The 221,957-nt window shown below is 70.1% G+C and carries 227 protein-coding genes, 1 tRNA gene and 3 pseudogenes (1 of these 231 only partly in view); 95 read left to right on the top strand and 136 right to left on the bottom strand.

Going from position 1 to position 221,957, the window contains the following annotated elements:
• Positions 1–397 precede the first annotated feature (397 nt).
• From ACGFIM_RS15185 to ACGFIM_RS15210, 6 genes are all read left to right on the top strand, one after another.
• Positions 398–769, top strand: a complete 372-nt coding sequence (locus tag ACGFIM_RS15185) for an NADH-quinone oxidoreductase subunit A (protein ID WP_393200338.1) — start codon at positions 398–400, stop codon at positions 767–769.
• 105 nt (positions 770–874) lie between these two features.
• Positions 875–2,356, top strand: coding sequence for a polysaccharide deacetylase family protein (locus tag ACGFIM_RS15190; protein ID WP_393200340.1), 1,482 nt, complete (start codon positions 875–877; stop codon positions 2,354–2,356).
• Between the two features lie 33 nt (positions 2,357–2,389).
• Entirely contained in the window at positions 2,390–2,479 is a 90-nt protein-coding gene (locus tag ACGFIM_RS15195) for a putative leader peptide (RefSeq protein ID WP_393200342.1), read from the top strand.
• 124 nt (positions 2,480–2,603) lie between these two features.
• Positions 2,604–4,448: a 2-oxoacid:acceptor oxidoreductase subunit alpha gene (locus ACGFIM_RS15200; protein WP_393200344.1), complete on the top strand. Its 1,845-nt coding sequence runs from the start codon at positions 2,604–2,606 to the stop codon at positions 4,446–4,448.
• Entirely contained in the window at positions 4,441–5,487 is a 1,047-nt protein-coding gene (locus ACGFIM_RS15205) for a 2-oxoacid:ferredoxin oxidoreductase subunit beta (protein WP_393200346.1), read from the top strand. The genes ACGFIM_RS15200 and ACGFIM_RS15205 overlap by 8 nt, the downstream gene beginning before the upstream one ends.
• 144 nt (positions 5,488–5,631) lie before the next feature.
• Positions 5,632–6,594 (top strand): NAD-dependent epimerase/dehydratase family protein, encoded by a 963-nt coding sequence (locus ACGFIM_RS15210; RefSeq protein ID WP_393200348.1) that lies wholly within the window; start codon positions 5,632–5,634, stop codon positions 6,592–6,594.
• 49 nt (positions 6,595–6,643) lie between these two features.
• Here ACGFIM_RS15210 and ACGFIM_RS15215 read toward each other — a convergent pair whose 3' ends face one another.
• The 4 genes from ACGFIM_RS15215 to ACGFIM_RS15230 are packed head-to-tail and all read right to left on the bottom strand — an operon-like array spanning position 6,644 to position 12,150.
• The gene (locus ACGFIM_RS15215; protein WP_393200350.1) at positions 6,644–7,939 is read right to left on the bottom strand and encodes a hypothetical protein; all 1,296 of its coding nucleotides are present in this window, start codon (positions 7,937–7,939) and stop codon (positions 6,644–6,646) included.
• Positions 7,940–7,950: 11 nt separating this feature from the next.
• Positions 7,951–9,279, bottom strand: a complete 1,329-nt coding sequence (locus tag ACGFIM_RS15220) for a hypothetical protein (RefSeq protein WP_393200352.1) — start codon at positions 9,277–9,279, stop codon at positions 7,951–7,953.
• Positions 9,276–11,369: a glycosyltransferase gene (locus tag ACGFIM_RS15225; RefSeq protein WP_393200354.1), complete on the bottom strand. Its 2,094-nt coding sequence runs from the start codon at positions 11,367–11,369 to the stop codon at positions 9,276–9,278. Before ACGFIM_RS15225 ends, ACGFIM_RS15220 begins: the two co-directional genes overlap by 4 nt.
• Before the next feature lie 25 nt (positions 11,370–11,394).
• Entirely contained in the window at positions 11,395–12,150 is a 756-nt protein-coding gene (locus ACGFIM_RS15230) for a WecB/TagA/CpsF family glycosyltransferase (protein WP_393200356.1), read from the bottom strand.
• A 154-nt stretch (positions 12,151–12,304) separates the two neighbouring features.
• Here ACGFIM_RS15230 and ACGFIM_RS15235 point away from each other — a divergent pair, with 154 nt between their 5' ends.
• Positions 12,305–12,850 (top strand): dTDP-4-dehydrorhamnose 3,5-epimerase family protein, encoded by a 546-nt coding sequence (locus tag ACGFIM_RS15235; protein WP_393200358.1) that lies wholly within the window; start codon positions 12,305–12,307, stop codon positions 12,848–12,850.
• Here the strand turns inward: ACGFIM_RS15235 and ACGFIM_RS15240 are convergent.
• Both ACGFIM_RS15240 and ACGFIM_RS15245 read right to left on the bottom strand, forming a co-directional pair.
• Positions 12,847–14,211 carry an O-antigen ligase family protein gene (locus ACGFIM_RS15240; RefSeq protein WP_393200361.1) on the bottom strand — a complete coding sequence of 455 codons (1,365 nt, stop codon included), beginning with the start codon at positions 14,209–14,211 and terminating at the stop codon, positions 12,847–12,849. The two genes, ACGFIM_RS15235 and ACGFIM_RS15240, sit on opposite strands and share 4 nt — an antisense overlap.
• The gene (locus tag ACGFIM_RS15245; protein ID WP_393200363.1) at positions 14,208–14,927 is read right to left on the bottom strand and encodes a hypothetical protein; all 720 of its coding nucleotides are present in this window, start codon (positions 14,925–14,927) and stop codon (positions 14,208–14,210) included. Before ACGFIM_RS15245 ends, ACGFIM_RS15240 begins: the two co-directional genes overlap by 4 nt.
• 120 nt (positions 14,928–15,047) lie before the next feature.
• Here ACGFIM_RS15245 and ACGFIM_RS15250 point away from each other — a divergent pair, with 120 nt between their 5' ends.
• Positions 15,048–15,971 (top strand): DUF6492 family protein, encoded by a 924-nt coding sequence (locus ACGFIM_RS15250; RefSeq protein ID WP_393200365.1) that lies wholly within the window; start codon positions 15,048–15,050, stop codon positions 15,969–15,971.
• Here ACGFIM_RS15250 and ACGFIM_RS15255 read toward each other — a convergent pair.
• The 10 genes from ACGFIM_RS15255 to ACGFIM_RS15300 all read right to left on the bottom strand — a co-directional run bounded on the left by ACGFIM_RS15255 (position 15,959) and on the right by ACGFIM_RS15300 (position 25,673).
• Entirely contained in the window at positions 15,959–16,654 is a 696-nt protein-coding gene (locus ACGFIM_RS15255; protein WP_393200367.1) for a hypothetical protein, read from the bottom strand. The genes ACGFIM_RS15250 and ACGFIM_RS15255 overlap by 13 nt on opposite strands.
• Entirely contained in the window at positions 16,651–17,316 is a 666-nt protein-coding gene (locus ACGFIM_RS15260) for a hypothetical protein (RefSeq protein WP_393200369.1), read from the bottom strand. Before ACGFIM_RS15260 ends, ACGFIM_RS15255 begins: the two co-directional genes overlap by 4 nt.
• A gap of 68 nt (positions 17,317–17,384) precedes the next feature.
• Positions 17,385–18,272 carry a glycosyltransferase family 2 protein gene (locus ACGFIM_RS15265; protein ID WP_393200372.1) on the bottom strand — a complete coding sequence of 296 codons (888 nt, stop codon included), beginning with the start codon at positions 18,270–18,272 and terminating at the stop codon, positions 17,385–17,387.
• Positions 18,259–19,731, bottom strand: a complete 1,473-nt coding sequence (locus ACGFIM_RS15270) for an oligosaccharide flippase family protein (protein WP_393200374.1) — start codon at positions 19,729–19,731, stop codon at positions 18,259–18,261. Before ACGFIM_RS15270 ends, ACGFIM_RS15265 begins: the two co-directional genes overlap by 14 nt.
• A gap of 51 nt (positions 19,732–19,782) precedes the next feature.
• Positions 19,783–20,736, bottom strand: a complete 954-nt coding sequence (locus tag ACGFIM_RS15275; protein ID WP_393202558.1) for a hypothetical protein — start codon at positions 20,734–20,736, stop codon at positions 19,783–19,785.
• On the bottom strand, positions 20,736–22,010 hold the full coding sequence (locus ACGFIM_RS15280; protein WP_393200376.1) for a DUF4910 domain-containing protein: 1,275 nt from the start codon (positions 22,008–22,010) through the stop codon (positions 20,736–20,738). The genes ACGFIM_RS15275 and ACGFIM_RS15280 overlap by 1 nt, the downstream gene beginning before the upstream one ends.
• Complete coding sequence (locus ACGFIM_RS15285; RefSeq protein ID WP_393200378.1) at positions 22,007–23,029, bottom strand: NAD-dependent epimerase/dehydratase family protein; 1,023 nt, start codon at positions 23,027–23,029, stop codon at positions 22,007–22,009. The genes ACGFIM_RS15280 and ACGFIM_RS15285 overlap by 4 nt, the downstream gene beginning before the upstream one ends.
• A 6-nt stretch (positions 23,030–23,035) precedes the next feature.
• On the bottom strand, positions 23,036–23,683 hold the full coding sequence (locus tag ACGFIM_RS15290) for a PIG-L deacetylase family protein (protein WP_393200380.1): 648 nt from the start codon (positions 23,681–23,683) through the stop codon (positions 23,036–23,038).
• Complete coding sequence (locus tag ACGFIM_RS15295; RefSeq protein WP_393200382.1) at positions 23,680–24,453, bottom strand: sugar phosphate nucleotidyltransferase; 774 nt, start codon at positions 24,451–24,453, stop codon at positions 23,680–23,682. Before ACGFIM_RS15295 ends, ACGFIM_RS15290 begins: the two co-directional genes overlap by 4 nt.
• Positions 24,450–25,673: a class I SAM-dependent methyltransferase gene (locus ACGFIM_RS15300; RefSeq protein WP_393200384.1), complete on the bottom strand. Its 1,224-nt coding sequence runs from the start codon at positions 25,671–25,673 to the stop codon at positions 24,450–24,452. The genes ACGFIM_RS15295 and ACGFIM_RS15300 overlap by 4 nt, the downstream gene beginning before the upstream one ends.
• A 173-nt stretch (positions 25,674–25,846) precedes the next feature.
• Here ACGFIM_RS15300 and ACGFIM_RS15305 point away from each other — a divergent pair, with 173 nt between their 5' ends.
• A complete protein-coding gene (locus ACGFIM_RS15305; protein WP_393200386.1) occupies positions 25,847–26,452 on the top strand; it encodes a dTDP-4-dehydrorhamnose 3,5-epimerase family protein in 606 nt (201 codons plus the stop codon).
• Here ACGFIM_RS15305 and rfbD read toward each other — a convergent pair.
• The 10 genes from rfbD to ACGFIM_RS15355 all read right to left on the bottom strand — a co-directional run bounded on the left by rfbD (position 26,375) and on the right by ACGFIM_RS15355 (position 35,309).
• The gene (gene rfbD / locus ACGFIM_RS15310) at positions 26,375–27,262 is read right to left on the bottom strand and encodes a dTDP-4-dehydrorhamnose reductase (RefSeq protein WP_393200388.1); all 888 of its coding nucleotides are present in this window, start codon (positions 27,260–27,262) and stop codon (positions 26,375–26,377) included. The two genes, ACGFIM_RS15305 and rfbD, sit on opposite strands and share 78 nt — an antisense overlap.
• Entirely contained in the window at positions 27,259–28,188 is a 930-nt protein-coding gene (gene rfbB / locus ACGFIM_RS15315; protein ID WP_393200390.1) for a dTDP-glucose 4,6-dehydratase, read from the bottom strand. The genes rfbD and rfbB overlap by 4 nt, the downstream gene beginning before the upstream one ends.
• Positions 28,185–29,252, bottom strand: a complete 1,068-nt coding sequence (locus ACGFIM_RS15320) for a glucose-1-phosphate thymidylyltransferase (RefSeq protein WP_393200392.1) — start codon at positions 29,250–29,252, stop codon at positions 28,185–28,187. The genes rfbB and ACGFIM_RS15320 overlap by 4 nt, the downstream gene beginning before the upstream one ends.
• 1 nt (position 29,253) lies before the next feature.
• Positions 29,254–30,708: a sugar transferase gene (locus ACGFIM_RS15325; RefSeq protein ID WP_393200394.1), complete on the bottom strand. Its 1,455-nt coding sequence runs from the start codon at positions 30,706–30,708 to the stop codon at positions 29,254–29,256.
• A 504-nt stretch (positions 30,709–31,212) separates the two neighbouring features.
• Complete coding sequence (locus ACGFIM_RS15330) at positions 31,213–31,563, bottom strand: hypothetical protein (RefSeq protein WP_393200396.1); 351 nt, start codon at positions 31,561–31,563, stop codon at positions 31,213–31,215.
• 47 nt (positions 31,564–31,610) lie between these two features.
• The gene (locus tag ACGFIM_RS15335) at positions 31,611–32,258 is read right to left on the bottom strand and encodes a GntR family transcriptional regulator (protein WP_393200398.1); all 648 of its coding nucleotides are present in this window, start codon (positions 32,256–32,258) and stop codon (positions 31,611–31,613) included.
• Complete coding sequence (locus ACGFIM_RS15340; RefSeq protein WP_393200400.1) at positions 32,255–33,142, bottom strand: DMT family transporter; 888 nt, start codon at positions 33,140–33,142, stop codon at positions 32,255–32,257. Before ACGFIM_RS15340 ends, ACGFIM_RS15335 begins: the two co-directional genes overlap by 4 nt.
• Positions 33,143–33,166: 24 nt before the next feature.
• On the bottom strand, positions 33,167–33,544 hold the full coding sequence (locus ACGFIM_RS15345) for a hypothetical protein (protein ID WP_393200402.1): 378 nt from the start codon (positions 33,542–33,544) through the stop codon (positions 33,167–33,169).
• A gap of 869 nt (positions 33,545–34,413) precedes the next feature.
• Entirely contained in the window at positions 34,414–34,926 is a 513-nt protein-coding gene (locus ACGFIM_RS15350; protein ID WP_393200404.1) for a GNAT family N-acetyltransferase, read from the bottom strand.
• Between the two features lie 11 nt (positions 34,927–34,937).
• Positions 34,938–35,309 carry an MmcQ/YjbR family DNA-binding protein gene (locus ACGFIM_RS15355; RefSeq protein ID WP_393200406.1) on the bottom strand — a complete coding sequence of 124 codons (372 nt, stop codon included), beginning with the start codon at positions 35,307–35,309 and terminating at the stop codon, positions 34,938–34,940.
• 147 nt (positions 35,310–35,456) lie between these two features.
• Between ACGFIM_RS15355 and ACGFIM_RS15360 the strand changes: the two genes are divergently transcribed.
• From ACGFIM_RS15360 to ACGFIM_RS15370, 3 genes are read left to right on the top strand one after another with little or no spacing between them, the layout of a single operon-like run.
• On the top strand, positions 35,457–36,347 hold the full coding sequence (locus ACGFIM_RS15360; RefSeq protein ID WP_393200408.1) for a hypothetical protein: 891 nt from the start codon (positions 35,457–35,459) through the stop codon (positions 36,345–36,347).
• Positions 36,230–36,895 (top strand): DUF4166 domain-containing protein, encoded by a 666-nt coding sequence (locus ACGFIM_RS15365; protein ID WP_393200410.1) that lies wholly within the window; start codon positions 36,230–36,232, stop codon positions 36,893–36,895. Before ACGFIM_RS15360 ends, ACGFIM_RS15365 begins: the two co-directional genes overlap by 118 nt.
• A gap of 19 nt (positions 36,896–36,914) precedes the next feature.
• Positions 36,915–37,577 (top strand): TetR family transcriptional regulator, encoded by a 663-nt coding sequence (locus tag ACGFIM_RS15370; RefSeq protein WP_393200412.1) that lies wholly within the window; start codon positions 36,915–36,917, stop codon positions 37,575–37,577.
• On the opposite strand, the gene ACGFIM_RS15375 is transcribed toward ACGFIM_RS15370, so the two are convergent.
• The 3 genes from ACGFIM_RS15375 to ACGFIM_RS15385 form a co-directional block, all read right to left on the bottom strand.
• A complete protein-coding gene (locus ACGFIM_RS15375; protein WP_393200414.1) occupies positions 37,522–37,941 on the bottom strand; it encodes a VOC family protein in 420 nt (139 codons plus the stop codon). The genes ACGFIM_RS15370 and ACGFIM_RS15375 overlap by 56 nt on opposite strands.
• A 153-nt stretch (positions 37,942–38,094) precedes the next feature.
• Positions 38,095–39,225, bottom strand: coding sequence for a hypothetical protein (locus ACGFIM_RS15380; RefSeq protein WP_393200416.1), 1,131 nt, complete (start codon positions 39,223–39,225; stop codon positions 38,095–38,097).
• Positions 39,226–39,313: 88 nt separating this feature from the next.
• Positions 39,314–39,859, bottom strand: a complete 546-nt coding sequence (locus tag ACGFIM_RS15385; protein ID WP_393202560.1) for a TetR/AcrR family transcriptional regulator — start codon at positions 39,857–39,859, stop codon at positions 39,314–39,316.
• A 211-nt stretch (positions 39,860–40,070) separates the two neighbouring features.
• On the opposite strand from ACGFIM_RS15385, the gene ACGFIM_RS15390 reads away from it, so the two are divergent.
• Complete coding sequence (locus ACGFIM_RS15390; protein WP_393200418.1) at positions 40,071–40,907, top strand: oxidoreductase; 837 nt, start codon at positions 40,071–40,073, stop codon at positions 40,905–40,907.
• Positions 40,908–41,119: 212 nt separating this feature from the next.
• Here the strand turns inward: ACGFIM_RS15390 and ACGFIM_RS15395 are convergent, their stop codons facing one another.
• Complete coding sequence (locus tag ACGFIM_RS15395; RefSeq protein WP_393200420.1) at positions 41,120–41,320, bottom strand: helix-turn-helix domain-containing protein; 201 nt, start codon at positions 41,318–41,320, stop codon at positions 41,120–41,122.
• 224 nt (positions 41,321–41,544) lie between these two features.
• Between ACGFIM_RS15395 and ACGFIM_RS15400 the strand changes: the two genes are divergently transcribed.
• Positions 41,545–42,384 (top strand): helix-turn-helix transcriptional regulator, encoded by an 840-nt coding sequence (locus ACGFIM_RS15400; protein ID WP_393200422.1) that lies wholly within the window; start codon positions 41,545–41,547, stop codon positions 42,382–42,384.
• A gap of 74 nt (positions 42,385–42,458) precedes the next feature.
• Here the strand turns inward: ACGFIM_RS15400 and ACGFIM_RS15405 are convergent, their stop codons facing one another.
• A complete protein-coding gene (locus ACGFIM_RS15405; RefSeq protein ID WP_393200425.1) occupies positions 42,459–43,037 on the bottom strand; it encodes a helix-turn-helix domain-containing protein in 579 nt (192 codons plus the stop codon).
• A 91-nt stretch (positions 43,038–43,128) separates the two neighbouring features.
• Between ACGFIM_RS15405 and ACGFIM_RS15410 the strand changes: the two genes are divergently transcribed.
• On the top strand, positions 43,129–44,064 hold the full coding sequence (locus ACGFIM_RS15410; RefSeq protein WP_393200427.1) for an NAD(P)/FAD-dependent oxidoreductase: 936 nt from the start codon (positions 43,129–43,131) through the stop codon (positions 44,062–44,064).
• Positions 44,061–45,269 (top strand): MFS transporter, encoded by a 1,209-nt coding sequence (locus ACGFIM_RS15415; RefSeq protein ID WP_393200429.1) that lies wholly within the window; start codon positions 44,061–44,063, stop codon positions 45,267–45,269. Before ACGFIM_RS15410 ends, ACGFIM_RS15415 begins: the two co-directional genes overlap by 4 nt.
• 24 nt (positions 45,270–45,293) lie before the next feature.
• Here the strand turns inward: ACGFIM_RS15415 and ACGFIM_RS15420 are convergent, their stop codons facing one another.
• Positions 45,294–45,866 (bottom strand): TetR/AcrR family transcriptional regulator, encoded by a 573-nt coding sequence (locus ACGFIM_RS15420; RefSeq protein WP_393200431.1) that lies wholly within the window; start codon positions 45,864–45,866, stop codon positions 45,294–45,296.
• A 91-nt stretch (positions 45,867–45,957) separates the two neighbouring features.
• Between ACGFIM_RS15420 and ACGFIM_RS15425 the strand changes: the two genes are divergently transcribed.
• Positions 45,958–46,911, top strand: a complete 954-nt coding sequence (locus tag ACGFIM_RS15425) for an NADP-dependent oxidoreductase (RefSeq protein WP_393200433.1) — start codon at positions 45,958–45,960, stop codon at positions 46,909–46,911.
• 79 nt (positions 46,912–46,990) lie between these two features.
• Here ACGFIM_RS15425 and ACGFIM_RS15430 read toward each other — a convergent pair whose 3' ends face one another.
• The 3 genes from ACGFIM_RS15430 to msrA form a co-directional block, all read right to left on the bottom strand.
• The gene (locus tag ACGFIM_RS15430) at positions 46,991–47,497 is read right to left on the bottom strand and encodes a tetratricopeptide repeat protein (protein WP_393200435.1); all 507 of its coding nucleotides are present in this window, start codon (positions 47,495–47,497) and stop codon (positions 46,991–46,993) included.
• 19 nt (positions 47,498–47,516) lie between these two features.
• Positions 47,517–47,993 carry a hypothetical protein gene (locus tag ACGFIM_RS15435; protein ID WP_393200437.1) on the bottom strand — a complete coding sequence of 159 codons (477 nt, stop codon included), beginning with the start codon at positions 47,991–47,993 and terminating at the stop codon, positions 47,517–47,519.
• A 228-nt stretch (positions 47,994–48,221) separates the two neighbouring features.
• Positions 48,222–48,881: a peptide-methionine (S)-S-oxide reductase MsrA gene (msrA, locus tag ACGFIM_RS15440; protein WP_393200439.1), complete on the bottom strand. Its 660-nt coding sequence runs from the start codon at positions 48,879–48,881 to the stop codon at positions 48,222–48,224.
• Positions 48,882–49,002: 121 nt separating this feature from the next.
• Between msrA and rarD the strand changes: the two genes are divergently transcribed.
• A complete protein-coding gene (gene rarD, locus ACGFIM_RS15445) occupies positions 49,003–49,929 on the top strand; it encodes an EamA family transporter RarD (protein WP_393200441.1) in 927 nt (308 codons plus the stop codon).
• Here the strand turns inward: rarD and ACGFIM_RS15450 are convergent.
• The 17 genes from ACGFIM_RS15450 to ACGFIM_RS15530 form a co-directional block, all read right to left on the bottom strand.
• Positions 49,905–50,894 (bottom strand): polyprenyl synthetase family protein, encoded by a 990-nt coding sequence (locus tag ACGFIM_RS15450; RefSeq protein ID WP_393200443.1) that lies wholly within the window; start codon positions 50,892–50,894, stop codon positions 49,905–49,907. The genes rarD and ACGFIM_RS15450 overlap by 25 nt on opposite strands.
• An 11-nt stretch (positions 50,895–50,905) precedes the next feature.
• A complete protein-coding gene (nuoN, locus tag ACGFIM_RS15455; RefSeq protein ID WP_393200445.1) occupies positions 50,906–52,498 on the bottom strand; it encodes an NADH-quinone oxidoreductase subunit NuoN in 1,593 nt (530 codons plus the stop codon).
• Complete coding sequence (locus tag ACGFIM_RS15460) at positions 52,495–54,054, bottom strand: NADH-quinone oxidoreductase subunit M (RefSeq protein WP_393200447.1); 1,560 nt, start codon at positions 54,052–54,054, stop codon at positions 52,495–52,497. Before ACGFIM_RS15460 ends, nuoN begins: the two co-directional genes overlap by 4 nt.
• On the bottom strand, positions 54,054–55,901 hold the full coding sequence (nuoL, locus tag ACGFIM_RS15465; RefSeq protein WP_393202562.1) for an NADH-quinone oxidoreductase subunit L: 1,848 nt from the start codon (positions 55,899–55,901) through the stop codon (positions 54,054–54,056). Before nuoL ends, ACGFIM_RS15460 begins: the two co-directional genes overlap by 1 nt.
• Before the next feature lie 73 nt (positions 55,902–55,974).
• Positions 55,975–56,271, bottom strand: a complete 297-nt coding sequence (gene nuoK, locus ACGFIM_RS15470) for an NADH-quinone oxidoreductase subunit NuoK (RefSeq protein ID WP_364062347.1) — start codon at positions 56,269–56,271, stop codon at positions 55,975–55,977.
• Entirely contained in the window at positions 56,268–57,071 is an 804-nt protein-coding gene (locus tag ACGFIM_RS15475) for an NADH-quinone oxidoreductase subunit J (RefSeq protein WP_393200450.1), read from the bottom strand. Before ACGFIM_RS15475 ends, nuoK begins: the two co-directional genes overlap by 4 nt.
• On the bottom strand, positions 57,064–57,579 hold the full coding sequence (nuoI, locus tag ACGFIM_RS15480) for an NADH-quinone oxidoreductase subunit NuoI (RefSeq protein WP_080043639.1): 516 nt from the start codon (positions 57,577–57,579) through the stop codon (positions 57,064–57,066). Before nuoI ends, ACGFIM_RS15475 begins: the two co-directional genes overlap by 8 nt.
• Positions 57,566–58,870: an NADH-quinone oxidoreductase subunit NuoH gene (nuoH, locus tag ACGFIM_RS15485; protein ID WP_393200452.1), complete on the bottom strand. Its 1,305-nt coding sequence runs from the start codon at positions 58,868–58,870 to the stop codon at positions 57,566–57,568. Before nuoH ends, nuoI begins: the two co-directional genes overlap by 14 nt.
• Positions 58,867–61,254 carry an NADH-quinone oxidoreductase subunit G gene (locus ACGFIM_RS15490; protein WP_393200454.1) on the bottom strand — a complete coding sequence of 796 codons (2,388 nt, stop codon included), beginning with the start codon at positions 61,252–61,254 and terminating at the stop codon, positions 58,867–58,869. The genes nuoH and ACGFIM_RS15490 overlap by 4 nt, the downstream gene beginning before the upstream one ends.
• Positions 61,251–62,540, bottom strand: a complete 1,290-nt coding sequence (nuoF, locus tag ACGFIM_RS15495) for an NADH-quinone oxidoreductase subunit NuoF (protein ID WP_393200456.1) — start codon at positions 62,538–62,540, stop codon at positions 61,251–61,253. Before nuoF ends, ACGFIM_RS15490 begins: the two co-directional genes overlap by 4 nt.
• Entirely contained in the window at positions 62,537–63,193 is a 657-nt protein-coding gene (nuoE, locus tag ACGFIM_RS15500) for an NADH-quinone oxidoreductase subunit NuoE (RefSeq protein WP_393200458.1), read from the bottom strand. Before nuoE ends, nuoF begins: the two co-directional genes overlap by 4 nt.
• Positions 63,190–64,515: an NADH-quinone oxidoreductase subunit D gene (locus tag ACGFIM_RS15505; RefSeq protein ID WP_364062329.1), complete on the bottom strand. Its 1,326-nt coding sequence runs from the start codon at positions 64,513–64,515 to the stop codon at positions 63,190–63,192. The genes nuoE and ACGFIM_RS15505 overlap by 4 nt, the downstream gene beginning before the upstream one ends.
• Entirely contained in the window at positions 64,512–65,207 is a 696-nt protein-coding gene (locus ACGFIM_RS15510; RefSeq protein ID WP_378785972.1) for an NADH-quinone oxidoreductase subunit C, read from the bottom strand. The genes ACGFIM_RS15505 and ACGFIM_RS15510 overlap by 4 nt, the downstream gene beginning before the upstream one ends.
• Positions 65,204–65,755 (bottom strand): NADH-quinone oxidoreductase subunit B family protein, encoded by a 552-nt coding sequence (locus ACGFIM_RS15515; protein ID WP_364062326.1) that lies wholly within the window; start codon positions 65,753–65,755, stop codon positions 65,204–65,206. Before ACGFIM_RS15515 ends, ACGFIM_RS15510 begins: the two co-directional genes overlap by 4 nt.
• A gap of 2 nt (positions 65,756–65,757) precedes the next feature.
• Entirely contained in the window at positions 65,758–66,153 is a 396-nt protein-coding gene (locus tag ACGFIM_RS15520; protein WP_393200461.1) for an NADH-quinone oxidoreductase subunit A, read from the bottom strand.
• Positions 66,154–66,217: 64 nt separating this feature from the next.
• Positions 66,218–67,450 (bottom strand): geranylgeranyl reductase family protein, encoded by a 1,233-nt coding sequence (locus tag ACGFIM_RS15525; RefSeq protein ID WP_393200463.1) that lies wholly within the window; start codon positions 67,448–67,450, stop codon positions 66,218–66,220.
• Positions 67,451–68,636: 1,186 nt separating this feature from the next.
• Positions 68,637–69,353, bottom strand: a complete 717-nt coding sequence (locus tag ACGFIM_RS15530; protein ID WP_393200465.1) for a demethylmenaquinone methyltransferase — start codon at positions 69,351–69,353, stop codon at positions 68,637–68,639.
• A gap of 206 nt (positions 69,354–69,559) precedes the next feature.
• Here ACGFIM_RS15530 and ACGFIM_RS15535 point away from each other — a divergent pair, with 206 nt between their 5' ends.
• Positions 69,560–70,669: a hypothetical protein gene (locus tag ACGFIM_RS15535; RefSeq protein WP_393200467.1), complete on the top strand. Its 1,110-nt coding sequence runs from the start codon at positions 69,560–69,562 to the stop codon at positions 70,667–70,669.
• Here the strand turns inward: ACGFIM_RS15535 and ACGFIM_RS15540 are convergent.
• Complete coding sequence (locus ACGFIM_RS15540; RefSeq protein ID WP_364062311.1) at positions 70,666–70,884, bottom strand: DUF4229 domain-containing protein; 219 nt, start codon at positions 70,882–70,884, stop codon at positions 70,666–70,668. The two genes, ACGFIM_RS15535 and ACGFIM_RS15540, sit on opposite strands and share 4 nt — an antisense overlap.
• Positions 70,885–71,141: 257 nt before the next feature.
• Between ACGFIM_RS15540 and ACGFIM_RS15545 the strand changes: the two genes are divergently transcribed.
• Positions 71,142–71,363: a BldC family transcriptional regulator gene (locus tag ACGFIM_RS15545; RefSeq protein ID WP_026214226.1), complete on the top strand. Its 222-nt coding sequence runs from the start codon at positions 71,142–71,144 to the stop codon at positions 71,361–71,363.
• A 213-nt stretch (positions 71,364–71,576) separates the two neighbouring features.
• Here ACGFIM_RS15545 and ACGFIM_RS15550 read toward each other — a convergent pair whose 3' ends face one another.
• Together ACGFIM_RS15550 and ACGFIM_RS15555 are read right to left on the bottom strand one after the other, a co-directional pair.
• On the bottom strand, positions 71,577–71,819 hold the full coding sequence (locus tag ACGFIM_RS15550; RefSeq protein ID WP_393200469.1) for a hypothetical protein: 243 nt from the start codon (positions 71,817–71,819) through the stop codon (positions 71,577–71,579).
• A gap of 10 nt (positions 71,820–71,829) precedes the next feature.
• Positions 71,830–72,780, bottom strand: a complete 951-nt coding sequence (locus ACGFIM_RS15555; protein ID WP_393200471.1) for a hypothetical protein — start codon at positions 72,778–72,780, stop codon at positions 71,830–71,832.
• Positions 72,781–73,000: 220 nt separating this feature from the next.
• Here ACGFIM_RS15555 and ACGFIM_RS15560 point away from each other — a divergent pair, with 220 nt between their 5' ends.
• Entirely contained in the window at positions 73,001–73,294 is a 294-nt protein-coding gene (locus ACGFIM_RS15560) for a PLDc N-terminal domain-containing protein (protein WP_393200473.1), read from the top strand.
• A 97-nt stretch (positions 73,295–73,391) separates the two neighbouring features.
• Here the strand turns inward: ACGFIM_RS15560 and ccsB are convergent, their stop codons facing one another.
• From ccsB to ACGFIM_RS15590, 6 genes are all read right to left on the bottom strand, one after another.
• On the bottom strand, positions 73,392–74,444 hold the full coding sequence (gene ccsB, locus ACGFIM_RS15565; RefSeq protein WP_393200475.1) for a c-type cytochrome biogenesis protein CcsB: 1,053 nt from the start codon (positions 74,442–74,444) through the stop codon (positions 73,392–73,394).
• Positions 74,434–75,993 carry a cytochrome c biogenesis protein ResB gene (locus ACGFIM_RS15570; RefSeq protein WP_393200477.1) on the bottom strand — a complete coding sequence of 520 codons (1,560 nt, stop codon included), beginning with the start codon at positions 75,991–75,993 and terminating at the stop codon, positions 74,434–74,436. Before ACGFIM_RS15570 ends, ccsB begins: the two co-directional genes overlap by 11 nt.
• The gene (locus ACGFIM_RS15575; protein ID WP_393200479.1) at positions 75,993–76,715 is read right to left on the bottom strand and encodes a cytochrome c biogenesis CcdA family protein; all 723 of its coding nucleotides are present in this window, start codon (positions 76,713–76,715) and stop codon (positions 75,993–75,995) included. Before ACGFIM_RS15575 ends, ACGFIM_RS15570 begins: the two co-directional genes overlap by 1 nt.
• Positions 76,708–77,274, bottom strand: a complete 567-nt coding sequence (locus tag ACGFIM_RS15580; protein WP_393200481.1) for a TlpA family protein disulfide reductase — start codon at positions 77,272–77,274, stop codon at positions 76,708–76,710. The genes ACGFIM_RS15575 and ACGFIM_RS15580 overlap by 8 nt, the downstream gene beginning before the upstream one ends.
• A gap of 71 nt (positions 77,275–77,345) precedes the next feature.
• Complete coding sequence (locus ACGFIM_RS15585; protein ID WP_393200483.1) at positions 77,346–77,984, bottom strand: histidine phosphatase family protein; 639 nt, start codon at positions 77,982–77,984, stop codon at positions 77,346–77,348.
• Positions 77,985–78,057: 73 nt separating this feature from the next.
• The gene (locus ACGFIM_RS15590) at positions 78,058–78,978 is read right to left on the bottom strand and encodes a LysR family transcriptional regulator (RefSeq protein ID WP_393200485.1); all 921 of its coding nucleotides are present in this window, start codon (positions 78,976–78,978) and stop codon (positions 78,058–78,060) included.
• Between the two features lie 201 nt (positions 78,979–79,179).
• Here ACGFIM_RS15590 and ACGFIM_RS15595 point away from each other — a divergent pair, with 201 nt between their 5' ends.
• Both ACGFIM_RS15595 and ACGFIM_RS15600 read left to right on the top strand, forming a co-directional pair.
• Positions 79,180–80,094, top strand: a complete 915-nt coding sequence (locus ACGFIM_RS15595; RefSeq protein WP_393200487.1) for an EamA family transporter — start codon at positions 79,180–79,182, stop codon at positions 80,092–80,094.
• Between the two features lie 112 nt (positions 80,095–80,206).
• Entirely contained in the window at positions 80,207–80,428 is a 222-nt protein-coding gene (locus tag ACGFIM_RS15600) for a hypothetical protein (protein ID WP_393200489.1), read from the top strand.
• Positions 80,429–80,430: 2 nt separating this feature from the next.
• Here the strand turns inward: ACGFIM_RS15600 and hemL are convergent, their stop codons facing one another.
• From hemL to ACGFIM_RS15635, 7 genes are all read right to left on the bottom strand, one after another.
• Positions 80,431–81,720, bottom strand: coding sequence for a glutamate-1-semialdehyde 2,1-aminomutase (gene hemL, locus ACGFIM_RS15605; RefSeq protein ID WP_393200491.1), 1,290 nt, complete (start codon positions 81,718–81,720; stop codon positions 80,431–80,433).
• A gap of 73 nt (positions 81,721–81,793) precedes the next feature.
• A complete protein-coding gene (locus tag ACGFIM_RS15610; RefSeq protein ID WP_393200493.1) occupies positions 81,794–82,423 on the bottom strand; it encodes a bifunctional DNA primase/polymerase in 630 nt (209 codons plus the stop codon).
• Between the two features lie 184 nt (positions 82,424–82,607).
• Positions 82,608–83,591 carry a porphobilinogen synthase gene (hemB, locus tag ACGFIM_RS15615; RefSeq protein ID WP_393200495.1) on the bottom strand — a complete coding sequence of 328 codons (984 nt, stop codon included), beginning with the start codon at positions 83,589–83,591 and terminating at the stop codon, positions 82,608–82,610.
• Positions 83,588–85,132 carry a uroporphyrinogen-III synthase gene (locus ACGFIM_RS15620; protein ID WP_393200497.1) on the bottom strand — a complete coding sequence of 515 codons (1,545 nt, stop codon included), beginning with the start codon at positions 85,130–85,132 and terminating at the stop codon, positions 83,588–83,590. The genes hemB and ACGFIM_RS15620 overlap by 4 nt, the downstream gene beginning before the upstream one ends.
• Positions 85,129–86,043, bottom strand: a complete 915-nt coding sequence (hemC, locus tag ACGFIM_RS15625) for a hydroxymethylbilane synthase (RefSeq protein WP_393200499.1) — start codon at positions 86,041–86,043, stop codon at positions 85,129–85,131. Before hemC ends, ACGFIM_RS15620 begins: the two co-directional genes overlap by 4 nt.
• Positions 86,040–87,296: a glutamyl-tRNA reductase gene (locus ACGFIM_RS15630; protein WP_393200501.1), complete on the bottom strand. Its 1,257-nt coding sequence runs from the start codon at positions 87,294–87,296 to the stop codon at positions 86,040–86,042. Before ACGFIM_RS15630 ends, hemC begins: the two co-directional genes overlap by 4 nt.
• The gene (locus tag ACGFIM_RS15635; protein WP_364062262.1) at positions 87,293–87,973 is read right to left on the bottom strand and encodes a redox-sensing transcriptional repressor Rex; all 681 of its coding nucleotides are present in this window, start codon (positions 87,971–87,973) and stop codon (positions 87,293–87,295) included. Before ACGFIM_RS15635 ends, ACGFIM_RS15630 begins: the two co-directional genes overlap by 4 nt.
• Positions 87,974–88,089: 116 nt before the next feature.
• Here ACGFIM_RS15635 and ACGFIM_RS15640 point away from each other — a divergent pair, with 116 nt between their 5' ends.
• Positions 88,090–88,326, top strand: a complete 237-nt coding sequence (locus ACGFIM_RS15640; protein WP_364062259.1) for a glutaredoxin family protein — start codon at positions 88,090–88,092, stop codon at positions 88,324–88,326.
• 26 nt (positions 88,327–88,352) lie between these two features.
• Here the strand turns inward: ACGFIM_RS15640 and ACGFIM_RS15645 are convergent, their stop codons facing one another.
• Complete coding sequence (locus tag ACGFIM_RS15645) at positions 88,353–89,789, bottom strand: antibiotic biosynthesis monooxygenase (protein WP_364062256.1); 1,437 nt, start codon at positions 89,787–89,789, stop codon at positions 88,353–88,355.
• 179 nt (positions 89,790–89,968) lie between these two features.
• On the opposite strand from ACGFIM_RS15645, the gene ACGFIM_RS15650 reads away from it, so the two are divergent.
• The 3 genes from ACGFIM_RS15650 to ACGFIM_RS15660 all read left to right on the top strand — a co-directional run bounded on the left by ACGFIM_RS15650 (position 89,969) and on the right by ACGFIM_RS15660 (position 92,247).
• Positions 89,969–90,607: a sigma-70 family RNA polymerase sigma factor gene (locus ACGFIM_RS15650; RefSeq protein ID WP_393200505.1), complete on the top strand. Its 639-nt coding sequence runs from the start codon at positions 89,969–89,971 to the stop codon at positions 90,605–90,607.
• A gap of 62 nt (positions 90,608–90,669) precedes the next feature.
• Positions 90,670–91,359, top strand: a complete 690-nt coding sequence (locus ACGFIM_RS15655) for a DUF5667 domain-containing protein (protein WP_393200507.1) — start codon at positions 90,670–90,672, stop codon at positions 91,357–91,359.
• Positions 91,360–91,377: 18 nt separating this feature from the next.
• The gene (locus tag ACGFIM_RS15660) at positions 91,378–92,247 is read left to right on the top strand and encodes an HAD family hydrolase (RefSeq protein WP_393200509.1); all 870 of its coding nucleotides are present in this window, start codon (positions 91,378–91,380) and stop codon (positions 92,245–92,247) included.
• 111 nt (positions 92,248–92,358) lie between these two features.
• Here the strand turns inward: ACGFIM_RS15660 and ACGFIM_RS15665 are convergent, their stop codons facing one another.
• The 6 genes from ACGFIM_RS15665 to ACGFIM_RS15690 form a co-directional block, all read right to left on the bottom strand.
• Positions 92,359–93,243 carry a lysophospholipid acyltransferase family protein gene (locus ACGFIM_RS15665; protein ID WP_393200511.1) on the bottom strand — a complete coding sequence of 295 codons (885 nt, stop codon included), beginning with the start codon at positions 93,241–93,243 and terminating at the stop codon, positions 92,359–92,361.
• 35 nt (positions 93,244–93,278) lie between these two features.
• Positions 93,279–94,271 carry an NAD-dependent epimerase/dehydratase family protein gene (locus ACGFIM_RS15670; protein ID WP_393200513.1) on the bottom strand — a complete coding sequence of 331 codons (993 nt, stop codon included), beginning with the start codon at positions 94,269–94,271 and terminating at the stop codon, positions 93,279–93,281.
• Between the two features lie 22 nt (positions 94,272–94,293).
• Positions 94,294–94,392 carry a 30S ribosomal protein bS22 gene (locus ACGFIM_RS15675; protein WP_018654693.1) on the bottom strand — a complete coding sequence of 33 codons (99 nt, stop codon included), beginning with the start codon at positions 94,390–94,392 and terminating at the stop codon, positions 94,294–94,296.
• 174 nt (positions 94,393–94,566) lie between these two features.
• Positions 94,567–94,770, bottom strand: coding sequence for a helix-turn-helix domain-containing protein (locus ACGFIM_RS15680; protein WP_026214222.1), 204 nt, complete (start codon positions 94,768–94,770; stop codon positions 94,567–94,569).
• Positions 94,771–95,082: 312 nt separating this feature from the next.
• The gene (locus ACGFIM_RS15685) at positions 95,083–95,865 is read right to left on the bottom strand and encodes a phosphatase (protein ID WP_393200515.1); all 783 of its coding nucleotides are present in this window, start codon (positions 95,863–95,865) and stop codon (positions 95,083–95,085) included.
• Between the two features lie 14 nt (positions 95,866–95,879).
• Positions 95,880–97,043, bottom strand: coding sequence for an acetoin utilization protein AcuC (locus ACGFIM_RS15690; protein WP_393200517.1), 1,164 nt, complete (start codon positions 97,041–97,043; stop codon positions 95,880–95,882).
• A gap of 132 nt (positions 97,044–97,175) precedes the next feature.
• Between ACGFIM_RS15690 and ACGFIM_RS15695 the strand changes: the two genes are divergently transcribed.
• From ACGFIM_RS15695 to ACGFIM_RS15710, 4 genes are all read left to right on the top strand, one after another.
• Entirely contained in the window at positions 97,176–98,309 is a 1,134-nt protein-coding gene (locus ACGFIM_RS15695; protein WP_393200520.1) for a sensor histidine kinase, read from the top strand.
• A 38-nt stretch (positions 98,310–98,347) separates the two neighbouring features.
• The gene (locus tag ACGFIM_RS15700; protein WP_393200522.1) at positions 98,348–99,067 is read left to right on the top strand and encodes a response regulator; all 720 of its coding nucleotides are present in this window, start codon (positions 98,348–98,350) and stop codon (positions 99,065–99,067) included.
• An 80-nt stretch (positions 99,068–99,147) separates the two neighbouring features.
• A complete protein-coding gene (locus ACGFIM_RS15705; RefSeq protein ID WP_393200524.1) occupies positions 99,148–100,038 on the top strand; it encodes an ABC transporter ATP-binding protein in 891 nt (296 codons plus the stop codon).
• On the top strand, positions 100,035–100,775 hold the full coding sequence (locus tag ACGFIM_RS15710; protein ID WP_393200526.1) for an ABC transporter permease subunit: 741 nt from the start codon (positions 100,035–100,037) through the stop codon (positions 100,773–100,775). Before ACGFIM_RS15705 ends, ACGFIM_RS15710 begins: the two co-directional genes overlap by 4 nt.
• A gap of 115 nt (positions 100,776–100,890) precedes the next feature.
• Here ACGFIM_RS15710 and proC read toward each other — a convergent pair whose 3' ends face one another.
• The gene (gene proC, locus ACGFIM_RS15715; protein WP_393200528.1) at positions 100,891–101,685 is read right to left on the bottom strand and encodes a pyrroline-5-carboxylate reductase; all 795 of its coding nucleotides are present in this window, start codon (positions 101,683–101,685) and stop codon (positions 100,891–100,893) included.
• Positions 101,686–101,733: 48 nt separating this feature from the next.
• Complete coding sequence (locus ACGFIM_RS15720) at positions 101,734–102,615, bottom strand: proline dehydrogenase family protein (RefSeq protein ID WP_393200530.1); 882 nt, start codon at positions 102,613–102,615, stop codon at positions 101,734–101,736.
• A gap of 364 nt (positions 102,616–102,979) precedes the next feature.
• Here ACGFIM_RS15720 and ACGFIM_RS15725 point away from each other — a divergent pair, with 364 nt between their 5' ends.
• The 7 genes and pseudogenes from ACGFIM_RS15725 to ACGFIM_RS15755 all read left to right on the top strand — a co-directional run bounded on the left by ACGFIM_RS15725 (position 102,980) and on the right by ACGFIM_RS15755 (position 111,766).
• Positions 102,980–103,438, top strand: coding sequence for a hypothetical protein (locus ACGFIM_RS15725; protein ID WP_393200532.1), 459 nt, complete (start codon positions 102,980–102,982; stop codon positions 103,436–103,438).
• A gap of 584 nt (positions 103,439–104,022) precedes the next feature.
• Positions 104,023–105,888 carry a molecular chaperone DnaK gene (gene dnaK, locus ACGFIM_RS15730; RefSeq protein ID WP_393200534.1) on the top strand — a complete coding sequence of 622 codons (1,866 nt, stop codon included), beginning with the start codon at positions 104,023–104,025 and terminating at the stop codon, positions 105,886–105,888.
• Positions 105,888–106,532, top strand: coding sequence for a nucleotide exchange factor GrpE (grpE, locus tag ACGFIM_RS15735; protein ID WP_393200536.1), 645 nt, complete (start codon positions 105,888–105,890; stop codon positions 106,530–106,532). Before dnaK ends, grpE begins: the two co-directional genes overlap by 1 nt.
• A gap of 22 nt (positions 106,533–106,554) precedes the next feature.
• The gene (gene dnaJ, locus ACGFIM_RS15740) at positions 106,555–107,724 is read left to right on the top strand and encodes a molecular chaperone DnaJ (RefSeq protein ID WP_393200539.1); all 1,170 of its coding nucleotides are present in this window, start codon (positions 106,555–106,557) and stop codon (positions 107,722–107,724) included.
• A 6-nt stretch (positions 107,725–107,730) separates the two neighbouring features.
• A pseudogene (locus ACGFIM_RS15745) lies at positions 107,731–108,054 on the top strand (heat shock protein transcriptional repressor HspR); the annotation flags it as partial.
• Positions 108,055–108,084: 30 nt separating this feature from the next.
• Positions 108,085–110,658, top strand: a complete 2,574-nt coding sequence (clpB, locus tag ACGFIM_RS15750) for an ATP-dependent chaperone ClpB (protein WP_393200541.1) — start codon at positions 108,085–108,087, stop codon at positions 110,656–110,658.
• A gap of 367 nt (positions 110,659–111,025) precedes the next feature.
• Positions 111,026–111,766 carry a hypothetical protein gene (locus tag ACGFIM_RS15755; protein ID WP_393200543.1) on the top strand — a complete coding sequence of 247 codons (741 nt, stop codon included), beginning with the start codon at positions 111,026–111,028 and terminating at the stop codon, positions 111,764–111,766.
• Between the two features lie 492 nt (positions 111,767–112,258).
• On the opposite strand, the gene ACGFIM_RS15760 is transcribed toward ACGFIM_RS15755, so the two are convergent.
• Positions 112,259–112,789: a tetratricopeptide repeat protein gene (locus ACGFIM_RS15760; RefSeq protein ID WP_393200545.1), complete on the bottom strand. Its 531-nt coding sequence runs from the start codon at positions 112,787–112,789 to the stop codon at positions 112,259–112,261.
• Positions 112,790–112,962: 173 nt separating this feature from the next.
• Between ACGFIM_RS15760 and ACGFIM_RS15765 the strand changes: the two genes are divergently transcribed.
• Positions 112,963–113,274, top strand: a complete 312-nt coding sequence (locus ACGFIM_RS15765) for a hypothetical protein (protein ID WP_393200547.1) — start codon at positions 112,963–112,965, stop codon at positions 113,272–113,274.
• Positions 113,275–113,463: 189 nt separating this feature from the next.
• Here the strand turns inward: ACGFIM_RS15765 and ACGFIM_RS15770 are convergent, their stop codons facing one another.
• The 4 genes from ACGFIM_RS15770 to ACGFIM_RS15785 all read right to left on the bottom strand — a co-directional run bounded on the left by ACGFIM_RS15770 (position 113,464) and on the right by ACGFIM_RS15785 (position 117,022).
• Positions 113,464–114,156: a TetR/AcrR family transcriptional regulator gene (locus tag ACGFIM_RS15770; RefSeq protein ID WP_393200549.1), complete on the bottom strand. Its 693-nt coding sequence runs from the start codon at positions 114,154–114,156 to the stop codon at positions 113,464–113,466.
• 592 nt (positions 114,157–114,748) lie between these two features.
• Entirely contained in the window at positions 114,749–114,928 is a 180-nt protein-coding gene (locus tag ACGFIM_RS15775; protein ID WP_393200551.1) for a hypothetical protein, read from the bottom strand.
• A gap of 105 nt (positions 114,929–115,033) precedes the next feature.
• Positions 115,034–116,140 (bottom strand): CapA family protein, encoded by a 1,107-nt coding sequence (locus ACGFIM_RS15780; RefSeq protein WP_393200553.1) that lies wholly within the window; start codon positions 116,138–116,140, stop codon positions 115,034–115,036.
• A gap of 60 nt (positions 116,141–116,200) precedes the next feature.
• A complete protein-coding gene (locus ACGFIM_RS15785; protein WP_393200555.1) occupies positions 116,201–117,022 on the bottom strand; it encodes a helix-turn-helix transcriptional regulator in 822 nt (273 codons plus the stop codon).
• 142 nt (positions 117,023–117,164) lie between these two features.
• Here ACGFIM_RS15785 and ACGFIM_RS15790 point away from each other — a divergent pair, with 142 nt between their 5' ends.
• Complete coding sequence (locus tag ACGFIM_RS15790; protein WP_393200557.1) at positions 117,165–118,550, top strand: MFS transporter; 1,386 nt, start codon at positions 117,165–117,167, stop codon at positions 118,548–118,550.
• Positions 118,551–118,958: 408 nt separating this feature from the next.
• On the opposite strand, the gene ACGFIM_RS15795 is transcribed toward ACGFIM_RS15790, so the two are convergent.
• Both ACGFIM_RS15795 and ACGFIM_RS15800 read right to left on the bottom strand, forming a co-directional pair.
• Positions 118,959–119,183 carry a DUF397 domain-containing protein gene (locus tag ACGFIM_RS15795; RefSeq protein ID WP_393200559.1) on the bottom strand — a complete coding sequence of 75 codons (225 nt, stop codon included), beginning with the start codon at positions 119,181–119,183 and terminating at the stop codon, positions 118,959–118,961.
• Positions 119,184–119,235: 52 nt separating this feature from the next.
• On the bottom strand, positions 119,236–120,099 hold the full coding sequence (locus ACGFIM_RS15800) for a helix-turn-helix domain-containing protein (RefSeq protein WP_393200561.1): 864 nt from the start codon (positions 120,097–120,099) through the stop codon (positions 119,236–119,238).
• Between the two features lie 652 nt (positions 120,100–120,751).
• Between ACGFIM_RS15800 and ACGFIM_RS15805 the strand changes: the two genes are divergently transcribed.
• The 6 genes from ACGFIM_RS15805 to ACGFIM_RS15830 all read left to right on the top strand — a co-directional run bounded on the left by ACGFIM_RS15805 (position 120,752) and on the right by ACGFIM_RS15830 (position 125,771).
• On the top strand, positions 120,752–120,967 hold the full coding sequence (locus ACGFIM_RS15805; RefSeq protein WP_393200563.1) for a hypothetical protein: 216 nt from the start codon (positions 120,752–120,754) through the stop codon (positions 120,965–120,967).
• Complete coding sequence (locus tag ACGFIM_RS15810) at positions 120,967–121,614, top strand: hypothetical protein (protein WP_393200565.1); 648 nt, start codon at positions 120,967–120,969, stop codon at positions 121,612–121,614. The genes ACGFIM_RS15805 and ACGFIM_RS15810 overlap by 1 nt, the downstream gene beginning before the upstream one ends.
• A gap of 118 nt (positions 121,615–121,732) precedes the next feature.
• Entirely contained in the window at positions 121,733–123,913 is a 2,181-nt protein-coding gene (locus tag ACGFIM_RS15815; RefSeq protein WP_393200567.1) for a molybdopterin-dependent oxidoreductase, read from the top strand.
• 1 nt (position 123,914) lies between these two features.
• The gene (locus ACGFIM_RS15820) at positions 123,915–124,526 is read left to right on the top strand and encodes an HD family hydrolase (RefSeq protein ID WP_393200569.1); all 612 of its coding nucleotides are present in this window, start codon (positions 123,915–123,917) and stop codon (positions 124,524–124,526) included.
• A 30-nt stretch (positions 124,527–124,556) separates the two neighbouring features.
• Complete coding sequence (locus ACGFIM_RS15825) at positions 124,557–125,468, top strand: Rieske 2Fe-2S domain-containing protein (protein WP_393200571.1); 912 nt, start codon at positions 124,557–124,559, stop codon at positions 125,466–125,468.
• 63 nt (positions 125,469–125,531) lie between these two features.
• On the top strand, positions 125,532–125,771 hold the full coding sequence (locus tag ACGFIM_RS15830) for a hypothetical protein (protein WP_393200573.1): 240 nt from the start codon (positions 125,532–125,534) through the stop codon (positions 125,769–125,771).
• Here the strand turns inward: ACGFIM_RS15830 and ACGFIM_RS15835 are convergent.
• The 4 genes from ACGFIM_RS15835 to ACGFIM_RS15850 all read right to left on the bottom strand — a co-directional run bounded on the left by ACGFIM_RS15835 (position 125,768) and on the right by ACGFIM_RS15850 (position 128,630).
• Positions 125,768–125,989 carry a hypothetical protein gene (locus ACGFIM_RS15835; protein ID WP_393200575.1) on the bottom strand — a complete coding sequence of 74 codons (222 nt, stop codon included), beginning with the start codon at positions 125,987–125,989 and terminating at the stop codon, positions 125,768–125,770. The genes ACGFIM_RS15830 and ACGFIM_RS15835 overlap by 4 nt on opposite strands.
• 23 nt (positions 125,990–126,012) lie before the next feature.
• Positions 126,013–126,768 (bottom strand): sulfite exporter TauE/SafE family protein, encoded by a 756-nt coding sequence (locus ACGFIM_RS15840; protein ID WP_393200577.1) that lies wholly within the window; start codon positions 126,766–126,768, stop codon positions 126,013–126,015.
• Between the two features lie 64 nt (positions 126,769–126,832).
• Entirely contained in the window at positions 126,833–127,756 is a 924-nt protein-coding gene (locus tag ACGFIM_RS15845) for an SPFH domain-containing protein (RefSeq protein WP_393200579.1), read from the bottom strand.
• Between the two features lie 85 nt (positions 127,757–127,841).
• Entirely contained in the window at positions 127,842–128,630 is a 789-nt protein-coding gene (locus ACGFIM_RS15850) for an ABC transporter ATP-binding protein (RefSeq protein WP_393200581.1), read from the bottom strand.
• A gap of 68 nt (positions 128,631–128,698) precedes the next feature.
• Here ACGFIM_RS15850 and ACGFIM_RS15855 point away from each other — a divergent pair, with 68 nt between their 5' ends.
• Positions 128,699–129,415 (top strand): hypothetical protein, encoded by a 717-nt coding sequence (locus ACGFIM_RS15855; protein WP_393200583.1) that lies wholly within the window; start codon positions 128,699–128,701, stop codon positions 129,413–129,415.
• A 1-nt stretch (position 129,416) separates the two neighbouring features.
• On the opposite strand, the gene ACGFIM_RS15860 is transcribed toward ACGFIM_RS15855, so the two are convergent.
• Entirely contained in the window at positions 129,417–130,067 is a 651-nt protein-coding gene (locus ACGFIM_RS15860) for a response regulator (RefSeq protein WP_393200585.1), read from the bottom strand.
• Complete coding sequence (locus ACGFIM_RS15865) at positions 130,064–131,182, bottom strand: GAF domain-containing sensor histidine kinase (RefSeq protein ID WP_393200587.1); 1,119 nt, start codon at positions 131,180–131,182, stop codon at positions 130,064–130,066. Before ACGFIM_RS15865 ends, ACGFIM_RS15860 begins: the two co-directional genes overlap by 4 nt.
• Before the next feature lie 93 nt (positions 131,183–131,275).
• On the opposite strand from ACGFIM_RS15865, the gene ACGFIM_RS15870 reads away from it, so the two are divergent.
• From ACGFIM_RS15870 to serB, 4 genes are all read left to right on the top strand, one after another.
• Positions 131,276–131,932 (top strand): SDR family NAD(P)-dependent oxidoreductase, encoded by a 657-nt coding sequence (locus tag ACGFIM_RS15870; RefSeq protein ID WP_393200589.1) that lies wholly within the window; start codon positions 131,276–131,278, stop codon positions 131,930–131,932.
• Positions 131,929–132,939: an S-adenosylmethionine:tRNA ribosyltransferase-isomerase gene (locus ACGFIM_RS15875; RefSeq protein WP_393200591.1), complete on the top strand. Its 1,011-nt coding sequence runs from the start codon at positions 131,929–131,931 to the stop codon at positions 132,937–132,939. The genes ACGFIM_RS15870 and ACGFIM_RS15875 overlap by 4 nt, the downstream gene beginning before the upstream one ends.
• Before the next feature lie 98 nt (positions 132,940–133,037).
• Complete coding sequence (locus ACGFIM_RS15880) at positions 133,038–133,577, top strand: hypothetical protein (protein ID WP_393200593.1); 540 nt, start codon at positions 133,038–133,040, stop codon at positions 133,575–133,577.
• 79 nt (positions 133,578–133,656) lie between these two features.
• Positions 133,657–134,877: a phosphoserine phosphatase SerB gene (serB, locus tag ACGFIM_RS15885; RefSeq protein ID WP_393200595.1), complete on the top strand. Its 1,221-nt coding sequence runs from the start codon at positions 133,657–133,659 to the stop codon at positions 134,875–134,877.
• Between the two features lie 4 nt (positions 134,878–134,881).
• On the opposite strand, the gene ACGFIM_RS15890 is transcribed toward serB, so the two are convergent.
• From ACGFIM_RS15890 to ACGFIM_RS15905, 4 genes are all read right to left on the bottom strand, one after another.
• A complete protein-coding gene (locus ACGFIM_RS15890) occupies positions 134,882–135,349 on the bottom strand; it encodes a SixA phosphatase family protein (protein WP_393200597.1) in 468 nt (155 codons plus the stop codon).
• Positions 135,350–135,877: 528 nt separating this feature from the next.
• Positions 135,878–138,181 (bottom strand): sodium-translocating pyrophosphatase, encoded by a 2,304-nt coding sequence (locus tag ACGFIM_RS15895; RefSeq protein ID WP_393202564.1) that lies wholly within the window; start codon positions 138,179–138,181, stop codon positions 135,878–135,880.
• A gap of 1,708 nt (positions 138,182–139,889) precedes the next feature.
• Complete coding sequence (locus ACGFIM_RS15900) at positions 139,890–140,351, bottom strand: ATP-binding protein (protein WP_393200599.1); 462 nt, start codon at positions 140,349–140,351, stop codon at positions 139,890–139,892.
• A gap of 1 nt (position 140,352) precedes the next feature.
• On the bottom strand, positions 140,353–140,703 hold the full coding sequence (locus ACGFIM_RS15905; protein WP_043629845.1) for an STAS domain-containing protein: 351 nt from the start codon (positions 140,701–140,703) through the stop codon (positions 140,353–140,355).
• Between the two features lie 409 nt (positions 140,704–141,112).
• Between ACGFIM_RS15905 and ACGFIM_RS15910 the strand changes: the two genes are divergently transcribed.
• The gene (locus ACGFIM_RS15910; RefSeq protein WP_393200602.1) at positions 141,113–143,776 is read left to right on the top strand and encodes a DEAD/DEAH box helicase; all 2,664 of its coding nucleotides are present in this window, start codon (positions 141,113–141,115) and stop codon (positions 143,774–143,776) included.
• Between the two features lie 694 nt (positions 143,777–144,470).
• On the opposite strand, the gene ACGFIM_RS15915 is transcribed toward ACGFIM_RS15910, so the two are convergent.
• Together ACGFIM_RS15915 and ACGFIM_RS15920 are read right to left on the bottom strand one after the other, a co-directional pair.
• On the bottom strand, positions 144,471–144,614 hold the full coding sequence (locus ACGFIM_RS15915) for a hypothetical protein (RefSeq protein ID WP_393200604.1): 144 nt from the start codon (positions 144,612–144,614) through the stop codon (positions 144,471–144,473).
• Between the two features lie 1,234 nt (positions 144,615–145,848).
• Entirely contained in the window at positions 145,849–146,193 is a 345-nt protein-coding gene (locus ACGFIM_RS15920; RefSeq protein WP_393200606.1) for a hypothetical protein, read from the bottom strand.
• Between the two features lie 11 nt (positions 146,194–146,204).
• Between ACGFIM_RS15920 and ACGFIM_RS15925 the strand changes: the two genes are divergently transcribed.
• Entirely contained in the window at positions 146,205–146,354 is a 150-nt protein-coding gene (locus tag ACGFIM_RS15925; protein WP_393200608.1) for a hypothetical protein, read from the top strand.
• Positions 146,355–146,525: 171 nt separating this feature from the next.
• Here ACGFIM_RS15925 and ACGFIM_RS15930 read toward each other — a convergent pair whose 3' ends face one another.
• The 3 genes from ACGFIM_RS15930 to ACGFIM_RS15940 all read right to left on the bottom strand — a co-directional run bounded on the left by ACGFIM_RS15930 (position 146,526) and on the right by ACGFIM_RS15940 (position 147,579).
• Entirely contained in the window at positions 146,526–146,924 is a 399-nt protein-coding gene (locus tag ACGFIM_RS15930) for an Rv3654c family TadE-like protein (protein WP_393200610.1), read from the bottom strand.
• 137 nt (positions 146,925–147,061) lie between these two features.
• On the bottom strand, positions 147,062–147,442 hold the full coding sequence (locus ACGFIM_RS15935; RefSeq protein WP_393200612.1) for a TadE family type IV pilus minor pilin: 381 nt from the start codon (positions 147,440–147,442) through the stop codon (positions 147,062–147,064).
• Entirely contained in the window at positions 147,442–147,579 is a 138-nt protein-coding gene (locus ACGFIM_RS15940) for a DUF4244 domain-containing protein (RefSeq protein ID WP_393200614.1), read from the bottom strand. Before ACGFIM_RS15940 ends, ACGFIM_RS15935 begins: the two co-directional genes overlap by 1 nt.
• Before the next feature lie 1,037 nt (positions 147,580–148,616).
• On the opposite strand from ACGFIM_RS15940, the gene ACGFIM_RS15945 reads away from it, so the two are divergent.
• Positions 148,617–148,997: a VOC family protein gene (locus ACGFIM_RS15945; RefSeq protein ID WP_393200615.1), complete on the top strand. Its 381-nt coding sequence runs from the start codon at positions 148,617–148,619 to the stop codon at positions 148,995–148,997.
• Between the two features lie 194 nt (positions 148,998–149,191).
• Entirely contained in the window at positions 149,192–149,923 is a 732-nt protein-coding gene (locus ACGFIM_RS15950; RefSeq protein ID WP_393200617.1) for a tyrosine-protein phosphatase, read from the top strand.
• Between the two features lie 228 nt (positions 149,924–150,151).
• Here ACGFIM_RS15950 and ACGFIM_RS15955 read toward each other — a convergent pair whose 3' ends face one another.
• The 5 genes from ACGFIM_RS15955 to ACGFIM_RS15975 form a co-directional block, all read right to left on the bottom strand.
• On the bottom strand, positions 150,152–150,718 hold the full coding sequence (locus tag ACGFIM_RS15955; protein WP_393200619.1) for a type II secretion system F family protein: 567 nt from the start codon (positions 150,716–150,718) through the stop codon (positions 150,152–150,154).
• 497 nt (positions 150,719–151,215) lie between these two features.
• Complete coding sequence (locus ACGFIM_RS15960) at positions 151,216–151,932, bottom strand: type II secretion system F family protein (RefSeq protein ID WP_393200621.1); 717 nt, start codon at positions 151,930–151,932, stop codon at positions 151,216–151,218.
• A 188-nt stretch (positions 151,933–152,120) separates the two neighbouring features.
• Positions 152,121–153,731, bottom strand: a complete 1,611-nt coding sequence (locus tag ACGFIM_RS15965) for a TadA family conjugal transfer-associated ATPase (RefSeq protein WP_393200623.1) — start codon at positions 153,729–153,731, stop codon at positions 152,121–152,123.
• An 85-nt stretch (positions 153,732–153,816) separates the two neighbouring features.
• On the bottom strand, positions 153,817–154,860 hold the full coding sequence (gene ssd / locus ACGFIM_RS15970) for a septum site-determining protein Ssd (RefSeq protein ID WP_393200625.1): 1,044 nt from the start codon (positions 154,858–154,860) through the stop codon (positions 153,817–153,819).
• 1,009 nt (positions 154,861–155,869) lie between these two features.
• Positions 155,870–156,649, bottom strand: a complete 780-nt coding sequence (locus tag ACGFIM_RS15975) for an oxidoreductase (RefSeq protein WP_393200627.1) — start codon at positions 156,647–156,649, stop codon at positions 155,870–155,872.
• 486 nt (positions 156,650–157,135) lie between these two features.
• Between ACGFIM_RS15975 and acs the strand changes: the two genes are divergently transcribed.
• The 4 genes from acs (at position 157,136) to ACGFIM_RS15995 (ending at position 161,238) form a co-directional block, all read left to right on the top strand.
• A complete protein-coding gene (gene acs, locus ACGFIM_RS15980; protein WP_393200629.1) occupies positions 157,136–159,109 on the top strand; it encodes an acetate--CoA ligase in 1,974 nt (657 codons plus the stop codon).
• 335 nt (positions 159,110–159,444) lie between these two features.
• On the top strand, positions 159,445–159,888 hold the full coding sequence (locus ACGFIM_RS15985) for a phage holin family protein (protein WP_393200631.1): 444 nt from the start codon (positions 159,445–159,447) through the stop codon (positions 159,886–159,888).
• Positions 159,878–160,798 (top strand): alpha/beta fold hydrolase, encoded by a 921-nt coding sequence (locus ACGFIM_RS15990; protein WP_393200633.1) that lies wholly within the window; start codon positions 159,878–159,880, stop codon positions 160,796–160,798. The genes ACGFIM_RS15985 and ACGFIM_RS15990 overlap by 11 nt, the downstream gene beginning before the upstream one ends.
• Positions 160,795–161,238 carry a DUF309 domain-containing protein gene (locus ACGFIM_RS15995; RefSeq protein ID WP_393200635.1) on the top strand — a complete coding sequence of 148 codons (444 nt, stop codon included), beginning with the start codon at positions 160,795–160,797 and terminating at the stop codon, positions 161,236–161,238. Before ACGFIM_RS15990 ends, ACGFIM_RS15995 begins: the two co-directional genes overlap by 4 nt.
• Here the strand turns inward: ACGFIM_RS15995 and ACGFIM_RS16000 are convergent.
• The gene (locus ACGFIM_RS16000) at positions 161,235–162,425 is read right to left on the bottom strand and encodes a MarP family serine protease (protein WP_393200638.1); all 1,191 of its coding nucleotides are present in this window, start codon (positions 162,423–162,425) and stop codon (positions 161,235–161,237) included. The two genes, ACGFIM_RS15995 and ACGFIM_RS16000, sit on opposite strands and share 4 nt — an antisense overlap.
• A 102-nt stretch (positions 162,426–162,527) precedes the next feature.
• On the opposite strand from ACGFIM_RS16000, the gene ACGFIM_RS16005 reads away from it, so the two are divergent.
• Positions 162,528–163,019, top strand: a complete 492-nt coding sequence (locus ACGFIM_RS16005) for a HEAT repeat domain-containing protein (RefSeq protein WP_393200640.1) — start codon at positions 162,528–162,530, stop codon at positions 163,017–163,019.
• Between the two features lie 43 nt (positions 163,020–163,062).
• Here ACGFIM_RS16005 and ACGFIM_RS16010 read toward each other — a convergent pair whose 3' ends face one another.
• On the bottom strand, positions 163,063–163,710 hold the full coding sequence (locus tag ACGFIM_RS16010) for an NUDIX hydrolase (protein ID WP_393200642.1): 648 nt from the start codon (positions 163,708–163,710) through the stop codon (positions 163,063–163,065).
• Between the two features lie 40 nt (positions 163,711–163,750).
• Positions 163,751–164,497, bottom strand: a complete 747-nt coding sequence (gene nth / locus ACGFIM_RS16015) for an endonuclease III (RefSeq protein WP_393200644.1) — start codon at positions 164,495–164,497, stop codon at positions 163,751–163,753.
• Between the two features lie 89 nt (positions 164,498–164,586).
• Here nth and ACGFIM_RS16020 point away from each other — a divergent pair, with 89 nt between their 5' ends.
• Together ACGFIM_RS16020 and ACGFIM_RS16025 are read left to right on the top strand one after the other, a co-directional pair.
• Entirely contained in the window at positions 164,587–165,033 is a 447-nt protein-coding gene (locus tag ACGFIM_RS16020) for a hypothetical protein (RefSeq protein ID WP_393200646.1), read from the top strand.
• Positions 165,034–165,203: 170 nt separating this feature from the next.
• A complete protein-coding gene (locus tag ACGFIM_RS16025) occupies positions 165,204–165,884 on the top strand; it encodes a Crp/Fnr family transcriptional regulator (protein WP_378785936.1) in 681 nt (226 codons plus the stop codon).
• Here ACGFIM_RS16025 and ACGFIM_RS16030 read toward each other — a convergent pair.
• The 4 genes from ACGFIM_RS16030 to ACGFIM_RS16045 are packed head-to-tail and all read right to left on the bottom strand — an operon-like array spanning position 165,881 to position 168,153.
• A complete protein-coding gene (locus ACGFIM_RS16030) occupies positions 165,881–166,672 on the bottom strand; it encodes an MBL fold metallo-hydrolase (RefSeq protein WP_393200649.1) in 792 nt (263 codons plus the stop codon). The genes ACGFIM_RS16025 and ACGFIM_RS16030 overlap by 4 nt on opposite strands.
• Positions 166,669–167,487, bottom strand: coding sequence for an NUDIX hydrolase (locus ACGFIM_RS16035; protein WP_393202566.1), 819 nt, complete (start codon positions 167,485–167,487; stop codon positions 166,669–166,671). Before ACGFIM_RS16035 ends, ACGFIM_RS16030 begins: the two co-directional genes overlap by 4 nt.
• 55 nt (positions 167,488–167,542) lie before the next feature.
• Positions 167,543–168,001, bottom strand: a complete 459-nt coding sequence (locus ACGFIM_RS16040) for a RidA family protein (protein WP_393200651.1) — start codon at positions 167,999–168,001, stop codon at positions 167,543–167,545.
• The gene (locus tag ACGFIM_RS16045; RefSeq protein WP_364062041.1) at positions 167,998–168,153 is read right to left on the bottom strand and encodes a hypothetical protein; all 156 of its coding nucleotides are present in this window, start codon (positions 168,151–168,153) and stop codon (positions 167,998–168,000) included. The genes ACGFIM_RS16040 and ACGFIM_RS16045 overlap by 4 nt, the downstream gene beginning before the upstream one ends.
• A 106-nt stretch (positions 168,154–168,259) precedes the next feature.
• On the opposite strand from ACGFIM_RS16045, the gene ACGFIM_RS16050 reads away from it, so the two are divergent.
• Both ACGFIM_RS16050 and ACGFIM_RS16055 read left to right on the top strand, forming a co-directional pair.
• On the top strand, positions 168,260–169,231 hold the full coding sequence (locus ACGFIM_RS16050; RefSeq protein WP_393200653.1) for an ArsA-related P-loop ATPase: 972 nt from the start codon (positions 168,260–168,262) through the stop codon (positions 169,229–169,231).
• A complete protein-coding gene (locus tag ACGFIM_RS16055) occupies positions 169,228–170,355 on the top strand; it encodes an ArsA family ATPase (RefSeq protein ID WP_393200655.1) in 1,128 nt (375 codons plus the stop codon). The genes ACGFIM_RS16050 and ACGFIM_RS16055 overlap by 4 nt, the downstream gene beginning before the upstream one ends.
• Positions 170,356–170,403: 48 nt before the next feature.
• Here ACGFIM_RS16055 and ACGFIM_RS16060 read toward each other — a convergent pair whose 3' ends face one another.
• Positions 170,404–170,700 carry a WhiB family transcriptional regulator gene (locus ACGFIM_RS16060; protein WP_364062032.1) on the bottom strand — a complete coding sequence of 99 codons (297 nt, stop codon included), beginning with the start codon at positions 170,698–170,700 and terminating at the stop codon, positions 170,404–170,406.
• A gap of 243 nt (positions 170,701–170,943) precedes the next feature.
• Here ACGFIM_RS16060 and ACGFIM_RS16065 point away from each other — a divergent pair, with 243 nt between their 5' ends.
• Positions 170,944–173,238, top strand: coding sequence for a transglycosylase domain-containing protein (locus tag ACGFIM_RS16065; protein ID WP_393200658.1), 2,295 nt, complete (start codon positions 170,944–170,946; stop codon positions 173,236–173,238).
• 270 nt (positions 173,239–173,508) lie between these two features.
• On the opposite strand, the gene ACGFIM_RS16070 is transcribed toward ACGFIM_RS16065, so the two are convergent.
• Positions 173,509–173,967, bottom strand: a complete 459-nt coding sequence (locus ACGFIM_RS16070; RefSeq protein ID WP_393200660.1) for a GatB/YqeY domain-containing protein — start codon at positions 173,965–173,967, stop codon at positions 173,509–173,511.
• A 109-nt stretch (positions 173,968–174,076) separates the two neighbouring features.
• On the opposite strand from ACGFIM_RS16070, the gene ACGFIM_RS16075 reads away from it, so the two are divergent.
• A complete protein-coding gene (locus ACGFIM_RS16075) occupies positions 174,077–174,940 on the top strand; it encodes a metallophosphoesterase (protein WP_393202568.1) in 864 nt (287 codons plus the stop codon).
• 65 nt (positions 174,941–175,005) lie between these two features.
• A tRNA-Pro gene (locus tag ACGFIM_RS16080) sits at positions 175,006–175,079 on the top strand.
• Between the two features lie 860 nt (positions 175,080–175,939).
• On the opposite strand, the pseudogene ACGFIM_RS16085 reads toward ACGFIM_RS16080, so the two are convergent.
• The 4 genes and pseudogenes from ACGFIM_RS16085 to ACGFIM_RS16100 form a co-directional block, all read right to left on the bottom strand.
• Positions 175,940–176,135, bottom strand: a pseudogene (locus ACGFIM_RS16085) (transposase); the annotation flags it as partial.
• A 92-nt stretch (positions 176,136–176,227) separates the two neighbouring features.
• Positions 176,228–176,446 (bottom strand): helix-turn-helix domain-containing protein, encoded by a 219-nt coding sequence (locus tag ACGFIM_RS16090; RefSeq protein WP_393200662.1) that lies wholly within the window; start codon positions 176,444–176,446, stop codon positions 176,228–176,230.
• Positions 176,443–176,574 carry a hypothetical protein gene (locus tag ACGFIM_RS16095; protein WP_393200664.1) on the bottom strand — a complete coding sequence of 44 codons (132 nt, stop codon included), beginning with the start codon at positions 176,572–176,574 and terminating at the stop codon, positions 176,443–176,445. Before ACGFIM_RS16095 ends, ACGFIM_RS16090 begins: the two co-directional genes overlap by 4 nt.
• Positions 176,571–177,026, bottom strand: a complete 456-nt coding sequence (locus ACGFIM_RS16100) for an XF1762 family protein (protein WP_393200666.1) — start codon at positions 177,024–177,026, stop codon at positions 176,571–176,573. The genes ACGFIM_RS16095 and ACGFIM_RS16100 overlap by 4 nt, the downstream gene beginning before the upstream one ends.
• A 265-nt stretch (positions 177,027–177,291) precedes the next feature.
• Here ACGFIM_RS16100 and ACGFIM_RS16105 point away from each other — a divergent pair, with 265 nt between their 5' ends.
• The 8 genes from ACGFIM_RS16105 to ACGFIM_RS16140 all read left to right on the top strand — a co-directional run bounded on the left by ACGFIM_RS16105 (position 177,292) and on the right by ACGFIM_RS16140 (position 187,637).
• Complete coding sequence (locus ACGFIM_RS16105) at positions 177,292–178,524, top strand: hypothetical protein (RefSeq protein ID WP_393200668.1); 1,233 nt, start codon at positions 177,292–177,294, stop codon at positions 178,522–178,524.
• A gap of 203 nt (positions 178,525–178,727) precedes the next feature.
• Positions 178,728–180,110, top strand: a complete 1,383-nt coding sequence (locus ACGFIM_RS16110; RefSeq protein WP_393200670.1) for a conjugal transfer protein TrbL family protein — start codon at positions 178,728–178,730, stop codon at positions 180,108–180,110.
• Positions 180,107–181,033 carry a PrgI family protein gene (locus ACGFIM_RS16115; RefSeq protein ID WP_393200672.1) on the top strand — a complete coding sequence of 309 codons (927 nt, stop codon included), beginning with the start codon at positions 180,107–180,109 and terminating at the stop codon, positions 181,031–181,033. Before ACGFIM_RS16110 ends, ACGFIM_RS16115 begins: the two co-directional genes overlap by 4 nt.
• Complete coding sequence (locus tag ACGFIM_RS16120; RefSeq protein WP_393200674.1) at positions 181,030–182,763, top strand: VirB4 family type IV secretion system protein; 1,734 nt, start codon at positions 181,030–181,032, stop codon at positions 182,761–182,763. Before ACGFIM_RS16115 ends, ACGFIM_RS16120 begins: the two co-directional genes overlap by 4 nt.
• Before the next feature lie 113 nt (positions 182,764–182,876).
• On the top strand, positions 182,877–185,126 hold the full coding sequence (locus ACGFIM_RS16125) for a type IV secretory system conjugative DNA transfer family protein (RefSeq protein WP_393200676.1): 2,250 nt from the start codon (positions 182,877–182,879) through the stop codon (positions 185,124–185,126).
• Complete coding sequence (locus tag ACGFIM_RS16130; protein WP_393200678.1) at positions 185,123–185,956, top strand: replication-relaxation family protein; 834 nt, start codon at positions 185,123–185,125, stop codon at positions 185,954–185,956. The genes ACGFIM_RS16125 and ACGFIM_RS16130 overlap by 4 nt, the downstream gene beginning before the upstream one ends.
• Before the next feature lie 269 nt (positions 185,957–186,225).
• On the top strand, positions 186,226–186,612 hold the full coding sequence (locus tag ACGFIM_RS16135; RefSeq protein ID WP_393200680.1) for a C40 family peptidase: 387 nt from the start codon (positions 186,226–186,228) through the stop codon (positions 186,610–186,612).
• 224 nt (positions 186,613–186,836) lie between these two features.
• Entirely contained in the window at positions 186,837–187,637 is an 801-nt protein-coding gene (locus ACGFIM_RS16140; protein ID WP_393200682.1) for a hypothetical protein, read from the top strand.
• A gap of 276 nt (positions 187,638–187,913) precedes the next feature.
• Here the strand turns inward: ACGFIM_RS16140 and ACGFIM_RS16145 are convergent, their stop codons facing one another.
• The 7 genes from ACGFIM_RS16145 to ACGFIM_RS16175 form a co-directional block, all read right to left on the bottom strand.
• The gene (locus ACGFIM_RS16145) at positions 187,914–188,399 is read right to left on the bottom strand and encodes a hypothetical protein (protein ID WP_393200684.1); all 486 of its coding nucleotides are present in this window, start codon (positions 188,397–188,399) and stop codon (positions 187,914–187,916) included.
• Positions 188,400–188,589: 190 nt separating this feature from the next.
• On the bottom strand, positions 188,590–188,940 hold the full coding sequence (locus ACGFIM_RS16150) for a hypothetical protein (RefSeq protein WP_393200686.1): 351 nt from the start codon (positions 188,938–188,940) through the stop codon (positions 188,590–188,592).
• A gap of 321 nt (positions 188,941–189,261) precedes the next feature.
• Entirely contained in the window at positions 189,262–190,284 is a 1,023-nt protein-coding gene (locus ACGFIM_RS16155; RefSeq protein WP_393200688.1) for a DUF932 domain-containing protein, read from the bottom strand.
• An 80-nt stretch (positions 190,285–190,364) separates the two neighbouring features.
• Entirely contained in the window at positions 190,365–190,895 is a 531-nt protein-coding gene (locus ACGFIM_RS16160) for a hypothetical protein (RefSeq protein WP_393200690.1), read from the bottom strand.
• Between the two features lie 31 nt (positions 190,896–190,926).
• Positions 190,927–191,985: a DUF4192 domain-containing protein gene (locus ACGFIM_RS16165; protein WP_393200692.1), complete on the bottom strand. Its 1,059-nt coding sequence runs from the start codon at positions 191,983–191,985 to the stop codon at positions 190,927–190,929.
• A 524-nt stretch (positions 191,986–192,509) separates the two neighbouring features.
• Positions 192,510–193,319: a hypothetical protein gene (locus ACGFIM_RS16170; protein WP_393200694.1), complete on the bottom strand. Its 810-nt coding sequence runs from the start codon at positions 193,317–193,319 to the stop codon at positions 192,510–192,512.
• Positions 193,320–194,052: 733 nt separating this feature from the next.
• Positions 194,053–194,451, bottom strand: coding sequence for a heavy metal-responsive transcriptional regulator (locus ACGFIM_RS16175; RefSeq protein ID WP_393200696.1), 399 nt, complete (start codon positions 194,449–194,451; stop codon positions 194,053–194,055).
• 83 nt (positions 194,452–194,534) lie between these two features.
• Here ACGFIM_RS16175 and ACGFIM_RS16180 point away from each other — a divergent pair, with 83 nt between their 5' ends.
• Positions 194,535–195,569 carry an alkylmercury lyase family protein gene (locus ACGFIM_RS16180; protein ID WP_393200698.1) on the top strand — a complete coding sequence of 345 codons (1,035 nt, stop codon included), beginning with the start codon at positions 194,535–194,537 and terminating at the stop codon, positions 195,567–195,569.
• 70 nt (positions 195,570–195,639) lie between these two features.
• Here ACGFIM_RS16180 and ACGFIM_RS16185 read toward each other — a convergent pair whose 3' ends face one another.
• The 3 genes and pseudogenes from ACGFIM_RS16185 to ACGFIM_RS16195 all read right to left on the bottom strand — a co-directional run bounded on the left by ACGFIM_RS16185 (position 195,640) and on the right by ACGFIM_RS16195 (position 196,395).
• Positions 195,640–195,891 carry a hypothetical protein gene (locus ACGFIM_RS16185; RefSeq protein WP_393202603.1) on the bottom strand — a complete coding sequence of 84 codons (252 nt, stop codon included), beginning with the start codon at positions 195,889–195,891 and terminating at the stop codon, positions 195,640–195,642.
• A gap of 139 nt (positions 195,892–196,030) precedes the next feature.
• Positions 196,031–196,231, bottom strand: a pseudogene (locus ACGFIM_RS16190) (hypothetical protein); the annotation flags it as partial.
• Positions 196,204–196,395, bottom strand: coding sequence for a hypothetical protein (locus ACGFIM_RS16195; protein ID WP_393202605.1), 192 nt, complete (start codon positions 196,393–196,395; stop codon positions 196,204–196,206). The gene ACGFIM_RS16195 and the pseudogene ACGFIM_RS16190, both read right to left, overlap by 28 nt.
• Before the next feature lie 84 nt (positions 196,396–196,479).
• On the opposite strand from ACGFIM_RS16195, the gene ACGFIM_RS16200 reads away from it, so the two are divergent.
• Positions 196,480–197,391 (top strand): Clp protease N-terminal domain-containing protein, encoded by a 912-nt coding sequence (locus tag ACGFIM_RS16200; RefSeq protein ID WP_393200700.1) that lies wholly within the window; start codon positions 196,480–196,482, stop codon positions 197,389–197,391.
• Between the two features lie 515 nt (positions 197,392–197,906).
• Here ACGFIM_RS16200 and ACGFIM_RS16205 read toward each other — a convergent pair.
• Positions 197,907–198,584 (bottom strand): hypothetical protein, encoded by a 678-nt coding sequence (locus ACGFIM_RS16205; RefSeq protein ID WP_393200702.1) that lies wholly within the window; start codon positions 198,582–198,584, stop codon positions 197,907–197,909.
• 265 nt (positions 198,585–198,849) lie between these two features.
• Between ACGFIM_RS16205 and ACGFIM_RS16210 the strand changes: the two genes are divergently transcribed.
• Positions 198,850–200,343, top strand: coding sequence for a phosphoesterase (locus ACGFIM_RS16210; protein WP_393200704.1), 1,494 nt, complete (start codon positions 198,850–198,852; stop codon positions 200,341–200,343).
• Between the two features lie 117 nt (positions 200,344–200,460).
• Here ACGFIM_RS16210 and ACGFIM_RS16215 read toward each other — a convergent pair whose 3' ends face one another.
• From ACGFIM_RS16215 to ACGFIM_RS16230, 4 genes are all read right to left on the bottom strand, one after another.
• Positions 200,461–200,961 carry an HXXEE domain-containing protein gene (locus tag ACGFIM_RS16215; RefSeq protein WP_393200706.1) on the bottom strand — a complete coding sequence of 167 codons (501 nt, stop codon included), beginning with the start codon at positions 200,959–200,961 and terminating at the stop codon, positions 200,461–200,463.
• Positions 200,962–200,987: 26 nt separating this feature from the next.
• Positions 200,988–201,893 carry a cation diffusion facilitator family transporter gene (locus ACGFIM_RS16220; protein WP_393200708.1) on the bottom strand — a complete coding sequence of 302 codons (906 nt, stop codon included), beginning with the start codon at positions 201,891–201,893 and terminating at the stop codon, positions 200,988–200,990.
• Positions 201,893–202,213 carry an ArsR/SmtB family transcription factor gene (locus tag ACGFIM_RS16225; RefSeq protein ID WP_393200710.1) on the bottom strand — a complete coding sequence of 107 codons (321 nt, stop codon included), beginning with the start codon at positions 202,211–202,213 and terminating at the stop codon, positions 201,893–201,895. Before ACGFIM_RS16225 ends, ACGFIM_RS16220 begins: the two co-directional genes overlap by 1 nt.
• A gap of 144 nt (positions 202,214–202,357) precedes the next feature.
• Positions 202,358–203,659, bottom strand: coding sequence for an aminotransferase class V-fold PLP-dependent enzyme (locus tag ACGFIM_RS16230; RefSeq protein ID WP_393200712.1), 1,302 nt, complete (start codon positions 203,657–203,659; stop codon positions 202,358–202,360).
• 319 nt (positions 203,660–203,978) lie between these two features.
• Here ACGFIM_RS16230 and ACGFIM_RS16235 point away from each other — a divergent pair, with 319 nt between their 5' ends.
• From ACGFIM_RS16235 to ACGFIM_RS16245, 3 genes are all read left to right on the top strand, one after another.
• Entirely contained in the window at positions 203,979–204,323 is a 345-nt protein-coding gene (locus ACGFIM_RS16235; RefSeq protein WP_393200714.1) for a hypothetical protein, read from the top strand.
• Positions 204,324–204,414: 91 nt separating this feature from the next.
• A complete protein-coding gene (locus ACGFIM_RS16240; RefSeq protein WP_393200716.1) occupies positions 204,415–205,506 on the top strand; it encodes a PLP-dependent cysteine synthase family protein in 1,092 nt (363 codons plus the stop codon).
• A complete protein-coding gene (locus ACGFIM_RS16245; RefSeq protein ID WP_393200718.1) occupies positions 205,503–206,747 on the top strand; it encodes an MDR family MFS transporter in 1,245 nt (414 codons plus the stop codon). The genes ACGFIM_RS16240 and ACGFIM_RS16245 overlap by 4 nt, the downstream gene beginning before the upstream one ends.
• A 29-nt stretch (positions 206,748–206,776) precedes the next feature.
• Here ACGFIM_RS16245 and ACGFIM_RS16250 read toward each other — a convergent pair whose 3' ends face one another.
• The 3 genes from ACGFIM_RS16250 to ACGFIM_RS16260 form a co-directional block, all read right to left on the bottom strand.
• Positions 206,777–207,490, bottom strand: a complete 714-nt coding sequence (locus ACGFIM_RS16250; protein WP_393200720.1) for a copper resistance protein CopC — start codon at positions 207,488–207,490, stop codon at positions 206,777–206,779.
• 71 nt (positions 207,491–207,561) lie between these two features.
• Positions 207,562–208,149 carry a hypothetical protein gene (locus tag ACGFIM_RS16255; RefSeq protein WP_393200722.1) on the bottom strand — a complete coding sequence of 196 codons (588 nt, stop codon included), beginning with the start codon at positions 208,147–208,149 and terminating at the stop codon, positions 207,562–207,564.
• A gap of 121 nt (positions 208,150–208,270) precedes the next feature.
• Positions 208,271–208,543: a hypothetical protein gene (locus ACGFIM_RS16260; RefSeq protein ID WP_393200724.1), complete on the bottom strand. Its 273-nt coding sequence runs from the start codon at positions 208,541–208,543 to the stop codon at positions 208,271–208,273.
• A 465-nt stretch (positions 208,544–209,008) separates the two neighbouring features.
• Here ACGFIM_RS16260 and ACGFIM_RS16265 point away from each other — a divergent pair, with 465 nt between their 5' ends.
• The 14 genes from ACGFIM_RS16265 to ACGFIM_RS16330 all read left to right on the top strand — a co-directional run bounded on the left by ACGFIM_RS16265 (position 209,009) and on the right by ACGFIM_RS16330 (position 221,854).
• Positions 209,009–209,365, top strand: coding sequence for a BlaI/MecI/CopY family transcriptional regulator (locus tag ACGFIM_RS16265; RefSeq protein ID WP_393200726.1), 357 nt, complete (start codon positions 209,009–209,011; stop codon positions 209,363–209,365).
• Positions 209,362–210,294: a M56 family metallopeptidase gene (locus ACGFIM_RS16270; RefSeq protein WP_393200728.1), complete on the top strand. Its 933-nt coding sequence runs from the start codon at positions 209,362–209,364 to the stop codon at positions 210,292–210,294. Before ACGFIM_RS16265 ends, ACGFIM_RS16270 begins: the two co-directional genes overlap by 4 nt.
• 148 nt (positions 210,295–210,442) lie before the next feature.
• A complete protein-coding gene (locus ACGFIM_RS16275; protein WP_393200730.1) occupies positions 210,443–211,387 on the top strand; it encodes a coiled-coil domain-containing protein in 945 nt (314 codons plus the stop codon).
• Positions 211,388–211,483: 96 nt separating this feature from the next.
• The gene (locus ACGFIM_RS16280) at positions 211,484–212,095 is read left to right on the top strand and encodes a DUF3105 domain-containing protein (RefSeq protein WP_393200732.1); all 612 of its coding nucleotides are present in this window, start codon (positions 211,484–211,486) and stop codon (positions 212,093–212,095) included.
• Positions 212,092–212,745, top strand: coding sequence for a DUF305 domain-containing protein (locus tag ACGFIM_RS16285; protein WP_393200734.1), 654 nt, complete (start codon positions 212,092–212,094; stop codon positions 212,743–212,745). Before ACGFIM_RS16280 ends, ACGFIM_RS16285 begins: the two co-directional genes overlap by 4 nt.
• A gap of 103 nt (positions 212,746–212,848) precedes the next feature.
• The gene (locus ACGFIM_RS16290; protein WP_393200736.1) at positions 212,849–214,819 is read left to right on the top strand and encodes a cytochrome c oxidase assembly protein; all 1,971 of its coding nucleotides are present in this window, start codon (positions 212,849–212,851) and stop codon (positions 214,817–214,819) included.
• Positions 214,820–214,876: 57 nt separating this feature from the next.
• On the top strand, positions 214,877–215,560 hold the full coding sequence (locus ACGFIM_RS16295) for a DsbA family protein (protein WP_393200738.1): 684 nt from the start codon (positions 214,877–214,879) through the stop codon (positions 215,558–215,560).
• Positions 215,557–216,165, top strand: a complete 609-nt coding sequence (locus tag ACGFIM_RS16300; RefSeq protein WP_393200740.1) for a vitamin K epoxide reductase family protein — start codon at positions 215,557–215,559, stop codon at positions 216,163–216,165. The genes ACGFIM_RS16295 and ACGFIM_RS16300 overlap by 4 nt, the downstream gene beginning before the upstream one ends.
• A gap of 142 nt (positions 216,166–216,307) precedes the next feature.
• A complete protein-coding gene (locus ACGFIM_RS16305) occupies positions 216,308–216,682 on the top strand; it encodes a hypothetical protein (RefSeq protein ID WP_393200742.1) in 375 nt (124 codons plus the stop codon).
• 396 nt (positions 216,683–217,078) lie between these two features.
• Positions 217,079–217,660: a TlpA family protein disulfide reductase gene (locus ACGFIM_RS16310; RefSeq protein WP_393200744.1), complete on the top strand. Its 582-nt coding sequence runs from the start codon at positions 217,079–217,081 to the stop codon at positions 217,658–217,660.
• 31 nt (positions 217,661–217,691) lie between these two features.
• Positions 217,692–219,104: a cytochrome c biogenesis protein ResB gene (locus tag ACGFIM_RS16315; RefSeq protein WP_393200746.1), complete on the top strand. Its 1,413-nt coding sequence runs from the start codon at positions 217,692–217,694 to the stop codon at positions 219,102–219,104.
• On the top strand, positions 219,094–219,948 hold the full coding sequence (gene ccsA, locus ACGFIM_RS16320) for a cytochrome c biogenesis protein CcsA (RefSeq protein WP_393200749.1): 855 nt from the start codon (positions 219,094–219,096) through the stop codon (positions 219,946–219,948). The genes ACGFIM_RS16315 and ccsA overlap by 11 nt, the downstream gene beginning before the upstream one ends.
• Positions 219,949–220,014: 66 nt before the next feature.
• Positions 220,015–220,212 carry a hypothetical protein gene (locus tag ACGFIM_RS16325; protein ID WP_393200751.1) on the top strand — a complete coding sequence of 66 codons (198 nt, stop codon included), beginning with the start codon at positions 220,015–220,017 and terminating at the stop codon, positions 220,210–220,212.
• Between the two features lie 262 nt (positions 220,213–220,474).
• The gene (locus ACGFIM_RS16330) at positions 220,475–221,854 is read left to right on the top strand and encodes a sensor histidine kinase (protein ID WP_393200753.1); all 1,380 of its coding nucleotides are present in this window, start codon (positions 220,475–220,477) and stop codon (positions 221,852–221,854) included.
• A gap of 84 nt (positions 221,855–221,938) precedes the next feature.
• Here ACGFIM_RS16330 and ACGFIM_RS16335 read toward each other — a convergent pair whose 3' ends face one another.
• Positions 221,939–221,957, bottom strand: partial view of a S1C family serine protease gene (locus ACGFIM_RS16335; protein ID WP_393200755.1) — the 3' portion only. 1,202 nt of this gene lie beyond the right edge of the window; only the last 19 of its 1,221 coding nucleotides appear in the window; the start codon falls outside the window, past its right edge — the gene reads right to left on this strand; its stop codon occupies positions 221,939–221,941.

A 221,957-nucleotide genomic window follows, 5' to 3' on the forward strand; every position in this document is an offset into this window, starting at 1 on the left:
GCGGGAGGCGAGGTGTGCGGCGCGGGTGGCGCGCAGTGCACGGGTCGTGGAGGTGAGCAGCGGAGCCAGGGATTGTGCGAGTGGGAGCGCGGGAGGCGAGGTGTACGGCGCGGGTGGCGCGCAGTGCACGGGTCGTGGAGGTGAGCAGCGGAGCCAGGGATTGTGCGAGTGGGAGCGCGGGAGGCGAGGTGTGCGGCGCGGGTGGCGCGCAGTGCACGGGTCGTGGAGGTGAGCAGCGGAGCCAGGGATTGTGCGAGTGGGAGCGCGGGAGGCGTGGTGTACGGCGCCGGTGGCGCGCAGTGCACGGGTCGTGGAGGTGAGCAGCGGAGCCGGGGTTGTGCGGGTGGGGGCGGGGCGGTGCTCTTGTGGGAAATTCTCGGCGGGTTACGATCCGGGCATGGACGGCTACTTCGGCTCCTACGTGCTCGTGGCCGCGTTGCTCGCCATCGGCGTCATCATCGTCGCCGGCGCGCTGTTCGCCAACCGTCTGCTCCGTCCGTCCCGGCCGACGCCGGAGAAGCTGGTCACCTATGAGTGCGGCGTGGACCCCGTGGGCGAGGGGTGGGCGCAGTCGCAGATCCGCTACTACGTTTTCACGTACCTGTACGTGGTGTTCGCCGTGGACGCCGTCTTCCTCTTCCCGTGGGCCACGGTGTTCGACGCCCCGGGGTACGGGCTGACGACGCTCGTGGAGATGTTCGTCTTCCTGGGGTTCATCGCCCTGGGGATTCTGTACGCGTGGCGGAAACGGGTCCTGACCTGGACATGAGCCTCCCAAACCGGTCGAGGCGGTTACCCAGCGCGGTCAAAAGGTCAGGATTGATCACACAAAATCCGAGTAAATCGGTAAGACCACGCCCATAACCTGACATCCATGCATAAATCGCGATTCTGCGCCGGAATCGCTCTGCTGGCACTCTCCGCCTCGGGTTGCGGTCTCGCCGCCGCCTCCAACGGCGAGGACATCATGGTCCCGGCAGAGCCGACGCTGATCGACTTCGTCGATCCCGCCACCGTCGTCGGCCTGTCCACCGCCACCCTCACCGAAGGCGACGCGACGTCCGGCAGGTACGTGCACATCAAATACCCGGTGCTGGCCGGCGCCTCCGCGCTGAACCGGGCGCTGAAGGCCCGCGCCGAGCGGCAGCTCAAGGAGTTCAGGCGGGCGACCGGCGGGAACGCCCCCATCCTGCCGAAGCCCGAGCTGAACGTGGACTGGCAGCTCGCCGCCGCCTCCCCCGACGCGGTGGGCGTCCGGCTGCGGACCGGCGAGTTCCTGGGGACGAGCTGGGGCAACTCCACCCGTACGTACTGGTTCGACCCGCACACCGGTAAGGCCGCGGGCTCGACCGGGCTGCTGGCGGGCAAGCCCGCGCTGGAACGGCTGGCCGCGCTGGTGAAGGAGGCGCTCGCGGACCGCGGCGGGCAGGTGGAGCGCAGCCGCGTGACGGCCGACGCCGGCCTGTTCGACTCGATGGCGTTCAACAGGAACGGCGACCTGGTGGTCGAGTTCGACGACTGCGAGGTCGGCAGGTGCTCGCTCGGCCGGGTGGCGGTGGCGATCCCGGCGCAGCAGGCGGCGCCGCTGCTGTCGGAGCTGGGCCGGCGGGCCCAGCGGGCGGCGCGCGATGCGGCCAGGCGGTCGGCGGCCCCTGAGGTGCCGTCGTTCACGCCCACGAGCAGCCCCGACGCGGTGAGCAGCCGGGCGGGCGGCGTGGACTGCCGCGTGCGCAAGTGCGTGGCGCTGACCTTCGACGACGGCCCCGGGCCGTACACGGGCCGGCTGCTGAACATCCTCGCCGAGCACCGGGCGCGGGCCACGTTCTTCGCCCTCGGCGGAAGCGTGTCCGCAGAGCCCGCGCTGATCCGGCGGATGAGCATGGAGGGCCATCTCGTCGGCAACCACAGCTGGTCGCACAAGGACCTGTCGAAGCAGCCGAGCAGCAAGGTCGCCGACTCGCTGGGCAAGACCTCGGACGCGGTGTCGGAGGTGATCGGGCAGCGGCCGTCGCTGGTGCGGCCGCCGTACGGGGCGGTGAACCCTCAGGTGCGCGACGTCGCACGTGAGATGGGGTGCGCGGTGGTCACCTGGGACGTGGACTCCGAGGACGAGTCCGCCAAGGATGCCGCCGAAATAGCGGACCGGGTCGTGCATGCGGCCCATCCAGGTGCGATCATTCTCATGCACGACATTCATCGGGAAACCGTGGATGCGGTTCCGGACATCCTCAGAAGGTTGCGCGGGAACGGTTACACCTTCGTCACCGTTCCGGAGTTGTACGGCCCTGTGGGGATGCAGGCCGGCCGCATGTACAGGTCAGGGAACGAGCTGCCGGGTAAGCAGCCCCTGACGTAGCGCACCTGTTGGGGGGACGTATAGTTGGCGCTCGTGACCCGAACCGTCCTGTTCGCCCGCCTGCATGTAGACCTCTGCAGGGTGGCCGCCGGGCTGTGTCGTCGCTCTCTCACCTCGCCCTGACTGACTCCGACCGCGTCTACCCGCTTCGGGCGGCATGCAAACGCGTCACCTTCGAGGATCTAGCATGGAAACAGAGAACGCGCCTAAGGCAACCGCGCAGTGGCGCGTCGAGGAGGACTGAGCTGTGACGAAGCAGGTCCAGCAACTCGACCGCGTGATCATCAGATTCGCCGGCGACTCCGGCGACGGAATGCAGCTCACCGGCGACCGTTTCACCGCGGGCACGGCTGAGTTCGGCAACGACTTGTCGACGCTGCCCAACTTCCCCGCCGAGATCCGGGCCCCCGCAGGCACCCTGCCGGGCGTGTCGAGCTTCCAGCTGCACTTCGCCGACCACGACATCCTCACGCCGGGCGACGCGCCGAACGTGCTGGTGGCCATGAACCCGGCCGCGCTCAAGGCCAACCTGGGCGACCTGCCCAAGGGCGCGGACATCATCGTCAACACCGACGAGTTCACCAAGCGCAACCTGCAGAAGGTCGGCTACGACGCCAACCCGCTCGAAGACGACTCGCTCAGCGAGTGGCGGGTCCACGCGGTGCCGCTGACCTCGCTCACGGTCAAGGCCCTCGAAGACTTCGACCTGTCGAAGAAGGACGCCGAGCGGTCGAAGAACATGTTCGCGCTCGGCCTGCTGTCGTGGCTCTACCACCGGCCGACCGAGCACACCATCAAGTTCCTCGAGCAGAAGTTCGCGAAGAAGCCCGAGATCGCCAAGGCCAACATCGCGGCCTTCCAGGCGGGCTGGAACTACGGCGAGACGACCGAGTCGTTCTCGGTCTCGTACGAGGTGCGTCCCGCCCGGCTGGCGCCGGGCGTCTACCGCAACATCTCCGGCAACCAGGCGCTCGCCTACGGCCTGATCGCCGCGAGCGTGCAGTCGAAGCTGCCGCTGTTCCTCGGCTCCTACCCGATCACCCCGGCCAGCGACATCCTGCACGAGCTGTCCAAGCACAAGCGGTTCGGTGTCCGCACGTTCCAGGCGGAGGACGAGATCGCGGGTGTCGGCGCGGCGCTCGGGGCCGCGTTCGGCGGCGCGCTCGGCGTGACGACCACCAGCGGTCCCGGTGTGGCGCTGAAGGCCGAGACGATCGGCCTCGCGGTCACCACCGAGCTGCCGCTGATCATCGTGGACGTGCAGCGGGCCGGGCCGAGCACCGGCATGCCGACCAAGACCGAGCAGACCGACCTGCTGATGGCGATGTTCGGCCGCAACGGCGAGTCGCCGGTACCGGTCGTGGCGCCGATGTCGCCGAGCGACTGCTTCGACGCGGCGCTCGAGGCGGCCAGGATCGCGATCAAGTACCGCACGCCGGTCATGCTGCTGTCCGACGGCTACCTCGCCAACGGCTCCGAGCCGTGGCGGCTGCCCGAGGTGTCGGAGCTGCCGGACATCTCGCAGCCGTTCACCACCGAGCCCAACGGCGAGGACGGCAAGTTCCTGCCGTTCAAGCGCGACCCCGAGACGCTGGCCCGCCCGTGGGCGATCCCCGGCACGGCCGGGCTCGAGCACCGCATCGGCGGCATCGAGAAGGCCGACGGCACCGGCAACATCTCCTACGACCCCGACAACCACGACCTGATGGTGCGCACCCGCGCCGCCAAGGTCGCCGGGATCGACGTGCCCGACCTGGTCGTCGACGACCCCGACGGCGAGGCGAAGGTGCTGGTCGTCGGGTGGGGCTCGACGTACGGGCCGATCGCCGCGGCCGTGCGCCGCATCAGGAGGAGCGGCGGCAAGGTCGCCCAGGCCCACCTGCGCCACCTCAACCCGCTGCCCGCCAACACCGGCGAGGTGCTCAAGCGCTACGACAAGGTGCTGCTGCCGGAGATCAACCTGGGCCAGCTCGCGCTGCTGCTGCGGGCGAAGTTCCTTGTCGACGTGATCAGCTACAACCGTGTGCGCGGGCTCCCCTTCAAGGCCGAGGAGCTGGCCGGAGTCATCCAGGACGTGATCGACAGTGACTGAGCTGGTGAACGGGAAGGGCCTGTCGCTCGTCCCCAAGACCGACGTGAAGCAGAGCCTGAAGGACTTCAAGTCCGACCAGGAGGTGCGCTGGTGCCCGGGTTGCGGTGACTACGCGATCCTGGCGGCGGTGCAGAGCTTCCTGCCCGAGCTGGGGCTGAAGCGCGAGAACATCGTGTTCGTCTCCGGCATCGGCTGCTCGTCGCGGTTCCCGTACTACCTCAACACCTACGGCTTCCACTCCATCCACGGGCGGGCGCCGGCGATCGCGACCGGGCTCGCGGCCAGCAGGCCCGACCTGAGCGTGTGGGTGATCACGGGTGACGGCGACGCGCTGTCGATCGGCGGCAACCACCTGATCCACGCGCTGCGCCGCAACGTCAACCTGAACATCCTGCTGTTCAACAACCGGATCTACGGTCTGACGAAGGGCCAGTACTCCCCCACGTCCGAGCTCGGCAAGATCACCAAGTCGACGCCGATGGGCTCGCTGGACAAGCCGTTCAACCCGATCTCGCTGGCCATCGGCGCGGAGGCGTCGTTCGTGGCCCGCACCATCGACTCCGACCGCAAGCACCTGCAGTCGGTGCTGCGCGAGGCGACCGCCCACCGCGGCACGTCGCTGGTGGAGATCTACCAGAACTGCAACATCTTCAACGACAACGCCTTCGAGCCGCTCAAGGACCCCGAGGTCCGCGACGACATCACGCTGCGGCTGGAGCACGGTCAGCCGATCGTGAGCGCCAGCAAGGCCGTGGTGCGCGGCGCGTCCGGCGGCATCGAGGTCGTGCCGCGCGACAGCGTCAGCGAGGACCAGATCCTCGTGCACGACGCGCACAACCCCGACCCGTCGGTGGCGTTCGCGCTCAGCAGGCTCGACGAGCCGGCGTTCGAGCACGTGCCGATCGGCATCTTCCGCAACGTCGACCGGCCGTCGTACGACGCGCTGATGGCCGACCAGCTCGAGGAGGCCGTGGCGCAGCAGGGTCCCGGCGACCTCGGCGACCTGCTCATGGGCGGGGACACCTGGCGCATCAACTGACGTCTTCCCCCGCGAGTCCCCCGCGAGCGTTCTGGACGCCGCCGCCCCGGCGAGGGGCGGCGGCGTCCGCCGTTTCCAGGTCGTAACGGCGCAGGAGCGGGCCCGGATACATCTGTGACCGGCAGGCAGGGGGAAGGGGCGCCTATGACGTGGACGGGCAGACGGGCCCTGGTGACGGGGGCGTCGGGCTTCATCGGCGGGCACCTCGCCGCACGCCTGGCCGCGCTGGGAGCGGAGGTCCACGGCGTGAGCAGGACCCAGCGGCCCGGCGGCGAGGGCGGGATCCGCCGTCACCAGGTGGACCTGCGCGACCAGGAGGCCACGGCCGAGCTGGTCCGCACGGTACGTCCTGACGTCGTCTTCCACCTGGCGAGCGAGGTGAACGGCGCGCGGGAGCCCGAGCTGGTGCCGCGCACGCTGGCGGGCAACCTGCAGACCACGGTGAACCTGCTGACCGCGGCCGTGCGCGCCGGGTGCCGGGTGGTGCTGGCGGGCTCGATCGAAGAGCCCAGGCCGGGCAACGAGCAGGCCGCGCCGCCGTCGCCGTACGCGATGGCCAAGCACGCCGCCTCCGGCTACGCGGACCTGTACCGGCGGCTGTGGGGGCTGCCGTGCACGGTGCTGCGCCCCTCCATGGTGTACGGGCCCGCACAGCGCGACCGGACCAAGCTGGTGCCGTACGTGACCCTGGCGCTCCTGCGCGGCGAGGAGCCCCGCCTGACCAGCGGCGCGAAGCTCGCCGACTGGGTGTACGTGGAGGACGTGGTGGAGGCGTTCGTCGCCGCCGCGGACAGCGAGCGGGCGATCGGGGAGTCCTTCGACGTCGGGACCGGGGTCGCGACGTCCGTGCGCGAGGTGGTCGAGCAGCTGTACGAGCTGGCGGGCAGCCCGGTCAAGCCGCGCTTCGGCGCGGTGGCGGACCGGCCGCTGGACATCACGCAGGTGGCCGACACCGGCCCCGCGCAGGAGCTGATCGGCTGGCGGGCCACCGTGGGCCTGGCCGCCGGGCTGCGCCGCACGCTCGCCTGGTACGCCAAGCGCCTCGCCGACCAGGGGGTGGCGAGGAAGCCCGACCCGGGGGTGGCGAGGAAAGCCGGCCAGGCGTGACCGGGAAGCCTGACCAGGGGCGACCGTGGAAGCCCACCGGAAGACCGGGTCAGGGCGTGACCCGGTAGACGTGGTAGGCGTGCTCGCTGGCGAAGGCGTCGGTGATGGCGCCGTCGCGGACGGGCACGCTGCGGTTCTCGAACAGCACCTCGGCGCTGCCGGCGGAGGCGAGCGCGGCGGGCAGCCGCAGCCGGTAGGTGCCGGGCGAGCCCTGCTCTCCCACGGTGGCGAAGATGTAGTAGGAGCCGTCGTGCCGCTTGAGCATGGTGTCGAGCCTGGGCTCGAACGTGTGGGCGTACGACTGGGTGTTGAGCACGGGCGCCAGGGAGGTGATGCGCCGGTTCAGCTCGGTCACGGCGGCCCTGATGTCCTCGGTGCACGGCTCGCGCAGCACGTGCTGGCTGACGCAGGGACCGCCGAAGCTGTGGTTGAAGTAGACGATGCCGCGCGCCTCGTGCACGAGGGCGCTCATGACGGCCCCGGCGATCTGGTCGGCGGTGATGGCGGTGCGCCCGTCGGCGCCGGGCCAGCCGACCTCGACGAAGGCGTACACGGGCTGGCGGCGGCCGTCGAGCGCGTCGAGCCGCCGGGTCCTGTCGACGACCCGGCCGTAGTTGGCGGCCCTGGGGCAGCGGTCGCGGGGCAGCTTGAGCCAGGTCTCGGCCTCCGTGCAGATGTGGGCGTCGGTGTACCAGTAGATGTCGGTGGACAGCACGTCGGTGTAGGAGTTGACGAACCTGCTCGCCTCCTCGTCCGGCTCCCACATGGCGACGCCCTTGCCGAAGTTGGCGTAGTGCAAGCGGCCGTCGCCCTTGGGCAGCCTGTCCTTGAGGGTGCTCATCACCGTGTAGCCGCAGGGCGGCTTCTCCGGCAGGCAGATCTGTCCCTCTCCGGCGAACTTGCCGCTCCACTTGCCGTCGCCGGGCCCTGCGAACATGTCGGGCTCGTCGGTGAGCAGCCAGCCGACCGTCTCGGAACCAGTGCCGGGGAGCGGCTTGCTGGTCATGGCGTACATGCCGTGCTCGCGGATCAGCTTCATGTCGCTGTTGGCGGTCAGCTCGACGTAGGTGTTGAGCCCGGCCTCCTTGTCGAGCCGGACGTCACGCTCCTCCAGCACGGACTCGAACCAGACCCCGATGGGGAAGAACGCCGGGTCCGTCCACCCCGCCTCCTTGGCCACGGGGAAGTCCGCGTAGTAGGCGGGGCCGCCCTCCCAGGGCACGCGCGGCAGGTCGAAGCGCCCGGCCGTGGTGGCGGCTCCCCCCTGCGCGACGACCCACGCCACGCCGACCACCAGCACCAGCGGGATGAGCAGTAACCACTTCGACAGCCTCCGCGAAGCCATGTCCCTCCCGGCTACGGCGTGATCCGATAGACGTGGTAGTCGTGCTCGGTGGCGAAGGTCGCGGTGAAGCGGCCCTCCCTGTCGGTCTCGATCGGGCGTCCCGTCAGATGATCCTCGACGAGGCCGCTCCGCGACAGGTTCGCGGGCACGGTGAGCGTGTGCTCGCCGGTGGCCGCGCCGCGTCCCGGCATGGCGAACAGGTAGTACGCGCCGTCGTGCTCCTTGAGCACGGTGTCCAGCTCAGGGGCGAAGTCGTAGGCGTACGAGGGGCCGTTGAGCACGGGCGCGAGCCGCTTGATCCGGGCGTTCAGCTCGGTCACCGCCTGCCTGAGCCGCGCGCCGCAGGCGCCGCGCAGCAGGTCGTCGCCCGCGCAGCGCCCGCCTGGGCCGTGCGGGTCGTAGATGATGCCGCGCGCGCCGTGGATGAGCGAGCTCATCACCGCGCCGCCGACCTGGCCGGGCGTGAGCCCGGCGAGCGAGATGACGGCGAAGACGGGCCTGCGCAGGCCGTCGCGGGCGTCCAGCTCGCGTACGCGGTCCACGGTCGCCCCGTAGTTGGCGGCCAGGCGGCACTGGGCGGCCGGTAGCTGCCGCCAGCGGGCGGCCTCGTCGCAGACGTTCTCGTCGGCGTACCAGTTGACGTCCACGCCGACGAGGTCGGCGTAGTCGTTGACGAACCTGCCGGCCTGCGGGTCGGTGGCCTGGTGGACGACGCCCTTGCCGAACGTGGCGTAGACGGGGCCGGCGCCGCGGGGCAGCCTCGCGGCGCTCGTGCTCAGCACCGTGTAGCCGCAGTACGACAGCTCGGGGCGGCACGGCGCGCGGCCGGTCCCGCCGCTCCAGCGGGACTGCCCGATGCCCGCCCACTCGTCGGCCTTGGCGGGCAGCGTGGCGCCCACGGTCTCCGCGCCCGTGCCCGGCGGGCGCTCGGTGCTCAGCACGGTCATCCCGGCCTCGCGCAGCAGGCGGGGGCGGCTGCCTGCGGTCAGCTCCAGGTACGTGTTCACGCCCATGGCCCGGTCGGCGGCGACCTGCCCGGCCGTGCCGGCCGTGGCGAACCAGAGCCCGACGGGGAAGAACGACTCCCGCGCCCAGCCCGCCTCGGCCAGGCGCGGCCATGCCGCGTACGCGTCCGGGCCCTCCGTCGGCAGGGCGCGCAACGTCATGGACGGCGCGGTCAGCGACGGCGGCGGGGGCGGCGCCGGGTGGTCGCGCAGCCAGACCCAGCCGCCGGCCGAGATCGCGGCGGCCGTCACCACCGATGCCACCTTGGCCCACGTGCCTCGCCTCGCCGCCGGTGTGCCCTGCCCGGCCGTCTTCGGGGGCTCGTCCCGGCTCATCCCGGATCCCGTTCCGTCAGGGCCGCCAGCGCGGCGTCACGGCCCGCCCAGGTCGCGCCGGCCAGCGAGGCGCGCAGCTCCTCGGCGGGCAGCGGCGGGCCCTCGGCCAGGCTCGTCTTGATCGCCGCGACGAACTCCTCAGGGGTGGCGGCCACCCTGACCCGCCCCGCGTAGTGTGCCAGCTCGTCGAACGGGGTGCTGACCACCGGCAGGCCGAGCGCCAGGAACTCCTTGAGCTTGATCGGGTTGGCGTGCCTGATCCAGTCGTTGGCCGACCAGGGCATGATCGCGACGTCGAAGCCGGAGCCGTACGCGGGGATCTCCTGGTACGGCCGGAAGCCGAGCCAGTGGACGTTGGGGTACTTGGTGAGCCGCCCGATGTCGCCGTTGGCGTCGCCGATGAGCACGATCGAGGTCTCCGGCAGCTCGACGGCGACCCGTTCGAGCAGCTCGAAGTCCACCACGAAGTCGTCGAGAGCGCCGAAGAAGCCGATGCGCGGCCCCGGGATGGCGCGCAGGTCGGCGGGCCGTCGCTCCTCGGGCACGGGGGTGAAGTGTTCGAGGTCCACGCCGTGGTCGAGGAAGTACGCGCGCTCGCCGGTCAGCGGGGCCTCCTCGCGCATGAGGGCGCGGCTGACGTAGACGACGTGGTCGGCGCGTTCCAGCAGGGCGCGTTCGAGCGCCTCGATGGTGGGGCGGTCGGACTCGGGGAAGTCGGAGTGACGGTCGGAGCGGTTGAAGACCAGGGCGCGGCGGGGCATGGGGCGTACGGCGTCCCAGGCGGTCGGGATCGTCACCATGATTACCGGTCGGTGCAGGCCGAGGAGGGCGCAGGCGGCGCGCACCTGGGTCCTGACCAGCCAGGCGTTCAGCGCCCTGCCGTTGGGGCTGCGGTAGAAGGGCAGCGGCAGGGGCGACATGACCCATAAGCGCGGCTCGACCCTGCGGACGAGCTTGGCGACGCTGCGCAGCTTCCTGATGATGCGCCTGGCCACGTACCTCGTCTTGCCGGGTGTGGGCATGCGCATGCCGATGCTGTTGACGATCAGGACGCGGCGGGTGCGGGCCAGGTGGCGCATGAGCTGGAAGTCGGAGTGCGCCCTGTTGTGGTACCACCAGTCCTGGCCGGAGAAGCAGACGTACGGCGGCGGCTCCCCGGGAGCCTCTGGCGGCGTGGGCCAGGCGGGCATGCGGGCGAGCTCGCGCAGCGCCTGGCGGTGCCGGGCGCCGCCGGTCCGGCCGCGTGCCACGGCGCGCAGCGCCTCGTTCAGCGCCACGGCCAGCCGCATGGCCTGAGCCCGTACGGGCCCGTGGCGCTCGCGGTGCAGCCTGACCCGGTTGAGCGCCGCCATCGTCCACAGCGGGCTGGAGCGGTCCTGGTCGCCGCCGATGTGCACGGCCCGTGCGCGCGGCTCGTACGCCACCCGCAGCCCGTGGTCGCGGGCCCGCAGCATGTACTCGGTCTCCTCCGAGTACAGGAAGTAGCGCTCGTCGAGCAGGCCCACGGTGTCCAGGCAGCGGCGGGAGATCAGCCAGGCCGCGCCGGTGGCCCAGTCGGGGTGGGCGGGCCTGTCGTACGCCCGGGGATCGGCGACCAGTTCGCCGAGCGGCGCGTACCTGCCCGCCCGCAGCCCGCCGAGCAGCGCCTCGCCGAGCGCCCGCAGCACGGTGGGGCGGCGGCGCAGCGAGAGCTGGAGCCTGCCGTCGGGGTGGGTCAGCCGGGGCACCGCGATGCCGGTGCCGGGCTCGCGCAGCTTCTCGCGCAGCAGCCGCACCGAGCCGGGCGCGAGCCTGATGTCGGCGTTGAGCACGAGGACGTCGCAGCCGGGCGCCGCCTGGATGCCCGCGTTCACGCCGGCCGCGAACCCGCCGTTGCGGCCCGTACGGACCAGCTCGACGCCCGGCCCGGCGGCGAGCACCTTGGCCACGGTGTCGTCGCGGGAGTCGTTGTCCACCACGATCGTCCTGCTGGGTCCGGCGTCGCGCAGCGCGTCAGGCAGGCCGGCCAGGCAGTCCTCGATGACCTCGCCGCTGTTGTAGGTGACGATGACGACGGCAAGCGCGGGGTGGTCGATCGCGGGCACGCTCATCGGCGGTGGCCAATCTGTCGGGTGTCTAGGGGCGGCGACCCGCCGTCAGGCGCCGCCACGCGGCGCCGGCCAGCAGGCCGAAGGCGAAGGGCAGGTCGTCGCGGAGATACCGGCGTGCCAGGCGGCGCGGCTCCAGCGCGAGCCGGAAGAGCCACTCGGCGCCCGCTCGCTGCAGGGCGCGCGGCGCCCGTCTGAAGCGTCCGGCCGCCATGGGGATGCCCGCGCCGCAGCCCAGGTACCAGGCGCGCGGCAGCTCGGGGCGGAGCACGGCGATGAGCCGCTCCTGCTTGGGGAAGCCGAGCCCCACCAGGACGAGGTCGGGTGCGGCCGCGCGCACCAGCTCGACGGTCCTGTCCACCTCGGCGGGGTCGCGCTCGAAGCCGAACGGCGGCGCGTACGCACCCGCGACCAGCAGGCCGGGGTAGCGGGCCGCCAGCACCTCGCCGGCCCGCTCGGGCACGCCGGGCTCGCCGCCGACCAGGAAGACCGAGCGGCCCTCGCGCGCGGCGCACGCGGCGAGCGTGAAGACCAGGGACGCGCCCGTGACGCGGCCGGGCAGGCGGGCGCCGGCGAGTCTGGCGGCCCACACGACCGGCATGCCGTCGGCCACCACCAGCTCCGCCGCGGCGACCAGGGCGGCCAGTTCGGGTGCGCGGGTGGCGGCTCTGACGATGTCCACGTTGGCGGTCACGATCGCGCCGCCCAGGCCGTCGTGCCAGGCGCGCGTGACGTGCCCGGCGACCTCGGCCTCGGTCATCGCCATGACCTCGATGGCCCCCACCCGGGTGCGGGATGCTGGATCGTTCCTTCCGGAGGAGCGGTCCACGGGATTGTCCTCACCCCTCCTCGGGCTTGACGTGCCTGGCCGTCAGTCCTTCCTTTTTGTCATCGGGGCAGGGCTTTATCCGTTACGCACCAAGGTTCAGGATTGCCCTATGAGAGTGGAGCGCGGCCCGCTGGCCGGGACACTGCTGTTCACCCCCATCCCGCACCGCGACGAGCGCGGATTCTTCACCAGGACCTTCGACGCCGCCATCGCCGAGGAGCACGGGCTGGACCCGGCCGCGTTCGTCCAGGACAGCCAGTCGCGCACGGTCGCGGGCGGCATCCGCGCCCTGCACGGCAGAAGCGGGCGCGGCGAGGCCAAGCTCGTCAGGTGCGCCCGTGGCGCGGTGTACGACGTGCTCGTGGACGCCCGCCCCGATTCGCCGACGTTCGGGCGGCAGATGGCGGTCACGCTCGACGACAAGGACTTCGTCCACCTGTACGTGCCCCCCGGCCTGCTCCACGGCTACCAGGCGCTCACCGAGGCCGACGTCTGCTACCGCATCGACAGGGAGCACGACCCGTCCGAGGACATCTCGGTCCGCTACGACGACCCCGACCTCGCCATCGCCTGGCCGCTGCCGGTCACCGCAATCAGCGCGCGCGACCTGAACGCCGGCTCGTGGAAGGACGCGCTGCGGCGGCTCGGCCTCTAGAGCGCCGCCCGGGCTTCGGCGTCGCGGCGCACCATCCGCAGCAGCGCGCCCGCCAGCCCGATCAGCAGGAACGACAGCGAGTTGGCGGTGCTGAACGAGGCGAGGTCGAACGTGGCACAGCCGAGCAGCGGCACCGCCAGCGCCGCCGCCAGCGTCAGCCCGAGGTCCTTGGTACGCGCGTCCGCGCCGATCCGCCGCACCCGCAGCGCCGCCACCATGCCGGCGACGAAGAGCCCGGCGAACCCCAGCAGCCCCCAGATGCCGCCCTGCACGGCGGTGAGCAGGTACTGGTTGTCGAAGACCGGGTGGTGCGGCGGGAACCAGGTGCCGTGGCCCCGCCCGAGCCAGGGATGCCGCAGGAACTCGGCGAGCGCGATGCTGTAGTCGTTGGTGCGCCAGCGCAGGCTCTCGTCGTTGCCGAGGTTGCCGAACAGCCCGATGATCGCCCCGAGCAGGCCGGGGACGATCAGCCGCAGCAGCACGAGGAAGCCGATCAGCCCCGCGCCCGCCCGCAGCCGCCGCGACCTGTTCCACCCGGCGAGCAGGATCACCCCCGATCCCGCCAGGCCGAGCACGGTCGAGCGGGAGGCGGAGAACGCCATGCCGCCCGCGATCAGCGCGCACATCACCCACCAGCGCAGCGAGGGCGCGCGGCGCTCCCAGGCGTCGAAGGCGTAGTGCAGCCCGAGCGGCAGCACCATCGCCGACACCACGCCGAACTCGATGGGGTGCGTGGCCGTCGAGGCGACCCTGTTGACGCCGTTGCGCTGCAGGATCGTCTCCTCGACCGAGCGCAGGCGGGAGCCCGGCACGTGCAGGTACTCGGTGAGGTCGAAGGTGAACAGGAACTGCAGCCCGCCGATCACGCCCATGATCGCGCCCGCGACGACGAGCGTCTTCAGCACCAGGTCGAGGCGGTCGCGCCCGGACACGCCGTCCACGGCGAGCAGCGCGATGCCCGCGACGCCGGCCGTGATGACGAGGATGTGGTCCGACAGCGCCAGCTCGTGCGGGGGCAGGTAGCCGGCCGTCGTGTACGCGTACGTCACCAGGAACGTGATCACGTAGAAGTAGATCGCGTACCTGACCATGCTGGGGCCCTTGGCCGCGCCGAGCGTGGTGGTGAGGTGGGCGCAGCACCACCAGACGACGGCCATGAGGCCCATGGCCTCGGCGTAGGTCAGGTCGAAGGGCAGCCCGCCGATCACCTGGCGGGCGGGCACCAGCATGAGCACCACGACGAAGAGGGCGCACAGGGTGGCGGCGTCCGCGCCGCGGCGTCCCGCGCGTCGCGGCGGGCCGGGCGGCGGCGGGGGCACAGAAGACGCAGGCGGCGCAGGCGGCGGGGTGGCGACGCTCATCGCGGCAGCACCGCCTCCTCGGCCGGCGCGGCGGCCTCGCGGGGCTCCGGCGGCCGCTGCCCCTTACGCCGCCGCAGCCCCTGCGCGATGCTCTCGGCGGCGTAGCAGGCGCCCAGTGCGGCCATGACGCCCAGCGCCAGCACGACGGCCGCGGCGCGGGTCCTGCCGCCCCGCTCGGGCTGGGGCTCGGTCGGTCCGATCATCGGGGTCAGCTTGATGAACGTCTCCGGCGGCGCGCCCAGCAGGTGCTGGCGGCGGTCCAGCTCGGCCTTGGCCCGCTCGGCGACCCGTTCGACGATCCGCTTGGCGTCCTGCGGCGACGGGCTCGTGCCCTCGACCACCACGAACGGCGCGTTGATCAGCAGCTCCGGGTTGGGGTGGCCGTTGTGCACCTCGTACGTCGTCGGCGAGTCGGGGTGCACGCCGAGCTGGGCGGCCACCTCGGGGCTGCCGAGCACCTGCACCATGATCGAGGCCGTCATGTTCAGGCCGCCGTCGAAGTTCAGCAGCGGGTTGACCAGCGGGTTGGGGTGGTTGGGCTGCGGCATGCGGTAGGAGCCGCTGGGCGGCACCGTGAGCACCATGAGGGTGGTCGAGACGTACCGGGTGGGGATCGTGGTGTACATGCCGTACGCGGCGGTGATCGTCAGCAGCAGCGCCGACAGGGCCACGTACCAGCGGCGGACGAGGACGGAGATCGCCTGCCATAAATCCACGTCGTCCCCCTCACCCCTCTTTGAGGCAATCGACGGGAAAGCCGGGCGTGTTACCCGACATCTGTAACGTGCCAAAGCCGGCCCTCGATACACCGGGGCCGACAGAGGCATCCGCGAGAGGTGAGCCGTGGAAGAGTGCTGCGCGCCGTGGGGCCGCCCATGAAGACGCTGGCCGTCGTGACCCCCAGCTACGGCCCCGACGCCGGCCACTTCGGCGACCTGCACCGCTCGGTGCTCCGCTGCACACCGCCCGAGACCGTGCACCACGTGATCGTGCCGCGCCCCGACCTGCCGCTGTTCGCGCCGTACGCGGGGCCGCGCTGCCGGGTCTGGTCGGTGGACGAGCTGCTGCCCAGGCGGTACGTCCAGGTGCCGCGCACGGGCATCTGGGTCAACGCGCGCCGGCCATGGCCGCCGGTGCGCGGCTGGGTGATGCAGCAGATCGTCAAGATCGTCGCCAGCGCCGCCATGGACACCGACGTCGTGCTGGTCGCCGACTCCGACGTGGTGCTGCTCCGGCCGGTCACCGCCGCGCGGGCGCTGGTCGGCGGCCGGGTGGCGCTGCACAGGCTGGAGGGCGGCGTGCACGCGGGGATGCCCCGCCACCTGCTGTGGCATCGGGTCGCCCGCGACCTGCTGCGGCTTCCCCCGCCGCCGGGGCCGCCGCTGCCCGACTACATGAGCCCGCTGACGTTCTGGCAGCCCGCCACCGTGCGCAAGCTGCAGGAACGGCTCCGGGAGAGCACCGGGCGGCACTGGATCGAGGCGTTCGGCTCGCGGCTGCACGTCTCCGAGTTCATGCTGTACGGCGTCTTCGTCGACGAGGTGCTGAGCGCCACCGAGGGACGGCCGCCGTCCGACACCTCGATCTGTCACAAGACGCCCGACGAGTCGCCGATGGACCTGCGCACCGCGCTGGACTTCGCCGGGCGGGTGGGGCCCGAGGCGATCGGCATGCTGATCTCCTCCAAGTCGGGCACGCCGCCCGAGGTGCGGCAGGCGGCCATCCGGCGCGGCATGGAGGTCGCCGCTCAGACGTCCTGAGCAGGTGCCGCGTCCTGGGAGGCGGGGCGGCGGAAGAGGCCGCGCACCCGCACCGCGTACGCGCCGGCGAGGCCGAGCAGGACCGTGGCGAGCAGCGCGCCGACGGCGTACTGGATCTTCGCGGTGGGGTCGTACTCCGGCGGCAGCACCACGACGGTGCTGAGCGTGATGTACGTGCTGCGCGGCGCGCCCAGCGCGACCTGGTAGGCGGTGAGCCGCTCGCGCAGCCGCCGGTGCGCGTTCTCCAGCACCTGCCTGGCGGCCGCCGGGTCGTCGCTTTCGACCGCGACGTGCAGGAACGGCCCGAGCGTCTCGACGCCGAGCAGGTCGGCGTTGGACCGCCCGTCGTCGATGACGATGGTGGTCGGGCCGTCCTCGGTGACGCCGAGGCGGCGCAGCTCGTCCTTGCCGTTGAGCGCGACGATGAGGATGCCGGCCACGGTGCGCAGCCCGTTGTTCTGCTGCAGCAGGGGGTTGGTCTGGCCGACCGGGCTGGCCGGGTCGAGCGAGAGTGTGCCGCCGCTCGGCGGCGGGGTCAGGATCAGCGACGACTCGGTGGCGTAGCGGGCGGGGGTGATGAGGTACGCCGTCACCGCGAGGACGAGGGCGAGCGCGAGGATCGGCAGGGCGATGGCGCGCCGCCGCAGCAGCCCCAGCACATCGGTCCAGAAAGCCGTGGTCACCGTGGCACCCCACCCCTCGTCGCGCGCCGCGTGAGCGCGTACGCCACCCCGGCCCCGATCAGCGCGCCGAGCACCCCGCCGCCCGCCGCCGCGAGGATCCTGTCCCGGTAGACGGGCTCGGGCGGGGTGGCGGGCCGCACGTCGAGCATGCCCATGTGGGTGATGGGCGGCGCGCCCAGCGACGTCTGCCAGTTCTTCAGCTCCGTACGCACCTGGCCCTGCGCCTTGGCCATGACGTCCCGCACGGCGGCGGCCGAGGGTCCCTCCACCTCGATGTGCACGAACGGCCCGGTGGAGCCCACCTTCAGCAGCTCGGGGTCGGTGCGCCCGTCGTCCACGGTCACCTCGACGGGGCCGCCGTCGGTGACGCCGAGCGCCTTGGCCACCCGCTCGTTGCGCATCGACAGGATGACGATCCCCGCCGTGGTCCGCAGCGGGTCGCCGAACTGCAGCAGCGGGTTGGTCAGCAGCTGCTCGGCCGCGGGCCTGACCTCCTGGGTGCCGCCCGCGGTGGAGATCGTGATCACCATGGCGGCCGAGGACACGTAACGGGGCGGCGTGAGGAGGAACCCGGCGGCGGCGAAGACCAGCACCGCCACGATGACGGGAGGACCGACGAGCCTGTTCCCGGCCAGACCGAGAAGAGTCGTCCAGAAGCGCACTTGGCCCGCCCGTCCGCGTTGTACCGCTGATTCGGATACATGGGGAAATCGCGCGTTCATGACATTCGTTACGCGGGACGCAGCAGGGACAGCACCTTGCGGCCACGCCTGACGACCGTGTGGCGCTGCCTGCGCGCGTACATGCGCAGCACGGCCGCCCGCGCCGCGCGGCGCTGCGCGCTCGTCAGCCCCGGCACGTGCCCGGCCGAGCCCACCCACCGCAGCAGCTCGCGGAGCTGGAGGATGTTGGACACGTGCGCCTGCCAGGGCGGCACGCCGAGCCTGCGCGCCACCTTCGTAAGGCGCTCGACGCGGGTGTTGCGGTGCGCCAGCACCTCGGGCACGTGCCCCCAGGGACCGGCCAGCGCCAGCTTGGCGGCGAAGATCTCGTCCTCGCGCAGCATGTTCCTGCGCGGGATGCCGGTCGCGGGCCCGCGCCGCAGCAGCCCGTAGAGCGGGTCCATGAGCAGCGGGCTCTCGTTGAGCAGCCGCAGCCACTCGCGCAGCCGCTCGACCGGGTCGTCGGAGCCGAGGCCGGAACCGTCGTAGGCGGCGGTCCTGGTCACGCCGTCGGGGCCGGTGTAGGCGACCTGCGTGGTGACCAGCACCAGCCGCGCGTCCGCCGCGAAGGCCGCCATGGCGCGCGAGATGCAGGACGGGTCGAGCCGGTCGTCGTCGCCGATCCAGCGGACGAACGCGCCCCTGGAGATCCTGGCGGCGTGCATGAAGTTGCCGAGCAGGCCGACGTTGTGCGGGTGCCGGTGGTAGACGATCCTGGGATCGCCCGCGGCGAGGTCCCTGCACACCTCCTCGGTGGCGTCGGTCGAGGCGTTGTCGGAGATGACCAGCTCGATGTCCCCGTAGTCCTGCGCGAGCACGGACTTCACGACCTGTTCCAGCCGTTCCGCGCCGTTGCGCACGGGCAGGGCGATCGACACCAGCTCAGAGCCTGACATGGGCCCTCCCTTGACGCGTGAGACGGCCGAGCACCGCGCGCGGCGTGGCCAGCAAGGCGAACACGAGCAGTCCCGAGCCGCCCACGACCGGCAGCTCCGCCCATGGGGGCCAGTCGACGGCGGCGGCGAGCGCGGTCAGGTACGCGTACGTGACCGCCGAGGCCAGCGCGGGCCGCACGAGGCCGGGCAGCACGCCGCGCAGCCGCACGCCCTGCCGGCGCAGCAGCAACGCGCCCAGCGGCAGCGCGACGAGGACGGCCACGGCGGCGTGCCCGGCGGCCGCACCCGTGATGCCGCCGAGGCGCGCCCCGGCGACGAGGGCGGGCAGCAGCGCAAGCGCCCAGCCGAGGTTGAGCCAGACCGTGCTCCTGGTCGCGCCGGTCGAGATGAGGATGTCGGTGACCAGGTACGACGTGATCATCCTGACGACCATGAGCACGGACAGGAAGCTCAGCACCGGCGCCGCGGGCGCCCAGCGCGGCTCGTACAGGAACGTGATGAGGGGGTGCGCGAGCGTGGCCATGACCAGCGCCACCGGCATCACGAACGACACCAGCAGCGGCACCGACCTGCGCACGCCCTCCGACAGCGCGTCCTCGTCCTCGGCCAGGCGCGAGAAGCCGGGCAGCGCGACGTAGCGCAGCGCGGTGCCGATCACCCCGGGCACCCAGCTCGACACGTTGAAGGCCAGCAGGTAGTAGCCGAGCTGCACCTCGCCGAGCACCGCGCCGACGACGACGAAGCCGGAGTTCATCAGCACGGCCTCAAGGGCGAAGCCGAGCGCCGACGGCAGGCCGAAGCGCAGCAGCCGGGCGGCGATGGCCCGGTCGAAGCCGAGCCGCCACGGCATCCTGGCCAGCCGGATGATGACGGCCCCCGTCACGATCACGCCGCCGAGCTGGCCCCAGGCGAAGCTGTAGGCGCCGGCGCCGGCCGCCGCCAGCGAGATCGCGACCGTGGCGTTGACCGCGAACCCGGCGAGGTTGGCGGCGGCGAGGCGGTCCTGGGCGAACTCGCGCATCAGCACGGCGCTGCGCACGGCGGTCACGGCCTCGACCAGGATGACGGCCGTGAGCAGCCGCACCACGCCGGTCGCCGGCTCGCTGCCGGCCAGCGCGGCGAAGTACGGCGCGCCCGCCCAGAACAGCGCGTACAGGCCGGTGGCGAAGCAGAACGCGAGCACCGTGGCCGTGGGCGCGATCTCGGAGACCCGGCCGCGCCACTGGATGACGGCGGCCATCACGCCCGCGTCCTTGACGACCATGACGAACTGCGTGGCGGCCAGCGCCACCGCGTAGACGCCGAAGTCCTCGGTCGCGAGCAGCCTGGCCAGCACCAGGCTCATCACGAACGAGGCCGCCTTGGTCACCGTGTTGCCGAGCAGGCTCCAGCGCAGCCCGCTGCTCGCCTTGCGGCCGATCGCCTCGACGGTCGTGCCGGTCACGGCGTCGTCAGTCACGGCGTCGTCAGTCACGGCGTCGTCAGTCACGGCGTCGTCAGTCACGGCGGGTCAGACCCGTTCCAGCCAGATCTCCCGCCAGAACGGGACGAACTCGCGCGGGCAGTTGAGGCTGTGCACGCCCGCGCAGACGACCCCCTCCAGCACGATGCACGGGTTCTTCATGGTCAGCATCTCGCCCGTCTTCTCGTCGATGCAGCGCTCGACCCTGGCCTGCACCCGCGCCGTCTTCCCGCAGTAGCGGGCCATCTCCTGCTCGAAGCCCATGCCGCGGTTGAGCAGGTCCTCGTTGAGCGTGGAGAGGATCTCCTCCTTGGACTTGATCCGCACCAGCTCGCCCGGCCGCAGGTCGAGGGTCTGCGTGGGCGTCCTGCCCTTCAGGCGGCCTTTGAGGAAGCCCCACGGCAGCCCCTCCTTGATCAGCAGCCATCGCGGCAGCACCCGCCTGGCCAGGCGCTGCATGCGGTTGAACAGCCCGATGGCGATGGCCTGCACGGTCCTGCCCAGGCCCACGTTGCCTGAGCGCACGTCGGTGACGTACTGGCGGGCGTTCGTGAACGGCAGGCAGGCCGGCGCGGCGCGCAGCAGCTCGGTCGCCTGGCAGGAGTAGCGCACGGTGCCGTCTTCGGCGGGCGGCCTGCGGGTGTTCGCCTCCAGCAGCGGCAGCAGCCTGGCGTCCTGGGGCGCGGTCGTCGGCTCGCCCGTCACCGGCTTGAGCCAGGCCTCCTTCCAGTACAGGGAGCAGGCGGTCTGGCAGCCGCCGTGCGCCGAGCCGTCGCAGCGGGCGCCGGTCAGGTGCACGGCGCTGTCCATCTTGCGAAGGCCCGTACGTGTCTGGGTGTCGCACAGCTTGTGGGCCACCTTGTGCACGGTGAGGCGTTTGCCGCAGAAGGCCAGCATCTCGGGCATGAACGGCAGCCCGTCGAGCTCGCCCCGTTCGTCCAGCGTGGCCAGGATCTCGGCCTCGCTGCGCACCTCCACGAGGTCTCCGACCTTGTAGCGCATCACGCGGTCTCCTTGAGCAGTCCGGCCGCCAGCAGGGCGTCCGCCGCCGCACGCAGCGCGGCGAACGGCAGGTCCGAGCGCTCGGCGATGTCCAGCAGGCTGTTGCCGCCGTCGGACATGTTGAGCACCCATAACATCGCGAGCTGCGCCTGTTTCGTGTCGCTGCGCCCGCCGAGTGAGTCGTAGAGCCCGCGCCGGCCGAGCTGCGGCTCGCCGTACGGGCTGAGGTTGAGGTAGCTGCGGTCGCCGTCCAGCACCCGGGTGATGGCCTGGAGCGCGTCCAGGGTGTCCTCCAGGGCGTCCGGGGTGACGAAGTCCAGGTCGTCCCCGGAGGTGTGGTACTCGGGGTACTGGGCGTACGGGGTCCTGGTGAGGCTGCCGAACGGCAGGTCGAAGCCGGGCGAGCAGAACTGCCGCTCGTCGTAGCCGTACGGGGTGAACGGCAGCACCCGGTGCGGCCGGTCCTTGAGCACGTGGACGGCGGCCCGGTCGATCGCCGCGTCGCCCCTCCTGCTGCGCTTGTACGTGAGCGGCCCAGGGTCGCCCGCGCAGGCCAGCGTGAGCCCGTGCCTGATGCGCCCCACGCGCTCGCGGTTGCGGGCCAGCCACGTGATGGCCCCGATCGTGCCCGGCGCGAACAGGAACCGGTAGGTGTGGCGCGGCCGGTCCAGGCTCCGCGCCAGCGCCACGGCCACGGCGATGCCGGCGAGGTTGTCGTTGGCCAGCGACGGATGGCAGACGTGGCAGGAGATCATCACCTCATCGCCGCTCTCCCCCGGCACGACGTGCTCGGCGTAGGTCAGGGAACCGTCGGCCAGCGTGGAGTCGATGACCACCTCGTACGGCCCGTCGTCCATGGCGTCGAGCGTGCTCTGGCTGAGGCAGAAGCCCCACGTCCGCGCGTAGTACGAGGTCCGGTAGGGCACCAGGTCGGGTTGCTCGGGCAGCGTGTGCAGGTGGGGGCGGAGCTCGTCCAGCGTCATCGTGGCCGAGACCGGCTCGCTGTAGCCCACGACGTGCAGGTTCGAGCGCCGGAAGTCCACCACCCGCCGCCCGGACGCGTCCTTGATGTAGGCGTCGCGGATGTTCCACTCCTGCGGGATCGTCCAGTCGAGCACCTGGGTCCCGGTCGGCACCTCGTGCACGGTCAGCGGCAGGTGCTCACCGATCACGCCGAGCGTCGCGCGGACGCCGTCGCCGGTGATGCTCCTGCACAGCGGGTAGAGCCGCGCCACCAGCGCGTGCATCTCCGCGCCCGTCATCCGGCCGCTCATGACGGGCGCAGCTCCGCGTTCACGGTGCCCTCCGCCTGCCGGTCGGCCAGCCGGGCGAGCCGGGTGAAGCGCCGCTCGAACGCCTCCCTGGTCAGCCCGTGGCGGCGGTAGGCGTCGATCAGCTCGATCGCGCCGTCCTTGACCGTCCGCCGCGCCTCGGCGGCCGGCAGCGCCGCGCGCAGCCGGGAGAAGTCCACCCGGTACGAGCGCGGGTCCGCGCCCGTCTCCCCCGTGATCGTCACCGTCGCGCCGGGCACCACCTCGGCGACGGCGGCGGCGATCTCGGCCACGGTGACGTTGTTCTGCTCGCCGCCCACGTTGAACGCCTTCGCGTGCACGACCTCCCTGGGCGCGGTGAGCGCCGCGGCGAACGCCTCCGCGATGTCCAGCACGTGCACCAGCGGCCGCCACGGCGTGCCGTCGGACAGCACCCTGATCTCGCCCGCCAGGTGGGCGTGCCCGGCGAGGTTGTTGAGCACGATGTCCGCGCGCAGCCGGGGCGAGAAGCCGAAGGCGGTGGCGTTGCGCAGGAAGACCGGGGTGAAGTCGGCGTCGGCCAGCTCCACCAGCTCGTCCTCCACGCGCACCTTCGACTCGGCGTACGGGGTCAGCGGGCGCAGCGGCGCGTCCTCGGTCACCAGCTCGTCGCCGCCGGAGGCGCCGTACACCGAGCAGGTGGAGGCGTACAGGAAGCGCCGCACGCCCGCGTCGCGCGCCAGCCGGGCAAGGCGCACGGAGGCGTGGTGGTTGATGGCGTACGTCAGCTCGGGCGCGAGCGAGCCCAGCGGGTCGTTGGAGAGCGCGGCCAGATGGATGACCGCGTCGAAGCCGCGCAGCGCCTCGGCGGGCACGTCGCGCAGGTCGGCGGCGATGCCCGGCGGGTCGGACGGCGGCGGGCCGAGCACGCAGTCGGCGAACAGGCCCGAGTCGAGGCCGGTGACCTCGTGCCCGGCCGCGCTCAGCACGGGAGCCATGACGGTGCCCAGATAGCCCTGGTGCCCGGTCAGCAGTACACGCATGTCGGCCTAGCCTCCGAGGTCGAGGACGAGTTTCGTGCTGTGGAACGCCTCGGCGTAGCGCGCGCCGCACTCGATGCCGCGGATGCGGGCGAGGCCGAGGAACGCCTCCCGGTCGTACCAGGGGCGGTGCCGCTGCGAGGGGTAGTGGCGCTGGAGCAGGGCGACCTTCTCCTCGGCCACCTCGGGCCGCAGCGGCTGGTAGACGTTGGGACGCCCGAGGTCGCCGTCCCACTTGACGATCTCGTAGCCGAGCGTCAGATGGACGCGGAAGGCGGTGGGCACCAGCTCGGCCAGCCCGCGGTGGTCCTGGTGCGCGTCGTCGCGGCGGGGCGCGAGTATCAGGTCGGGCTCGGTGGCGGCCCGCAGCTCCTCCACCGCCTCCTTGGCCTCGTTCCAGTGCGCGGGCAGCCGCCCGTCGGGCAGCTTGAGCACGGTCAGCCGCAGATCGGCGCCGGGGCAGAACGCGGCGAGCGCGGCGCGCTCCTCCTCCTCGCGCTCGGTGCCGCCGCCGGAGAGCACCAGCGCGTCCACGCGCAGCCCGGGGCGGGCGGCGCAGAGCGTGAGCAGCGTGCCGCCGGCGCCGATGGCGAGGTCGTCGCAGTGCGCGCCCACCGCGACCAGCGCGCCCAGCCCGGCCGGGACGAGGCCGGTCATCGCTCCCACAGCGCCCACGGCCGCTCACCCCGCGAGTAGGCCTCGTCAAGCTCCATGCGCTGGTTGACGGTGTCGGTCGGGCGCCAGTAGCCGCGATGCCGGTACGCCGTCAGCCGCCCGCGCTTGGCCAGCTCCACGCAGGCGTCGCCGACCAGGTCGCCGTTCTCGGGGATGTGGTCGAAGACCTCCTGGCGCAGCACGAAGTAGCCGCCGTTGACCCAGAGCGGCATTTCGCTGACCGGGCTGATGGCCCGCACCGCCCCGTCGTCGGCGACGTCCACGCAGTGGAAGGTGCCGGGCGGCGGCACCACCATCATCGACGCGCCCGCGTCGGCCTGCTCGAACTGGTCGATGATCTCCGGCAGCGGCGCGTCGGTGAGCACGTCGGCGTAGTTGGCCAGGAACATCTCCTCGCCCTCCAGGTACGGCCGCACCCGGCGCAGCCGCTCCCCGATCGGCGAGCGCAGCCCGGTCTGCACGAACGCGATCGACCAGTCGGAGGTGTCCTGCGAGAGCATCCTGACCTCGCCCTTGTGCAGGATGAAGTCGTTGGAGTCGGTCTCCTGGTAGTTGAGGAAGAAGTCCTTGATGTGCTGGGCGCCGTAGCCGAGGCAGAGCACGAAGTCGGTGTGCCCGAAGTGCGCGTAGTAGCGCATCACGTGCCAGATGAGCGGGCGGGGGCCGACGAGCTGCATCGGCTTGGGCACGTCTCCCGGCTGCCCGCTGCGCATGCGGGTGCCGTAACCGCCGCAGAAGAGCACGACCTTCATGGTGCGACCTCCAAGGACGGGATGGGGAAGACCAGCCGGCCGCCCCACTCGCGCACGTAGGCGAGCTGCTCGGTCAGCTCGGCGCGCAGGTTCCAGGGCAGGACCAGCACGTAGTCGGGCCGGTCGGCGGCGATCCGCTCGGGCGGCAGGATGGGGATGCGGGTGCCCGGCGTGAACCTGCCGTGCTTGTACGGGTTGCGGTCCACGGTGTACGGCAGCAGGTCGGGCCGGATCCCGCAGTGGTTGAGCAGCGTGTTGCCCTTGCCCGGCGCGCCGTAGCCGACCACGGTCTTGCCCTCGTCGGCCGCGTCGATGAGGAAGCGCAGCAGGTCGCGGCGGACCCTGGCCACCCGCTCGGCGAACCTCGCGTAGCCGCCGAGCTCCCGCAGCCCCGCGCTCTTCTCCATGTCGAGCACGTCGTCCACCCTGCGGCTGTGCCCGTTCACCGCCTCGGCGGGCCTGGCCCACAGGCGGATGGAGCCGCCGTGCGTCGGCAGGAGCTCGACGTCGGCAAGGGCGAGCCCGCCCGACTCCAGCGCCCGCATGGCCGATGCGACCGTGTAGTACTGGAAGTGCTCGTGGTAGATCGTGTCGTACTGGTTCAGCTCCATGAGCGTGAGCAGGTGCTGCACCTCGATGGAGACCCAGCCGTCGTCGGCGACGAGCGCGCGCAGCCCCTGGGTGAAGCCGATGATGTCGGGGATGTGCGCGTAGACGTTGTTGGCGACGACGAGCCCGGCGGGCCCGTGCTCGGCCCTGATCGCCGCGCCGGTCCGCGGGTCGAGGAACGCCGTGAGCGTCGGCACGCCCTTCTCCCTGGCGGCGCGGCCCACGTTCTCCGACGGCTCGACGCCCAGGCAGCGCACGCCCCTGGCCACGACGTGCTGGAGCAGGTAGCCGTCGTTGCTCGCGACCTCGACGACGAAGTCGGGGGCCAGCCGGTCGAGCGCCTCGTCGGCGAAGCGCCGCGCGTGCTCGACCCAGGAGGTGGAGTACGACGAGAAGTAGGCGTACTCGGTGAAGGTGTCCTCAGGCCGGATCAGCGGCGGGATCTGCGCCAGCCAGCAGCTCGTGCAGACCCGCAGGTGCAGCGGATAGGTGGGCTCGGGCTCGTCGAGCCGCTCGCGGGTGAGGAACAGCTCGCACGGCGGCGTGGCGCCGAGGTCCACCACGCTCGCGAGCTCGGTCGAGCCGCATAACCGGCAGCCTTTCACGGGCATCGACCCCGTTCACGCATCATGGCATCTCCCCACTTCGGGCGTTGAGTGTGTGGCGCGGTCCAAAATCGCCGCCGTCCGTAGCCCCGTTCGCCCACCGGCAGACATTTCGCGGCGCTTGTCGCATTCGTTACAGGGCCTGGTCGGGACGTTCCCGTCATGTCATGATCCGCTTCATGGATCCCCTCGGCCTCGACGGCGCCTGGCTGCACACCCCGGCGATCCACGGCGACCACCGCGGCGCCTTCCTGGAGTGGTTCAAGCAGGACGCGCTCGACCGCCCCATGGACGTGGCCCAGGCCAACTGCTCGATCTCGGTCAGAGGCACGCTGCGCGGCGTGCACTTCAGCGACGTGCCGCCCGGCCAGGCCAAGTACGTGACCTGCGTGTCCGGCAGCGTGCTCGACGTCATCGTGGACGTGCGCACCGGCTCGCCCACCTTCGGCGAGCACGTCGCCGTCGAGCTGGACGACCGGCGGCGGCGCGCCGTCTACATCGCCGAAGGGCTGGGGCACGCGTTCTTCGCGCTCAGCGAGTCGGCCACGGTCGTCTACCTGTGCTCCACCCCGTACGCGCCGCGGCGCGAGCACGGCGTGCACCCCCTCGACCCGGCGCTCGGCATCGACTGGCCGTCCGGCGTCGAGCCCGTGCTGTCGGAGAAGGACGCGGCGGCGCCCATGCTGGCGCAGGCTGCTGAGCAAGGGCTACTGCCCTCCTACGCCGGCTGCCTGGCTCACTACGCCTCCCCAGGCGGCCACCAGGTGGGGCCACGCGGCGTCTAAGGCCGTGCGCCAGTCGCGCATCGGCACCGGCGGCCGCCAGGCGCCGTCTCCCAGCACGCTGTAGGCGGGGCGGCGGGCGGGCCGCGGGAAGCCGGCCGTGCTCACCGGCTCCACCAGGCCGGGATCGGCGCCGGCCAGCTCGAAGATCCGCCGGGCGTAGCCGTACCAGCTCGTCGTGCCCGCGTTCGTCACGTGGTAGACCCCCGGAGGCAGGTGGCCCGCGCCCAGCAGGATCAGCCGCTCGGCCAGGTCCACGGTCCAGGTGGGCTGGCCGACCTGGTCGTCCACCACCCGCACCGGCGCGCCCTCGGCCGCCTTGACCGCCATGGTCCTGGCGAAGCTGCGGCCGTGCGCGCCGTACAGCCACGCGGTGCGCACCACGTAGTGGCCGTGGCCGAGCGCCGCCTGCTCGCCCGCCAGCTTCGCCCTGCCGTAGGCGTTGAGCGGGCGCGCCGGGGCGTCCTCCGCGTACGGCGTGCGCGCCGTACCGTCGAAGACGTAGTCGGTGGACAGCTGCAACAGCCGCGCGCCCACCCGGGTGCACTCCAGGGCCAGCCCGGCCACCGCCGTGCCGTTGACCGCCATGGCCCGCGCCTCGTCCCGCTCGGCGGCGTCCACGTCCGTCCACGCCGCGCAGTTGACCACCACGCCGGGACGGACCGCGCGCAGCGCGGCGGCCACCGCGCCCGGATCGCACACGTCCAGCTCCGCCCTGGTGAACGCGTGCACCGACGCGCCCGGCACGCCCCGCAGCAGGCGCGTCAGGTCCCGGCCGAGCATGCCGCCCGCGCCGGTCACGAGCCACCTCATGTCCCCGCCCACCAGCCGGGATTGTCCCGATACCACCGCACGGTCTCCTTCAGCCCCTGCTCGAACGAGATCCGGGGCCGCCAGCCGAGCGCGCGCAGCTTGCGGTCGTCGAGCGAGTAGCGGCGGTCGTGCCCCTTGCGGTCGGCGACGTACTCGACCATGTCCCAGCCCTTGCCGCAGGCTTCGAGCAGCCGGGCGGTCAGCTCCTTGTTGGTCAGCTCGGCGGTGCCCGCGATGTGGTAGACCTCGCCGGGCTCGCCCACGTCGGCGACCAGGCGGATGCCGGCGCAGTGGTCCTCGACGTGGATCCAGTCCCGCACGTTGCCGCCGTCGCCGTAGAGCGGCACCTTCCTGCCGCGCAGCAGGTTCGTGATGAACAGCGGGATGATCTTCTCCGGGTACTGGCGGGGCCCGTAGTTGTTGCCGCAGCGGGTGATCGAGACGTTGAGCCCGTGGGTGATCGCGTACGCCTGGGCGATCATGTCGCCGCCCGCCTTCGACGCCGCGTACGGTGAGCGCGGCCGCACCGGCGCGGACTCGTCCCACGAGCCGATGTCGATCGAGCCGTAGACCTCGTCCGTGGAGACCTGCACGACCTTGGGCACGCCCGCGTCCAGGCACGCCTGCAGCAGCGTCTGGGTGCCGAGCACGTTGGTGCGCACGAACTCCGCCGCCCCCTCGATCGAGCGGTCGACGTGGGACTCGGCGGCGAAGTTCACCACGAGGTCGTGGCCGGGGACGATCCGGCTCAGCAGCTCGGCGTCGCACACGTCGCCGTGCACGAACCGGTGCGGCACCCCCTCCAGGTTGGCCCGGTTGCCCGCGTACGTGAGCTTGTCGAGCACCGTCACGTCCGCATCGCGCAGCCCGCGGACGAACTGGGACCCGATGAAGCCGGCCCCACCCGTAACCAGAACGCGTTTCATGTACCGATCTGCACCTTGCTGTGATCGCCCAGCACGAGACGGTGGGCCTTGGGGGTGGTGACCGAGGCGGTCACCTCGACATGGTGGCCTATCAGGGACGATTCGATCCTGCCCACCCCCGCGATGGAGGTGCCCCGCAGCACGATCGAGTAATCCAGCTCGCTGCCGGTGACCGTGCAGTCCGCGCCGACGGAGGTGAACGGGCCGACGTAGCTGTCGCGGATGCGGGTGCCCGCACCGATGATCACCGGGCCGACCACGCGGGAGCGCTCGACCACCGCGCCCTCTTCCACCACCACCCGGCCGATGATCTCGCTGGCCGCGTCCACCACGCCGTCCACGCGCCGTTCGAGCGACTCCAGCACCAGCCGGTTGACCTCCAGCATGTCGGTGACGTTGCCGGTGTCCTTCCAGTAGCCGGTGATGACCGACGCCTCGACGTCCAGGCCCGCCTCGATCAGCCACTGGATCGCGTCGGTGATCTCCAGCTCGCCCCGCCACGACGGCTTGAGCTCCGCGACCGCCTCGTGCACGGCCGGGCTGAACAGGTAGACGCCGACCAGGGCCAGATCGCTCTTGGGCACCGCCGGCTTCTCCTCCAGGCCGATCACCTGACCCCGCGCGTCCAGCTCGGCCACGCCGAACTGCCGCGGATCGCCGACCTTCGTCAGCATGATCTGCGCGGCCGGCCGCCGGGCCGCGAAGCGCGCCACCTGGTCCTTGATGCCGCCGACGATGAAGTTGTCGCCCAGGTACATGACGAAGTCCTCGTCGCCCAGGAACTCGCGGGCGATCAGCACGCCGTGCGCGAGCCCCAGCGGAGCCTCCTGGCGCAGGTAGGTGACCTCGAGCCCGAACGCCGAGCCGTCGCCCACCGCGGCCTCGATCTCCGCGTGCGTGTCGCCCACCACCAGCCCCACCTCGCGGATGCCGGCCTCCGCGATCGCCTCCAGGCCGTAGAACAGCACCGGCTTGTTCGCGACCGGCACGAGCTGCTTGGCCGAGGTGTGGGTGATGGGCCGCAGGCGCGTGCCCGACCCTCCGGCGAGCACGAGTGCTTTCACGCTAGTACGCCCCTTCTCCACGGGTGACGACGGACCAGGTCTTCCACAGGATCTGCAGGTCGAGGATGAGCGACCAGTTCTCCACGTACCGCAGGTCGAGCCGGACGGACTCGTCCCAGGTCAGGTCGGAGCGGCCGCTGACCTGCCACAGGCCGGTCATGCCCGGCTTGACCACCAGGCGGCGGCGCACGTCGGCACCGTAGGCGGCGACCTCTTCGAGCAGCGGCGGGCGCGGGCCGACCAGCGACATCTCGCCGCGGATGACGTTGAGCAGCTGCGGCAGCTCGTCGACGGAGTAGCGGCGCAGGTAGGCGCCTACCTTCGTGATGCGTGGATCGTTCCTTATCTTGAACAGCACGCCGTCGAACTCGTTGGCGTCGAGGAGCTCGGCCTTGCGCTGCTCGGCGTCGGCCACCATCGTACGGAACTTGTAGACCCTGAACTCCTTGCCGTCCTTGCCCACCCTGGTCTGGCGGAACAGCGCGGGACCCGGGCTGGTCAGCCTGATCAGCACGCCCACCGCCACCAGCGGCAGCGCCAGCACCACCAGGGCCGTGCCGGCCACCACCCGGTCGAAGACCGACTTCACGAACTGCTTGGCTCCGTTGAACTCCGGATGCTCCACGTGCAGCAGCGGCATGCCGGCCACCGGCGTGATGCTGATGCGCGGGCCCGCCACGTCGAGCAGCGCGGGCGCGACGAACAGGTCCGTCCTGTCGGCCTCCAGGCTCCACGCCAGCCTGCGCAGCGCCGCGCCGTCCAGCTCCGGGCAGGCCAGCACGGCCACCGCGTCGGCCCGTGTGCGGGCCACGACGTCCGCCACGTCGGCGAACGAGCCCAGCACCGGGATGCCGTCGAGATCGACGTCCCGGTCACCGGAGGGCAGGCAGGCGCCCACCACCTGCATGCCGTGATACGGCTGCCTGCGGAACTGCATGACCAGGTCGAGTATCGAGTCGCGGTGCCCGACCGCGATGACCTGGCGCATGTACTCGCCGACTTCCCTGCGCCGGTGCAGGTGCTTGCGCATCCTGTAGCGGTATAACAGCGTCGCGAGCAGGCCGAGCGGCAGCACTCCCATGACGAAGCTGCGCGCGATGCCGGTCTGCGTCACGTACGCGCCGATCGCGACCGCGGCCATCAGGCCGACGCCGCCGTTGAAGACGGCTTTGAACTCCTCTGTGCCCTCGCCGTTGGCCCGCCGCCGATACGCTCCGCCCAGGGCGAGCGCGGCCGGCCACGACAGCACGAGCGCGGATCCGAAGGCGAACTCCACGACGGGGATGTACGCGCCGTTGAGCCACCGGATTCCCATCACGACACCGCATGCGCACAGCGCGCATAAGGTGTCGCCGAGTAACAAGGTACGTAAGTAGGCCCTTGTCCAAATGCTGGATCGCCGGCCCGGCACGGCCCCAAGGAGCACGCCGGCAGACCCCTTAGTCCCCACCCTCATCGTGACCACCCTGACAACTCCGGTACCGCAGCAACATGACGTCTTGCGACACATGGGTTGAGAAAGGCCCATGCCTTATCAAGGGCGGCGGCCCCCACTAAAGACTAAAGATCAGATGAAAGCTGGGAAACACCGGTAAATGTCCACATTAGGACGCGAGTTATCGGTGAGCCGGGGTTGACGGAACGATCCAAAAGATGCAAAGCACGAACGCCGCCGTACACGGCGCACGCCTCGTCGAGGCCATGCCGCGCGGACGCAAGGCCGGTCCGTGTCGAGCACTCACCGTAGACGGCGGACACCTCGTAGGTGACGCGCAGTCCCACCCCTCCCCGTCGCACCGGCGCCATCGCTCTCGCAGGAGGGACGGCGCCCACCCCGGGCCGGGGCTGTCGTGCCGGGGACCTGGCGGGACGGACCGGCCGCCGGTCGAGGTCGGGCCGCGCGACGCAAGGCCGGTCCCGGTCGAGGTCCGGCAGGGGTGGGCAGGGCGTAACACGTGGACTAGTCGTATTCGAGGTCGGGGAGGGCGGAAGGCGGGTCGGGGCTGCGCCAGACGACCACGACGCCGTCGCGGGGCGAGTCGGCCGCCACCTGGAGCCGGTCGATGTCGAAGTCCGGCAGATAGCGCAGGCGAGCGAGAAACGTGGCATCGGTCGCATCGCGCGGCACCACGCAGCCCTCGCCGTCGCGGTCGAGCAGGACGTAACGCACCTCTTCCCCCGGCCCCGCGACGACACGGACCTCGACCACGTCCTCCCACGCGAGCGCCTCGACGCTCCCGTCCGCGTAGTGACGGGCAACGCCCTCTTCCGTGACGTACACGTAGGAGTCCGGCATCGAATTGCCGTGCATGGCCGCGATTCTTGCGACTGACGGCCGCTTCCCGCAAGGGTCCGTACTCAATGGTGCTGGTGGGAAACGGGCTCGCCGGCGCCCCAGGAATGGCTCAGGTGTTCGGCGACCACCTTGCGGGCGGCCGCCTCAGGGCCTTCGGCGATCGCGTCGAGCAGCGCCCGGTGCTCGCTGACCAGCACGTCCCTGTCCTTGTACACCTCGCGCAGCCGTACCAGCCCCAGCCTGGTCTCGGCGGCCAGGGCGGAGTAGAGGCGTACGAGCCGCGGGCTGCCGACGGCCTCGATGAGCGCCTGGTGCAGGGCCATGTGCTCGGCCACGACCGCCGACCACGGCGCGTCGGCGGGCAGCGCGGCCATGCGGCCGAGCGCCTCCTGGGCGGCGGCCACCCTGCTCCCCGACAGCGCCTGGGCCATCAGGTCTTCGAGCGGCCTGCGGACGTACATGAGGTCGTTCAGATCCGAGATCGTCACCTCGGGGACGTACGCGCTGCGGTTGCGCTCCCGTTTCAGCAGCCCCTCGTGGACCAGCACCGCCAGCGCCTCGCGCACGGTCGGCCTGGCCACCCCGTACGCCGCGGCGATCTCCTGCTCGGGCAGCGGCGTGCCCGGGGAGATCTCGCCGGAGAGAACCCTGGCACGCAGGGCGTCGGCCAGCGCGTCGACGGTCGAGACTGGTTTGAGAGGCTGGTTCACGGCAGCGACTCTAGTGCCCTTTCGCGCCGCCTCTCGGGCAGAGCCACCACCACCAGCGCGATCGCCAGCGCCACGAGGCCGGCGATGGACACCAGGCCGAGGCGTTCGTTCAACACCACGACGCCGAGCAGCGCCGCCACCGCCGGCTCCGACAGCGCCAGCGTGGCGGCCGTGGCCACCGGCGTGCTGCGCAGGCCCCTGCCGTACAGGACGTAGGACAGCGCGGTGGTGCCGAGGCCCAGGTAGGCGACCGCGAGCAGGCCCTTCGGGTCGGCCAGCCATGACACGCCGTTCAGCAGCAGCACCGGCAGCATGATGACCGCGGCGCCGCCGAACAGCACGCCCATCACCGCGTCCGACTCGGCTCCCCTGCCGATGGCGCGGGAGGCGCTGACCGCGTAGAACGCGTACAGCAGGCCGCCGAGCAGCGCGAACGCCACCCCCGCCGCCTGGCCGCCCGGTGCGCCGGACGGTGCGCCGCCGTCGTCGCCGCCCGCCAGCAGGGCCGCGCAGCCGCAGATCGCCGCGGTCGTCGCCAGCGCCCAGCGCGCGTTCGGCCGCTGCCCGTGCAGCAGCCACGACAGCAGCCCGGTGAAGACGGGCCCGCTGCCGATCGCCACCACCGTGCCGATCGCCACCCCGGTGCGGCTGACGGCGGCGAAGAAGCAGAGCTGGTACGCCGCCACCGCCACGGCGGCGAGCAGCAGCGACGGGCTGACCGCCCGCTTGAGCCGCGGCCCGGCCAGCAGCGCCAGGGCCATGCCGCCGATGACCAGGCGGGCCGCGGCCAGGGCGACGGAGTCGGCGGAGACGAGCAGGCCCGCCGTACCGGCCGTGCCCCAGAGCACGGCGGCGGCCACGACCGCGAGAGGTCCGTTCTTCATGCGGGCCAGTGTACTGTCTGATTGTCAGACAATCGTATTCAATACCTGGTCGATGAGCCGCCCCGCCGCCTGCGCCACCTCCCCCGCGTAGTCGTCGAGCAGCGCCAGCGCGTCCTCGATCTCGGCGAAGGTCTCCCTCGGCAGCGTCATGAGCTCATCGGCCTCCGCCGTCACGCCGCCCTCCACCTCGAAGCCACCGCCCGTGGCGGCGATGGACACCTGAAAGGCGACCTCGCGCCCGTCGGGCAGAATGAACAGCGTGCCGACCCGCGCGCCGGCCGGGGGCATGAGGTACGAGAACGGGGCGCTGCGCACGAAGGGGTGCCGTAATTCCGCGAGAATCCCGGCGGCCCGGCTGAGGGCCTCCAGCAGGTTGGCCGCGGCCAGACTCTCGCCGTCCACAGCCAAAGCCTAGATCAGCCCACCCTCCCCGACCACCCACACCCTCGTCCCCACCCGCTTGAACGCACCCCGCAGCCGCCCGCCGGCTCCCGGCCGCTCCTGCGAGCACACCCCCGGCGCACACCAGCCCCGGCCGGCAGCCGCCTGATAACGCCGTGGCTTCTCGTACGCGCATCTTTCTCTCGCCCCGCCGCCATCGCGGTCACGGACCCGAAGCCGATGCCGGTCAGTCCGCAATCGGGCTGCCAAGAGAAAAGGGGATGACAACTGCGTGACTCGGCGTCCTTACGCGTCACCGAAACGCCATCCGGCGCGCTGGGAGACAAGCCGCCGCTGTGTTTTCGGTTTCCCTTTTCACAAAGTCATCGCGCCATTCGGGGTAACGACAAGGGAAAATGCGGCACTTCGCTTTTCCCGGTCGCCGTACGTGATCAGGGAATCGCTCTGGCGAGAGCGAATACGGTCGCGGAGGCGAGGCCGGCGCGTTCCAATGAGGCGGCCTGCCGGTCGCCGTTTCGAACCGCGCCGAGAAAGCGATTAGCGCCGATATGCCGGCGTCCCCGCGAAACGCCACCCGGCCCCGGCGTTCCGAGGACCGGCAGGAGCGGCCACGATCGCCCCACCGCCGATGGCAAGCGCCCAACCGTTCCACATCACCCCACCGCCGATGGCAAGCGCCCAACCGTTCCACATCACCCCACCGCCGGTAGCAAGCGCCCGGCCGTTCCGCATCACCGCTGGCGGCAGGCGCCGGCCGTTTCGCATCACCGCCCGATCAGGCGCCGGCGAGTGCCATCCGGCGCGCCCCGGCCCCGACCGGCTCGCGTCATCGCCCGGTCAGGGGCCCTGTCCGAGGACCGGCGGTGTGATCAGGGGTAGTCGTCGGTGGCGAGGCGGGCGTGGCGTTCGACGTCGTACCGTACGCCCTCGTAACAGAGCCGCCCGCGCTCGATGCCCTCGGCCAGGAACCCGGCCTTGACGGCGACCCGGCACGAGGCCGGGTTGTTCGTACGGTGCCCCAGCTCCAGCCGGAACAGCCCGCGCTCCTCGAACGCCCACTTCGCGAGCAGCCTGGTGCCCGCCACCGCGATCCCGCGCCCTCTGGCCTCGGGCACGACCCAGTAGGACACCCAGCCGTTGCGGTGGTCGTCGATCCTGGTGACCGCGACGTTGCCGACGACCCGCTCTCCGTCGTCGCCCTCCTCGGTGATGGCGAAGGCGTGGCCGACGCCCTCCCATGAGGCGATCCATCCGCCGGCGTCCTTGAGCGTGACCACCGGCCACGGAGCCTGCGTCCGCATGTCGGGAGCCTGGAAGGCGCGCAGCACGACGGGGGCGTCGTCCTCGCGCCACTCGCGCAGCCGGACGTTCAAGAGGGGCATATTGTCGGACATTACCCTGATTGCACCCGTTGTCCGATCGGGTGGGTCGCCTCGAAGTCCTCCACGAGCTGCCTGGGCGCGGTCAGGGACCACGCCTCGACCACCAGCTCGAACAGCTCGTCGGCGTCGATCTTGTCGAGATGCACCACCACCCAGCCGAACCGCCCGGCGGTGAACTGCACCTCGAAGACCTCAGGACGCTCGTTGACCAGCGCGATCTGCTCCTCGACGGTGGCCTTGAGCCCGACGGTCTCGGTGGCCTCCCACAAGTAGCCGAAGCCCTTGTCGCGCACCTTGATGCCGACCCACTCGCCCCCATGGTGCATGCGCACCTCGGGCAGCTCGTCCAGCATCGCCAGGAACTCATCCACGGTCACACCCATGCCCGCCTGTGTACCAGACGGGTCCGACAGTTCCGGCCGCAACGTTAAGCAGTCGCTCAAAACGGGCCTCCCAAGCCCTTGAGCAGTCGCTCAAATCGTCGTACGGTCGATTTAAGCACTCGCTCAAACCCCTTGAGGACGTGCGTCATGCGCATCTACGTCGAGACCCTGATCAGCGCCGACATCGACCAGGTGTGGCGGACCACCCAGGACCTCGCCCTGCACCAGCGCTGGGACCTGCGCTTCGGCCGCATCACCCCGCTGCCGTCCGGCCACATGCGCTACTCGACGCTCGGCATCAGCGGCACGGCCGTCGCCACGGGAAACCGCGATGGCCCCGGCGGCACCCGCACGTCAGCGCTGCGCTTCGGCTCCACCCACCCGCTGTCCCCGATCCGCTCGGGCTCCGGCTACTGGCGCTACCTGCCCACGCCCAACGGCCTCCGCTTCCTCACCCTGTACGACTACCGCCCCCGCGTGCTGCCCGGCCGCCTCATGTGGTGGGCCACCGCCTGGTCGTTCGACCGGCTGCGCCTGTGGCTGGAGACCGGCCTCACCCCCGAGCGCGCGCTGCTCCGGGCGCTCGCCGAGGTCGCCGTACGCGGGGCCGCCGTCGCCGCGGCCGGCCTGGCCCTGCCCCTGTGGGCGGCGCTGACGGTGCTGGCGGCCGCCGTCCTCTGGCCACCGCTCCCCGGCACCCCGGCCGCCCGCCGCTGCCTGCGCCACCGCCCCACCGCGGAACACCGCCGCGCCACAGAAAACCGCACCACAGAAAACCGCACCACAGAAAACCGCGTCGCCGCAGAGGACCGCGCCGCCGCAGAACACCGCCCCACCACACAGCAGCGCCCCACCACGGAGCAGCGCCCCGACTCAGAGCACCGTCCCGCTTCAGAGCACCGATCCCGTCTGGAGGCACCATGCCCTCGATCTTCCAGCGCGCACTCGGCCCCCGCTTCGACCGCCTCCACCCCCAGCTCCAGCGCCGCTTCGGCGTCGGGCTCGACTCCGGGGAGGCCTGCATCGGCACCGGCGTGATGAGCCGGGTCTGGAACGCGGGCCTCATCGTCCGCCCGTTTCTCGCCCTCGGCAGCCGCCGCAACATCCTCGCCACCGACACCGGCCGCAACGTGCCGTTCCGCATCGAGAACTACCCGTACGCCGACTCCTACGGCCGCGAGACCGTCACCTTCGTCCGCACGTTCCCGCACAGCCGCTTCGACGCCACCATGATCTACGACAAGGAGCGCGGCGAGATCGTCGACTACCTGGGCACCCACCAGCACCTCGCCGTGCCGCTGGCGCTCTCGGTCGACGACCGCGGCGGCCTGATCATCCGCTCCGGCCCCCAGCGCCTGCTCGGGCCGCTCGCGCTGCCCGTGCCCGCCGCCGCCACCGGCACCGCCGTGGTCACCGAGCACTACGACGACCGGGCCGAGCGGTTCAGGGTGGCGGTCACCGTGACGAACCCGCTGATCGGCCGGTTCTTCGGCTACTGGGGCAGCTTCACGGTCACGTACGTGGACGTCGCGGAGCACGGCGTTCCCGCTACGGTGAGGCCCAGACGGGAGGAGGCCCGTCGCTGACTGCACTCGGAGTGGAGCGGTGGCCGACACGCGTACGAAGCTGCTCGAAGCGGCGCTCGAGGTCCTCAGCACGTCCGGCATGTCCGGGGCGTCGGCGCGCACCATCGCCGCCGCGGCGGGCGTCAACCAGGCGCTGGTCTTCTACCATTTCGGCAGCGTCGACCAGCTGCTGTCCGCCGCCTGCGTGCACGGCTCGACCCGCCGCGTCGAGCGCTACCGCGAGCGCTTCGCCGCCGTCACCACCCTCCGCGAGCTGCTCGACCTCGGCCGCGAGGTGCACGCGGAAGAGGCCGCTGAAGGCAACGTGGCCGCGCTCGCGCAGCTCCTCGCCGGCAGCCAGAACGACGAGAAGCTCGCACCCGCCGTGGTCGCCGGGCTCAACCTGTGGATCGCCGAGGTGGAGCAGGCGCTCACGCGGGTGCTGGCGGGCTCGCCGCTCGCCGAGTTCGTGGACGTGACGGGGCTCGCCAAGGCGACCGCGGCCGCGTTCGTGGGCCTGGAGCTGTACGACGGCGTCGACAGCGACGGCGCGGCGCAGGCGCTCAACGCCCTCGACGAGCTCGCGGGCCTGGTGACGGCCCTGGAGGACATGGGGCCCGTGGCGCGCCGCGCCGTGCGCGCGAGGCTCACTCGTAGTATCGGGCCTCGATCACGTTCCCGTCGGGATCAGGGAAATAGATAGTCTCCGGGGCGATGCCGCACGCCCCGAACGAGTTGGTGCCGGTGCCGGTGATCTCTACCTCGTGTTTCTTGAGACGCAATTTGAGAGCGTCGAAATCCTCTTTCCCGAACGCCAGGCAGAAATGGTTGACCGGGTGCCCGGCGCTGCCGTGAACCCCGGTGCCCTCGTCCACGCCGCGCATCGCCTCGAACGACATCAGGTCGAGGATGCAGTCGGGCGTGATCCGCACGCTCGGGAACGGTGCCTTCCCCTCACGGAACTCCTCGGCCCGCACCCCGGGCAGCCCGATCACCTGCTCGTAGAAATGGAGCGAGGCGAGCTGATCGGAGACCCAGCAGACGAGATGGTCAAGGCGTACGCGCATGAAAACACCTCCGCTTTCTTTCCAATATCCTTTCTTTTTTTCGCCGTGTCCACCTGCCGAGGTGGATGTCCTTAGGATCGAAAGCGGCGGTTCATTCCGCGTTGGGCTGCGATTTCACGGCCCGGGGCAGGCGGCCCGCGCCGCCCGCCCTGCTCAGCCGTACCGGCGCTCCGCCTCCTCGTAGGCGGGCAGGCGCGGCTTGTGCCACTCCAGCCAGCCGGCGTCGTTCTCCTTCAGGAAGTCCGTCTCCTTGGGCCTGGTCTCCACCCACCGCACCATCCTGCGCATCTCGGCCAGGCCGGCGTCGTCGACCAGCAGTCCCGGCAGGTCCATGCTGATCCGCTTGGGCATGAGCTCGTAGACCTGCATGAAGCCGTTGTTCGGCTCTTCGAGGAAATCGCGGGTGCGGCTGCCGGGAGTGCCGCCGAAGTCCCAGAACTCGTCCCAGCCGCCGCGGTCCGGGTCCGCCAGCCTGACGAAGTTCTCCTTGCACCAGGCGGCGATCTGCTCATACCACCGCGCCGCCGCCGCGATCCTGCCGCACACGGCGGCCAGCGAGGTGATGTTCCCGTAGATCTGCCGTAGCGCGCCCTGCGCTTTCGCGGCGGCTTCGCCGTACCACGGGGCGTCGTTCAGGTCCTGCGCGCGCAGCCGGATCAGGTGCGCCAGCTCGACGAGCGACTCGGCTCTTTCCTCGAACCGGACCGTGTCGATCCAGAGGTCGAGATGGCCGAGGTCTTCTTTCAGCTTGTCCGCCGTCATGTTGTCGACGCCGTAGGAGATGCCCTTGGGCAGCTCCAGTGACACGCTGACGTTGGGATAAAGGTCGCTCGGCTCATGCAGAATGTCGGCCGGCGGGTCCCCTTTCAGCTGGGAGACGAGGCGATCGTCCAGCTGATCCAAGGGGATGTCGCCCAGTTCGGGGTTCTCCGCGAGGTCGTACCTGGTGGCGGCGCGCTCGATCAGCATCCCCGCCATGCCGATCTCGGTGTGCAGATCGCTCCAGAAGTCGTGGACGTAGTACTCGGCCGTATTGAACAGGGCCGACAACTCGCGGGGCAGAGCCCAATGCATGTCCGGCCGGCCCATGTCGCCATGCCAGAAGGGATACCCGCGAAGGGCCAGGTTCGTGATGCGGCCGGCGACCGATTTGACGCCCTTGCGGTCGATGTGGAACCCCTCCGCGTGACGGTCGTCCTCCAGGCCCGGCCAGGTGGGCGGCAGGCGCGGCTCCGCGTCCCAGGAGGACCATTGCTCGGAGAGGGTAGGATCTGGCTCGCGCATGTGAACTCCGATCTTGCTGGGGGTCGCAACACCCTACGAAGATCGTTAACAGTCCCGCAACAGCCGATGTGAGACCGCGGGATGCCGCTCAGCCGCGGCCGACGCCCTTGAGCCAGCTCTCCACGACGAGGTCGGCGGCGCGCGCCGGGTCGAGGTCGGGAAAGCGGTGGGCGGCGCTGTCGACTAGGCCGTCCAGCATCGCGCGCGCCCACTCCGGCGGCACGTCGTCGCGGATCAGCCCCTCGCCGGCGGCCCGCCGTACGAACCGGTCGAGCCGGGCGCTCTGCTCCTTCATGCGCGCGCTCGCCGCCTCGTTCTCGCGCATCATGCGCCGTACGTCCACCGGCCACTCCCTGCTGACCGGGATGATGCCCTCGACGTAGCGGTGCAGCGCCACCGCCACCGGCGCCTCCACCAGCCTGGCCTCGTCCAGGACCCGCTCCGCGCCGTCGAGCTTGGTCTGGAAGACGGCGGCGAGCAGCGCCTCCCGGGTCGGGAAGCGGCGGTAGACGGTCCTGCGATCGACCCCGGCCGCGGCGGCGATGGCGCTCATGCTCGTTGCGGGGTCCTCGGCCAGCAGGCGGGCGCCCGTACGCAGGACGGCCCGCAGGTTACGCGCGGCGTCGGCTCTCATCACCCGCTCAGTCTAGGAGCGATGTGACAGATGCCCCTTTGACAGACACAGAGCAGGCGCATATACAGTCAAGAGGCGCCACACTAATGTGGCACTTACTCGAGCTGGACGCACACGGAAGACGACGGGACGACATGCGCGCCTTGCAGGTGAGGCGATCACCGCCCTGCCGCCACGCGACGCGGGCTCACGACCACAAAGGACCACCGCCATGACGACTTGGCTCATCACCGGCAGCTCACGCGGGTTCGGGCGGGCGCTCGCCCAGGCCGCGCTCGACCGCGGCGACCGCGTGCTCGCCACCGCCCGCGACCCGCGCCGCCTCGACGACCTCCTCCAGCGGTACGGCGACCGCGTCCGCGCCTTCCCCCTCGACGTCACCGACGCCGAGGCCGCCCGCGCCGCCGTCCGCGAGGCCGTCACCGCGTTCGGCCGGCTCGACGTCGTCGCCAACAACGCCGGCTACGCCGACTCCTCGGCCATCGAAGAGACCTCAGACGACGACTTCCGCGCCCAGGTCGAGACCAACTTCTACGGCGTCGTCAACGTCATCAAGGCCGCGCTCCCCGTCCTGCGCGCCCAGCGGTCCGGCCACTTCATCCAGTTCTCCTCGATCGGGGGCCGGGTGGGCGGCTCGCCGGGGCTGGCGGCGTACCAGTCGGCCAAGTTCGCCGTCGAAGGCTTCTCCGAAGTGCTGCACAACGAGGTCAAGCCGTTCGGCGTCAAGGTGACCATCGTCGAGCCCGGAGCGTTCCGTACGGACTGGGCCGGCTCCTCCATGCGCACCGTCACCCCCGGCCCCGACTACGAGCAGACCGTCGGCGCCATGGGATACCGCCGCGCCGGCTTCGACCGCTCCGCCCCCGGCGATCCCGCCCGCGCCGCCCGCATCCTCTGCGACATCGTCGGCCTCGACGAGCCGCCCCTGCGCCTCCTCCTCGGCAAGGACGCCCTCGAACTCGCCGAGAAGTCCTCCCGCGAACGCGCCGAAGAAGCCACCCGCTGGTCCCACCTCACCCTCGCCACCGCCTTCCCACCCGGCGAATGACCACAGGGCTCAGCCGACGCCGTTGCGGCGTACGGAGGATCCGAACATCGACCCGGTACACGGCAGGCGCATGCCCGTCTCGCGCAGGCCGTCCACGATGTTCCCCGCGGCGACCTCGTCGAGCTTGCCGTCCCGGACCGCTCACGCGTACTCGTCAACCGATGATGAGGTGCCCCAGCTCGTGCGCCGCGGTCGCGCGGCGGCGGCCCGGGTCACCGTGCCGGCTCCGCCCGGCGCGAGACGACCCTGGGGAGCGGATCGAGGAAGGAGCCGAGCGGTACCTTGAGCACCTTCGACAGCTCGGCGAGCTCGAGCGCATCGACACGGCGGACGCCTCGCTCGATCTTCGGGATCATCGTCCGGTCAAGCTTGAGCGCCGAGGCCGGCTCTTCCTGCGACATGTCGGCCGCCATGCGCACTCGCGTACGCGCTCGCCTACGTCCGCCCACTCTTCAGGCTCCCTCACAGTGCGACAATCGCACACGGCTTCAGCGGCGGGGGGTTTCAGCACCCGGACGACGCCGATATCACCTTCACCCGTTTCCAGCAGCCTGCCCATACAGCGACGTCCGACCTGGTTGTCATAGGACTAACAGGGCCAGGACCGGTCCACGCCGGTTGATGCACACTGTCTGATATGGCAACGACAGAACTCGGCGCCGCCCTGCGGCACTGGCGCGACCAGGTCTCACCCGAGGCGGCCGGGCTGCGCGCGGGCGGCCGCAGGCGCGCAGCCGGGCTGCGGCGCGAGGAGCTGTCCCAGCTGGCGGGCATCTCCGTCGACTATCTCACCCGCCTCGAACAGGGCCGTGCCACCAAGCCGTCAGCGCAGGTCGTCGAGGCGCTGGCCAGGGCGCTGCGGCTCGGCAGCGACAGCCGCGCCCACCTCTTCCAGCTCGCCGGCCTCGCCGTACCGGGGGCGCGGATCGTGCCCGCGTACATCCCGCCGAGCGTCCACCGCATGCTGGACCGGCTCACCGGCACCCCGGTCGCGGTCTTCGACGCCGCCTGGACCCAGCTGCTCGCCAACCCCCTCTACACCGCGCTGATGGGCGACTGGCGGGGCGACGACCTCAACGCCGTGTGGCGCAACTTCGTCGGCGCCGGCACCCGCGTCCGCCACACCCCCGAGTCGCTGGGCGCCCTGCGTGCCGCCCAGGTCGCCGACCTGCGCAGGACCGCCGCCCGCTACCCCGACGACAAGCGGCTGCACCAGCTCATCGCCCGTCTGCGCGACAACAGCCCCGAGTTCGGTGCGCTCTGGGAGTCCGGCGCCGTCGGCCGCCATGAGTCCGCCCGCAAGACCATCGACCACCCCCAGGTCGGCGCCATCACGCTGGACTGCGACGTGCTCGTCGTCGCCGGCGAGGATCTGCGCATCATGGTCTACACGGCCGAGCCGGGCAGCGAGGACGCCGAACGCCTCGCCCTCCTCGCCGTCATCGGCACCCAGGACCTCACCGCCCAGCGCCCGTAACCCGCCGCTCAGCTCCCGCTGATCGTCCGGAAGCGGGGCCGTCCGGCTCCGCCGCGCCGGAAAGCGCCTCGATGTCAGCGCCGCGAGGTGCGCAGGTGGATGCGCTCGCCCTGCCTGCCGAACAGGCTGAGCACCTCCACGCCGCCGTGTCCCGCGGCGCCGAACCAGTGAGGGATCTGGCAGTCGAACTCGGCCGCCTCGCCGGGGCCCATGACGAAGTCGTGATCGCCCAGCCGCACGCGAAGGCGTCCGCGGAGCACGTAGAGCCACTCGTACCCCGTGTGGGTCCGCAGGTGGGGTTCCTCGTCGTGCGCCGGAATGGTCATCTTGTACGCGCGCGGCTCGCCCTGCTGACGGGAGAGCGGGATCAGCACCCGGCCGCCCCTCGTGGTGGGCTGCTGCGGCACGCGCGGGTCGACGATCCGGGGTGCGGCGACGATCTCGTCCAGGGGGATGCCCAGCGCCGCGGTGATCGGCAGCAGCAGTTCGAGGCTCGGCTTGCGCTGGGCCGACTCCAGCCGGGAGAGCGTGCTGGTCGAGATGCCGGTGGCGCGGGCGAGCTCGGCCAGGCTGACGCCCTTCTTCTCGCGGGCGCGGCGCAGCCGGGGAGCTATCTGCTCGATGGCGGCGCTGACGCTCGGCTGCTGCTCCACGGACCGCAGTCAACCAATCCGTCCCGGAAACGGCAAGGATTTTTGCCGTTCTCGAAGACGCGTCCGCATCCTGCCTGCGGAGGTGATCCGAGTGGACACAACGATGTGGGACGCGATCATCGTCGGCGGCGGAGCCGCCGGCCTGTCGGCGGGCGTGGTGCTCGCCAGAGCGCGGTTCGCGACCCTGGTCGTGGACGGCGGCGCGCCGAGGAACGACCCCGCCGCTCACATGCACGGCTACCTGACCAGGGACGGCATGGCGCCGAGCGCGTTCGTCGCCACCGGGAGGGACGAGTTCACGGCGTACGGGGGCACGCTCGTGAGCGGGACGGTCACCGCCGCGCGGCACGACGGCGGCGGGTTCGAGCTGCGGCTCGACGACGGCCGCGCGCTACGCTCCCGCTCGGTGCTGGTCGCGACCGGGCTGACCGATGAGCTGCCCGGCATCCCGGGACTGCGGGAACGCTGGGCCTCCCGGGTGCATCACTGTCCCCACTGCCATGGCCACGAGGTGCGCGGGCGCGCCATCGCCGTGATCGGCGGCGCGCTGGCGGCGGCGTCCGCGCACCAGGCGGCGCTGCTGCGCCGCCACAGCGACTCGGTGACGTTCTGCGTCAACGGCGCCGAGGCCGGTGAGGACCGGCTGCGCCGTCTCGCCGCGTACGGGGTGCGCGTGATCGACGAACGGGTCACGGCGGTCACGGAGGGCACCGGGAGCCCGGTCGCCGTCGTGCTGGGAAACGGCGAGACGATCCCGTGTGACGCCGTCTTCGTGGCGCCCCGCCCGAAGCCCCATGACGCGGTGCCGGCCATGCTCGGCGCGGCCAGGGACCCGGCGACCGGCCTCATCGCCGTCGATGCCCGGGGCGCCACGAGCGTTCCCGGGCTGTGGGCGGCGGGGAACGTCGTCGATCCCCGGGCCCAGGTCGTCGCCGCGGCGGGCGCGGGCTGCACCGCCGCCATCGCCGTGTCCGCCTGGCTGCTCGACCGGGAGCTGACCGCCGCCGTCGAAGGCGCGCTCCGATGACCGTCACCGAGACGCCGCGGAGCGCTCGCTCCGGCAGGCTGCCCATCGGCGTCTACCTGCTGGGCTACTGCCTGTTCGCGATGGGGAGCGCGGAGTTCCTCCTGGCCGGCGTGCTGCCGGGCATCGCCGCGGACCTGGACGTCCCGCTCGCGTCGGCCGGCTACCTGATCACCGCGTTCGCGCTGGGAGTCGTGTTCGGCGGGCCGCCGCTGGCCGTGCTCAGCCTCCGCTGGCCGCGCCGCACCGCGCTCGTCGCGGCGCAGGGCCTCTTCGCGGCCTCGGTGGCGATCGGGCTGCTGGGCGGCTACGAGGTGCTGCTGGTGTCGCGGGTGGTCTCGGGCATCGCGTACGCGGGCTTCTTCGCCGTCGCATCCGTGACCGCGATCGGCCTGGTGACGCCGGACCGCACCGCCCGCGCATCCGGAGTCGTGGTGAGCGGGCTGAGCGTGGCGATGGTCGCCGGCGGCCCGGCGGGCACGCTGCTCGGCCACCTCATCGAGTGGCGCACCGGCTTCTGGGCGATCGTGGTCCTCACGGCGGCCGGGATCGCCGGGTGCCTCGCCGGGATCCCCGCCGCCGGCCAGGACGCCGGCCGGCCCGCCGGGCCCAGCGTCGCGCGGGAGCTCGCCACCATGCGCAGGCCGATGCTCTGGGTCGTGTACGCGATCACGATCCTGACCACCGCGGCGTACATGATCACCTATAACTACCTGGCGGCGATGCTGGCCGGCATCACCCGCGTCCCCGGTGTCTGGATCCCCGCGGTCCTCGCGCTATTCGGGGTGGGCGCCTTCGCCGGGCTGTCCATCGGCGGCCGGATCTCCGACCGGCGTCCCCACCTCGCGCTTCTCACCGGGGCGGCGGCGATCGCGGTCCTGTCGGTCGTGATGGCCGCCGCGATCCGGCACGCCTGGGCGGCGGTGCCCGCGGTCTTCCTGCTCGGCGTGGCCGGGTTCGTGCTGAACCCCGCCGTGTACGGACGCGTCTTCGCCATCGCCGCCGGCGCGCCGACGCTCGCCGGGGCGACCACCGTGTCGGCCTTCCAGCTGGGCATCAGCCTCACTCCCGTGCTGGCGGCGGTCCCGCTGGCCGGTGGGGGCGCGCTCACCTCGGTCTGCCTGATCGGCGCCGCGCTCGCCGCGGCCGGCGTGCCGTTGATCCTGCTGGACCGGGCCGCCGCGAGGAACACCGACCGGCCGTCCTGAGCCGAGGGCCGCGCCGGTCCCGGCTCAGACCGGCCGGCCGGTGGGGCGCAGGCCGTCCATCAGCAGGTCGAGCAGGCGAGCGGCCTTGGATCCCGGTACGCCCCTGGGCGCCACGGTGAAGATGCCGATGAGCGCGGCGGCGACGTCGTCGGCCTCGACGTCGGGGCGGAGCTCGCCCGCCGCGCGGCCCGCCTCAAGGATCGCGGTGATGGCGGCCAGCAGCTCGGTCCTGGTCTGCGCGTGGGCGATCTCCCCGGATTCGATCATCGCGTGCAGCGTGTCGAGCATGCCGTTCTTGGCGGCGATCCAGTCACCGAACAGGTCCATCCAGCGCCGCATCGCCGCGGCGGGCGGCAGCTCGGCGAGCAGCTCGCGGGCGCCGGCCGTGAGGCGTCCGACCTGGTCCCGGTAGACGGCGTCCACCAGCGACTCGCGGGTCGGGAAGTGCCGGTAGAGCGTGGCGATGCCGACTCCCGCCTCGCGGGCGATCGCACGCATCGACGGCTCGGTCTCGGCCGCCATGAACATCCGGGTCGCCACCGCGAGCAGCTGGTCCCGGTTGCGGGCCGCGTCGGCGCGCGGAGCACGCTCCGACAAAGCGGATCGCGCTCCGGTTGTGTTAGGGTCACGCACGGAAACGGAGCATAGTCCACTTTCTTGGACGCTCCCCTGATCCGAGGAGACAGGCGTGGCACAGAGCGTTCAACCGCAGGCCGGCACGAGCCGGGCGGTCCGGCTCGACGCATGGGGCGGCCCCGAGGTCCTCGACGTCCGCGACGTCCCCGCACCACAGGCGGGACCGGGACAGATCCGCGTACGCGTCGCCGCCGCCGGCCTCAACCCCATGGACTGGATCATGACCGCCGACGCCGCCACCGCCGCCCGCTTCGGCCTGACCCTGCCCGCAGGATTCGGCACCGACTACGCGGGCGTGATCGACCAGACCGGCGACGGGGTGACCGGCTTCGCGCCCGGCGACCGGGTGTTCGGCGGCGCACTGTCCCGCGCGGTCGCCGACCACGTGGTGATCGACCTGTCCCGGGGCACGGCCGCCGAAGAGGCCCACCACACGCCCGACGGCGTCGACGACCGCACCGCCGCCACGCTCACCATCGCCGGACGTACGGCCTGTGCCGCGCTCGCCGTGATCGACCCGGGCCCCGGCGACACCATCCTGATCGGCGGTGCGGGCGGCGGGGTCGGGGTGTTCGCCGTCCAGCTCGCCAGGATCGCGGGGGCGCGCGTGATCGGCACCGGCTCCGCCGCGTCGGCCGGCTTCCTGCGCGATCTCGGAGCCGAGCCGGTCGCGTACGGCGACGGCCTGGCCGATCGCGTACGCGCCCTCGCCCCCGACGGCATCACCGCCGCCCTCGACCTGCACGGCACCGAAACCGTGGAGGCCGCGCGGAAACTCGGCGTCCCCGACACCCGCATCTGCACCATCGCCGCCCAGGTGGCCGGCATCCCCGCGGCCAACGGCGCCACCGCCACCGCCGACGACCTCCTCGGGATCGCCCACCTTGTCGCAGCGGGCCGCCTTCAGGTGCCGATCGCGGCGACGTTCCCCATCGAGGAGATCCGGCGCGCCGCCGAACTCCAGGCGGGACGGCACGTACACGGCAAGATCGTCATCGACCTCTGACACCCACCGCCGCCCCTTCTCGACGAGGCCAGGACCGGCCCCGCGCGGCCACGAGCCACGCAGCCGGACCTCCCGGCGATCAGCGATCGAGGAGCCTGAGGGCCGCCCGGCTGCCGGCGATCAGCTCAGGATCGCCGTCGGCCACGCGCAGAGCCAGAGCCTCCTCCAGCACCTCCCGCGCCTCCTCCCGCCGCCCCAGGTCGATGAGCGCCTTGCCCAGATGCTGAAGCGCGAACGACAGCAGCTCCGGCGCCTCCTCCCGCGCAAGCGCCACCGTCTCCCGGCACAGCGCCTCCGCGGCGGCCACACCACCCGAATACCGGTGGACGTCGGCGAGATTCAGCGTCACCGCGATCCGCCTGCGGGCCGTGTCCGCCAGGCCGAGCGCACGGTCGAGATGATCGACCGCGTCACCGTACTCGCCGAGCACGAGCAGCCCGACCCCGAGCGCCCGCAAAGTGGCATAGTCGGCGGGGTTTCGGGCGCGGACAGGCTCGATGAGCGCGCGGAGCCTCTCCCGGTCACCGGGCACCATGCGCAAGCTCTCGTCGTACGCGATGAGCTCGTTGATCTCCTGAAGCAGCACACCAGAACCCTAGGCGCCACTAGTCCCGCCGCGCCCCCACCGGCCAGACCACCCGTACAGGCACCGCCCGCCGCCGCGCCTCGGCCACCACGTCAGCGGTGCCGCCGTACCCCCGAGCGGGCAGGCCGTCCCAAACAGCGAACAGGACATCGGCGCCGTCCAGCATCCGCTCGCTGCCCGCCATGTGCGACTCCGAGGTGGATTCGGTGAAGTCCAGCCGATGCACCCGCGCCGCCCGCCCCAGCAGCTCGTCGTACGCCGCGTGCCACTCGCCCGGCAGCCCGTCCCGATACTCCCTGGCCGGGACCACGGCCTCCAGCACCCCGCCGAGATCGAGCACCGCGCGAGCGAAGATCTGATCGGCCCCATCCGCCAGGCACGACAACCCGATCACGCCGCTCGGATACTCCGCGAGCGCCGCGCGGACGGCCTTGTCGACGAGCGCGGTGGTCTGTTCGGGCAAGCCCCGATGACCGGTCACAGCGATGCGAACCATGACCTCACGAGATCACAGCGCCACCCGGACGCCCACCGCCCTCCGCAGGATCTCTCCGGCTCGTTCCGCGAAGTCCGGCCCGCCTCCAGCATGCCGACGGCGGGCAGGTCACGTTTCACCTGGGGCTCGTCGAGCCGGTCTCGTACAAGATCGAGCGGCCTGCTCATCTGGCGGCCGGGCCGGTCTGCAAGAGCGAAGGCGCCCCGAGCCCGGGGCGCCTTCGAGGGCTCACGCCTCGCCGGTGGTGAGGCCGACCGGGCAGGCGACGCCCGTGCCGCCGATGCCGCAGTAGCCGTTCGGAACCTTGAACAGGTACTGCTGGTGGTACTCCTCGGCGTAGTAGAACGGGCCGGCGGGGGCGATCTCCGTGGTGATGTCGCCGTAGCCGGCGTCCTTCAGCACCCGCTGGTACGACTCCCTCGACTCCTCCGCCGCCGCCTGCTGCTCGGGCGTGTGGAAGTAGATGGCCGAGCGGTACTGGGTGCCGATGTCGTTGCCCTGGCGCATGCCCTGGGTGGGGTCGTGCGCCTCCCAGAAGACCTTCAGCAGCTGCTTGTACGTGATCTGCGCCGGGTCGTAGACGACGCGGACGACCTCGGCGTGGCCGGTGCGCCCGGTGCAGACCTCCTCGTACGTGGGGTTGGGCGTGTAGCCGCCCTGGTAGCCGACCGCGGTGGTGTAGACGCCGGGCGTCTGCCAGAAGATGCGCTCGGCGCCCCAGAAACAGCCGAGGCCGAAGTCGGCGACCTCGAGCCCCTCGGGGTACGGCGGGGCCAGCGGCGCGTCGAGGACGGCGTGGCGGGCGGGCACGGGCATCTGCTCCGCGCGGCCCGGGAGGGCGTCCTCGGGTCGGACCATCGATGTCTTGTTGCCGAACAGCCAGCCCATAGCGACCTCCGAGAGCTCTCGATCCAGACTACACACGCCCCAACACTTAAGAGTGTCTACACATTTCCACTACGTGGACAGGATTTGTGTTTAAAGGAGGTAATGAACGAAACTGGGCCACATGCCTGACTCACGGCGCGGCATCCTCTACGGGGTCGCCGCCTACACCATGTGGGGCCTGTTCCCCCTCTACTGGCCGCTGCTCAAGCCGTCCGGCGCCGTCGAGATCCTCGCCCACCGCATGGTGTGGTCCCTCGTCGTGGTCGCCGCGGCGCTGGCCGTACGCCGGCACTGGTCCTGGGTGAAACCGCTGGTCAGGCAGCCCGCCAAGCTCGGCCTGCTGGCGCTGGCGGCGATCTTCGTGACCGTCAACTGGGGCACCTACATCTACGCGGTCAACAGCGGCCACGTCGTGGAGAGCGCCCTCGGCTACTTCATCAACCCGCTGGTCAACGTGCTGTTCGGGGTGGCGCTGCTGCGCGAGCGGCTGCGCCCGCTGCAGTGGGCGGCGGTCGGGTTCGGCGCGCTGGCGGTGCTGGTGCTGACCGTCGACTACGGACGGCCGCCGTGGGTGGCGCTGACGCTGGCGTTCAGCTTCGGCATATACGGCCTGGTCAAGAAGCGCGCGAACGTCGAGGCCACCGAGAGCCTGGCCGTGGAGACCCTGGTGCTGCTAGTGCCGGCGCTCGGCTACCTGACCTGGCTGCAGGCGACGGGGACGGCCACGTTCGGCCACGAGGGCGTCGGCCACGCGCTGCTGCTGGTCACGGCCGGTCTCATCACCGCCGTGCCGCTCATCTGCTTCGGCGCGGCGGCCATCAGGGTGCCGCTGAGCACGGTCGGCCTGCTGCAGTACATCGCGCCGATCCTGCAGTTCGCCTGCGGCGTGCTCATCGCCAAGGAGGTCATGCCGCCGAGCCGCTGGATCGGCTTCTCGATCGTCTGGCTGGCGCTGGCGATCTTCACGTACGACAGCATTCGGGCGGCCCGCCAGACCGCCCGGAGCCGCATCGCCGTACAGGCTCAGCCGGAGCGCTCGACCACGTAGTCGCAGAGCGCCAGGAACGCGTCCTTGGCCGGGATGGCGGGCAGGCCCGCGATGTCGGCCCGCGCCCGGTCCACCCACGCCACCAGCTCGGCCCGCGCCTTGTCCATGGCGGGGTGGGCGCGGAGCAGGGTCAGGGCCTCCTCGAGGTGCTCCTCGGGGACCGGGCCCGACAGCAGCTCCGTCAGGCGGGGGTCGTCGCCGGCGTCGAGCGCGTACAGGACGGGGAGGGTCTTGATGCCCTCCTTGAGGTCCGTGCCGGGCGTCTTGCCGGACTGAGCGCCGGAAGAGGCGACGTCGAGCAGGTCGTCGCCGAGCTGCCAGGCCACGCCGATGGCCTCGCAGGCGCGGCTCAGCCGCTCTTCGACGTCGGCGGGAGCGCCCGACAGCAGCGCGCCGAACCGCCCGGACGCCGCGATCAGCGAGCCGGTCTTGTCGGACAGGACGCTGAGGTAGTGGGCGATCGGGTCCTCGCCGTTCCGCGGGCCGACCGTCTCCCTGATCTGGCCCTGGACGAGCCTGGAGAACGTCTGGGCCTGGATGCGGATCAGCTCGGGGCCGAGGTCGGCCAGGATGTCGGACGCCTGGGCGAACAGGTAGTCGCCGGTGAGGATCGCCACGGTGTTGTCCCACCGGGCGTTGGCGGACGGGGAGCCCCGGCGCACCGGGGCCTCGTCCATGACGTCGTCGTGGTAGAGCGAGCCGAGGTGGGTCAGCTCGATGACCACGGCGCCGGGCACCACGCCCGGCGCCGACGGATCGCCGAACTGAGCGGCCAGCAGCACCATCAACGTGCGGAACCGCTTGCCGCCCGCCTCGATGAGGTGCTTGGACGCCTCCGTGACGAAGGCGTCCTCGCTCTCGACGGACGAGCGCAGGAGCTTCTCGACCGCGGCCAGTCCGTTGGCCACGTCCTGCGCCAACCGCTCGTCCTCGATGGGAAGGTCAACCACGGGAGGCGCGGACATACGAGATCCCCTTATCTGATGAACAGGCTGCTAGCAGCGTCGTTGGCAACACCGAGGATGGACTCCGGGTAGAGCCCCACTCCTACCGTAACCAGCAGCGAAACGGCGATGACGGCCACGGTCCCCATACTGGGCACCGCGATCGCCGGGCCGTCGGCGGCCGGCTCGCTGAAGAACATCAGCACGATCACGCGGACGTAGAAGAACGCGGCGATCGCGGAGGCGACCACACCCACGACGACCAGGCCGGCCATCCAGCCGCCCAGAGCGTCGCCGGGGCTCGTGCCGCTGTTCAGCGCGGCGGCGAACACGGCGTACTTGCCCATGAAGCCGCTCGTCAGCGGGATGCCGGCGAAGGCGAGCAGGAAGAAGGCGAACACGCCGGCCAGGATCGGCGACCGCTTGCCGAGACCGGCCCAGCGGGACAGGTGCCCCGCCTCGCCGCCCGGGTCGCGGACGAGCGTCAGGATGGCGAACGCGCCGACCGTGGTGATGCCGTAGACCGCGAGGTAGAACAGGATCGCCTTGAGCGAGTCGGCGTTCTGCTGCGCGTCGCTGAACGTCGCCATCACGCCGACCAGCAGGAAGCCGGCGTGCGCGATGGACGAGTACGCCAGCATGCGCTTGAGCTCGGTCTGCGTGATCGCCAGGATCGAGCCGACGACCATCGTGAGGGCCGCGACGACCCAGATGACCGGCCGCCACTCCCAGTCGAGGTTGCCCAGGCCGACCCAGAAGACCCGCAGCACGGCGCCGACGGCGGCGACCAGCGTGCCGGAGGCCATGAGGGCGGTGACGGGCGTCGGGGCGCCCTGGTAGACGTCCGGCTTCCACGCCTGGAACGGCGCCGCGCCGATCTTGAACAGCAGGCCCACGCCGAGCAGCGCGAACCCGATGAACAGCAGCGGGTCGAGGGCGTTGCCCTCCGCCAGGGCCTGGTTGATGCCCGGCAGCGAGACGGTGCCCGCGAAGCCGTAGACCATCGCGGTGCCGTACAGGAAGAACGCCGAGGAGAACGCGCCCAGCAGGAAGTACTTCATGGACGCCTCCTGGGACAGGAGACGCCGCCTGCGGGCCAGGCCGCACAGCAGGTAGAGCGGCAGCGACATGACCTCGAGGGCCACGAACATCATCAGCAGGTCGTGCGCGGCGGGGAACAGCATCATGCCGCCCACCGCGAACAGGACCAGCGGGTAGACCTCGGTGTGACCGGTGCCGCTGTCGTGGGCCTCGGCCTGCTCCTCCTCCGGGCTGCCCGGCACGGACGCGGCGGAGGCCACGAAGTGACCCTCGTCGTTGATGAGCAGCACGCAGACGAACGACAGGACGAGGATGACGCCCCAGATGAACAGCGACGGGCCGTCCACGGCCAGCGCGCCCATGGCGGCGGCCGTGGTGGGCACTCCGCCGCGCATCGCCTGCACGAGCACCAGCGCGAACGCGCCGGCGATGCTCAGCAGGGTGAGCGGCACGTGGATGGGCTTGCGCAGGTAGCGCGGCGCGAACGCCTCGACGAGCACGCCGATGCAGGCCGCGCCGAAGACGACCAGCAACGGCGCCAGCAGGCCGTACTCGATCGTCGGCGCTTCGATGGCGGGGTTCACTGGCCTGTCCCCTTCTCAGCGACGGTGGAGGTGGGTACCTTCACGTTGGTCAGCGTCTGTTGCACTGACGGGTTGATCACGTCAAGCAGCGGCTTGGGGAAGAAGCCGAACCCGATGATCAGGGCGACCAGCGGAGCCAGCACCCAGACCTCGCGGGCGTTCAGATCCTTGAACGCCTTGACCGGCTCGGCCGTGGGCCCGTTCATGGCCCGCTGGACCATCCACAGGATGTAGACGGCCGCCAGGATCACCGCCACCGCGGAGATGATCGCGGCCGCGGTCAGCGCGCCGGACCCGTGAGCCTGGCTGGAGTACGTGCCGATCATGACCATGAACTCGCTGACGAAGGACGAAAGGCCCGGCAGCGAGAGACCGGCGAGACCGGCGATGAGGAAGAAGCCCGCGAGCAGCGGGGCGACCTTCTGCACGCCTCCGTAGTCCCCGATGAACGGCGAGCCGCGCCGCGCGATCAGGAACCCTGCGGCCAGGAACAGCGCGCCGGTGGCGAAGCCGTGGTTGACCATGTAGAGCGCCGCGCCGGACTGGGCGATGTCCGACATGGCGAACACCCCGAGCACGATGAACCCGAAGTGCGAGATCGACGTGTACGCGATGAGCCGCTTCATGTCGGTCTGGCCGATGGCGACGATCGCGCCGTAGATGATGCTGATGACCGCCAGCACGACGATCGGCATCGTGAACGCCTTGGCCGCGTCGGGGAACAGCTCCAGGCAGAAGCGGAGCATGCCGAACGTGCCGACCTTGTCCAGCACGCCCACGAGCAGCACGGCGGCGCCGGCCGGAGCCTGCGCGGCCGCGTCGGGCAGCCAGGTGTGCACCGGCCACAGCGGCGCCTTGATGGCGAACGCGATGAAGAAGCCGCCGAACAGCCACTTCTGCATGGCCGGGTCCTGGATGGCCCCGATCAGCTCGGGGAACATGAAGGACTGCTTGCCGCCCACGGCGTACAGACCGATCACCGCGACCAGCATGAGCAGGCCGCCGAAGAGCGAGTACAGCAGGAACTTGACGGCCGCGTAGGACCGCTGGGCGCCGCCGTACGACCCGATCATGAAGTACATCGGGATCAGCATCGCCTCGAAGAAGACGTAGAAGAGGAAGATGTCGGTCGCCGCGAAGACGCCGATCATCATCGTCTCCAGCACCAGCAGCAGGGAGAAGTACGTCTTCACCGAGCGCTTGGGCGCGATCACCGTGCCGTCGGCGGTCTTGACGCCGTCGGCGTCGTGCCAGGAGGCCAGCACCACGATCGGTACCAGCACCACCGACAGCGCGATGAGCACGAGCGCGACGCCGTCCACGCCGACCCCGAACTTCACGCCGAAGCTCGGGATCCAGTCGTAGGCGGCGGTGAACTGGAAGCGGTCGCCGTCGGGGTCGAACCCGGCGGCCATGACGCCGGTCAGGACCAGCGTCACCAGCGAGAACAGCAGGGTGACCTGCTTGGCCAGCTTGTCACTGCCCTTGGGAAGCAGGGCCACCACGATGGCGCCCACCACGGGCACCGCCATGAGTATCGGAAGCCAGGGTGACATCAGATGTTCCCAACGAGGAGCAGGGCGCCGGTCAGCAGGGCGGCACCGATCAGGATGGACAGCGCGTACGTTCTGGCGAAACCGGTCTGGATCCGCCGAAGGCGCCCGGAGCTGCCGCCGATGCCCGCCGCCAGGCCGTTGACGATCCCGTCGATGCCGCGGTTGTCGAAGAACACCGCGACGCGGGTCAGCCACTGGCCGGGACGCATGAAGAGCGACTCGTTGAGCGCGTCACCGTACAGGTCGCGCCGGGCGAACGTGGTGAGGAAGTTGCCGCGCGGCTGCACCGACGGCACCTCGACCCGGCCGTACTTCATCCAGGCGATCACCGCACCGACGGCCACCAGTGCGAGCGTGGCCAGACCGGACGGAGCGAACGGAGCGAACTCCGGCAGTTCCTCCGGACGGCCGACGGCCGGGGCCAGGAACAGCAGGAGGCGGTTGCTGAGCACCAGGTAGGCACCCAGGAAGAGCGCGCCGAGCGAGAGGATCATCAGCGGCACCGTCATCACGAGCGGCGACTCGTGCGGGTGCGCGTCCTTGTCCCAGCGCTTCTCGCCGAAGAAGGTCATGAAGACCATCCGCGACATGTAGAAGCCGGTGATGCCCGCGCCGAGCACGGCCAGCCAGCCGAGGATCGGCTCGTGGTGCACCGCGGCCTCGATGATGCCGTCCTTGGTGAAGTAACCGGACAGCAGCGGGAAGCCGATGATCGCCAGGTAGCCGATGAAGAACGTCACGAAGGTGATCGGCATGACCTTGCGCAGGCCGCCGAACTTCCTCATGTCGACCTCGTCGTTCATGCCGTGCATGACCGAGCCGGCGCCGAGGAACATGTCGGCCTTGAAGAAGCCGTGCGTGATCAGGTGGCCGATCGCGAAGGCGTAGCCCGCCGGGCCGAGGCCCGCGCCGAGCATCATGTAGCCGATCTGCGACATCGTCGAGCCGGCCAGACCCTTCTTGATGTCGTCCTTCGCACAACCGATGATCGCACCGGCGAGCAGCGTGACCGCGCCGACGATGGCGACGGCGAGCGCCGCGCCGGAGCCCTCCGGGAAGAAGAACGCGCCGGAGCGGACCACCAGGTAGACGCCGGCGGTGACCATGGTCGCGGCGTGGATGAGGGCCGAGACCGGGGTCGGGCCCTCCATGGCGTCGAGGAGCCAGGACTGCAGCGGGAGCTGCGCCGACTTACCGCAGGCGCCGAGGAGCAGCAGCAGGCCGATGGCGAGCATCGTGCCGTTGCTCTGGCCGGGCTCGATCTGCTCGCCCAGACCCTTGAAGGTCAGGGTGCCGAACGTCGTCCAGATGATGAACATGCCGACCAGCAGGCCGAAGTCGCCGACGCGGTTGACGACGAACGCCTTCTTCGCCGCGGTCGCCGCGGACGGCTTGAACTGCCAGAAGCCGATCAGCAGGTACGACGCCAGACCGACGCCCTCCCAGCCGATGAACAGTCCCACGTAGTTGTCGGCCAGCACCAGCAGGAGCATCGCGGCGACGAACAGGTTCAGGTAGGAGAAGAACCTGCGCCGGTGCTCGTCGTGCGCCATGTAGCCGATCGAGTAGATGTGGATCAGCGAGCCCACACCGGTGATCAGCAGCGCGAAGCTGATGGACAGGGGGTCGATGAGCAGCCCCATGTCGACCAGGCCGGGGATGAACTCGTACAGGTGCACCGCCCGGCGACGCTCCTCCGGCCCGAATCCGATCAGCTCGAAGAACGCCAGCGCCGCCACGACGAACGAGGCGAGGGACATGGCCACGCCCAGCAGATGGCCCCAGCGGTTGGTGAACCGGTTGAACACCAGCAGGATGAACGCGCCCACGAGCGGGAACGCGATCATCAGCCAGGCGCTGCCGATCACTCCACCGGTGTGCTGGGCGATCTCAGCGATTTGAGATTCCACCAGTCACCTCTTAGTACTTCAGCAGGTTGGCGTCGTCGACGGACGCGGACCTGCGGGTTCGGAAGATCGTCACGATGATGGCCAGGCCGACCACGACCTCGGCCGCGGCCACCACCATCACGAAGAACGCGATGATCTGGCCTTCCAGGTTGCCCACCTGCCGGGCGAACGTCACGAACGCGAGGTTGCAGGCGTTGAGCATGAGCTCGACGCACATGAACACCACGATGGCGTTCCGCCGGATCAGCACGCCCAGGGCGCCGATCGCGAACAGCAGGCCGGACAGGACGAGGTAGTGCGTCGTCACTTGGTCACCTCATTGGTCTCGGCGTCCTGCTCGGCCTCGGTCGGCGCCTCGCTCTCCTCGGCCGCGTGCTTGATCGCCTCAGCCAGCTTCGGGTTGTCCGGGAGGTGACCGTGCTCCACGTCGTAGCGAGCGATGTGGCGGTTGACCGAGGCCTCGGCCACCGACCCGTCGGGCAGCAGCGCCGGCATGTCGATGGCGTTGCTCCGCGCGTAGGTGCCGGGGCCGGGCAGCGGCGACGGGTGGTCGCCGCGGAAGCGGGCGCGGGACAGCTCCTTCTGCGTCGCCTTCTGCGTGACCCGCTCGCGGTGCGCCAGCACCATCGCGCCCAGCGCCGCCGTGATGAGCAGCGCCGAGGTGACCTCGAACGGGAACACGTACTTGGTGAAGAGCTGCAGCGCGATCGAGCGGATGTTGCCGCCCTGGCTCGTGGCCGCCGCGAGCCCCGCCTCAGGAGCGAAGATCGCGTTGCCCACGGCCAGGACGATCAGCGCCGCGAAGCCCGCGCCGGCGATGATCGCCCAGAAGCGCTGACCCTTGATCGTCTCCACCAGCGAGTCGGACGAGTCCACGCCCACGAGCATGAGCACGAACAGGAACAGCATCATGATCGCGCCGGTGTAGACGATGATCTGCACCGCGGCCAGGAACGGCGCGTCCTGCACGGCGTACAGGACGGCCAGGCTGAGCATGACGGTGCCGAGCATCAGCGCGGAGTACACGGCCTTGCGGTTGAAGACCATGCCGAGCGCGGCGCCGACGGAGACGACGGCCAGCACCCAGAAAGTGATGGTCTCACCCATTGGTCCGCCCCAGCCGGTAGTAGTCCTCTTCGGTCTCACCGAGCCGCATGGGGTGCGGCGGCTGTTCCATGCCCTGCGTGAGGGGCGCGAGCAACATCTCCTTGGTGTAGATGAGGCTCTCGCGGTTGGTGTCGGCGAGCTCGTACTCGTTGGTCATGGTGAGCGCGCGGGTGGGGCAGGCCTCGATGCACAGGCCGCACAGGATGCACCGCAGATAGTTGATCTGGTACGTGCGTCCGTAGCGCTCGCCCGGCGAGTAGCGCTCTTCCTCGGTGTTGTCCGCGCCTTCGACGTAGATGGCGTCGGCGGGACACGCCCAGGCGCACAGCTCGCACCCGACGCATTTCTCCAGCCCGTCAGGCCAGCGGTTGAGCTGGTGACGCCCGTGGAAGCGAGGAGCCGTCGGCTTCTTCTCCTCCGGGTAGTTCGTCGTGACGGGCTTCTTGAACATCGTGTGGAAGGTGACCCCGAAGCCTTTGACGGGGTTCAGCCAGTCAGTTAGTCCCACTGGGAATCTCCTTGTGCTGCACCCCGTGGTAGTGCGGCAGGTCGAGCGGCGGCACAGGGAAGCCACCGGCCGTCGGTTCCTCGGACAGTTGCTGGAACTCGGCTTCCACCTGCGCCTTCTTCTCCTCCTTGCGCCGCTGGTTGACGGTGTCGAAACGCATCCAGACGGCCAGCGCGCCGATCAGGATGACCACGCCCAGCCCGATGCCGATCGTGCGGCTCTCCTCGTAGACGACGACGTTGCGCACCGCCGCGACCAGCAGGATCCAGCCCAGGTTGACCGGGATCAGCACCTTCCAGCCCAGCGACATCAGCTGGTCGTAGCGCACGCGCGGCAGCGACGCGCGCACCCAGACGATGAAGCAGAACGTCAGCACGAACTTGATGAAGAACCACAGCACCGGCCACCAGCCCTCATTGGCGCCCGCCCAGATCGTGGTGATGGGCGCCGGAGCCCGCCAGCCGCCGAGGAACAGCGTCACGGCGATGCCGGAGGCGGTGAAGGTGTGCAGGTACTCGCCCATCATGATCAGGGCGAACTTCAGCGAGGAGGAGTACTCGGTCTGGAAACCGCCGACCAGCTCGCCCTCACCCTCGGGAAGGTCGAACGGGATACGCGCGGCCTCGCCGAACATGCAGACCACGTAGACCAGGAACGACGGGATCAGCAGCACCGCGAACCAGGTCTGCTCCTGCGCCTTGACGATCTCGGAGGTCGACAGCGTCCCGGCGAACAGGAAGATCGCCACGAACGACAGGCCCATCGCGATCTCGTAGGAGACCACCTGGGCCGCCGACCGCAGACCGCCGAGCAGCGCGTACGGCGAGCGCGAGGACCATCCGGCCAGCACCACGCCGTAGACCGAGACCGCGCCCATGGCCAGCATGAACAGCACCGCCATCGGCAGGTCCACCAGCTGCAGCGGCGTCTGCACGCCGAACAGGTTGACCACCGGCCCGAACGGCACGATCGAGAAGGCCAGGAACGCCGGCACCACCATGATGACCGGCGCCAGCAGGTAGAGCACCTTGTCCACGGTCCGCGGGAAGATGTCCTCCTTCAGGCCCATCTTCAGACCGTCGGCCACGGACTGCAGCAGACCGAACTTACCGGCCCGGTTGGGGCCGTAGCGGTGCTGCATCCGCGCGATCAGCTTGCGCTCGAACCAGACGCCGAACAGGATGCTCAGCATCAGGAAGACGAACAGCATCACGGCCTTGATGATCGTGATCCACAGCGGGTCCTTGCCGAAGTCGGCAAGGGTGGGATCGGCCGCGAGAACGTGGGTCATGAGGCGCTCCCGATGGTGACGATGTCGCCGGCCACCGCGCGCAGGTCACGCGTGACCGAGCAGCCGCCGGAGTTCGCCGGCACCCAGACCACGCGGTCGGGCAGGTCGGCGATGCGCACCGGCAGGGTCACGGTGCCGCTGCCGGGGTCGCCGACGACGAGCTTGTCGCCGTCCGCGACGCCGAGCTCGGCCGCCGTGGCCCCCGAGATCAGTGCTTCGGCGGGGCGGGCGGTGCCCGCGAGGTACGGCTCGCCGTCCTGCAGCCTGCCCTCGTCGAGCAGCAGGTGCCAGGTGGCCAGTAGGGCCTGGCCCGCCTCCGGCACCTCCGGCGTGCGAGACAGCGCGTTGGGCGGGCTGACCCGGCTGCCGCGCCAGGAGCCGAGCGCGGCGAGCTCGCGCCGGACGGCCTTGGCGTCGGGCAGGCCCAGGTGCACGTCCATCCGGTCGGCCAGGTTGCCGATGACGGCCATGTCGGACTGCAGGCCGGGCACCTTCAGCGGCGCGTCGAACGAGCGGCCCCTGCCCTCCCAGTTGACGAACGTGCCGCCCTTCTCCTGGACGGAGGCGACGGGCAGGACCACGTCCGCGCGGTCGGTGACGGCGCTGGCGCGGATCTCCAGGCTGACGATGAACGGCGTGTGCTCGAGCGCGTCGAGCGCCGCCGCGGGGTCGGGCAGGTCGTAGGGGTCGACGCCGGCGACGACCAGCGCGTCGATCTCGCCGTCGCGGGCGGCGGCGAGGATGCCGGAGGTGTCGCGGCCCGGGGTGGCGGGCAGCGAGCCGACGTTCCACGCCCTGGCGACCTCGGCCCTCGCGGTCTCGTCGTCCACCGGGCGGCCGATCGGCAGCAGGTTGGGCAGCGCGCCGGCCTCGACGGCGCCGCGCTCACCGGCCCTGCGCGGGATCCAGGCGATCCTCGCGCCGGATGCGGCGGCGAGGCGGACGAGCGCGGACAGCGCGCCCGGCACGGTGGCCAGGCGCTCGCCGGCCAGCACGATCGTGCCCTCGGCGAGGGTGCCGACCAGGTCACCGATCGCGTCGGCCTCGGCGCCGGGAGCGGTGCGGATGAGCGTGCCGCCCATCTTCGCCAGGCCCGGGGAGGCGAACGGCGCGATCGAGGAGATCTTCAGGCCCTTCTTCCGCCACGCCTTGCGCAGGCGCAGGAAGACGATCGGCGACTCCTCCTCGGGCTCGAACCCGACGAGCAGCACGTGGGGCGCGTTCTCCAGGTCGGCGTAGCTGATCTCGATGCCCTTGCCGGCCACCGCGTGGGCGAGGAACTGCGCCTCCTCGGCCGAGTGCGGCCTGGCGCGGAAGTCGACGTCGTTGGTGCCGAGCGCGATCCGCGCGAACTTCGCGTACGCGTAGGCGTCCTCGACGGTGACGCGGCCGCCGACCAGCACGCCGGCCTTGCCGCGGGCCTTGGCCAGACCCTGCGCGGCGATCTCCAGCGCCTCCGGCCACGAGGTGGGCACCAGCACGCCCTCCTCGTTGCGGACCAGCGGCTGCTTGAGGCGGTCGGGCTGCTGCGCGTAGGTGAACGCCCAGCGGCCCTTGTCGCAGTTCCACTCCTCGTTCACCTGCGGGTCGTTGCCCGCCAGGCGGCGGGTCACCCGGCCGCGCCGGTGGTCGGTGCGCAGGCTGCACCCGGAGGCGCAGTGCTCGCACGCGCTCGGCGTGGACACCAGGTCGAACGGGCGGGCGCGGAACCGGTAGGCGGCGCCGGTCAGCGCGCCCACCGGGCAGATCTGCACGGTGTTGCCGGAGAAGTAGGAGTTGAACGGCTTGCCGTCGGCGACCCGCACCTGCTCCTTGGCCCCGCGCTCGAAGAACTCGATGAGCGGGTCACCGGCGATCTGGTCGGAGAAGCGGATGCAGCGCGCGCACTGCACGCAGCGCTCGCGGTCGAGCAGCACCTGCGTGGACAGCGCCAGCGGCTTGGGGAAGGTGCGCTTTTGCTCCTGGAACCGCGACTCGCCCTGGCCGTTGGACATGGCCTGGTTCTGCAGGGGGCACTCGCCGCCCTTGTCGCAGACCGGGCAGTCGAGCGGGTGGTTCATCAGCAGCAGCTCCATGGCCGCGCGCTGCGCCTTCTCGGCGACCGGCGAGGTGAGCTGGGTGGACACCACCATGCCCTCGGCGACCTCGATCGCGCACGACGGCTGCGGCTTGGGGAAGCCTCGGCCGTTGCCCGCGTCGGGGATCTCGACCAGGCACTGCCGGCAGTTGGCGGCCGGGTCGAGCAGCGGGTGGTCACAGAACCTGGGGATCTGGATGCCCAGCAGCTCGGCGGCCCTGATGATCAACGTGCCCTTGGGAACACTGACCTGGAACCCGTCGATGGTCAGGGTCACCAGGTTCGTCTCGGTCTCTACGACTGTCACTGCTCACCCCAGAGAGTGGACTTCTTCGGGTCGAACGGGCAGCCGCCGATCTCGAAGTGCTTGAGGTACTCGTCGCGGAAGTGCTTCACCGAGGAGTGGATCGGGCTGGTCGCGCCATCGCCGAGCGCGCAGAACGAGCGGCCCAGGATGTTGTCGGCGATGTCGGTGATCGTGGCCAGGTCGTCCTCGGTGCCCTGGCCCTTCTCCAGGCGCGCGAGCACCTGCTTGAGCCAGTACGTGCCCTCGCGGCAGGGCGTGCACTTGCCGCAGGACTCGTGGGCGTAGAACTCGGTCCAGCGCAGCACCGTACGGACCACGCAGGTGGTCTCGTCGAAGATCTGCAGGGCCCGGGTGCCGAGCATGGAGCCCTTGGCGCCGACCCCTTCGAAGTCGAGCGGCACGTCGAGGTGCTCTTCAGTGAAGATCGGGGTGGACGATCCGCCCGGGGTCCAGAACTTGATCTTGTGACCCTTGCGGATGCCGCCGGCCATGTCGAGCAGCTCGCGCAGCGTGATGCCGAGCGGAGCCTCGTACTGGCCGGGCCGGGTGACGTGGCCGCTGAGGGAGAAGATGCCGAAGCCCTTGGACTTCTCGGTGCCCATGCCGGCGAACCAGTCGGCGCCGTTCGCGATGATCGAGGGAACACTCGCGATCGACTCGACGTTGTTCACCACAGTCGGCGAGGCGTACAGGCCCGCCACGGCGGGGAACGGAGGCTTGAGCCGGGGTTGACCTCTGTAACCCTCGAGCGAGTCGAGCAGCGCCGTCTCCTCGCCGCAGATGTAGGCGCCCGCGCCGCTGTGCACCACCAGCTCCAGGTCGAAGCCGGAGCCGAAGATGTTCTTGCCGAGGTAGCCCTTGGCGTACGCCTCGCGCACGGCCGCGTGCAGCCGGCGGATGACGTGCAGCACCTCGCCGCGCACGTAGATGAAGGCGTGGTTGGCGCGGATGGCGTACGACGTGATGATGATGCCCTCGACCAGCGCGTGCGGGTTGGCCATCATCAGCGGGATGTCCTTGCAGGTGCCCGGCTCCGACTCGTCGGCGTTGACGACGAGGTAGTGCGGCTTGCCGTCGCCCTGCGGGATGAAGCCCCACTTCATGCCGGTGGGGAAGCCCGCGCCGCCGCGGCCGCGCAGGCCCGAGTCCTTGACGGTCTGGATGACGGCGTCGGGGTCCATGCCCAGCGCCTTCTTCGCCGCCTTGTACTCGCCGTAGACGTCGATGGTGAAGGAGTTGGGCTGGTCCCAGTTCGCGGTCAGGACCGGTGTCAAAGTCGTCGTCATGCTTCGGGGGCCTTCCATCCCTTGGCCTTGGCCAGCTTCAGGCCCTCAAGCGAGGGCCCCCCGGCCGACGGGCCCTCGCCCGCCTGGTCGTCGGGCAGCCCGGCGAGCACGCGCGAGGCCTCCTTGAAGGTGCACAGCCGCTTGGGACCGCGGGTGGGCCGCACCTCCTTGCCGGCGCGCAGGTCGTCGACGAGCTGCTTGGCCGACTCGGGAGTCTGGTTGTCGAAGAACTCCCAGTTGACCATCATGACCGGGGCGAAGTCGCAGGCCGCGTTGCACTCAAGGCGCTCCAGCGAGATCTTGCCGTCGGGGGTCGCCTCGTCGTGACCGACGCCGACGTGCTCCGACAGCTCCTCCCAGATCTGGTCGCCGCCCATGACCGCGCACAGCGCGTTGATGCACACGCCGACGTGGTATTCGCCGGCGGGCTTGCGCTTGTACATGGTGTAGAAGGTCGCCACGCCGGTGACCTCGGCCTTGCTGATGCCGAGCATCTCGGCGCAGAACTCCTGCCCGTCGTCGGAGACGTAGCCGTCCTCGGACTGCACGAGGTGGAGCAGCGGCAGCAGGGCGGAGCGGGTCTTGGGGTAGCGCCCGATGATCTCCTTGGCGTCCCGCTCCAGACGCTCACGGACTTCCGGTGAATAAGTCACCGGTCCACACCTCCCATGACGGGGTCGATAGAAGCGACCGCGGCGATCACGTCCGCGACTTGGCCGCCCTCCGCCATGGCGGGGAAGCTCTGCAGGTTGCAGAAGGACGGCTCGCGGAAGTGCACGCGGTAGGGCCGGGTGCCGCCGTCGCTGACCACGTGGGCGCCCAGCTCGCCCTTGGGCGACTCGATGCTGGCGTACGCCTGCCCGGCCGGCACCCTGAAGCCCTCGGTCACCAGCTTGAAGTGGTGGATGAGGGCCTCCATCGAGGTGCCCATGATGTGGGCGATGTGGTCGGGCGAGTTGCCGAACCCGTCGGGGCCGAGCGCGAGCTGCGCGGGCCAGCCGATCTTCTTGTCCTCGATCATCACCGGGTCGCCCTTGAGCGGGCCGGCGATGCGGTCCAGAGCCTGCTCAATGATCTTGAGCGACTCCTCCATCTCCTTCATGCGGACGAGGTAGCGCGAGTAGACGTCGCAACCGCGCTCGGTGGCGACCTCGAACTCGTAGGTCTCGTAGCCGCAGTAGGGCTGCGCCTTGCGCAGGTCCCACGGGAGGCCGGCGGCGCGCAGGATGGGGCCGGTGACGCCGAGCGCCATGCAGCCGGTCAGGTCGAGGTAGGCGACGTCCTGGGTGCGGCGCAGGTAGACGGGGTTCTCGTCGAGGAGCTTGCGGATGTCCTTGATCCGCTTGGGCATCTCCTTGAGGAACTCGCCGACCTTGTCCACCGCGCCCGCCGGCAGGTCGACGCTGACGCCGCCCGGCCGGATGTAGGCGTGGTTCATCCGCAGACCGGTGATGTACTCGAACAGGTCCATCACCATCTCGCGGTCGCGGTAGCCGAAGAGGAACGGCGTGGTCGCGCCCAGCTCCATGCCGAACGTGCCCATCGCGACCAGGTGCGAGGAGATGCGGTTGAGCTCCATCATCATCACGCGGATCGCCTGCGCCCGCTCGGGGATGCGATCCTCGATGCCGAGCAGCTTCTCCACGCCCAGGCAGTAGGCCGTCTCGTTGAAGATCGGCGAGAGGTAGTCCATGCGAGTGACGAACGTGGTCCCCTGGGTCCACGTCCGGAACTCCATGTTCTTCTCGATGCCGGTGTGCAGGTAGCCGATGACGCTGCGGGCCTCGGTCACCGTCTCGCCGTCGAGCGTCAGCACCAGCCGGAGCACGCCGTGGGTGGACGGGTGCTGCGGGCCCATGTTGACGACCAGGCGCTCTTCCTCGGACTCGCGCACGCCGGAGACGACCTGGTCCCAGTCGGCACCGTTGACCGAATAGACCTTGCCCTCGGTCGCCTCGTCATAAGCGGTGCTCATGAGTAGCTCCTCCTGTGGTCGGGCGACGGGATGGTGGCGCCGCGGTACTCGACCGGGATGCCGCCGAGCGGGTAGTCCTTGCGCTGCGGGTGGCCGTCCCAGTCGTCCGGCATCATGATCCGGGTGAGCGCGGGGTGGCCGTCGAAGATGATCCCGAAGAAGTCGTACGTCTCCCGCTCATGCCAGTCGTGACCAGGGTAAACGCTGACCGTCGATGGAATGTGCGGGTCGTCGTCGGGGCAGCTCACCTCGAGGCGCACGCGCCGGTTGTGGGTGATCGAGCACAGGTGGTAGACCGCGTGCAGCTCCTCGCCCTTCAGGTGCGGGTAGTGCACGCCGGACACGCCGAGCGAGAGCTCGAAGCGCAGTGCCGGGTCGTCGCGCAGCTTCTGGCACACCTCGACCAGCCGCTCCCGCTTGATGTGCAGGGTCAGCTCGCCGCGGTCGACGACCACCCGCTCGATGGCGTCGTCGAGCGCGAGCGCGTCGACGATCTCGTCGAAGTAGCCGCCGTACGGGCGGGGCGTGGAGATCTGCGGCGGGCGGCGTACGACGAGGCCGCCGTAGCCGGAGGTGTCACCCGAGTCCTTGGCGCCGAACATGCCCCGGCGGGCGATCGGCGCCTCCTGGGGCGCCGGCGCCTCGGGGACCTGTGCGTCCGGGACCTCGGGGAGGTTGTCGGGCGAGGTCACTTCGAGGCTCCCTGGTCGATCAGCGGCAGCGTGCGCAGCGCCTGCAGCTCGAGCTCGTCGATCTGCTTGGCGCGGTGCGCGCCGAACTTCATGTTCTGGATCTTGTCGTGCAGCTTGACGATGGCGTCGATGAGCATCTCCGGCCGCGGCGGGCAGCCGGGCAGGTAGATGTCGACCGGCACGATGTGGTCGACGCCCTGCACGATGGCGTAGTTGTTGAACATGCCGCCACTGGAGGCGCACACGCCCATGGAGATGACCCACTTCGGCTCGGCCATCTGGTCGTAGATCTGGCGCAGCACGGGCGCCATCTTCTGCGACACCCGGCCGGCGACGATCATCAGGTCGGCCTGGCGGGGAGATGCCGAAGCGCGCTCCATACCGAAGCGCGCCAGGTCGTAGTGGGGGCCACCGGTGGCCATCAGCTCGATGGCGCAACACGCGAGGCCGAAGGTCGCCGGCCATACGGAGTTCTTACGCGCCCATCCGGCGGCCGCTTCGACCGTGCTGAGGATGAACCCGCTGGGGAGTTTCTCTTCAAGTCCCATTTTCAGTCCCAGTCCAGACCCTTGCGGCGCCACACGTACGCGTAAGCGACGAGCACGGTGACGATGAACAGCAGCATCTCGACGAGCGCGAACAGGCCGAGTCCCGAGGTGGCCACGCGGCCGAGGTCGTTCGTCTGCGGCGCGAACGACACGGCCCACGGGTAAAGGAAGATGATCTCGATGTCGAAGACGATGAAGAGCATCGCCGTGACCATGTACTTGAGCGGGAACCGCCCACCGCCGACCGGCTGGGGCGTCGGCTCGATGCCGCATTCGTAGGCGTCGAGCTTGGCGCGGTTCCAGCGCTTGGGACCGGTGAAGGGAGCGATGGCGACCGAGAAGATCGCGAAGCCCCCCGCGATGACGGCGAGCACCAGGATGGGCACGTAAAGGTCCATCGCTACGCCTCCTCTGGAGTCGCCGCGCGCGCGGGCGCGCAGCGGGATCTGGTGATTCTGAGATTCATGCTGGTGGCGCGACCTTCGAGAGTGCGTTGATGATCATGTCCGACGCATCGCCTCGCCGGTCGGTGAGATTACCAAGGAGTTTGAGCGCGAAGCGCATCAGCCTCGGGTGAGGCAGCCCGTGCCTGGTGCCGAAGCTCATCACGCCCGGCTTGCCGATGGCCTCGACGAACCATCTGCCCAGCGTGAAGTAGCCACCATAGGCGTCCTTCAGCACCCGAGGATAGGTCCGCAGGGTCCGCTCCCGCTGTGCGGGGGTGGGCGCCCTGAGGGCCTTCGCGATGATCTCCGCGGCGATCTCGCCGGTCTCCATGGCGTAGGCGATGCCCTCGCCGTTGAACGGGTTGATCGACCCGCCCGAGTCTCCCACGAGCACCAGACCGCGGGTGTAGTGGGGCTGGCGGTTGAACGCCATCGGGAGCGCGGCGCCGCGGATCGGGCCCGTCATGTTCTCCTCGGTGAAGCCCCATTCCTCGGGCATCGAGCGGCACCAGCGGCGCAGCAGGTCGCGGTAGTCGATGTGCTTGAACTGGGCGCTGGTGTTGAGCAGGCCCAGGCCGACGTTGGAGGTGCCGTCGCCCACGCCGAACACCCAGCCGTAGCCGGGCAGCAGCGTGTCGCCGTCCCACAGCTCGAGCCAGGTCTCGAGGTAGTCGTCGTCGTGGCGGGGGCTTTCGAAGTAGGTGCGCACGGCCACGCCCATGGGGCGGTCTTCGCGCTTGTGCAGGCCCATGCCGATGGCCAGGCGGGTGCTGTTGCCGTCGGCGGCAACGACCACGGGGCTGCGGAACTCGCGGCCGTCCTTCGTGGTGACGCCGACGATGTGGCCGCTGCGGTCGTCGAGCACGGGGCCGGTGACGGTGACGCCCTCCATCAGGCGTACGCCGTGCTTGACCGCGTTGGCGGCGAGGATCTGGTCGAAGTCCTGCCGGGTGCGCACGAGGCCGAAGTCGGGGAAGCGCTCCAGCTTGGGCCAGTCGAGCTCGAAACGCAGGCCGCCGCCGACCACGCGCAGGCCCTTGTTCCTGATCCAGCCGGGGGCGTCGATGTCGATGCCCATGTTCTGGAGCTGCTTGACGGCGCGCGGGGTCAGGCCGTCGCCGCAGACCTTCTCGCGGGGGAACCTGGTCTTCTCCAGGAGCAGAACGTCGAGGCCGGCCTGCGCGAGGTAGAAGGCGGTGGCGGAGCCGGCGGGGCCCGCGCCTACGACGATGACATCGGCGTCGCTCATGATCGCGCCCGCTTCGCCACTCGTCGGCTGCGCGCACGCGCGACGAGCTCCTGCGCTCGATGGGTGGCTGTTGGCACGGTCACTGGACTGTCCTGTCCCTACACACGCTCGAAGGCCGTGGGGTGAAGCGCCTTCGTTCCTTTGTGAACCCCTTCACAAACTTACCGGCCCGCAGTCTACTGCTTTTCGTACACATAGTGGCAGTCGGGGTACCGTTCCGTGATCCAAGGGGACGGCGTGTCGCCTGGGGCAGCGCAGTCATGATCGTCACGCTAGCAGTCGAGCTCACAGCCGCTCATGGGCGCCCCGTGAGCCGATGCACTCCTGATACGTCCCCACACGCCGCCGCGGACGGCGCCGTCTCACACGGCCCGCACCAGCGCTCCCGCCCGCCCTCGGCGAGCACCCTTACCGCACGCCACACGCCCTGCGCGAACGCCTCACCGGAGGGCACCGCACGCCCTGCGCGACGGCACCGGATACCGCACGCCCTGCGCGACGGCGCCCTTCGCCGCGCCGCAGCAACGCCCCCACGCGCCCAGCGCACAGCCGTCGCGCGCCCCACGCCGGCAGCCATGCGCGACGGTTCCCTCCTGCAAGCGCCGCCATCGCGCGGCAGCGCCTCATGCGCCCGCGACAGCGCCTGCTCGGCGCCCGCCGTGCGCGGTAGCGCTCTTCTGTACGGCGCGTCAGCGCTCGTGCGGCTCGCGTTATGCCCGCGCGCGACGGCTCTGGGGAGGGCGCGGCGCCTTGGGCGCGTCCGAAATCCCGGCGTGCGCATTCCGTGGCCCGCCGCAACGGCGGCGATACGCGCGGGTGAACGATGACCATAATCGGCCCGGAAAATGACCGGGGACCGCGCCCGGTGAACATCCGGTGACGCGGCCCCCGGGCGGCAAAACGGGCCGGGCGGAATTGAAGTTTTCGTCAGATACGAGCCGATGACGAAAATGGCCGCCGTCACGGCACCGCCACCAATGCCGCGACGGCACCGCCGCCAATGCCGTAGCGGCCTCGTTGCCAAACCCGTCACAGCCTCGCCGCCAAACCCTCGCGGGCCTCGCCGCCTGAGCCGCCGCAGCCACACCGCCAATGCCGTCACAGGCTCGCCGCCAATGCCGCTGCGGCACCGCCCCCATTGCGGGCCCGCCACCGTTACGGGCCCGCTCCCGTGCGGGCCTGCTTTTCAAGCGGGCTTGAAACCGCGGTGGATGGCGACGATGCCCATGGTGAGGTTGCGCCAGGCCACGCGCTCCCAGCCGGCCTCCTGGATGGTCCGGGCGAGCGTGCGCTGGTCGGGCCAGTCGCGGATCGACTCGGCCAGGTACTCGTAGGAGTCGTCGTTGGAGCCGAACACCTTGGCCACCTTGGGCAGCAGCCGCATGAGGTATTCGCGGTAGATCAGGTCGAAGCCGGGCACGGTGACGTGGGAGAACTCAAGGATCACCAGCCGGCCGCCGGGCTTGGCCACCCGCAGCATCTCGCGCAGCGCCTGCCCGGTGTCGTGCACGTTGCGCAGCGCCACCGAGATCGTCACCGCGTCGAAAACGTTGTCGGCGAACGGCAGCCGCAGCGCGTCTCCCGCGATGAACGGCACCCCGGGCCCCGACAGCGCGTTGCCGCCGTGCCGCCGCACGCCGGTGCGCAGCATGCCGAGCGAGAAGTCGGAGGCGATCGCCCGCGCGCCGAGCGTGGTGAACGCGTCGGTCGAGGTGCCCGTGCCCGCGCCCAGGTCGAGCACGAGCTCGCCGGGCCCGGCGTCGACGGCGCGGGCCACCGCCTTGCGCCATGCCCTGACCTGCCCGAGGGAGATCACGTCATTCACCAGGTCGTAGCGCCGGGCGGTGCGATCGAACATCGCGGCGACCTCGTCCGGCCTCTTGTCCAACTGAGCGCGCGTCATGCCCACACCTTATGGCCATCGGAATAATCGACGGAAAGTAGCAACTCGATTACCGTACGTCTGCTACATATTGGCGAATGTTTGCCCGTGTCGCCCTTGCGGCGATCCTCAGCTCGTCCGCCGTCGCGCACGCGGGCGCGGCGGCGGCCTCGCCCGTCGCGCATCCGCGCGTGGTCTCGGCCGACCCGGTCGACACCACGCCTCACGTGCTCGACGGCATCGTCAACGCGATCACGGTCGTGGGCCGCACGGTCGTCGTCGGCGGCTCGTTCAGCGAAGTGAGCGATGCGAACCGGCGCACGACGTACCTGCGGAACAACCTCTTCGCCTACGACCTGCACACCGGGCGTGTCCTGCCGGACTTCGCGCCCAGCGTGGCCGGCCCGGTGTACGGTCTCGCGGCCGGCGACGGCGGCACCGTCTACGTCGGCGGCGAATTCCACGGCATCGACTACCAGCGGGCCCGCGGCCTGGCCAGGCTGCGGCTCTCCGACGGCGCACTGGTGCCCGGCTTCGAGCCGCGCATCGGCGGCGGCATGGTGAGCACGCTCGCCAGGCACGGCTCCAAGCTCTACGTGGGCGGCGACTTCGTCAGCCCGCGCACCGCGCTGGCCAGGCTCGACGCCACGACCGGCGCGGCCGACCCGGGTTTCACGGTCACGCCGGGTAAACCGCTGACGGCGCGGGTGAAGGTGCACGCGCTGGCGGTCAGCGGAAAGCGGCTGCTGGTCGACGGCACGTTCACCACGCTCGACGGCCTTTCGCGGCCCCAGGTGGGGCTCATCGATATCGGCGGGCGGACGGCGAAGGTGGCCGCGTGGCGCACCTCCACGTACGCGCGCCGCTGCGCCCCCGAGTTTCCCTCGTACGTCAGGGGTCTCGACTTCTCCCCCGACGGACGCTATTTCGTGGTCGTCACCACGGGAGGCCCAAAGGGCGGGATATGTGACACAGCAGCGCGGTTCGAGACCTATGCCAAGGGCTCGAACGTCAAGCCCACCTGGGTCAACGCCACGGGCGGAGATTCGCTGTACTCCGTGGCGGTGACCGGCGCGGCGGTCTATGTCGGCGGACATCAGCGCTGGCTGGACAATCCGCGGGGACGCGACTCGGCCGGTCCAGGCGCGGTGTCGCGGCCGGGCATCGGAGCCATTCATCCGCGTACCGGAAAGGCCCTCAGTTGGAATCCGACGCGCGAGCGCGGCATCGGTGTGAAGGCGTTTTACGCCCACAGCACCGGACTACTTGTGGGTAGCGACACAACCAGACTCGGACGGGAGTACCATGCCCGGATTGGCATGTTCCCCCTGCCCTAGTCGTCCTGCGACTTCGGCCGCTCGAGCCTTGCGCTGAGACGTTCGCTCATGGCGTCTCGCTGCTTGGACAGCAACACGTAGCTCGCTATGCCGCTGATCACGAAAGAGGCGACGATCAGCGCCAGCGGGTTTGACAGTCCGAGCAGGAAGAGCACACCCAAGGTCACGAGAAACAGGCCGATCCGCGACGCGGTGTAAACGAGAACGGGACGCACGGGTTCGAGGTTACTCGGACCTGTGCAGCACTCGCTCTTCGCATGGGACGCGAGCACTGCTACTGTTCCCAGTTAGGGAGTTTCGTAAAGAAACACCCACGAGAGCCCCAAAGAGGCTCTATCATATAACAATCGGGCAGTCAGCTGATAACAACCCGTGATCTTTGTAGAAAACCACGGATAAATCAGGCTTCGCTCGACACACTGGTTACCTGTCCGCCCGCTGGCAGGAAGCGGGATGCGAGGGGGAGAGATTGGTGGAGAGTAGCAGCGAGCGTCTGCTGACCCCAGGAGAGGTTGCCGCCCTCTTCCGGGTAGACCCAAAGACGGTTACACGCTGGGCAGCGGCAGGCCGCATCAGCAGTATCCGCACCCCCGGAGGGCACCGGCGCTTCCGCGAGTCGGAAGTCCACGCCCTTCTCCGAGGCGAGGACGTTCTTACGGCCGACAGGCCAGCAGGTGAGTCCCCGCGCGTCTGACGTTCCGTCAAGTCGGTGATCCTGCATGATGGACCGCTACACAGGTGGTCCGTCCCGCCAGGATCACCGCTGGCGGAACCCACTGTTCGCGTGCACTCCCGCCGGCACTTCATCGTGCGGGAAGGCACTGGGGCGGCGCCAACCGCCGACCGTGGCTGGCGCCTGTCCGAACTCCTCGCGGGCGCCTGAAGCCACGTTCGCGATCACGGGTGCTCAGCCGTCCTCCTGCCGTGCCTTGTAGGCGAGGAACTCCCGCTCGAGCTCGTCGTTCTCCTCCGCCCAGCGCCGGCGGCGCAGCTCCGCCTCCTCTTCCGTCAGCGACTCGGCCAGCCACTGCTCGTACTCGGGGTCACCGGGCTGGACCTCCACGTACGCGTTGCCGATCAAACGCCCGTCCTGGCTGGTCAGGCTCTGCGGAACGCGCAACGTCCCGTCCGCGAGCCGTATGACGTACATGGCCGATCACCTAGATTCCATAGCGCCGGTTGAAGAACAGCATGATGTCGAGCGCCATCCGCGTGTCACCGCCGAGCATGTCCACGAGGGCCGGACGCTGGCGAGAGGCGATGGCGGCGAAGGCGTCGGCGAAGAACTCCTTGCGGCCGAGCCCGCCTCCCTGTCGGTGGAAAGCGGAGGTCATCAGCGGCAGCGCCGCCTCGTACAGTCTCACGAACTCCGGCGAATCCGACACCCATTCGCCGTGCGGGGAGTCCACGTCGTCGATCGCGTGGCCCACCTCGTGCATCATCACGTCGGGAGTGGGCGAGGGCCGGTCACCGACGACGATCTTCCTGTCGCCGTAGGCGCCCGCGCAGATGTCCCAGGTCGCGCGCCCCGACGGGAGCGGGGCGCCGCGTAAGTAGCCCATGTCGTCGAGGTCGGGCACTCCTCCGGGCCCGAGGTAGATGCCCTCGAGGCCCTCGGCGAGCAGCTCTTTGAGCCGGTCGGGGAGCCTGGCCAGGCTCTCGACGGCGCGCACCACCTCCACGGGCGGCGGGCCGTACCTGGCGTCCCACTGGCGGTGCAGGATCTTCTCGAGCGCGCCGCAGTGGCGCAGGCCGTCGCCGAGCGACGGCTGGTCGGGCCGGTTGGGCCTGGCCCTGAGCGGCCGTTCGGGCAGCTCGAAGTCGTCCCAGGTGTAGCGGGGCCGCTCGACCACGACGGCGGCGGGCAGCCGGTCCGCGCGCTCGCGTACCGCGAAGGCGTCCCAGACGGCCCCTGACGGGCTCTGCGCCGCCGGATCGTCCGCGCCCGGCCAGGACGGCCGGTCCACCCTCCGCTCGCCGCCGGGCGGATGGCCGCGCTCGGCCTTCTTCAGCCCTTTACGCCGTTCGAGCCGGTCCTGTGCCCGCTCGCGGACGTCGCGCCAGATCGATCTGTCGGCGTCGGGCGGCGCCTCCTTGCGTCTGGAGAACAAATACGATCCGCGCCGCCACCATCGCCCGCGCCGGTGCCGTCCCCGGTCATTGGAGCTCTTGTCGTGAGAAAACGCCATCGCACCTCTCATCAACGCCCCTCGGAGCCCCATGGACACCGCCGCATCGGCTTCCACGGTACGACGCAGATCTTCCGCTAGTCACCCGAAAGGGGACAACGGGCAGCACGATCACGTCTCAACATGGCTTACAGTTCGGGTCATGGCAGGTGTTGTTATCGGCCTGGCTCTGCTGGCCTTCTGGCTCTTCTCGCTTTTCGACGTCGTCACGACACCGGAAGACGAGGTTAGGAACGTACCAAAACCCCTGTGGGTCCTCGTCGTGGTGCTCGTCCCGCTGCTGGGCGGGCTGGTGTGGATGGCGCGCGGCCGTCCGCGCGCGCCCCGCGCCGCGCGGCCCGTCACCCCCGGTCCGGGCGCGCCGAAGGGCCCGGACGACGACCCCGAGTTCCTGCGCGAGCTCGAACGGCGGATGCGCGGCGACGACGTCTCCTGACCGGCGCCCCATACCGGCGCTCCTGAACCGGCGCTCCTGTCCGGCGCCCCAGACCGGCGTCCGCTGATCGGCGGTCCCGGCTCCGGGACTCGCGCGTTCAGTCGACGTCCGCGTAGCTGTGCAGGCCGTCGATGAAGATGTTGACGCCGATCAGGTTGAACAGCAGGCAGCCGAACGCCACGAGCTGCACGATCACCGCAGCCCTGCCCCTCCAGCCGGCCGTCGCCTTGGCGTGCAGATAAGCGGCGTAGGCCACCCACGTGATGAAGGACCAGACCTCCTTCGGGTCCCATCCCCAGTAGCGGCCCCACGCCCGGTCCGCCCACAAGGCACCGGCGATGACGGCGAACGTCCACAGCGGGAAGGCGAAGATGACCGCCCGGTGGACCGCCTTCTCCAGCACCTCGCGCGACGGCAGCCGCGACAGGCCGTCGCCGCGCACCAGGTAGAGCACACCCGCGACACCGGCCAGGGTGAACAGCCCGCTCGCGATGATCGCGGCGGTGACGTGGATGGCGATCCAGTACGAGTTGAGCGCCGGCACCACCGGCCCCGCCGCGGTGTAGAACACCTTGACCGCAAGGCCCAGGCCGAGGGCCGCGGTCACCATGACGAACGCGCCGAGGAAGCGCACGTTGACGCGGAGCTGGGTGACGAGGAACGCGGTCACGGCGGCGAAGCAGATGGCCACTACGAACTCGTACATGTTGCCCCACGGCCACCGGTCGACGGCCAGGCCGCGGGTGATGATGGCGGCGAGGTTGGCCGCCCAGCCGATCCAGGCGAGCACGAGCGCCACGAGGCCCGCGCGGGCCGCGAGAGGCGACTCCGGTGCGGTGGCCTCGGACCCCTGCGACAGGGTCTCCACGGGCGGCTCAGCGCCGGAGAGGGCGGTCTCGGCAGCGGTGCCCGCCGATGCGGGAGCGTCGGCCGTCGCGGAGACCTCGGCGGTGCTCACGGCGACGCCCGCGCCGGCCGCCCCGACGGCGACCGGCTGCCTGGACTCGACCCGCCGCGCGCTCGCGGCCCTGCCCGCCCGCGCCCGCCCGAAGGCCAGCTCCATGGCGAATCCGAGCATGGCGACGACGTAGAGCAGGACGGCTGCGACGACGAAAAGGTCGCTCAGCTCGGCGAGTTGTTCAGCGGACATCCTTCTCTCCTGCTGATAGAACCTTCACGATGTCGGCGAACTCCTCAGCGAATCCCGCCGCGGAGTTGTCGGTGCGGGTCAGCCCGCCCACCTCGACCCGGCCCTGGCCGACGCGGACGAACACCCGGCGGCGGCGGATCATGAGCGAGAGCGCGATGGCGACGACCGCCGTGGCGGCGGCCAGCAGCGCGGGCATGCGGCCCGGGTCGTACGCCGTCTGGAGCGTGATCCACTCCTTGACGCCGGTGAACTCCAGCTTGCCGAGCCCGCCGGGCAGATTGACCGACTGGCCGACGGCCAGCGGCTTGGGCGCGTCGGAGCCCATGAGCACCGGCTTGAGCTTGCGCATCACCTCGGGCTCGGCCAGCTCGTAGACCGACTGCGGCTTGCCCGAGCGCATGCCGAGGTCGCCGGAGAACGCGCCGAGGATCTGCACCTCCGGGTTGATGTTGCCGGGGAACGCCGAGGCGTACGTGCCGTCGGTGAGCGGCACGCTCGTCGGCAGGAACCGCAGCAGGAACCCGAGCTGCGACGGCTGCGCGTCGGGGGCCTTGACCACGCAGCCGGACGTCATGGTGGCCTTGTCCTCGATCAGGCAGGGCACGGGCCCTTCGAAGGCGATCTGCCCCTTGCCGTCGGTGACGCGGAAGACGGGGGCGTAGCCGTTGCCGATGAGGTACGTCTGCGTGCCGTCGATCTCCAGCGGCTCGTTGACCTTGAGGTCGTAGTCGCGGGCCGGGGACTCCGGCGTGTCGTTGACCTTGAGGTGGGCGGTGTAGTCGAGCGCCTGCCCGCGTTTGTCGCCGGCGGCCTGGTAGGCCACCTCGAAGTCGGTGAGCTGGAAGCTGAACGGCTGAAGGGACTCGGCGGAGACCCTGCTGCCGGGGATGAAGCGGTCGTAGGCGGCCACGGTGTTGGCGAACCCGTCGCCCTCGACGACCAGCACGTTGCCGCGGTAGCCGTACAGCGAGCCCGCGCCGACGGCGAGGAGGATGCCGACCAGCGCGATGTGGAACAACAGGTTGCCGGTCTCGCGGAGATAGCCCTTCTCCGCCGACACCCAGCCGTCGCCGGTGACCACGCGAAAGCGCCTCTTGCGCAGCCGGGCGGCGGCCTGCTCGACGGTCAGATCGCCGTCGAAGGCGGCGTGGTGCGGCAGGCGCGAGAGGCGTTTCGGCGCGGCGGGCGGCTTGCGGCGCAGCTCGCGCAGGTAGACCGCGGTGCGCGGGACGATGCAGCCGATCAGCGAGGTGAACAGCAGCAGGTAGATGGCCGCGAACCAGGTGGAGGTGAAGACCTCGAAGAGCTGAAGCCTGTCGTACCACTCGGCGAGCGTCGGGCTCTGCTCGTAGAGCCTGGCGACCTTGTCCGGCTCGACGCCGCGCTGCGGCACCAGCGAGCCCGGCACCGAGGCGAGCGCGAGCAGGAACAGCAGGATCAGCGCCGTGCGCATCGAGGTGAGCGTGTGCCAGGCCCAGCGCAGCCAGGCCACCGGCCCGAACGACGCCTGCCGCCCCGTCTCTTCCTTCTCCAGCTCCTTGACGCTCATCAGATCACCGGCTCGAACGCGCCGATCAGTCCCTGCATGGCGGCGATCATCTCTCCCCAGAGGCCGGTCACGAGCAGCACGCCGACGGCGACCATCATGCCGCCGCCGACCCGGGTGATCAGGCGCGAGTGCTTGCGGATGGCACGGAACGTGCGCAGCGCCCGGCTGTAGGCGAGTGCCGCGCCGACGAAGGGCAGGCCGAGGCCGAGCGCGTAGGCGACGGCCAGGAGCGCGCCGCGCCCCGCGCTGCCCTCGTTGAGCCCGAGCGTCAGCACGACGGCCAGCGTGGGCCCGATGCACGGCGTCCAGCCGAGGCCGAACACCACGCCGAGCAGCGGCGCCCCGGCGAGCCCCGCAGCGGGCAGCCGGTGGATACGCACGTCGCGCATGAGGCCGGGCAGCACGCCGAGGAAGGCCAGCCCGAGCACGACGGTGAGCACGCCGAGCACCCGGGTGATGATCTCGGCGTGGCCGAGCACGACCGAGCCGATGCCGCCGAACAGCGCGCCGCTGAGCACGAACACCAGGGCGAACCCGGCCACGAACAGCGTCGCGCCGAGCACCAGCCGCCCCCGCTTGGGGTCGGCGGTCATGCCGGTGACGTACGACAGGTAGCCGGGCACCAGCGGCAGCACGCACGGCGACAGGAAGGACACCACGCCCGCGAGCACCGCGATCGGCACGGCGAGCAGCAGCGAGCCGGAGGCGACGACGTCACTCATCGCGCACCTTGGTCACCGCGTTCATCAGGTCGGTGTACTTGACCGCGCCGAGCGCCCTGGCGGCGATGCGGCCCTGCTTGTCGATGATCAGCGTGGACGGGATGGCGGCCGGCGGGACGGTGCCCTGGAAGGCCAGCGCGACCTTGCCCGGCTGGTCGTAGATGTGCGGGTAGCCGGTCTGCTCGGTGCGCTCGAACGCCTGGGCGTCGGCCTGGCGGTCTTTGAAGTCGACGCCGATGAACTGCACGCCGCTGTCCTTGGTCTTGGACCAGACCTCCTTGAGCACGGGCGCCTCGGCCCGGCAGGGCCCGCACCACGAGGCCCAGAAGTTGAGCACGACGACCTTGCCCTTGTGCGCGGCGAGCGAGGCCGTGGAGCCGTCGAGCGTCGGGCCCTCGATGGCCGGCGCGGGTTTGCGCTCGCCCGCCTCGAACACCTGCATCTTCCCGTCGCCCGCGACGAAGCGGGTGTCGCCGGCCTGCGGCTGGCCGCCCTGGTTGCCGGCGCAGCCCGCGACCAGCGCAGCCAGGACGAAGAGGGAGATGGACTTGGCGCGCACGGAGGAAGATCTCCTTGTACTACAAGCGGTAGAGCTTCCAACCCTACCGGGACGCCCGCGCGCTCCGGACATCAGGCCCCGGGGATCGACGGCCCGGTCTGCAGCGATCCCGCGGGTTCGCTGTAGCCGATGCTGATCAGCCGATCGCCGTCGAAGGTGAAGGTGGTGAGGCTGGCCAGCGCGCACTGGCGGCGGCGCGGGTCGTGCCAGAGCCTGCGGCCTTCGGCGGCCGAGCGGATGGTCCAGATCGGGAGCTGGTGGCTGACCAGGACCGTCTCGTGTCCCCTGGCCGCCGCCCTGGCGTCGTCGATCACCGACTTCATGCGCTTGACGATGGCCGGGTACGGCTCGCCCCACGACGGGCGCAGCGGGTTCCAGAAGTAGCGGTAGTTGCGCGGGTTGCGCAGCACGCCGAGGCCCTGCCCGATGGCGCGGCCCTCCAGCAGGTTGCCCGCCTCGATCAGCCGGTCGTCCTGGACGATCTCCAGGCCCAGCTTCTCCGCGAGCGGGGTCGCCGTCTCGATGGCGCGCTCCAGCGGCGAGCTGTAGACGGCGACGATGTCGCGGCCGCCGAGGGCCTTGGCGACCGTCTCGGCCATGAGCCGGCCCGTCTCCGACAGGTGGTAGCCGGGCAGCCTGCCGTAGAGGACGCCTTCGGGGTTGTGCACCTCACCGTGGCGCAGCAGGTGGACGACGGTGGTTTCAGCCATGGTGGGCACAGCCTATCCGCTCGTCCACAAGGCAGGCTCACGGCCCGTACCGGCGCGGCGCGGGCCGGGAAAGTCACTGGAGCGCCCAGGCGTTCTCCTGCTTCCTGCTCGACTCCATCAGCGCGTCGACCATGGCCCTGATCGCGGGACGGCGGGCGGCGTCGGAGCGCCAGATCGCGTAGATGCGCCGGGACTGGCGCGGCAGCAGCGGCACCAGCCGAACGTTGCCGGGCACGCAGTCGCGGCCGAGCCTGGGCACGATCGCGCAGCCCAGGCCGGCGGCCACCAGCGCGAGCTGCGTGGGGTACTCGTCGGCCATGCACGCGATCACCGGCTCCAGCGCGGCGCTGCGCAGCGTGAACACCAGCCAGTCGTGGCAGACCGTGCCGGGTGACGAGCTGATCCACTGCTCGCCGTGCAGCGCGGCCAGCTCGACCTCGCGCTCGCCGGCCAGCGGATGGTCGGCGGGCAGCGCGACGTCGGCCACGTCGTCGAGCAGCGTGGCCTTCGACAGGCCGTCGGGCAGCGCCATCGGGCGGGTCAGCCAGTCCTGCACGACGCCGAGGTCGAGCTCGCCTCGTGAGACCTCGCGGACGACGCGTTCCGGCTCGCGCTCGTTGAGCTGCACCCACAGGTCGGGGTGGCGCTGCTTGAGCGAGGCGATCGCGCCGGGCATGACGCCGCGCGCGGCGGTGGGGAACGCGCCGACGTTGAGCCGGCCGACGACCTGGCCGCGCAGCGCCTCGAAGTCGGCCTCGGCGGTCTCGACCAGGGCGAGGATGCGCTCGGCGTGCTCGGCGAGGACCCCCGCCGCGTCCGTCAGCCGTACGCCGCGGCCGTAGCGCTCCATGAGCCGGGCGCCGGTCTCGCGCTCCAGCTTGGCGATCTGCTGGCTGACCGCCGACGGGGTGACCATGAGGGCCTCGGCCGCCGCTCCGACCGAGCCGTAGACGTGGACGGCGTGAAGGGCCTTGAGGCGGTTGAGGTCCAACATGTAAGCCACTCTAAACCGTTTAGCGTAGAAAGTCTCGCTTGTCGTTCATTGTGTAGCAGATGAAAATTGTTGGCATGCGAAACATGAAGAAGCAGCACCAGCGAACCGGTTCCATCTCCTACCTGAAGGTCCTCGCCGAGCAGGCGCGCGACATGCGCATCCGGTACCAGAAGCCCGCGCGGTAGCCCGGACGCCACCCAGGTGAGCCCCCGCCACCTCGCCCTGGCCGTCGGCCTGGCCGCCGTCTGGGGCTACAACTTCGTGGTCATGCAGATAGGCCTGCGTCACTTCCCGCCGCTGGAATACGCGGGCATCCGCTTCGCCCTGGCGGCATTCCCCGCCCTGCTGTTCGCGGGACGGCCCGGCGTCGCCTGGCGCTGGGTCCTGGGCGTGGCCGCCACCCTCGGAGTCGGCCAGTTCGGGCTGCTGCTCGTGGGCATGCGCGCGGGCATGCCGGCCGGCCTGACCTCGCTCGTCCTGCAGGTGCAGGCGCTGTTCACCGTGGTGTTCGCGGTGACGCTGCTCGGTGAGCGGCTCACCGCACGCCGCGTGCTCGGCCTGGTCGTCGCGTTCGCCGGCCTCGCGATCGTCGCCGTCGACTTCGGCGTCTCCGGCCCGTTCGGCGCCTTCCTGCTGTGCGTCGCCGCCGCTGCCGCCTGGGGACTCGGCAACGTGATCCAGCGCCACGCCGCACCGCCCGACTCGCTGCGCTTCATGATCTGGGTGAGCGCGTTCTCCGCGCCCCCGCTCCTGCTGCTGTCCCTGCTCCTTGAGGGCCCGCTCGTCCTGACCTCGCCGCCCGAGGGCTGGCTGTCCCTCGTGTACGTGGCCTTCATCTCGACCCTGGGCGGCTTCGGCGTCTGGGGCTGGCTGCTGCGCCGCTACGACGCCTCGATCGTGGCCCCGTACACGCTGCTCGTGCCCGTGTTCGGCATGTCGTCGGCGGTCCTGATCACCGGTGAGCCGCTGTCGTGGGCGCGCGTGCTCGCGGCCGTGCTCATCGTCTCCGGCGTCCTGTACGCCGGCACCCAGCCCCGCCGCCCGGCCGCTTCCGCGCCCTCCTCCGGCTCCTCCGATGAGGCCGCCGAACGCGACCCCGCGGACCGCGGGAAGTAACACCCGCCAGCCGGCGCGCGGCGGCTGCGCGCCGGGGAACGCCGGCAGCAGGCCGGGGAAACGGCGCTCCAGGTCCTCCGTCCGCAGGCGGCTGGGCCGCGCCGTGCCGTCGATGCGCGCCGAGACGACGCCGTCGTGCCGCAGGATCCCGATGTGGTGCGACACGGTCGACGCCGTGACCGGCAGGTCGAGCGCCGTGCAGATGGACTCGCCCACCTGGGCCGGCAGCCGGGACCATCTGCAGCCGCACCGGGTCGGCCAGCGCCTGCAGCACCGTGGAGATGTCGATGTCGTCGGCGTGCTGATGGCCGCCGCCGCCCGCCAGGACCCCTAGAGCTACAGGACGGCCGCCGCCGCCTTCGCCGCGGCGGGAAGCGCGTCGGCGATGCGGCCGAGTGCCTCGTCGTCGTGCGCGGCCGACAGGAACCACGCCTCGTACGCCGACGGCGGCAGGTAGACGCCCTGGTCGAGCATGCTGTGGAAGAAGGCCTTGAACGCCTCGGTGTTCTGCGTCCGCGCCTCGTCGAAGTTCGTCACCTCGGCCTCGGTGAAGAAGATCGAGAACAGGCTGCCCGCCCGCTGCAACCGGTGCGGCACGCCCGCCGCGCGCAGCGCCTCGGAGGCGGCGTCGCCCACCGCCGTGGCCGCGGCCTCGACCTTCCGGTACGCCTCGTCGTCCAGGTTGCGCAGCGTGGCCAGGCCGGCGGCGCAGGCCAGCGGATTGCCCGACAGCGTGCCCGCCTGGTAGACGGGGCCCTCAGGCGCGAGGTGGGCCATGATGTCCGCCCGGCCGCCGAACGCCGCCGCCGGCAGCCCGCCGCCCATGACCTTGCCGAAGGTCATCAGGTCGGCGTCGACCGGGTCGAGGCCGTACCAGCCGGCCTTGGAAACGCGAAAGCCCGTCAGCACCTCGTCGACGATGAGCAGCGCGCCGTGCCGCGTGCACAGCTCGCGCAGGCGGGCGTTGAAGCCGTCGCGCGGCGGCACGACGCCCATGTTGGCCGGGCACGCCTCGGTGATCACGCACGCGATCTCGGCCGCCGCGAACGCCGCCTCCACGGCCGCGATGTCGTTGTACGGCAGCACGATCGTGTCGGCCGCCGACGCCCCCGTCACGCCCGGAGTGTCGGGCAGCCCGAACGTCGCCACCCCCGACCCCGCCGAGGCGAGCAGCGCGTCCACGTGGCCGTGGTAGCAGCCGGCGAACTTGATCACCTTGGACCGGCCGGTGAAGCCCCTGGCCAGGCGCACCGCGCTCATCGTCGCCTCGGTGCCGGAGCTGACCAGGCGCACCTTCTCGACCGGTGCGACCCTGGCCACGATCTCCTCGGCCAGCTCGACCTCGCCCGGCGTGGCCGTGCCGTAGGAGAAGCCGGCCGCCACGGCCTCGGAGACGGCCTCGACGACGGCCGGGTGGCGGTGTCCCAGGATCATCGGGCCCCAGGAGCAGATGAGGTCGACGTAGCGGTTGCCGTCGGCGTCGGTGATGTAGGGGCCCTGCCCCGAGACCATGAACCGCGGTGTGCCGCCCACCGCTCCGAACGCGCGCACCGGGGAGTTGACGCCTCCCGGGACGGCGTCGCGGGCGCGGGCGAACAGGTCTTCGGAGTTCTTCGTACGACTCACCCACCCAGGGTAGCCGCAGGCGCACCCGCTCCCCGGAGCGGGCGGGGGCGCCGTACCGGCCGAGGACGCGGGCTCAGTCGGCGAGCCACTCCAGGATGCGCAGCGGGTCGGGCAGCGGCCGGCCGTCCGGCGGGCGCAGCCAGCTCACCGTCTGCCCGTTGGGCATCAGGGACGGCGGGGCGAGGACGTAGCTGTCGCGGCAGTGCCAGCGCAGTCCCGGCGTGTCGTCGATGGTGGCCGGGTCGCAGTCGAGGTGGCAGGACCACCACTCGTCCTCGTCCTCGGGGTTACCGCGCGTGGCGACATAAAACAAGACCCGGTCGCCTCTGGCGGCGACCGGGCCCGGGTGTGCCCCGGCGGCGTCGATTCGGGTGAGCGCCGACAGGCCGGCGGCGAGCGGTACGTCGAAGACGTCGAACACGCGGCCCGTGGGCAGGATGATGTTGGTCTCGGGTTCGTTCTGCCACCAGCGCGTGAGCGTGGCGGCGTCGGTCGTGGCCTGCAGATGCCAGGCGGGCGACAGCGGATGCGCGCCCGGGTCGGGACAGCCGATCCGGTCACAGGAACACGCGCGCGGGCCCTGGCGCAGCGGGTGGGCGCCGGGCACGACCGGCCAGCCCATGGCGGCGTATTCGAGCACGGTCTCGATGCGCGTCGGCCGGGACCGCTTTTTGGTACGCCGAGCCAGAGGTACCCCCACCATGGTCTCTCCCGTCAGAAAGTCACAGCGCCTGAGGAGGCCCCGGATCGCGGGTGGCAGGCGGGCCGATGACGGCGGCCTGCAGCAGGGCAGCGAAAGCCTGCGCCTGCGTCACACGCGGGACACACCAGCACTTGTCATGCAACTCTAACCCACACGCCCCAGGCGTTGACGGGAAACCCCTTGGTTAGAGCGTGCGCGCCACTTCCGTCGCCCAGTACGTGAGGATCAGGTCGGCCCCCGCCCGCTTGATCGCGACAAGCGACTCGCGGATCGTCCGCTCGCGGTCGATCCAGCCGTTGGCCGCGGCGGCCTCGATCATCGCGTACTCGCCGCTCACCTGGTAGGCGGCCACCGGCACGTCCACCTCGGCGCGGACACGGGTGATGACGTCGAGATAGGGCATGGCGGGCTTGACCATGACGGCGTCGGCGCCTTCGGCCAGGTCGAGCCTCACCTCGCGCAGCGCCTCCTCCAGCGGCCCCGCCGGGTCCTGCTGATGGGTGCTGCGGTCGCCGAACTGCGGCGCGCACTCGGCGGCGTCGCGGAACGGGCCGTAGAAGGCGGAGGCGTACTTGACGGAGTACGCCAGGATCGGCACGCCCGAGTGGCCCGCCTTGTCGAGCGCGGCCCTGATGGCGCCCACCTGGCCGTCCATCATGCCGCTCGGCGCCACCATCTGGGAGCCGGCCTCGGCCTGCGCCACCGCGATGGAGGCGTACCGCTCGAGCGTGGCGTCGTTGTCGACGTCGCCCGACGGCGTCAGGATGCCGCAGTGTCCGTGGTCGGTGAACTCGTCGAGGCACGTGTCGGCCATGACCACGAGCGCGTCGCCGACCTCCGACACCACGTCGCGCAGCGCCACCTGCAGCACGCCGTCGGGGTCGTCGGCGGCCGAGCCGCGCGCGTCCTTCACCGCGGGCACGCCGAACAGGATGACACCGCCCACCCCGGCCTCGGCGGCCTCGTGTGCGGCCTTGCGCAGCGAGTCGCGGGTGTGCTGGTAGACGCCCGGCATCGAGGGCACCGGCTGCGGCTCGGTGATGCCCTCCTTGGCGAACAGCGGCAGGATCAGGTCCGCGGGGTGCAGCCTGGTGCCCGAGACCATGCGGCGCATCGCCGGGGTGCCGCGCAGCCTGCGCGGGCGGGCGATGGGGAACTGCGCGCTCATCTGGCTCTCCTCCTCGCGCCACGGCGGTTCTGTGAGGGACGGCGCGGCGTGTCGCCGGCCGCCAGCGCCGCCTGGCGCTGCTTGGCTCCGAACTCGGCCAGCGCGGCGGCCAAGGCGGTGGCGGATGGCTTGTCGGCCATGACGTCGACGCGGAGCCCGAACTCCTCGGCCGTCTTGGCCGTCTGCGGCCCGATCACGGCGATCACGGTGACGTTGTGCGGCTTGCCGGCGATGCCCACGAGGTTGCGGACCGTGGACGACGAGGTGAAGAGCACGGCGTCGAAGCCGCCGCCCTTGATGGCCTCGCGGATCGGCGCGGGCGGCGGCGCGGCGCGCACCGTGCGGTAGGCGGTGACGTCGTCGCACTCCCAGCCCAGCTCGGTGAGCCCCGCCACGAGCGTGTCGGTGGAGATGTCGGCCCTCGGCAGCAGCACGCGGTTGATCGGGTCGAGCATGGAGTCGTACGGCGGCCACTCGGCCACCAGGCCCTCCGACGACTGCTCACCGGAGGGCAGCAGGTCGGGCTTGACCCCGAACTCGATGAGCGCCTTGGCGGTGGCCTCGCCCACGGCCGCCACCTTCAGCCCGGCGAAGGCCCGCGCGTCGAGCCCGTACTCCTCGAACTTCTCGCGCACCGCCTTGACGGCGTTGGCGCTGGTGAAGGCCACCCACTCGTAGCGGCCGGTGACCAGGCCCTTGATCGCGCGGTCCATCTGCTGCGGGGTGCGCGGCGGCTCGACCGAGATGGTCGGCACCTCCTCGGGCACCGCGCCGTAGGCCACGAGCTGCTCGGACAGGCTGCGGGACTGCTCCTTCGTCCGCGGGACCAGCACCCGCCAGCCGAACAGCGGCTTGGTCTCGAACCACGACAGCTTGTCCCGCTGGGCGACGGCGTCGCCGACCACGATCAGCGCGGGCTCGGTGAACCCGGCGTGCTTGAGGTCGGCCTGCAGCCGGCCGAGCGAGGAGACCACGGTGTACTGCTCGGTGGTGGTGCCGCCGCTGCTGACCGCCACGGGCGTGGTGTCGGGCTTGCCGCCGGCGATCAGCGCCTTGCCGATGGCCACCGCGTCGGAGACGCCGTTGTAGATGACCAACGTGCCCTTGCAGCCGGCGTGCACGGCCCAGTCCTGCTCCTGGGCGGCGTCGACGATCCTGAACTCGGGCACGTCGCTCGCCGGCGGGATGCCGGCGTAGGCGAGCACGGCGGTCGCGGGCGGCACGCCGGGCACGATCTCGAAGTCCACCTCCGCCGCGGTGCAGGCCGCGGCCTCCTCGGAGATCGAGGAGAACAGCATGGGGTCGCCGGGGCACAGGCGCACCACGAGCTGGCCGCGCGCGGCGCGCTGCACGAAGTCGCCTTCGGCGACCTCGACGCCCTCGCGGCAGTGGCGCAGCAGCGGTCTTTGCGTCTCGGAGTCGAGCACCACCGCGTCGGCCTTGCCGAGCAGCTCGGCGGCGCGGACCGTGAGCAGATTGGGATCGCCGGGACCCGCGCCGACGAACGCGACGAATCCGGAGGTTGGACTATCGGAGCTCAATGGGAATGCTCCCCCATCAATCTGTCGGCCCCTTCGGCGATCATCTCGGCCGCGAGGCGGCGGCCCAGGTTCGCTGCCTCCGAAGGAGAGCCGGCGGCGGACTTGCGGACCGTTTCGCGGCCGTCGATGGAGACGACAACAGCGGTCAGGTTCAGAGTGTGCCCGTCATCGAACGCGAAAGCACCCACCGGAGCCGAGCAGCCGGCTTCGAGTGCGCTCAGCAGGGCGCGTTCGGCGGTGACGGCCGAGCGGGTGGCCGGGTCGTCGAGCACGGACAGCGCCTCGACGAGGTCGGGGCGGTCGGCGCGGCACTCCACGGCCAGCGCGCCCTGGCCGGGGGCGGGCAGCAGCTCCTCGATCTCGAAGACCTGCGCGATCTCGGCGGCCCTGCCGATCCTGGTCAGCCCGGCGGCGGCGAGCACGACCGCGTCGAGCTCGCCCGAGGTGACCTTGCCGATGCGCGTGTCGGCGTTGCCGCGGATCGGGACGTAGTCGAGGTCGGGGCGCAGCGCGCTGAGCATGGCGACGCGGCGCGGCGAGCCGGTGCCGACCTTGGCGCCCGGCTGCAGGTCGGCGAACTTGTGCAGGCCGACGAGCGCGTCGCGGTGGTCGTGGCGGGACGGCAGCGCGGCCAGCGTGAAGCGCGGGTCCTGCGTCGTCGGCAGGTCCTTGAGCGAGTGGACGGCGAAGTCGATCTCGCCTTCGAGCAGCTTGTCGCGCAGCGCGCTGACGAACACGCCGGTGCCGCCGAGCTGCGCGAGGTGCGCCTTGGTGACGTCGCCGTACGTGGTGATGCCCACCAGCTCGACGGGGGTGCCGGTGCGCTCGGTGAAGGCGTCGGCCACCATCTGGGACTGCGTGGTCGCAAGGAGGCTGCGCCGGGTGCCGAGCCGCAGAGCGGACCTCGTCACAGCTCCACCTCCCTCACGGCCTCGGGCATCTTCGGATCCAGGTTGAACAACTCGCGCAGCGCTTCCGCATAATGATCGCCCCCCGGGCAGGTGGCGAGCTGCTTGACACGCACGGTGGGCTCGTGGAGCAGCTTGTCCACCACCCGCTGCACGGTCATGGCGACCTCGTCGCGGGTGCGCTGGTCGAGGTCGGGCACCCGCATCAGCAGGCGGCCCAGCTCCGACTCGACGACGCCCGCCGCCTTCTTGCGCAGCGCCACCACGGTCGGCGTCACCCTGGAGGCCCGCTCGGCGTCGAGGTAGGCGCGCAGCTCCTCGGCCACCAGGGCGCGCACGGCAGGCACCGCGTCGCCCTCGCGCGAGCCGATGCCGGACTCCTGGATGGTCTCCAGGTCGACCAGCGTGACCCCCGGCACCTCGCGCACGGCCGGATCGATGTCGTGCGACAGCGCCAGGTCCAGCAGAAACACCGGCTTGACCAGCATATCCGCCGTGACGATGTGCCTGCCCGCGCCGGTGCAGGCGATCACGATGTCGGCGTTGGCCAGCTCGTCGGCCACGGCGGAGAACTCGACCGCCCGCCCGCCGACGGACGCGGCGAGCCTGGCGCCCCGCTCGTACGTGCGGTTGGCCACGACGATGTCGGTCACCCCGGAACGCGCGAGCGTCGCGGCGGCCAGCGAGCTCATGGAGCCGGCGCCGATGACCAGCGCCCGCCGCCCGGCCAGCTCGCCCGCCAGCGCGAGCCCGGCCGAGACGAGGGACGCGCCGTGCTTGTCGATGCCGGTCTCGTGGTGGGCGCGCTTGCCCACCCGCAGCGCCTGCTGCACCAGCTCGTTGAGCGTGGCGCCGACGGTGCCCTGGCGCTGGGCGAGCTTGAGCGCCTGGCGCACCTGCCCGAGGATCTGTCCCTCGCCGACCACCATCGAGTCGAGGCCGCACACCACGGAGAACAGGTGCTCGACCGCCCGCTCCTCGTAGTGGACGTACAGGTGGGGGATGAGCTCCTCCACCGGGACGCCGGAGTGCACGCCGAGCAGCCCGCTGATCGAGGTGACGGCGGCATGGAAGCGATCGACGGTGACGTAGACCTCGACCCTGTTGCAGGTGGAGACCACCATGGCCTCCGCCACGCAGGGATCGTGCTGCACGTCGTGCAGGAGCTTGACGAGGGCGTCACCGGTGACGGAGACGCGCTCGAGGAGTCCCACCGGTGCGGTCCGGTGGCTGAGCCCGACAGCCAGAACGCTCATTGACCGTCCACCGCCATGAGTGGCCCCCCAGCCTTGCGTTGCTCGTGGAACGCGAGAATCTGCAGTTCTATTGACAGGTCGACTTTCCGTACATCGACGGTCTCCGGCACGGAGAGCACGACGGGGGCGAAATTCAGAATGCTGGTCACGCCCACGGCGACAACGCGATCGCACACTTCCTGCGCCGCTGCCGCCGGTGTCGCCAGAACCACGATCGAAACTCCACGCCGTTTGATCACGGCTTCCAAGTCGTCGATGTGCTCAACATTCAACCCCGCGATGGTCTCGCCCACGACTTCGGGGTCGGCGTCCACGAGCGCCGCGACCCGGAAGCCCCTGGAGACGAAACCTCCGTAGTTGGCCAGCGCGCGGCCGAGGTTACCGACTCCGACGATCGCGACCGCCCAGTCCTGCGTCAGGCCGAGCTCGCGGGAGATCTGGTAAACGAGGTACTCGACCTCATAGCCTACGCCGCGGGTGCCGTACGAGCCGAGGTGCGAAAGGTCCTTGCGGAGCTTGGCGGAGTTGACCCCCGCCGCGTTGGCGAGGTCTTCCGAGCTCACGGTCGCGATGCCCCGCTCGGCCATCCCGTGCAGCGCCCTGAGGTAAAGCGGAAGCCTGGCGACCGTCGCCTCGGGGATGCCGCGGTCACGGGGCTGGGACGGGCGGCTCTTCACGTGCCGGTGCTCCAGGGGACGGGCGGCTTGGGGACCGCGTTAACGGAATCGGACCGTCTTTCAGGTTAATCCCTTTGTGAACCGATGCACAAAGTCAGCAGAGGTACGGTTGCGTCATGCATCGCATCACCCTGCTCGGCAAACCCGGCTGTCACCTGTGTGACGACGCGCGCGAGATCATCGCCAGGGTCGCGGGCGAGCTCGGCGTGCCGTGGGAGGAGATCAGCATCGACTCCTCCGAGGAGCTCAAGGAGAAGTACTGGGAGATGATCCCGGTCACACTGATCGACGGCGTGCAGCACGACTTCTGGCGCGTGGACGAGGCGAGGCTGCGCGCGGCGCTCACGTCCTGAGCATCTCCTGAGCCGCGACTCCCGCGTCAGTACATGACGGTGGGCAGCGGCACCACCTTGGCGGCGTTGACGTCGAGCTCGATCACGTTGGTGGCCAGCACCATCGACTGGCGGTCGTTGACGAAGCGCTCCACGTGGGGCTGGCGCATGTGGTCGCGGTAGGCCACCTCGTCGCGGTAGAGCTCGTAGACGATGCGCTGCAGCGGGGCCGACTTGACGGCGTGGCAGGCGTACACGAGCGTGTCGGGCTCGCCCCTGCGCACGGCCTCGACCGTGGCCTCGGCCAGCCGGTCGAACGCCTCGCCCGCGCCGTCCATGAGCGTGAAGACGGTGAGCATGCCGTAGATGTTGGGCGACAGCCTGCCGGATGCGGCCTGCTGCTGTGCGGGCGAGAACAGGTCGGCTCCGGGGTAGACGGCGCCGGTGGCGGGCGCGGCGGGCGAGAGCTTGTAGTCGGGGCGCTGGGGCGGGGCGCCGTTCATGATGTAGCCGGTGGAGGGGCCGCCGTCGTCGGGCGCGGGCGGCGCCATGCGGGAGGCGTAGTCGACCTCGCGGTCGCCCGCGCGGTATTCGGCCACCAGGTCGCCGAGCCCCGACGACCTGCGCGGCGGCGCGGGCGGCAGGTCGGCGGGCGCGGGCTCGGGCGCGCGGCGGCGTCCCGGCGCCTCGTCGCGGAACATGGGCCGCTCGTCGGGCGCACCCTCGTGGTGCATCGCGCGCTCGCGCGGGACCCGCTCCTCACGCCGCGGCGCGCGCTCAGGGATCTCGTCGTCGAAGTCGTCCTCGTCGTCCTCGTACGGCGCCAGCGGCCGCAGCACGCAGTACCAGACCGCCGCCGCCGCGACGGCGAGCAGCACGGTGGCGAACAGACCGGGCACGGCGAACCTCATCGCGCCGATGAGCGCGAGCCCCGACGGCACGATGACCGCGGTGGCGTGGAGGTTGTCGGTGTCGTACTCGTCGCCGTTGCGCCATCTGACCCCCGCCACGACGAGCATCACCAGCATGACCAGCGCGGCGACGGCGTGGACGCCGGTGAGCAGGTAGCTGGGGACGATGTTCCAGTGGGTCACGGCCCTGGGCAGCGTCTTGCCCATGTCCTCGGTCTTGAGCGGGTCCCAGACCATGATGACGGTGGCCACGAAGGTCAGGGCGGAGCCGAGCAGCCAGGCGAGGAATCTCGGCGGCACCTTCTCGGCGAGCAGCTGCACGAGCCCGATGGCCAGCCAGAGGGGCGCCAGCATCGACCCGGTCACCTGGAAGATCCGGAACGTGACGCCGCCGAAGCCCATGAAGGATCCCAGTGCGATCACCGCGAGTGACAGGCATAGCCCTACGAGCGCGACGATCCAGGCGATCAACCAGCCCTCGGACTCCTCGCGAAGGCGTTGGATCAGGGCGGCCGTGGCGATACCGGCCAGGATCGCACCGGCAAGAGCTATGACAGCAACGAGGATCTCCATGGTGACTCCAATGCTGCCGGACAATGCCTCCCAGCCGGTAGCCGAAGAGGGAACGGGTCGGTCAACCACGGTATCTGCCGATTACGCCTAGTCATGCATGACTTCCGTGGATTGTGGATTTTCCAGTTGATTTCTAGAGTGTTCGAGCACGCCGCACCCCTTACCCCCAGGGATACCGGATGCCTGACTCGTCGCCGTTCGCCGGGCTGCTGGCGCCGGCCGTCGCCGGCCCCGCCCGGACGGGCGAGCTCAGCGTGCGCGAGGACGCGACCGACGACCTCCGTACGCTCGTGATGCACGCCAAGAACGGATGCACGCAATCCTTTGGCACGCTCTACGACCGCTACGTGGACCTCGTCTACCGCTACATCTACTTCCGGGTCGGCTCGCACCCGCTGGCGGAGGACCTGACCAGCGAGACCTTCCTCCGCGCGCTGCGCAGGATCGGCGATTTCACCTGGCAGGGCCGCGATTTCGGCGCCTGGCTCGTGACCATCGCGAGAAACCTCGTGGCCGACCATTTCAAGTCCGGCCGCTACCGGCTGGAGATCCCCACGGGCGAGATCATCGACGTTCCGCTCGACGGCTCCCACATCCCCGAGAACGCCGTGGTCACGGCCATCATCAACGACCGGGTGCTGCGTGCCGTCCGCGAGCTCAATCCCGAACAGCAAGAATGCGTCGTCCTGCGCTTCCTGCACGGCCTCTCGCTCGCGGAAACCGCGCTGATCATGGGAAAGAAGAGTGGAGCGATCAAAGCGCTGCAGTTCCGTGCCGTACGAGCGCTGGCCAGGGCGCTCAAGCACGACCTGGCGTAACCTCCGCAATCCGCCCCTCGTTAGGACAGGTGTCATGACCGTGACGCTCGGGAGCCGTGGTGATGAGTAGCGCGCGCGAGCGGCGGGAACGCGTGCTCATGCACCTCAACGAGCTGCGCAGGCTCCCCATCGGGGGCCTGCCCGAGCCCGCGTTCAAGGAACGGCTGCGCGCCGAGCTGCTGTCGGGCGCTCTGGCCACGGCCGCCCGCCCCGCTGACGACGCCCCGGAGACCGGCGGCCTGCACGGGCCTGCGCGCGAGACGGCCGTCAAGGCGCGCGGGCGCCGCCGCCGGTCCCGTGGCCGTCCCCTGCTGTCCCAGCTCGCCACCGTCGGCCTGGTGGCCGCGCTGATGGTGTCCTCGTTCGCGACGTACCGCGCGGTGCCCGGAGACTCGCTCTACCCGCTCAAGCGCGCCGCCGAGAGCACGCTCGTCCGCCTCACCTCCGACGACGCCGAGCGCGCCGCGCGCGAGCTGGACTCCGCCAAGACCCGCGCCAAAGAGGTCGCCACCCTGCTCGGCTCGTCTAACAACGGGCCGCTGGTGGGCAAGACGCTCAAGGACATGGAGGAGTCCACCCGCGCGGGCATCAGCCGGCTGGAGCGCGCGGAGCCGCGCTCGCCGAAGATCAAGAAATTCGCGCGGGACCAGAAGAAGGTCGTCGAGCCGATGCTCGAGCAGCTCAACGAGGTGGACCAGGCGCAGGCACAGGGGTACCTCAGCTACATCGAAGGTCTGGTCGCACCCGAGTAGGTCGTTAAGCTGAAGCCCATGTGGCGGCTCTTGCGACGACGACAGGAAGCGCAGCCGGAGGTCGCGGGCGAGGCGGCGGCACAGGCGGCGGTCACCGTCGCGCCCGCCGAGCCCGACCTCGAGTCCGCGGCCTTCTTCGACGTCGACAACACCATGATGCGCGGCGCGTCGATCTACCACTTCGCCCGCGGCCTCGCCACACGCGGCCTGTTCACCACGAAGGACCTGCTCAAGTTCGCCGTCGGCCAGGCCGTCTTCCGGCTGCGCGGCAACGAGAACCCCGAGCACATCGCGGTGGCCAGGGAGACGGCCCTCGCGTTCGTCGCGGGCGCCAAGGTGGACGACGTCGTACGCCTCGGCGAGGAGATCTACGACGAGGTCATGGCCGACCGCATCTGGGGCGGCACCCGCGCGCTCGCACAGGAGCACCTCGACGCCGGGCAGCGGGTCTGGCTGGTCACCGCCACCCCCATCGAGCTGGCCAGGGTCATCGCGCAGCGGCTCGGCCTGACCGGCGCGCTCGGCACGGTCGCCGAGACCAGCAACGGCGTCTACACCGGCCGGCTGGTCGGCGACCTGCTGCACGGCCCCGCCAAGGCGGAGGCGGTGCGCGCGCTGGCCCGCAGGGAGGGCCTCGACCTCACCCGCTGCACCGCCTACAGCGACTCGGCCAACGACCTGCCGATGCTCTCGCTCGTCGGCCACGCCGTGGCCATCAACCCCGACAGCGAGCTGCGCGAATACGCGAAAAAGCACGACTGGCCGATCAAGGACTTCCGCACCGGCCGCAAGGCCACGCTCGCCGCGCTGCCGATCGCGGCCGGGGTCGGCGCGGTGGCGGGCGGCGTCGCCGCCGGCATCGCCCTGCGCCGCCACCACCGCCGCTGAGACGCGCGGGAACGCCCCTGCGGGCACCGGCGCCCAGCGCTCAGGGCAGGTCCTCCCGCGCCTGAGGGGCGTGCTCGTGGAGCGGATGCGAGCCCCGTCGCGCCGGGGAGGTCAGAGGATCGGGAAGGCGTGGCCGCGGCGCAGGCGCAGCTCGTTGAGCATCTGCTGGATGACCTCGCGCACGTGGTCGGTGATGTTGAAGACCAGCATGGGGTCGTCGGCGGCCGACGGGTCGTAGTCGTCGGTGCGGATCGGCTCGCCGAACTCGATCATCCACTTCGACGGCAGCGGCACCAGGCCGAGCGGCCCGAGCAGCGGGAAGAACGGGGTGATCGGCAGGTACGGCAGCCCCAGCAGCCGCGCGAGCGACTTCAGGTCGCCGATCTTGGGGTAGATCTCCTCGGCCCCGACGATCGCGGTGGGCACGATCGGCGCGCCCGCCCGGATGGCGGAGGCCACGAAGCCGCCGCGCCCGAAGCGCTGTAGCTTGTAGCGCTCGGAGAACGGCTTGCCGACGCCCTTGAAGCCCTCGGGGAACACGCCCACCAGCTCGCCCTTGCGCAGCAGCCGGTCGGCGTCCTCGCGGCAGGCCAGCGTGTGGCCGGTCTTGCGCGCCAGGTGGCTGAGGAAGGGCAGCTGGTAGACCAGGTCGGCGCCGAGCAGCCGCAGCGGCCTGCCCACCTCGTCGTGCAGCGCCACCTGCAGCATGAGCGCGTCGACCGGCAGCGTGCCCGAGTGGTTGGCCACGATGAGCGCGCCGCTGTCTTCGGGGATGTTCTCGTGCTCCAGCGTCTCGCCCCTGAACCAGTGGCGGTAGAGCGGCCGCAGCAGCTCCAGCACGACCTTGTCGGTCAGCTCGGGGTCGTAGCCGAACTCGTCGACCTCGTAGTCGCCGGTGATGCGCCGGCGGATGAAGGCCAGCGCCCTGGCGACGGACTCGGCCAGGGGATCGGTCTCGGGCTCGTCGTACGACGGCGCCGCGGTGATGGGGATCACCCGGCCTTCCTCTTCGTGCGCTGGGCGGGACGCGCTCATGGGCGGGCTCCCACCGGTCGCAGCCCGCGCGAACGCAGGAAGTCGTCGAAGGCCGCTCCGGTGCTGAACTTGGGTCTCCAGCCCAGCTCGGCCTCCAGGCGCGCGGTGTCGACGGCCCGGCCGTGACACATCAGCCTGAGCTGCTCGGGTGAGTATTCGACCAGCCCGAGCCTGCGCGCCGCGCCCCCGAGCACCTTGAAGGCGGGCGAGAGCAGCGGCAGCGACGGGCGGCCCGCCCTGCGCGCGCACTGCGACAGCAGCAGCACGCCGGCCCCGGCCACGTTGTACGTGCCGGGGTGGTCCTCGGTCGCCATCCGGCGCAGCACCTCGACCGCGTCGTCCTCATGGACGAACTGCAGCCGCGGATCGAAGCCGAGCACGGTCGGCAGCACCGGTTGGGTGAAATAGCGCGTCAGCGGCGAGTCGACGCCTGGACCCATGAAGTTGGCGAAGCGCAGCAGCGACACCGTGACGTCGGGACGCCGCCGCGCGAAGCCGCGTACGTAGCCCTCGACCTCGACCGCGTCTTTGGCGTAGCCGTGGACGGGGCCCTCGTGCGGCTCCAGGTCCTCGGTGAAGACCGCGGGATCCCGCGGCGACGAGCCGTAGACGGCGGTGGTGGAGCGCACCACCACGCGCCGCACGGTCGCCGACCGCTGGCACGCGCCGAGCAACTGCATGGTGCCGATGACGTTGTGCTCCTTCATGGCGGCCCTGCCCCCGTTGCGTGAGGGGGCGCTGACCAGGCTCATGTGCACAACGGTGTCGATGTCCGCGGCCGCGATCACCTGCGCGATGTCGGGGCTGCGGAGATCCACCCGGACGAACTCCGTCCGGCCGAGTGAGACGCCCCCGTCTCGCGTGAGCGAGGGGGGCGGCACGGTGTCGACTCCGATGACACGGCTGATGTCCGGGTCTGCCGCCAGAACGCTCGCCACCCGGGCGCCGATGTGGCGCGAGACCCCGGTGACGAGCACGGTGTGGGTCATCAGCGCCTCGCAGCTGCGTCGGTTACTTCTTGTTGCGCCGCTGGATGCGCGTCTTCTTCAGCAGCTTACGGTGCTTCTTCTTAGCCATCCGCTTGCGGCGCTTCTTGATCACAGAGCCCACGGGACCCCCAGGTACTGATAGCAAGTCTGAAACGGAGTGCGAGCGCACACCGGCTCACAGACTACCGGCGATCCACGGTAGATCGCCCCTCGGGGGTGAGTGCCCGGCCGTACCAGCGGGCGGCCGGGCCTCTCCCGCGATGGCACTCACGACACGCTCGGGCGTGTCGCTACGTCAACCTGCCTCGATGTAGGCCTCCCGGAGATAATCGTGTACCGCCTGCTCAGGCACCCTGAACGAGCGGCCGACTCGGATGGCCGGCAGCTCGCCGGAGTGGACGAGCCGGTACACCGTCATCTTGGACACCCTCATGACCGTCGCCACTTCTGCGACGGTCAGGAACTTCACCTCGCTGAGAGGTCTTTCGCCTGCACCCATCGGACGCCTCTTCCGCACGTGTTTCCGGGTTATCCCCACTGGTGCCATTGCTCACGCACGTGTACTGCCGTCAGCGTAAGTCGGGACTCCGAGTGCGCAAACCCCCTATTTTTCCAGTCAGCGGAGTCACCTGTCAGCCGAACCAGCGAAATCGCTGGCCAACCGCCTGGCCAAGCACCTCACTCGGACGCTGGAACTGTCCAAGCTGCCACATATAAGAGTCGCCGAGGCCGGGTCTCAAGTTGGCAAAGGGACAGCGAGCCTCTTGGAATGCAGGCGCGAAAAGACGGTATGGGGAGGACCGTTATCGACTCAAAGGGCTCGTGAGACTTCTGTGACCAGTCTCTCCGTCAACGGAGCGTAATAACGGGGTAGCACGTTGTCGTCGAGTGGCACGACCACGTCAAGCTTGCCTTCCGCCTCTCCGACGAAGAGCCCGGGGTCGTTGCAGTCGGCGAAGGCGACCGTCGGCACGCCGGCCTCGCCCGCCGCGCCGGCCCACCCGTGGTCGGCGATCACCAGGTCGGGGAGGTCGCCGTCCAGCTCGTCGAGCATGTGGCGCATGGGGGCCGCGTCGTGGGTGTGCACGAGGGCGCCGCGGTCGTCGAGCATGGCGACGTCCTGGAGGTAGCGGATCCGCCGCGGCCTGCCGAAGTCCGACCCCGAGTACGACCAGCCCTCGGCGGGCGTCAGCAGTGTCGCGCCCTGGGACACGCAGAAGGCCGCGAGCGGCAGGTGGATCGCCAGCAGGCCCGTAGGGTGCCCGGTGGCGAACAGGATGCGCGGCTCGGGCCGCGACAGCACGGCGGCGATGCGCTCGGCCATCGCGTCGAGCGCGTCGATCGTCAGGTCGGGATCGATGGTGTCCTGGCCCCAGCGGTGGTCGGGATCGGCGACGACGCCCGCGGACTTGGCCATGAGGGCGAGGATGTCGCGGTAGGACCACGGGTGTTCGAAGGTCAGGCCGAGCGCGTAGTAGGGATCTCCGTTGGCGAGCGAGCTGTAGTGGTCGAGGTTGTTCTCGCGGGAGGTCGCGACATCGCCGGCGATGCGGCTTCGGACAAGGTGCTCTCGGAGTTCGTCGCGGCTCAGCACTGCTTCATTCCTCGTCAGGGCATCGGATCGAGGCCGTGCAGGGGGAACACCGCTTGCCGGGTCGCCATGACCGCACGGTCAATGGGGTCCGCAGGATCATAACCACCAGAAAGGTGATTAAATTCCGGATTGCGGCCGTCCGTCATGGTAAGCGGTGGTGTTTCCCCCGTACGCTCGCGGACGAACCGCCGCCACGCCTCGGGGGTCGGCGTGGCCGGGTCGATCGGATGCCCCGATTGCTCGGCCATCAGGTGCGTCCACGCCCGCGGCACCACCTGCACCAGCTCGTAGCCGCCACCGCCGGTCGCGACCCACCGCCCGCCGGCCGTCTCGTGCGCCAGCCGGTGCAGCGCCTCGTAGGCGGTCCGCTGGCCGTCGAGGCTCAGCATCAGGTTGGCCAGCGGGTCGAGCGCGTGGCTGTCGCAGCCGTGCTGGGTGACCAGGATCTCCGGCCCGAACTCGTGCAGCAGCGGCGGCACCACCGCGTCGAAGGCCCGCAGCCAGCCCGCGTCGCCGGTGCCGGCCGGGAGCGCGACGTTGACCGCCGTGCCGTCGGCGCCCGTCTCGTGGGGGAAGCCGGTGCCGGGGAACAGCGTGCGCGGGCTCTCGTGCAGGCTGATCGTCAGCACCCTGGAGTCGTCGTAGAACATGGTCTGCACGCCGTCGCCGTGGTGCACGTCGACGTCCACGTACGCGATGCGCTCGACCCCCTGGTCGAGCAGCCACGCGATGGCCAGCGCCGGGTCGTTGTAGACGCAGAAGCCGCTCGCCATGGCGGGCATCGCGTGGTGCAGCCCGCCCGCGACGTTGACCGCGTGCTCGGCCGCCCCCTCGTAGACCGCGCGGGCGGCGGCGACCGAGGCTCCCGCGATGAGCGCCGACGCCTCGTGCACGCCCTTGAACGCCGGGTTGTCGGTGGTGCCCAGCCCGACGCTCGTGTCGGGCAGGCCGGTGGCGGACACGCGCTTGACGGCCTCGATGTAGCCGCGGTCGTGGATGCGGGCCAGCTCGTCGTCCGTCGCGGGGACGCAGCCGGCCATCTCGACCTTGTCGAGCACGCCCATCTCGCGGGCCAGCGCCATGGTCAGCTCGACGCGCACGGGAGCCAGCGGGTGGCTCGGGCCGAAGTCGTAGGAGGTCAGAGCGTCGTCCCAGATCACCCGTGCCGAACGGCTCATACCAACCCCTCTGCCGCGTGCCCTCGCCTTGCGCCGACGTTACCGCAGCGCGGACCGCTGGCTGTAGACCGGCCCTGAGCGGCCCGTCGCGAGGCCACCGATATCGACATGTCGTGACTTAGGGTTACGAGCGTGCGGGTGGCAGGGACGTTCCTGAGGATCGTGCGGTTCTTCCGCCGGCCCACGGTGTTCGACCGGACGCTGGTGATCGTGCTGTCCGTCCCCACGCTGATCGGCTGCGCCTTCCTGGCGGCGAACGGCGAAACGGCGCGGGCGCTCGGCATCGCGCTGTACGCGGCGGGCGCGCCGGTCCTGCTCGTGCGCCGCAGCCGGCCGATCTACCCGGTCTGCGTGTTCGCGGCGATCGACGTCGCCCTCATGTTCACCGGCATCGCCTCGAACGTGCCCCCTGGCCTGCACACCATCGTCGCCCTCTACAGCCTGGGCCGCTACACGTCGGGCCGCGCGCTCGCGATCACCTCCGTGGCGGGCTACGCCGGGTACGCCACCGCTTTCGAGCTGACCCTGCGCGGCGCGGGCGGCTGGCTGGCCGCGCTGTTCATGGTCGGCCTGTTCGTGGGCGCGGGGCAGTTCGCCAGACTCAGGGCCGAGCTGAGGGAGCGCGCCACCCGCGAGGCCGCGGACGCCGCCGTACGCGCCGAGCGGCGGCGCATCGCCAGGGAGCTGCACGACGTCGTGGCGCACCACATCACCGTGATCAACGCGCTGGTCGGCGGGGCCAGGGCCACGCTGCCGCCCGAACAGGAGGTCACCAGGGAGGCCCTGGAGAGCGCCGAGCAGACCGCCCGCCAGGCCATGTCGGAGATGCGGCGGCTGCTCGACGTGCTCAGGGCCGACGGCAACGAGGAGCCGGACGCGGCGACCGGGGTGGGCGCCGACCGGTTACCCGCGCTCATCAAGGAGGCCAGGTCGGCCGGGCTGCCGGCCAGCCTGACCGTGACCGGCGAGCCCGTCGAGCTGCCCGCCGCCGTGGACCACGCCGTGTACCGGATCGTCCAGGAGGCGCTCACCAACACCCGCAAGCACGCCGCGGGGGCCAGGGCGAGCGTGCGGCTGACGTACGAGCCCCAGGCCGTGGAGGTCGAGGTGCTCGACGACGGCCTGGCCACGGACGGCGGCGCGCCCGGCTTCGGGCTCGGCGGCATGGCCGAACGGGTGGCCCTGTGCGGCGGCCGGCTCACGACGGGTCCCAGGCCGGAGGGAGGGTTCCGGGTGCACGCCCGCATCCCGCTGGAGAACGCATGACCGCCGGAGAGCGGCGGCCGGCCGGAGAGCGAGGGCCCGTGGGGCGAGGGCAGGGCGAGCAGCGGCCGGCGGAGGAGCCGGCGCCGATCAGGGTGCTGCTCGCCGACGACCACGCGCTCGTCCGCAGGGGCTTCAAGCTGATGCTGGACGCCCAGCCCGACCTGGGCGTGGTCGGCGAGGCGGCGGACGGCGAGCAGGCGGTGGAGCTGGCCGGGCGGCTGCGTCCCGACGTGGTGCTGATGGACCTGCACATGCCCGGCATGGACGGCGTACGCGCCACCGAGCTGATCACCGCCGGGCTGCCGCAGGTGCGGGTGCTCGCGCTGAGCACGTTCGACCTGGACGAGAACGTGGTCGCGGCGCTGCGCGCCGGCGCCGCGGGCTTCCTGCCCAAGGACGTCTCCCCCGAGGAGCTCATCGAGGGCGTACGCGTGGTGCACCGCGGCGAGTCGGCGGTCGCGCCCCGGCTGCTGACCAGGCTCATCAGCACGTTCGTCCGCGCGGCCCGGCCCGCCGGGCGGCCCCGCACCGAGCCCGCACGACCGGAAGGGCTGCCCGAGCTGACCGCCCGCGAGCGGGAGATCCTGGTGCTGATCGCGCGCGGCCGGTCCAACGCCGAGATCGCCGCCGAGCTGGCCGTCTCCCCCTCGACCGTCAAGAACCACGTGACGAGCCTGTTCGCCAAGATCGGGGCGAGGGACCGGGCGCAGGCGGTGATCGCCGCCTACGAGGCGGGACTCGTCCGCCCCGGAGAGTAGGACCAGGCTCCCAAAGCGCCGCCCGCGAAACGGTTCGCGGGCAGGAGGTGCACGAGCAGGCCCGGCGGCACGCTGAGACCATGACCGCCATCACGGCAACGAATCTCAGCAAGCGTTACGGCGACACCGTGGCGGTGGACGACCTGTCGTTCACCGTCGAGCCCGGCCGGGTCACCGGCTTCCTCGGACCCAACGGCGCGGGCAAGTCCACCACGATGCGCATGATCCTCGGGCTCGACCACCCCTCGGGCGGCTCGGCGCTCGTGGGCGGAAGACCGTACGCGGAGTTACGGCACCCGCTGCGCACGATCGGCGCACTGCTCGACGCCAAGGCCGTGCACGGCGGCCGCAGCGCGCGCAACCACCTGCTCGCCATCGCCCAGAGCAACGGCATCCCGGCCCGCCGCGTCGAGGAGGTGCTGGAGACCGTCGGGCTCGGCGGGGTCGCACGGCGCCGGGTCGGCGGGTTCTCCCTCGGCATGGCGCAGCGGCTCGGCATCGCCGCGGCGCTGCTCGGCGACCCCGAGATCCTGATGTTCGACGAGCCGGTCAACGGCCTCGACCCGGACGGCATCCTGTGGATCCGCACGCTCATGCGCGACCTCGCGGCCGAAGGACGGACCGTGTTCGTCTCCAGCCACCTCATGAGCGAGATGGCCCAGACCGCCGACCACCTCATCGTGATCGGCAAGGGCCGGCTGATCGCCGACACGAGCGTGGCGGAGTTCATCGGGCGCAGCTCGCAGGGCTACGTACGGGTCCGCTCGCCCCGGCTCGCCGAGGTCGCCGAGCTGATCAAGGTGGGCGAGCTGCACCACGACCACCTGCGGGTGGCCGCGATGAGCACGCTGGAGATCGGCACGCTCACCGCGCGCGTCGGCCTGCCCCTGGAGGAGCTGACGTACGTGCAGCCCTCGCTCGAAGCCGCGTACATGGAGCTCACCAAGGACAGCCTGGAGTACTCGTCATGATGGACGTCGTCAGGTCCGAATGGACCAAGATCCGCTCAGTGCGCTCCACGGTGTGGACGCTCGTCGTCACCGTGCTGCTCATGATCGGCTTCAGCGCGCTGCTCAGCGGCTCGGCCCGCGTCAACGGCGGCGGACCGCTCACGCTCTCCAACGCGCTGAGCCTCTCGGTCGCCGGAGGACTGCTCGCCACGATCTCGCTGGCCGCGCTGGGCGTGCTGGTGATCTCCAGCGAGTACCGTACGGGCGGCATCAGGACGACGCTGGCGGCCGTGCCGAACCGCTACAAACTGCTGACCGGCAAGCTCATCGTGTTCACCGCGACGGCCCTCGTGGCGGCCGCGGTCTCCACGGCCGCCGCGATCGCCATCGGCCTGGCCATCAGCCGGCCCATCGGGTTCGACCTCGCCGAGGTGGTCAGGGCCGGCTTCGGGAACACGCTCTACCTGACCGCGTGCGGGGTGTTCGGCTTCGGGCTCGGCACCCTCATCCGGCACACGCCGGGGGCGATCGTCTCGGCCATCGCGCTGATGATGGTGCTGCCGCAGCTCACGACCATGCTGCCGGGCGAGTGGGGCAGGGTCGTCTCCGACTACTTCACCACCAACGCCGGCTCCCTGATCGTCGCGCACCGGTCGAACGACTCGCTGGGGCCGTGGGCCGGGTTCGGGGTGTACCTCGCCTGGATCGCCGTGTCGGTGCTCGCGGGGGCCGTACTGATGCGGCGGCGCGACGCCTGAACGGGACCGGCCCTCCGGTGACGGCGCGACGCTCAACGGGGGGCCGGCGGCACGTCACTCGGCGCGCAGGGCGGCGACCGGGTCCACGCGGCCCGCCCTGCGCGCGGCGGGCGGCTCAGCCGGAGGCGAGCTCGCGGCCGCGGTCGCGGGCGGCCTCGATGGCGGCGAGGAAGGCCGCGCGCACCTTGTGGCGCTCCAGCTCCGCGATGGCCGCGATGGTCGTGCCGCCCGGCGAGGTGACGGCCTCACGGAGGATGACCGGGTGCTCGCCGGAGTCGCGCAGCATCACCGCCGCGCCCACGATCGACTGCGTCACCATGTCGAGCGCCGCCGCACGCGGCATGCCGAGCAGGATGCCCGCGTCGACCATGGCCTCGACGAGGTAGAAGAAGTACGCGGGCCCGCTGCCGGACAGCGCCGTGGCGGCGTCCTGCTGCGACTCGGGGATGCGCAGCACCTTGCCGACCGGGCGCAGCAGCTCCTCGGTGAGCTTGAGATGCTCCTCGCTTGCGTGCGCACCCGCCGAGATGACGCTCATCGCCTCGTCGAACCTGATCGGCGTGTTGGACATCACCCGCACCACCGGCACCTCGCCGCCGAGCCGCTGCTCCACGAACGACGTGGTGATGCCGGCGGCCGCGCTGATCACCAGGCTCGACGACGGCACGTAGGAGGCGATCTCGGCCAGCAGCGTGCCCATGTCCTGCGGCTTGACGGCCAGGATGAGGGTGTCGGCGGCCTTGGCCGCCTCAGGGTTGGAGACGACGCGCACGCCGTACGTCTCGCGCAGCGCCTGGGCCCGCTCCGCCCGGCGCGTGGTCGCGAGGACGTCGCCCGGCTTGAACCCGGCACGCAACAACCCCGACAGCAGGGCCTCGCCCATCTTGCCCGTGCCCAGAATCGCGATCATTTTCGGAGCCCCTCGTACGGAACGAACGCGGATCTCGCAGCTTATCGGCTAGCGCCGCGACAGCAGCGAGCGCAGGAAGAACGTGAGGTTCCGAGGTCGCTCCGCCATACGGCGCATGAGATAGGGATACCAGTCGGAGCCGTACGGCACGTAAACGCGCACCTGCGACCCCTGCCCCGCCAGGCGGAGCTGCTCGTCGGGGCGTACCCCGTAGAGCATCTGGTACTCGAAGCCGGTGGCGTCGCGGCCGGCGAGCTCGGCGAGCGCGGCGGCGATGCGCAGCAGCCTGGGATCGTGGGTGGCGACCATGGGGTAGCCGGTGCCCGCCATGAGCACTTTCAGGCACCGTACGTACGAGCGGTCGATGTCGGCCGGCCTGGTGTAGGCGCCGGGCGCGGTGTAGGCCCCCTTGCACAGGCGTACGCGGGCGCCGCCCAGCTTCTCGCACCGGTCGATCGAGTCGGGCAGATAGGACTGCACGACCACGCCCACGTCGGGATGGCGGCGGCGCAGATCGGCGTGCACGGCGTGCAGGGCCGGGATCGTGTCGTGCTCCTCGGCGTCGAGCGTGACCGTGATGCCGCGCTCGCCGGCGGCGGCGCAGATGTCCTCGGCGTTGCCGAGCGCGAGCCGCTGCGACAGCCGCAGCCCGAGCGCCGTGAGCTTGACCGAGACGTCGGCCCCCGCGGGCAGCAGGTCGAGCAGCCGCAGGTAGTGGCCGACGGACTGCCGCGCCGCGGCCTCGTCGGTGACCTCCTCGCCGAGATGGTCGACCGAGACCAGCAGCCCCTGGCGGGTCAGCTCGCCGACCACGCGGGAGACGTCGTCGGCGACGTACCGGCTGACGACGTCCTTGGTGAGCGGCGAGGTGGTGATGAGCCGCTCGGCGCGCCGGCTCTTGGAGAGGGCGAGCATGGCCTGACGGAGCACGTGATCCACACTAACCACTGAACCCTGGCTGAGCACCGATCCGGCCCCTCTTGAAACGCGCCTTTTCATCGAGCCCTCTCGAACCGCCTAGATCGGGCCCTCCAGACCACGCCCTCTCGACCCGCGCCCTCTCAACCCGCGCCCTCTCAACCCGCGCCCTCTCAACCCGCGCCCCCTGAAACCTGCCCTCTCGACCCACGCCCTCTCGAACCTGCCCTCTCAACCCGCGCCCTGTCGAACCTGCCCTCTCAACCGCGCCTGCTGAAACTTCCCTCTCAACCCGCACCTTCGTGAACCGCCCCCTCGCGAACCGCCTCCTCTTGAACCGGCGCTCGGCGGAATCCGTCGTAGGGGTATGCGGACTATGACAGCGACTCTCCTGGCCGGATGTCTGGCGCTCGTGGCGGGCTGCGCGTCCGAGCAGCCCTCGCAGCCGGCGCAGCGGGTGGCCGCCACGACCCCGGCCAGGCCGCCGGTGGCGTCGGAGCCGGTCTCCCCCGCGCCCACCAAGAAGCCCGAGGCGGTCAAGCCGCAGGGCAACGCGATCAACGTGCGCAAGGTCGGCTGGACCAAGGCCAAGCCGGTGGCGAAGGGCCGTCAGGTCCAGCTCACGTGGTGGTCGGGGGTGGAGCCGTGCACGATCCTCGACCGGGTCGAGGTGAAGGAGACGTCCAAGAAGGTCACGATCACCCTGTACGAGGGCGCCGCGCCCAAGGCCAGGAACATGGCCTGCATCATGATGGCGGTCGAGAAGACCACCACGGTCAAGCTCAAGAAGCCGCTGGGCGAGCGGAAGCTCGTCGACGGCGCCAAGATCAAGTAGGCCAGGGATCCGGGCAGGGGCCGCTGCGGCGCGTCGCGGGGTCCGGCATCAGCCGGGCCCCGTTTCCGTACGTCCCGGACCTTCCCCGGGTCATCCGAGGCGCGGCCGTCGCCCTCCGCAGGCGATGCGCACACCCGAACCACCCCGTAAGCGATCCACAGCCCGGATCGCCCAGAACCGTCCGCATCCGCCTGGATCGCCCGGCGAAGCCTCCCGCACGCCCAAGCCACCACAACACCGCCGCCGCACCCGAGCCACCCGGAATCGGTCCGCACGCCTTTGACGTCCTTGCCCCGCCGGGCTCTCGGCGCCCCCTGTCGGCCCCACACCCCCGGCGCGGCCGCGCAACCCCGCGCCCCTGACGTGACCCTGAGGTGTCCCTGAACCTGCCGGCGCCCGGAACCCGGAGGGCGACCGCCCACGTTGCCCCGAATGTGCGTCTTTACCGCTTTTTTCTCCCTCTCAGGGGGAATGCATCGGGACTCAGGGGGGTTGAGTCGAGTAGGCTCAAGTCGTTTGACAAAGGCGACACCCATCCATAGGTTGAGTCGCAAGGACTCAACTTTGACTACAAGGACGTACTCATGGCACGTGCGGTAGGTATCGACCTGGGGACGACCAACTCCGTCGTCTCGATCCTCGAGGGCGGTGAGCCCACCGTCATCGCGAACGCGCAGGGCTCGCGGACCACGCCGTCCGTGGTCGCCTTCGCGAAGAACGGCGAGGTCCTCGTCGGTGAGGTCGCCAAGCGGCAGGCCGTCACCAACGTCGACCGGACCATTCGCTCGGTCAAGCGCGAGATGGGCACCAACTGGACGAAGGAGATCGACGGCAAGAAGTTCTCGCCGCAGCAGATCAGCGCCTTCGTGCTGCAGAAGCTCAAGCAGGACGCTGAGGCGTACCTCGGCGAGAAGATCACCGACGCCGTGATCACCGTCCCCGCCTACTTCAACGACGCCCAGCGGCAGGCCACCAAGGAAGCCGGCCAGATCGCGGGCCTCAACGTGCTCCGCATCATCAACGAGCCGACCGCGGCGGCCCTCGCCTACGGGCTCGACAAGGAGCAGGACCAGACGATCCTGGTCTTCGACCTCGGTGGCGGCACCTTCGACGTGTCGCTGCTCGACGTCGGCCAGGAGGACGGTCACGGCTTCGTCGAGGTCAAGGCCACCTCCGGTGACAACCACCTCGGTGGTGACGACTGGGACCAGCGCATCGTCGACGAGCTGATCAAGCGGTTCCAGAACGCGCACGGCGTCGACCTGTCCAAGGACAAGATGGCGCTGCAGCGTCTGCGCGAGGCGGCCGAGAAGGCGAAGATCGAGCTGTCCGCCCAGTCCGAGACCACGATCAACCTGCCCTACATCACCGCCTCGTCCGAGGGCCCGCTGCACCTCGACGAGAAGCTGACCCGCGCCGAGTTCCAGCGGCTCACGGCCGACCTGCTCGAGCGCTGCAAGGGCCCGTTCCACCAGGTCATCAAGGACGCCGGCATCAAGGTCTCCGACATCGCCCACGTGGTGCTCGTCGGCGGCTCGACCCGCATGCCCGCCGTCACCGACCTGGTCAAGGAGCTGACCGGCGGCAAGGAGCCCAACAAGGGCGTGAACCCGGACGAGGTCGTCGCCATCGGCGCGGCCCTGCAGGCCGGTGTGCTCAAGGGTGAGGTCAAGGACGTCCTGCTGCTCGACGTGACCCCGCTGTCGCTGGGCATCGAGACCAAGGGCGGCATCTTCACCAAGATCATCGAGCGCAACACGACGATCCCGACCAAGCGCTCCGAGGTCTTCACCACGGCCGAGGACAACCAGCCGTCGGTGCAGATCCAGGTCTACCAGGGCGAGCGTGAGATCGCGGCCTACAACAAGAAGCTGGCCACGTTCGAGCTGACCGGCATCGCGCCGGCGCCGCGCGGCATCCCGCAGATCGAGGTCACCTTCGACATCGACGCCAACGGCATCGTCAACGTCTCCGCCAAGGACCTGGGCACGGGCAAGGAGCAGACGATGACGATCACCGGTGGCTCCGCGCTGCCGAAGGAAGACATCGAGCGCATGATGCGCGAGGCCGAGTCCTACGCCGAGGAGGACAGGAAGCGCCGCGAGGAGGCCGAGGTCCGCAACAACGCGGACGGCCTCGCCTACCAGACGGAGAAGTTCCTCCGCGAAAACGACGACAAGGTCCCGGCCGACGTCAAGACCGAGGTCAACGACGCCCTGGCCGAGGTGAAGAAGGCGCTGGAGGGCACCGACACCGACGCCATCCGCACCGCGGCGGAGAAGCTCGCCACCGTGAGCCAGAAGATGGGTTCGGCCATCTACGCCGCCAGCCAGGCCCAGCAGGGCGCTGAGGGCGGCGCTCAGGACGCCTCGGCCGGTCAGGGCCAGAAGGCCGACGACGACGTGGTCGAGGCCGAGATCGTGGACGACGAGCCGAAGAAGGACCAGTGATGCCGGCTAGTGACCACCACGGGCACGAGGAGCCGGTGATCCGCGACAAGCGCAAGATCGACCCGGAGACGGGCCAGGTCAGGGAGCAGCCGCCCGCCGACGGCCAGCAGCGGCAGCCTCAGCAGGAGGCCGCCGCGCCGACCACAGGGCCGGCCGGCGAGCAGCCGCAGGAGCCGCAGGAGGGCGAGCTGGCCGCCCAGCTCGCCGAGCGGACCGCCGACCTGCAGCGTCTCCAGGCGGAGTACGTCAACTACCGCCGCAGGGTCGAGCGCGACCGCGTCGCGGTCCGTGAGCAGGCCGTGGCCGCCACGCTGACCGAGCTCCTGCCCGTACTCGACGACATCGGACGAGCCCGCGAGCACGGCGAGCTCACCGGGGGCTTCGCCAAGGTCGCGGAATCGCTGGAGTCCGTGCTCACCAAGCTGGGCCTCAGCTCCTTCGGGCAGAAGGGCGACCCGTTCGACCCGACCATCCACGAGGCGCTGATGCACAGCTACTCGTCGGAAGTGACCGAGCCGACCGCGGTCGAGGTGCTGCAGCCTGGATACCGGATGGGCGATCGGGTGCTGCGCCCCGCGCGGGTGGCCGTCGCCGAGCCGGGTGAGGACGCTCCAGCGGCGTCCGATGACGACCAAGAAAACTGACCACAAGGACGAAGGGCCGTAGATGAGCACCAAGGACTACCTGGAGAAGGACTACTACGCCGTCCTTGGTGTGCCCAAGACCGCCACCGCCGAGGAGATCAAAAGGGCCTACCGGAAGCTGGCCCGCCAATACCACCCCGACACCAACCAGGGCGACGCCGCCAAGGAGAAGAAGTTCAAGGAGATCTCCGAGGCGTACGACGTCCTGTCCGACGCCAAGCGCCGCAAGGAGTACGACGAGGCGCGCACGCTGTTCGGGTCCGGGGTGGGCGGCCAGCGGGCCGGCGGTGGCGGTTTCCCGTTCGACTTCGGTGACCTGTTCGGCGGCACCGGCCCGCAGGGTGCAGGAAGCGCGGGCGAACGGCTCGGCGACCTGTTCGGCGGGCTGTTCAACCGGGGTGGCGCCCGCACCACCGGCGCCACCCGGGCGCGGCGAGGCCAGGACATCGAGTCCGAGGTGACGCTGACGTTCACCGAAGCCGTCGAGGGCACCACCGTGTCGCTGAGGCTGACCAGCTCCGCCGCCTGCACCGCGTGCAGCGGCACCGGCGCCAGGGCCGGCACGACCCCCAGGGTCTGCCCGACCTGTGAGGGCACCGGTGCGGCCAGCCGCAACCTGGGCAGCTTCGCCTTCTCCGAGCCGTGCCGCGACTGCAAGGGCCGCGGGCTGATCGTGGACGACCCCTGCCCTGTGTGCGACGGCAGCGGCCGGGCCAAGAGCACCCGCACCATTCAGGCGCGCATCCCGGCCGGCGTGGCCGACGGCCAGCGAGTGAAGCTCAAGGGCAAGGGCGCGCCGGGCGAGAACGGCGGGCCGGCCGGAGACCTCTACATTCTGACCCACGTCAAGCCGCACGCCGTCTTCGGCAGAACGGGCGACAACCTGACCGTCACCGTTCCCGTGACGTTCACGGAAGCCGCCCTCGGGGCCGAGATCAAGGTGCCGATCCTCAACGGCATGCCGGTCACCCTGCGCATCCCCGCCGGCACCCCCAACGGACGCACGTTCCGCATCCGTGGCAGGGGTGTCAGGAGGAAGGACGGCACCCGGGGCGACCTGCTCGCCACCGTCGAGGTGCTCGTGCCGAAGACGCTCGATGACAAGTCGCGCGAGCTCCTCACCGAGTTCGCCAACGCGACCGCGGGCGAAGACCCGCGCGCCGAGCTGATTCAGCGAGCCAGAAGCGAGTGAGCGGGGATGGACGCCAACTACTTCGATCTGTCAGACGACACCCCTGTCTACGTCATATCGGTGGCCGCGCAGCTGTCGGGGCTGCACCCGCAGACCCTGCGGCAGTACGACCGGCTCGGCCTGGTCAGCCCCGGCCGCACGGCCGGACGCGGCCGCCTCTACTCCACAAGAGACATCATCCAGCTCCGTGAGGTGCAGCGGCTCTCTCAAGAGGAGGGCATCAACCTCGCGGGGATCAAGCGGATCCTCGAGCTTGAGAACGAGAACCTCCGGCTGCGCGAGGAAGTGCACCGCCTGCGCGCCGAGATGGCGATGATCAAGGCGTTGATCCGCTACCAGTTGCCACCGGGGGCCTGAGAAATGGACTACAAGCTCACCCAGAAGAGCCAGGAGGCGCTCTCGGGTGCCGTTCGGCGCGCCGCCGCCGAGGGCAACCCCGAGGTCGCTCCTGCTCATCTGTTCAGCACGCTGCTCACGCAAACGGGGGGCACGGCCGTTCCGCTGCTGGAGGCCGTGGGCGCCGACTGGCGGGCGCTGAAGGCCCGCACCGAGGAGCAGCTCGCCGCGCTGCCGAAGGCGCAGGGCGCGACGGTGGGGGCGCCGTCGACCTCGCGCCAGCTGCTGACCGTGTTGAACACCGCCGCCCAGCACGCCAACCGGCTCGAAGACCTCTACGTCTCGACCGAGCACCTGCTGGTCGGCCTGGCGGCCGACGGGGGTCAGACGGCCGAGCTGCTGAAGTCCCAGGGCGCGACGCCGCAGGCGCTGCTCGACGCCTTCGAGAAGGTACGCGGCCACGCCCGCGTCACCAGCGAAACCCCTGAAGACACCTACCAGGCTTTGGAGAAGTACGGCGTCGACCTGACCGAGCGCGCCCGCGCCGGCAAGCTCGACCCGGTGATCGGCCGCGACACGGAGATCCGCCGCGTCGTCCAGGTGCTCAGCCGCCGCACCAAGAACAACCCGGTGCTCATCGGCGAGCCCGGCGTCGGCAAGACCGCCGTCGTCGAGGGCCTGGCCCAGCGCATCGTGGCCGGCGACGTGCCCGAGTCGCTGCGCGGCAAGCGCCTCATCGCGCTCGACCTGGGCGCCATGGTGGCCGGCGCGAAGTACCGCGGCGAGTTCGAAGAGCGGCTCAAGGCCGTGCTCTCCGAGATCAAGGAGAGCGACGGGCAGATCGTGACGTTCATCGACGAGCTGCACACCGTCGTCGGTGCGGGGGCCGCCGAGGGTGCGATGGACGCCGGCAACATGCTCAAGCCCATGCTCGCCCGCGGCGAGCTGCGCATGATCGGCGCGACCACGCTCGACGAGTACCGCGAGCACATCGAGAAGGACCCGGCGCTGGAGCGCCGCTTCCAGCAGGTCTACGTCGGCGAGCCGTCGGTCGAGGACACCATCGCGATCCTGCGCGGGCTCAAGGGCCGCTACGAGGCGCACCACCAGGTGCAGATCGCCGACAGCGCGCTGGTCGCCGCCGCCGCGCTGTCCGACCGCTACATCACCAACCGCTTCCTCCCGGACAAGGCGATCGACCTGGTCGACGAGGCCGCCTCGCGGCTGCGCATGGAGATCGACTCCCGTCCCGTGGAGATCGACCAGCTCCAGCGCAGCGTCGACCGGATGAAGATGGAGGAGCTCGCGCTGTCGAAGGAGACCGACGAGGCCTCCGTGCAGCGGCTCGAACGCCTGCGCCGCGAGCTGGCCGACCGCCAGGAGGAGCTGAACGCCCTGGTCGCCCGCTGGGAGCAGGAGAAGGCCGGGCTCAACAAGGTCGGTGAGCTGAAGAAGCAGCTCGACGAGGCGCGCAGCGCCGCCGAGCGGGCCCAGCGCGACGGCGACTTCGAGACCGCCTCCCGGCTCATGTACGCCGAGGTGCCGCGGCTGGAGCAGGCGCTCAAGACCGCCTCCGAGGCCGCGCAGCCGGAGAACGCGATGGTCAAGGAGGAGGTCGGCGCCGACGACATCGCCGAGGTGATCTCGTCGTGGACCGGCATCCCCGCGGGGCGGCTGCTGGAGGCCGAGACGGCCAAGCTGCTGCGCATGGAGGAGGAGCTGGGCAAGCGGATCATCGGGCAGCGGCAGGCCGTGCAGGCCGTCTCCGACGCCGTGCGCCGCAGCCGCGCCGGCGTCGCCGACCCCGACCGGCCCACGGGCTCGTTCCTGTTCCTCGGCCCGACCGGTGTCGGCAAGACCGAGCTGGCCAAGGCGCTCGCGGAGTTCCTGTTCGACGACGAGCGGGCGATGACCCGCATCGACATGAGCGAGTACTCCGAGAAGCACAGCGTGGCCAGGCTCGTCGGCGCGCCTCCCGGCTACGTCGGCTACGAGGAGGGCGGCCAGCTCACCGAGGCCGTCAGGCGGCGCCCGTACACGGTGGTGCTGCTCGACGAGGTCGAGAAGGCGCATCCCGAGGTCTTCGACATCCTGCTGCAGGTGCTCGACGACGGGCGGCTGACCGACGGCCAGGGCCGCACGGTCGACTTCCGCAACACCATCCTCATCCTGACCTCCAACATCGGCTCGCAGTACCTCGTCGATCCCAGCCTGGAGAACGGCGCCAAGCGCGAGGCCGTCATGGCGGCGGTGCGCAGCTCGTTCAAGCCGGAGTTCCTCAACCGGCTCGACGACGTCATCCTGTTCGACGCGCTCGGCTCCGAGGAGCTGGCGCAGATCGTCGACCTGCAGGTCGAGCGCCTGGCCCGGCGCCTGGCCGACCGCCGGCTGCGGCTGGAGGTCACGCCCGCCGCCCGCGAGTGGCTGGCGCTCACCGGCTACGACCCGCTCTACGGCGCCCGCCCGCTGCGCCGCCTGGTGCAGTCCGCCATCGGCGACAAGCTGGCCAAGGCCGTGCTGTCGGGCGAGATCGTGGACGGCGACACGGTCAAGGTGGAGCTCGGCGACGACGAGCTGCTGATCCAGCGCGCCGCCTGACGCTCGCCGGCGCGCACCGCCCGAGGGGTTGCTCGCGCCGGCGCCGGGCGCGCGCTCGAGGCCTCTACTCGCGTGGCGCGGACCGTCCCGAGGGGCGCCTGCGGTCCGCTGCGACTGCCGGATCACCAACGGCCTGGCGAAGCGCCGGGCCCCGAGGGGCGCTCGCGGCGATGGCCGGTGCGACCCACGACGTCGAAAGCCCGGAGATCTGCGAGATCTCCGGGCTTCGGCGTGTCATGACCGGGTCATCGGGCCCGGCGTTCGGTAAGGTTCGCCCCACTCTTCGGACAAGCCGCCTCCCCCGGCCAAGATCGCTGACTACGTTGTGCGTTCGTCAGTGCACCGACATCGATGAGGGGGACGTGCGGTGTCATTCCAGAAGATCCGGAGCACGATCGCGGTGGCCGCGGTGGCCGCGGGTGTCAGCTGGCTGTGCGCGGGTCCTGCGGCGGCCCGGACCTGCGCCCGAGCGGAACCGGCGGCGCTGCCCCTGACCCAGTGCGGGCACCACACGGGCATCGAACTCGACGACCCGGGCATCGGCGCCTCGCGCGTGATCACCACCGAGACGAACAGGCTGGCCATGGCGGCCGGTGAGACGGCCAGGCGGCTCGGCCTCACCGGGCTCGCGACCGGCAGGCGGGCGCTCGGCATGAGCGACCTCGGCGGCATCGCGGCGACGTGGGGCATGCCGTCCCTGGCGGGCTCGCCCACGCTGCTTCCCCTGGTCCCGCAGCCGCTCACGATGAAGGACCTCGCCACCATGCGCAGCGTCCCCGCGCTGCCCGAACTCCCCCGCGTGCCGCTGGCCGGCAAGCCGCCCGCGGGCCGGCAAGGAGAGGGCACGCTCGGAGAGAGCAAGCACAGCGCGAACAGGCAGGACCGCAAGGCGCCCCCGCCCCCCACCGTCGCGGGCACCCGCCTCGACTCGCCCATCAAGCTGCACGAGCCGGTACGCGAGGTCGGCTCCCAGGTCATCAGCGAGCTGCTGCCCAAGGCGTTCGAGAGCCTGGAGGGCACCCGCTTCGCCCCCGGCGGCGGCTCCATCATCAGCGGCTTCAGCAGCCTCGGCGGCCTCACCCAGGCTCTCCCGCTGCCCCTGGGCTGACCCGGGCGCCGAGACGCGGTGACCGCCCCGTTCGGCCTCTCCTCACCGGGGCCGGACGATAAGCGCTCCTCACCGGCCCGCACCGGAGCCGGGCGGAGCTCCTCACCCCGGCGTCCGCCGGATCCGGGCGGCGACGCCTCCTCGCCGCCTGCGCCGGAGGTGAGCCACTGTCCGGGCGCGGGTCGTGCCTGCCGCGCCCGGCCTCCAGGCCGGAGGGACCAGGGCAACCGTCCCTCCGGCCACCCCCTCCACACGCCCGGCGAAGACGACGCTGGACGGCCGCACCCCACGACCCGCACCCCACGACCCGCAACGCGCGGCTCGGCCCGCAAGCTCACGCGCTGGACGGCCGCACCCCACGACCCGCGACACACGGCTTGACCCACAGGCTCACGTGCTGCAGGGCCGCACACCCTGCCCCTCGTCCCCGGCCGCGGGCACAGCTGAGGGAGCCCTGCCACGAGCGGCAGGGCTCGTCAGGACGCGCGGCCGTCAGGAGACGAGCTCGTCGAGCTCGTCCTCAGGCAACCCGAGATCGACCCGGATGCGGTAGCGGGTGCGGAGCACCGCCACCTGCTCTGGATCGTTCTCATCGCAGGCGAGGGCGGCCTGGGTGGCCCATTCGAGCCCCCCTTGCAGGTCGCCGTACGCCACGAGCGTCTCGGCGATCGTGTGAGCGGTCGCCGTGGAGACGTTGCCTTCCGCGCGTATCGTCTCGATGATCTCTCTTGCCTCATCCGGCCGATCGAGCTCGAAGAGCGTGTCGGCGATGCCGGCACGCGCGTCGAAACCCGCATCGCCGCCGTCCTCGACCGCGAGCTGGAAGCACTCCATCGCGCGGGCGGGCTGCCCGGCCGCTCGCCACTCCTCGGCGGCGAGGACCAGGATGGACGCCCTGGAGACATCGCCGGACGAATAGTCCTGCGCGACGTCGTAGAGCCGACTGGCCAGGGAACTGTGGTCGTCGGCCAGCAGGGCCTGCTCGAGCAGACGATCAAGGTGCTCACGGGTCACATGCGCCACACCGCGAGACTACCGAGCCACCCGGCTGTTTGCCCGGTCAATCCGCATCGCCGGTCACGTGCAAATTCGGTAACTTCTCCGCCAATCCCACGCCGAGAATGCGTATTCGCCCAGGTCATCGGGCATATAGGCGTCACTCAGCCGCCACAGCGAGCGGAGGGACTGTGATGGGCATGTCCAAGCAGACGACCTTCACGCTGGCCTGTGCCGTGGTGCTGGCGGCCCTCGGGCCCGGGGTGGCCGGCTACCTGTCGGCCCGCCTGGAGTCCATCGAGGCGGCCGAACGCAACCTGCACGCACTGGAGACCCGGCTGCAGATCCGCGAGGCGAGAGAGGCACGCCCGGCCTCGCTCTCGGGCGCATGCGGGAGCACGCCGGCCCCGCCCCAGCTCCAGGACATGCCCGCGACGGCGCTGGCGGAGCAGGAGGAGGCCGAGCGGCGGCTGCCCGAACTTCCTGAGCGGCCGGGCATGGTCCGCTACTGATCCACTCTCAATGCCGGACGGTGCCACGATCCGGACTCGATGCCGGACCGCGCCATGACCCGGACTCGACGCCGGACCGCACCACGACCCGGACTCGACGCCGGACCGCACCACGACCCGGACTCGACGCCGGACCGCACCACGACCCTGTCCCGCAACCGGATCCGGCACCCCGGCCCCCGGTCCCGCCTACTGACCGGCGACCGGCTCCCCGACCGGCCCTCCGGCCGACTCTCTGACCGGCTCTACGGCCGGCCCTCCTGCCGACTCCCCGACCGGCTCTCCTGCCGGCTCTCCGGCGGGGTCCTTCGCCGCGGCCGCGGCGGGTGACCAGGAGCGGAGCTGCCGGGACAGGAATCCTCTGATGAGGTGTTTGGCGGCGTCGATGATCTCGGGCGAGCCCTGCGGGTCCCGGCGGAAGGCCAGTTTGAGCACCGCGTCCCCGGCCTCGACCGCGACGAGCACGGCGAGGTCGAGCGCGGGGCTGTCGGCCAGCCCGAACTCCTTGAGGAACAACCCGCGCAGCCGTCCGGCGATCACGGCGTTGTTGTCGGAGTCGGAGTCGAGCAGGTTGAGATCGACGGCATCGCCGAAGCGCAGGCTCTTGAAGCCGGCGACGGTCCTGTGCATGTCGACGTAGATGTCGATGATCGCGTCGACGGCCTCCCACCAGCCACGAAGGTCCTCTTCGAGGAACCGGCGATCGACCCTGCGGACGAACTCCTCGACGTTGCGCCTGGTGAGCTCCTGGGTGATGGCGCGCTTGTCGGGGAAGAACTGGTAGACCGAGCCGATCGCCACCCCGGCGCGTTCGGCGATGCGGGTGGTCGACAGGGCTTCGTAGCCGATCTCGTCGAGGAGCTGGGCACACGCGTCGAGCATCCGCTCGACCCGTCGGGCGCTGCGGCGCTGCGAGGGCTGCCGCCTGAGAGCTTTCGGCGGGACGCACGCGACATCCATCTGCTGCGGGTCCATTTGCTGCGGCGAGAACACGAAACCATCTTCTCCCGTTGGGGCGATCGTTACCTGCCGAATTCCGGAATCCTCGAAGGAGAGATCAAGCGGGCGAACCCGCGGACGGTTCGAGGCGAAATCCGCGACAGGGCATACCCGATTTTTCCCTGCACGATGACCGCCGTTTACGGTGCACCGCGCGCAATATGCGCGCCGCCACCCGCCCCGGCGAGTACCCGCGCCACGCCGCCGCCCCCGCGCAGCCCCCTCGGCCGTGTACGTGGCGTCGCCCGCGATCCCCGTCGAGACGAAACCCGCGCAGATGACGCCGGCCCCGACGCCGCGCCGCGCTCGGCCATGCCGGCGCGGAAGAGCCGGCAGCCGTGGATGACCGGCCCGGAGATTGACGTCGTGGACACTGCGCCAAGTCGTCAGCGCTGCGATCGAGGAACGCACCGGCGACCGCGATACCGGCATTGTTCAGCACAATGTCCGGTATTCCATTTTCGGATATGCTATTTCACGCGAAGGCTTCCATCTGATCGCCATTCGCCACGCCCACGCGCACGACGTAAGCCGTACCGCGAAAATCATTCACAATAGCGTCGGCCGTCTGCTTCGCCGCGTCGATATCGATACCCGCGCAGACCACCCGCCCGCCGTGCACCGCGACCCCGCCCGATCCCCGAACCGGCCGCACCCATCGGTCCCGCGCTGCGCGCCGCAGACCAGCCGGTCGCGCCCGGGGCGGCGTCACGCGGTCCGCCGACTCCCGCTTTCAGGCGGACGCGCGGACAGGACGCCGTCACTGCGACTCGGGGCGGGAGGACAGCCCCGTGCAGGAGCGCAGCGCCTTCCAGTCGGCCACCGCGCGGGTCTTCGCGGCTCCCGTCATCGGCACCGGCACTCCCCCCTGGATGGTGGCCGGCGTCCAGGCGTCCTTGAGTATCCGCCGCCCGTTGATGGTCAGCGTCAGCACGCCGGTCCTGCCGGTGGTGGCCGGGTCGGAGTTGTAGAAGACGAAGTTGCCCATGCCGTAGTTGACGTAGGCGTCGTCCAGGTAGCCGGAGCCGAGCAGGATGTGCGCGTGCCCGCCGACCACCACGTCGGCGCCCGCCTTGACCAGCTTGGGAGCGAGCGCGCGCTGCGCCTCGTTCGGGCACTTCTGCAGCTCGGTGCCCCAATGCAGGTGGACGATGACGGTGTCGGAGTTCTTGCGCGCTTGTTTGACCGCCTTCAGCAGCGCGGCCTCGTTCTTGGCCGAGGCGAGCCCGCCCTTGGTCGATGTGGCCGTCCACGCCTGGATGAACTCCGTGTCCATCACCTGGGTGGCCCCGATGATCGAGACGCGGTTGCCGTTCACGGTCCTGCGGAAGGGCCGGTACGCCTCGGTGGCGTTCGCCCCGATCCCGACCACGGGGAACTTGGCGCGCTTGATCGCCTTCAGCGAGTCGGCGAGCCCGCTCTCCATGTAGTCCATGCCGTGGTTGTTGGCCATGGACGCGACGTCCACCCCGGCCGCCTTGAGCGCGGTGAGCGCGCTCGCCGGGGCCCTGAACGTGAACTGCTTGCCGGGCGCCGGCGTCCCTCCCGTGGTGATGGCGGTCTCCAGGTTCACCATCGCGAGGTCGGCCTTGCGCAGCACGCTCGCGATCGGCCCGAGCGCGGTGCGGGGGTCGGCGAGCCGGGGGCGGAGGATCCCCTCGAAGTGCACGTCGCCGCCGAAGGCGATGGTGTACGGCCGGCGCTTGGGCTTGGGCTTCCTGGTCGGTTCGCTGGTCGGCTCCTCGGCGGCCTGCCGCTGGACTTCCTTGCGCTGCGGCTGCCGTTCCGGCTCCGCTCCGGGCATGGCCGAGCAGGAGGCCACGGAGAAGAGCGCAGCGAGAACCGGGAGGGCATGGGGGAGTCTCATATGCCGCCACTTCCGCTCGAAACCTGACTTTCAGGGATCGAGCATGCCATGCAGGGCGGTTTACCGGGCAGCCTCCATGAGCTTGGACATCGCCGTACGAGTCGGGTCATCCATTGGCGTATAGACGAGCATTCGCATCTCGGGCACCATGGTGAAACTCGTCACATTGAACCGCAGCAGCCCGTGCTCGACGTGCTTGAACGCCTTCTCCCTCGACCCCGCCTCGGCCACGTCCTGCCGGGCCCACAACCGCGCGAACACCGCGCTCTCCGAGAGCAGCCGGCGCACGAAGTCCTGCCAGCACGGGTCGTCGGAGTGCCGGCTGTAGGCGCCGCGGAAGACGGCGACCAGCCTGGCCAGCTCATGGTCGTGATCGGCCAGCATGAGCGTGGTCGAGGGGCGCGTGCACAGCTGCCAGAGCTGGTTGCGCTCGCCCTCGGGGGCGGAGCAGAGTTCGGGGAAGAGCGCCGCGTACGCGTCGTTCCACGCCAGGGCGTCGCACCGGCCGTTGGAGATGACGGCGGGCATGTCGCCCATGCGGTCGAGAATGATCTGGATCTCGGGCGTGATCTGCCCGGAGCCGTCCGGCACCGGGTCGGCGGCGTGCCCGGCCAGGCGGTACAGATGCTGCCGCTCGGCGCTGTCCAGACGCAGCGCGCGCGCGATCGCGTCGAGGACCTGCGGGCTGGCGTTGATCGGCCGGCCCTGCTCCAGCCACGTGTACCAGGTGACGCCGACCCCGGCGAGCTGGGCCACCTCCTCGCGGCGCAGCCCGGGGGTGCGCCTGCGCGTCCCCGGCGGCAGATCCACCATCTCGGGCGTGATGCGCGCGCGGCGGGAGCGCAGGAACGCCGACAGATCCGTACGTCTTGCCTCAGCCACCTGCATTAATCCACTATGCGTGACATCTGCGGCACTTAGCCAGTTACTCCCAATACCAGTATAAGTGGGCTCTCGTTACTGGTATTGGGGTCACTGCATACTTCACAACATGTCGCAAACCACCGTTGTGTCCTCTGAAGGGGTGACCACCCCACAGGAGGCCCCCAAGGCCGGCGGGCTGCTCCTGACGACCATCCTTCTCGGGCAGTTCCTGGCCATCCTGAACGTCAACATCGTCAACGTGGCCACCCCGACCATCGAGGCCGACCTGCACTCGTCGGGCGCCGGGCTGCAGATGGTCATTGCCGGCTACACCATCGTCTATGCGGTCCTTCTGATCACCGGAGCCAGGGTCGGCGACCTGTTCGGCTACCGCAGAGCGTTCATCGGCGGATTGGCGGCCTTCACCGTGACCACCCTCGCCGCCGGCCTCGCCCCCACGACGGGCTGGCTGGTGGCGGCCCGGCTGCTGCAAGGCGCCGGGGCGGCGATGATGATGCCGCAGGTGCTGACGCTGATCCAGCGCAACTTCCACGGCGCGGCCCGCGGCCGGGCGATCGGCCTGTGGTCCTTGACGATCAGCGGCGGCATCGTGGCCGGCCAGGCGCTCGGCGGAATTCTGCTCGGCATCGGGCTCGGCTGGCGGATCGTGTTCCTGGTGCTGGTGCCCGTCGCCGCGCTCTTGCTGATCACCGCGTACCGGCTGCTGCCCCACGACTCCGGCGGCGGCCGGACCGGGCTCGACCCGCTGGGCCTGGTGACGCTGTCGGCGGCCGTACTGCTGTTCGTGGTGCCGCTCGTGCTCGGCCGCGACCTCGGCTGGCCGCTGTGGGGCTGGATCTCGATGGCGTTGAGCGTGGTGACGTTCGCGGTGTTCGTACGCGTCGAACGCTGGGTCACCGGGCGCGGCGGGCGGCCGCTCGTGGACGCCCGGGTGCTGCGCGCGCCCGGCATGCGGCCCGGCCTCGCCGTCCTGCTCTTCGGCCCGGCCACCTGGGGCGCCTTCCTGTTCACCTCCGCCCTGCACCTGCAAGGCGACCTGCACATGACGCCGCTCGCCTCCGGCATGATGCTGGTGCCGTGCGCGCTGGCGTTCGGCCTCGTCGGGCTCGCCTGGCCGCGCCTGCCCGTACGCCTGCAGCGGCCCCTGCTGCCCTTCGGCTACGTCGTCGCCGCCCCCGCCTACATCGGCCTCGGCCTCGCCGCGAGCGGCGGCGTCGTCTACGCCATCATGAGCGCCCTCGTCGGCGCCGGCCTCGGCGTGCAGGTCGCGGTCACCAACCTCGCCACCGAGCAGGTGGACGGCGCGTACGCGGCGGACGCGAGCGGCGCCCTGCTCACCGTCATGCAGCTCGGCCAGGTCATCGGCGTCGCCGCCGTCGGCACGTTGTTCATCACCCTCGACACCGGCCCCACGGCCTCCTCCGCCCCCATGGCCACGTCCCTGGCGATGGCCGCCCTCGCCGTCCTCGCCGGCCTCAGCTCCCTCTTCCTCACCCGCCGCCCCAAGCCCCTGACCACCGCATGACCGAGCACCCTCCGCCGGGCACCGGGAGATCCCGGGTGGCCCGGCTTTTCGCCGTCATTTCCCGCATCGGCAGCGGCATCGAGATAAGGGGCGAATCATCGCGCTCGCACCGGCCGTTCGGAAAGGCGGGCGGGCGCCTCGTCCGCGGGTGAATGGAGATTCCCATGCATTTTCCTGCCGCGAGCCGCGAGGTCGTCGCCGGCTGCGCGCAGGACTTCAGGATGGAGGATCACAGAGAAGGCGGAGCACTCCGCAGGGAGCTCGCCGCACTTGCGATCGGAAGGGCCAAGAAATAGCGATCTTCAAGAGTGAAGCGGCCCTTTTCAGGGCCGCAGGCGACAAAGGGGTTGCAGCATGCCAAAAGAATGGCCCTGGAGAGTCGGTCGCGGGACCCTCCAGGGCTGTTCGTCACGCGCTCGCGCCCAGCGTGGCCAGGTCGAACTCGTTGTCGCGGACTCCCGCGACGAAGGCGGCCCACTCCTCAGGAGTGAACACGAGCACAGGGCCGTCGTCCTGCTTGCTGTCGCGGATCGCTACGTTGCCATCCGCCAGGGGCGCCACTTCAACGCATGCGGTCGCACCGTTGCAGTAGCTCGCCTTACGCCAGGCCGCCCTTGAAATATTGTCGTGCATATTCTCCCCAAAGGGTCAGAGGCGTCATTGCCTCTTTGGTGAGGTCATGCCGTCATCGCCGCCACAGCATCGCCTTTCGCTGGATGAGGACTCGTGATTCGTCCTCGTCCAGGGCCTCCGATCTCATGTGATCGAATGCCATTTCATATCCGGCGACCCGTTCAAGATCCTCGACGAAGTCGGCTGTATACAGCTGCTCTAGATACACCACATCGTCAAAACCCGAGAACTTCAGGTGAATGAACGCACCCGTGTTCACCGGATGCAGTGCATCCAGCGGGAGTACGTGGACGCTCACGTGCGGCAGTACGGACATCTCCAGGAGATGCTCCATCTGCTCCCGCATGACCGAGGGTTCGCCGAACCGCCGCATCAAAGCCGCCTCGTCCAGCACGACGCTCAACTGGCACGGATTCGGCCTGTGGAGAACTCGTTGCTGCCGGTCCAGACGGGCCTCGACGCGACTACGGACACCACTGTGCGTTATGCGCGCGATACCGCGCGTGGCCAGGATGACCTCTCGCGCGTAGTCCTCGGTTTGCAGAAGGCCAGGCACAGCCTGGGGTTCCCAGTTGCGCTGAACGATGGCCTCCGCTTCCAGCCCCAGGAATGTCGTGTACTCCTCGGGCAGGGCGTCCTCGTAATCTTCCCACCACCCTCGCTGCTCCGCATCACGCAACAAGCCGAAGAGTTCATCAAGTTTGTCACCGTCCAGCCGGTACAGCTTGGCGAGGGCCTTGATGTCCTCAGTGCTGGGCATGGTCTTGGCGGCTTCGATGCGGCTGACCTTGCTGGCGGACCAGCCGAGGTCTCTGGCCGCCTTGGCGCCGGTGAGCTTGCGCCGCTCGCGGAGGAGGCGAAGCTCCTGGCCCAAGCGGAGCCGCCGTACTGTGGGACTGCCCTGCTGCGATGGCACCGTCCACTCTCCTTCTCGGGAATGAAGGTGTAGCCGGAAGGGATCGTTTGCAGTCCGGCTTTTTGGGCCGTTCGCCCAATCTTACACTGCAAGTTGCATGAGATGTGCCGCACAGCCTTGCCAGAAGGCTTTCACGGAGAGAGCGTAGGAGCAAGGACAACCTTCGCAGGTGTGCCGGAGGCGGTCAGGTTTTTCCTCCTCGCATCCGGGGGATGACACTTAACGTGCAAGTTGCAGGGCAATGGGCGAAGAAACTTAAATCTTCCCTTGCTCGGAGTATTGCAGCTTCGCGGACCTCGGGGGACCATCTGAACCAGGAGGGTTCTCGAGTGGTGAGGAGGCCGGACATGACGCATCGGCCGCACGCGTGGGGACTCCCGACCATGATCACGCGCTCGTTCGGCGGGCGCGCCCCCGGCAACGTCGCCGTCCCGGAAACGAATCACCGCCACAGGGAGGCCACTTGCCGGAAGGACTTCGTCATCGCCTGAGCGCGCAGCGCGAATTCGCTCGATCGAGCATGCAAAAAGCCGATCCGCGGCTGACCACCGATTCTTCGTCGCACCACGGGCTGCCACCCTGCGGCGAGACCGGTCATCAGCCGTCGGACCGGCCAAGAAGCCACCTCTAAATGCCGCGAAAGGGGTCTTCTATGTACTCACAAGGTACCAAGGGACTCAGCCGAATCAAGTCCTGGATCCAGGACCTCATCGCCTCGGCCGACTACGAGATCTGCGTAGAGCCGGACGAGTTCGCCTTCCGCATGGGCTGGACGGTGACCAGGACGGGGTTCGGCTCCCGTCGCTACCGCGACCCGCGCTTCGACCAGCTCCGCCTCCCACGCAAGGTGACGGAGGAGGTGTCCTGATGGCGAGGAACCCGCGCAACCAGATCTACCCCGCCAACGAGGACCTTCCCCCGGTCCGCGGGAGCCGGCCGCTGGTCAAGCTGTGGCGGGCGAGGACCGAGCTGCTGCTGCTCGGCGCCGCGACGCTGTTCGTGCTGGCGCTTCTCGGCGCCACCCGGGACGGCCACTGGGTGCCGGTCGTCCTGCTGACCAGCGCCGTGTCCGTGCCGGCCGCCACCAAGGCGGGCCGCAGCTGGGTAGCCGCGCACTTCTGGTGCGTGGTCTCCCGCCACCGCCTGCACCGGGTGTGCATGGAGACGACCATGCACACCCGGGCGGGACGGATCCCGCTGGTGCTCTGGATCACGCCGACGACGACGGGCGAGAAGGCGCTGATCATGGTCAGGGCCGGCATCAGCGCCGAGGAGTTCGATGCGTACGCCGAGGAGATCGCCGCGGCCTGCTGGGCCCGCAGCGTGAACGTGTACCGGCACCGCACGCGCCCCCAGTTCGTGCTGGTGGAGATCGTCCGCAGGGACGACTCGCCCGGCACGATGTCCCCGGGGCTCGACCGGTTGTACGGCCGCCGCTCCTGGGTCCCCTTGCGCTCCGACTTCGAGGAGCCGCCTGATCTGCGCACCCAGGTGGTGCTGCCGAGGGCGGCGTGAAGACCTAGGGAACCGGGTCCCTGGGAGGCGAAGCCCCGGAGACCGCGGGGGCTCCGGGGCTTCCCCATGCGCGCGCTCCGCGCGAAGATGAGTTCATCTGGCGAACTCAGGAGTCGTGATGCCGACCACCGTGCACCGGACCTGCCCCCTCTGCGAAGCCGTCTGCGGCCTGACGCTCACCCTGGACGACGCCGGGCGCGTGACGAGCGTGCGCGGTGACAAGGACGACCCGTTCAGCAAGGGGTTCATCTGCCCGAAGGGCGCGAGCCTGGGCCGGCTCGACGAGGATCCCGACCGCCTGAGCGTCCCGCTCGTCAAGCGGGACGGCCGGTTCCGCGAGGCGAGCTGGGAGGAGGCGTTCGAGGCCGTACGAGCGGGCCTCGACCAGGTGAAGGACCGCCGCGAGACGGCCGTCTACCTGGGCAACCCGAACGCGCACACCATGGCCGGCGCCCTGTACGTCTCCCCGCTCGTCAAGGCGCTCGGCACCCGCAACGTCTTCTCCGCCAGTACCGCCGACCAGATGCCGAAGCACGTGGCGGCCGGGCTGATGTTCGGCCACCCGATGGCGATCCCGGTGCCCGACCTGGACAGGACCGGCTACCTGCTGATGCTGGGCGCGAACCCGCTGGAGTCGAACGGCTCGCTGTGCACGGCGCCCGACTTCCCCGGCAGGCTCAAGGCGCTCAGGCGGCGCGGCGGCCGGCTGGTCGTGGTGGACCCGCGCCGTACGCGGACCGCGGCACTGGCCGACGAGCACGTGTTCATCCGCCCGGGGACGGACGCGTACCTGCTGTTCGGCATCGTGCACACGCTGTTCGCCGAGGACCTGGTCAGGCCGCGGCAGGAGGTGAACGGGCTGGCCGAGGTGCGCGAGGCGGCCAAGCACTTCCCGCCGGAGGCGGTCCACGCCAGAACCGGCGTGCCCGCCGAGACGGTGACGCGCCTGGCCAGGGAGCTGGCGGCGGCGGACCGGGCGGCCGTGTACGCCCGCATCGGCACCTGCACCGCCGAGTTCGGCACGCTGGCCCAGTGGCTGGTGGACGTGCTCAACGTGCTGACCGGCAATCTCGACAGGCCGGGCGGCGTGATGTTCGCCAAGCCCGCGACGGAGGCGCCGGGGCGGCGCCGGCCGTACCAGGTGGGGCGCTGGCGGAGCAGGGTGCGCGGGCTGCCGGAGGCGAACGGCGAGCTGCCGGTGGCCACGCTGGCCGACGAGATCGAGACGCCGGGCGATGGCCAGATCAGGTTCCTGCTGACGATCGCGGGTAACCCGGTGCTGTCGGCGCCCAACGGGGCCCGCCTGGACAGGGCGCTGGACCGGCTCGCGTTCATGGTGAGCGTGGACCCGTACCTGAACGAGACGACCAGGCACGCCGACGTGATCCTGCCGCCGCCGCGCATCCTGCAGGCGGGCCACTACGACTTCGCGCTGCTCGGGTTCGCGGTGCGCAACTACGCGAGGTACTCGCGGCCGGCGCTGCCGCTGGACGGGCGGCCGTCGGAGGCGGAGATCCTGGCCAGGCTGGCGGGCATCGCCTCGGGCCTGGAGGGCGACCTGGACGCGTACGTCATCGACGAGACGCTGCGCAAGGCCACGCAGACGCCCGGGTCCGGCGTGGAGGGCAGGGACGTCGCGGAGCTGCGCGCGCTGCTGGACGGCGAGACGGGCGCGGAGCGGCGGCTGGACATGATGCTGCGGCTCGGCCCGTACGGCGCGTGGTCGGGCAAGGGCGACCTGTCGCTGCGCAAGCTGCTCGACCACCCGCACGGCCTGGACCTGGGCCCGCTGCAGCCGCGGCTCGGCGAGGTGCTGGGGACCGCGTCGGGGCTCATCGAGCTGGCTCCCCCGCACATCCTCGAGGACGTCGAGCGGCTGCGCGCCAGGCTCGGCGAGGCTCCGCCCGACATGGTGCTCATCGGCCGGCGGCACCTGCGCTCCAACAACAGCTGGATGCACAACGTCGCCCCGCTGGTGGGCGGCAGCAACACGTGCACGCTGCAGATCCACCCCGACGACGTGGCCAGGCTCGGGCTGGACGGCGAGGCGGTGGTGCGCTCGGCGACGGGCGAGGTCACGGTCGCGGTGGAGCCGACCGACACGATCATGCCGGGTGTGGTGAGCCTGCCGCACGGCTGGGGGCACGCGGGCGGCGCGCAGCGGGTGGCGGCCGGTCACGCGGGCGTCAGCGCGAACGCGCTCACGGACGAAACGGCGATCGACCCCCCAAGTGGTAACGCAGTGTTCAACGGAGTTCCGGTCACGATTTCACCAACCGGGGTGATCACCGCACATTAGGGTGTCGCGCGTGACTATCGTGCCAGAAGAGGACCGCCTGAACGCTCAGATCGCCTTCGCCATCGAGATCGACAAGTTGAAGCGGATCATCCGCCGCAACCACCTCATCGACGGCTCGCGACGGGAGAACACCGCCGAGCACTCCTGGTACGTGGGCACGTTGGCGATGGTCCTCGGCGAGCACGCCCCACCTGGAACCGACCTGCAGCGGGTGGTGGCGATGTTGCTGGTGCACGATCTGGTGGAGATCGATGCGGGTGACACGTTCATCTACGACCCGGTGGAGGTGGCCGCGCAGGCGGAGGCCGAGCGGGCCGCCGCCGACCGGATCTTCGGCCTGCTGCCCGCCGAGCAGGGGGCGCGCCTGCGGGAGCTGTGGGAGGAGTTCGAGGAGCGCAAGACGCCGGAGGCGAAGTTCGCCAAGGCGCTCGACAGGTTCGCCCCGATCCTGGCCAACCACCACACCGAGGGGGGCACCTGGCCGCTGTTCAAGGTGACGGCAGCGCAGGTTCGGGAGAAGGTGCGGATCATCGAGGAAGGCTCGCCGACGCTGGGCAAGTACGCCCTCGAGCTGGTCGAACTCTCCGTGGCCAGGGGACACCTGTCCGAGTGATCCCCTCATGCCCGGGGTAGGGGACTTGTCGTGAAAGAGACAGTACGCGCGAAGCGTCGGCAGTTGCGGGGCTTCGCCGGGCCGGTGGCCCTCGCCGATCGGCTCGAGAAGTCGAAGGGCATGGACCGGCCGATCCGCGCGCTCGCCAAGGTCGTGCGCCGGCGGCTGCGCCAGGGCCGCCTGCGCGACATGCTGCACGGCGTGCCGCTCGGCGAGCCCGTGCACCCGTCGCTGGCCACGGTGAGCCTGGGCTGCTGGCTCTCCACCGCCGTGCTGGACCTCGCGAACGCCGACCCCAGGGCGGCGCGCCTGCTGCTGGCGACCGGCATCGTCAACGCGCTGCCCACGACGGCCTCGGGGGTGACCGACTGGTCGATGCTCCACCGCGAGCAGCAGCGGGTGGGCTTCGTCCACATGCTGGCCAACACCGCCGCGCTCGGCCTGTTCACCGCCTCGCTGCTGACCCGCCTGCGCGGGCAGGAGCGGCCCGGCCGGATGCTGTCGTACGCGGGGCTCGCGGTCGGCGGGCTCGGCGCGTACCTGGGCGGGCACCTGGCGCACCGGCAGGCGGCGGGCGCGAACCACGCGCCGCAGGTGACGCACCTGGTGCCGCTGGGCTGGCACGACCTGTGCCCGATCAAGGACCTGCCCGAGGGGCGGCCCGTGGCGCGGCGGCTCGGCTACATCCAGCTCTTCGTGCTGCGCCAGGGCGACGCGGTGACCGTGCTGGGCGACCGCTGCCCGCATCTCGCCGGCCCGCTGCACCAGGGCAGGCTGGTCATGCAGGACGGCGAGGCGTGCGTGGTGTGCCCGTGGCACAGCAGCACGTTCCGGCTGAAGGACGGCTCGGTCAAGCACGGGCCGGCGACGGCGCCCTCCCCGGTGTTCGAGACCAGGATCAGGCGCGACGGCACGATCCAGGTGCGGCCGGGGTTGACCTGACGTTCGGTTGAGGTCCTACGGTCGCAGCCCTGGAAAAGATCCTGGTGACCGGCGCGACCGGCAATGTGGGCAGTCTCGTGGTCTCCCGGCTCGCCAGGGCCGGTCTGGACGTACGAGCGTTCGGCCCGCGAGCGGCTCATGGCGGCCTGGGGCGACGCGGCGTTCGTGGAGCAGGCGCTGGCGACCTGGCGCTCGTTCGTGGACGCCCCCGAGCGGGCCACCGACACCGTTTGGCGGCTGCTCGGCCGGCCGGCGCTGACCTTCCGCCAGTGGGCCGAGGACCACGCGGCCGACTTCCGTTAGGCCTCGTCGGCGGGATGCTCCACGAGGGCGAGAACGCGGCTGGACATGAACCGCGCGGTGCGCACCGGCGTGCCGCTCCTGGTGACCTCGCTCACCTCGACCAGCCCGCGCCGGGTGGCCACCTCGACCCGCCGGCCGGCGCGGGTGGCCGTGATCTCGTACGTGCGCGGTGACGACCCACCCGCGTCGATGACGATCTCCACCCGGTCACCTTTCATGACAAAGTCATACCCAGGCGGAGTTATCCGTACACCAGTACGATTATCGCGACGATACCCACGCACACGATGATGCCGCGCAGGATCGGCGCCGGAATGCGGCGGCCCAGCCGGGCCCCCAGCCAGCCGCCGATGATCGCGCCCAGCGCCACCCCCGCGGCGGCCTGCCAGTCGACGTCCGCCACGATCACGAACAGCAGCGCGGCCACCCCGTTGACGGTCAGCGCCAGCACGTTCTTGGCCGCGTTGATGCGCTGCAGGCCGTCGTCGAGGAAGATGCCGAGCAGCCCGATCAGCAGCACGCCCTGCGCCGCGCCGAAGTAGCCGCCGTAGACGCCCGCGCCCAGCACGCCCAGCCACAGGGCCGGACCGCCGTGCGGATGCGGCATGTCGCGGCGGGCGGCCATCCACGTGTTGAGCCTCGGCTGCACCATGACCAGCACGCAGGCGAGCGCGATGAGCACCACCACCACGACCTCGAACACGCTCGGATCGAGGAACAGCAGCAGCACACCGCCGATCAGCGCGCCGATCGTGGAGGCCGCGCCCAGGCGCAGCAGGCGGTCGCGCTGGCCGCGCAGCTCGGCGCGGTAGCCGTAGGCGGCCGAGAACGAGCCGGGGACCAGGCCGACCGTGTTGGAGACGTTCGCCACGACGGGATCGACCCCGAGCGCCACCAGCGTGGGGAAGGTGATCAGCGACCCCGACCCCACCACCGCGTTGATGGCGCCGGCGATCACACCGACGCCGACGACGACGGCCAGTTCCCACCCCGTCACACGACCCTCCCGATCGGACTGCCGTCACATCATCCCGGTCAGGACCGCGCAGCCCGCCGGACTCTCACTGGGTGTCCGAACCCTTGGGGGGTGTGAAGAGGCCGCCCAGGTTTTCCAGGACCTTTCCCATTTCGGATGGGACGATCCAGATTTTATTGGCGTCGCCTTTGGCGATCTCCGGCAGGGTCTGGAGGTAGTGGTAGGCGAGGAGCTGCTGGGTCGGGTTGCCCTCGTGAATGGCCTTGAACACCATGCCGATCGCGTCGGCCTGCCCCTTGGCCCGCATCGCCTGCGCCTCGGCCTCGGCCTGCGCGCGCAGCACGGCCGCCTCCGCCTCGCCGCGCGCCCGCAGCACCGCCGCCTGCTTCTCGCCCTCGGCGGCCAGGATCGCCGCCTGGCGCTGCCCCTCGGCGCTCAGCACCGCCGCCCGCTTGTCGCGGTCGGCGCGCATCTGCTTCTCCATCGAGTCCTGAATGGAGGCGGGCGGGTCGATGGCCTTCAGCTCGACCCGGTTGACCCTGATGCCCCACTTGCCAGTGGCCTCGTCGAGCACGCCGCGCAGCGCGGTGTTGATCTCTTCGCGCGAGGTCAGCGTGCGCTCCAGGTCCATGCCGCCGACGACGTTGCGCAGCGTCGTGATCGTCAGCTGCTCGACGCCGGTCAGGAAGTTGGCGATCTCGTACGTGGCCGCCTTGGGGTTGGTGACCTGGAAGTAGACGACGGTGTCGATGGACACCACGAGGTTGTCGGAGGTGATCACCGGCTGCGGCGGGAACGAGACCACCTGCTCGCGCAGGTCGATCACGTCCTTGATGCGGTCGATGAACGGCACCACGAGGTTGAGGCCCGGCGAGAGCGTGCGGTGGTAGCGGCCGAGCCGCTCGACGATGGCGGCCGTGGCCTGGGGGATGATGCGGATCGTACGGGCCACCCCGAAGCCGACCGCCGCGACCACGACGACGGCGACGACGAGCTGCTCGACGGACATGGCGACGCTCCGAAGCCGAGGACACCGACTCCGTAGATCCTAGGGGGTTTCCCCTTGGGGCGGTTTTTACCGTACGAAACGGCGATCAGAGGGCTCTGGCGTACCAGCGGCCCTCCGCGCTGCGCTCCAGCGACAGCGGCACCCCGAAGGTCTGCGACAGGTTGTCGGCCGTCATCACGTGGTCGAGCGGCCCCTGCGCCACCACCGAGCCGTGCCGCAGCAGCAGCCCGTGGGTGAAACCGGCCGGCACCTCCTCCACGTGGTGCGTCACCAGCACCATCGTCGGCGCGCGGTAGTCGCCTGCCAGCAGCGACAGCCGGCGCACGAGGTCCTCCCTGCCGCCCAGGTCGAGCCCCGCGGCCGGCTCGTCGAGCAGCAGCATCTCGGGGTCGGGCATGAGCGCGCGGGCGATCTGCACGCGCTTGCGCTCGCCCTCCGACAGCGTGCCGAACCTGCGCCTGATCAGATGGGCGGCGCCCATCATGTCGATCAGCTCGACGGCCCTGGTGACGTCGTTGGAGTCGTACTCCTCGGTCCAGCGGCCCATGATCGCGTACGAGGCCGTCAGCACCAGGTCGATGACCTTCTCCTCCGGCGGGATGCGCTCGGCCAGCGCGGCGCTCGCCAGACCGATGCGCGGCCGCAGGTCGAACACGTCGGCCTGGCCGAGCCGCTCGCCCAGCACCTCGACCTGGCCCTCGCTCGGATAGAGCAGCGTGGCCGCGACCTGCAGCAGCGTCGTCTTGCCCGCGCCGTTGGGCCCGATGACGACCCAACGCTCGTCGGCGTTGACCGTCCAGTCGATGCCGCGCAGCAGGGCCGCTCCGTCTCGCCTGACGGCGACGTCCTGGAGCCGCAGCACCTCTCCACCCATCCCCGATACCTCCTTAGGAGTGACCCTGGGGACAAACCTATTGCAGGGCGACCGCTTATCGTGGACCGGTGCGCCCTGAATCGACTGTCAGCCCATCACTGGTCGCCTGGGGCAACGCGTGGCTGTCGGGCCACGTGGGGCTCGACGAGGCGGCCGACCAGGTGGAAGCCGCGGCCGGGCCCGCCGTCGTGGGCGAGCTGCGGCTGCGCGAACATCTCGCGAACCTGCGCTCCGACGGCCTGCGGGAGCTGCGGCTCGCGCTGCCGGCGCCGGGCGACCCGCTGGGGCTTTCCGGGCCGCCCGCGTTCAACTCCGCCGCGCTCGACGCCGGGCAGGCCGTCATCGCGGTGCTCGACGGCCGCAACCTCGGCCTGGTGCCCCATCCCGACCTGCGCGGCTCGTCGTACTCCGGGGTGCGCTTCGAGGTGCACGACGCCGGACCCGTACGCCATGACCTGCCCTCGCTGGCCGAGGCCGAGCGGGAGCTGTCCGCCGCGATGCGCGCCGCCACCGAGGCCCTGACCTCCGTCGACGGGCCCGCGGCCGACCGCCCCGGCCGCCTGGGCAGAGGCGGCGAGCTGGCCCCCGGCTATCCCGGGCGCGCCCACCGGGTCTCCACGCTCGCCACCCGGCTGGCCGCCGTGCTGCGCCTGGCCGACTCGCGCGGGCTCACCTCCGGGCAGCTCGCCGTACGCGAGCAGGCGCTGCGCGAGCTGGACCGCGCGGTGCGCCGCGCGCTCATCGCCGCGCACCACGCCATCTTCGAACCCGTCTCGTACCAGTGACTCAGCCGAGCCCGTGGCGTACGGCGTAGAGCGCCGCCTGGGTACGGTCCTGCACGCCGAGCTTCATCAGCACGTTGGACACGTGCGTCTTGACGGTCTTCTCCGCCACCGCCAGGCTGCGCGCGATCTCCCTGTTGGAGCGGCCCGCCGCGATGAGCGCAAGCACCTCGCGCTCGCGCTCGGTCAGCGGCACCGGGCCGGGGGCGGGGCCGTTGCCGGATGAGACCGTCCCCGGTGAGGCCGGCCCCGGCGAGGTCAGCACGGCCTCGGCCGCCTCGGGGGCGAGCAGCACCTGGCCGCCGTGCACCGCGCGCACGGCCTGCACGAGCGCCTCGGGATCGACGTCCTTGTAGAGGAAGCCGGCCGCGCCCGCCCGCATCGCAGGCCCGACGTCGGCCGGGTCGCTCACCGAGGTCAGCACGACCACCCTGGTCGGCGTGCCGGTGAGGCGTTCGAGCGCGCCCAGGCCGTCGAGCACCGGCATCTTCAAATCGAGCAGCAGCACGTCGGGCGCGAGCTCGGCGGCCAGCTCGACCGCCTGCGCGCCGTCGCCGGCCTCGCCGACGACCGTGATGTCGTCCTGAAGGTCGAGGAACGTACGCAGCCCCTGCCGCACCACCGGATGGTCGTCGGCGATCAGGACCCGGATCACCCGCTCACCTCCATGCGTACGACCGTCCCCTGTCCCGGGGCGGACTCGACCGCCAGCACGCCCCCGACGGACTCGGCCCTGTCGCGCATCGACACCAGCCCGAGCCCCCGCTGCGGCTGCGACGGGTCGAAACCGCAGCCGTCGTCGCGCACGGTCAGCGCCAGCTTGCCGCCCTCGCGGGCCAGCCGCACGCGTACGGTCCCGGCCCCGGAGTGGCGCAGCGCGTTGTGCAGCGCCTCCTGGGCCACCCGCAGCACCGCCACCTCCACCTCGGCGGCCAGCGGCGGCAGCTCGCAGCACTCGAAGGACACCAGGGGCGGGTGCAGCCGGTCGAGCAGGCGCACGTGCTTGCGCAGCGTCTCGCTGAGGCCGTGGCGGTCGAGCTCGGCCGGCCGCAGCTCCACGATGACCGCCCGCAGCTCCGAGATCGCCTCGCCGGCCAGCCGCTGGACCCGGTCGAGCTCGGCGGCGGCCTTACCCGGGTCCTTGTCCAGCAGCGCGCCCGCCGCCTGCGCCGACAGCCGCAGCGAGAACAGCTTCTGGCTGACCGCGTCGTGCAGCTCCCTGGCCATGCGGTTGCGCTCCTCCAGCATCGCGAGCTCGCGGCTGTGCTCGTACAGGCGGGCGTTGGTGAGCGCGATCGCGGCGTGCGCGGCGAACAGCGTCAGCAGCTCCTGGTCGGCCTCGGTGAACCCGCCGCCGCTCCGCTTGTTGGCGAGGAAGATGATGCCGAGCACCTCGTCGCCGTCGCGGATCGGTACGCCGAGGAAGTCCTTGATCACCGGGTGGGCCTTGGGCCACCACTCGAACCGCTCGTCCTTGCGCAGGTCGGGGAGCCTGACCGGGCTGCCGTCGCGGAGCATCGCGCCGAGCATGCCGTGCTGGCGGGGCAGCGGCCCGATCGCCTCCCACTGCTTGTCGGTCAGCCCCTCGGCGACGAACTCGGCGAACGAGCCGTCGTCGTCGGGCACGCCGAGCGCGGCGTAGCGGGCGTCGAGCAGGCGCTGCGCCGAGCGTACGATCACCTGCAGCACCTCGCGCACCGACAGGTGGCGGGTGACCGCGAGCACGGCCGAGCTCACCGCCTGAAGGATCTCGTCTCTGTCGGATGGCACGGCCTCACTCTATGGTCCTAGGACGAAGTGCCCAGGCGCGGGCGGGCCCGTGGCCCGATGCCGGGAGCACCGCCCGTTCCTAGCGTCGATCCCATGACGAACACCGCACTCATCACCGGAGCTTCCCGCGGTCTCGGCCGCGCCCTGGCCAGGGCGCTCGGCGCGGCGGGCTGGAAACTCGTGCTGACCGCCCGCGGGGGCGCCGACCTCGACCGCGCCGCCGCCGAGCTGGACGCGACCGCGATCCCCGGCGACGTGACCGACCCCGCCCACGTGGCCCGGCTCGCCGCCGCGGCGCCCGAGCTGGACCTGCTGGTCAACAACGCCAGTGACCTCGGCGCGACACCGCTGCCGCACCTCGCGGACTATCCGCTCAACGCCTTCAGACGGGCCTTGGAGACGAACGTGACCGCGCCGCTCGCGCTCATCCAGGCCACGCTGCCCGCGTTGCGGGCCGCCGGCGGCTCGATCGTGAACGTCACCTCCGACGCCGCGACCGGCGCGTACGAGGGCTGGGGCGGCTACGGAGCCGGCAAGGCCGCGCTGGAGCAGCTGTCCAACGTGCTGGCCGCCGAGGAGCCCGCCGTGCGCGTCTGGTGGGTCGATCCCGGCGAGATGAACACCCGCATGCTCGCCGACGCCGTCGGAGCCGGCGAGGCGGCACAGGCCACCGACCCCGCCAAGGTCGCCGCCGCCCTGTACGACCTGATCAGCTCGCGCCCGGCGAGCGGCAAGGTGAGCCTGCAATGACCGCGGCGCTCGACTTCTCGCTGCCGTCCGAGCTGTCGGCCCACGAGCCGCCCGAGGCGCGCGGCACGCCCAGGGACGGCGTGCGCCTGCTGCTGACGCGCGGCGACCAGGCCCCGAGCCACCACCGCTTCCACGACCTGCCCGGCCTGCTCGACCCCGGCGACCTCATCGTGGTCAACAACTCCGCGACGCTGCCCGCCGCCGTCCGGCTCGACCGGCTCGCCGTGCACTTCTCCACCGCCGAGCAGGACGGCACCTGGCTGGTGGAGCTGCGCCGCCGCGCCGGCGGCGCCACGGAGCCGTACGCGGGCGGCGAGCCCGGCGAGTGGCTGCCGCTGCCGGGAGGCGCCACGCTGCGGCTCATCGAGCGGGCCACGCCCCGGCTGTGGCGGGCCGCGCTCGACCGGGACGTGGAGGCGTACCTGCGGGTGCACGGGGTGCCGATCCGGTACGCCTACGTCGGGCGCGACTGGCCGCTCGAGGCGTACCAGACGGTCTTCGCGACCGTGCCGGGCAGCGCGGAGATGCCCAGCGCGGCGCGGCCGTTCAGCGACGCCCTGGTGACCGCGCTGGTCTCGCGCGGGATCGGGATCGCGCCGATCACCCTGCACACGGGCGTGGCCTCGCCGGAGAAGGACGAGCCGCCCTACGCCGAGCGGTACGAGGTGCCCGCCGCCACGGCCCGGCTGGTCAACGTCACCAGGCGCGGCGGTGGCCGTGTGGTGGCGGCGGGCACGACCGTCGTACGGGCCCTCGAGACGGCCGCGGACGCCTCGGGAACGGTCACCGCCGCCGGCGGGTGGACCAGGCACGTGGTGACGCCGCAGGGCGGCGTACGGGCGGTCACCGGGCTGATCACGGGGCTGCACGAGCCGCGGTCGAGCCACCTGATGATGCTGGCCGCGATCGCGGGCGAGCGGGCGCTGGCGCGGGCGTACGACGCGGCGCTACGCGCGGGCTACCTGTGGCACGAGTTCGGCGACACGCACCTGATTCTGCGGAAATAGCCTTTACATGTTTTTTGCCACCGTGATAGGAAAAGCCAACATTTACGGGGGCCTCAGGTGACGCGTCCCCGTTTCCCGTCCGCAACGGAGACGTTCGCATGCGAAACACACTGCCGAAGGTCGCCACGGCCGCGTTAACCGCCGGCGCCCTGATGCTCACCGCCGCACCCGTGTCCGCCGCCGTGCAGGCCTCGAAGAACGAGCCCTTCTCCGTCTTCGACGTGTCGGTCAAGGCGCCGAAGAAGGTCAAGGCCGGCGGCAAGATCTCCTACACCGTCGTCGCCCAGAACAAGGGCCCCCATTACGCCGACTACTACTTCCTCGGCGGCGAGTTCCCCAAAGGCATCGACCTGAAGAAGGTCTACTACCGCTCCAGCGTCAAAGGCACCGAGTGCGAGCTCGACGGCCGGGCGCTCTACTGCTTCATCCCCAAGGTCGTGGAGAAGGGCGAGGCCATCGCCATGATCTTCGACGTGCGGCTCACCAAGAAGGCCAGGGGCACCCAGACCGCCCGGCTCGGCATCGTCTCCTACGACGTTCAGACGGGCATGGAGGACATGAGCAAGGAGGAGCTGGACCGGCTCGGCATCCCCGTCCACGGCTACGCCAAGACGGTCAAGACCAAGATCGTCCGCTGAGTCCGCGCACGCTGCGCCCGGCCCCGAATCCGCGCCCTGCTGCGCGAGCATCGGATCGGGCGCAGTACCGTGACTGGATGTGGACCAGCGCACCCTCCTGATCACGCTCACCGGCCCCGACCGCCCCGGGGTCACCTCCCGGCTCTTCTCCGTGCTGTCGCAGTTCCCCGTGACAGTGGCCGACATCGAGCAGGTCGTCATCAGAGGCCGGCTGACGCTCGGCGTGCTCGTCGCGTACGCGGGCGGGCCCTCCACCGGCACCGGCACCACGCTCGGCGCCATGTGGACCGCCGTGGAGCGCCTCGCCGAAGACCTCGGCATGGAGGTGGAGCTGTCCACCGGCTCCCAGACCAAGGAGCAGCGCCGCCGCGGCCGCCTGTCGGTCAGCGTGCTCGGCACCACGCTCTCCCCCGCCGCCATCGCGGGCATCGCCGGCCGCATCGCCGCCGCGGGCGCCAACATCGACCGCATCGAGCGCCTCGCCCAGTGGCCCGTCACCTGCATCGAGCTGTCCGTCTCCGGCGCCGACCCGGCCGCGCTGCGCGTCGAGCTGGCCGCCGAGGCCGCCCAGCAGGAGGTCGACGTCGCCGTCCAGCGCACCGGCCTGTCCCGCAGGGCCAAGCGGCTCATCGTCATGGACGTCGACTCCACCCTCATCCAGGGCGAGGTCATCGAGCTGCTGGCCGCCCACGCCGGCTGCCAGGAAGAGGTCGCCCGCGTCACCGAAGAGGCCATGCGCGGCGAGCTCGACTTCGCCGAGTCGCTCAAGCGGCGCGTCGCCCTGCTCAAGGGGCTGCCCGAGTCCGTGTTCGAGCAGGTGCGCAAGCAGGTCGTGCTCACGCCCGGCGCCCGCACGCTCGTCCGCACGCTCAAGCGCCTCGACTACCGCTTCGCCATCGTCAGCGGCGGCTTCACCCAGATCACCGACGCGCTCGTCGAAGAGCTCGGCATCGACTACTCCGCCGCGAACGTTCTCGAAGTCGTCGACGGCAAGCTCACCGGGCGCGTCGTCGGCGAGATCGTCGACCGGCCCGGCAAGGCGCGGGCGCTCGAGCGGTTCGCCCGCGAGGCCGGGCTGCCCATCTCCCAGACGGTGGCCATCGGCGACGGCGCCAACGACCTCGACATGATCGCCGCGGCCGGGCTCGGCATCGCGTTCAACGCCAAGCCCGTCGTCCGGCAGGCCGCCGACACCGCGGTCAACACGCCGTACCTCGACTCGATCCTCTACCTGCTCGGGATCTCGCGCGACGAGGTGGAGGCGGCCGACGCCGAAGACGGCGTGCTGACCGCCTCCTGACGGCTCAGTCCTTCCCCGGGGTCCAGCGGGTGATCAGGCGGCCTTCGCCCGGCGACAGCTCCTCCCAGGGCGACTCCACCGCGATCGCCGCGAACGACCCCGGGCCGAAGCCGTAGTCGCCGCCCGCCAGCCCCAGCGCCAGCTCGTGCACCCCGGGGTTGTGACCGCACAGCACCACCGTGGCCGCCTCGGGGTCGCAGCGGCGTACCAGCTCCAGCAGCTCGTCCGGGTACGCCTCGTAGATGTCCCGCTCGTAGCCGACCTCGACGCCGGGGAAGGCCAGCTCGGCGGTGCGCCGCGTCCTGACCGCCGGCGAGCAGAGCACCACGTCGGGGACGAACCCGGCCGCCCTGATCTCCTCGCCCGCGCGCTCGGCGTCCCGCTCGCCCCGGTCCGTCAGCGGGCGCTCGCGGTCGGCCAGGCCCGGCACGTGGGCGGCCTGGGCGTGCCGCAGCACGATCAACGTACGCACGAACTCATCCCCTCGACGCCCGTCACCCTCGCGGCGCCCATCAGTCTTGCGGCACCCACCGTCCTCGCGGCACCCGCCACTCTTGCGGCGCCCTTCATCCCCGCGGCGCCCCTCATCCGCGGGACGCCCAGACCGCCAGGCCCACGATCACGGCCAGGATGGCGACCATGACCAGCAGGATCAAGCCCAGGGTCCGGCCACCGGCGGGCTGCTGATTGTCATCCTTCACGCGCCCAGTTTCCCACCGCCCCCCGCAGGTCCTGTCCCCACCCGCCCGGCGTACGCACCGCAAAAGCACACCCGCCGGGCAGGCCCCTTCCCCGCCCGCCCGGCGTACGCACCGCTAAGCACGCCCGCCGCTCCCGGACCCGTCCGCCCCTCCCCGGCAGGACGCACGCCCTCCGCGCCGAAGGGAGGCGCCCCATCTCTCCAAAGGACGCCGCGGCCCCTGACGGCGCGCTCCACCCCCGCCACACACGCGGACGCCCGCCCCCGAACCGCGGGGACGGGCGTCCGCTACCGGATGCGTCACGAAGCGACGGGCTCGTGCTCCCGGTTGTTGTCGTTCGCCGGTGCGACGGTCGCCGACCGCCGCTTGGACACGATGATCGCGCCCACCACGACCGCCACCGCGACCACGGTGACGCCGATGCGCAGGGCCGGGTTGCCCGCGTACAGCACCACGGCCGGCGCCACCAGCAGCGCCACCAGGTTCATCACCTTGATCAGCGGGTTGATGGCGGGACCGGCGGTGTCCTTGAACGGGTCGCCGACCGTGTCGCCGATGACGGTGGCGGCGTGCGCCTCGGAGCCCTTGCCGCCGTGGTGGCCGTCCTCGACGAGCTTCTTGGCGTTGTCCCAGGCGCCGCCGGAGTTGGCGAGGAAGACGGCCATCAGCGTGCCGGCCGCGATCGCTCCGGCCAGGAAGGCGCCGAGCGGCGCGTACCCCAGCGCGAACCCGACCGCGATCGGCGTCATGACCGCCAGCAGACCCGGGGTGGCCAGCTCGCGCAGCGAGTCGCGGGTGCAGATGTCCACGACGCGGCCGTACTCGGGCTTCTCGGTGCCGTCCATGATGCCGGGCTTGTTACGGAACTGGTCGCGCACCTCGAAGACCACCCGCATCGCGGCCCGGCCCACCGCCATGATGGCGAGGCCCGAGAACAGGAACACCACCGCGGCGCCGATGACCAGGCCGACGAGGACGTTCGGCTGGTCGATGCTGAGGCTGAAGGTCGAGAACGTGCCCAGCGCGTTCTTGACCGCCGCCGTGGCCGCGGTCAGCTCGGTCTCCACCGCCGTGCGGAACGCGCCGAACAGCGCCGTCGCCGCCAGCACCGCCGTGGCGATGGCGATGCCCTTGGTGATCGCCTTCGTGGTGTTGCCGACCGCGTCGAGGCTGGTCAGCACCCGCGCGCCCTCGCCCTCGACGTCGCCGGACATCTCCGCGATGCCCTGCGCGTTGTCGGAGACCGGGCCGAAGGTGTCCATCGAGACGATGACGCCGACCGTGGTCAGCAGGCCGGTGCCCGCGAGAGCCACCGCGAACAGCGCGATCGTCACGTTCCCGAAGCCGAGCAGGAACGCGCCGTAGACGGCGCCGCCGATGATCAGCGCGGAGTACACCGCCGACTCCAGGCCGACGCTGATGCCCGCCAGGATGACGGTGGCCGGGCCGGTGACCGAGCTCTCCCCGATCTCCTTCACCGGGCGGCGGTTGGTCTCGGTGAAGTAGCCGGTGAGCAGCTGGATCGCGCTGGCCAGCACCAGGCCGATCAGCACCGCGCCGATCGCGATGAGCCGCGGGTCGGCGTCCGACTGCACGGCGGAGCCGCTCAGGCCGGAGAAGCTGCTCGGCAGGTACCAGAACGCCGCCGCGGTCACGAGCACCGCCGAGATCGCGGCGGAGATGAAGAAGCTGCGGTTGATGGCCGCCATGCCGCTGCGGTCGCGGTCGCGCAGGCCGGTGACGAAGATACCGATGATCGCCGTGATCACACCGATCATCGGGACGATGAGGGGGAAGACCAGGCCCTCCTCGCCGAACGCCACCCGGCCCAGGATCAGGCTCGCGACCAGCATGACCGCGTACGACTCGAACAGGTCGGCCGCCATGCCGGCGCAGTCGCCGACGTTGTCGCCCACGTTGTCGGCGATCGTGGCGGCGTTGCGCGGGTCGTCCTCAGGGATGCCCTGCTCGACCTTGCCGACCAGGTCCGCGCCGACGTCGGCGGCCTTGGTGAAGATGCCGCCGCCGACGCGCATGAACATCGCCAGCAGCGCCGCGCCGAAGCCGAAGCCCTCCAGCACGCCCGGCGCGTCGCCCTGGTAGATGAAGACCACGACCGCCGCGCCCAGCAGGCCGAGGCCCACGGTGAACATGCCGGCCACGCCGCCGGTGCGGAAGGCGATGCGCATGGCCCGCTTCTCGCCCGACTCCTTGGCCGCGGCGGCGACGCGCACGTTTCCGCGTACCGCCAGCCACATGCCCATGAACCCGGTCAGCGCGGAGAAGACCGCCCCGACCACGAAGAAGATGGAGCGACCGATGCGTACGTCCATCTCTCCCGGTAGCAGGAGAAGCAGGAAGGGGATCACGATGACGAAGATCGCCAACGTGCGGAACTGACGGGCGAGGTAGGCCGCGGCGCCCTCCTGGACGGCGCGGGCGATGTTCTGCATTCGTTCGGTGCCCTGGCCGCTGGACAGCACTTCGCGCACCAGGCCACCGGCGACGGCTAGCGCGATGAGTGCGACCGCGGCGACCACGATCACGATGGTGAGATTGTTTCCGCTCAGAACCAGATTGGACGCTGGCTCCAGTGCCAGCATGTGCCTGCTCATCGTTCTCCTCGGCAAGACCGGTCGTCCTGCCCGGGCGGTGCTGCAGTTTTCCTCGGCGGGTGTTCGCGGCACCGTCCGGGTTGTGGGTGCCGCTTCCGGTTGAATCCGCGTTGGATCACCTTGGCCGGTGCCGGGAGTCTACGCAGGCAGTCGGCGGATATGAAGGCTCTGAGGGTCGCTAATTGTGCGAGTGTCTAGTAATCCCCTGACAGTGCCCGGGTTTGGGATCTGACTGGATAAATTTCCAAGGTTTTACGGTCACTGCAAGCCGCAATTTCGGACGGCCGGAAACCCCGTATTCTCCGGCCTTCCGGCGCCCCGTCCGCCTCACCGCCGACGCCCGTCCCCGGCTGCGAGACGCCCACTCACCGCGCGCCCGCGCGCAGTCGGCGCCCTGCCTGCCCACCGCCGCCGGCGCCCCGCCTGCCCACCGCCGGCGCTCTGCCTGGCCACCGCCGGTGTGCCGCGCCCGGCGCGCGGCCGGTGCACCACCGACGCCCGCACTCCCCCGCGCGCCGCCGGCATCCCACGCTCCCGCGCGCCACTGGCATCCGGCGCGCTCCCGCGCTGCAAGTGCACTGCCCCGGCCGCGCCACCGGCGCCCTGCTCGCTCGCAGCCTACTCACCGTCTGTAAGCCGCTCGTTGGCGCCCTCCATTCACTGCCCGCTCGCCGCCCGGGTGCCGCCTCGCCACGCCGCGGCTCGCCCCAGGCCGCTGCCCGAAGTCTCCACAGCCCTCACTTCCGGCTCCGCACGCCGGCACCCGCCCGTTCAACCGTCGACGGGGACGAGAGCGCCACACCACCACGTAACGAAACCGACCTCCGCCTGAGCCGCCGCCCAAAGCGCCGCCCGGACCACCAACCGAACCGCCGTCCCGACCACCAACCTGAACCACCGCCCGGACCGCCCTCCGCGCCAAGAACACTCCGGCGCTCACACTCACCCCGACCAGGCCGGCTTCCACGCTCTCCCCTCACACCACGGCTGAGCCGACCCCTCGCTCATACGAAGACAGGCCTGCACCCTTGCTGGATCATGCCGCCGGCCTCACCACGAGCGACCCTCGAACCCCGACGTACAGCCCTGAGAACCCCAAAGACCTTCCGCCAGAAGAAACCGAAAGCCCGGCCGAACGGCCCCGACAGGCCGAACAAGCGGAAAGCCCCCGGAGAGCCCGAAAAGCCCTACCAGAGGCCCTGTAAGCGCCCTCAACGGACGAGAAACCCCACCCGAACCCGAAACCCCAATCCCGAGCCCCGCAGCCCTCAGAGGCCACATAAGACACCGAACCCCTTGAGGCTGCGCAGGAACGACCCAGACGCCCCTTAGACGACGACCAGGACGGCGCATAGGCAATGACCTGAATGCCGCGTAGACGCCCCCCGGACGCCACGTAGACGACGACCCGGACGCCACATGAGCGACGACCCGGACGGCGCGTGAACGACGACCCGGACGGCGCGTGAACGACGACCCGGACGGCGCGTGAACGACGACCCGGACGGCGCGTGAACGACGACCTGGACGGCGCGCAGACAACGGCCGGACGGCCGCGTAGGGAACGAACCCCTCCGACGCCTGACGCAGAACCGCGCCCTCAGCCCTTCCTCAGACACGGAGCGCGAACACGACCCCTCACGACAAACGGGGCGAATTCCACCACCGGGGGCGAAGGGCGCGACCCACCCCTGAGTCAGAAGGCGGCAGTCCCGGTACCGGTACCAGTGCCGGTCCCGCTGTTGCTGACGGCGGCCGGCCAGCTCATCCGGATGTTCGTCCCCTTGGGCGTGGGATAGACCTCGACATCGTCGGCCAGTCCTTCGATGACCGCGATCCCGAAGTCCGACATGAACGAGTCGGAGAGCATGCCCAGATCGAGCGGTTGTTCCTGCTTGATCTCCTCGCTGGGGGCCGAATCACTGACCGTGACTTCGAAACGCCCTGAATCGTCACGTAGCTCGATGCGAATGGGCTCGCCCGGACAGTGCGCTCGATGCGCCTCGACTGCCCGGGAGCACGCCTCACCCACGGCGAGCCGGACTTCGTCCAGCATCGACTCGTCCACACCGGTGCGGCGGGCGATCGCCGTCGCGACCAGCCGTGCGGTGCGCACGTGTGCGGGGAGAGCGCTGAACGTGAGCTCGACGGTAGCCATGCTACTTGTCTTTGCCGTGAGCTTCCTTGGCCTCGTCGACCGAAGCGTAGATCCCGAAGACCTTGGTCAGACCGGTGATCCGGAAGATCTTGAGGATGCGCTCCTGCGTGCAGACCAGCTCGAGCGAACCGTCGTGCGCGCGAACCCGCTTGAGCCCCCCGACCAGGACACCGAGGCCCGTGGAGTCGAGGAAGTCGACCTTCTCCATGTTGACAAGAAGGTGGAAGTTGCCCTTGTTGACCAGATCGATGAGGAGCTCACGCAATCTCGGCGCCGTGTAGACATCGATCTCACCCTCGACCTCGACGATGGTGAGTCGGTCCTCGGTGCGGTGATCCAACTTCAGATCCACAGATCCTCCAGCGCCTCGCCTGCGAAAGTACTCTTGCCGGCCTGGCAATCTGGAGCGTAGCCCCAGACTGTCCGACCCTGACGCGCGGCATTCAACCACGCGCCTGGCTTGTGTCTATACGAAATCACGATTCCCGGCGACTTTGCCCACGGATGCAAGACTGGAAACAGTGACTTCCACCGGATCCTCCCCAGAACAGACGGCATCACTCCTCCGCCACCTGCTCGGAGTGCCCTCGCGTCGTGAGCGTGTCACCCACGTGGAGCATGTTCCCGCACGTCAGGCGGGTCAAGTGCGCTGGCCGGACTGGGCTCCGGAGGTCCTCGTTACGCGCTTGGCGAACCGCGGGGTGACAGGACTCTGGCCTCACCAGTACGAGGCCGCCGACCTGGCATTCCGTGGCCGAAACGTGATCATCTCCACGGGTACGGCGTCGGGCAAGTCGCTCGCGTACCTCACCCCGGCCGTGGCCGCCTGCCTCGACGGCGGCACCGTCCTCTACCTGACCCCCACCAAGGCCCTGGCCGCCGACCAGCTCCGCAGCCTGCGCGAGCTGCGCATCACGCAACTGCGCGCGGCCACCTTCGACGGCGACACCCCGTTCGAGGAACGCACCTGGGTGCGCCAGCACGCCAACTACGTGCTGACCAACCCCGACATGCTGCACCGCAGCATCCTCCCCCGGCACTCGCAGTGGTCGTCGTTCTTCCGCCGCCTGCGCCTGGTCGTCGTGGACGAGTGCCACGGCTATCGCGGCGTCTTCGGCTCCCACGTCGCCCAGATCCTGCGCCGCCTCCGCCGCGCCTGCGCCCGCTACCACTCCCGGCCCACCTTCATCCTCGCCTCGGCGACGGCCAGCGAGCCCGGCGTCTTCGGCAGGCGGCTGACGGGCCTCGAGATGGACGAGGTGACCGTGGACGCCTCCCCCAAGGGCGCGACCACCTTCGCCCTCTGGGAGCCGCCCCTGACCGAGCTGCGGGGCGAGGGCGGCGCTCCCGTACGCCGGACCGCCACCGCGGAGGCCGCCGACCTGCTCGCGGACCTCGTCCTGGCCGACGTACGCACCCTCGCCTTCGTCCGCTCCCGCCGAGGCGCGGAGACCGTCGCCCTGACCGCCCGCGCCAAGCTCGCCGACGTGGCCTTCTCCCTCCCCTACACCCCCACCCACCGTCTCCCTTACACCCCCACCCACCGTCAAACCACCCCGAAGCCCGCCCTCTCCCCCGCCACCGCCGACCCCTCGTCCCAGCCCGGCCCAGCCGAAGCCCAGTCCTCACCACACGCAACCAAGCGCACGCCCTCCCCCTCCACAACCGAGCAGACGCCTTCACCCACCGCCACCGAGCCCGCGCCCGGCCCAGCCGAAGCCCAGCCCTCGCCGCACTCGACCGAGCGCACGCCCTCTCCCACCACCACCAAGCTTTCGTCCACGCCCGACGCAGGCGAAAGGCTGCCCACACCACACGCAACCGAGCACACCCCCTCACCCAGCGCGAGCGAGTCCTCGCCGTTGCCCAGCACGACCGAACCCCCGTCTTCGCGGAGCACGACCGAGCCCCCGGCCTCATCCGGCAAGGGCCCGGAGCCCGCAGACCGCCCCAGCAAGCCATCCCCGGCCACCCCGACCGCCACCGCCGCGGGCCAGAACCACCGCGCCCAGCCCTCCGCGCACCCGGAGCAGTCGCCGTCCTCCCTCGCCTGGGCGATCCCGGAGCAGGCCGAGACAGATTTCAACGACCTCGCCGACCTCCCCAACAAGATCGCCGCCTACCGGGCCGGCTACCTGGCCGAGGACCGCCGCCTCCTGGAGAAGGCGCTGCGCGAAGGCACGATCATGGGACTGGCCACCACCAACGCCCTCGAGCTCGGCGTGGACGTCTCAGGCCTCGACGCCGTGCTGATCGCCGGCTGGCCGGGCACCCGCGCCTCGTTCTGGCAGCAGGCGGGCAGGGCGGGCCGCGACGGCCAAGACGCGCTGGCCGTACTGATCGCCAGGGACGACCCGCTGGACACCTACCTCGTGCACCACCCGGAGGCGTTGTTCGGCCGCCCGGTGGAGGCGATCGTCCTCGACCCCGACAACCCGTACGTGCTGGGCCCTCACCTCTGCGCCGCCGCGGCCGAGATCCCGCTGACCGAGGACGACCTGCCCATCTTCGGCCCGACCACCGCCAAGGTGCTCGCGGACCTGGTGGCGGAGGGCATGCTCAGGAGGCGTCCGGCCGGATGGTTCTGGACCAAGCGCGAACGCGCCACGGACCTCGCCGACATCCGAGGCGGAGGCGGCAATCCGATCCAGGTCGTGGAGTCGTCCACAGGCCGTCTCCTGGGCAGCGTGGACGAGCCCTCCGCGCACACCACCGTGCACACGGGCGCGATCTACCTGCACCAGGGCGAGACGTTCCTGGTGGAGCTCCTGGACCTGGAGGCCGGAGTGGCCCTGGTCTCCAGCGCCGACCCGGACTACACGACTTTCGCCCGCGACATCACCGACATCTCCATCCTTTCCACAGAACGATCCCAACCTCTGGGCACCGGCACCCTCCACTTCGGCGAGGTGGAGGTGACCCGGCAAGTCGTCTCGTACCTGAAGAGGCGCCTCCAATCTGGCGAATCACTCGGCGACGAACCCTTGGAGCTGCCGCCCCGCACCCTCCGGACCCGCGCCGTCTGGTGGACGCTGCCCGCCTCGGCCGTGGCCCCGCTCGCCGAGACCGGCATCGACCTCGGCGGCGCCGCCCACGCCGCCGAGCACGCCTCCATCGGCCTGCTCCCGCTTTTCGCGACCTGCGACCGCTGGGACATCGGCGGCGTCTCCACCGAACTGCACGCCGACACGGGCCTGCTCACCGTCTTCGTCTACGACGGCCACGAGGGAGGCGCCGGCTTCGCGGAACGCGGCTACGCCCGCGCCACCGACTGGCTCACCGCCACCCGCGAGGCCATCCTGTCCTGCGAATGCGAACGCGGCTGCCCTTCCTGCATCCAATCCCCGAAATGCGGTAATGGCAACGAACCTTTGGACAAAAGAGGCGCAATCCGCCTCCTCAACACCCTGCTGTCCCCGCAGTAATCGAAAAAGAAATCTCGATGAGAAGCAGCTCGCCGAATCTCACCACAACGCCCTGCCCGATGCCCTAAACTCTATCTCAACCCACCCCTCCACCAGCACCGGTGCTGGACATTTCAGCTCACCGCTGAACTGCCCATTTCAAGACCGGGACATCCTTCGCAGATGCGCCGAATGTCCCGGCTGCGTTATTACTTCGAGACGGCGACGAAAGCGCCTTCTCGCGTAAGGGCTACTCGTCGCCAGGGGTGACGAGGGCTCGTGAGGATGACGTCGGAACCACAGCCTGCAACTCAGACGGACAGAGAATGACGGGCTCAGGGGAGCGCGGACGACGACACCCAGAGCCAGACCTCGAAGCACCAGATCTGAGCCGTCCTTAGGCATCACTCCAAGCCGGGACACCTGGGCTCCCTGGACCCCCGGGCCCCTGGACCCCCGGGCCCCTGGACCACCTGGGCCCCTGGACCACCTGGGCGCACAAACCCCGCTCAGCCGCTCGGCTGCGCCGACTTCACTCGCCCCCTCAGACGTACAAGCTCCACTCCGGCAACCGGCCCCGCCCCGCCACACAACCCCACCCGATCCTGAGCTCACCCGAGGGACTGAGATGGTCGGTGCGTCCAAGAGTTCAAGGGAGCTGGTGCTCTCCGAAAGTCCGAGCGGAGCTGGTGCGGTCAGGCAGCAGCATGTTCACCTACAGCAGCTCCTCCAGCACGCGTTCGGCCTCGGCTTCGAGCAGGTCCAGCAGCGCGCCGGTGGCGGCGGGGCCGGGTCCGAGCGGAGCTGGTGCGGTCCAGGGTTTGAGTGGAGCTGGGTGTAGCAGGGCTGGGCTTGGCACTCGAGGGGCGAGGTGAGTTGTGTGCCCGAGGACCCAAGTGAGTGGGTGCAGCCCTTGGGTGCACCCACTCCGTTCGGGCGCCTCCAGCTCTAACGCGATCACATCAACGCCACCCCTGCGCACCGCCCTGAACACCGCGGCTGCGCACCGCCTTCAACTGCTGCTGTAAGGAGCACGCCCCTAAGGCCGTCGCGACTACGGCACCTACCGTCAGGCCTGTACCGAACAACTCACGCAGAGCCTCACTCATCGGCAGCGGAAATCCGCCTTACCCCACTTTCCCGCCCCTGGGCACTCTTCCGCAAAACGGCTAGAACTCGCCTCTCCCGCTCCCCTGATAACCTCAATGGCCGACTTTTCCGGATTCATCAATGCCCTTCCGAAGGACCACCCAGATTGCATCGCCATCCATAGATCCGGGCACAGGCGGCAAAACTCTTATACCGCTCATGAATCGAAGCCGAGGGCGTATTACCCAACACTGCGCATTGCGCCGCCAGTTGTGTGGTGAATACGCGGCCGGCCGCCGCCACCGCCCGGCTTCTCAATAGTCACCTCCTAGGGCCAGCGCCCTGCGCGTCAGGCCGGGCATGACTGCGGGCTGGTCGCCACGGCTGGGTGAGCGTGGCCTCCGAACGCGAGGAGACCGGATGCCCGAGAGGGACACCGGATGCGAAAGAACCGACTGCATGAACACGGACGCCAAGCGCGAGAGAACCAGCTGCGTAAGCAGGGGCACCGAGCACGAGGAAACCAGCTGCGTGAACGGCAACACCGAGCACGAGGAAACCAGCTGCGTGAACGGCAACACCGAGCACGAGAGAACCGGCCGCGTGAACGGGAGCACCGAGAGCGAGAGAACCGGCTGCGATCGCTCCGTGACCATCACTCTGCCGACCACCGTCACGGCGCTTCCCTCCGTCGAGAGGATCGCGTGGCTTGAGCACCTTCGGGGCGCCCTTGCGACGACCAGAAGTGCAGTCCGCCCAGCCGATAACGGTCACCGAACGACCTCGGGTCGCACCCTGGCGACCGTGTTCCCGCTCTCCCGCACACCTTGTCGCAACAGTCATGGACCGGGGGTAAGCGGAACCTTACGGAAGCCAGTCGACTCCTAGACACGAAGCCAAAGAAGTCATGATCGTTGTGACCTCGTCCCTTTCGCCCCAACGGTCACCATCGGTGACGTCCGGCGAGGCTTGAACGCCGTACTCGTTCAGACGGCGATCGGAGGTCAGCGAGGGGTCGACTGGGCGAGGGTGGGCCGTTCGATGGCGGCGAGAAGTTCCAGCTGCTCGATGTGGGCTTTCATGGACGGGGCCGCGATGCGGCAGACGAGGTGCTCCACGCCGGCTTCGGCGTAACGGGCAAGCGCGGCCACCACCTGCTCGGCCGGACCTGCGACGATCGCCTGGATGGTGCGGACGGTCGCGTACGGCAGCCCGTACGTCGCCCGGCAGTATGCGTCGGCCTCCCCCGCCCCCGGCCCCGGGACCTTCCCGCGCCGCGCCTTCCTCCCGGCGAACTGCACGACGAACTCTCCGCGTACGTGCCGCCCGCCGAACCGGGCCCCGACCACGTCGGTTCGCCGTGCCCATACGGCTGCGCTCGGCTCGCGGCGAACTGCGGCTGACGACCACGATCACGACGTTCGCCACGGCCACGGATGTCACGGCCGAACTGAAGCTGGAGGCCTTCCTGCCCGCCGACGCCGCCACGGCAGCAGTGCTGGCAGGATGAGCTCGGCTGCCCCGGCGACGGCGGGACATCCACGCCCGACGGTCCCTCTCTTCTTGCTCACGGTCACGTTCGCTGGTGCGTGAACAGGCCGTTCAGGGTCGCTCCCTTCGGTCTGGTGTTTCGCCGGCTCGTGGTCTCCCATCCCTGAGCCGGTCAGGGGCGTGGGGAGCGCTAGTGAGGGGTGTTCGGCAGGGCAGGGGGTGCTGGGCCGGCGCGGGACCTTCCGGTCAGCGTTATCTGGCCTATCAACGGGAGTGACAGGGGCAGAGCGGTCCAGACATCGGCTCTGTCCTCCGTGATTGCGCACTTGGCCAGCTTGGCGCCGTTCTCGGCGGCGAGTTCGGCGGCGCGGACGCAGGCGCCCTCCGGGTCGATCAGCGCGAGCTTCGCCGCCGCCAGGGCGCTGAGGTCGGCGGCGCTATTGACGCGGTGTTGGGCCACGCGTGCGGAGCCGATCGTGGCGAACGCCATGGCGACCGCCATCAGCAGACCCATCAGGGCCACGCCCCAGAGGGTGGCCGACCCGCGCTCCCTGGGGTGGAGTGGTGGGTTCTCCTTGGTGGTGGTCACTTGGTTTCTCCTGTGGTGGTCGCAGGTTCCTCCGGTGACGATCACGCGGCTTATTCGGTGGCGGGCACTCGGTGCCTTCGGAGGCGTTTATGCGGCTCTTCTGGTGGTGGTCACTTGGTTTCTCCGGTCCTGTGTCGTCATGGCTCGGTGACCGCGGTGGCGGCGGCTGATACCTGGACGGCGGGCAGCGAGCCCGCCCACGGCGGGCGGACTTCGACGGTGACCTGCACCTGGGTGAGGTCGGGGTTGCGGGTGACGGCTATCTCGGCGTTCGGTCTTGTGGCTGCACGGACGTAGTCGCGGACCTGGTCGAGCGGCTCTCCCCTGGCGGCCGCCCGGGCTGCGGCTCGCGCGGCGTCCACGCATTCGAGCTGGACGCCGACGGCTTGGATCGCCCACAGGGCGGCGGCCAGGACGACCATGAGGGCGGGCAGCATCGCGGCGGTCTCGGCGGTGACCGAACCTCGCGATGCCTGCCCGCTGATGCCTCTACGCGTCCGCGCGAGGCGCAGTGTCATTACTTGGCCGTGTTGAGGGCTCGGTTGATCAGCGACGTCAGCATCTCCTGGACCTCTGTGCTGCTCACGACCTTGAACAGGAGCGCGGCGAACGCGCAGGCCGCGATCGTGCCTACCGCGTACTCGGCGGTGGACATGCCGCGTTCGCGGTTGACGGCCGCGTAATGGAGCCACTGGGCGACGCTGGGCCATGAGCCTCTGGCGGTGCGAGAGCCCCTGGCGGTGCGACGGGCGCGCGCGGTCGTCGAGGCATCTGACGGTTGGGGTGATGCGCTGCTGTTCGGGTGGGGGGTGGGGTGAGCTGAGCTCGTCGGGTCAGGTGCAAGCCCAGCCGAGCTTGCCGGGTCAGGTGCAGGCCCAGCCGAGCTCGTCGGATGGGGAACGAAGCCAGCCGAGCTCGTCGGATGGGGTACGAAGCCAGCCGAGCTCGTCGGCTGGAGGGCTGGGTGAGCCGAGCTCGCCGGGTCAGATGCAGGCCCAGCTGAGCTGGTCGGATGGGGGGTTGGGGGTTCGCTGCCTTGCGGGTTACGTGCTGCGGATCGGTGATCCGTTGGGTGGGGTGCCTCGGTGGTGGTCGATGACGTGCTTCGGGGTGTGCTGGTTGCGGTGGCTCGTCGCGTGTTGTGCTGCGGGGACCGGCGCGGGTGCTTGAACGTGGTGCGCCTGCGGTGGTCTGGGGTGGCTTTGATGTCGTCTGGCATGGTGGCGGGACTTGGCATCGTGCCTCCAGGTGTTGAGGGCCGGGGTTGTCCGGCGGGGGTTCAAAGGGTGGCGGAGGCGGGGTGGCGGAAGATGGCTCGAACGGGGTTCTGTGGATGAGGCCCTTGGAAGGGTGTGGTCTGTGGACGGGCAGGTTCTGTCCCGTGAGTTGCCGGCCGGCTTGTCTTGGGCTCGGCCGACCGGCCCCTGCGCCTCGGCCGACCGGCCCCTGCGCCTCGGCTGGCCGGCCCCTGCGCCTCGGCTGGCCGATCTCTGTGCCTTGGCTGACCCCCTGTGCTTTCGCCAGCCGTCCCCTGCGCTTCGGCCGACCGATCTCTGCGCTCGGCTGTCTGTTCCCTGGGGGCGGCCGACCAGTTACTGGGCTCGGTTGGCCGGTTCCTGGGGCGGCTTGTCGCGATGAGTTTTTGGTAGCGCGGGGGTCTGCTTCGGCACGCGACTGTACGTGGAGGACAACATGGCGCTTGATCTCTTCGCCGGCATCCCCGTCAGCGATTACCAGGCGGCGTTGCGGTGGTACGAGCGGCTGTTCGGCGGGCCGCCGTCGTTCGTGCCGAACGACATCGAGGCCGTATGGGAGCTCGCCGAGCATCGGTACGTCTACGTCGTCCACGATCCGAAACGCGCGGGAAACGCGCTGGTGCTCTCGTTCGTCGAGGACCTGAGCGGGCGGGTGGCGGCGATCGCAGGGCGCGGCATCGAGCCGGTCAAGCGGGAGACGTACGACAACGGCGTCACCAAGGTCATCTACGAAGACCCCGAAGGCAATGAGATCGGCTTCGGCGGCATGGCGGCCGATCAATACCCAGGTGGCAGCGATCGATCGACGTCCGGATGACGGGGCCGATCAATACCCAGGTGACGGCGGCCCATCGACGTCCAGATGACGGGGCCGATCGACGTCCGGATGAGGGCGGTCGATCCACGTACGGGTGAGGGTGAACCGAAGTGAGGCCGGCTCTGTCTTATTGATCAGTGGCGGTGGGCGAAGTGCGGCTTTCGCCCCCATTGGCTTCGTCCCTGGGAGGGTCTGTGCGCGATGAGCGGCACGTCGACTGGGAAGGGTGCTTCAACGCACGAGACCTCGGCGGGCTCCCCGTGCGTGGCGGCGGGGTCATCCGTACGGGGGCATTGATCCGGTCTGATAGCCCGGAGCGGCTGACCCAGGAGGGGTGGCGGGCGCTCGTCGATCACGGCGTTCGGACCATCATCGATCTCCGGAACGAAGACGAGCGCCGCGGCGACGCACATCCTCGGCCTGAGGTGTTGACGACCGTTCACGTGCCGCTGGACGACTCCGCGGACACGGCGTTCTGGAACGAGATCTGGGAGAACGAGCTCGACGGGTCCCCGCTCTACTATCGGATCTTCATCGAGCGGAAGGCGCGGCTGTGCGCCGACGCCGTCGCGGCCATCGCACGTGCCCGGTCTGGAGGGGTGCTGGTGCACTGCGGGCTCGGGCGGGATCGGACCGGGCTCATCGTCATGCTGGTGCTGGCGCTGGCCGGGGTCGCGCCCGAGGACATCGCCGATGACTATGAGCTGAGCACGGCCCGGCTGCCACGCTTGTTCCGGGCTCTTGGCATTGCGGATCAGACCGAGGAGATCCAGCGGATTCTCGCTCGCAAAGGCACCACCGTCCGGGATGCGCTTCTTGACGCGTTGGACGGGCTGGATGTGGAGAAGCATCTGCGAGCGGCGGGGCTTACGGATGGGGATGTGGCTGAGCTTCGTGCGCGGTTGATCGGTACGTCTGGCTCGTAGCCGTGCTGCGCCGCTGGGCGGCTGCCTGATGGTTGGGCTCCGGGCTGTACCAACCAACCCTGATGCTTGGTCTGCGGGTTGCGCCGGTCCTGCTGCGTAGGCTCTGGGCTCCGCCAGTCCTGCTGCGTGGGCTCTGGGTCTGTCAGTCCTGATGCTTGGGCTCCGGAATTCGCGGCCGGGTCGCGATCTCCAGCTCGGTCTTGCTCGCCCCGGCCGGTTGGCCCATGTTCAGGGCAGGACGACGGACGATGCCAGGCCGGCCACCACGGGGATGATTCCGAGGAGTACGAACGCCGGCAGGAAGCACAGGCCCAGCGGTGCCACCGCTTTCACGCCCACTTTCCTCGCGGCGGCGACCGAGGCCGCTCTGGACGCTTCTCTGGCGTCGTCGGCGAGGCGCGTCAGTACGTCGGCCACGGGGGCGCCGCTTAGAGCGGCCCGGCTCATGGCTCTGGACAGATTGCCGAGCGACGGGTCCTTGGCCAGGTAGGCCCAGGTCGGCTCCGGGTCGGCGCCCAGACGGAGCTGGGTGCTGACCCACATCAGGCGCTCGCCCAAGGGGCCGCCGATCGCGGTCGCGGCGATCTCGGTGGCGGCGCTCACCGGGCGTCCTGCTCGAAGGCAGGCCGTCATCAGGTCGGCGGCGAAGGGGAGGTCGGCGGTGATTCTGCGCTGATCGTCCTGGGAGTGTGGCGGGGTTTTGCGGTGGAGGTAGAAGGCCACGGCCGGGGCGATGAGCGCGCCGGTCATCAGGCCTGGGACGCCACCGATCAGGACTGCGGCGAGCAGGCCCATGCCCGCTGCCGGGATGGTCGCTCGCTTCGTGATGCGGCGGCTGGTGGGATCCGGCCAGGTGGGGTCTGGGGCTGGTGGGTGGGCATTGCCTTCCTCCGGTACGGGGTGGGTGGTGCTCGGTTGCGGGCGTAGGCGGGCGAGGCGCTCAGCGGGTGTCCGCGGGGAGAGCCAGAGCCAGGCGGACATGGCGGCGCACAGGGCTGACAGCACGGGGAGCATCGATGGGTCCCTCGGGTTCTCATCGGGGTCAGAGGAGGTTGAGGGGCGGGCTGGGCGTTGCGGGTGACACCGGGGATTGAGGCTTTGCGGGGTGGGTCGGGAGTGAACGTCGAACGTGAGGTCGGGATTGGGGCGTTGAGCGGTGGGGTCAGGAACCCGCGTTGAGCGGTGGGGTCAGGTACGGGCGTCGAGCGGTCGAGTCGGCGCGGGGTTGAGTGGTGGTGGGGTCAGGTGCGGGCGTTGAGAGTGGGATCGGGATAGGGCTTTGACGGGTGCCGTCAGGTTTGGGCTCGGGTGGCCATGCGGTTGGTCCACCACAGGCCGCACACGTCCAGGGTCACGCCGGCTACCAGGCACATGAGGCCCGGGATGCTGCCGAACAGAAAGCCCAATGGATGCATGTTCAACGCGGCGGCCATGAGGAGGCCGAGGGCCGGGAGGACGGCGAGCATCCTGGCCGTGGTGCGGGGACCGGCCAGCTGAGCGGCCACGTCCTCGCGGTGGGCCTGGGCGGCTCGTAACGTTTGCGCCACTCTGTCGATGAGGGCCGCCATGCCCGCACCGACCGTGGTGCCGACCTCCCAGCACGCTGCCAGCTGATGCAGGCCCTCGCCGCCCTGTGGTGGGGCGGCCGCTTTGAGGGCTGCTGAGACGTCTCCGCCGTCTCTTGCAGCGGCGATGACGGGGCGGAGGAGGTCCGGGTCGGGGACCTCTACTGCGGCTATCGCTCTCGTCATCGATTCAGCCGGGGTGCGGCCCGCGGAGAGCTCTGCTGACAGCGCCTGACACAGCTCGATGCACGCCTTTCGCCAGGCTTCGGCTCGGCGGGTGGGGCTCGGGCGAGCGAGCAGCCTGGACAGCGACGCTCGCCGGGGGTGGCGTGAGGGTTCGTTCGCCGCCAGGAGTTTGGTCAGGCGGGTGGTGGCTGGGGTGGGGGCTGTCCACAGCCAGAGTGCACAGGCTGTAGACAGCGCGGCCAGCAGGGCGTTGATCATCGGCGAGGTTCCGATTCGTCCGGTGGGTGGGTTACGGCCCGTGGGTGGGTGGGTTGGCGGTCCGTGGATGTGGGCTGCGGCCCGCAGACGGCGGGTGTCGCCCACGGGTGGCGGGGTACGGCCCGCAGAGGCGGGTCGTGGCCCGGGATTGTGGCGGTCCGAGTGCTGTGGGTGGTGGTTGCGGGCGCCTATGCCGCGGGGGATGGCTGTGGTAATCCGACGGCGTAGCACGGCGGTGGTGCCGGTTTCGGCGGGGCTGTGCGGGTCAGGGGTGTGGTCAGTTCGGGCGGGGGCGGTTGTGAGCCGACGGCCTGCGGTGTCACGGAACCTTGTGGCGGGGCTGTCGCGGGGCTGGCGGGCCGGTGGAGCGCGGTTCGGGTGCGGGTGGTCAGGGCTTCGTAGGCGGGACCTGGGTGGGCGGTGCCCTGGGCGGTGAAGGTCAGGGCGGGGATGGATTCGACCAGGCCCGAGGGGGTTCTGGTGAGCAGGCAGATCTCGGCGATGCGCCTTCTGCCGTCTTGGCGGTCGCGGGTCAGGTGGATGACGGCGTCCAAGGCGGCGGCCAGCTGGCTGTGAACGGCCTCCCTCGTCAGGCCGGCCGCGCAGCCCAGGGCTTCGAGGCGCGGAGGTACGTCGGCCGCCGTGTTGGCGTGGAGCGTGCCGCAGCCGCCCTCGTGGCCGGTGTTGAGCGCGGCCAGGAGGTCCACCACCTCCGAACCCCGCACCTCGCCCACCACCAGGCGGTCAGGGCGCATTCTGAGGGCTTGCCGCACGAGGTCGCGCAGGCCCACCTCGCCCGCGCCCTCCAGGTTGGGCGGGCGGGTTTCCAGGCGCACCACATGGGGGTGCAGGGGGCGCAGCTCGGCGGAGTCCTCCACCAGGAGGAGGCGTTCGCCCTGGTCGGCGAGGGAGAGCAGGGCGGAGAGGAGGGTGGTTTTGCCGGTGCCGGTGCCTCCGGTGACGAGGAAGGCCAGTCTCGCGGTGACCATGGCGGTCAGGATCGGGATGGCGGGTGGGGTGATGGTGCCGGCTTGGACGAGGTCGGACAGGGTGAAGGTGCGGCGGGGCGGCAGGCGCAAACTGATGCAGGTGCCGCCGGGAGCCACGGGTGGGAGCACGGCGTGCAGGCGTACTCCTCCTGGCAGACGGGCGTCCACGTACGGGGAGGCGTCGTCGAGGCGCCTGCCCGCCGCCGTGGCGAGACGCTGGGCGAGGCGGCGTACGGCTCCGTCGTCGGTGAACGTGATGGAGGTGCGATGCAGGCCCGTACCGTCGTCGATCCAGACCTCGCGAGGGCCGTTGACCAGGACGTCCGTCACGTCGGGGCGGGCCAGCAGCGGCTCCAACGGGCCGGCGCCGATGAGGTCGGCGCACAGCGCGCGGGCCACGGCGAGGATCTCGGCGTCCCCGTAGACGGCCTTCTCCGCTCTGAGCGCCACAGCCACCTGGGCCGCGGTCGGCTCGACGCCTGCCCTGGCCAGGCGTACGCGAACGGCCTCCACCAGTTCGGGGGAGACGGACTCGGCGGGAGCAGGCGGGCTGGTACTCAGGTGACCGGGTGTTGTCGAGGTGGCGCTCATGGGGCTGGAAGCGGTCGGGGCGGTGCTCATGCGGCTCCGGGTGGGTGGGGTGGTGCTCATGCGGCTCGGGGCGGTGCTCATGCGGCTCGGGGCGGGCGGGATGGGCGCGGTGATGCTCATGCGGGTCGGAGTAGGCGGGGTGCGCGCGGTGGTGCTCATGCGGCTCGGGGCGGTGCTCATGCGGCTCGGGGCGGGCGGGATGGGCGGGGTGATGCTCATGTGGCTGGGGGTGGTTTCCACGCGGCCGGGGTGTTCATGCGGCCGGGGTGTTCATGCGGCTCGGGTGTTCATGCGGCTCGGGTGTTCATGTGGCTGGGAGGAGGTCGCGGAGGAGGGATGTGCACAGGGCGCCGAGGACCGTGCGGGGACCCAGCCTGGGAAGCTCGCCGCGGTTGAGGGTGGCGGTGAGCCTGGGCTGGTCGGGAAGGATGCCGGCGGAGGGGATGCCCAGGGACGAGACGGCCAGGTCCTCGTCCAGCGCTCCAGGGCGCAGGACGGCACGGACGTCGAGGGTGTGCTTGCGCACCTCGGAAAGCACCTGAACGGTGGAGAGGATGCCGCGTACGTCGGCCGGCGCCACCGCGAGGGTGGTCTTGGCCCGGCCGAGTGCCTCCGTCGCGGCGGGGTCGAGGTGCCGGGGAAGGTCGACGACCACCACGTCGAAGCCCCGCCTGCCCGCCTCTAGGACCGAGCGCATGGCCTGTGCGGGGATCGGGGCGACCTCGCCCCGGTGGAAGGAGAGCACGGCCAGGTCTCCGAACGACGGGAGCGCCGCCTGGAGGGCGCTGGAGCCGATCCTGCCCTCCCGCGCCACCAGGTCGCCCCAGCGGGAGCCCTTGGCCTCCTCGTGCCCCAGGAGCGCGTCTATGCCGCCGCCCAGCGGGTCGGCGTCGATCAGGAGGGTACGGAGGCGGTCACCCGAGGCTCGCAGCGCCAGGCAGGCCGCCAGGACGCTCGCGCCCGCCCCGCCTCTGCCGCCGATCACGCAGATGATCGAACCCGATCGGGGGTCGGGCTCGATCGCGTCGGCCAGGCGGTCGACGAGGCGGCGTTCGTCCGCGGGGAGGGTGAGGACGGTCTGCGCTCCCACCGCCACGCATTTTCGCCACGTGTCGGGGTCGTCCGGGGCTCTGGTGACCAGCAGAACCTGGTCACGGGACGGGGGTGAGGTGGCGGCCACGGCGTCCGCCTGGTCAGCGCCGATGGCGATGAGCGGGGCCAGGTTCCAGAACGGGCGGGCGGCGGCCGGGGCGTGGGCCACGTCGAGCTGGGCCCCGGCGGCCGCAGCGATGCGGACGAGGTCGTCGAGCAGGGCGTGGTCTTCGGTGATGACCAGAGGGCGGTGCATGGTCGGGCCTCCCGGTAGGCACTGGTGCTGATCGCGGTGGCTGTCGCGGATGGTGTGCTGCCGTGGGAGGTCCGAGCTTCGTCGAGCGGGGCGGGGGTGCGAGGGGCCGAACGGGGTTCTGGGGATGGTGGTCCTGCCGGCCCTCGTCTTCTGTGGATAAGTCCGAGGGGCGGGGAGGTCCCATCAGGTTGAGGTGGTGTCTTCGTGCGGCACCGTGCCGGCGGCTCAAAAGCACCGACGACGTTCTCCGCACGCCCGGGGACGTCCTCCGCACGCACGGATACGTCCACCGCACGTCCGAGGGCGTCCTCCGTACGTCCGGGGAGCGTCTTCCGTACGGAAGAACGGGTCGGCTCGGGGATGCGGGAGCGCCGGGTCGATCGGGCGAGCGAGGTGCGGCGCGCGCGGCTTCGAGGCGGCGGGAAAGGCGTCCTGAGGCCCTGGGGAAAAGGGGCGACCCCCGCCGGGGGGGAGAGCGGGGGTCGCCGATCGGTCCGGCTCCGGGGGGGTAGAGCCGGTCCCGTTTCAGAAGAAAGCTTTCATCACTAGACCGGAGCCTGGCAAGGGACCCGCAAAGCCATCCCAAGCAAGACCGCTCCAGTTTCGGGCGATACCACCGTATGCTGCCCGATCCACTCGAGTTTCGTCGAGGAGCAATCTGGAATTTCCGCCAAGTTTTTTCGTCCTGGCATAACGATCATATAAAGACGGTCACGGAGAGTGACCGATCGGCGAGCGCGACCCACGGGCGGGTAAAGGTCTTGGGGCCAGGGCTTCCCATCTGCGCGGAATCGACATAGAACGGTGTTACGGACCACCTTGTCCGGGTGCATCGACCGGGTACCCACGCGCGACCAGCCGCGGGAGGCGCGTCGTGACGGGCTTGACCCGCTCCGACGGATACAGGTGCACGCTTGGTAACCCGGTGCGGTGCACGGCCGACGGCGTCTCGTCTCAGAGACGCCGTCCGCTATGTGCGATCTCCCCGGCTCTCCCCTTCCACGCGGGGTCAGCCTCGCTGCATGGCCTCACAGATCGCAGTCGTCTCGCGAACGCCCAGGCTTACCGCAGAGGCACAGTGCTGTACCCAGGCGGCGACGCCCTCCTTCGTGCCCGTCAGGTACGCCCTGAGCGCGTCCGCGTAAGGCAGCTCCAGATGCCCCACCTCGACCGCCACCAGCGACTTGGGGTCCAGGCCGTACTCGACCAGGGTCAGCCTTCCGGCCGCCCGCGCGACGACGCCGTCGGCCGTGCCGAACGGACGCAGCACCGCCAGCTCCCCGTGCACCACGGCGGCGAGCACGATCGCCGGGGCCTTCGTGGGGCGTTCGAGCAGCGTGAACAACGTCTCCATACGGGCCGTCGTGTCGGCCACGCCCGGCGCCGGGCCCAGGGAGAGCGGGTCGGGGGCCTCGTCCACCGAACGGGGACGTCCCAGGCCCTCCTGGTCGGCCAGGCCGGCCGCGGCCACTGTGTGCAGCCTGGCGAGCACCTGCCTGGGAGCCTTGCGCCAGGTCTGCCCCAGGCGGCCCAGCTCGGCCGACGCGCGCAGCGCCCCCTGGACCAGCGGGTCGTGCACCTCGTCGCGGCGCAGGGCGTCGAGGGGTACGTCCGTGCCCTCGATGGCGGCCGACGCGCGGGCTCCGCGCAGGGACGACTCCGCGGACACCGCAGGGCTGGCACGGCGCAGGACGCGGTGCCGGTACAGCCGGTCCACGGCCTGCCGGGCCTCGTCCACCGCCTCGGGCACGCCGGGGAACTGGGCGATGACGGCCAATGGGTCACTCACGTCCCCGACCTTACCTGCGAGTAAGGGACTTGCAGGACCTCGCGTGGCGTGGGGTGCTCGTGTGCAGGTGTACGGACCTGCGCGCGCACAGCCGGCTTTCACCCGACGTGCAGGCGGGGGCGACGCCGAGCGGAGCGGTTACCGTTGCGTACGGTAGGGCCATGGAACGGTCGAACGGGCCCGCGAAACACCCGCGGAGCGCCCGGGACCGGCGATCCAGGCATTCGCCGCGCCGCGCCCGCACCGTTGTCCGGACCCCCGAAAACCACCGCAAGGGGGACCCATAAAGCACGTTCATTCCCCCATCGCCGCTTTCTCAAGATTTCAGGATGACAACGTTTCAATAGCGGTTGTCATGCGCACAGATAAGCCGCCCACTCGCCACGGACCACGGTACGGACCTGTCTAGACCTCTTGTGTACGGAGGCCGTGAGCTGGTGAAGTGGGACACGAACCTATCCATTCTGGCCATAGAAGGAGCACGAGGTGGCCCCGGAGACCGCTGGTAACGAAACCCAGGCGCTGTCCAACCTGCTGCAGGAGAATCGCCGGTTCGAACCGCCGGCTGACCTGGCGGCGGCCGCGAACGTGACCGAAGCCGCGTATGGCGAGGCCGCCGCGGATCGTCTCGCGTTCTGGGAGCGCGCGGCCGATCGGCTCACCTGGGCCAAGAAGTGGGACAAGACTCTTGAGTGGAACGCGCCGTTCGCGAAGTGGTTCGTGGGCGGCCGGCTGAACGTCGCCTACAACTGCGTCGACCGCCACGTCGAGGAGGGGCGCGGAGACAAGGTCGCCTACTACTGGGAGGGCGAGCCCGAAGGCGACACCCGTACCCTGACCTACAGCGACCTGCAGCGCGAGGTCAGCAAGGCCGCGAACGCGCTACAGGAGCTCGGCGTCGGCAAGGGCGACCGGGTGGCGATCTACATGCCGATGATCCCCGAGCTGCCGATCGCGATGCTCGCCTGCGCCCGCATCGGGGCGATCCACTCGGTGGTGTTCGGCGGGTTCTCCGCCTCGGCGCTGAAGAGCCGGATCGACGACGCCGACGCGAAGGTGGTCATCACGGCCGACGGCGGCTACCGCAGGGGCAAGCCGTCCGCGCTGAAGCCGACGGTGGACGAGGCGGTCGCCGAGTGCCCGCAGGTGGAGCACGTCGTCGTCGTACGGCGTACCGGCCAGGAGATCGCCACGACCGACAAGGACATCTGGTGGCACGACCTGGTCGACCGCCAGAGCGACCAGCACGAGGCGCAGCCGCACGACGCCGAGGACCCCTTGTACATCCTGTACACGAGCGGCACCACCGGCCGTCCGAAGGGCATCCTGCACACGACGGGCGGCTACCTGACCCAGACGGCCTGGACGCACCACGCGGTCTTCGACCTCAAGCCGGAGACCGACATCTACTGGTGCACGGCCGACATCGGCTGGGTGACCGGCCACTCCTACATCGTGTACGGCCCCCTCGCCAACGGCGCCACCAGCGTCATCTACGAGGGCACGCCGGACACCCCGCACCGCGGCCGGTTCTGGGAGATCGTGCAGAAGTACAAGATCACGATCCTCTACACGGCGCCGACGGCGATCAGGACGTTCATGAAGTGGGGCGACGACATCCCCGCCAAGTACGACATGTCCAGCCTGCGCGTCCTGGGCTCGGTCGGCGAGCCGATCAACCCCGAGGCGTACGTCTGGTACCGCAAGCACATCGGCGGCGACCGCTGCCCCGTCGTCGACACCTGGTGGCAGACCGAGACCGGCGCCATCATGATCAGCCCGCTGCCCGGCGTCACCGCCGCCAAGCCGGGCGCCGCCATGCGCCCGCTGCCCGGCATCAGCGCCGACGTGGTGGACGACCAGGGCAACAGCGTGCCCAACGGCGGCGGCGGCTTCCTCGTCGTGCGCGAGCCGTGGCCGTCCATGCTCCGCACGATCTGGGGCGACGACCAGCGCTACATCGACACGTACTGGAGCCGCTTCGACGGCATGTACTTCCCCGGCGACGGCGCCAAGAAGGACGACGACGGCGACCTGTGGCTGCTCGGCCGCGTGGACGACGTCATGCTCGTCTCCGGGCACAACATCTCCACCACCGAGGTGGAGAGCGCGCTGGTCAGCCACCCGAAGGTGGCCGAGGCGGCGGTGGTCGGCGCGACCGACCCGGTGACCGGCCAGGCCATCGTGTCGTTCGTGATCCTGCGCGGCGAGGTGGAGGAGAGCGACGACATCGCGACCGAGCTGCGCAACCACGTGGCCAAGACGCTCGGCCCGATCGCCAAGCCGCGCCAGATCCTGGTGGTGCCCGAGCTGCCCAAGACCCGGTCCGGCAAGATCATGCGCCGCCTGCTGCGCGACGTGGCCGAGAACCGCAGCATCGGCGACGTCACCACGCTGGCCGACAGCACGGTGATGAACCTCATCCAGGAGAAGCTCCCGTCCGCCAAGCCCGAGGACTGAGCCTCCTCAGGTTCCACGTGAAACGGCCGCTCCCGGCGCGCGGCAGCAGCACAGCGCGCGCCGGGCAGCGGCCGTCGCCGTTCCGGCGAGGGGCCGAAGCCGCGGCCCTTCGCCCCGAGCGCTATCTTGTCCGATCAGGTAGTTCTGGGAGTGATGGCGGAACCGTGCTCGGAAAGTTCCTCGGCGTGTTCGGCGGCGCCTGGCGGTCCTCGCGGCCCGGCCTGGCGAGACTGTCGAGGGAGCAGGCACGGCGGCGGTGCTGCTTGACACGCGGGTACGCAAGCGTCGCGCTGATGATGTTTGACAGGGCCAACCGGCCTCGATAGGAGACGTTCATGCCGCAGACTCCCGAGGAAGAATCCCTGGGCTCGCTGGTCGCCCAGATGACCAGTCACATCTCGGCCTTGGTCCGCTCGGAGATCGAGCTGGCCAAGGCCGAGTTCAGGTTCGACGCCAAACGGGTGGGCACGGCGGTGGGAATGTTCGCCGCGGCCGCGTTCATGGCGCACCTGTGCCTGATCCTCGCCTCGTTCACGATCGCGTACGCGCTGGCGCAGGTGATGCCCGAGTGGCTGGCCTTCCTCATCGTGACGGCGCTGTACCTGCTGGTCGCCGGCCTTGCGGTGCTGTTCGGCGTGCGCCGGCTCAAGGGGCTGGCGGGGATGAAGCGGACCACGAGATCGATCAAGGGGCTGAAGGAGATCGCCATCCCCGACGAGCAGGAGCGGGAGCCGGCGCTCGCCCCCGATCGGGAGCCGGTGACCCGCGATGGCACCTGACGAGTCGATCGTTCACATCGAGGGCCCGTGGACGCACCGCGCGGTGCACGCGGGCGGTACCCGCTTCCACGTCGTCGAGGCGGGCGACGGCCCGCTGGTGCTGCTCCTGCACGGGTTCCCCCAGTTCTGGTGGACGTGGCGGCACCAGCTCGTGTCGCTGGCGCGGGCGGGTTATCGCGCGGTCGCGGTCGATCTCCGGGGGTACGGCGGCAGCGACAAGCCGCCGCGCGGCTACGACCTGCCGACGCTGGCGACCGACGCGACGGGCCTGATCAGGGCGCTGGGCGAGACCGGCGCGACCGTGGTGGGCCACGACTGGGGCGGGCTGCTGGCCTGGACGATGGCCGTGCTCGACGCCAAGTGCGTGCGCCGCCTGGTCGTGGTGTCGGCTCCTCATCCGCTGCGGCTGCGCAGCTCGCTCGTCACCGACCCGTTCGGGCAGCTCAAGGCCAGCGCGTGGCGGCTGGGCTTCCAGCTTCCGCTGCTGCCGGAGCACCGGCTCACCCGGCACGACGCCGCGCTGGTGGGGAGGCTGCTCGACGCCTGGTCGCGGCCCGGGTGGCCGGAGCCGGACGAGTCGCGTACGTACCGGGAGGCGTTTCGCATCCCGGCCGTGGCGCACTCGGCGCTGGAGTACCACCGCTGGTTCGGCCGCTCTCAGCTGCGCCCCGACGGGCGGCGTTACGCCCGGCTCATGCGTACCGAGATCGAGGCCCCCACGCTGCAGCTGCACGGCGCGCTCGACCCGAGCGTGCTGCCGCGCACGGCGCAGGGGTCGAGCCGCTACGTGGCGGCTCCCTACCGGTGGCGGCTGCTCGAAGGCGCCGGCCACTTCCCCCATGAAGAGATCCCCGACGTGTTCGACACCGAGCTGCTCGGTTGGCTGAACGACCCGGAGCCCGACCGATGAGAGACCGCGATCCCGACGGCAGGCCGCGTAACGCCAGGCCGCGCGACGCGTACGGCCGGCCGCTGCCCTACGGCTCGCAGGGCATGCCGCGCGTCCCCGACGACTACGCCCCCACCACCGAGCAGGCTCTGGCCGACGGCCGCCGCTTCCTGGAGCAGGGCCTGCCGTTCAACGCGCACGAGGTTTTCGAGGGCCGCTGGAAGTGCGCGCCCGACGACGAGCGGGACCTGTGGCAGGGTCTCGCGCAGATCTGCGTCGGGCTGACGCACCTGCAGCGGGGCAACGGGCGCGGCGCGGTGACGCTGCTCACCAGGGGCGCGGCCAAGACGCAGTCGTACGGCGGCGTGTACGACGAGGTCGGCAAGGCCGCGACGAGCCTGACGCAGGACAGCGACCCCGGCGAGGCGATCGCGCTGATCCTCGCCAAGCTGCCCCGCTAGTCGCACTTGCGGGTGCTGGCGGGCGTGGTGTCGTTGCGACCGGCCGCCGCGTCGGGGGCGACCTCCTCGGCCGTCAGCACGTAGCCGGTCTGCTCCTCGTTGATGGCGGCGGCGAAGATCACGCCGTAGACCTTGCCCTCGGGGGTGAGCAGCGGTCCGCCGGAGTTGCCCGGCAGCACCGTGCCGCGGATCACGTAGACCTTCCGCCTGACCGTGGTGTCGCGGTAGATGTCGGGGCCCTCGGCGTCGAGCTGGCCGCCGATCCTGGCGGGCTCGGCGGTGAAGCCCTTGCCCTTGGGGAAACCGGCGACGATGGCGCTGTCGCCGCGCGAGCCGTCGCCGTCGAAGGCGAGCTGGGGCAGGTCGAGGCCGGGCACGTAGAGGATGGCGATGTCGCGGCGCGGGTTGTAGCGGACGACGGTGGCGGTGTGGCGGTTGTCGGAGGCGTCGATGACCTCGAGGTTGCGGGTCACGCCGGCCACGACGTGGGCGTTGGTCATGATGCGGCCGGGCGCGTAGACGAAGCCGGTGCCCTCGATGTGCTTGTTGCAGCTTTCGGCGTTGCCCTGCACCTTGACGATGGCGCGGCGGGCGCGCCGCAGCTCGGCGCCCTGCAGCACGCTCTGGTCGGGCGGCTGCACGTCGATGAGACGGCCGGCGCCGATCGCGTCGAAGACCGGCGGGAACTCCGAGCGGTCGATGAACTTCTTGAACGGCTGCTGCCAGTTGCGCGCGGCCTGCGGGATGGCGTCGTCGACGGTGGTCAGCAGCGCGGAGTTCTTCACCTGGTCGACGAGCGGGGTGAAGGACGTGGAGACGATGAGCGAGCCGATCAGCCAGGCGATGACCAGCACCGACAGCGCGCTGGCGAACGTGCCGCCGACCGCGTCGGCCACCTTGGCGGGCTCCCAGGTGACGTGGCTGCGCACGACGGCGCCGAGCGTGGACGAGGCGAACTGCCCGATCGTCGCCGCGAGGAACACGATCACGATGGCCAGCAGCGCCTGCGGAGTGTCACCGTCGACCAGGGCCTTGGCGATGGGAGGCGCGATGAACACGCCGAGCACGGCGCCGCCCACGAACCCCACGAAACTCATCGCGCCGATGATGAAGCCCTGGCGGTAACCCGAGACGCCGAAGGCGATCACCAGGCCGATCAGTATGAGGTCAAGCAGATCACCGCGCACGCTTCAAAGGTAACCAGCAAGTGGGTCAAGTGTGCACGTGTTCGATCAGGATGGCGTCACCCGCTGGCTAGCGTGAGCGGCATGCCGCCGGACGGGGGAACAGTGCGCGAACTCATCCAGGCAGCTCTGCGTGACACCGATCCCGATGGGGCCCTGCGCTGGCATGTGATCTCGTTGCTGCGCGAGCGGGGCGACCTGGAGTCGTTCATCGAGGCGAGGCGGCTGTGCGCCGCGGACACCGTGGCCGAGCGGCTGCTCGGCGTGGACATCATGGGCCAGTTGCACCCGTTCGTGGACCGCACGCTTCCGGTGCTGCGCTATCTGGCGGCCAGCGAGGACGACGCGATGGTGCTGTACTCGGTGCTGATCGCCTTCGGGCACCTGGCGGACCCGCGCTCGCTCCCGTCAGTGATCGAGCTGGCTTCGCACGACGACCCCCGGGTGCGCTACGGCGCGGCGTACGCGCTACAGCACGTGCTGGGCGAGCCGCCGGACCGGGCCGGGCTGGAGGCGCTGCAGGCGCTCGCCGACGACGAGGACGCCGACGTGGCCGGCTGGGCGGCGCTGGGCGTCGCGCTCAGGGCAGGCGCCTGAGCGCCGGGCGGCGCACTCGGATCGGGGTGCCGGAACGGCGTCGTCAGCGGGCGCTGAGCCTGACCACCTCGGGCGGCAGCTCCTCCACCCGCGTGGTGTCCCACGGGCGATCGAGCCCGCCCCCGCGCAGCACGGTGTCGAGGATCATCGCGGTGAACCCCCACACCAGCATCCCCCGCACCCGGAACGCGGGCCCGGGCAGCCCGCCGCGCGGGTGGCGGAGCATGAGGCGGTTGGCCGGATCGACCAGCTCGGCGATCGGCACGCGTTCGACGGAGTCGACCTCGTCGGGCGAGGCCGCGTGCACCGCGGACGGCTCGCGCCACCAGGCGATCACCGGCGTGACGCGGTTGTCGCTGTAGGTCAGGTACAGCTCGGGCATCGTGCAGATGACGTGGACCCCGCGCGGGTCGGCGCCGGTCTCCTCCTCGGCCTCGCGCAGCGCGGCCTCGATCGGCCCGGCGTCCTCGGGATCGACGCCACCGCCCGGGAAGGCCGGCTGGCCGGCGTGCCTGCGCCCGCGCGTGCTGCGCTGGATGAGCAGCACGTCAGGCCCGCCCGGGCCCTCGCCGAACAGCATGAGCACCGCGGCGGCCCGCCCGCGCCCGTCCGGTGGCCGGAGTGGAAGCGGGACTTCGATCCGCTGTGCTTGCGCCGCCAGTCGCTCCAGCCATTCGGGCACGTGGGTCACGCATCCTCCAACACGCGGTGGCACCGATCACTTCCCCGGGTCAGGAGAACGGGCCGGATCTGACGAGCTTCTCCGCCTGAGCGGGGTCGGTGGGGCCGGTGCCGTACGAGGGGCACAGCGCGGCCAGCGGGCACACCCCGCACGCGGGCCTGCGGGCGTGGCAGATGCGGCGGCCGTGCCAGATCACCCGGTGGGAGAAGATCGTCCACTCGCTCTTGAGCAGCAGCTCGCCCACGGCGTGCTCGATCTTGACGGGGTCGGTCTCCTCGGTCCAGCCGAAGCGGCGTACGAGCCGCTGGAAGTGGGTGTCGACGGTCAGTCCCGGCACTCCGAAGGCGTTGCCGAGCACCACGTTGGCCGTCTTGCGGCCCACGCCGGGCAGCGTGACCAGGTCTTTCAGCGTGCCGGGCACCTCGCCGCCGTAGCGCTCGCAGATGGCCTGCGCCATGCCGATGATGCTGTTGGTCTTGGCGCGGAAGAAGCCGGTGGAGCGGATGATCTCCTCCATCTCCGCGCGGTCCGCCGCGGCGTAGTCCTCCACCGTGGGGTACTTCGCGAAGAGGACGGGCGTCACCATGTTGACCCGCTTGTCCGTGCACTGCGCGGACAGGATGGTCGCGACCAGCAGCTCGAGCGGGTTGGAGAAGTCGAGCTCGCAATGGGCGTCGGGGTAGGTCTCCGCGAGGATGCGGTTCATCTTGCGCGCCCGCCGGACCAGGGCGAGCCGGCTCTCCGGTTTGCGCCCCGCCGCTTTCGTCGCCGCGTTCGTCGCCGCGTTCGTCGCCATGCCGCAAGCGTAGAAGCTTCCGGAGGCGGTTGAACCCAGGACCGGTTTCCCGCGTACAACGGGCGCGGGCCATCGAAAGGGGTGCTGTCATGAGGGAGCGGCAGGGGACGACGCTGGCGGAGTTCGTCGGGCGGTGCGGGCCGCTGCGCGGTCACGCGCTGCTGCGCTTCGCGGTCGGCACGGTGGCGATCGTGGCGAAGCTGCACGCGCGTGGCGCGACCGGGCTGCGGCTCGGCAAGGAGAGCGTGGCGCTCGGTCCCGGTGGCCAGGTGCTCATAGGGTGGCGTACGGCCGCGCCGCCCGCCCATGCCGAGGACGTACGCGCCTGGGCCGATCTGGTGGTCTTCGCCGCCACCGGCTCCGAGCGCGGCGACACGACGGTGCTGCCGCCCGCGCTGCGCATCGCGGTCGCGCAGTGCCGCAGGCCCGATCCGGCGAGCCGCCCGGCCTCGGGTGACGTGCTCAGGGTGCTGCTCAGCCGGTCCGTCGCGGCGGCGGTGGCCTCGGTCGACGACCTGCTGCACAAGGCCGGTTGAGCTGCAAAGGCGATCCCGGTCACGATCCGGGCACGGACGTCCGGTACCTTTCCCTCCTGGCCCTCCCGGACTTCACAAGTCCGGACAAGGCACGACCACTCTGGCGTTCCCCTAACCTGTAGACGCACGCCTGGAGTGGGGTGAGTCACAATGGCAGCAGAGGAGGCAGAGTGAACACCGAAGATGTGCTGGGCAAGGCCCCCCTGTTCGCCGCGCTGGACCGCGAAAGCGCCGCGGCGCTGCGCACGAGCATCACCGAGGTCCAGCTGTCCAAGGGACAGACCCTCTTCCACGAGAACGAGACCGGCGACCGGCTCTACGTCGTGCTCGAAGGCAAGATCAAGCTGTCCCGCACCTCCCCCGACGGGCGTGAGAACCTGCTCAGCGTGCTCGGCCCGAGCGAGATGTTCGGCGAGCTGTCACTGTTCGACCCGCGGCCCCGCACGGCCACGGCCACGGCGCTGACCGAGGTCCGCCTGGCCGGCCTCGGCCACGACGACCTGCGCCCCTGGCTGACCGGCCGCCCCGAGGTGGCGCTCCACCTCCTCCGCGCGCTGGCCCAGCGGCTGCGCCGCACCAACGACGTGCTGGCCGACCTGGTCTTCACCGACGTCCCCGGGCGGGTGGCCAAGCAGCTGCTCGACCTCGCCGAAAGGTTCGGCACCAAGACCGAGGACGGCCTGCGGGTGCATCACGACCTCACCCAGGAGGAGCTGGCGCAGCTCGTCGGCGCCTCCCGCGAGACGGTCAACAAGGCGCTCGCCGACTTCGCCGGGCGCGGCTGGCTGCGCATCGAGGCCAAGGCCGTGGTGATCCTCGACGTCGAGCGCCTGCGCAACCGTTCGCGCTAGCGCCCGTCGAGATAGTCGAGCTGGGCGGCCACCGACATCTCGGCGGCCGGCCAGAGCGAGCGGTCCACGTCGGCGTACACGATCTTGACGATCTGGCGCGGCGTGCGCGCGCCCTGCTCGCGCGCCGCTTTGATCTGCTCGAGCCGCTGCCTGCGGTGGGCGATGTAGCCGTCGAGCGCGCCGATCGGGTCGGGCAGCACCGGGCCGTGGCCGGGCAGCAGCGCCCGCGCCTCCAGCTCTTCGGCGACCGCCCTGAGCCGGTCGAGGCTGCGCAGGTAGTCGGCGAGGCCGCCGTCGCGGGCGACGATCGTGGTGCCCCTGCCCAGCACGGTGTCGCCGGTCAGCATCGCCCGGTCGGCGGGCAGCCAGAAGCACAGCGAGTCGAACGAGTGTCCCGGCGTGCCGTACACCCGGACCTCCAGGTCGCCGACCGTCACCACGTCGCCGTCGGCGAGCCCCTCGTCGCCCAGGCGGTGACGCGGGTCGAGGGCGCGCACGGGCGCGTGCACCATCTCGGCGAACGCCTTCGCCCCTCCGCTGTGGTCGAAGTGGCCGTGGGTGAGCAGGATCGTGCTGACCCGCCGCTCCCCCAGGTGGTCGCGTACGCGCCGCAGGTGGCCCTCGTCGTCGGGCCCCGGATCGACCACGATGACCTCGTCACCGGTGCCGATCACCCACGTGTTGGTGCCGTCGAGCGTCATCGCCGACGGGTTGGGCGCGAGGAGGTTCTCCGCGTGCTCGGTGCGCGAGCCGTCGGGCGAGCCGATCGGGATGTACAGGCCGCTCATGACGCCACCTCCAGCCGCAGCTCGCCGTCGACCTCCACGGCCCTCGGCATGATCGTCACGATCTCGCGCGGCGTGGCCAGCACCTCGGCCACACCGGCGCAGCCGGCCAGCTCGCTCAGCGTCCGGTACGTCGGCGGCATCAGGAAGATCTCGCCCCGGTGCGCGAGGTCGATGGCCTCGGCCGGGCGCTGCCAGACGACCCGGTCGGCCTCGCCGCCCACGTCGCGGGTGCGCTGTCCTTCCGGCAGCACGGCGACGAAGAAGCGGGTGTCGTACCGCCTGGCCTCGACCTCCGGCGTGATCCAGTGCGCCCAGGCCTTGAGCAGGTCGGTACGGAGCACCAGCCCCCGCCTGGACAGGAACTCGGCGAACGACAGCGAGCGGTCGATCAGCGCGAGCCTGTCGGCCTCCCAGTCGTCGCCCGTGGTGTCGTCCACGACCGAGTCAGGTCCAGGACCGGCCAGCAGCACGCCCGACTCCTCGAACGTCTCGCGCACCGCCGCGCACACCAGCCCGCGCGCCACCGCCTCGTCCGCGTGCAGCACCTCGGCCCACTCGGCGGGCGACGGCCCGGCCCAGGCCACCGCCTGGTCGGTGTCGCGCGCGTCGACCGAGCCGCCGGGAAAGACGTACGCGCCGGCGGCGAAGGCCATGGTGGCCTTGCGCCGTAGCAGATAGACCTGTGGACGGCCCCCGGGCCCCGGGCGCAGGAGCACCACCGTGGCGGCGTCCCGCGCCGGAACCGGCTGGAGCCGCCCGGCCATGACCTCCCTGGCACGGGCGGCGAGCTCGGCTGGTAGCAGCATTCCCGGCATCGCGGTCACATGACCTCCTCTAGAACTTCACTCGGTCATGGTGACATATGCCCGTTCAGCCGACTTCGGCGATCAGCTCCACCTCCACGGGGGCGTCCAGCGGCAGCGCCGCCACGCCCACCGCGCTGCGCGCGTGCCTGCCCGCCTCGCCGAACACCTCGGCGAGCAGGTCGCTGGCGCCGTTGGCCACCTGCGGCTGCTCCACGAAGTCCGGCGCGCTCGCCACGAACACCACGACCTTCACGATCCGCCGCACCCGCGACAGGTCGCCCAGCTCGGCCTTCAGCGCGGCCAGCGCGTTGAGCACGCACTGACGCGCCGCCGCCTTGCCCTCGTCCACGCCCAGGTCGGCGCCGAGCTTGCCGGTCTGGTGCAGCTTGCCCTCCAGGATCGGCACCTGGCCCGAGGTGTAGAGCAGGTCGCCGGTGCGCACGGTGGGCAGGTAGGAGCCGACCGGCGTGACGGGCGGCGGCAGCGTGTAGCCGAGCTCCTCGAGCTTCTGCTCAGGCGTCACTGCTTCTCCCTCTTGAAGTAGGCGACGAGCTGCTCCGGATTGGCGCCCTGCACGATCTGGACGAGCTCCCAGCCGTCGGCGCCGAAGTTGTCGAGGATCATCTTGGTGTTGTGGATCAGCACGGGTGCTGTCAGGTACTCCCACTTCTTCATGGGGGCAGCTTATTGTGAGCAATCTCAAATGGTGGTCGCAGGCTTTCGACAAGTGACCGTTCGGTAGCCTCAAGTCGTGGACTCGACGGACACACATTGGGCCGACGTGCGACTCCATGTCGTCACCGGCAAGGGCGGCACAGGCAAGACCACCGTCGCCGCCGCCCTCGCACTCGCGCTGGCCTCGGGCGGCCGCAAGGTGCTGCTCGTCGAGGTGGAGGGCAGGCAGGGCATCGCCCAGATCTTCGACCTGCCGCCGCTGCCGTACGAGGAGCGCAGGATCGCCGTCGCGCCCTCCGGAGGCGACGTCTACGCGCTGGCCATCGATCCCGAAGAGGCCATGCTCGAGTACATGGAGATGTTCTACGGGATGCGCCGCGCCGGCCGGGCGCTGACCAAGATGGGCATCGTCGACTTCGCCACCACCGTGGCCCCGGGCTTTCGCGACGTGCTGGTCACCGGCAAGACCAGCGAGGCCGTGCGCAGGCGCGGCAAGAACGGCCGCAGGGTCTACGACGCGGTCGTCATGGACGCGCCGCCCACCGGCCGCATCACCCGCTTCCTCAACGTCACGGAAGAGGTGGCCGGCCTGGCCAAGGTCGGGCCCATCAAGAACCACTCCGAGCTCGTCAAGGGCGTCGTGAAGTCCGCCGAGACCGCCGTCCACTTCGTCACCCTGCTGGAGGAGATGCCGGTCCAGGAGACCCTCGACGGCATCGCCGAGCTGCGCGCCGCCGGGCTGCCCGCGGGCGGCGTCTTCGTCAACATGGTGCGCGAGTCGCAGCTCCCCCGGCCCGTGCTCGACGCCGCCGCCCAGGGCCGTTTCGACCCCGAGGAGCTGGTGCTCGGGCTCAAGGCCGCGGGCGTCGCCGACGGCGCGCAGGCCACCGAGCTGGCCAGGGCGCTGGGCGAGGAGGTCGCCGAGCACGCGCACCGCACCGAGCTTGAGCGCGCCGAGCGCGAGACGCTGGCGGGAGCCGGGCTGCCCCGCTACGAGCTGCCGCTGCTCGCCGACGGCGTGGACCTGGCCGGCCTGTACGAGCTGGCAGAGAGCATGCGCACCCAGGGAGCAGCGTGAAGAAGCCCCCAGCACTCGACGTCGACGCCATCCTCGACGACCGGGGCACCAGGATCATCGTCTGCTGCGGCGCCGGCGGCGTGGGCAAGACCACGACCGCGGCGGCGCTCGGGCTGCGGGCCGCCGAGCGCGGCCGCTGCGTGGTCGTGCTGACCGTCGACCCGGCCAGGCGGCTGGCGCAGTCGATGGGGCTGACCGAGCTCGATAACACCCCGCGCCTGGTCAGCTCGCCCGAGGGCGGCGGCCAGCTCTACGCGATGATGCTCGACATGAAGCGCACGTTCGACGAGATCATCGAGGCGCACGCCGATCCCGAGCGGGCCCGCCAGATCCTGTCGAACCCCTTCTACCAGTCCCTGTCGTCCAGCTTCTCCGGCACCCAGGAGTACATGGCGATGGAGAAGCTGGGCCAGCTCCGCCGCTCGGACGAGTGGGACCTGATCATCGTCGACACGCCGCCGTCACGGTCGGCGCTCGACTTCCTCGACGCGCCCGAGCGGCTCGGCCGGTTCCTCGACGGCCGCTTCATCCGGCTGCTGACCGCGCCTGCCAAAGCCGGAGGACGCAGTGCGTTCCGGCTGCTCAACGCCGGATTCGGGCTCATGGCCGGAGCGATGACCAAGCTGCTGGGCGCGCAGGTGATCAAGGACCTGCAGACGTTCGTCTCCGCGCTCGACGCCGTCTTCGGGGGGTTCAGGCAGCGGGCCGAGATGACGTACCGGCTGCTCCAGGCCCCGGGCACGGCCTTCCTCGTGGTCGCCGCGCCGGAGCGCGACGCGATGCGCGAGGCCTCCTACTTCGTGGAGCGCCTGGCCGAGGAGCGCATGCCGCTGGCCGGTCTGGTGGTCAACCGGGTGCACGTCTCGCCCGCAGCCGGGCTGTCCGCCGCCCGCAGCGCCGCCGCCGCGGAGGACTTGGAATCGAGGGGCGAGCACGAGCTCACCGCGGCCGTGCTGCGGCTGCACGCCGGGCGAATGCAACTCGCCGCCCGCGAGAACCGCGAGCAGGAGCACTTCGTCTCGGCCCACCCCACGGTGCCCGTGGTACAGGTCCGCGCCATGTCCGAGGACGTCCACGACCTGGCGGGGCTGCGCCAGATCGGGAACCTGCTGGCCACCGCATAGAGGTACGGCCGGCGGCGGCACCGGCCGTACCCGGTCGCCGGGCTGGGGTCAGCCCGCGATCAGCTCATTCGTGCGTTCGTACTCGTTCTTGGCGGACTCGAGCAGGTCTCGCCACGAGGTGACGTCGGGGCGCCGACGAAGCAGCGCGCGACGTTCCCGTTCGGTCATGCCGCCCCACACCCCGAACTCGATGCGGTTGTCCAGCGCATCGGCGAGGCACTCCGTGCGGACCGGGCAACCCCGGCAGATGAGCTTCGCCCTGTTCTGCGCGGCGCCCTGCACGAACAGGGCATCCGGATCCGCACCCTTACAGGCGGCACGGGAGGTCCAATCCGTGATCCACATGTTTCGACCCCACTCCCCTTAGGTGGTCAGTCGTCATTTGGGGCCGACGGGCGCGGGCGCCGAGCCTCCGTATTCAGTTGCCGCAGGGAGAACGTACGCAACCAGACGTTCGGGCCGACAGACCCCAGAGGACCAATTTCTTGCGGGTGATGTTGACCGGGAATGACTAGTCACCCCCATCAGTCAAGGTGAAATGGTGTCCTGCTACCGATTCGGTGTGGGTTTCGACGTACTCTTAGAGACGTGCAAGCCCAGGGCAAACGTCGTGCCAACCCCATCCTCAGCGTCCTGCGCCTCCTCATCGCGGGCTCGGCGGCTGGGGTGCTCGCCGCCGCCGTGGCCCTCCCGGCGGTAGGCGGAGTGGGCATGTCCACCAAGACCGCGGTCGAGGGCCTCAACCTCAAGCCCGAGGAACTCGACGAACCTCCACTGCCGGAGCGCACCGAACTCTACGACGCGGCCGGCAACAAGATCGCTCAGTTCTACTTCGAGAACCGGGAGTCCGTCACCCTCGACAAGGTCGCCCCGATCATGCGCGAAGCCCTGATCGCGATCGAGGACTTCCGTTTCTACCAGCACGGGCCGATCGATGTGGAGGGAACGGCCAGAGCGCTGATGAAGAATCTCACCAGCGGCGGCGTCACGCAGGGTGGATCGTCCATCACCCAGCAGTACGTCAAGCAGGTGCTGGTCAACGCGGCCGAGACGCCTGAGGAGCAGGCGGCGGCCATCGCGCCGACGGTCTCGCGCAAGCTGACCGAGCTGCGCTACGCCATGGCGATCGAGGAGAAGTACACCAAGGACCAGATCCTGGAGAAGTACCTCAACATCGCCTACTTCGGCGCGGGCGCCCACGGCATCCAATCCGCCGCCAAGAGGTTCTTCGACAAGCCGGCGTCCAAGCTCAACCTGACCGAGGCCGCCACGCTCGCCGGCGCCGTGCAGAACCCGGCGCGCACCGACCCCAGCGTCAGCGCCGAGTCGCGGCAGCGCCTGCTGGAACGGCGCAACATCGTGCTCGACCGGATGGCCGAGCTCGGCAAGATCACGCCGCAGGAGGCGGCGAAGGCCAAGAAGAAGAAGCTGGGCTTCAAGGACGTCAAGGCGCCCGGCGGCTGCGAGGCCAGCAAATACCCGTACTTCTGCCTCTACGTCCAGTACGAGATCCTCAACAACGAGGACTTCGGCAAGAACCGCGACGAGCGCAGGAAGCTGCTCCAGCGCGGCGGCCTGCAGATCAAGACCACGCTCGACCCCAAGATGCAGGCGGCCGCCGAGAAGGCGATCAGGAAGTACGTCAGCCCCAAGGACAAGCCCGTGGCCTCGCAGGCCATGGTCGTCCCCGGCACCGGCGAGATCAAGGCCATGGCCGCCTCGCGGAAGTTCGGCCGCAGCAAGTCCAAGAACGAGATGAGCTACAACATCGTGGCCGACGCCGCGCACGGCGGCGGCCGCGGCTTCCAGCAGGGCTCCACGGCCAAGGTCTACACACTGGCCGCCGCCCTGGAGGAAGGGCTCAAGTACGGCGACGGCTTCCCCTCGCCGGCCGGCTACCAGGCGAAGGGCTACAGCACGTTCAAGAACTGCAAGGGCCAGAACGTCGGCGACCCGAACCACACCGTGCGCAACTCCAGCGAGGGCGGCGGCGGCTTCAAGACCCTGCAGACCGGCACCTGGGGCTCGGTCAACACGTTCTTCATGCGGCTGCAGGAGAAGGTCGGGCTCTGCGACGTCGTCAAGATGGCCAAGAAGCTCGGCGTCAAGCGGGCCGACGGGCAGAAGCTGTTCGAGGTCGAGACGTTCACGCTCGGCGTCAACGAGGTCGACCCCGTCACCATCGCCAGCTCCTACGCCGTCTTCGCCTCCCGCGGCAAGTACTGCAAGCCGCTCGCCATCACCGAGATCAAGGACCGGAACGGCAAGGTCAAGACGTACAAGCCCAAGTGCAACCAGGTCCTCGAAGAGGAGGTCGCCGACGCCGTCAGCGGCATCCTGTCCGGGGTGTTCACCAAGGGCACGATGACCGAGGTCGGCGGCATCGGGCGCGACGCGGCCGGCAAGACCGGCACCACCGACAACTACATGTCGGCCTGGTTCTCCGGCTACACCCCCAACCTCGCCTCCGCCGTCAGCCTGGGCGACCCGCGCGGCACCTCCGCCCACAAGCTGATCGGCGTCACCATCGGCGGGCGCTACTACCCCTACGTGTACGGCTCGTCGATCTCCGGGCGCATCTGGAAGGACTCCATGATCCAGGCGCTCAAGGGGATCGAGCCGGCCAAGTTCAAGCCGGTGGACAAGTCGCGGTTCGGCGGATGCAGCGACAACTGCGCGCCCAAGCCGAAGAAAAAGAAGAACGACGACGGGGGCCCGCTCGACTTCTTCGACCGCGACCGCTTCGGCGACGGGCCGCAGGACCGGGGCGACCGTGGCCGCGGCGGCTGGGGCGACAACGACCGCGGACCCGGCGGCGACCGTGGCCGCGGCCGCGGGCCCGGCGGCGACAACGGGCCGCTGCTCATCACACCCGGCGGCTGAGAGCCCTCTGAGACGCGCTGAGCCTCCTCCCGGTGCCGGGAGGAGGCTCAGGTGCTTGTGGATGCCGCCTGACGGGCCGCTGGGGCGCAGAGAGGCGCTGGAGGCCGTACGGGGAGGCATGGGGACGCTCCGGGCGAACCACAGCCGCACAGCGGACCGTGGGCCGGAAGAACCTCGAGCCTGAACCGCGTACCGAGAGGGCCCCTGAACCGAGCCCGCCCGCGTACCGAAAGGATTGAGAGCCCGAGAGTCCGACAGATCGGGAAAGGCCTACTTGCCGGTCAGGCGAGCCCGCACCAGGGCGGCCACCCTGCCGCCCTCGGCCCGGCCGGCCACCTTCGGGTTGACCGCCTTCATGACCTGGCCCATGGCCTGCGGCCCCGAAGCGCCGGTCTCGGCGATGGCGGCGTCGACCAGCGCGGCGAGCTCCTCGTCGGACAGCTGCGCGGGAAGGTACTCCTCCAGCACCGCCTGCTCGGCCAGCTCGGCCTCGGCCTGCTCCGTGCGGCCCGCGTTGCGGAACGCCTCGGCGGCCTCGCGCCGCTTCTTCGCCTCCTTGGTCAGGACCTTGATGACCTCCTCGTCGGTCAGCTCCCTGGCCTCCTTGCCCGCGACCTCCTCGACGTTGATCGCGGCCAGGGCCATGCGGACCGTACGGAGACGTACCTCGTCCTTGCTCTTCAGCGAGGCCGTCAGGTCGGCCTTCAGCTTGTCCTTCAATGCGCTCATGCGCTTTATCTTGCCGCCTGCGCGGACCACCCCGTCGCCACCAGGACGCCCCGGGCCGGATGTCGGGCATCATGAAGGGGTGAGGAAAGCCGTCGCAGTGCCCCTGTCCATGCTCGGTCTCGGCCTGGCCGGGCTGGGCTACGCGTCCGTCGTCGAGCGCAACTGGTTCCGGCTGCGCCGCTTCGACGTGCCCGTTCTCGAGCGGGGGCAGCGTCCCGTACGCGTCCTGCACCTGTCCGACCTCCACCTGACGCCGCGCCGCACCATGCTGATCAACTGGGTGCGTTCGCTCGGCGCCCTGGAGCCCGACCTCGTGGTCAACACCGGCGACTCCATCGCCCACCCCGAGGCCGTCCCCGCGCTGCTCCACGCCCTGGAGCCGCTGCTGTCGCGTCCCGGCCTGTTCGTGTACGGCTCCAACGACCTGTACGCGCCCCAGCCGAAGAACCCGGCACGCTACCTGTGGCGCACCTCCAAAAACGACCGCCGCCAGCACACCCCCAACCTGCCCTGGGAAGAGCTCGGGGCCGGCATGGCCGCCGAAGGCTGGCTCGACATGAACAACACCACGGCCCGCATCAAGGTCGGCGACCTCGACGTGGCCGTGGCCGGCATCCACGACAGCCACATCAACCGCGACCGCTACGACCTCGTCGCCGGCCCCGCCCCCGCGGACGCCGACTTGCGCCTCGGCGTCATGCACTCGCCCGAGCCGCGCAACATGTCCCGCTTCGCCGCCGACGGCTACCAGCTCCTGCTGGCCGGCCACACCCACGGCGGCCAGCTCTGCATCCCGTTCTACGGCGCCCTCGTCACCAACTGCGGCATCGACCGCGCCCGCGTCAAGGGCCTCAGCCGCCACGAGAACGCCTGGCTGCACGTCTCCGCCGGCCTCGGCACCTCCCCCTACGCCCCGGCCCGCTTCGCCTGCTTCCCGGAGGCCACGCTGCTGACTCTCGTGCCGCGGCGATAAAGGCTGTCACAAGCACTGTGGAAGTCCGCTAGACTTTCTCAAGCACGCACACGACGGGCGTGCACCGGGGTGTAGCGCAGCTTGGCAGCGCGCTTCGTTCGGGACGAAGAGGTCGTGGGTTCAAATCCCGCCACCCCGACACTGTAGTTGCAGGTCAAGGGCCTGATCGCTGGAGACAGCGATCAGGCCCTTGGTCGTTCGTTAGCGTGGCGTTAGTGGTTTGAACCCGATCATGTGACTGCCGCTAACCCCAGACGGCACTAGAAAGCACTTGATCTCGTGTCCGTTTGAACGTGGCTTCCACCAGGCGCTGCTGGCTGGCTGGCATCGCGACCCAGTCCTTGATCGACAATCGCATGTCCCCTACTCCTGGCCACGGCCCTGCCGTCGATCTCTGGCTGAATAGGCCCGTGCCGGCCAACGGGCGCCTTGCTAAGCGAGCATGCGAGCGACCCACGAAGGCTCAGCGTCTTCGCCACAGTGAGGCTGCGGGACCTGGTCGACCACACACCGCCGAACGCCCTCAACGCCGTCCAAGGCCGCTGCGCCGACCAACTGCGTCTGCGCGGCGGGATGCCACCACTCCGAGGGCCGCGAGTCGGCGATTGGTTGCGCCTGGTCTCATGATCGATGGCCCGTGGTGCATAACAGTGGGAAGGCCCCGCAAGCCGGGCCGGGGTCGATAGGAGCCCAGGCCCGGGCGTAGAGGCGGTGTACCTTGGCGTCGGCGCTGGAGCCTGTAGTGGTTCCAGTACCGGTCTGCCACCGTTCGGGTGACCTGGGCGGTGACCTGCTTGATCCCGTCCAGGAAGAGGTGCGATGGGCGGCGATGGCCAGTACGTAGCCGATCTGGTGTTCTTCCGGTGTCTCGCGCAGATGCGGAGGTGGCCGTAGACCTCGTCCCGGGTCACCCAGCGGGTGTTCCACCCCGGCCTCTAGAGCGGCGACGATCTTGTCGTGACCAGGGCGGGCTTGGTGGCGAACCCCGGCATGTGCGGGGATGCCGGCCTGCGCGCAGCGGGCGGGGTCTGCCAGCCAGAGATGTTCAAGCAGGTAGAGCCGACGGTCAATGAGCGCTCTGCCAGCGGGTGGCATAGGCCACAAGGACGCCGATCTGGCAGTTCTCGGTCTTGCCGGTGGGGCCGGAGTGCTGGCGTTGCACTCCGGCCGAGGTGCCCTTCTTTTCGAAGCCTGTTCGTCGACGATCGGCACGCCGCCGGGTCGAGTTGCTCGATGGTGTAGGCGTGGACGGCGTCGGCGTCCCAGGGTGCAACGCGATTACGAAGGTCAGCTCACTCTCTCATCCGTTTCCACCCCGAGGACCTTCATGAGGTCAGCGGTGCAGACCCGATAGAGATCACCGATGCGGATGATCCGAACGGGAAACTCGCCGTCACGGGCGAGTTGGTACGCCTTGGACCGGCCGATTCCAAGGACACGGGCAGCGGTCATCAGGTCGATGGTGGGTGGCAGATCCTGCAGATCGCGAAGAGTCATCGCCTTCATGCCGCCGCTCCAGGGCGGCTCGCGCAGTCTGCCGAGCCTGCAAGCATCTTGGACAGCACGTGCTGCGCGTCGCCGTGGTAGATGGCCGCCTGGCTGTCGTGCCAGTACGGCTGCCTCAATACGGTCATCGGCAGCCTCCGACCGTCCGCGCCACCCACAGCACCTCGGCGGCGCCTCTGGTCGCGGCGAATCCGGCCGCGCGTACGCCGGCGCTGACGGTCATCCGCTGGTAGCCCTTGACCCGGGCCGCCCACCAGGCAGCGCCCAGCAGCGCCCGTTCGGCACCGGGCGTGCCGTCGGTGGCCAGGCAGAGGATCTCGGCTGTGGCCCCGTCGTCGTCCCTCCATGAGGTGGGCGGGCCGGCGAACACGACCCCGGCCAACGTCGCCTCGCTGTTGCGGACGCCGAGGACGAATTCGGCATCGACGGGTGCGACGGGGTGGCGGTGCGTCCAGGCGGTGAATGCCCGCGCCGTCTTGAGGGCGACCGGTGAAATGACCAGGCGCCGGTCTGCCAGCCGTACGGGATTTGTCAGCCTGCGGTTTTCGATGGTCGCGTAGATGTCATTCGACTTCTCCATCGCTGTTGTCGGGACACATTTTCCGGATGCGACGCCCCCAGGACCGCGAACACGGCCTTGGAGGCATGCGACCAGGCAAGCAGCGGGCTCAGAGCCCGTTCAGAAGCGGGCGATCGGACCGCTCAGAAATTTGTCCGGGCGTTCGGAAGTGCTGACTGCTGAGAAATTTCTGAGCTGATTCCCAACGCTTTTCCGAGCGGTTTCTGAGGTGATGCGTAGACCTGTTTCCGAGACCACGGGAGCCTTTCTCGAATCGGAGCACGACATGAGCGCACATCGCCTCACCGAATCGCCCTTGGACACGGCGGAAACCTCGTTTCGTCTGCTGAGCACCGGCCCCGGCTGCCTGTCCCTGGACTGCACAGCGTTCGGGCCCGGCCTGCCGCGAGGGCCGATCGAGCTGTTGGAGCTGCGAGTGCTGCTCACTAGCCAGAACGTCAGCCAGCAGGCCAGGGACGCCGTCTGGACGGAACTCATCGCCCGTGCCCGGCAGTCCGAATCGGCTTGGACGGTCGCCGCCGCGGGCATGGCGATGCCGGCTCTCCGCAGGGCGGCACTCTCCCTGACCCGGGACCTTCCGTCCGGAGACCCCGTGGACGTCGACATCGCGATCCTGGCGGGCTTCCTCCGGGCTCTGCACCGCGTGGACACCGGCATGCCCCACATCCGGCGCCGCCTGTGCGAGGCGGCCCGCTGCTCCGGAGAGAGCGCCCGCCGCTACATTCTCGCCAAGGCCGAGCGGCAGCGGCAGGCGGGCGAGTCGCCGCCGGCGGCGCGTCCGTGGCACCACCCCGACCTGGTGCTGCTCGACGCCGTGGCCGAGGGGACGCTCAGCGAGCTCGACGCAGAACTGATCATGCTTACGCGGCTGCAGGACGTACCTCTACGAGACGGCGGCCTGGTCGTCAGGCCGCACACCCGGCAGGACGCCTCGCCGGCCAGCAGGCTGCCGGAACCCGAACCCACTTCCCCCATGACTTCCGCGCGGAGCCAGGAAACTCCGGATGCAGACACGGCAACCGACTCGGAGGGAGGCAGGGACACCACCCCTGGCTCCGCGCGGATCTCTCCCAATCACCCATCAGTGGCAGGCCGGTGCGGCCGTGAAGCCCGGCGGCGGCAACCGGCCGGCTGCCGCGCCCGAGGCAGGCAGTTTCCGCCGTCCACCGTTGCCGCCTGGCTCCTTGCTGTAGCGGCAATCGCCGCCCTGGTGGTGGCCGCGGTGGCAACGGAGGTGCTGGCAGCCTCCGTACTGGCCGCCGTGCCATCAGATCTGAACAGCGTCTTCACCAGTCTGCGCAACTGGCTGATCGGCCTGTTGGCCACCCTGGCCACGCTCATGCTGACCGTGGGCGGGCTGCGCTACCTGATCGCCGGTGGCGACCCGGGCGAGGTCCAGAAGGCGAAGGCCGCGCTCAAGGCGGCGGCCTTCGGGTACGCGCTGGCCGTGCTGGCGCCGCTCTTCGTGAGCGTGCTCAAGCGGATCGTCGGCGGGTGAGCGCGATGCCGCGTCCGGCCACCGCTGTTTCCGTTCGGCGGAGCATAGTCCGACCAGCCGTTGCCGCTGCCGTCGTTGCCAGTTGGATTGCCGCGATGGCAGTTCCCGCTGCCGCAGTCGCTCCAACACCCACCCCGTCGCCATCGGCCACGCCAGAGCCAACCCCGCCGGGGGACGTCTCGATCGAGACTCCCGGGTTCGGGTTGGGCATCGGCGACTGGATCGGGGGCTGGATCAACTCGTGGTTCGCCAATCTGGTGACGCTGGCGATCGAACCCATGTTGAAGGTCCTCGCCGAGACACTGCTCTCCACCCCGGACGTGTCCGCCAACGAACGGGTCTACGACCTATGGCAGGCGAGCGCCGTCATCGCCAACAGCTCATTCGTCCTGCTGACCACCATCGGCGCGATCACAGCGATGGGGCACGAGACGGTCCAGACCCGGTACGCCATCAAAGAGGTGCTTCCTCGACTGCTGGTCGCCGCTCTGGCCACCAACACGAGCTTCACCATCTGCGGCAAGATCATTGAGCTGGCCAACGCCCTGTCACAGGCGCTGCTGGGCCAGAACTTCGACGGCCGGCGCGCGTTGACGACCCTGCGGCACATGATCTTGCCTCCGGCGCAGGACGAGAGCTTCTACATCCTGCTCGCGCTGGTCGCGGTCATCCTGCTGATCCTGCTGCTGATCGCCTTCGTGATGCGTGCGGCGCTGGTGCTGCTGCTGGTCGTGGCCGCGCCGCTGGCGCTGGCCTGCCTCGCGCTTCCACACACCGATGGGCTGGCCCGGTTCTGGTGGCGCGCCTTCACCGGACTGCTGATCGCCCAGGTGGCTCAGTCTCTGACGCTGGTGATGGCAGTACGGGTCTTCTTCAACCAGGACGGGCGCCTGCTGCTCGGACTCGTACCGTCGGGCCAGCTCATCAACCTGGTCCTCGCTATCTGCCTGTTGATCATTCTGGTGCGCATTCCTCGCTGGATGTCTCGGCGGATCTTCGCTCAGACGGCGGGACGTGGCTCGACGATCACCCGGATCGTCAAGTACGCCCTGGCCTACAAGCTGACCACGCCCGTGCTGAACGCCTTGCACCTGGGCCGGGGATCTCACGGGCGCGGCGGCAGGCCCTCTGGAGGTGTACGAGCTGCCCACGCGATCAGCGGAAGGACGCTGCCACCGCACCGTCCCCCTGGTCCCCTCGGCCCAGGCGGGCCTGCCAGCTCGGGCGGCCCACAACCGCCCAATGGGCCGGCTCCGCACGGAGGGCCAGGCCAGGTCAGCCACCCACCCACCACCGCCCGTCACCCCAGGGGAAGCTCCGCGTTGATCACGCACGCTTCCTACGCTCCACCGGTCTCGGGCCCACACCAGACCAGGCCTCGACCGTGGCAACCACACGGGCTCAGCAGCGCTGCTGGACCAGGCCAGGTGCCAGGCGGTCAGCACCGTCCTTCCCTTCCTGGCCGTCCCCCGGTTCCGCCTGCCGTGTTCCTGCCGCCGGTCTATCCCGGCACCGGCAGGAGCGACACATCGCGGCGACGCCCTCCTGCAATCCGCCCAGGCGACGCAGGAGGTGAACGTAGATGAGCTGGCCCGTACGAATCCCCGCCGATGTCGAGCAGGACGACCGGATCGTCGCGGGGTTCACCGCACGTCAAGTGGCGATCCTCGGCGGCACCGCGGCCTTGCTCTACGGCGCGTACCTGATCGCCGGGGAGCGCATCGCGCTGCCGGTGTTCGCTGCCGCAGCTCTGCCGGTCGCGGTGACGGGACTGCTGCTGGCAGTCGGGCGGCGCGATGGTGTCCCGCTGTACCGCTACCTCCTGGCCGCGCTGCGCCACCTGATCTCACCGAAGGCCCTGGCCTCCTCGACCGAACGACCTTCTGCGGCTCCGGCGTGGGTGGCCGCTCGCACCGGTGTCCGTCCTGCGCCGTTGCGACTGCCTGCTCGCGGGGTGATCGGTGACGGACTGATCGATCTCGGCCAAGACGGCGTCGCCGCTGTGGCGGAGGTCTCCACGGTGAGCTTCGCACTGCGCACTCCGGAGGAGCAGGACGCGCTCGTGGCGACGTTCGGACGCTGGCTCAACTCACTGTCCGGACCAGCGCAGATCCTGCTGCGCGCCCAGCGCATCGACCTCGCTCCGACGATCAACCAGCTGGTGGAGGGCGCCGGCGCTCTTGCTCATCCGGCGTTGACAGCAGCAGCGCACGAGCACGCCGCGTTCCTGGCCGATCTCTCCGCCCGGCATGACCTGCTGCGCCGCCAGGTCCTGCTCATCGTCCGCGAACCGTCCGACGGTGGACAGGATGCGGCGGCTGCGCGGGCGCTCCGACGAGTGGAGGAGGCCACGCGCCTGTTGCCGACGTGCGGGGTCACCGTCCGGCTGCTGAACGCCGAGGCCACCAGCGCCGTGCTGGCGTCCTGCTTCGACCCGGCCGCGCCGCCTCTGCTCGCCGACCTGCTCGCCGATCCAGACGAGGTCATCACGAGAGGAGATCACCGGTGAGGCTCCGACGTGCGAGGTCTGCCGACGGCGGCTTCGGCCCCAACGCTGTCCTTGTTCGGCCATCCCATCTGCGGGTCGGCGATGGGTTGTGCGCGACGCTGGCCGTCAACGGGTACCCACGTGAGGTCACCTCGGGGTGGCTGGAGCCGCTGCTCACCTATCCCGGCCGACTGGACGTGTCACTCCACATCGATCCGGTCCCCTCACTGGTGGCCGCCGACCGGTTGCGCAAGCAGTTGGCCCGCCTGGAATCCGGGCTGCGCAGCGACCAGCAGCACGGGCGCCTGCTCGATCCGAGCACTGAGGTGGCCGCCGAGGATGCCCAGGAACTCGCGTCCCGGATCGCGCGGGGGCAAGCCAGGCTGTTCCGCGTGTCGATCTATCTGACCGTTCACGCGGCCAGTCAGGTCGAGTTGGACGAGGCGTGCGCTCAGGTTCGCGCGCTGGCCGCGTCTCTGCTCCTGGACGCCCGCGCAGTCGCCTTCCGCCAGTTGCAGGGGTGGGTGTCGTCGTTGCCGCTGGCCTTCGACAACCTCAACGCCACTCGTACCTTCGACACCCCGGCACTCGCGGCGGCGTTCCCGTTCACCAGCCCAGATCTGACCGCCACGATGGGGCCGACCGCTGTCCTGTACGGGGCAAATGCGGCCAGCGCCTCCCTGGTGACCTGGGACCGGTTCGCCCAGCCCAACCACAACTCGGCGATCATCGCCAGCAGCGGCGCCGGGAAGTCGTACCTGGCCAAGCTGGAGGTGCTGCGCTCCCTGTACGTCGGGGTCGAGGCCGCGGTCATCGACCCCGAAGACGAGTACGCACGGCTGTGTACGGCGGTAGGAGGCGCGTACCTCCATCTGGGCGCCCCTGACGTGCGGCTCAACCCGTTCGATCTGCCCCAGGGCCGGGATGCGCTGACCCGGCGCGTGTTGTTCCTGCACACACTCATCGCGGTCATGCTCGGCGAGCCCCTGGACAAGGCCGGCAAGGCAGCGCTGGATCGGGCCATCCTGGGCGCGTACCGGCAGGCCGGAATCACCTTCGACCCGGGCACCTGGGACCGAACACCGCCGGTCATGCACGATCTGGTAAGCGCGCTTACCGAAGACTCTGCCCCTGAAGCCGCCGAGATCGCTGCCGGGCTTGCCCCTTACGTGACGGGCAGCCACCGCCGGCTCTTCGACGGGCACACCACTACCCGGCCTGATTCACACCTGAGTGTCTTCTCCCTGCGGGATCTGCCCGAGGAACTGAAGGCCGTCGGCACGCTGCTCACCCTGGACGCCGTCTGGAGGCGCGTGTCCCACCCCGATCAGCGGCGTCCGCGACTGGTCGTGGTCGACGAGGCGTGGCTGCTCATGAAGGACCCCGAAGGAGCCAAGTTCCTGCTCCGGATGGCGAAAGCCGCTCGCAAGCACTGGGCCGGGCTGTCAGTGGTCACCCAGGACGCCGGCGACCTGCTCGGCTCCCCCATCGGGCAGGCGATCATCGCCAACTCCGCCACGCAGATCCTGCTGCGGCAGGCACCCCAGGCCATCGACGCGGTCAGCGACGCCTTCAACCTGTCAGAAGGCGAACGTCATCTGCTGCTGTCCGCCGAACGCGGCACCGGCCTGCTGGCCGCGGACTCCGGTGCCTCCCGCGTGGCCTTCCATGTACTGGCCAGCGCCCACGAACACCGGCTCGTCACCTCCTCCCCTCAAGAACTCGCCCAGTACGAGGAGGAGGACCTGTGACGCTCCACGACCTTCTCCATCAACTCCTTCACGACCCAGACGCCCTGCTGGACTTCGTACGGAAATGGCTGAACAGGCACGGGTCACAGATAGCGGTCTTGGCCCTGGCCAGCGTGCTGGTAGCCGGACTGGGCCGGTTCTTGCTGCTGCAGTTGCGCCATCGCGTGGCGGTTCGGGGAGCGCGCTGCCTGGAGATCCTGGCCCCGCCGGTCGCCGACCTGCCTGGAGCCGAGGCGCTGTGGGGCAACCTCCTCGGGCTGCTACGCCCGGCTTGGAAGCGCGTCCTGTTCGGCCAGCCGCACCTGACCTTCGAGTACGTCTTCGGTGCCGGTGGTGTGCGAATCCGCATGTGGGTACCCGGCACCGTCCCCCAGCACCTGGTGGACCACGCGGTCGAGGCCGCCTGGCCCTCCGCCCGTACGACCGTTATCGACGCTGACCCGCCGGTGCCCCTGACCGGACGTGCCACCGGTGGCCGGCTGGTGATCGCCCGTAGCGAGCGGCTGCCGATCCGGAACGACCACGACCACGACCCCCTTCGCGCCCTGCTCGGCGCCGGAGTCGGCATGCCGACCTGGCAGCACGCCGCCGTACAGATCCTGGCCCGTCCTGCCACCGGCCGCCGCCTCTCCCGACCGGGAATCCCCGTCGCGCTGCTGCGGGGCGTCCTCGATCTCGTCGCCCCAGTCAATTCCCGCCAGGAGCGGGAACAGGATCACGCCGTACGGCTGGAGCAGTACGCCGAGGCCCGCGCCACCCGCGACAAAGCCCTTCACCCCCGCTATGAGGTGGCGATTCGCTATGCCGTCCAGGCAGACGACGGCGGCGCGGCCTCACTGCGCCGCCAGGCGACTCGGGGCCGGGCACACGCGATCGCCGCCGCGTTCGCCCTGTACTCAGGGCACAACCGCCTGGAACGACACCGGCTGTTCAACCCCGCACGCCGGCTCGCGTGCCGCCGTCTCGGGCGCGGCTTCCTTCTGTCGGTTCCCGAGCTGGCCGCTCTCGCGCACCTGCCGACCGATCCCGCCGTCCCCGGCCTGCAAAGGGCCGGAGCCAACACGGTCGCTCCCACGCCGCAGGTCGCCCAGCACGGCAAGGTGCTCGGCACCGCGGACGCCGGCCACCAGCGGCCGGTCGCGCTCCGCGTCCCCGACTCATGCCACCACGTGCACATCCTCGGCCCGAACGGCACCGGCAAGAGCACCCTGCTCGCCCACATGATCCTTTCCGACATCCAGGCCGGACGCGGCGTCGCCGTCATCGACGCCAAAGGTGACCTCATCGCCGACCTGCTCGGCCTCATCCCGGAAGACGCCGGCCAGCGCATCGCCCTCATCGACCCCGACGACCCGCACTCCCGGCCCGCCCTCAACGTCCTGGCAGGCCCGAACCAGGACACCCTGGTGGACAACCTGGTCGGCATCTTCCACAAGATCTACGCCGACTCGTGGGGGCCACGCAGCGACGACATCCTGCGGGGCTGCGCTCTCACCCTGTCCCGCAGCGGCGGAACCCTCGCCGACATCCCCGCCCTGCTTACCGACCCCGCCTACCGCCACCAGCTCACCGAGCATCTGCACGACCCGTTTCTGGCCGGGTTCTGGACCTGGTACGAGCGCCTGTCCGAGCAGGCTCAATCCCACGTCACCGCGCCCATCATGAACAAGCTCCGGGCATTCCTGCTCCGTCCCTTCGTCCGCGACATCCTCGGCTCCGCGCAATCCACCTTCGACGTCGGCGACGTCCTGGACGGCAAGATTCTGCTCGCCCGACTACCCAAAGGCGTACTCGGTGACGACACCGTCCGCCTGCTCGGCTCGCTCCTGCTCGCCCAGGTCTGGCAGGCCGCCTCCCACCGCGCCCGCCTCGGCCGCACCCGGGCCCCATCGGCCCTGTACGTCGACGAGACCCAGAACTTCCTCAACCTCCCCCGCGCCCTGTCGGACATGCTCGCCGAAGCCCGCGCCTACGGCCTGTCGATCGTGCTCGCCCACCAGCACCTGGCCCAGCTCCCGCGCGACCTCACTCAGGCCGTCAGCTCAGACGCCCGCAACAAGATCTACTTCACGCTCTCCCCCGAGGACGCTCGCGACAGCGAACACCACTTCAGCCCCTACCTGACCCGCCATGACCTGGCCAACCTCGGGGCCTACCAAGCCGCCGCCCGCCTCATCGTCCGTTCCGGCGAAACCCCGCCCTTCACCCTGCGCACCCACCCGCTCCCCACCCCGGACCCCGCGCTCGCGCAACGCGTCCGGGCCGCGGCCGCCCAAGCCCACGGCCGCATCCCGGCCCGTCCCAAAGCCCTGCCGCACAACGACCCGCGGCGACAACCCAACACCGAAGGAGATGATTCATGAACGATCACTACACGCCGGCCGTCATGGCCTCACTCGCCACCAAACTCACCAGCCGCGACCGGCACCTGCTCCGCCTGGTCTGGACCCACAAGGTCCTGACCAGCCACCAGATCGCCCGCATCGCATTCAACGACCCGACCACCGCACGCCACCGCCTGATCAAGCTGCACCACATCGGCGTCCTGAACCGCTTCCGTCCAAAACCACCCGTGGGCTCCGCTCCCTGGCACTACGTGCTCGGCGAGCCTGGTGCGGTCGTGCTGGCCGCCGAGGACGGCACCGAACTGGCCGAATTCGGCTACCGCCGCGACCGCGTCCTGTCCATCGCCTACAGCCAGCGCCTGGCCCACACCGTCGGCACCAACGACGTCTTCGCCCACCTGTACGGCACCGCCCGCCACACCAGCGGATGCCACCTGCACTCCTGGTGGCCAGAAGGCCGCTGCGCCAACCAATGGGGCACCCACGTCCGCCCCGATGCCTACGCTCGATGGACGGAGAACGGCCGGACGGTGGACTTCTTCCTCGAGTACGACACCGGCAGCGAAACCATCGGCCGAGTCGTGGCCAAACTGGATGGCTATGCCGCCCTCACCGCCGCCACCGGCATCACGACGCCTGTCCTGTTCCTGACCAGCTCTTCGCGCAGAGAGAGGACCCTGCACGACCGTCTTCAGCTGCGTGCCGGCCAGAACTCCGTGCCATGCGCCACCGCGGTCGCCGGCTCCAGCCCTCATGGTCCGATCTGGCTCCCTCATGACCGGCGCGACCAGCGGCAACGCCTCGCCGAGCTCGCCGAGCACTGGCCCCAACTTGGGGCACGCTGTTGATCGCAGAAACCGGACTGGCACCAATCCTCGCTGCAGCTGTGGGCCTGATGGGCGGCGTCGTACTCCTGGCCGGGCTTGCCGGAGGCGCCCACTTCGCGGCCACCACGAGCGCCGCAATATGCGACGAAGCCAGCCCATCACCACCTCAGGCGAGGCAACCCGAACCCAGCTCCGTGCGACCATGTGCGCAGCTCCCCGACATGGAATTGCCTCCTGAGGGACTCGCCGGTCCACAACGCGGACTGATCGCCGTACACGCCGCACTTCACATGCGTGGAGTCCCGTACTCCTGGGGCGGCGGCGGCCCCAACGGTCCCAGCTACGGCATCGAACACGGGGCTCATATCCGCGGCTTCGACTGCTCCGGCCTGGCCGAATACGCCTGGGCCAAGGCCGGGGCCCGCATCGGCGGACACACCTCCACCCAGTGGAACGCCGGCACCCGCATCCCCAGAAGCCAGATCCGCCCAGGAGACCTGATCTTCTTCGCCCACGACCCCGCCCGCCCAGCGACGATCCACCATGTCGGCATCGCCGTCGACGCCACGCGCATGGTCCACGCCCCTTCCACCGGCAGCACCGTACGCATCGACACCTGGGCAGGCGACTCCTACCGCGAACTAGGATTCATCGGCGCCGTCCGACCCGCGACATGAAAATGGTGGCTACTGGCCGGCCCCGCCGTGAACACGGCACGGGCCGATGAGTGATCCGACAGCGAGGCGATCTCGTTAGATGGTGTTACCAGACTTCTGGCAACGGCTCCGTGAGATGTGCGCCCGCGGCCATGCGATACATCGAAAAAACGTACAACAGATGACACTGTCACCGTTAGCCTGGAACGTAACATTGGTCCCCTCTATCTCTTAGGACTAACGACATGTCTCAGGGCGACTTGGGGTACCTTCACCCACTGTTCAATGTCGCAACGTCACTCGTCGACGACGAACAGCAGGAAAACGTCAGCTTCGGACTCGGGGATATCGACGAGCACAGCCAGCTAGCCCTGGACGACCAAAACATGGACGGCCGAAAGGTATCCACCGTGGTCATCCACGCCATCAGCGCGGCCATCGACCATATCCTTACGCTTCATCTTCTGACGACGAGGGCAGGCGTCGTAACCAACGCGGCACCCTGGACGCTACTCCGCGGCGCAATGGAGCCAGCCGCCCTCGCAGTCTGGGTACTTAACGGCGGAAGCCGCAATATCCGTCGGGAACGCGCCCTGCGGGTATGGCGTCAGGACATGGACGACAGAGGCAAGTGGGAAGAGGATGCGGGGTACCTCATCACTCCGCCAGCAAAGAGCGGAAAGATCCGCGCCGCCGAGATCGTCTCCCATGCCAACTCGATAGGTCTGCGAGGTGACCAGGTTGCGACCAAGCTGTACTACTCAGGGCTTATCGAACGCGCCGCGGAGATCGTCGGATTGGACACCAAGTCGATCCGCGCGCATTGGCGCGCCAGTTCGGGGTTCGCTCACGGACGATCATGGGCATCGATCCGGCTCAGCTCCCCCAGTTCGGCACGCCGCATGCGCGACGGGTACGAATTCTCGATGACGCTGAACGAGGATGAGCACCGCAAACTTGCCGAAGCAACCACAGCGTTCCTGACGCGAGCCCTCGACGACTATGCGGAGGCCGCGCAGGAAGCGGGTGCCCCACTTTCATCCTGAATTCGCGGTGTAGCACACGAATATGGGTCCCACGCTTACGATCACGCTAGGCGTGATTGTCAAATCAGCGCAATGTGTACAACCCAGTCGCACACTCACCCGCATAAGCCCTCTCGCGATCATCAACAATCGGATGAATCAGTTCCCGATGAGATGGACGTCCTTCCAATCCTGGTAGCGCTCGGTAGCAAGCGGTAAGCTAGCGGCGGCCGGCCTCGATCTGCCTTTGTTCACAGATTTGAAGTTGGTCGAGGGCCGGTTCCTCAGAACTGGCCCTCACTCTTTGTCCAGGCACCGCTGGAGCAGCACGAATCCGGGCATGGTCTCCGCCGGCCGGATGCCGACGTCGAAGATCTCCGGGTCCTCGAACACGGGCTCTCCACTCGGGCGACGTACGTACGCGACGCGTCCGTAGTCGACGCCGTCGTCGCGGTCGAAGCTCATCCAGGTGATGGCCTCCTGCTCCCCCTCTCGGAGCGGATGGTTGGAGACGGCCCGGACGGAGATCGTGCTCGGCGGCTTGAACAGCCACACTTGCGGAACGGCCAACACCCAACGGACGGCGTCGATCTCCAGAGCCTTCTCCGCCGCCTTGGCCTCGAACGCCTCTGCTGTCGTGGTGTCGCGAAGGTAGTCGTAATCGCTCAGGACGAGCTTGTTCCTACCCTCCATGGCGACCATGGCGGGGCACTCCAGGGCCACGATGTTGTTCTCCAAGCGCTCCACCACGTCGAACAGCAAATGCGCGGTCGCCTCGTTCATGTCGCCTCCGACCCACCTCGCTCGCGGCGTGCTCCGCGGCACCAGCCAGGGTTTCAGAAACGGCCTGGTGCGGGCTCAGAACTCGCGGAAGCTTTCCGGTGGTGTGGCGTCAGAACTCGGCTTCTGTCAATGCCTACCGGCATGAACGTGCCTCCGCGCCGGGAACGAGCGGCGCGTCACGCAATCCAGCTTACGAGGAGTGCAGGTGGTGGGGTTGGATGGTGGTGCTGGTGGCGTGCAGTTCAACGTCATGGACGTAGAGAAGATCCACGTAGCAACGGGCGCAGCGGATCAGCCGCGCCCGATGCCCGGACCAGCGGTTGCTGTAGGTCGCGTCCGTCCACAGGTGGGTGTCCTGCAGACAGCCCAAGCATGTGATCACATCCGCACCGGTCGGGATCGAATCCAGTGCGCGCGTCGCCACGTACGCGCGTTCCCCGCCCGGCTCGGCCGCTGATACAAGCGTCGCCGTGTTGTCCCCGATCGCCATGATGCGCATCACGCACCCGCCACCGGCAATGGTCAAATCTCCGACCGTCATGCTCCCCCTCCTTCCTTGATCTGGTTGGGCGTGGGTGCCGGAGACGCGTTAGTCTCCAGAGCGCACTGGTAGCGAGGCCCGATGAAGCCGGCCACCAGCCCAGACGTTGTTGTCGGCCCGGAGCCTGGTCCGCCAGGCGCGGAGGGCGCGCTGTTCCGTGCTTCGGAGTCGTTTCTCACGGGAGCGCGGCCGGGACCGTCGGGCATGACGGCCAGCAGGTGTCCGGGAGTGCCCTGAGCGGGGGCAGGTCCACAACACGGTGTCTCCTTCCGGTACGGCTCCCGGCACGGGCCGGGAGCCGTACCACGTGACCAGTGGCTTTCAGACAGCGGTGGCGAGAGAGCGGTCCAGCACCGTGGACAGGGTGCGCAGGGTGTCGCGGTCGAGGTCGTCGACGCCGCCGGTGACGGCGCGCAGCATGTTGCGTTCGGCCCGATCGGCGCCGCGTACGTGCTGTTCGTGGTGGGTGTAGGTGTTGACCGCCTGGACCACACCCCACGCGGTCCCCTGCCAGGGCGACACCCTCAGGTCGTGGTTCCAGAGTCTGGTCAGAGAGTCGCGCTTGTTCTCGGCCATGGTCCGGCTGCGGCCGGGCTGGTCGGGCATCGGTACGTGGGCGTCCAGGAAAGCGTTCCACTGCCATCGGCTGACCGAGATCCGGCAGAGGTCAGCCACCGCTTCTGAGAACGCGTCGGCCAGCGTGTAGACGATGTTCAGGGCGTCGCGAGCCTCGGTGAGCCGGAACTTCGAGTGCCGGGAGTGCTTGATCTTCACCTGCTGGCCGCGTTCGGCGAGCCCGGCGGCCATCGTGTTGTCGCACACGATGTTGGTGACCGCCCGCTTGAAGGTGGTGGCCAGGGATCCGTCGAAGGAGGTCGCCCCGAACAGGTGCGGCCGGAACTCCACCCCCTCGGGTGTTCGGATGTTGTCGGGTACCTCGACCGACACCCAGGCGACCGCGCCGCCCTTCAGCAGTCCGGCCGAGCCGATCGACAGATCGGCGTCCAGCAGGCGGGAGATGTTGCCGACCAGCCATTCCACGTACGGGTGTGGTTCGTAGCCGTCAGAGAAGATCCCCATGACGTGGCCGTTGTCGCTGCGCAGGATCGCCTGGCGTCCGGGCACCTGTGCGAGCCCTCCGCGTGGATCCTCCACGTACACCGGGCTGGACAGCGCCTGCCAGCCGAACAGGCGGCGTTTGACGTCGTCGACCGGGATCGGGCCCGGGTAATGGTTCGGCTCCTCCCCCTGCATGCTCGCCCGGTAGTGCCAGGCGGTACCGCGCTTGTCGGTGTGGCCGATCAACGTGTTCGTGTTCAGCCACTCCAGGGACTCACGGGACATGATGGTCTTCCCCTCTGTTCTCGGGTTGACATGGGAAAGGCACCGGCCGTAGCCGGTGCCCGGTGGAAGGTCTGGCGCGCTCAGGTGGCGCGCTGGTTGATCGCGTACGCGACCCGTTCGGCGAGTTCGCGGTCCGCGTTGCCGATCTCGATGCTGGTGGCGTCGTCGCGGAGCTCGAAAACTCCGTACATGGAGCCGAGTCGCCACCGGATGACGGATGCCTGCTCGACCTCCGTGACGGCGTGGCCAGGCAGAAGAGACGCCAGGGTTTCCACCAGGTCACTCCGTTCGGCGAACCTGGCTGCTCTGGCCCCGTGCCGCTTGAGATCGCGCAGGTACTTCGGCAGGAGCCGGCGGGCGATCTTCTTCGCGATGTGTCTCGGCCCTCGCGCGGTCGCCACGATGATCGAGTGCCGTCGCAGGTCAGAGGATTCGGCGAGGTAGAGCCCCGTCACCACGATCCACTCGTTCCGCCCCATCAGCGGGTGGACGGCCAGTCGTGCGCCGTACGGTCCGATCAGGTACGGCGTTCCCCAGATGGTCTGCGAAGTGAACCCGTCCAAATGCTCAGCGATCCTGGGCACCAGATCGTTCACACTGAAGTCGTCCATGGAAGTCCTTTCGGTTCGGCGCACGACGGCATCACCAGCCCTCGGGGATCAGCGGCCAGGCAGCGGAGGGGCGGTCCCGCACCTGAGCCGTGACGGCGTCGGCCAGTTCGCTCCAGCCGCAGCCGAGCACCGCAGACGGCGACACTCCTGCCATGAGCCCTTCGACGAGCAGGAGCGCGAGGCTGTAGCGGGGGTTCGACGCCAGCGCCCGGTCGAGCGCGAGGCTGGCCAGCGGCCCGTTGCCCTGGCACATCGCCGCGAAGGCCAAGAGGCTCGCGGGAGCGGCGGCGAACGCGGGCTGAACCTTGCGGGTGACGTCGGTCCACAAGCGCACATGCGTCTCGGCCCCGTACTGATCCATGTATGTCATGGCCATGTCGCGTACGGGCTTCGCGGTCAGGTACAGACCCAGCCAGGCCACCGTCTCAGCTTCCAGATCATCGCCACTCTGGACGCGATCCAGCGCAGCGACGGCCCTCTCCACCCCCTCCGAGAACCAGTCGCCGCCCGTCTTGCTCGCCCTCTTCGCCTGAGTGCACACCTCTCGCGTGATGCTGCTGGCCTGGTCCTGATCGAACCCTTGAGGCGGTTCCAGGGTCGCGGCCAAGGCTGCCCGGTCGGGAAGCACGCGTAGCCCGGCCACTACGGCCGCAGCAGCTGGCACGCTGCTTGACGTGTCGACCGGCACCCCTTCTGGGGGACAGCAGGTGACCTCCGTGCAGATGTAAGACCAGTAACGCCCGTCGTCGACGCGTATCGCCTCACTGATGGCGATCTCGAACCCGCGAAGGGCTCCCATGGCCGCGTCCATGATCGGCGTGACCTCGGAGCCCGGCCCGTAGCCCACCAGCAGCGCCCGCCGGAGGTCGTTCCGCGCCAGCACCTTGGCCAGGTGCGCCGTGCGCTCTGCCATCTCGGCCGGATCCTGTGTCAGGTCCAGACGTATGGCCCCCTTCACCTTTGCGTCGTCGATGGCCACCGCCACCAGACTCCGCGAAGGGTGGAACCCGAGCAGGAACGGCACGATGGCGACCACATCGGCCAGCTTCCTGATGGTGATGGTGTCGCTGAACTCAGTTGCTCCGGTCATGGGAATCCTCCAGACATGAGAAAGCCCCGGCCGATGACCGGGGTGAGCGAGATGGATGCAGCGTCTGCGCTACGCGGACGCGGCCGCATGGGCCGAGAAAGATTCGACGGGCGAAATTGCCCGAGCGCGTTACAAGCCGGGCCAGTCATCAGCACGCGGCTGCGTAACGGTCGCTAACTTGCTCTCACTTAAATACGGTGGCCGGAACGGCTCAACCGTCCGCGCTCGGAGATTTCCTTTTGTGTGTGCGCCGAGCAAGACGGTGGCCGTTCCGGCCGTTCTGTCTGTTCACGGCCAATCAGCGTTTGGAGCCGTGTAACAGCACCGGAGAGGTGGAAGAACGCCGTTCGCGTCAGGCGCGTACCGGCGAATCTCGCTCTCACTTAAATACGGCTGCCGCAGCTGCCCAACCGTCCGCGACTCGGTTTTTTTCTTAGCGACTCGGCGCCGGTATTCCTGCGGCGCTGGCGCACCATAAGGAAAGGGCCTCAGAGGTTCTCTGAGGCCCTTTCCTTATCGCTCGGTCACTCCTCCGGGGATTCGTCGCCGTACGTCAGCGTGTCCCTGGCGTCGTCAAGGCGCTCCGCCAGTTCCCTCCACTCCGCACGTGCGGCGTCACGCGCCCGGATCACGGCCCGCCGGGAACCGTAAGCGCCGCCGTACCGCTTTTGAGCGACCTGGCTCAAAATCCCCGCCCGCCCCAGATCATCGGCCTGTGCCGCGATCTCCATCACGTCTCGAAGGACCGGGAAGTCCTGACCGTCTCCGAACGCCTGCCGGAAGACGATGGCGCTGTTCTGAGCGGCGCAGAAGGCCGCAGCCGCCCGCGTTGCGTTCTCCACGCGCGGCACCGGCCGCATGAGCTGCGCACCGGGCGTGGCATCGATCTCGTCCGGAGCCACGTCAACCCGGTAGCCGTTCCGCGCGGCGGCGTCTCGCACCGCCCACCTCTGGAGCGTCGTACGGGAGATGGTCATCTCGCCTCCGTCCCGGCGGACGTAGACCCACACGAGGGCCTCCGCCGTGCTCTCGGGAGCCTGTCGGCACGACGCGGAGATGTCCCTGAGCCGCTGAGCGAAGAGCAGCACCGCATCCTGGGTGACGTCATCCGAAACGTCGTCCGTGCCATATGGCGCGTGCCCCTGCTTGACGATCGTGGCGCTTCCGTCCATTCGCTTACGGGACCGCGTGGCGTCCACCGTACGGCAGTAACCGCGCGCTAGCCGCCGGATTTCCGCCCAGTCTTCCGCCGTGACCCGCGCCATGTCTTCCGGCGTGAGATTCTCCCCCGGGACGTTGGCGGGAACGCTCTTGCCAGGAGCCGCGTACGACATGATCTGCCTCCGCTTTCTGCGACACACTTTCGCGCCGCACTGCCTTTGTTCGGTTCAATTCAATCCCGAACAGGCGCGCAGATCAACGACATTCGGCGAGCCTTTACCATTATCTCCGATAAAGAGTGGCCCGGATTCGATCTGACAAAAGAAAGAAAGGCGCAATAACAGAACCACCCCTTCGAGCAATCTGCAGAAACATGGCTATATGAGTTGAGGATAAAGAATGCAACATCGTAAAAGCCGGCAGAGCCGAATTTGGAACGCCAAGAATTCCGCCCCACTTCTATATGCTGGGACGCCAGCACAGTCGGGACGGCGACTGGCCAGCCTTATTCGCTTCGACCTTGGGTTATGCCATCGCCCCGGTCGGCCACTCTTAAGTGGCCGGCCATTGGCCTACGATTGGTTATCCGAGTTGCCGCGTCCAGACGGCGTTTCTGAGCTCTTGCGGGACAGCCGGGGCCATGCCACGCCGCTCCCGCGGTGAGCGAGCAGATCTCGGCTCGCTAGGCCGATTCGGCGGCGCGCCTGTATGTGGATCCTGGAGACGTGGAGCAGGCCGAGCTTTGGCCCAGCTCCCCGCTTACTCGAGTACTGCGCCTTGTTCCAGGCCTCCAGCCTCTGGCTCGCAGTCGGTATGACGCGATCCAACGCTCGCCTGGCCTATCCCCCCGACGAAGCACCATTTGCAGAATCACCTCTGGGCACTTCAGGTCGTTGGTGGTGTTAGTTACGCGGCGGTGAGGATTGTGCAGATGCCGTCCGGTGCGCAGTCAGCTGGATCGACACGTGCCGCCCGCCGCTGAAGGGCCTCCAGAGCTCCCTGGGCGGCTAGAAGTTCGGTGATGCGCTGGTTGACCTGCTCCAGGTGTGCGTCGATCAGGGTGGTGACGTGCTGGCAGGGCGGTTGACCGGCATCACGGATGGTAAGAACGCTGCCGATCTCGGCCAGGGTGAGTCCGGCGGTGGCGGCCTCGCGGATGAAGGCGAGTCGCTCGATGGCAGTGGGTGGGTAGTCGCGATAGCCGCCTGGTGTGCGGGGTGGGGCCGGCAACAGTCCGGCTTGTTCGTAGAAGCGGATGGTCTTGGTGGTGACGCCGGCCACGGCGGCGAGAGCCCCGATGCGCATGTCCCCACACTATGTCTTGACCTTCCAGTGCACTGGAAGCTTTATCGTCGAGCTGAGCGAAGCCGCAGCAGGAGGAGACCACGATGGAGCTGACGGTGGTGACAGTGCCGGATTGCCCGAACGCGCCGATTTTGGAGGATCGGCTGGTCCAGGCCGTGGCCGAGATCGGAATGGGAGCGAAGGCGTCGATCATGCGCCGTACGGTGACCGACGCCGACCAGGCGGTGCGCTGGCAGATGCGCGGCTCGCCAACTCTGCTGGTGAACGGGACCGACCCGTTCGCCGACCCTGCGGTGCCACCTGGGCTGGCGTGCCGGATGTACCGCGACGAGGACGGCCACCCGCAAGGAGCACCGTCAGTGGCAGCACTGCGCCGAGTCCTGGCCCAGGCACTCGATCGTGCCGATGATGTGGCAGGTCAGGTATCGGTGAAGGCCGATGCGCTGGGCCGCGCCGGCGCCGGGCGGGTCGCTCCGGTGCAGGGTGGATTGCGGGCAGTGCACCAGCGGGTGCTGCGCGCCTTCTCCGAGACCGGAGCGCCACCGCCGGCGGCCGTGTTGGCGGCGGTGGCCGCTCCGCACGGCGCGAGCGCCGAGCAGGTGCTCGCCGAACTTCATGAGGCCGACTTCCTGCGCCTGGACGCCGGCGGGCAGATCCGCGCCGCTTACCCGTTCTCCGCAGTGGCCACTCGGCACCGAGTGCACATCGACGACGGGCCGCAGGTGTTCGCGATGTGCGCCATCGACGCCCTCGGCATGGCCGCGATGCTTGGCCGCGACGTACACATCACCTCGACCGACCCGACCGATGGCCGGCCGGTCACCGCGGTGGTTACCCCGGCCGGGCAGGCGAACTGGGAGCCGGAAACCGCAGTAGTGTTCGCCGGGCAGCAGGCCGCGTGCGAGCCGTGTACGCCTACAGCCGCCTCGAGCCCCGAGGCGGCGGCGGAGGTGTGTTGCGGGTACGTCAATTTCTTCGTCAGCTCCGCCAGCGCCCAAGCGTGGGCGAAGGCACACCCGCATGTGGAGGGTCGGCTCCTGGACCTGCGGGCGGCGGTGGACCTCGGCGTGGCCATCTTCGGCCCGCTCCTGACTGCAGGCCCTGAGCCCGCTCCGTGATCTCTCCTAACGCCTTAGGAGGCCACGCGTCGGCTTCAGAAACGCAATACGGTCGCAGGCCCGGGCAAACTCAGCTCGACGGGATGGCTGACCGGCCGCCGTGCTCCACCAGCCAAACCGCCAGTTGCTCGGCGCCGCGGCGGCGTGCGGCATCCAGCGGAGTGAGCCGGTCGTAGCCGATCCAGTTGATGTCGCCGCCGTGTGCCAAGAAGAACTCCGCGGCCTCCCGCTGGCCCCCATGGCAGGCCGCCCACAGGCATTGAGTGACCTCGTCGGCATCCGGTGGCGGATCGACGACGAATACGGCATGGATACGCTCCATCAGCCCGAGCGAGGCCGCCTCCCACAACTGCGTGGTGGCGCCGCGCTCGACCAGCCGGTGGGCGGCGTTCCATTGCCTGAACGCGCATGCGTCCGATAGTGCAGTGCCGCCAACAGATCACTGCGCCGGTGACGTCGATATCCGCGCCGGCATCCAGCAGGGCGTCCAGGACCGGCACGTCGTCGCTGCTGGCCGCCCACATCAGCGGCGTCTCGGTGTGCGGGCCAGCGAAGCTGGCATCTACCTCAGCGCCTGCCGCCACCAGTTCGCGGACCATGGCTGGGCCACTCGGGTAGTGGCCGGGCCAGTCGGTCACCACGTGCAGCAACGTACGTGACATACCGCCCGCGTTCCCCAGCCGCGCCCCCGCAGGCCGGGATGGGCAACCAGCAGATGTCGTAGCTTGTCGAGGTCGCCGAGGTGGATGGCCTTCACCACCGCGACCGCCGCAGCATCGTCAGGGACCAGGTAACGCACCGGCTCATTGTCGCTGGAGTCGCTCACCGTCCGCCAGCGGATCGGATGGCTCTCTCGTAGTAGGACAAGTTCGTATTGTCAACCACATGTTGACAATCTAATATTGTCGGCATGGACAGCTCCGCGCTGAACACTCAAGCCATGATCGAGGCCGTCGCCGCCCGCGTGGCCGTCCCCGACCCGCTCGCGCTGCTCCAGGAGGCAGTCACCTACGCCGCCCTGACGGGGGCTGCCGCCGATGCCATGGTCGACCACTACGTGCAGGCCGCCCGCGAGGCCGGACTGTCCTGGACGGAGATCGGTGACCGGCTGGGCATCTCCAAACAAGCCGCGCGTCAGCGGTACGCGCCTCGTCTGGAGATTACCGGCGGGCCCTCCACCAAACCAGCCGCGCTCGACCCCCGCCTGGCCGAGTGCCTACGTACTGCCCAGGACACTGCCGACGCCGAAGACAGCGCGCCCGGCACCCAGCACCTTCTGCTCGGCCTGCTCCAGGTGGGTTTGGCCGCCGGGGTGCTGGACCGGCTCGGCGTCACCCACGAGAAGGTTCTCCAAGCCGCCGCCCGCCTGCTGCACCCCCGCGAGAGCGGCGACGGCACTCGCATTGTCGGAGACGGCGAGGCCAACGACGCCGTGTTGTGCGCCCGCCGCTTCGCCGCCGCCCGTGGCCAGAACCTCGCCCGCACCGAACATCTACTGTTCGTCCTGGCCACCGACCCCGGCTGTTCGGCCCACCGGATCCTGGACGTCCTGGGGGTTCAGGCCGCCCAGATCAAGAAGGAACTGAGCGAGTGGATCCCTGCGCCGCCTCGGTCCGGCCGCCGCACTCGCAAGATCGGCAAGGTTCCTACCGGCGTACGGGCCTGCTCCTTCTGCGGCTGCACCGATCCGCACCGCGCCATGGTGCACGGCCCCGGCGTACAGATCTGCGGCGCATGCGTCACCATCGCCACAGAGATCGTTGCCGCTCGACATGCCGAGGCCGCGCAGGACCTGCAGCCAGGCCGACGGCTGATCGACTGACCGGGATAGGGTCGCCGTCATGGCCGCGGCCCTCAGCGGCTGAAAACGGCTCGCAGTGCCGTCGGCCACTAAGCCGTCGAAGCCTGTGGCGGGAACGGCAGCGATCGTGGCTTCTGCGGTGAGTCCCGGAACCAAGCGGACGATGTCACCTGATGGAGGCGAGGCGATCTCGTGCGGGTCGGCCAGGCGGACGCTGTGGTAGAGGGCACGCCGGCGCGCATTCTCCAAGAGCATCATGCGGCCGACCAGATTTACCTGGATCGGCTCGGTGGCCGAACCCACCGCGGGCAGTCGGGATGTTGCTCGGCGTGCCAAGCGTCATGGTGACCTGCGTCCAGGTGGAGTGGATTTCCTCCCCGCGCAGCAACCGGCCCACACAATACCGGCGACCTGATCGGCGGTGAGCTGCTCCAGGTCGGGAACGGTCACCCGCTGGAAGGTGTGGGCCTGCACCTCAAGCGGTGCCTCAAGGAAGGTGACCGACCAGCGGGCCATGGCTACCAATGGCGCGCCATCTACGGCCGGCTCTTCTGTCCACCACACGGGAGTGAGCGGCCGGCCACGCCGGACCGCCAGCACAAGACCGGCGGTGGCCGCGAGGTCGGCCACCATGTGGACGGCCGGTAGCACATCGCCGGGTCTCGATCTCGTAGCGGTAGAAAGGGTCCACTTCGTTCAGGGTGTTCGCAAGGCTGCGGTGGCGCGTGATGACGGCCGCTAAAAGATCCTCGGCCACCAGATCTGGGCGCACCTCTCCGCCCGCCCTGCAGCGCCTCGGTCATCAGCCGCTGCAGGCGCTGTCCGCCGTCGCCGAAGAAGAACTCCAACAGCGAGGGCTTCTCCGCGGCCATGCCGTCGAGAGAGATGCCCCATCCAGTCGATGGGATCCCGCTGTCGGCCGTGAGCCGTTCGAGCCAATCCAGCCGCTCGTTGGCGGGCTGCCACGGCGTGACCAAGGTCCAGGAGCGCACGGGCAGCGCCGGGAGCGTCTCGGCGGCGAAGGTGTTCCAGGAGTCTTTCACCCTTGCGGCCTGATTGGCCGTCAGTGCCTGGCTGTAGCGCTTGACCTGATAGATGTCGTACCCGTTGGGATTACTCACCCGCACGTCGACACCCCGCTCACCGCCCGAAGAGGTGATCCGATTGCCGCGCGAATGATTGAGCAGCAGCAGCGCCGCTACGTCCTCCTCCACTTTCTCCCCGGGCTCACGCTCCTAGTTGACCGTCGTCACACGGCACAGCCAAGCAGCAGCGACCGACACTTTGCCGCTGTCGGCGCGGCGCGGGTGTGTTGCGGCCGTCACGCCGTCGCCAATACACAATCGCGGACGCGACGGTGATGCAGCGTGTCGCATTTGTTCTTGGTCGTCCCGATCTCCGTTCATGCTGCGTTCAGTCCCTCCTTGCACACTCGTCGGCTAGCACCCCATCTCTCGCAGAAGCACGAAAGGCATCACTGTGAAGAGCAACAAGGCCGAAGAGACCGAGCTCTCCGGGCTTTCTCGGCGCCGGCTGGTCAAGTACGCCGGTGTCGGCGCCACGCTGGCCGCGGCCGCTCCCCTGGTCGGAGGCACCCCGGCGCAGGCGGACGACGAGCGCAAGTTCGGCCACGGCGGCAACAGCGGCCGCATGTGGCGGGCCGGCGATCACCACATCCATTCGGAGTACAGCGGCGAGTTCGACACCACGACGAACCCGCCGACCTTCCACAAGGGCGCCGACGCGGTCTACCCGATCGTCACCAACGCCATCATGGCCAAGTACTTCGGCCTGACCTGGGCGATGTGCACCGACCACGGCGGCCCGACACACTCCAAGGTCAACCTGGAGCAGGCCTACCCCGACCTGCTGCGCTCGCGCGTGCTGGTACCGGAGGTCCTGCAGTTCTGGGGCATGGAGTTCGACGCTCCCGCGCTCGACCACCACACCCTGATGATCCCGCACCACGCCGACGAGGCTCAGCAGCTGTTCGAACTGGAGAGCCGCTTCGCCAAGCGTGACGCCTTCCCCAACGACCCCGGCCGCGACACCGAGGCCAAGATGGTGGAGTTCCTCAAGGCCGCCCGCGACATGCGCCAGAAGCCGCTGGTGATCGCGCACCACGCCGCGCGTTCGGCGACCGGGCTCGGCGTGTGGGGTCAGGACACGCCCAAGGAGTTCCGCAACGGCAACAACGTCGCCCCTGACATCTACGTCGGCTTCGAGGGCGCTCCCGGCCACCAGGCCGGCCCCCTCAACGGCGGCGCTCGCGGCGGCTACGACAACCACCCGACCTATGGCGGCTTCGACCAGATGACCGCGCGCGTCGGCGGCCTGTGGGACTCCCTGCTCGGCGAGGGCCGGCACTGGTGGATCACCGCCACCTCCGACTCCCACGTGCACTGGACCCGCGGCGGCTCGGACTTCTGGCCGGGCGAGTACAGCAAGACCTACGTCGCGGCCCGCCAGGACTACGGCGACATCATGGACGCCCTGCGCAACGGCCGGATCTTCGTCACCACCGGCGACCTGATCACCGCCCTGGACGTCACCGCGAGCAGCCAGGGCCGCAAGGCCACGGTCAGCGAGACTCTCCAGATCAGCAGCCGCAACCGCAACGACGTCGACATCGAGATCCGCTTCCGGCCACTGGACGGCGAGAACGCCAACGGCGACCGTCCGGAGGTGCGCCGCGTCGACCTGATCGTCGGCCAGGTCACCGGCGTCAGCTCGAACCTCGACGCCGACACCAACCCCACCACCAAGGTCGTGGCCCGCTTCGGCCCGAACGACTGGCGGCGGCAGGGCCACGACTACGTGATCAGGTACACCCTGCGCGACGTCGGCCAGGACAGCTACCTGCGGGTGCGCGGCACCGGCACTGACGAGATGGAGCCGCAGGCCGACGGCCTGGAGAGCCCGTGGGAAGACCTGTGGTTCTACTCCAACCCGATCTTCGTCCGCGTCCGCTAGGCGACTCCAAAAGTCCCTCGTCCAGAAGACCGCGGCCGTGAGAAGCGGCTGGTGACCGGCGACTTTCCGTGACTCACGCCGGTCACCAGCCCCGTCTTTCCCTGCGGGAGGGCGAGGCTACAGGAACAAGAAGCCGATCGCGGCGGCGGCGATCAGGGTGCCCAGCACGACGGCCACCGTGATCTCCTGCTTGCTCGCGCGCTGCTCGCGTCGGATCCAGGCCAGGTAGTAGATCGTGGCCGGGATGGAGACGACGGACGCGGTGACGGCGCCGGGTGAGTATTCGCCCATGACGGCCCAGGTGGTGAGGTGAAACAAGGCGTTGACGCTGAATTGCCACTGGAATGCGGTGGTCAGCACCACCCAGACGCCGTTCCGGCCGGTTGCCGACGCTCGCCAGGAGCACAGCAGAACCAGCAGCAACAGCGGGATGTGGTAAGCGGCGAACGTGCTGGTGGTTTCAGGGCCGAAGTGGCGGCTGGCCCAGGCGGCGAAGCCCGGCAGTTCTTCCAGCGTGTGGACGACGTACACGCCGAACGGCAGCAGGAAGGGCCAGTTGCCGAGCGCGCCATGAGCGGCTTGAGGGTGGGCGACGGGGCTCGTCGGTGGAGTGGACATTGCTCTCCGGGGTGGAAGGTGCAGGGTCACCAGCCCAGTTCGTCGCAGCCCTTGTGGTCGGCGGGTTCGACCTGGAGGGTGGCGTGGGCGATGTCGTGGCGCAGGCGGAGCAGGTCGCGGGCCTCGTCGAGAACGGCGTGGTTGTCGCCGGCGTCGGCGGTGACGAGATGAGCGGTGGCGACGTTCATGCCGGACGTGAGCGTCCACAGGTGCAGGTCGTGGACGTCACGGACGCCCTTGATGGCGGCCAGGTCCGCCGCGACGGCGGAGGCGTCGATCCCTTCGGGGACGTGCTGGCCCAGGACGGCGAACACCTGACGGGCGAGCGCGACGGCGCGTACGGCGACGAAAACCCCGATGGCCAGCGCGACGATCGTGTCCCAGAAGGTCTGGCCGGTGGCGGCGACCAGCCAACCGGCCGCGATGACGCCGACCGAGCCGGCGGTGTCGGCCACGACCTCCAGATAGGCGCCCTTGACGTTGAGACTTTCCTTCGCGCCGGCCCGCAACAGAAGCAGCGCGACGACGTTGACCGCCAGGCCGATGGCGCCGACGACCAGCATCGGCCCCGAGGAGACCTCTGCCTGGCCACCGATGCGCCCGATGGCCTCGATCACCACGTACAGTGCGACACCGAGCATCATGACGACGGCCAGCAGCGACGCGAACACCTCGGCCCGGTAAGAGCCGTAGCTACGCCGGCCGGTGGTGTCGGGGCGGGTGGCGATGCGGGTCGCGACCAGCGCCGCGCCCAGGGTGACCACGTCGGCGGCCATGTGACCGGCGTCCGACAGCAGCGCCAGCGAGCCGGAGAGCAAGCCGAACACCAGCTCGACCACGAAGAACGCGCCGATCAGCACGAACGAGACGGCCAGCCTCCAGCGGTGCCGGCCTCCCGCATGCCCGTGCCCATGCCCGTGCCCGGCACCCATCAGGAAGCTCCGTCGCGTTCGGGGTGGATGGCGTCTGTGTGCTCGGTGTGGGCCAATGCCAGGTCGAGCAGCATCCGTACGTGCGGGTCCTCCAGCCGGTAGTAGGCCATCCGGCCCGAACGGCGCGCGGCCACGATGCGGTGGGCGCGCAGCAGCCTCAGCGCGTGGGAGACGGCCGACTCGCTCTGGCCGGTCACGGCGGCCAGGTCGCACACGCACAGCTCGCCGTCCAGCAGGGCGACCAGCAGCCGCAGCCGGTTGGGGTCGGACAGCAGGCCGAAGATGTCGGCGGTGTCGGTCAGGTCCTCTGGGGCAGGCATGCGTTCATGCACGGCCGCGACCCGATCGGCATCGACGACCTTGACGGTACAGCCGTCCAGGGCCACAACAGGCTCATCTGAAGAACTCTTCACATGTGCAGGATACGGAGTGACTCAGATCGCTTGTCAAGACCCACCTTTCACTCATCGAGGCGGGAAGCGTCTGATGACGTCGCGTAGTGCTGCCGCGAGCCGGTCGACGTCCTCGGCGGTGGTGTAGAGGGCCGGCGTGACGCGTACGGCGTCGCCGCCGCTCATCCCGCTGCGGGCGACGGTGAAGATCCGGTGGCGGGTCATGAGGTGCTCGGCGATGGCCTCGTTGTCGGCCTTGGAGGTGCGGCCGTTCAGCCGGAAGGCGGTGATGGCGCCGTAGGCGTCCGGCTCGTCCGGGGTGAGGATCTGGATGGAGCCGAGGTCCTGCGCCTGGCGCACCCAGCGGTCGCGCAGGTAGCGCAGGCGGGCCTGCTTGGCCTGGGCGCCCAGGGTCTCGTGGAAGTCGAGGGCGGCGTCCACGGTCAGGAACGGGGCCACGTTCATGGTGCCGGAGTGCACGCGCGAGCGGATGTCGGAGGCCGGGTAGGTCTCGTCGATGTAGCAGGGGTCGATGTCGGCCAGCCGCTGCTCGCGGATGTAGAGGAACCCGGCGCCCAGCGGCACGCCCATCCACTTGTGCAGCGAGAAGACGGCGAAGTCGGCGTCCAGATCGGTGAGGGTGAAGTCGAGCTGACCCCACGAGTGGGCGGCGTCCACGATCACGTCCACGTCGTGTTCGCGGGCCATGGCGACGATCTCGCGGACCGGGGTGACCAGGCCGGTGCGGTTGTTCATGTGGCTGAGCAGGAGCATCCGTACGTTCGGGTGCTCGCGCAGCGCGCGCTCGTAGGTGTCGAGCACCGCCTGGCGGGTGGCCGGCTCGGGGATGACGATGCGCGCCACGCGCACGCCGCGCCGGGACGGCAGCCAGTTCATGACGTACTGGCCGCTGTGGTAGTCGAGGTCGGCGTACATGACCTCGTCACCGGGGCGCAGGCGGTTGTAGCCGGCGATGAGGTTCTGCAGGGCCTCGGTGCCGCCCCGGGTCAGCGCGATCTCGTTCCTGGTGACGCCGAGCAGCGCGGCGAGGCGGTCGCGGACCACGTCGGCGCGCGGCTTGTAGACGTGGCGCAGCAGGTGGGAGCTGCGCTCGTTCAGGTGGTCGACGTTGTGGTGGTAAGCCCGCCGGACCGGGTCCGGCATGATCCCGTAGTAGCCGTTCTCCAGGTTGACGAAGTCCGGGCTCACCCGGAACTGCCGGGCGACGGTCCCCCAGAAGCGCTCGTCGCCCGCCAGCCGGTCGGCGGGGACGCCGCGGGGCGCGGTCAGGGCCTCGGCCGGAGTGGGGAAGGTCACGGCGCCGGCGGCGAGCCCGCCGAGGCCCGCGACGACCTGGCGTCTGGACATGGTCATGAAGAACACCACCTATATCGACGGGATTTCGCGAATCATTGTCGCGGTAATCTCCGCACCCGCCGCGATCCTTTCACCGGTCGGCGAGCCTCGTCCGGAGAGTGAAAGGAATGCAGGTCACAAGCCGGTTTAACGCTTGATCGACATTCTTCCGCAAACGAAACAAATGCGTCGGCTTTACTGGAACCTTTGCTGCCGACGGGCGCGTACGGTCGCCGCACGGGCATTACTGTAGGTGATGACCATGACACGGACAGTTCACCTGCACAGCCGACCGGCAGCATCCTTCGCCGGCCGGGTCATGGCCCATGCTCTGCTGGTGATCGCCCTGGTCGTCGGCGCGGTCTTCGCCCACGGCGGCGCGTGCGCGGCCGTGGAGCTGGCCGAGTCGGCCGGCCACAGCGCTCACCTGGAAGAGCGTGGTTCCGAACCGGCCCATCATGGTGACGGGTGTCTGCACAGCAGCCTGCCGGAGCATCATCGGCACGGCACGGAGCAGGACTGCTCAGCGAGCGCTCCCGCCGGTTCGACGCCCTACGTGGCCATTCCGGCCACACTGTCCGTCGCCGCGCCCCGCACCGGCGCCCAGGCTCCGTTCGGCCCCGTGGCACGCGTCGGCCTCGCCGCGCCGTGCCTGAAGAATCTCTGCGTGATGCGCATATAGGACCGTCGACGTCCAGCAGTCGCCCATGTCCTACATGGTTCGCGGCCATTCCGTCGTGCCGTGAACCGCGTTATTCTTCGGAGACTTCTCAATGTCGTCAACCGCGATTTTCGCGCGCCCGGACGAGGCGCCGTCATCCGGATATCCCGCGCTTTCCCTCACCGTCGGCAACACGCCGCTGGCATTCATTTCCGGGCCCTTCGTACCGGGAGGAGGAGGGTTCTGGGCAAAGCTCGAAGGCTTCAATCCGGGCGGGATCAAGGACCGGCCCGCGCTGCACATGGTGCGCCAGGCCCGCGCCCGGGGAGACCTCCGCCCAGGTGCGACCATCATCGAGTCGACCAGCGGAACCCTGGGGCTCGGACTCGCCCTGGCCGGCATCGTCTTCGGTCACCCCGTCGTGCTCGTCGGCGACCCCGGCATGGAGCCGCTCATGTGCCGGTTGCTCGCCTCCTACGGGGTGCGCCTGGAAATCGTCACCGAGCCGCATCCCGTCGGCGGCTGGCAGCAGGCCCGCCGGGAACGAGTCCAGCGTCTGCTGGCCGAGAACCCCGGCTCCTACTGCCCCGACCAGTACAACAACCCCGACAACGTCGAGGCCTACGCGGGACTGGCCCACGAGCTGATGGGCCAACTCCCTCACATCGACACCCTGGTGTGCTCCGTCGGCACCGGCGGGCACAGCGCGGGGATCTTCAACGTGCTGCGCCGCCACTTCCCCCACCTCCAACTGGTCGGCGTCGACACCGTGGGGTCAACCATCTTCGGCCAGCCCGCCCGCTCCCGCCTCATGCGCGGCCTCGGCTCCAGCATCCACCCGAGCAACGTCGCCTACGACGCCTTCAGCGAGGTGCACTGGGTCGCCCCGGCCGAGGCCGTCTGGGCCTGCCGCACCCTGGCCGCCCGGCACTACGTCTCGGGCGGGTGGAGCACCGGCGCCGTGACCCTGGTGGCGCGCTGGCTGGCTCGCTCCAACGCCGGCCAGACCATCGTCGCAGTCTTCCCCGACGGGCCATGGCGGTACTGGAACACCATCTTCGACGACGACTACTGCCACACCCACGGCCTTCTCGGCACGCCTCCCGCCGACGAGCCGGACCTGCTCGACAAGCCGGCGGAACGCGAAGTGCGCCGCTGGACGCGCTGCACCAACGTGATCGACCCGCTGGCGGGCATGCGATGAGGGACACACTGCGGCAGTTCCGCTCGTTCGACCGGCCGATCCAGCTCCTGCAGATCAACCAGGCCGGCATCAACCTCGGCTTCTACATGCTCATGCCCTATCTCGCCCAGCACCTGTCCACCGGCGCGGGCCTGGCCGCCTGGACCATCGGGCTCGTCCTGGGCCTGCGCAACCTGAGCCAGCAGGGCATGTTCCTGATCGGCGGCACCCTGGCCGACCGGCTCGGCTACAAGCCGATGATCATGCTCGGGTGCGCGCTGCGCACCGTCGGGTTCGCGCTGTTCGGGCTGACCACCTCACTGCCACTGCTCATCGTGGCCGCCGTCGTGACCGGGCTGGCCGGGGCGCTGTTCAACCCCGCGGCCCGCGCCTGTCTCGCATGCGAGGCCGGCGAGCGCAAGGTGGCGGCGTTCGCCGTGTTCAACGTCTTCTACCAGGGCGGCATCCTGCTCGGCCCACTGGTCGGCATCGCCCTGCTGAACGCCGGATTCACCACCGTGTGCCTGGCCGCCGCGGCGATCTTCGCGGTGCTGACCGTGCTCCAGGGACTGTGCCTACCGGCCAGGCGCGGCCCGGCAGGGGAACATCCGCCGGTGCTCACCGACTGGCGACGGGCGTTCGGCGACCGCGCCTTCGTCTCCTTCGCCGCCGCCATGATCGCCTCGTACGCGCTGTCGTTCCAGATGTATCTGGCCCTGCCGCTCGAGGTGCAGCGGCTCGGCGGCGGCGAGACAGGTGTGATGGCCTTGTACGCGATCTCCGCGCTGCTCGGCATCGCCGGACAGGTCCGCGTGACCGCCTGGTGCTCGGCCCGGTGGAGCCGCGGACAAGCGATCAGCCGCGGTCTCGCCCTCATGGGAGTCGCGTTCCTGCCCCCAGCCGTGATGGCGCACCTTCACCTACCGGTGGGCTGGGCGCTCGTGCCGCTGGTGGCGTGCACGCTACTACTCACCATGGGGACGCTGATCGCCTTCCCGTTCGAGATGGCCACCATCGCGGACATGGCGGGAGATCGGCTGATCGGCACCTACTACGGCCTGTACAACCTGCTGTCCGGCATCGGCATCCTGGCCGGCAACCTGCTGGCCGGGGCCCTGGTGGATGTGGCCCGCTCCTCCGGGCTGGCGGCCGTGCCGTGGCTACTGCTGGCCGGCGCGGGGCTGGCCTCGGCGGCGGCCGTCATGCGCCTGGATCGGCGTAATCGGTTCCGTGAGAGCGGTCAGGTGGCCGTCACCACCTGACCGCTCCGACAAGGGGGCTCTGGCAGTGGTCAGGCGCTGTCAGAGCCGCGCTTGCGCCGGCCGGCCACGGCGACCGCGCCGCCGCCCAGGACGAGCACGCCGACCGCGGCCCATATCCAGCCGGGCACACCACTGCCTTGCGCGGATGCCGTCGCGTCGGCGGCAGGTTCCGCCGGGAGCGAGGACGGCGGCGCGGAGGCCGGCAGCGGTGTCTCGGAGGTCGTGGGAGACGGTTGTGCCGTAGCCGATTCGGTGGCGGTGGGTTCGCTCGTGGTCGATTCGCTCGGGCTGGGCGGAGCGGTGACAGTGAAGCGGATCTCGCCCTGGATGGGGTGACCGTCAGAGGAGATCACCCGCCAGGCGATACGGTACTTGCCCGCCGCCAGGTCCTGTTGCGGGCTGGTGGACACCTTGACGCCTTCTGCGCGCGGCTTGGTGACCGGCACCTGCTCGCCGTGAGGGCCTTCCAGCAAGACCGTGGGCATGGTCATGAGGGAGGTGAATTCGAGCTCGATCGTCTCGACGCGATCGACCTTGGCGTTGTTGGCGGGGGAACTGGCCTTGAGCCGATCGTGGGCCAGCGCGGCGGGAGCGGTCAGCAGCAGCACCAGGGCGGCGCCGACGGTGGAGGCGACAGAGCGCCGCAGGAAGGTGGACAGGTGAGTCAATGCGGACTCCAGAAGATGTCGGACCCGGCAGCGTGCCGGGGTGAAGCCAGTGACGCCACGTGGATGTGCTCGCACGACCGATTCATGGCCGGGGCACCGCAGGCGGCTGGTGAGATGACGTATCGAAGGAGCGTCTGGGCGATGGATCAGCCGCAGAGCTGCGGTGCGGGAGGGCCACGGCGCCGCACGGCCCGGGCCATCGTCGCGGGAATGCCGCGGGCCGCCTCGGGCCAGAACGGGGTGAGTGAGGGCCACTGAATGACGGGGAGGCAGGCCAGCGCGGCCAGCGCCAGCACCAGCAGGCCCCGGACGGCGGACATGCCCACGGCGGCCAGATGCAGCAGCGTGGCCAGCGCCAGTTCGCCCTGGGCCAACCACCAGCTCGACCCCAGGGCGACCGTGAGGTGGATCAGCAGCATTCCGGGGGCGGTGCTGTGTTGGTGGCCGGTCTGAGCGCTCGCCAGCATCGCCGAGGCCGTGTATTCATCCGCGGCGAACAGCTGGTGCAGCCCGTACTGGCAAGCTCCGCACAAGGTCAACAGCGTTGGCCAGCCTCGCTGACGCGAACCCACCGCATACGCGCTCGCCCAGATCAGCGCCACGGCGATGGCGAGCTTGTCCGGCGGGATGGCGGTACCGCCGACCAGTACGTGAAGGGCGGCTGAGGCCAGCGTGCAGATGGCGGTGAAGGCCGCGGCGCGCAGCGCGCGGACCGCGGGACGTCCGACATGCACGCCACCATCTTGCCAGAGGGCGCCATGGCCGTCCGTTGGAGCGACACGGCGGCAAGGCGCGGCCACACCCCGGTGCTCAGGCAGCGACTGCGCGCAGCTCGCGTGGTCGACCACCAACGGATCAATGCCGAGGCGACTCAATCTGACCGCCCAGTCGCTGGCGTAGGCCATCCAGCAGTGCCGGTGTGGAGACGACCACCCACCGCTGCCCCACCAGGTAGGTACCGCCGTACATCTGGGCGGCATCCAACCAGTCGCGCTTGCCCCGGTCGGTGGCGAAGGTGAGCACGGTGTAGCGCCCACGGGAGGTCTGGCAGACGGCCTGCCGCAATTCCGCGGCGTCGGTCTGCAGAGCCGGGCGAGGGCACCCGAGACCGGCCCCGATCTCGTCCATGCTCGCCGCCGGCAGCGTGGGAGTACCTGCCGTCGCAGGAGAGTCCGGGGCACCGTGATGCTGTGCCACCGCCCTCGTCTGAGTGGGGGCAGAGGAAGCGCAGGAGATCAGGAACGTACCCAGGAGGACAGCGCTTGCTATGCACAGCGCGGCCTTAATGATCTTGGTGGCTATGAAGCAGATCGTCCTGGAGCGGCACAAGCTCAGCCGAGGCATCTACTCGCCTACTCGTGGCCGGCGCGCCGATGGATGCGTCATCGTCTGGACCCTTCAGATCAGCAGGGGACCTTCCGTCCGGAGGTACGCGGGCCCGCCACACGAAGTTCGACCCCAAGTAAAAGGCGGTCCTTCACGCCTCGGAGGCGACGAAGGCGAGCGTGACGATCTACCCGCGCAATCGGCCGCCGGTAAACATCTGCAGGACGGTAGCCTTCTACTTTGGGTAGAACGCGGTAGGAGGCGACGGTGCAGCTCGGCAACCTTGAGCGGTCGATCATGGAAGCCCTGTGGGAGCACCCGGAGGGCATGTTCGCCCACGTACTGGCGCCCCAGCTCCCCTCCGAGCCTGCCATCACGACGGTGCTGACCGTGCTGATGCGGCTGTCGAAGAAGGGCATGGTGGCGCGCGAGCGGGTCGGCCGGGCTCATCTGTACAAGGCCACCGCCGACAGAGACGCCTTTGTCGCCGAAGCCATGCAGGCCGCCCTGAACGAAGCCGGCGACCTGCAGGCGGCCGTACAGCGCTTCGTCGGCGGGGTCACCCCAGAGGTGGCCGCCGCCCTGCGAGAAGCGCTCGGTGAGCAGGACGGATCGACGCAGTGACCGCCTGGCTGGTCGCCGCCGGGATCGCGCTGCTGCCGCTCGCTCTCGGCGACCGAGCCGCCCGGGCACTGGCCGACGCCCGCTGGACGCACCGCTGCCCCCGCGCCGCGCTGGCGCTGTGGCATGCGGCCGGACTGGCGGCAGGGCTCGGGGCGGTCGGTCTCGGCCTGGTGGCCGCGGTCGCCCCCTTGGCGGCGGTCTTTCCGCACGGGATGCACACCCTGGCCCGCCAGATCGTCACCGGGCACGGACTCGAGGGCCTCGGGCCTGCGCATCTTCTGGCTCTGCTGTGGTCGACGGGCCTGCTCAGCTGGCTACTGGCGCACACTACCCGCGTCACCGTGCGAACCTCCCGGGAGCGCAGCCGCCAGCGTTTGCTGGTCGACATCGTGGCCGAGCATCACCCCGACCATGACGCCTACGTATTGCCCAGCGCCAAGCAGGTCGCCTACTGCGTGCCGGGCAGGCACCGGCGCATCGTGCTGAGCCAGGGGACCCTGGACCTGCTCCCCCCGAGCGAGCTACAGGCCGTGCTGCGTCACGAACGCGCCCACGCCCGCGGCCACCACGATCTGGCGCTGCTTCCGTTCGTGGCGCTCACCCACGCCTTCCCGTGGTTGCCCGCCGCCCGCACGGCGCGCCGCGCCGTGGCCGTGCTGCTGGAGATGATCGCCGACGACCACGCCCGTCAAGCCCATGGCGAGCTGCCGCTGGCCCGTGCCCTGGTCCGGATGGCCGGCGGCCATGAGGATCACAGCGGCGCCACATTCGCGCTCGCCGATACAGGCGTCGTGGAGCGCGTGCAACGCCTGGTGTCCCAGCGCGAACAGGCGGCTTGGGTGCCCGCGGCGGCCTACTGCACGGCCATGCTTTTGCTGAGTGGTCCGCTCGCGGTGCTGTTCGCCCCGCTCATCTGCATGGCCCTCTGACTGCATCACCTCCGTACATCTGCGGGCACCGACTCGCATGCCCCAGCCCCGCACGCTAACTTCTACATGTCGTAGAAGAAGAAGCGTTGACGAGGGGACAGGCGTGGCGGCTGGAAGACGGAGCCGGCGAAGGGTGTGCGCACGTGCCGTGGTCACCACGCTGACCGCCGCGGCGGCGCTCCTGGCGGCGGCTCCACCGGCGGTCGCCGACCCCAAGCCGTCCGCCGATCAGTTACTCACACAGCTACGTCGGCTGCAGAAGGAGTTCGACGCCACGGCCGCCGACTACAACGCCAGCCAAGTCGCGCTGGCCGCCGCCCGGCGCAGGGAGCAGGCGGCAGCGGACCGGCTCAAGCGCGCCCAGCAGGAGTACGACGACTCCCGCCGGCAGATCGTCCAGCTGGTTCAGCTCAGCTATCAGAGTCCTCCGGCGAGCCAGTCCCTTCTGATGGGCGCCGGCGAACCGGACGACATGCTCCGGGCCGCGGCGATCCTGCAGGCCCAGGCTCGCGAGCGCACGGCTGTCATCGACCGTTACGCCGCCGCACGCGACGCCCGTCGCCAGGCGCAGCAGGAGGCCGAAGCCAGCACGCGACAGCTGCGGGACCGGAGCAGCGGGCTGCGTGAGCAGCGCGAGCGCGCCGACAAGCTGATAGCCGCCATCACCGACCGGCTTGATCGGCTCATCGTCGCGCCGGGCACGCGCCGCCCCGACGGCAGCTGGGTGCCCGAGCTGCCCGGAGGCCCCGACAACATCACCCCGCGGACCCGGCTGCTGCGCGATCAGGCCAGGCAGCGTTTCCAGCTCCCCTACGGCATCGGCTGCTACAGATCGCTGCAAGACGGCGGCGAACACCCCCAGGGACGCGCCTGCGACTTCATGATTTCCAGAGGGGGTACGTGGCCCACCGCCTCACAGGTGGCGGTCGGCGACGAGCTGGCCGCCTGGGCCATCAGGAACGCCTCTCGCCTCGGCGTCAAGTACGTCATCTACCAACGGCGTATCTGGCAGTCAGGCGCCTGGAAGGCCATGAGTGACCGTGGTGGGATCACCGCCAACCATGAAGACCACGTACACATCTCCATGCAATGACCCGCGTGCGAATGCGCAACAGCTCCTTACGGCTCTCATATTCGACGTACAGTAGAACTTCTACTCGCCGTAGAAGTTAAGGCCGGGAGGTAGTGGATGAGTGAGAAGCCGCAAGGCAGCGTCAAGGAGCGGCTCTCCGCGCTGAAGGCCCGGCAACGGCGAGCCGAGTTGCGGCGGCAGATCGTCGTGATGGGCGCAGTGGTGGGTGCGGCCGGCACACTGATCGTCGGTGTGGTCGTGTTCGTGAGCACCGAGCGCTCCCGCTCCTCGCTGGAGGAGGTTCAGACCTTCACCGTGACACAACGCAATCACACGAATGACCCTGTCAAATACCCTCAGACTCCACCGGTCGGCGGAGACCATGCCCCGGAGTGGCAGAACTGCGGTGTCTACACCGCTCCGGTCCGCAGCGAGAACGTGGTCCACAGTCAGGAGCACGGCGCGGTGTGGGTCGCCTACCGGCCCGACCTTCCGAAAGCGCAGCAGGACGTGCTGCTCGATCAGGTGCGGAATCAAGACTTCGTCGTGCTCTCGCCTTACGCGGATCTCCCGTCACCGGTCGTACTCAGCTCGTGGGGCAAGCAGCTCAAGCTCGACAGTCCCGACGATCCACGGCTGACGGCGTTCTTGCGCGCCAACATCAACGGCCCGGGAACCCCGGAACCGGGCGCCCCCTGCACCGGCGGGGTCGGGGAGCCGGTGGCATGAGGTTCTTGCGCAGGCGCCGGGCTGTGCTGGCCGTCTGCGGGCTGCTGGCGATCGGGCTGGCGACCTTCGGGCTGCGGATGCTCTATCCGTGGCCGCCCGCCGACGGCTCCGCCGAGGCCGGCTTCGCCCGTGACATGCAAGCCCACCACGCGCAGGCCGTACAAATGGCACTGATCGTGCGCGACCGTACCGAGGACCAAGAAGTCAGGACACTCGCCTACGACATCGCCACCACCCAGCAGCATCAGATCGGTCAGATGTACGCCTGGCTGCAGATGTGGGGGCTGTCCCAGGCGTCGCTGCGGGCGCAGATGGCCTGGATGGGAGCGGACCACACCGGTATGGCCGGCATGACGGAGACGGGCCAGGGCACCGGTTCGATGCCCGGCATGGCCACACCAGCTCAGATCGAGGAGCTGGAACAGGCCAGCGGCAAGGATGCCGAGATCCTGTTCCTGCGTCTGATGATCAAACACCATCAAGGGGGAGCGGAGATGGCCTCGGCCGCCCTGCGACTGAGCGACCAGCCTCAGGTCAGCCAGTTGGCTGAGGCCATCGTCACCTCGCAGCGCGCCGAGACCGATCTCATGCGGCGCATGCTGACGGCACGTGGCGCCGACCCATCCTCACAGGCGGGATCCCGCCAGTGACCCTGTTCGTGTCGCCGCCGGCGGATTCGTTCCCCCTCTATCGCCGACGGCGGCACCCCTCCCTTCGGCTGAACAAGCCCTGACTGCACCAAGGAGGTCCGGCATGGCTGCGCGCCCGAGCCGATTGGTCCTGGCCGCGGTGGGCGCCGCCGTGGCCGCCCTGGTGATCGGCCTGCTGGCAGGCGGCGCAGCCGTGCCCGTGGTGATCGCCGGCCTGAGTGACGCCGGCCCCTTCACCCACTGGGGGCTGCCGATCGCCAGGCTCACCGCCGATCTGTCCGCCGTGACCACGGTGGGCCTGCTGCTGGCCGCTGCCGTACTGCTGCCTTCCGACAAGGGCGTGTTACGGGATCAGGCCAGACGCTACACGCGCGCGGCCTCCGCAGCGGCGCTGACCTGGGCCGTGGCGAGCGCCGCGAGCATCGTGTTCACGTTGTCGGACCTTCTCGCCGTACCCGTCATACGCTTGAGCGCCACTGAGGTGTTCAGCTTCGTCACCAGCATCCCGCAGGGCAGCATGCTGCTGCTGGTGCTGATCCTGGCCGGATGCCTGGCCGCGCTCGCGCGCGACGTGGTGAGCGCGGGCGCCGCCGCGGGCCTGCTCGTCCTCGCGCTGCTGGCACTGCTGCCACCGGTGTTGACCGGCCATTCGGCCAGCTCCCCCAACCACTCGATGGCCATCACCGGACTGGGGCTGCACCTGGTGGTGCTGGCGTTATGGGTCGGCGGCCTGGCCGCCGTCACCCTGCACGCGCTACGCGGTCGGGACGAATTGCCGTTGATGGCCGCGCGGTTCTCCCGGTTGGCACTGTGGTGCCTGGTGGGGGTGGGCGTCAGCGGCGTGGCCAGCGCCGCAGCCCGGTTGAGCGACCTCGGACAACTGATCTCCTCCTCTTACGGGGCGTTGCTACTGGCCAAGACCGCCGCACTTGCCGTACTGGGCGCTTTCGGGTGGCTGCACCGCCGCCGCACCCTCATCGCGCTCGAGGCCGGCCGGCCGCGGGCCTTCACCCGGCTGGCGGCCGGTGAAGTGGTGGTCATGGCGGTGGTGATGGGGCTGGCGGTGGCGTTGTCGCGCACCCCGCCGCCCCCGGTGGTGCTGCCCGTCGACCCGGTCCGGGACCTGCTGGGTTATGCGATGCCGCCCGAACTCGACGCCGCGCGGCTGGCCTCGTTGTGGCGGCTGGATCTGTTCTTCGCCCTGCTGGCGTTGCTCGCCGCGGCCGGGTATGCCGCCGCCGTGGTTCGGCTGCGCCGGCGCGGCGATGCCTGGCCCCTGGGCCGCTCGATCGCCTGGGCCGTAGGCGTCATCCTCATCGTGATCTTCACCCAGAGCGGCCTCGCCACCTATGCGCCCGTGCTGTTCAGCGTGCACATGATCCAGCACATGGGTCTGGCGATGCTGACCCCGATCTTCCTCGTGCTCGGTGCGCCGGTGACGCTGGCGCTACGGGCGCTGAAACCGGCCACCCGGCGCGGCGATCGCGGCCCGCGGGAGTGGATCGTCGCCGTGCTGCACAGCCGCGTCGCCGCGATCGTCTCCCACCCTGCACTGGCGATGGTGATCTTCATCAGCGGCTCTTACGCGCTGTACTACACCTCGCTGTTCGAGACCGCGATGCGCCAGCCGGTCGGCCACATCCTGATGAACACGCATTTCCTGCTGTCGGGGCTGCTGTTCTTCTGGGTGATCATCGGAGTGGATCCGGCGCCGCGCCGGCTGCCGTATGTGGCCAAGCTCGGAACCTTGATGATGACCATGCCGTTCCACGCGTTCTTCGGCATCTCGATGATGATGATGGGCAAGTCCATCGCCTCGTCCTGGTACGAGCAGTTGGAACGGCCCTGGGGCGCGAGCGTGCTGGCCGACCAGAGCGTGGCGGGCGGCATGGCGTGGGCGTTCGGCGAGATCCCCACCATGATCGTGGTGATCACCATCGCCACGCAGTGGGCACTCAGCGACCACCGCGACTCCCGCCGCCTGGACCGTCACGCGGAGCGCACGGGCGAGGCCGACCTGGCGGCCTACAACGACTATCTCGGCCGGCTGAACCAGCGCACGAAGGACCAGTAAACTTCTACATCTAGTAGAAATTTCGTGTTCGCCTGCACCCCTGCAAAAGAGCGGAAGATGACGACGAACCTGAAGATGAGCCTCGGCATCGGCGCCGTCATTGCGCTAATCATGGCGCTGATCGTGGCCGTGTTCGCGATGTCCGGCACCACCGGCGGGCAGGGCGACCAGCAGTCCGCCGCCCCGGGCGCGTCCACCGTGCCGGCCGAGTTCCTCGTGCGCGATGACAGCCACCGGCTTTCGACGGCCGCGGACGGCAAGGTGACGCTGGTGGAGTTCCTCGACTTCGAGTGCGAGGGCTGCGGCGCCGTCTTCCCGCACATGGAGCGCATCCGCGCCGAGTACGCCGGGCGGATCAACCTCGTGGTTCGTTACTTCCCGATGCCGGGTCACCACAACGCCGATCTCGCCGCGCGGGTCGCTGAGGCCGCTGCTCAGCAGGGCAAGTTCGAGGAGATGTACACCCGCCTGTTCGAGACGCAGATCCAATGGGGCGAGGCCAGCGAGAGCAAGGAAGCGTTCTTCCTCGACCTGGCTCGCGAGATCGGCCTCGATCTTGACGCCTTCAAGCGTGACCTCGCCGCGCCCGAGACCGCGGAACGCGTCAAGAAAGACCAGGGAGACGGCCTCGCGCTCGGCGTACAGGGCACGCCGACGATCTTCTTCAATGGAGCCCCGCTCGACGTGGAACCCAGCTACGACAACCTCAAGGCCAAGATCGACGCCGCCCTGGCCTCATGACGACCACGTCCGATTCCATCGTCAGCCGATCCCTGCCGTACGTCCTCACCATCGGCGGAACTCTCGGCTTCGCCGCGGCCTTCGTGCTCACCATCGAGCGGTTGAAGCTGGCCACGAACGCCGACTATGTGCCCACCTGCAGCATCAACCCGATCCTCAGCTGCGGCTCGGTCATGAGGACCGAGCAAGCCTCCGTCTTCGGCTTCCCCAATCCGCTCATCGGCATCGCCGCGTTCGCCGTGGTGCTCGCCATCGGCATGGCTCTGCTGGCGGGAGCCCGATTCCGGCGCTGGTTCTGGATCGGCCTGCAGGTGGGGACCGTGGCCGGGGTCGTCTTCGTACACTGGCTGATCTTCCAGACGCTGTATCGGATCGGCGCGCTGTGCCCGTACTGCATGCTCGTATGGGTGGTCACGGTGGTCGTCTTCTGGTACGTGACGCTGGCCAACCTCGAGTCAGGCCGACTTCGGCTGCCGTCCCCGCTACGGCGCGTTGCGGGCGCGGCGACGCGTTACCACTCCGTCGTGGTGATGGTCTGGGGACTCGTCATCGTGGGGCTCATCGTGCAGCGCTTCTGGTGGTTCTGGAGCACCGCGCTCATCTGAGCCACCAGGAGGGCGGAACTTCTATGCCATGTAGAAATGATGCCCCCTCCTGTGAACTGCGGACATCGCGGCGCCGTACCTCTCAGCGATCGTAGTTGGGAGGTTCATCATGTCCCGTCCATGGCAAGGGGCCGTCTGCGCTGTGGCCGTGCTCGCTCTCGGCACCGCATGCGCCTCCAACGTCCAACCCGTCGTCGCGGGAACCCCTTCTCCAAGCCTCTACCAGGAGGCCGCTCTCAGCGCCGAGGACCTCGCCGGAAAGGTCGGATGCAAGCCCGACATGAGGACCAAGGCGGCCGAGTTGCGCCAGGGAGTATGCAAGACGTCCGTCGGCAACTACGTGATCACCAGTTTCACGACGGAACAAGGGAAGCGAGACTGGCTCGATTACGCACAGATGTACGGCGGCACCTACCTCGTCGGGAGACGCTGGGTGGTCACGGCTTCCCCCGCCGTCCTGGAAACACTCCGCAAGACCCTGGGCGGAGAAGTTCGAGGTGAAGACAGCGGCTCATGAGCTTGGTCATCGGCTGGAACGTCCAAGCGCGCTGGAGGGCGGATTCGGGACCGCACTGGCGGCCTGCTAACTTCTACACAATGTAGAAGTTGGCAGGCGGCCGACCGCTGCCTGCGGTCGGCCAGGTTCCAGGGGTGGAGGGAGACGCGTGCATCCGGCGTATGACGGCCTGTGCGGTGCCGGGCGCCGGCGGGCGCCGGCAAGGTTCTCTAGCGGGCAGGCCGCGAGCACAGCGTTGTTCGCCCGCGCGGCTTTCGCGAGACTGTCTGCCCTCGCGGCGTTGTGGCCACCGGCCCCCTTCCGGTCTGACGCGAACGCGTGCCTGGGGCCTACCCCAGGAACCGGCCGTCTCCGCCGGGGTGCACTACATAGGCCTGGTGGCACGGTCCGAGTCCGGTGTTCGGCGTCATGACCGGGAAAGCCGTCATGGCCGTCGTCGGCCTGCTCCTCGTCACAGGCTGCGCCGCCGGTCCCTCCGGTGACTCTCCGGCGGGAGAGACCCGCTTCGTCGCCGGCGACGGCGAGATCGTGCTGTTTCCCGCCGAGCAGCGCCGCCCGGCGCCCGAGGTCGCCGGCGAACGACTCGATGGCGGCCGCCTGTCGAGTGCTGAATACGCCGGACAGATCCTGGTGCTGAACTTCTGGGCGTCCTGGTGCGCCCCCTGCCGGTCCGAAGCACCGATCCTGAGAGATGCCGCCGCCAGATTCGAAGCCGACGGCGTGCGGTTCGTCGGCGTGAACATCAAGGACGACAAGACCCAGGCGCAGGCCTTCGAGCGCACGGCCAAGCCGGGATATCCGAGCGTGTTCGACCAGCCGGGCCGGATCGTGCTGTCGTTTCAGGGCACCGTGCCACCGGCGGCCATCCCGGCCACGCTGATCATCGACCGGCAGGGCCGGATCGCGGCCCGCGCCCTCGGCGCCGTCAAGCACAGCGATCTGGTCCGGGCTCTGACCGCGGTACGCGATGAGAGCTAGCCTGCGCTGGGCCTGGCGGACCCTCACCTCGATGCGGACCGCGCTGGTGCTGCTGTTCCTGTTCGCACTGGCGTCGGTGCCGGGATCGCTCCTCCCTCAGCGCGGCGTCTCCGATGCGATGGTCGCCCAGCACTACGCCGACAACCCGCAGCTGGCGGCCTGGCTGGATCGGTTGTGGCTCTACGACGTCTTCCGGGCTCCGTGGTTCGCCGCCATCTACCTGCTGCTCTTCCTGTCCCTGATCGGATGCGTGCTGCCCCGCACCTGGCTGCACCTGCGCGAACTACGGCGCCGGCCACCCGCTCCGCCGCGTCACCTGGACCGGCTGCCCCACCACGCGGCGCTGACCGCCCCGCCGGACCTGACGGCAGTGGCCGGCCGCCTGCGTAGGCGTGGCTTCAGGGTGCTCACCGGCGACGGCTGGGTGGCGGCCGAGAAGGGCTACCTGCGTGAGTCGGGCAACCTGGTCTTCCACGTTTCCCTGCTCGGACTGCTGGTCGCGTTCGGGCTCGGTGGCCAGTACGGCTATCGCGGCAACATCTTGCTCGTCGAGGGCAACGGCTTCGCCAACACCGTCTCCGCCTTCGACCGCTACCTGCCTGGCCCGCGCGTCACCGCCGAATCGTTGCAACCGTTCACGCTGACGCTGCGCCAGTTCCAGGCCAGCTACATCGCCCAAGGCAGCAGGCGCGGACAAGCCGTGGACTTCCAGGCCACCATCACCGTCGTCGACGTACCCGGCGAGGCCGAGCGGACCGTCCAGCTCAAGGTCAACGAGCCGATCGACGTCAACGGGACACAGACGTATCTCCTCGGCAACGGCTACGCTCCGATCTTCAAAATCACGGACGGGCAGGGGCAGGTCGCCTTCAACGGGCCGGTGCCATGCCTGGTCGAACAGGTCGCCACGCTCACCTCGGGATGCGTGATCAAAGTCCCGGACGCCCGTCCGGCGCAGCTCGGCATCCTGGCCCGGTTCCTGCCCACCGCAGTGCAGCAGGGCAGCCAGTGGGTGTCGGTCTTCCCCGGCCTGGCCGATCCTGTGGTGCAGGTCTACGGCGCCTTCAGCGGCGATCTCGGCCTGGACGACGGCGTGCCGCAATCGGTCTACCAGCTCGAGGCCGACAAGCTGAAGCCCCTCGTCATGGGCCCGGCAACCCCGTTGCGGGTCGGTCAGGCAATGACGCTGCCGGACGGCGCGGGCACGATCCAGCTCACCGGGATCAAGAAATGGATCACTCTGCAGGTCTCCCATGACCCCTTCCGCGTGCCCGCGCTGCTGTTCTCCACCACGGCGACGCTCGGCCTGGTGCTGTCAGTGAGTGTGCGCCGGCGTCGCGTGTGGATACGTGCGGCCGAGGTCGCCGGGCTGTCACGCACGCCAGGGCCTGCCTTCACGGCGGAGTTCGCCGACCTCGTCAAGGAGCTGTCCGATGTCCGTTGAGATCAATCCGTTCTGGGCCATGCTGAGCGACCAACTGGTCCTCGTCGCGGTCCTGGCCTACCTGGGCGCGATGCTGGGCTACGCGGTGGAGCTGGCCTTCCGTCCGGTATCCATCCGAGCATCCGAGCCCAGCACGCTCGCGCTGGCCCACGGCAGGGATCGGCGGGCCGGCCTAGCCGCCGTCATCTTGCTGGTGGCCGGCTGGGCGGCCAACCTCGGGGCGGTGCTGGCGCGTGGCCTGGCCGCCGCACGCTGGCCGTGGGGCAACATGTACGAGTTCGTGGTGGCGATCTGCCTGGCCATGGTGACGGCGTTCCTCCTGTTGCGGGCACGTTCCCTGGGCGCCTTCGTGGCCGGCGCCGCGGCGCTCGGCCTCGGCTACGCCGTCCTGTCCCTGCAGATCGAGACGGCCCCGGTCATGCCGGCGCTGAACACTTACTGGATCGCCATCCACGTCTCGGCCGCAGTGATCGCCAGCGGGCTGTTCATGGTGGCCGCACTCGCCGGAGCAGTCGCTCTGGCCCGGCGGCGCGGAGAGCTGGCGCACCTGGCGCACAGAGCCATCCTGATCGGCTTCCCGATCTGGACCTTCGCCGTCATCGCGGGCGCGATGTGGGCCGACAAGGCATGGGGACGCTACTGGGGCTGGGACCCCAAGGAGATCTGGGCCTTCATCACCTGGATCGGCTACGCCGCCTACCTGCACGCGTACGCGACTGCCGGATGGCGCGGCCGAAACGCCACCATCGTCCAGCTCGCCGCCTTCGTGGCGCTGCTGTTCAACCTCATCGGCGTCAACCTGTGGATCCCCGGCCTGCACTCCTACGCCGATGTCCCGACCTGACCCGGATGCGCGTCGCCGTTCCACCCCCTATCTTCTACTTAGCGTAGAAATTCCTGAGGTGATGCCATGTTCGAGATCGTGTCCGCCCTGCTGCCCCCGCTCGTGGTGGGCACGGCCTTCGTCATCGGCGTGGTCAAGCTCGCGCGCTCCGAAGGCCGTGCGAAGGCAGCCGAGGCCCGGGAGCACCGCCCGGTGCCGGTGACGCCGGGTTCACCATCGGCAGACGAGCAGGACGAGAAGCCGCCGGCGTCGCCGGGATCATGACGTCGGGACGTGCCGATCGGTTCAGCCCCAACGGTCCAATCTTCACACTTCACGTGGCTTGATCGCCGAGCCGTGCTGCGGTGCATCATCAGGCTACTTCCGTGCACTGTGAGCTCACTGGCACATTAATGGCGCTCTCATGCGGCGCTCCTAGGGTGTGCGGTACGGGCGAGCGCCCACCGGCGTGCCGGGAGCGGGAGCCCCAGTCCCAGCCGCCTCCCCGGTCAGGCGGCGGCGCGCAGCCAAGCCTTGAAGGAGGGCCGTGAAGGATCCGCGCGGGGCAAACGGCACGGGAGCTCTCGTGCGTCGCGCCGTGAGGAGAGGCAGTCTGCGCTCGCGGCTGACGGTCCTGATCACGGCGGTCGTGGCGACGGCGATCGCGGTCTGCGCGGGACTGTCATGGCTCATCGTGCAGGACCAGTTGATCCGGCAGATCGACCAGAGCATCCTGGAGCCGGAAGGGCCAGGTGACCGGCGGTACTTGCAGGAACGATGCAGCCCGCAGGGTTCCACCGAGTACCACGAGATGGCCACCCTGTTGTTCGCCGACGGCCGCACCTGCTCGCTCGGCTCACCGGTCGCGACCACCGGCGACGATGCGAGGGCCCTGATCGAACGCGGTGAGCCGATGCACCGCAATGGGGTGACCAGAAAAGGCGTCCCGATTCATGTGGTGACGATGAACTTCGCCCCTGGCGTCGCCGTCCTTGAGGCTCGGCCGCTCTCCCATGTCCGCATCATGCTGCGCAACGCCGCGATCCTGCTCGGCGCCGTCGCCGTCGTGGGAGCGTTCGGCGCGGGAGTGGCCGGGTTGTGGGTTTCCCGGATCGCCCTGCGTCCGGTGGGCCGGTTGACCGAGGCGGTCGAGCGCATCGCCCGCACCGAGGACCTGCACATCCGTATCCCGGTCCAGGGGCGCGACGAAATCGCCCGCCTGAGCGCCTCGTTCAACGCCATGACGGCTGCCCTGGCGGGTTCGCGCGAACGCCAGCAGCAGCTCATCGCCGACGCCGGACATGAGCTGCGCACGCCGCTGACCACGCTGCGCACGAACATCGATCTGCTGTTGCGCAGCGAGCGGACCGGACGCCAACTCGATCCCGACGCCCGACAGCGTCTGCTGACCAACGTCAAGGATCAGTTCGCCGAGCTGTCCACGCTGGTGGGCGACCTGCTCCAGCTCGCTCGTGGTGACACCGACCGGGAGCCGCCCACCCAAGTGGCCTTCCACGACGTCGTCGCGGCCGCCGCGCAGCGAGCCCGGCTACGCGGCGCCCAGGTGGTCACCGACCTCACTGCCTGGTACGTGATCGGCAGTCCTGCATCGCTGGAACGTGCCGTGCTCAACCTCATCGACAACGCCGCCAAGTTCAGCCACGGCGGACAGGTCGAGGTGACACTGCGCGATGGCCGGCTGAGCGTACGCGACCACGGACCCGGGATCCCGGAACAGGAACTGCCGCACGTCTTCGAACGCTTCTGGCGCTCGCCAACGGCCCGCGGCCTGCCCGGTTCCGGGCTGGGCCTGGCGATCGTGACGCAAGCGGTGTCGGAGTCGGGCGGCCGCATACGGCTGGCCAATGCGCCCGATGGCGGGGTCATCGCAACCGTTGATCTCCCAGGATCGGCCACCCATTCCTAACCGCCATCACGGAACTCATCGCAATGCCCCACAACGGGCCATGTGCCTGGCGGCTCCCCTCACTCGTTCGCGAAAGCGCCCTTGTTACTTCTTCTCTTCGAGG

The organism is Nonomuraea sp. NPDC049309 (assembly GCF_043196965.1).
GTDB classification, from domain to species: domain Bacteria; phylum Actinomycetota; class Actinomycetes; order Streptosporangiales; family Streptosporangiaceae; genus Nonomuraea; species Nonomuraea fastidiosa.

Coding starts and splice junctions, on each gene's coding strand:
- ACGFIM_RS15185 (WP_393200338.1), top strand. CDS start 398: ATGGACGGCTACTTCGGCTCCTACGTGCTCGTGGCCGCGTTGCTCGCC.
- ACGFIM_RS15190 (WP_393200340.1), top strand. CDS start 875: ATGCATAAATCGCGATTCTGCGCCGGAATCGCTCTGCTGGCACTCTCC.
- ACGFIM_RS15210 (WP_393200348.1), top strand. CDS start 5,632: ATGACGTGGACGGGCAGACGGGCCCTGGTGACGGGGGCGTCGGGCTTC.
- ACGFIM_RS15215 (WP_393200350.1), bottom strand. CDS start 7,939: ATGGCTTCGCGGAGGCTGTCGAAGTGGTTACTGCTCATCCCGCTGGTG.
- ACGFIM_RS15220 (WP_393200352.1), bottom strand. CDS start 9,279: ATGAGCCGGGACGAGCCCCCGAAGACGGCCGGGCAGGGCACACCGGCG.
- ACGFIM_RS15225 (WP_393200354.1), bottom strand. CDS start 11,369: ATGAGCGTGCCCGCGATCGACCACCCCGCGCTTGCCGTCGTCATCGTC.
- ACGFIM_RS15235 (WP_393200358.1), top strand. CDS start 12,305: ATGAGAGTGGAGCGCGGCCCGCTGGCCGGGACACTGCTGTTCACCCCC.
- ACGFIM_RS15240 (WP_393200361.1), bottom strand. CDS start 14,211: ATGAGCGTCGCCACCCCGCCGCCTGCGCCGCCTGCGTCTTCTGTGCCC.
- ACGFIM_RS15265 (WP_393200372.1), bottom strand. CDS start 18,272: ATGTCAGGCTCTGAGCTGGTGTCGATCGCCCTGCCCGTGCGCAACGGC.
- ACGFIM_RS15275 (WP_393202558.1), bottom strand. CDS start 20,736: ATGCGCTACAAGGTCGGAGACCTCGTGGAGGTGCGCAGCGAGGCCGAG.
- ACGFIM_RS15280 (WP_393200376.1), bottom strand. CDS start 22,010: ATGAGCGGCCGGATGACGGGCGCGGAGATGCACGCGCTGGTGGCGCGG.
- ACGFIM_RS15285 (WP_393200378.1), bottom strand. CDS start 23,029: ATGCGTGTACTGCTGACCGGGCACCAGGGCTATCTGGGCACCGTCATG.
- ACGFIM_RS15290 (WP_393200380.1), bottom strand. CDS start 23,683: ATGACCGGCCTCGTCCCGGCCGGGCTGGGCGCGCTGGTCGCGGTGGGC.
- ACGFIM_RS15295 (WP_393200382.1), bottom strand. CDS start 24,453: ATGAAGGTCGTGCTCTTCTGCGGCGGTTACGGCACCCGCATGCGCAGC.
- ACGFIM_RS15300 (WP_393200384.1), bottom strand. CDS start 25,673: ATGCCCGTGAAAGGCTGCCGGTTATGCGGCTCGACCGAGCTCGCGAGC.
- ACGFIM_RS15305 (WP_393200386.1), top strand. CDS start 25,847: ATGGATCCCCTCGGCCTCGACGGCGCCTGGCTGCACACCCCGGCGATC.
- rfbD (WP_393200388.1), bottom strand. CDS start 27,262: ATGAGGTGGCTCGTGACCGGCGCGGGCGGCATGCTCGGCCGGGACCTG.
- rfbB (WP_393200390.1), bottom strand. CDS start 28,188: ATGAAACGCGTTCTGGTTACGGGTGGGGCCGGCTTCATCGGGTCCCAG.
- ACGFIM_RS15325 (WP_393200394.1), bottom strand. CDS start 30,708: ATGAGGGTGGGGACTAAGGGGTCTGCCGGCGTGCTCCTTGGGGCCGTG.
- ACGFIM_RS15330 (WP_393200396.1), bottom strand. CDS start 31,563: ATGCACGGCAATTCGATGCCGGACTCCTACGTGTACGTCACGGAAGAG.
- ACGFIM_RS15340 (WP_393200400.1), bottom strand. CDS start 33,142: ATGAAGAACGGACCTCTCGCGGTCGTGGCCGCCGCCGTGCTCTGGGGC.
- ACGFIM_RS15350 (WP_393200404.1), bottom strand. CDS start 34,926: ATGCCCCTCTTGAACGTCCGGCTGCGCGAGTGGCGCGAGGACGACGCC.
- ACGFIM_RS15355 (WP_393200406.1), bottom strand. CDS start 35,309: ATGGGTGTGACCGTGGATGAGTTCCTGGCGATGCTGGACGAGCTGCCC.
- ACGFIM_RS15360 (WP_393200408.1), top strand. CDS start 35,457: ATGCGCATCTACGTCGAGACCCTGATCAGCGCCGACATCGACCAGGTG.
- ACGFIM_RS15365 (WP_393200410.1), top strand. CDS start 36,230: ATGCCCTCGATCTTCCAGCGCGCACTCGGCCCCCGCTTCGACCGCCTC.
- ACGFIM_RS15375 (WP_393200414.1), bottom strand. CDS start 37,941: ATGCGCGTACGCCTTGACCATCTCGTCTGCTGGGTCTCCGATCAGCTC.
- ACGFIM_RS15380 (WP_393200416.1), bottom strand. CDS start 39,225: ATGCGCGAGCCAGATCCTACCCTCTCCGAGCAATGGTCCTCCTGGGAC.
- ACGFIM_RS15385 (WP_393202560.1), bottom strand. CDS start 39,859: ATGAGAGCCGACGCCGCGCGTAACCTGCGGGCCGTCCTGCGTACGGGC.
- ACGFIM_RS15390 (WP_393200418.1), top strand. CDS start 40,071: ATGACGACTTGGCTCATCACCGGCAGCTCACGCGGGTTCGGGCGGGCG.
- ACGFIM_RS15395 (WP_393200420.1), bottom strand. CDS start 41,320: ATGGCGGCCGACATGTCGCAGGAAGAGCCGGCCTCGGCGCTCAAGCTT.
- ACGFIM_RS15400 (WP_393200422.1), top strand. CDS start 41,545: ATGGCAACGACAGAACTCGGCGCCGCCCTGCGGCACTGGCGCGACCAG.
- ACGFIM_RS15415 (WP_393200429.1), top strand. CDS start 44,061: ATGACCGTCACCGAGACGCCGCGGAGCGCTCGCTCCGGCAGGCTGCCC.
- ACGFIM_RS15435 (WP_393200437.1), bottom strand. CDS start 47,993: ATGGTTCGCATCGCTGTGACCGGTCATCGGGGCTTGCCCGAACAGACC.
- msrA (WP_393200439.1), bottom strand. CDS start 48,881: ATGGGCTGGCTGTTCGGCAACAAGACATCGATGGTCCGACCCGAGGAC.
- rarD (WP_393200441.1), top strand. CDS start 49,003: ATGCCTGACTCACGGCGCGGCATCCTCTACGGGGTCGCCGCCTACACC.
- ACGFIM_RS15450 (WP_393200443.1), bottom strand. CDS start 50,894: ATGTCCGCGCCTCCCGTGGTTGACCTTCCCATCGAGGACGAGCGGTTG.
- ACGFIM_RS15460 (WP_393200447.1), bottom strand. CDS start 54,054: ATGTCACCCTGGCTTCCGATACTCATGGCGGTGCCCGTGGTGGGCGCC.
- nuoL (WP_393202562.1), bottom strand. CDS start 55,901: ATGATCGCGTTCCCGCTCGTGGGCGCGTTCATCCTGCTGGTGTTCAAC.
- ACGFIM_RS15475 (WP_393200450.1), bottom strand. CDS start 57,071: ATGGGTGAGACCATCACTTTCTGGGTGCTGGCCGTCGTCTCCGTCGGC.
- nuoH (WP_393200452.1), bottom strand. CDS start 58,870: ATGACCCACGTTCTCGCGGCCGATCCCACCCTTGCCGACTTCGGCAAG.
- nuoF (WP_393200456.1), bottom strand. CDS start 62,540: ATGACGACGACTTTGACACCGGTCCTGACCGCGAACTGGGACCAGCCC.
- ACGFIM_RS15505 (WP_364062329.1), bottom strand. CDS start 64,515: ATGAGCACCGCTTATGACGAGGCGACCGAGGGCAAGGTCTATTCGGTC.
- ACGFIM_RS15515 (WP_364062326.1), bottom strand. CDS start 65,755: ATGGGACTTGAAGAGAAACTCCCCAGCGGGTTCATCCTCAGCACGGTC.
- ACGFIM_RS15520 (WP_393200461.1), bottom strand. CDS start 66,153: ATGGACCTTTACGTGCCCATCCTGGTGCTCGCCGTCATCGCGGGGGGC.
- ACGFIM_RS15525 (WP_393200463.1), bottom strand. CDS start 67,450: ATGAGCGACGCCGATGTCATCGTCGTAGGCGCGGGCCCCGCCGGCTCC.
- ACGFIM_RS15530 (WP_393200465.1), bottom strand. CDS start 69,353: ATGACGCGCGCTCAGTTGGACAAGAGGCCGGACGAGGTCGCCGCGATG.
- ACGFIM_RS15550 (WP_393200469.1), bottom strand. CDS start 71,819: ATGTACGTCATACGGCTCGCGGACGGGACGTTGCGCGTTCCGCAGAGC.
- ACGFIM_RS15560 (WP_393200473.1), top strand. CDS start 73,001: ATGGCAGGTGTTGTTATCGGCCTGGCTCTGCTGGCCTTCTGGCTCTTC.
- ccsB (WP_393200475.1), bottom strand. CDS start 74,444: ATGTCCGCTGAACAACTCGCCGAGCTGAGCGACCTTTTCGTCGTCGCA.
- ACGFIM_RS15570 (WP_393200477.1), bottom strand. CDS start 75,993: ATGAGCGTCAAGGAGCTGGAGAAGGAAGAGACGGGGCGGCAGGCGTCG.
- ACGFIM_RS15575 (WP_393200479.1), bottom strand. CDS start 76,715: ATGAGTGACGTCGTCGCCTCCGGCTCGCTGCTGCTCGCCGTGCCGATC.
- ACGFIM_RS15585 (WP_393200483.1), bottom strand. CDS start 77,984: ATGGCTGAAACCACCGTCGTCCACCTGCTGCGCCACGGTGAGGTGCAC.
- ACGFIM_RS15590 (WP_393200485.1), bottom strand. CDS start 78,978: ATGTTGGACCTCAACCGCCTCAAGGCCCTTCACGCCGTCCACGTCTAC.
- ACGFIM_RS15600 (WP_393200489.1), top strand. CDS start 80,207: ATGCGCGCCGAGACGACGCCGTCGTGCCGCAGGATCCCGATGTGGTGC.
- ACGFIM_RS15610 (WP_393200493.1), bottom strand. CDS start 82,423: ATGGTGGGGGTACCTCTGGCTCGGCGTACCAAAAAGCGGTCCCGGCCG.
- hemB (WP_393200495.1), bottom strand. CDS start 83,591: ATGAGCGCGCAGTTCCCCATCGCCCGCCCGCGCAGGCTGCGCGGCACC.
- ACGFIM_RS15630 (WP_393200501.1), bottom strand. CDS start 87,296: ATGAGCGTTCTGGCTGTCGGGCTCAGCCACCGGACCGCACCGGTGGGA.
- ACGFIM_RS15640 (WP_364062259.1), top strand. CDS start 88,090: ATGCATCGCATCACCCTGCTCGGCAAACCCGGCTGTCACCTGTGTGAC.
- ACGFIM_RS15645 (WP_364062256.1), bottom strand. CDS start 89,789: ATGGAGATCCTCGTTGCTGTCATAGCTCTTGCCGGTGCGATCCTGGCC.
- ACGFIM_RS15650 (WP_393200505.1), top strand. CDS start 89,969: ATGCCTGACTCGTCGCCGTTCGCCGGGCTGCTGGCGCCGGCCGTCGCC.
- ACGFIM_RS15655 (WP_393200507.1), top strand. CDS start 90,670: ATGAGTAGCGCGCGCGAGCGGCGGGAACGCGTGCTCATGCACCTCAAC.
- ACGFIM_RS15660 (WP_393200509.1), top strand. CDS start 91,378: ATGTGGCGGCTCTTGCGACGACGACAGGAAGCGCAGCCGGAGGTCGCG.
- ACGFIM_RS15670 (WP_393200513.1), bottom strand. CDS start 94,271: ATGACCCACACCGTGCTCGTCACCGGGGTCTCGCGCCACATCGGCGCC.
- ACGFIM_RS15680 (WP_026214222.1), bottom strand. CDS start 94,770: ATGGGTGCAGGCGAAAGACCTCTCAGCGAGGTGAAGTTCCTGACCGTC.
- ACGFIM_RS15690 (WP_393200517.1), bottom strand. CDS start 97,043: ATGAGCCGTTCGGCACGGGTGATCTGGGACGACGCTCTGACCTCCTAC.
- ACGFIM_RS15705 (WP_393200524.1), top strand. CDS start 99,148: ATGACCGCCATCACGGCAACGAATCTCAGCAAGCGTTACGGCGACACC.
- ACGFIM_RS15710 (WP_393200526.1), top strand. CDS start 100,035: ATGATGGACGTCGTCAGGTCCGAATGGACCAAGATCCGCTCAGTGCGC.
- proC (WP_393200528.1), bottom strand. CDS start 101,685: ATGATCGCGATTCTGGGCACGGGCAAGATGGGCGAGGCCCTGCTGTCG.
- ACGFIM_RS15725 (WP_393200532.1), top strand. CDS start 102,980: ATGACAGCGACTCTCCTGGCCGGATGTCTGGCGCTCGTGGCGGGCTGC.
- dnaK (WP_393200534.1), top strand. CDS start 104,023: ATGGCACGTGCGGTAGGTATCGACCTGGGGACGACCAACTCCGTCGTC.
- grpE (WP_393200536.1), top strand. CDS start 105,888: ATGCCGGCTAGTGACCACCACGGGCACGAGGAGCCGGTGATCCGCGAC.
- dnaJ (WP_393200539.1), top strand. CDS start 106,555: ATGAGCACCAAGGACTACCTGGAGAAGGACTACTACGCCGTCCTTGGT.
- clpB (WP_393200541.1), top strand. CDS start 108,085: ATGGACTACAAGCTCACCCAGAAGAGCCAGGAGGCGCTCTCGGGTGCC.
- ACGFIM_RS15765 (WP_393200547.1), top strand. CDS start 112,963: ATGTCCAAGCAGACGACCTTCACGCTGGCCTGTGCCGTGGTGCTGGCG.
- ACGFIM_RS15770 (WP_393200549.1), bottom strand. CDS start 114,156: ATGCTCGACGCGTGTGCCCAGCTCCTCGACGAGATCGGCTACGAAGCC.
- ACGFIM_RS15780 (WP_393200553.1), bottom strand. CDS start 116,140: ATGAGACTCCCCCATGCCCTCCCGGTTCTCGCTGCGCTCTTCTCCGTG.
- ACGFIM_RS15795 (WP_393200559.1), bottom strand. CDS start 119,183: ATGCACGACAATATTTCAAGGGCGGCCTGGCGTAAGGCGAGCTACTGC.
- ACGFIM_RS15805 (WP_393200563.1), top strand. CDS start 120,752: ATGTACTCACAAGGTACCAAGGGACTCAGCCGAATCAAGTCCTGGATC.
- ACGFIM_RS15810 (WP_393200565.1), top strand. CDS start 120,967: ATGGCGAGGAACCCGCGCAACCAGATCTACCCCGCCAACGAGGACCTT.
- ACGFIM_RS15815 (WP_393200567.1), top strand. CDS start 121,733: ATGCCGACCACCGTGCACCGGACCTGCCCCCTCTGCGAAGCCGTCTGC.
- ACGFIM_RS15830 (WP_393200573.1), top strand. CDS start 125,532: ATGTGGGCAGTCTCGTGGTCTCCCGGCTCGCCAGGGCCGGTCTGGACG.
- ACGFIM_RS15835 (WP_393200575.1), bottom strand. CDS start 125,989: ATGAAAGGTGACCGGGTGGAGATCGTCATCGACGCGGGTGGGTCGTCA.
- ACGFIM_RS15845 (WP_393200579.1), bottom strand. CDS start 127,756: ATGTCCGTCGAGCAGCTCGTCGTCGCCGTCGTCGTGGTCGCGGCGGTC.
- ACGFIM_RS15850 (WP_393200581.1), bottom strand. CDS start 128,630: ATGGGTGGAGAGGTGCTGCGGCTCCAGGACGTCGCCGTCAGGCGAGAC.
- ACGFIM_RS15870 (WP_393200589.1), top strand. CDS start 131,276: ATGACGAACACCGCACTCATCACCGGAGCTTCCCGCGGTCTCGGCCGC.
- ACGFIM_RS15875 (WP_393200591.1), top strand. CDS start 131,929: ATGACCGCGGCGCTCGACTTCTCGCTGCCGTCCGAGCTGTCGGCCCAC.
- ACGFIM_RS15880 (WP_393200593.1), top strand. CDS start 133,038: ATGCGAAACACACTGCCGAAGGTCGCCACGGCCGCGTTAACCGCCGGC.
- ACGFIM_RS15895 (WP_393202564.1), bottom strand. CDS start 138,181: ATGCTGGCACTGGAGCCAGCGTCCAATCTGGTTCTGAGCGGAAACAAT.
- ACGFIM_RS15900 (WP_393200599.1), bottom strand. CDS start 140,351: ATGGCTACCGTCGAGCTCACGTTCAGCGCTCTCCCCGCACACGTGCGC.
- ACGFIM_RS15935 (WP_393200612.1), bottom strand. CDS start 147,442: ATGACACTGCGCCTCGCGCGGACGCGTAGAGGCATCAGCGGGCAGGCA.
- ACGFIM_RS15940 (WP_393200614.1), bottom strand. CDS start 147,579: ATGTCCACCGCCGAGTACGCGGTAGGCACGATCGCGGCCTGCGCGTTC.
- ACGFIM_RS15945 (WP_393200615.1), top strand. CDS start 148,617: ATGGCGCTTGATCTCTTCGCCGGCATCCCCGTCAGCGATTACCAGGCG.
- ACGFIM_RS15955 (WP_393200619.1), bottom strand. CDS start 150,718: ATGGGCCTGCTCGCCGCAGTCCTGATCGGTGGCGTCCCAGGCCTGATG.
- ACGFIM_RS15960 (WP_393200621.1), bottom strand. CDS start 151,932: ATGATCAACGCCCTGCTGGCCGCGCTGTCTACAGCCTGTGCACTCTGG.
- ACGFIM_RS15965 (WP_393200623.1), bottom strand. CDS start 153,731: ATGAGCATCACCCCGCCCATCCCGCCCGCCCCGAGCCGCATGAGCACC.
- ssd (WP_393200625.1), bottom strand. CDS start 154,860: ATGCACCGCCCTCTGGTCATCACCGAAGACCACGCCCTGCTCGACGAC.
- ACGFIM_RS15985 (WP_393200631.1), top strand. CDS start 159,445: ATGCCGCAGACTCCCGAGGAAGAATCCCTGGGCTCGCTGGTCGCCCAG.
- ACGFIM_RS15990 (WP_393200633.1), top strand. CDS start 159,878: ATGGCACCTGACGAGTCGATCGTTCACATCGAGGGCCCGTGGACGCAC.
- ACGFIM_RS15995 (WP_393200635.1), top strand. CDS start 160,795: ATGAGAGACCGCGATCCCGACGGCAGGCCGCGTAACGCCAGGCCGCGC.
- nth (WP_393200644.1), bottom strand. CDS start 164,497: ATGGCGACGAACGCGGCGACGAACGCGGCGACGAAAGCGGCGGGGCGC.
- ACGFIM_RS16020 (WP_393200646.1), top strand. CDS start 164,587: ATGAGGGAGCGGCAGGGGACGACGCTGGCGGAGTTCGTCGGGCGGTGC.
- ACGFIM_RS16030 (WP_393200649.1), bottom strand. CDS start 166,672: ATGAGCGGCCTGTACATCCCGATCGGCTCGCCCGACGGCTCGCGCACC.
- ACGFIM_RS16035 (WP_393202566.1), bottom strand. CDS start 167,487: ATGCCGGGAATGCTGCTACCAGCCGAGCTCGCCGCCCGTGCCAGGGAG.
- ACGFIM_RS16045 (WP_364062041.1), bottom strand. CDS start 168,153: ATGAAGAAGTGGGAGTACCTGACAGCACCCGTGCTGATCCACAACACC.
- ACGFIM_RS16060 (WP_364062032.1), bottom strand. CDS start 170,700: ATGTGGATCACGGATTGGACCTCCCGTGCCGCCTGTAAGGGTGCGGAT.
- ACGFIM_RS16070 (WP_393200660.1), bottom strand. CDS start 173,967: ATGAGCGCATTGAAGGACAAGCTGAAGGCCGACCTGACGGCCTCGCTG.
- ACGFIM_RS16075 (WP_393202568.1), top strand. CDS start 174,077: ATGCTCGGTCTCGGCCTGGCCGGGCTGGGCTACGCGTCCGTCGTCGAG.
- ACGFIM_RS16090 (WP_393200662.1), bottom strand. CDS start 176,446: ATGAAGGCGATGACTCTTCGCGATCTGCAGGATCTGCCACCCACCATC.
- ACGFIM_RS16095 (WP_393200664.1), bottom strand. CDS start 176,574: ATGACCGTATTGAGGCAGCCGTACTGGCACGACAGCCAGGCGGCCATC.
- ACGFIM_RS16100 (WP_393200666.1), bottom strand. CDS start 177,026: ATGGAGAAGTCGAATGACATCTACGCGACCATCGAAAACCGCAGGCTG.
- ACGFIM_RS16105 (WP_393200668.1), top strand. CDS start 177,292: ATGAGCGCACATCGCCTCACCGAATCGCCCTTGGACACGGCGGAAACC.
- ACGFIM_RS16115 (WP_393200672.1), top strand. CDS start 180,107: ATGAGCTGGCCCGTACGAATCCCCGCCGATGTCGAGCAGGACGACCGG.
- ACGFIM_RS16130 (WP_393200678.1), top strand. CDS start 185,123: ATGAACGATCACTACACGCCGGCCGTCATGGCCTCACTCGCCACCAAA.
- ACGFIM_RS16135 (WP_393200680.1), top strand. CDS start 186,226: ATGCGTGGAGTCCCGTACTCCTGGGGCGGCGGCGGCCCCAACGGTCCC.
- ACGFIM_RS16140 (WP_393200682.1), top strand. CDS start 186,837: ATGTCTCAGGGCGACTTGGGGTACCTTCACCCACTGTTCAATGTCGCA.
- ACGFIM_RS16145 (WP_393200684.1), bottom strand. CDS start 188,399: ATGAACGAGGCGACCGCGCATTTGCTGTTCGACGTGGTGGAGCGCTTG.
- ACGFIM_RS16150 (WP_393200686.1), bottom strand. CDS start 188,940: ATGACGGTCGGAGATTTGACCATTGCCGGTGGCGGGTGCGTGATGCGC.
- ACGFIM_RS16155 (WP_393200688.1), bottom strand. CDS start 190,284: ATGTCCCGTGAGTCCCTGGAGTGGCTGAACACGAACACGTTGATCGGC.
- ACGFIM_RS16160 (WP_393200690.1), bottom strand. CDS start 190,895: ATGGACGACTTCAGTGTGAACGATCTGGTGCCCAGGATCGCTGAGCAT.
- ACGFIM_RS16165 (WP_393200692.1), bottom strand. CDS start 191,985: ATGACCGGAGCAACTGAGTTCAGCGACACCATCACCATCAGGAAGCTG.
- ACGFIM_RS16170 (WP_393200694.1), bottom strand. CDS start 193,319: ATGTCGTACGCGGCTCCTGGCAAGAGCGTTCCCGCCAACGTCCCGGGG.
- ACGFIM_RS16175 (WP_393200696.1), bottom strand. CDS start 194,451: ATGCGCATCGGGGCTCTCGCCGCCGTGGCCGGCGTCACCACCAAGACC.
- ACGFIM_RS16180 (WP_393200698.1), top strand. CDS start 194,535: ATGGAGCTGACGGTGGTGACAGTGCCGGATTGCCCGAACGCGCCGATT.
- ACGFIM_RS16185 (WP_393202603.1), bottom strand. CDS start 195,891: ATGGAGCGTATCCATGCCGTATTCGTCGTCGATCCGCCACCGGATGCC.
- ACGFIM_RS16200 (WP_393200700.1), top strand. CDS start 196,480: ATGGACAGCTCCGCGCTGAACACTCAAGCCATGATCGAGGCCGTCGCC.
- ACGFIM_RS16215 (WP_393200706.1), bottom strand. CDS start 200,961: ATGTCCACTCCACCGACGAGCCCCGTCGCCCACCCTCAAGCCGCTCAT.
- ACGFIM_RS16220 (WP_393200708.1), bottom strand. CDS start 201,893: ATGGGTGCCGGGCACGGGCATGGGCACGGGCATGCGGGAGGCCGGCAC.
- ACGFIM_RS16225 (WP_393200710.1), bottom strand. CDS start 202,213: ATGCCTGCCCCAGAGGACCTGACCGACACCGCCGACATCTTCGGCCTG.
- ACGFIM_RS16230 (WP_393200712.1), bottom strand. CDS start 203,659: ATGACCATGTCCAGACGCCAGGTCGTCGCGGGCCTCGGCGGGCTCGCC.
- ACGFIM_RS16240 (WP_393200716.1), top strand. CDS start 204,415: ATGTCGTCAACCGCGATTTTCGCGCGCCCGGACGAGGCGCCGTCATCC.
- ACGFIM_RS16245 (WP_393200718.1), top strand. CDS start 205,503: ATGAGGGACACACTGCGGCAGTTCCGCTCGTTCGACCGGCCGATCCAG.
- ACGFIM_RS16260 (WP_393200724.1), bottom strand. CDS start 208,543: ATGGACGAGATCGGGGCCGGTCTCGGGTGCCCTCGCCCGGCTCTGCAG.
- ACGFIM_RS16280 (WP_393200732.1), top strand. CDS start 211,484: ATGAGTGAGAAGCCGCAAGGCAGCGTCAAGGAGCGGCTCTCCGCGCTG.
- ACGFIM_RS16285 (WP_393200734.1), top strand. CDS start 212,092: ATGAGGTTCTTGCGCAGGCGCCGGGCTGTGCTGGCCGTCTGCGGGCTG.
- ACGFIM_RS16290 (WP_393200736.1), top strand. CDS start 212,849: ATGGCTGCGCGCCCGAGCCGATTGGTCCTGGCCGCGGTGGGCGCCGCC.
- ACGFIM_RS16295 (WP_393200738.1), top strand. CDS start 214,877: ATGACGACGAACCTGAAGATGAGCCTCGGCATCGGCGCCGTCATTGCG.
- ACGFIM_RS16300 (WP_393200740.1), top strand. CDS start 215,557: ATGACGACCACGTCCGATTCCATCGTCAGCCGATCCCTGCCGTACGTC.
- ACGFIM_RS16315 (WP_393200746.1), top strand. CDS start 217,692: ATGCGGACCGCGCTGGTGCTGCTGTTCCTGTTCGCACTGGCGTCGGTG.
- ccsA (WP_393200749.1), top strand. CDS start 219,094: ATGTCCGTTGAGATCAATCCGTTCTGGGCCATGCTGAGCGACCAACTG.
- ACGFIM_RS16325 (WP_393200751.1), top strand. CDS start 220,015: ATGTTCGAGATCGTGTCCGCCCTGCTGCCCCCGCTCGTGGTGGGCACG.